190 protein-coding genes, 1 tRNA gene and 11 pseudogenes (2 of these 202 cut by a window edge) are annotated in these 230,686 nt (G+C 59.2%); 115 read left to right on the top strand and 87 right to left on the bottom strand.

What is annotated here, in order from left to right; all coding sequences use genetic code 11:
• The 4 genes from AB4O11_RS23045 to AB4O11_RS23030 all read right to left on the bottom strand — a co-directional run.
• On the bottom strand, positions 1 to 240 hold the beginning of the coding sequence (locus AB4O11_RS23045; protein WP_460128716.1) for a TonB-dependent siderophore receptor. Its footprint begins 2,160 nt before the window's first position; only the first 240 of its 2,400 coding nucleotides appear in the window; the start codon lies at positions 238 to 240; its stop codon lies beyond the left edge, outside the window.
• Between the two features lie 65 nt (positions 241 to 305).
• On the bottom strand, positions 306 to 1,256 hold the full coding sequence (locus AB4O11_RS23040; RefSeq protein WP_460128714.1) for a FecR domain-containing protein: 951 nt from the start codon (positions 1,254 to 1,256) through the stop codon (positions 306 to 308).
• The gene (locus tag AB4O11_RS23035; protein WP_116256183.1) at positions 1,253 to 1,762 is read right to left on the bottom strand and encodes a sigma-70 family RNA polymerase sigma factor; all 510 of its coding nucleotides are present in this window, start codon (positions 1,760 to 1,762) and stop codon (positions 1,253 to 1,255) included. Before AB4O11_RS23035 ends, AB4O11_RS23040 begins: the two co-directional genes overlap by 4 nt.
• 91 nt (positions 1,763 to 1,853) lie before the next feature.
• Positions 1,854 to 2,753 carry a helix-turn-helix domain-containing protein gene (locus AB4O11_RS23030; RefSeq protein ID WP_194935055.1) on the bottom strand — a complete coding sequence of 300 codons (900 nt, stop codon included), beginning with the start codon at positions 2,751 to 2,753 and terminating at the stop codon, positions 1,854 to 1,856.
• A 162-nt stretch (positions 2,754 to 2,915) separates the two neighbouring features.
• On the opposite strand from AB4O11_RS23030, the gene AB4O11_RS23025 reads away from it, so the two are divergent.
• The 5 genes from AB4O11_RS23025 (at position 2,916) to AB4O11_RS23005 (ending at position 9,227) form a co-directional block, all read left to right on the top strand.
• Positions 2,916 to 4,274 (top strand): glutamine synthetase family protein, encoded by a 1,359-nt coding sequence (locus AB4O11_RS23025; RefSeq protein WP_099759124.1) that lies wholly within the window; start codon positions 2,916 to 2,918, stop codon positions 4,272 to 4,274.
• A 156-nt stretch (positions 4,275 to 4,430) separates the two neighbouring features.
• Complete coding sequence (locus AB4O11_RS23020) at positions 4,431 to 5,519, top strand: polyamine ABC transporter substrate-binding protein (protein WP_460128711.1); 1,089 nt, start codon at positions 4,431 to 4,433, stop codon at positions 5,517 to 5,519.
• Positions 5,516 to 6,817, top strand: coding sequence for an NAD(P)/FAD-dependent oxidoreductase (locus tag AB4O11_RS23015; protein WP_460090865.1), 1,302 nt, complete (start codon positions 5,516 to 5,518; stop codon positions 6,815 to 6,817). The genes AB4O11_RS23020 and AB4O11_RS23015 overlap by 4 nt, the downstream gene beginning before the upstream one ends.
• Before the next feature lie 185 nt (positions 6,818 to 7,002).
• Positions 7,003 to 8,658: a PqiB family protein gene (locus AB4O11_RS23010; RefSeq protein ID WP_093432672.1), complete on the top strand. Its 1,656-nt coding sequence runs from the start codon at positions 7,003 to 7,005 to the stop codon at positions 8,656 to 8,658.
• A gap of 17 nt (positions 8,659 to 8,675) precedes the next feature.
• Positions 8,676 to 9,227 (top strand): PqiC family protein, encoded by a 552-nt coding sequence (locus AB4O11_RS23005; protein ID WP_175554290.1) that lies wholly within the window; start codon positions 8,676 to 8,678, stop codon positions 9,225 to 9,227.
• Here AB4O11_RS23005 and AB4O11_RS23000 read toward each other — a convergent pair.
• Positions 9,185 to 10,489 (bottom strand): sensor histidine kinase, encoded by a 1,305-nt coding sequence (locus AB4O11_RS23000; RefSeq protein ID WP_460090861.1) that lies wholly within the window; start codon positions 10,487 to 10,489, stop codon positions 9,185 to 9,187. The genes AB4O11_RS23005 and AB4O11_RS23000 overlap by 43 nt on opposite strands.
• Positions 10,490 to 10,882: 393 nt before the next feature.
• Here AB4O11_RS23000 and pmrG point away from each other — a divergent pair, with 393 nt between their 5' ends.
• From pmrG to AB4O11_RS22970, 6 genes are all read left to right on the top strand, one after another.
• On the top strand, positions 10,883 to 11,482 hold the full coding sequence (gene pmrG / locus AB4O11_RS22995) for a lipopolysaccharide core heptose(II)-phosphate phosphatase PmrG (RefSeq protein WP_427120128.1): 600 nt from the start codon (positions 10,883 to 10,885) through the stop codon (positions 11,480 to 11,482).
• A 63-nt stretch (positions 11,483 to 11,545) separates the two neighbouring features.
• Complete coding sequence (gene arnT / locus AB4O11_RS22990; protein WP_460128708.1) at positions 11,546 to 13,261, top strand: lipid IV(A) 4-amino-4-deoxy-L-arabinosyltransferase; 1,716 nt, start codon at positions 11,546 to 11,548, stop codon at positions 13,259 to 13,261.
• The gene (locus AB4O11_RS22985; RefSeq protein WP_460128706.1) at positions 13,258 to 14,775 is read left to right on the top strand and encodes an ArnT family glycosyltransferase; all 1,518 of its coding nucleotides are present in this window, start codon (positions 13,258 to 13,260) and stop codon (positions 14,773 to 14,775) included. The genes arnT (AB4O11_RS22990) and AB4O11_RS22985 overlap by 4 nt, the downstream gene beginning before the upstream one ends.
• A gap of 210 nt (positions 14,776 to 14,985) precedes the next feature.
• Positions 14,986 to 15,999, top strand: coding sequence for an iron ABC transporter substrate-binding protein (locus AB4O11_RS22980; protein WP_016983392.1), 1,014 nt, complete (start codon positions 14,986 to 14,988; stop codon positions 15,997 to 15,999).
• Positions 16,000 to 17,598, top strand: a complete 1,599-nt coding sequence (locus AB4O11_RS22975; protein WP_407047299.1) for an ABC transporter permease — start codon at positions 16,000 to 16,002, stop codon at positions 17,596 to 17,598.
• The gene (locus AB4O11_RS22970; protein ID WP_460128704.1) at positions 17,595 to 18,653 is read left to right on the top strand and encodes an ABC transporter ATP-binding protein; all 1,059 of its coding nucleotides are present in this window, start codon (positions 17,595 to 17,597) and stop codon (positions 18,651 to 18,653) included. The genes AB4O11_RS22975 and AB4O11_RS22970 overlap by 4 nt, the downstream gene beginning before the upstream one ends.
• Here AB4O11_RS22970 and AB4O11_RS22965 read toward each other — a convergent pair whose 3' ends face one another.
• Complete coding sequence (locus AB4O11_RS22965; protein WP_049802099.1) at positions 18,654 to 19,544, bottom strand: site-specific integrase; 891 nt, start codon at positions 19,542 to 19,544, stop codon at positions 18,654 to 18,656.
• A gap of 433 nt (positions 19,545 to 19,977) precedes the next feature.
• On the opposite strand from AB4O11_RS22965, the gene arnB reads away from it, so the two are divergent.
• The 14 genes from arnB (at position 19,978) to AB4O11_RS22895 (ending at position 35,595) form a co-directional block, all read left to right on the top strand.
• Positions 19,978 to 21,126, top strand: a complete 1,149-nt coding sequence (gene arnB / locus AB4O11_RS22960) for a UDP-4-amino-4-deoxy-L-arabinose aminotransferase (RefSeq protein WP_093432694.1) — start codon at positions 19,978 to 19,980, stop codon at positions 21,124 to 21,126.
• Positions 21,123 to 22,148 (top strand): undecaprenyl-phosphate 4-deoxy-4-formamido-L-arabinose transferase, encoded by a 1,026-nt coding sequence (arnC, locus tag AB4O11_RS22955; RefSeq protein ID WP_460128702.1) that lies wholly within the window; start codon positions 21,123 to 21,125, stop codon positions 22,146 to 22,148. Before arnB ends, arnC begins: the two co-directional genes overlap by 4 nt.
• Positions 22,145 to 24,136: a bifunctional UDP-4-amino-4-deoxy-L-arabinose formyltransferase/UDP-glucuronic acid oxidase ArnA gene (gene arnA, locus AB4O11_RS22950; protein ID WP_460128700.1), complete on the top strand. Its 1,992-nt coding sequence runs from the start codon at positions 22,145 to 22,147 to the stop codon at positions 24,134 to 24,136. Before arnC ends, arnA begins: the two co-directional genes overlap by 4 nt.
• Positions 24,136 to 25,020: a 4-deoxy-4-formamido-L-arabinose-phosphoundecaprenol deformylase gene (gene arnD / locus AB4O11_RS22945; RefSeq protein WP_460128697.1), complete on the top strand. Its 885-nt coding sequence runs from the start codon at positions 24,136 to 24,138 to the stop codon at positions 25,018 to 25,020. The genes arnA and arnD overlap by 1 nt, the downstream gene beginning before the upstream one ends.
• Positions 25,017 to 26,669: a lipid IV(A) 4-amino-4-deoxy-L-arabinosyltransferase gene (gene arnT / locus AB4O11_RS22940; protein WP_460128696.1), complete on the top strand. Its 1,653-nt coding sequence runs from the start codon at positions 25,017 to 25,019 to the stop codon at positions 26,667 to 26,669. Before arnD ends, arnT (AB4O11_RS22940) begins: the two co-directional genes overlap by 4 nt.
• Positions 26,666 to 27,010 carry a 4-amino-4-deoxy-L-arabinose-phosphoundecaprenol flippase subunit ArnE gene (gene arnE, locus AB4O11_RS22935; protein ID WP_016986766.1) on the top strand — a complete coding sequence of 115 codons (345 nt, stop codon included), beginning with the start codon at positions 26,666 to 26,668 and terminating at the stop codon, positions 27,008 to 27,010. The genes arnT (AB4O11_RS22940) and arnE overlap by 4 nt, the downstream gene beginning before the upstream one ends.
• Positions 27,007 to 27,411, top strand: coding sequence for a 4-amino-4-deoxy-L-arabinose-phosphoundecaprenol flippase subunit ArnF (gene arnF, locus AB4O11_RS22930; protein ID WP_460128693.1), 405 nt, complete (start codon positions 27,007 to 27,009; stop codon positions 27,409 to 27,411). The genes arnE and arnF overlap by 4 nt, the downstream gene beginning before the upstream one ends.
• Positions 27,408 to 28,787 (top strand): UDP-glucose dehydrogenase family protein, encoded by a 1,380-nt coding sequence (locus AB4O11_RS22925; protein ID WP_460128691.1) that lies wholly within the window; start codon positions 27,408 to 27,410, stop codon positions 28,785 to 28,787. The genes arnF and AB4O11_RS22925 overlap by 4 nt, the downstream gene beginning before the upstream one ends.
• Positions 28,760 to 30,379, top strand: a complete 1,620-nt coding sequence (locus AB4O11_RS22920) for an ArnT family glycosyltransferase (RefSeq protein ID WP_460128688.1) — start codon at positions 28,760 to 28,762, stop codon at positions 30,377 to 30,379. The genes AB4O11_RS22925 and AB4O11_RS22920 overlap by 28 nt, the downstream gene beginning before the upstream one ends.
• A gap of 36 nt (positions 30,380 to 30,415) precedes the next feature.
• Positions 30,416 to 30,934 (top strand): GNAT family N-acetyltransferase, encoded by a 519-nt coding sequence (locus AB4O11_RS22915; protein WP_460128685.1) that lies wholly within the window; start codon positions 30,416 to 30,418, stop codon positions 30,932 to 30,934.
• Between the two features lie 197 nt (positions 30,935 to 31,131).
• Positions 31,132 to 32,310 (top strand): MFS transporter, encoded by a 1,179-nt coding sequence (locus tag AB4O11_RS22910; RefSeq protein WP_460128683.1) that lies wholly within the window; start codon positions 31,132 to 31,134, stop codon positions 32,308 to 32,310.
• A 156-nt stretch (positions 32,311 to 32,466) separates the two neighbouring features.
• Positions 32,467 to 33,153 carry an HPP family protein gene (locus tag AB4O11_RS22905; protein ID WP_460128681.1) on the top strand — a complete coding sequence of 229 codons (687 nt, stop codon included), beginning with the start codon at positions 32,467 to 32,469 and terminating at the stop codon, positions 33,151 to 33,153.
• Positions 33,154 to 33,333: 180 nt separating this feature from the next.
• Positions 33,334 to 34,440, top strand: a complete 1,107-nt coding sequence (locus tag AB4O11_RS22900) for an enoyl-CoA hydratase/isomerase family protein (RefSeq protein ID WP_460128679.1) — start codon at positions 33,334 to 33,336, stop codon at positions 34,438 to 34,440.
• A 3-nt stretch (positions 34,441 to 34,443) separates the two neighbouring features.
• Entirely contained in the window at positions 34,444 to 35,595 is a 1,152-nt protein-coding gene (locus tag AB4O11_RS22895; protein ID WP_460128677.1) for an acyl-CoA dehydrogenase family protein, read from the top strand.
• Between the two features lie 320 nt (positions 35,596 to 35,915).
• Here the strand turns inward: AB4O11_RS22895 and AB4O11_RS22890 are convergent, their stop codons facing one another.
• The 6 genes and pseudogenes from AB4O11_RS22890 to AB4O11_RS22865 all read right to left on the bottom strand — a co-directional run bounded on the left by AB4O11_RS22890 (position 35,916) and on the right by AB4O11_RS22865 (position 42,910).
• Positions 35,916 to 36,689 (bottom strand): enoyl-CoA hydratase, encoded by a 774-nt coding sequence (locus tag AB4O11_RS22890; protein ID WP_460090846.1) that lies wholly within the window; start codon positions 36,687 to 36,689, stop codon positions 35,916 to 35,918.
• A gap of 16 nt (positions 36,690 to 36,705) precedes the next feature.
• Positions 36,706 to 37,834, bottom strand: a pseudogene (locus AB4O11_RS22885) (acyl-CoA dehydrogenase).
• Between the two features lie 143 nt (positions 37,835 to 37,977).
• Positions 37,978 to 39,171 (bottom strand): acetyl-CoA C-acyltransferase, encoded by a 1,194-nt coding sequence (locus AB4O11_RS22880; RefSeq protein WP_460128675.1) that lies wholly within the window; start codon positions 39,169 to 39,171, stop codon positions 37,978 to 37,980.
• A 12-nt stretch (positions 39,172 to 39,183) separates the two neighbouring features.
• The gene (locus AB4O11_RS22875) at positions 39,184 to 39,945 is read right to left on the bottom strand and encodes an SDR family NAD(P)-dependent oxidoreductase (protein ID WP_460090842.1); all 762 of its coding nucleotides are present in this window, start codon (positions 39,943 to 39,945) and stop codon (positions 39,184 to 39,186) included.
• 16 nt (positions 39,946 to 39,961) lie between these two features.
• A pseudogene (locus AB4O11_RS22870) lies at positions 39,962 to 41,627 on the bottom strand (AMP-binding protein).
• A gap of 266 nt (positions 41,628 to 41,893) precedes the next feature.
• Positions 41,894 to 42,910, bottom strand: a complete 1,017-nt coding sequence (locus tag AB4O11_RS22865) for an AraC family transcriptional regulator (RefSeq protein WP_460128673.1) — start codon at positions 42,908 to 42,910, stop codon at positions 41,894 to 41,896.
• A 291-nt stretch (positions 42,911 to 43,201) separates the two neighbouring features.
• On the opposite strand from AB4O11_RS22865, the gene efeU reads away from it, so the two are divergent.
• The 4 genes and pseudogenes from efeU to efeO (AB4O11_RS22845) all read left to right on the top strand — a co-directional run bounded on the left by efeU (position 43,202) and on the right by efeO (AB4O11_RS22845) (position 47,426).
• On the top strand, positions 43,202 to 44,047 hold the full coding sequence (efeU, locus tag AB4O11_RS22860; protein WP_460128671.1) for an iron uptake transporter permease EfeU: 846 nt from the start codon (positions 43,202 to 43,204) through the stop codon (positions 44,045 to 44,047).
• A gap of 8 nt (positions 44,048 to 44,055) precedes the next feature.
• Positions 44,056 to 45,256: pseudogene (gene efeO, locus AB4O11_RS22855) on the top strand (iron uptake system protein EfeO).
• A gap of 18 nt (positions 45,257 to 45,274) precedes the next feature.
• Positions 45,275 to 46,573, top strand: a complete 1,299-nt coding sequence (efeB, locus tag AB4O11_RS22850; protein WP_093432742.1) for an iron uptake transporter deferrochelatase/peroxidase subunit — start codon at positions 45,275 to 45,277, stop codon at positions 46,571 to 46,573.
• A gap of 28 nt (positions 46,574 to 46,601) precedes the next feature.
• Complete coding sequence (efeO, locus tag AB4O11_RS22845; protein ID WP_460128669.1) at positions 46,602 to 47,426, top strand: iron uptake system protein EfeO; 825 nt, start codon at positions 46,602 to 46,604, stop codon at positions 47,424 to 47,426.
• A gap of 123 nt (positions 47,427 to 47,549) precedes the next feature.
• Here the strand turns inward: efeO (AB4O11_RS22845) and pssA are convergent, their stop codons facing one another.
• Positions 47,550 to 48,893 (bottom strand): CDP-diacylglycerol--serine O-phosphatidyltransferase, encoded by a 1,344-nt coding sequence (pssA, locus tag AB4O11_RS22840; RefSeq protein WP_093432748.1) that lies wholly within the window; start codon positions 48,891 to 48,893, stop codon positions 47,550 to 47,552.
• Between the two features lie 216 nt (positions 48,894 to 49,109).
• Here pssA and AB4O11_RS22835 point away from each other — a divergent pair, with 216 nt between their 5' ends.
• Positions 49,110 to 49,673 carry a TetR/AcrR family transcriptional regulator gene (locus AB4O11_RS22835; RefSeq protein ID WP_320336818.1) on the top strand — a complete coding sequence of 188 codons (564 nt, stop codon included), beginning with the start codon at positions 49,110 to 49,112 and terminating at the stop codon, positions 49,671 to 49,673.
• A 54-nt stretch (positions 49,674 to 49,727) separates the two neighbouring features.
• A complete protein-coding gene (locus AB4O11_RS22830; protein ID WP_038361256.1) occupies positions 49,728 to 50,207 on the top strand; it encodes a nuclear transport factor 2 family protein in 480 nt (159 codons plus the stop codon).
• Positions 50,208 to 50,327: 120 nt separating this feature from the next.
• Here AB4O11_RS22830 and sfnG read toward each other — a convergent pair whose 3' ends face one another.
• The gene (gene sfnG / locus AB4O11_RS22825) at positions 50,328 to 51,410 is read right to left on the bottom strand and encodes a dimethylsulfone monooxygenase SfnG (RefSeq protein WP_460128667.1); all 1,083 of its coding nucleotides are present in this window, start codon (positions 51,408 to 51,410) and stop codon (positions 50,328 to 50,330) included.
• A 356-nt stretch (positions 51,411 to 51,766) separates the two neighbouring features.
• Here sfnG and AB4O11_RS22820 point away from each other — a divergent pair, with 356 nt between their 5' ends.
• Entirely contained in the window at positions 51,767 to 52,546 is a 780-nt protein-coding gene (locus AB4O11_RS22820; protein WP_093432755.1) for a TSUP family transporter, read from the top strand.
• On the opposite strand, the gene nudC is transcribed toward AB4O11_RS22820, so the two are convergent.
• The 4 genes from nudC to AB4O11_RS22800 form a co-directional block, all read right to left on the bottom strand.
• Positions 52,514 to 53,344 carry an NAD(+) diphosphatase gene (gene nudC / locus AB4O11_RS22815; protein WP_093432758.1) on the bottom strand — a complete coding sequence of 277 codons (831 nt, stop codon included), beginning with the start codon at positions 53,342 to 53,344 and terminating at the stop codon, positions 52,514 to 52,516. The two genes, AB4O11_RS22820 and nudC, sit on opposite strands and share 33 nt — an antisense overlap.
• A gap of 6 nt (positions 53,345 to 53,350) precedes the next feature.
• The gene (locus tag AB4O11_RS22810) at positions 53,351 to 54,163 is read right to left on the bottom strand and encodes a crotonase/enoyl-CoA hydratase family protein (protein WP_460128663.1); all 813 of its coding nucleotides are present in this window, start codon (positions 54,161 to 54,163) and stop codon (positions 53,351 to 53,353) included.
• A gap of 205 nt (positions 54,164 to 54,368) precedes the next feature.
• On the bottom strand, positions 54,369 to 55,292 hold the full coding sequence (locus tag AB4O11_RS22805) for a magnesium transporter CorA family protein (RefSeq protein WP_460128660.1): 924 nt from the start codon (positions 55,290 to 55,292) through the stop codon (positions 54,369 to 54,371).
• Positions 55,293 to 55,299: 7 nt separating this feature from the next.
• Positions 55,300 to 56,874, bottom strand: a complete 1,575-nt coding sequence (locus AB4O11_RS22800; RefSeq protein WP_460128658.1) for a RimK family protein — start codon at positions 56,872 to 56,874, stop codon at positions 55,300 to 55,302.
• A gap of 92 nt (positions 56,875 to 56,966) precedes the next feature.
• Here AB4O11_RS22800 and AB4O11_RS22795 point away from each other — a divergent pair, with 92 nt between their 5' ends.
• Positions 56,967 to 58,067 carry a peptidase C39 family protein gene (locus AB4O11_RS22795; protein WP_320336820.1) on the top strand — a complete coding sequence of 367 codons (1,101 nt, stop codon included), beginning with the start codon at positions 56,967 to 56,969 and terminating at the stop codon, positions 58,065 to 58,067.
• 115 nt (positions 58,068 to 58,182) lie between these two features.
• On the opposite strand, the gene AB4O11_RS22790 is transcribed toward AB4O11_RS22795, so the two are convergent.
• A complete protein-coding gene (locus AB4O11_RS22790; protein ID WP_460128656.1) occupies positions 58,183 to 59,337 on the bottom strand; it encodes a PQQ-dependent sugar dehydrogenase in 1,155 nt (384 codons plus the stop codon).
• Positions 59,338 to 59,389: 52 nt separating this feature from the next.
• The gene (locus AB4O11_RS22785) at positions 59,390 to 59,710 is read right to left on the bottom strand and encodes a hypothetical protein (RefSeq protein ID WP_116256211.1); all 321 of its coding nucleotides are present in this window, start codon (positions 59,708 to 59,710) and stop codon (positions 59,390 to 59,392) included.
• 189 nt (positions 59,711 to 59,899) lie between these two features.
• Here AB4O11_RS22785 and ku point away from each other — a divergent pair, with 189 nt between their 5' ends.
• Complete coding sequence (ku, locus tag AB4O11_RS22780; RefSeq protein ID WP_257355046.1) at positions 59,900 to 60,766, top strand: non-homologous end joining protein Ku; 867 nt, start codon at positions 59,900 to 59,902, stop codon at positions 60,764 to 60,766.
• 163 nt (positions 60,767 to 60,929) lie between these two features.
• Here the strand turns inward: ku and lpxO are convergent, their stop codons facing one another.
• Complete coding sequence (gene lpxO, locus AB4O11_RS22775; protein WP_099759425.1) at positions 60,930 to 61,829, bottom strand: lipid A hydroxylase LpxO; 900 nt, start codon at positions 61,827 to 61,829, stop codon at positions 60,930 to 60,932.
• A gap of 378 nt (positions 61,830 to 62,207) precedes the next feature.
• Between lpxO and AB4O11_RS22770 the strand changes: the two genes are divergently transcribed.
• Both AB4O11_RS22770 and AB4O11_RS22765 read left to right on the top strand, forming a co-directional pair.
• On the top strand, positions 62,208 to 63,794 hold the full coding sequence (locus tag AB4O11_RS22770) for an ABC-F family ATPase (protein ID WP_460128652.1): 1,587 nt from the start codon (positions 62,208 to 62,210) through the stop codon (positions 63,792 to 63,794).
• A 261-nt stretch (positions 63,795 to 64,055) separates the two neighbouring features.
• The gene (locus tag AB4O11_RS22765) at positions 64,056 to 65,243 is read left to right on the top strand and encodes an MFS transporter (RefSeq protein ID WP_460128650.1); all 1,188 of its coding nucleotides are present in this window, start codon (positions 64,056 to 64,058) and stop codon (positions 65,241 to 65,243) included.
• A 149-nt stretch (positions 65,244 to 65,392) separates the two neighbouring features.
• Here the strand turns inward: AB4O11_RS22765 and AB4O11_RS22760 are convergent, their stop codons facing one another.
• A complete protein-coding gene (locus AB4O11_RS22760) occupies positions 65,393 to 66,430 on the bottom strand; it encodes an alpha/beta hydrolase family protein (protein ID WP_095048871.1) in 1,038 nt (345 codons plus the stop codon).
• A 236-nt stretch (positions 66,431 to 66,666) separates the two neighbouring features.
• Positions 66,667 to 67,278, bottom strand: coding sequence for an FMN-dependent NADH-azoreductase (locus tag AB4O11_RS22755; protein ID WP_093432787.1), 612 nt, complete (start codon positions 67,276 to 67,278; stop codon positions 66,667 to 66,669).
• A 128-nt stretch (positions 67,279 to 67,406) separates the two neighbouring features.
• Between AB4O11_RS22755 and AB4O11_RS22750 the strand changes: the two genes are divergently transcribed.
• Both AB4O11_RS22750 and AB4O11_RS22745 read left to right on the top strand, forming a co-directional pair.
• Positions 67,407 to 68,315, top strand: a complete 909-nt coding sequence (locus AB4O11_RS22750) for a LysR substrate-binding domain-containing protein (RefSeq protein ID WP_093432790.1) — start codon at positions 67,407 to 67,409, stop codon at positions 68,313 to 68,315.
• A complete protein-coding gene (locus AB4O11_RS22745; protein ID WP_460090825.1) occupies positions 68,312 to 68,671 on the top strand; it encodes an MmcQ/YjbR family DNA-binding protein in 360 nt (119 codons plus the stop codon). The genes AB4O11_RS22750 and AB4O11_RS22745 overlap by 4 nt, the downstream gene beginning before the upstream one ends.
• 117 nt (positions 68,672 to 68,788) lie before the next feature.
• On the opposite strand, the gene AB4O11_RS22740 is transcribed toward AB4O11_RS22745, so the two are convergent.
• Together AB4O11_RS22740 and AB4O11_RS22735 are read right to left on the bottom strand one after the other, a co-directional pair.
• The gene (locus AB4O11_RS22740; RefSeq protein WP_099759086.1) at positions 68,789 to 69,220 is read right to left on the bottom strand and encodes a DUF1294 domain-containing protein; all 432 of its coding nucleotides are present in this window, start codon (positions 69,218 to 69,220) and stop codon (positions 68,789 to 68,791) included.
• Positions 69,217 to 70,047 carry an undecaprenyl-diphosphate phosphatase gene (locus tag AB4O11_RS22735; protein ID WP_257355032.1) on the bottom strand — a complete coding sequence of 277 codons (831 nt, stop codon included), beginning with the start codon at positions 70,045 to 70,047 and terminating at the stop codon, positions 69,217 to 69,219. Before AB4O11_RS22735 ends, AB4O11_RS22740 begins: the two co-directional genes overlap by 4 nt.
• A 305-nt stretch (positions 70,048 to 70,352) precedes the next feature.
• On the opposite strand from AB4O11_RS22735, the gene AB4O11_RS22730 reads away from it, so the two are divergent.
• The 10 genes from AB4O11_RS22730 (at position 70,353) to AB4O11_RS22685 (ending at position 78,592) form a co-directional block, all read left to right on the top strand.
• Positions 70,353 to 71,987: a methyl-accepting chemotaxis protein gene (locus tag AB4O11_RS22730; protein ID WP_460128647.1), complete on the top strand. Its 1,635-nt coding sequence runs from the start codon at positions 70,353 to 70,355 to the stop codon at positions 71,985 to 71,987.
• 167 nt (positions 71,988 to 72,154) lie between these two features.
• Positions 72,155 to 72,718: a nicotinamide riboside transporter PnuC gene (gene pnuC / locus AB4O11_RS22725; RefSeq protein ID WP_460128644.1), complete on the top strand. Its 564-nt coding sequence runs from the start codon at positions 72,155 to 72,157 to the stop codon at positions 72,716 to 72,718.
• Positions 72,715 to 73,239, top strand: a complete 525-nt coding sequence (locus tag AB4O11_RS22720; protein ID WP_093432804.1) for an AAA family ATPase — start codon at positions 72,715 to 72,717, stop codon at positions 73,237 to 73,239. Before pnuC ends, AB4O11_RS22720 begins: the two co-directional genes overlap by 4 nt.
• A 145-nt stretch (positions 73,240 to 73,384) precedes the next feature.
• Positions 73,385 to 73,621: a hypothetical protein gene (locus AB4O11_RS22715; RefSeq protein WP_460128642.1), complete on the top strand. Its 237-nt coding sequence runs from the start codon at positions 73,385 to 73,387 to the stop codon at positions 73,619 to 73,621.
• Positions 73,597 to 74,046, top strand: coding sequence for a hypothetical protein (locus AB4O11_RS22710; protein ID WP_093432807.1), 450 nt, complete (start codon positions 73,597 to 73,599; stop codon positions 74,044 to 74,046). Before AB4O11_RS22715 ends, AB4O11_RS22710 begins: the two co-directional genes overlap by 25 nt.
• 1 nt (position 74,047) lies before the next feature.
• Entirely contained in the window at positions 74,048 to 74,623 is a 576-nt protein-coding gene (locus AB4O11_RS22705; protein ID WP_427120105.1) for an adhesin, read from the top strand.
• Positions 74,624 to 74,696: 73 nt separating this feature from the next.
• Entirely contained in the window at positions 74,697 to 75,704 is a 1,008-nt protein-coding gene (locus tag AB4O11_RS22700; RefSeq protein WP_093432813.1) for a heme utilization protein, read from the top strand.
• Between the two features lie 63 nt (positions 75,705 to 75,767).
• Positions 75,768 to 76,448, top strand: coding sequence for a C39 family peptidase (locus AB4O11_RS22695; RefSeq protein WP_093432815.1), 681 nt, complete (start codon positions 75,768 to 75,770; stop codon positions 76,446 to 76,448).
• 44 nt (positions 76,449 to 76,492) lie between these two features.
• Positions 76,493 to 77,239, top strand: coding sequence for a hypothetical protein (locus AB4O11_RS22690; RefSeq protein WP_460128638.1), 747 nt, complete (start codon positions 76,493 to 76,495; stop codon positions 77,237 to 77,239).
• Positions 77,240 to 77,284: 45 nt separating this feature from the next.
• Positions 77,285 to 78,592, top strand: a complete 1,308-nt coding sequence (locus tag AB4O11_RS22685; protein WP_093432820.1) for a transporter — start codon at positions 77,285 to 77,287, stop codon at positions 78,590 to 78,592.
• A 99-nt stretch (positions 78,593 to 78,691) separates the two neighbouring features.
• Here AB4O11_RS22685 and AB4O11_RS22680 read toward each other — a convergent pair whose 3' ends face one another.
• Positions 78,692 to 80,017 carry a sigma-54 dependent transcriptional regulator gene (locus AB4O11_RS22680; RefSeq protein WP_186623310.1) on the bottom strand — a complete coding sequence of 442 codons (1,326 nt, stop codon included), beginning with the start codon at positions 80,015 to 80,017 and terminating at the stop codon, positions 78,692 to 78,694.
• A 355-nt stretch (positions 80,018 to 80,372) separates the two neighbouring features.
• On the opposite strand from AB4O11_RS22680, the gene AB4O11_RS22675 reads away from it, so the two are divergent.
• The 3 genes from AB4O11_RS22675 (at position 80,373) to nhaB (ending at position 83,797) form a co-directional block, all read left to right on the top strand.
• Positions 80,373 to 80,639 carry a hypothetical protein gene (locus tag AB4O11_RS22675; RefSeq protein WP_095048857.1) on the top strand — a complete coding sequence of 89 codons (267 nt, stop codon included), beginning with the start codon at positions 80,373 to 80,375 and terminating at the stop codon, positions 80,637 to 80,639.
• 280 nt (positions 80,640 to 80,919) lie between these two features.
• A complete protein-coding gene (locus AB4O11_RS22670) occupies positions 80,920 to 82,221 on the top strand; it encodes an NHL repeat-containing protein (protein ID WP_460128637.1) in 1,302 nt (433 codons plus the stop codon).
• Positions 82,222 to 82,294: 73 nt separating this feature from the next.
• Positions 82,295 to 83,797 (top strand): sodium/proton antiporter NhaB, encoded by a 1,503-nt coding sequence (nhaB, locus tag AB4O11_RS22665; protein ID WP_093432826.1) that lies wholly within the window; start codon positions 82,295 to 82,297, stop codon positions 83,795 to 83,797.
• A gap of 124 nt (positions 83,798 to 83,921) precedes the next feature.
• On the opposite strand, the gene AB4O11_RS22660 is transcribed toward nhaB, so the two are convergent.
• Genes AB4O11_RS22660 through gnd form a run of 3 tightly spaced genes read right to left on the bottom strand, consistent with a single transcriptional unit; the run spans position 83,922 to position 87,240 of the window.
• Entirely contained in the window at positions 83,922 to 84,743 is an 822-nt protein-coding gene (locus tag AB4O11_RS22660) for an HAD family hydrolase (protein WP_320336828.1), read from the bottom strand.
• The gene (zwf, locus tag AB4O11_RS22655; protein ID WP_093432830.1) at positions 84,740 to 86,263 is read right to left on the bottom strand and encodes a glucose-6-phosphate dehydrogenase; all 1,524 of its coding nucleotides are present in this window, start codon (positions 86,261 to 86,263) and stop codon (positions 84,740 to 84,742) included. The genes AB4O11_RS22660 and zwf overlap by 4 nt, the downstream gene beginning before the upstream one ends.
• Positions 86,260 to 87,240, bottom strand: coding sequence for a phosphogluconate dehydrogenase (NAD(+)-dependent, decarboxylating) (gene gnd, locus AB4O11_RS22650; RefSeq protein ID WP_093432832.1), 981 nt, complete (start codon positions 87,238 to 87,240; stop codon positions 86,260 to 86,262). Before gnd ends, zwf begins: the two co-directional genes overlap by 4 nt.
• 273 nt (positions 87,241 to 87,513) lie before the next feature.
• Here gnd and AB4O11_RS22645 point away from each other — a divergent pair, with 273 nt between their 5' ends.
• The 3 genes from AB4O11_RS22645 to AB4O11_RS22635 all read left to right on the top strand — a co-directional run bounded on the left by AB4O11_RS22645 (position 87,514) and on the right by AB4O11_RS22635 (position 90,137).
• Positions 87,514 to 87,696: a DUF6026 family protein gene (locus AB4O11_RS22645; protein WP_007914840.1), complete on the top strand. Its 183-nt coding sequence runs from the start codon at positions 87,514 to 87,516 to the stop codon at positions 87,694 to 87,696.
• A gap of 209 nt (positions 87,697 to 87,905) precedes the next feature.
• A complete protein-coding gene (locus tag AB4O11_RS22640) occupies positions 87,906 to 89,654 on the top strand; it encodes a phosphoethanolamine transferase CptA (RefSeq protein ID WP_093432834.1) in 1,749 nt (582 codons plus the stop codon).
• 273 nt (positions 89,655 to 89,927) lie between these two features.
• Positions 89,928 to 90,137 (top strand): hypothetical protein, encoded by a 210-nt coding sequence (locus AB4O11_RS22635; RefSeq protein ID WP_093432836.1) that lies wholly within the window; start codon positions 89,928 to 89,930, stop codon positions 90,135 to 90,137.
• 325 nt (positions 90,138 to 90,462) lie between these two features.
• Here AB4O11_RS22635 and AB4O11_RS22630 read toward each other — a convergent pair whose 3' ends face one another.
• The 7 genes from AB4O11_RS22630 to AB4O11_RS22600 all read right to left on the bottom strand — a co-directional run bounded on the left by AB4O11_RS22630 (position 90,463) and on the right by AB4O11_RS22600 (position 96,187).
• Positions 90,463 to 90,960: a GNAT family N-acetyltransferase gene (locus tag AB4O11_RS22630; protein WP_414925957.1), complete on the bottom strand. Its 498-nt coding sequence runs from the start codon at positions 90,958 to 90,960 to the stop codon at positions 90,463 to 90,465.
• A gap of 121 nt (positions 90,961 to 91,081) precedes the next feature.
• Positions 91,082 to 91,663, bottom strand: coding sequence for a DinB family protein (locus AB4O11_RS22625; protein WP_460128635.1), 582 nt, complete (start codon positions 91,661 to 91,663; stop codon positions 91,082 to 91,084).
• Positions 91,664 to 91,681: 18 nt separating this feature from the next.
• The gene (zapE, locus tag AB4O11_RS22620; protein ID WP_460128633.1) at positions 91,682 to 92,797 is read right to left on the bottom strand and encodes a cell division protein ZapE; all 1,116 of its coding nucleotides are present in this window, start codon (positions 92,795 to 92,797) and stop codon (positions 91,682 to 91,684) included.
• A 22-nt stretch (positions 92,798 to 92,819) separates the two neighbouring features.
• Positions 92,820 to 93,161, bottom strand: a complete 342-nt coding sequence (locus AB4O11_RS22615; RefSeq protein ID WP_460128631.1) for a nuclear transport factor 2 family protein — start codon at positions 93,159 to 93,161, stop codon at positions 92,820 to 92,822.
• A 52-nt stretch (positions 93,162 to 93,213) separates the two neighbouring features.
• Positions 93,214 to 93,930 (bottom strand): helix-turn-helix transcriptional regulator, encoded by a 717-nt coding sequence (locus tag AB4O11_RS22610; protein ID WP_460128629.1) that lies wholly within the window; start codon positions 93,928 to 93,930, stop codon positions 93,214 to 93,216.
• 189 nt (positions 93,931 to 94,119) lie between these two features.
• The gene (gene speB, locus AB4O11_RS22605) at positions 94,120 to 95,079 is read right to left on the bottom strand and encodes an agmatinase (protein ID WP_460128627.1); all 960 of its coding nucleotides are present in this window, start codon (positions 95,077 to 95,079) and stop codon (positions 94,120 to 94,122) included.
• A 16-nt stretch (positions 95,080 to 95,095) separates the two neighbouring features.
• Positions 95,096 to 96,187, bottom strand: a complete 1,092-nt coding sequence (locus AB4O11_RS22600) for a polyamine ABC transporter substrate-binding protein (RefSeq protein WP_099759070.1) — start codon at positions 96,185 to 96,187, stop codon at positions 95,096 to 95,098.
• Between the two features lie 99 nt (positions 96,188 to 96,286).
• Here AB4O11_RS22600 and AB4O11_RS22595 point away from each other — a divergent pair, with 99 nt between their 5' ends.
• The 4 genes from AB4O11_RS22595 (at position 96,287) to AB4O11_RS22580 (ending at position 100,013) form a co-directional block, all read left to right on the top strand.
• Positions 96,287 to 97,186, top strand: a complete 900-nt coding sequence (locus tag AB4O11_RS22595; protein ID WP_116256224.1) for a LysR family transcriptional regulator — start codon at positions 96,287 to 96,289, stop codon at positions 97,184 to 97,186.
• A 215-nt stretch (positions 97,187 to 97,401) separates the two neighbouring features.
• On the top strand, positions 97,402 to 98,868 hold the full coding sequence (locus AB4O11_RS22590) for a nucleobase:cation symporter-2 family protein (protein WP_034156004.1): 1,467 nt from the start codon (positions 97,402 to 97,404) through the stop codon (positions 98,866 to 98,868).
• A 67-nt stretch (positions 98,869 to 98,935) separates the two neighbouring features.
• Positions 98,936 to 99,409 carry an LEA/WHy family protein gene (locus AB4O11_RS22585; RefSeq protein ID WP_093432857.1) on the top strand — a complete coding sequence of 158 codons (474 nt, stop codon included), beginning with the start codon at positions 98,936 to 98,938 and terminating at the stop codon, positions 99,407 to 99,409.
• A gap of 52 nt (positions 99,410 to 99,461) precedes the next feature.
• Positions 99,462 to 100,013 (top strand): GNAT family N-acetyltransferase, encoded by a 552-nt coding sequence (locus AB4O11_RS22580; RefSeq protein ID WP_460128623.1) that lies wholly within the window; start codon positions 99,462 to 99,464, stop codon positions 100,011 to 100,013.
• A gap of 126 nt (positions 100,014 to 100,139) precedes the next feature.
• Here the strand turns inward: AB4O11_RS22580 and AB4O11_RS22575 are convergent, their stop codons facing one another.
• Positions 100,140 to 101,063: a carbon-nitrogen hydrolase family protein gene (locus AB4O11_RS22575; protein WP_460090816.1), complete on the bottom strand. Its 924-nt coding sequence runs from the start codon at positions 101,061 to 101,063 to the stop codon at positions 100,140 to 100,142.
• A gap of 84 nt (positions 101,064 to 101,147) precedes the next feature.
• Between AB4O11_RS22575 and AB4O11_RS22570 the strand changes: the two genes are divergently transcribed.
• The gene (locus AB4O11_RS22570) at positions 101,148 to 102,056 is read left to right on the top strand and encodes a LysR family transcriptional regulator (protein ID WP_093432866.1); all 909 of its coding nucleotides are present in this window, start codon (positions 101,148 to 101,150) and stop codon (positions 102,054 to 102,056) included.
• Between the two features lie 4 nt (positions 102,057 to 102,060).
• Here AB4O11_RS22570 and AB4O11_RS22565 read toward each other — a convergent pair whose 3' ends face one another.
• A complete protein-coding gene (locus AB4O11_RS22565) occupies positions 102,061 to 102,315 on the bottom strand; it encodes a hypothetical protein (protein ID WP_007917411.1) in 255 nt (84 codons plus the stop codon).
• A gap of 154 nt (positions 102,316 to 102,469) precedes the next feature.
• Here AB4O11_RS22565 and AB4O11_RS22560 point away from each other — a divergent pair, with 154 nt between their 5' ends.
• Positions 102,470 to 102,787, top strand: coding sequence for an ElaB/YgaM/YqjD family protein (locus tag AB4O11_RS22560; RefSeq protein ID WP_007917413.1), 318 nt, complete (start codon positions 102,470 to 102,472; stop codon positions 102,785 to 102,787).
• A 199-nt stretch (positions 102,788 to 102,986) separates the two neighbouring features.
• On the opposite strand, the gene AB4O11_RS22555 is transcribed toward AB4O11_RS22560, so the two are convergent.
• Entirely contained in the window at positions 102,987 to 104,027 is a 1,041-nt protein-coding gene (locus tag AB4O11_RS22555; protein ID WP_186625567.1) for an Ldh family oxidoreductase, read from the bottom strand.
• A gap of 228 nt (positions 104,028 to 104,255) precedes the next feature.
• Here AB4O11_RS22555 and AB4O11_RS22550 point away from each other — a divergent pair, with 228 nt between their 5' ends.
• Positions 104,256 to 109,121 carry a dermonecrotic toxin domain-containing protein gene (locus tag AB4O11_RS22550; RefSeq protein ID WP_460128621.1) on the top strand — a complete coding sequence of 1,622 codons (4,866 nt, stop codon included), beginning with the start codon at positions 104,256 to 104,258 and terminating at the stop codon, positions 109,119 to 109,121.
• A 73-nt stretch (positions 109,122 to 109,194) separates the two neighbouring features.
• Here the strand turns inward: AB4O11_RS22550 and AB4O11_RS22545 are convergent, their stop codons facing one another.
• The gene (locus AB4O11_RS22545; protein ID WP_093432877.1) at positions 109,195 to 109,464 is read right to left on the bottom strand and encodes a PepSY domain-containing protein; all 270 of its coding nucleotides are present in this window, start codon (positions 109,462 to 109,464) and stop codon (positions 109,195 to 109,197) included.
• A gap of 152 nt (positions 109,465 to 109,616) precedes the next feature.
• On the opposite strand from AB4O11_RS22545, the pseudogene AB4O11_RS22540 reads away from it, so the two are divergent.
• Positions 109,617 to 110,615, top strand: a pseudogene (locus AB4O11_RS22540) (FecR family protein); the annotation flags it as partial.
• 58 nt (positions 110,616 to 110,673) lie between these two features.
• On the opposite strand, the gene pvdQ reads toward AB4O11_RS22540, so the two are convergent.
• Entirely contained in the window at positions 110,674 to 113,019 is a 2,346-nt protein-coding gene (gene pvdQ / locus AB4O11_RS22535; RefSeq protein WP_460128619.1) for a bifunctional acylase PvdQ, read from the bottom strand.
• 1,297 nt (positions 113,020 to 114,316) lie between these two features.
• Here pvdQ and AB4O11_RS22530 point away from each other — a divergent pair.
• Positions 114,317 to 114,694, top strand: coding sequence for a fe2+ zn2+ uptake regulation protein (locus AB4O11_RS22530; RefSeq protein WP_093432884.1), 378 nt, complete (start codon positions 114,317 to 114,319; stop codon positions 114,692 to 114,694).
• Between the two features lie 18 nt (positions 114,695 to 114,712).
• Here AB4O11_RS22530 and AB4O11_RS22525 read toward each other — a convergent pair whose 3' ends face one another.
• Complete coding sequence (locus tag AB4O11_RS22525; RefSeq protein ID WP_038363103.1) at positions 114,713 to 114,901, bottom strand: hypothetical protein; 189 nt, start codon at positions 114,899 to 114,901, stop codon at positions 114,713 to 114,715.
• Between the two features lie 158 nt (positions 114,902 to 115,059).
• On the opposite strand from AB4O11_RS22525, the gene AB4O11_RS22520 reads away from it, so the two are divergent.
• The 6 genes from AB4O11_RS22520 (at position 115,060) to AB4O11_RS22495 (ending at position 122,508) form a co-directional block, all read left to right on the top strand.
• Positions 115,060 to 115,200 (top strand): hypothetical protein, encoded by a 141-nt coding sequence (locus AB4O11_RS22520; RefSeq protein ID WP_007918111.1) that lies wholly within the window; start codon positions 115,060 to 115,062, stop codon positions 115,198 to 115,200.
• Positions 115,201 to 115,474: 274 nt separating this feature from the next.
• Positions 115,475 to 116,722: an MFS transporter gene (locus AB4O11_RS22515; protein ID WP_460099500.1), complete on the top strand. Its 1,248-nt coding sequence runs from the start codon at positions 115,475 to 115,477 to the stop codon at positions 116,720 to 116,722.
• 11 nt (positions 116,723 to 116,733) lie between these two features.
• Positions 116,734 to 117,864 (top strand): LuxE/PaaK family acyltransferase, encoded by a 1,131-nt coding sequence (locus AB4O11_RS22510; RefSeq protein ID WP_460128617.1) that lies wholly within the window; start codon positions 116,734 to 116,736, stop codon positions 117,862 to 117,864.
• Position 117,865: 1 nt separating this feature from the next.
• The gene (locus tag AB4O11_RS22505) at positions 117,866 to 120,262 is read left to right on the top strand and encodes an acyl-CoA reductase (RefSeq protein WP_460128615.1); all 2,397 of its coding nucleotides are present in this window, start codon (positions 117,866 to 117,868) and stop codon (positions 120,260 to 120,262) included.
• 42 nt (positions 120,263 to 120,304) lie between these two features.
• Positions 120,305 to 121,606: a phenylacetate--CoA ligase family protein gene (locus tag AB4O11_RS22500; protein WP_460128613.1), complete on the top strand. Its 1,302-nt coding sequence runs from the start codon at positions 120,305 to 120,307 to the stop codon at positions 121,604 to 121,606.
• Positions 121,594 to 122,508, top strand: a complete 915-nt coding sequence (locus AB4O11_RS22495) for a GNAT family N-acetyltransferase (RefSeq protein WP_460128611.1) — start codon at positions 121,594 to 121,596, stop codon at positions 122,506 to 122,508. The genes AB4O11_RS22500 and AB4O11_RS22495 overlap by 13 nt, the downstream gene beginning before the upstream one ends.
• Positions 122,509 to 122,578: 70 nt before the next feature.
• On the opposite strand, the gene AB4O11_RS22490 is transcribed toward AB4O11_RS22495, so the two are convergent.
• Positions 122,579 to 123,106, bottom strand: coding sequence for a hypothetical protein (locus AB4O11_RS22490; protein ID WP_093432901.1), 528 nt, complete (start codon positions 123,104 to 123,106; stop codon positions 122,579 to 122,581).
• A gap of 381 nt (positions 123,107 to 123,487) precedes the next feature.
• Here AB4O11_RS22490 and AB4O11_RS22485 point away from each other — a divergent pair.
• The 19 genes and pseudogenes from AB4O11_RS22485 to AB4O11_RS22395 all read left to right on the top strand — a co-directional run.
• Positions 123,488 to 124,570, top strand: a pseudogene (locus AB4O11_RS22485) (cache domain-containing protein); the annotation flags it as partial.
• A 381-nt stretch (positions 124,571 to 124,951) separates the two neighbouring features.
• Positions 124,952 to 125,479 (top strand): annotated as a pseudogene (locus AB4O11_RS22480) (methyl-accepting chemotaxis protein); the annotation flags it as partial.
• Positions 125,480 to 125,717: 238 nt separating this feature from the next.
• On the top strand, positions 125,718 to 126,164 hold the full coding sequence (locus AB4O11_RS22475; RefSeq protein ID WP_460128609.1) for a DUF411 domain-containing protein: 447 nt from the start codon (positions 125,718 to 125,720) through the stop codon (positions 126,162 to 126,164).
• Complete coding sequence (locus AB4O11_RS22470; RefSeq protein ID WP_177413082.1) at positions 126,164 to 126,598, top strand: YqaA family protein; 435 nt, start codon at positions 126,164 to 126,166, stop codon at positions 126,596 to 126,598. Before AB4O11_RS22475 ends, AB4O11_RS22470 begins: the two co-directional genes overlap by 1 nt.
• A gap of 87 nt (positions 126,599 to 126,685) precedes the next feature.
• Positions 126,686 to 127,735, top strand: coding sequence for an alpha/beta fold hydrolase (locus AB4O11_RS22465; protein ID WP_093432913.1), 1,050 nt, complete (start codon positions 126,686 to 126,688; stop codon positions 127,733 to 127,735).
• A 13-nt stretch (positions 127,736 to 127,748) separates the two neighbouring features.
• Complete coding sequence (locus AB4O11_RS22460; protein ID WP_460128607.1) at positions 127,749 to 128,702, top strand: D-2-hydroxyacid dehydrogenase family protein; 954 nt, start codon at positions 127,749 to 127,751, stop codon at positions 128,700 to 128,702.
• 620 nt (positions 128,703 to 129,322) lie between these two features.
• On the top strand, positions 129,323 to 130,909 hold the full coding sequence (gene glgA / locus AB4O11_RS22455; RefSeq protein WP_460128605.1) for a glycogen synthase GlgA: 1,587 nt from the start codon (positions 129,323 to 129,325) through the stop codon (positions 130,907 to 130,909).
• An 18-nt stretch (positions 130,910 to 130,927) separates the two neighbouring features.
• On the top strand, positions 130,928 to 132,730 hold the full coding sequence (treZ, locus tag AB4O11_RS22450; RefSeq protein WP_460128602.1) for a malto-oligosyltrehalose trehalohydrolase: 1,803 nt from the start codon (positions 130,928 to 130,930) through the stop codon (positions 132,728 to 132,730).
• Positions 132,727 to 134,805 carry a 4-alpha-glucanotransferase gene (gene malQ, locus AB4O11_RS22445; protein ID WP_194934965.1) on the top strand — a complete coding sequence of 693 codons (2,079 nt, stop codon included), beginning with the start codon at positions 132,727 to 132,729 and terminating at the stop codon, positions 134,803 to 134,805. The genes treZ and malQ overlap by 4 nt, the downstream gene beginning before the upstream one ends.
• On the top strand, positions 134,802 to 137,570 hold the full coding sequence (locus tag AB4O11_RS22440; RefSeq protein ID WP_460128600.1) for a malto-oligosyltrehalose synthase: 2,769 nt from the start codon (positions 134,802 to 134,804) through the stop codon (positions 137,568 to 137,570). Before malQ ends, AB4O11_RS22440 begins: the two co-directional genes overlap by 4 nt.
• Before the next feature lie 27 nt (positions 137,571 to 137,597).
• Complete coding sequence (locus AB4O11_RS22435) at positions 137,598 to 137,912, top strand: DUF2934 domain-containing protein (RefSeq protein WP_093432930.1); 315 nt, start codon at positions 137,598 to 137,600, stop codon at positions 137,910 to 137,912.
• A gap of 227 nt (positions 137,913 to 138,139) precedes the next feature.
• Entirely contained in the window at positions 138,140 to 140,299 is a 2,160-nt protein-coding gene (gene glgX, locus AB4O11_RS22430; RefSeq protein WP_186624737.1) for a glycogen debranching protein GlgX, read from the top strand.
• 1 nt (position 140,300) lies between these two features.
• On the top strand, positions 140,301 to 141,299 hold the full coding sequence (locus tag AB4O11_RS22425; RefSeq protein ID WP_093432936.1) for an acyl-CoA dehydrogenase family protein: 999 nt from the start codon (positions 140,301 to 140,303) through the stop codon (positions 141,297 to 141,299).
• Entirely contained in the window at positions 141,296 to 142,054 is a 759-nt protein-coding gene (locus AB4O11_RS22420; protein ID WP_460128598.1) for a PIG-L deacetylase family protein, read from the top strand. The genes AB4O11_RS22425 and AB4O11_RS22420 overlap by 4 nt, the downstream gene beginning before the upstream one ends.
• Positions 142,051 to 142,650, top strand: a complete 600-nt coding sequence (locus tag AB4O11_RS22415; RefSeq protein ID WP_099759048.1) for an SAM-dependent methyltransferase — start codon at positions 142,051 to 142,053, stop codon at positions 142,648 to 142,650. The genes AB4O11_RS22420 and AB4O11_RS22415 overlap by 4 nt, the downstream gene beginning before the upstream one ends.
• Positions 142,647 to 143,333 carry a glycosyltransferase family 2 protein gene (locus AB4O11_RS22410; protein ID WP_093432945.1) on the top strand — a complete coding sequence of 229 codons (687 nt, stop codon included), beginning with the start codon at positions 142,647 to 142,649 and terminating at the stop codon, positions 143,331 to 143,333. Before AB4O11_RS22415 ends, AB4O11_RS22410 begins: the two co-directional genes overlap by 4 nt.
• Before the next feature lie 156 nt (positions 143,334 to 143,489).
• Positions 143,490 to 144,248, top strand: coding sequence for a PIG-L deacetylase family protein (locus tag AB4O11_RS22405; protein ID WP_257354945.1), 759 nt, complete (start codon positions 143,490 to 143,492; stop codon positions 144,246 to 144,248).
• Between the two features lie 199 nt (positions 144,249 to 144,447).
• Positions 144,448 to 145,230: an endonuclease/exonuclease/phosphatase family protein gene (locus AB4O11_RS22400; RefSeq protein WP_460128596.1), complete on the top strand. Its 783-nt coding sequence runs from the start codon at positions 144,448 to 144,450 to the stop codon at positions 145,228 to 145,230.
• Positions 145,231 to 145,617: 387 nt separating this feature from the next.
• Entirely contained in the window at positions 145,618 to 146,685 is a 1,068-nt protein-coding gene (locus tag AB4O11_RS22395) for an autotransporter domain-containing protein (RefSeq protein WP_460128594.1), read from the top strand.
• Between the two features lie 129 nt (positions 146,686 to 146,814).
• Here AB4O11_RS22395 and glgB read toward each other — a convergent pair whose 3' ends face one another.
• The 3 genes from glgB to AB4O11_RS22380 form a co-directional block, all read right to left on the bottom strand.
• Positions 146,815 to 149,046 carry a 1,4-alpha-glucan branching protein GlgB gene (gene glgB, locus AB4O11_RS22390; protein ID WP_095050725.1) on the bottom strand — a complete coding sequence of 744 codons (2,232 nt, stop codon included), beginning with the start codon at positions 149,044 to 149,046 and terminating at the stop codon, positions 146,815 to 146,817.
• 2 nt (positions 149,047 to 149,048) lie between these two features.
• Complete coding sequence (treS, locus tag AB4O11_RS22385; protein ID WP_460128592.1) at positions 149,049 to 152,390, bottom strand: maltose alpha-D-glucosyltransferase; 3,342 nt, start codon at positions 152,388 to 152,390, stop codon at positions 149,049 to 149,051.
• Positions 152,391 to 152,550: 160 nt separating this feature from the next.
• The gene (locus tag AB4O11_RS22380; RefSeq protein WP_460128590.1) at positions 152,551 to 154,548 is read right to left on the bottom strand and encodes an alpha-1,4-glucan--maltose-1-phosphate maltosyltransferase; all 1,998 of its coding nucleotides are present in this window, start codon (positions 154,546 to 154,548) and stop codon (positions 152,551 to 152,553) included.
• Between the two features lie 217 nt (positions 154,549 to 154,765).
• On the opposite strand from AB4O11_RS22380, the gene AB4O11_RS22375 reads away from it, so the two are divergent.
• Positions 154,766 to 154,924, top strand: coding sequence for a hypothetical protein (locus AB4O11_RS22375; protein WP_008087190.1), 159 nt, complete (start codon positions 154,766 to 154,768; stop codon positions 154,922 to 154,924).
• 125 nt (positions 154,925 to 155,049) lie between these two features.
• Here AB4O11_RS22375 and AB4O11_RS22370 read toward each other — a convergent pair whose 3' ends face one another.
• Positions 155,050 to 155,562 carry an MgtC/SapB family protein gene (locus tag AB4O11_RS22370; RefSeq protein ID WP_093432961.1) on the bottom strand — a complete coding sequence of 171 codons (513 nt, stop codon included), beginning with the start codon at positions 155,560 to 155,562 and terminating at the stop codon, positions 155,050 to 155,052.
• Between the two features lie 124 nt (positions 155,563 to 155,686).
• On the opposite strand from AB4O11_RS22370, the gene AB4O11_RS22365 reads away from it, so the two are divergent.
• The 3 genes and pseudogenes from AB4O11_RS22365 (at position 155,687) to mapR (ending at position 159,357) form a co-directional block, all read left to right on the top strand.
• Positions 155,687 to 155,935, top strand: coding sequence for a DUF3203 family protein (locus tag AB4O11_RS22365; protein WP_460128588.1), 249 nt, complete (start codon positions 155,687 to 155,689; stop codon positions 155,933 to 155,935).
• 195 nt (positions 155,936 to 156,130) lie between these two features.
• Positions 156,131 to 157,561, top strand: coding sequence for a cytochrome c oxidase accessory protein CcoG (gene ccoG, locus AB4O11_RS22360; RefSeq protein WP_460128586.1), 1,431 nt, complete (start codon positions 156,131 to 156,133; stop codon positions 157,559 to 157,561).
• Between the two features lie 385 nt (positions 157,562 to 157,946).
• Positions 157,947 to 159,357: pseudogene (mapR, locus tag AB4O11_RS22355) on the top strand (GntR family transcriptional regulator MpaR).
• 134 nt (positions 159,358 to 159,491) lie between these two features.
• Here the strand turns inward: mapR and AB4O11_RS22350 are convergent.
• The 7 genes from AB4O11_RS22350 to tpx all read right to left on the bottom strand — a co-directional run bounded on the left by AB4O11_RS22350 (position 159,492) and on the right by tpx (position 172,620).
• Entirely contained in the window at positions 159,492 to 160,238 is a 747-nt protein-coding gene (locus AB4O11_RS22350; RefSeq protein ID WP_093432969.1) for an SDR family oxidoreductase, read from the bottom strand.
• A 195-nt stretch (positions 160,239 to 160,433) separates the two neighbouring features.
• A complete protein-coding gene (locus AB4O11_RS22345) occupies positions 160,434 to 162,515 on the bottom strand; it encodes a putative bifunctional diguanylate cyclase/phosphodiesterase (protein ID WP_460090786.1) in 2,082 nt (693 codons plus the stop codon).
• A gap of 301 nt (positions 162,516 to 162,816) precedes the next feature.
• Entirely contained in the window at positions 162,817 to 164,289 is a 1,473-nt protein-coding gene (locus AB4O11_RS22340) for an efflux transporter outer membrane subunit (RefSeq protein ID WP_460090785.1), read from the bottom strand.
• A complete protein-coding gene (locus AB4O11_RS22335) occupies positions 164,286 to 167,393 on the bottom strand; it encodes an efflux RND transporter permease subunit (protein WP_460128584.1) in 3,108 nt (1,035 codons plus the stop codon). The genes AB4O11_RS22340 and AB4O11_RS22335 overlap by 4 nt, the downstream gene beginning before the upstream one ends.
• 145 nt (positions 167,394 to 167,538) lie before the next feature.
• On the bottom strand, positions 167,539 to 170,640 hold the full coding sequence (locus tag AB4O11_RS22330; RefSeq protein WP_116254695.1) for an MdtB/MuxB family multidrug efflux RND transporter permease subunit: 3,102 nt from the start codon (positions 170,638 to 170,640) through the stop codon (positions 167,539 to 167,541).
• Positions 170,637 to 171,944, bottom strand: a complete 1,308-nt coding sequence (locus tag AB4O11_RS22325) for an MdtA/MuxA family multidrug efflux RND transporter periplasmic adaptor subunit (protein WP_460128581.1) — start codon at positions 171,942 to 171,944, stop codon at positions 170,637 to 170,639. The genes AB4O11_RS22330 and AB4O11_RS22325 overlap by 4 nt, the downstream gene beginning before the upstream one ends.
• A 175-nt stretch (positions 171,945 to 172,119) precedes the next feature.
• Positions 172,120 to 172,620 carry a thiol peroxidase gene (gene tpx / locus AB4O11_RS22320; RefSeq protein WP_320336862.1) on the bottom strand — a complete coding sequence of 167 codons (501 nt, stop codon included), beginning with the start codon at positions 172,618 to 172,620 and terminating at the stop codon, positions 172,120 to 172,122.
• A gap of 342 nt (positions 172,621 to 172,962) precedes the next feature.
• Here tpx and AB4O11_RS22315 point away from each other — a divergent pair, with 342 nt between their 5' ends.
• Complete coding sequence (locus tag AB4O11_RS22315) at positions 172,963 to 173,388, top strand: YciI family protein (RefSeq protein WP_414925931.1); 426 nt, start codon at positions 172,963 to 172,965, stop codon at positions 173,386 to 173,388.
• Between the two features lie 102 nt (positions 173,389 to 173,490).
• On the opposite strand, the gene AB4O11_RS22310 is transcribed toward AB4O11_RS22315, so the two are convergent.
• The 3 genes from AB4O11_RS22310 to AB4O11_RS22300 all read right to left on the bottom strand — a co-directional run bounded on the left by AB4O11_RS22310 (position 173,491) and on the right by AB4O11_RS22300 (position 175,386).
• Positions 173,491 to 173,850 (bottom strand): hypothetical protein, encoded by a 360-nt coding sequence (locus tag AB4O11_RS22310; RefSeq protein ID WP_249384289.1) that lies wholly within the window; start codon positions 173,848 to 173,850, stop codon positions 173,491 to 173,493.
• Between the two features lie 91 nt (positions 173,851 to 173,941).
• Positions 173,942 to 174,640, bottom strand: a complete 699-nt coding sequence (locus AB4O11_RS22305; protein WP_141129284.1) for a hypothetical protein — start codon at positions 174,638 to 174,640, stop codon at positions 173,942 to 173,944.
• Complete coding sequence (locus AB4O11_RS22300) at positions 174,640 to 175,386, bottom strand: PAAR domain-containing protein (protein WP_460128578.1); 747 nt, start codon at positions 175,384 to 175,386, stop codon at positions 174,640 to 174,642. The genes AB4O11_RS22305 and AB4O11_RS22300 overlap by 1 nt, the downstream gene beginning before the upstream one ends.
• Here AB4O11_RS22300 and AB4O11_RS22295 point away from each other — a divergent pair.
• Positions 175,334 to 175,753 carry a YciI family protein gene (locus AB4O11_RS22295; RefSeq protein WP_320336866.1) on the top strand — a complete coding sequence of 140 codons (420 nt, stop codon included), beginning with the start codon at positions 175,334 to 175,336 and terminating at the stop codon, positions 175,751 to 175,753. The genes AB4O11_RS22300 and AB4O11_RS22295 overlap by 53 nt on opposite strands.
• Before the next feature lie 451 nt (positions 175,754 to 176,204).
• Here AB4O11_RS22295 and AB4O11_RS22290 read toward each other — a convergent pair whose 3' ends face one another.
• Entirely contained in the window at positions 176,205 to 176,573 is a 369-nt protein-coding gene (locus tag AB4O11_RS22290) for a DUF6124 family protein (protein WP_460128576.1), read from the bottom strand.
• Between the two features lie 642 nt (positions 176,574 to 177,215).
• On the opposite strand from AB4O11_RS22290, the gene AB4O11_RS22285 reads away from it, so the two are divergent.
• Positions 177,216 to 178,844 (top strand): J domain-containing protein, encoded by a 1,629-nt coding sequence (locus AB4O11_RS22285; protein WP_460128574.1) that lies wholly within the window; start codon positions 177,216 to 177,218, stop codon positions 178,842 to 178,844.
• Positions 178,841 to 179,836, top strand: coding sequence for a DUF3829 domain-containing protein (locus tag AB4O11_RS22280; RefSeq protein WP_460090780.1), 996 nt, complete (start codon positions 178,841 to 178,843; stop codon positions 179,834 to 179,836). The genes AB4O11_RS22285 and AB4O11_RS22280 overlap by 4 nt, the downstream gene beginning before the upstream one ends.
• A gap of 49 nt (positions 179,837 to 179,885) precedes the next feature.
• On the opposite strand, the gene AB4O11_RS22275 is transcribed toward AB4O11_RS22280, so the two are convergent.
• The 4 genes from AB4O11_RS22275 to AB4O11_RS22260 form a co-directional block, all read right to left on the bottom strand.
• Positions 179,886 to 180,560, bottom strand: a complete 675-nt coding sequence (locus tag AB4O11_RS22275) for a DUF3313 domain-containing protein (RefSeq protein WP_093433003.1) — start codon at positions 180,558 to 180,560, stop codon at positions 179,886 to 179,888.
• Between the two features lie 599 nt (positions 180,561 to 181,159).
• Positions 181,160 to 182,134 (bottom strand): hypothetical protein, encoded by a 975-nt coding sequence (locus AB4O11_RS22270; RefSeq protein ID WP_460128572.1) that lies wholly within the window; start codon positions 182,132 to 182,134, stop codon positions 181,160 to 181,162.
• A 220-nt stretch (positions 182,135 to 182,354) separates the two neighbouring features.
• Positions 182,355 to 182,834: a DUF934 domain-containing protein gene (locus AB4O11_RS22265; protein WP_460128570.1), complete on the bottom strand. Its 480-nt coding sequence runs from the start codon at positions 182,832 to 182,834 to the stop codon at positions 182,355 to 182,357.
• Entirely contained in the window at positions 182,831 to 184,504 is a 1,674-nt protein-coding gene (locus AB4O11_RS22260; protein ID WP_460128568.1) for a nitrite/sulfite reductase, read from the bottom strand. The genes AB4O11_RS22265 and AB4O11_RS22260 overlap by 4 nt, the downstream gene beginning before the upstream one ends.
• A gap of 339 nt (positions 184,505 to 184,843) precedes the next feature.
• Between AB4O11_RS22260 and ccoN the strand changes: the two genes are divergently transcribed.
• The 3 genes from ccoN (at position 184,844) to AB4O11_RS22245 (ending at position 187,684) form a co-directional block, all read left to right on the top strand.
• Complete coding sequence (ccoN, locus tag AB4O11_RS22255; protein WP_460128566.1) at positions 184,844 to 186,271, top strand: cytochrome-c oxidase, cbb3-type subunit I; 1,428 nt, start codon at positions 184,844 to 184,846, stop codon at positions 186,269 to 186,271.
• Positions 186,272 to 186,289: 18 nt separating this feature from the next.
• On the top strand, positions 186,290 to 186,508 hold the full coding sequence (locus AB4O11_RS22250; RefSeq protein ID WP_460128564.1) for a cbb3-type cytochrome c oxidase subunit 3: 219 nt from the start codon (positions 186,290 to 186,292) through the stop codon (positions 186,506 to 186,508).
• 198 nt (positions 186,509 to 186,706) lie between these two features.
• On the top strand, positions 186,707 to 187,684 hold the full coding sequence (locus AB4O11_RS22245; protein ID WP_460128562.1) for a halovibrin HvnC: 978 nt from the start codon (positions 186,707 to 186,709) through the stop codon (positions 187,682 to 187,684).
• 108 nt (positions 187,685 to 187,792) lie between these two features.
• Here AB4O11_RS22245 and AB4O11_RS22240 read toward each other — a convergent pair whose 3' ends face one another.
• Positions 187,793 to 188,284, bottom strand: a complete 492-nt coding sequence (locus AB4O11_RS22240; protein WP_116254703.1) for a hypothetical protein — start codon at positions 188,282 to 188,284, stop codon at positions 187,793 to 187,795.
• Between the two features lie 210 nt (positions 188,285 to 188,494).
• Between AB4O11_RS22240 and AB4O11_RS22235 the strand changes: the two genes are divergently transcribed.
• From AB4O11_RS22235 to AB4O11_RS22210, 6 genes are all read left to right on the top strand, one after another.
• Positions 188,495 to 189,526 (top strand): hypothetical protein, encoded by a 1,032-nt coding sequence (locus AB4O11_RS22235; RefSeq protein ID WP_460128560.1) that lies wholly within the window; start codon positions 188,495 to 188,497, stop codon positions 189,524 to 189,526.
• A gap of 164 nt (positions 189,527 to 189,690) precedes the next feature.
• Complete coding sequence (locus tag AB4O11_RS22230) at positions 189,691 to 189,885, top strand: hypothetical protein (RefSeq protein ID WP_460128558.1); 195 nt, start codon at positions 189,691 to 189,693, stop codon at positions 189,883 to 189,885.
• Between the two features lie 73 nt (positions 189,886 to 189,958).
• Positions 189,959 to 190,906 carry a halovibrin HvnC gene (locus tag AB4O11_RS22225; RefSeq protein ID WP_460128556.1) on the top strand — a complete coding sequence of 316 codons (948 nt, stop codon included), beginning with the start codon at positions 189,959 to 189,961 and terminating at the stop codon, positions 190,904 to 190,906.
• Positions 190,907 to 190,944: 38 nt separating this feature from the next.
• Entirely contained in the window at positions 190,945 to 191,877 is a 933-nt protein-coding gene (locus tag AB4O11_RS22220; RefSeq protein ID WP_093433026.1) for a halovibrin HvnC, read from the top strand.
• The gene (locus AB4O11_RS22215) at positions 191,877 to 192,326 is read left to right on the top strand and encodes a DUF2599 domain-containing protein (protein ID WP_093433029.1); all 450 of its coding nucleotides are present in this window, start codon (positions 191,877 to 191,879) and stop codon (positions 192,324 to 192,326) included. Before AB4O11_RS22220 ends, AB4O11_RS22215 begins: the two co-directional genes overlap by 1 nt.
• Positions 192,327 to 192,444: 118 nt before the next feature.
• Positions 192,445 to 193,137 carry an aspartate/glutamate racemase family protein gene (locus AB4O11_RS22210; RefSeq protein WP_460128554.1) on the top strand — a complete coding sequence of 231 codons (693 nt, stop codon included), beginning with the start codon at positions 192,445 to 192,447 and terminating at the stop codon, positions 193,135 to 193,137.
• Between the two features lies 1 nt (position 193,138).
• Here the strand turns inward: AB4O11_RS22210 and AB4O11_RS22205 are convergent, their stop codons facing one another.
• The gene (locus AB4O11_RS22205) at positions 193,139 to 193,657 is read right to left on the bottom strand and encodes a GNAT family N-acetyltransferase (RefSeq protein ID WP_320336877.1); all 519 of its coding nucleotides are present in this window, start codon (positions 193,655 to 193,657) and stop codon (positions 193,139 to 193,141) included.
• 316 nt (positions 193,658 to 193,973) lie between these two features.
• Here AB4O11_RS22205 and AB4O11_RS22200 point away from each other — a divergent pair, with 316 nt between their 5' ends.
• Positions 193,974 to 196,853, top strand: coding sequence for a hypothetical protein (locus AB4O11_RS22200; protein WP_460128552.1), 2,880 nt, complete (start codon positions 193,974 to 193,976; stop codon positions 196,851 to 196,853).
• A 406-nt stretch (positions 196,854 to 197,259) separates the two neighbouring features.
• Here the strand turns inward: AB4O11_RS22200 and AB4O11_RS22195 are convergent, their stop codons facing one another.
• The 14 genes and pseudogenes from AB4O11_RS22195 to AB4O11_RS22130 form a co-directional block, all read right to left on the bottom strand.
• Positions 197,260 to 198,240 carry a LysR family transcriptional regulator gene (locus AB4O11_RS22195; protein ID WP_460128550.1) on the bottom strand — a complete coding sequence of 327 codons (981 nt, stop codon included), beginning with the start codon at positions 198,238 to 198,240 and terminating at the stop codon, positions 197,260 to 197,262.
• 157 nt (positions 198,241 to 198,397) lie between these two features.
• Complete coding sequence (locus AB4O11_RS22190; RefSeq protein WP_257354887.1) at positions 198,398 to 199,345, bottom strand: peptidylprolyl isomerase; 948 nt, start codon at positions 199,343 to 199,345, stop codon at positions 198,398 to 198,400.
• Complete coding sequence (locus AB4O11_RS22185) at positions 199,342 to 199,809, bottom strand: YbjN domain-containing protein (RefSeq protein ID WP_460128547.1); 468 nt, start codon at positions 199,807 to 199,809, stop codon at positions 199,342 to 199,344. Before AB4O11_RS22185 ends, AB4O11_RS22190 begins: the two co-directional genes overlap by 4 nt.
• A gap of 17 nt (positions 199,810 to 199,826) precedes the next feature.
• Complete coding sequence (locus tag AB4O11_RS22180) at positions 199,827 to 200,456, bottom strand: DNA repair protein (protein WP_320336880.1); 630 nt, start codon at positions 200,454 to 200,456, stop codon at positions 199,827 to 199,829.
• A 17-nt stretch (positions 200,457 to 200,473) separates the two neighbouring features.
• Positions 200,474 to 202,171: a putative porin gene (locus tag AB4O11_RS22175; protein WP_099759024.1), complete on the bottom strand. Its 1,698-nt coding sequence runs from the start codon at positions 202,169 to 202,171 to the stop codon at positions 200,474 to 200,476.
• Positions 202,172 to 202,210: 39 nt separating this feature from the next.
• Complete coding sequence (locus AB4O11_RS22170) at positions 202,211 to 202,915, bottom strand: energy transducer TonB family protein (RefSeq protein ID WP_093433049.1); 705 nt, start codon at positions 202,913 to 202,915, stop codon at positions 202,211 to 202,213.
• 3 nt (positions 202,916 to 202,918) lie between these two features.
• Complete coding sequence (locus AB4O11_RS22165; protein WP_003201710.1) at positions 202,919 to 203,344, bottom strand: ExbD/TolR family protein; 426 nt, start codon at positions 203,342 to 203,344, stop codon at positions 202,919 to 202,921.
• An 11-nt stretch (positions 203,345 to 203,355) separates the two neighbouring features.
• Complete coding sequence (locus tag AB4O11_RS22160; RefSeq protein WP_460090768.1) at positions 203,356 to 205,152, bottom strand: DUF2341 domain-containing protein; 1,797 nt, start codon at positions 205,150 to 205,152, stop codon at positions 203,356 to 203,358.
• 14 nt (positions 205,153 to 205,166) lie between these two features.
• Positions 205,167 to 206,766 (bottom strand): annotated as a pseudogene (locus tag AB4O11_RS22155) (ShlB/FhaC/HecB family hemolysin secretion/activation protein).
• Between the two features lie 56 nt (positions 206,767 to 206,822).
• Positions 206,823 to 207,434: a transposase gene (locus AB4O11_RS22150; RefSeq protein WP_093433056.1), complete on the bottom strand. Its 612-nt coding sequence runs from the start codon at positions 207,432 to 207,434 to the stop codon at positions 206,823 to 206,825.
• 389 nt (positions 207,435 to 207,823) lie between these two features.
• Positions 207,824 to 208,255, bottom strand: coding sequence for a hypothetical protein (locus AB4O11_RS22145; RefSeq protein WP_320336883.1), 432 nt, complete (start codon positions 208,253 to 208,255; stop codon positions 207,824 to 207,826).
• A 159-nt stretch (positions 208,256 to 208,414) separates the two neighbouring features.
• On the bottom strand, positions 208,415 to 209,623 hold the full coding sequence (locus AB4O11_RS22140) for a DSD1 family PLP-dependent enzyme (protein ID WP_286079831.1): 1,209 nt from the start codon (positions 209,621 to 209,623) through the stop codon (positions 208,415 to 208,417).
• An 84-nt stretch (positions 209,624 to 209,707) separates the two neighbouring features.
• Positions 209,708 to 211,093: pseudogene (locus AB4O11_RS22135) on the bottom strand (D-arabinono-1,4-lactone oxidase); the annotation flags it as partial.
• A 10-nt stretch (positions 211,094 to 211,103) separates the two neighbouring features.
• Positions 211,104 to 211,460, bottom strand: coding sequence for a c-type cytochrome (locus tag AB4O11_RS22130; protein WP_460128543.1), 357 nt, complete (start codon positions 211,458 to 211,460; stop codon positions 211,104 to 211,106).
• 241 nt (positions 211,461 to 211,701) lie between these two features.
• Between AB4O11_RS22130 and AB4O11_RS22125 the strand changes: the two genes are divergently transcribed.
• The 4 genes and pseudogenes from AB4O11_RS22125 (at position 211,702) to AB4O11_RS22110 (ending at position 215,874) form a co-directional block, all read left to right on the top strand.
• Entirely contained in the window at positions 211,702 to 213,327 is a 1,626-nt protein-coding gene (locus tag AB4O11_RS22125; protein ID WP_460128541.1) for an NADP-dependent glyceraldehyde-3-phosphate dehydrogenase, read from the top strand.
• Positions 213,328 to 213,457: 130 nt separating this feature from the next.
• Entirely contained in the window at positions 213,458 to 213,808 is a 351-nt protein-coding gene (locus AB4O11_RS22120) for a DUF3302 domain-containing protein (protein ID WP_095050691.1), read from the top strand.
• A 5-nt stretch (positions 213,809 to 213,813) separates the two neighbouring features.
• Positions 213,814 to 214,761: pseudogene (locus tag AB4O11_RS22115) on the top strand (HlyD family secretion protein); the annotation flags it as partial.
• Positions 214,762 to 214,833: 72 nt separating this feature from the next.
• Positions 214,834 to 215,874 carry an FUSC family protein gene (locus AB4O11_RS22110; protein ID WP_460090765.1) on the top strand — a complete coding sequence of 347 codons (1,041 nt, stop codon included), beginning with the start codon at positions 214,834 to 214,836 and terminating at the stop codon, positions 215,872 to 215,874.
• 3 nt (positions 215,875 to 215,877) lie between these two features.
• On the opposite strand, the gene AB4O11_RS22105 is transcribed toward AB4O11_RS22110, so the two are convergent.
• Positions 215,878 to 216,771, bottom strand: a complete 894-nt coding sequence (locus AB4O11_RS22105) for a DMT family transporter (RefSeq protein WP_460128539.1) — start codon at positions 216,769 to 216,771, stop codon at positions 215,878 to 215,880.
• Between the two features lie 136 nt (positions 216,772 to 216,907).
• On the opposite strand from AB4O11_RS22105, the gene AB4O11_RS22100 reads away from it, so the two are divergent.
• Both AB4O11_RS22100 and AB4O11_RS22095 read left to right on the top strand, forming a co-directional pair.
• Positions 216,908 to 217,345: an Lrp/AsnC family transcriptional regulator gene (locus tag AB4O11_RS22100; protein WP_093433074.1), complete on the top strand. Its 438-nt coding sequence runs from the start codon at positions 216,908 to 216,910 to the stop codon at positions 217,343 to 217,345.
• A gap of 57 nt (positions 217,346 to 217,402) precedes the next feature.
• Positions 217,403 to 217,720, top strand: coding sequence for a YceK/YidQ family lipoprotein (locus AB4O11_RS22095; RefSeq protein ID WP_093433076.1), 318 nt, complete (start codon positions 217,403 to 217,405; stop codon positions 217,718 to 217,720).
• Positions 217,721 to 217,763: 43 nt separating this feature from the next.
• Here the strand turns inward: AB4O11_RS22095 and AB4O11_RS22090 are convergent, their stop codons facing one another.
• A complete protein-coding gene (locus tag AB4O11_RS22090) occupies positions 217,764 to 219,119 on the bottom strand; it encodes a hypothetical protein (protein WP_093433079.1) in 1,356 nt (451 codons plus the stop codon).
• A 403-nt stretch (positions 219,120 to 219,522) separates the two neighbouring features.
• Positions 219,523 to 220,194: a Bax inhibitor-1/YccA family protein gene (locus AB4O11_RS22085; RefSeq protein ID WP_008081508.1), complete on the bottom strand. Its 672-nt coding sequence runs from the start codon at positions 220,192 to 220,194 to the stop codon at positions 219,523 to 219,525.
• A 122-nt stretch (positions 220,195 to 220,316) separates the two neighbouring features.
• Between AB4O11_RS22085 and AB4O11_RS22080 the strand changes: the two genes are divergently transcribed.
• Together AB4O11_RS22080 and AB4O11_RS22075 are read left to right on the top strand one after the other, a co-directional pair.
• Positions 220,317 to 220,404, top strand: a tRNA-Ser gene (locus AB4O11_RS22080).
• 494 nt (positions 220,405 to 220,898) lie between these two features.
• Positions 220,899 to 221,948, top strand: coding sequence for an SDR family oxidoreductase (locus AB4O11_RS22075; RefSeq protein ID WP_460128536.1), 1,050 nt, complete (start codon positions 220,899 to 220,901; stop codon positions 221,946 to 221,948).
• A gap of 108 nt (positions 221,949 to 222,056) precedes the next feature.
• Here AB4O11_RS22075 and AB4O11_RS22070 read toward each other — a convergent pair whose 3' ends face one another.
• From AB4O11_RS22070 to AB4O11_RS22060, 3 genes are all read right to left on the bottom strand, one after another.
• The gene (locus AB4O11_RS22070) at positions 222,057 to 222,671 is read right to left on the bottom strand and encodes a glutathione S-transferase family protein (RefSeq protein ID WP_460128534.1); all 615 of its coding nucleotides are present in this window, start codon (positions 222,669 to 222,671) and stop codon (positions 222,057 to 222,059) included.
• Positions 222,672 to 222,708: 37 nt separating this feature from the next.
• The gene (locus AB4O11_RS22065; RefSeq protein ID WP_150734407.1) at positions 222,709 to 223,371 is read right to left on the bottom strand and encodes an EF-hand domain-containing protein; all 663 of its coding nucleotides are present in this window, start codon (positions 223,369 to 223,371) and stop codon (positions 222,709 to 222,711) included.
• Positions 223,372 to 223,577: 206 nt separating this feature from the next.
• Positions 223,578 to 224,537 carry a LysR family transcriptional regulator gene (locus tag AB4O11_RS22060; RefSeq protein ID WP_460128532.1) on the bottom strand — a complete coding sequence of 320 codons (960 nt, stop codon included), beginning with the start codon at positions 224,535 to 224,537 and terminating at the stop codon, positions 223,578 to 223,580.
• Positions 224,538 to 224,599: 62 nt separating this feature from the next.
• Here AB4O11_RS22060 and AB4O11_RS22055 point away from each other — a divergent pair, with 62 nt between their 5' ends.
• Complete coding sequence (locus AB4O11_RS22055; protein WP_150734409.1) at positions 224,600 to 225,496, top strand: NAD-dependent epimerase/dehydratase family protein; 897 nt, start codon at positions 224,600 to 224,602, stop codon at positions 225,494 to 225,496.
• 48 nt (positions 225,497 to 225,544) lie between these two features.
• Here AB4O11_RS22055 and AB4O11_RS22050 read toward each other — a convergent pair whose 3' ends face one another.
• From AB4O11_RS22050 to mexE, 3 genes and pseudogenes are all read right to left on the bottom strand, one after another.
• Complete coding sequence (locus AB4O11_RS22050) at positions 225,545 to 226,945, bottom strand: efflux transporter outer membrane subunit (protein ID WP_212621877.1); 1,401 nt, start codon at positions 226,943 to 226,945, stop codon at positions 225,545 to 225,547.
• A pseudogene (locus AB4O11_RS22045) lies at positions 226,945 to 230,138 on the bottom strand (efflux RND transporter permease subunit). Before AB4O11_RS22045 ends, AB4O11_RS22050 begins: the two are co-directional and overlap by 1 nt.
• A gap of 12 nt (positions 230,139 to 230,150) precedes the next feature.
• Positions 230,151 to 230,686, bottom strand: the 3' portion of a protein-coding gene (gene mexE / locus AB4O11_RS22040; protein WP_150734412.1) for a multidrug efflux RND transporter periplasmic adaptor subunit MexE. It continues 724 nt past the right edge of the window; only the last 536 of its 1,260 coding nucleotides appear in the window; its start codon lies beyond the right edge, outside the window — the gene reads right to left on this strand; the stop codon is at positions 230,151 to 230,153.

The following is a 230,686-nucleotide window of genomic DNA, read 5'->3' as shown; positions in this document are numbered from 1 at the left end:
TTCGCCGGACAAACCGTTGCTGTTGCGGCCACTCACCAGTGCCGGATCGACCGACAGATTGACCCCGGCCAAACCGGCAAATCTTGTCAACGCTGCACTCAGGCTGCCAGCCGGCACCTGATAGCTGCGCCGGGCGTCTTCGGCACAACTGGTCTGGATCAACACGGGGCTGGCACTCAGGCTCAGCAAAAGGCTCAACTGCAACAACGGACGCAAACGACTTGGAAATACTGCGGGCATTGGAAGACGCTCTCGATTTGTTCACTTGCCTGGAATGACCAGCGAGGCGAAAAAAGGGACAGGCTTCAGACGAAATTTTTTCGCGGCGTCAGCGTTACCCAGAAACGCGTGCGCGAATGCACCTCCAACGGCAGGCTCGCCGCCAGCAGCGCCAGCACTTTATCGGTGTCGTCGAGACGGAAACTGCCGGTGACACGTAGACGTTCAAGTCCCGGCTCCCAGCGCAGAAGCCCCGAGCGATAACGGCTCAACTCGCGAAGAAAATCCCCCAACGGCTGGTTTTGCGCCATCAACACACCGTCACGCCAGCCCGGCATTTTGGCGTCGAACAGCGCGACCGGCCCGGCGCCGGAAGCGTGCAGATTGACCTGTTGCCCGGCGCTCAACCAAAGTGCCGGCCCGCGCAACGGCTGCAATTGCACCGAGCCGCTGACCACCGACACGTTGCAGTCACGCTCGTTGAGGCGCACGCAGATTTCGCTGCGGCTGACAACGATCCGACCGTACGGCGCGTTGACCGTCAACGCCGTGCTACCCGGAACGTTGAGCGCCATTTCGCCGCGCACCAACGTCAATTGACGGCTGGCCAGATCGACGTTCACCGCACTGGCGGTGTTCAGTTGCAAGGTGCTGCCGTCGGCCAGCCGTGTTCGCTTGTGCTCTCCGGTGGAAGTCTGCAAATCCGCGCGCCAGACGTCGAGCGGCAACTGGCGACTGATCAGCCACGCCGCAGGCACCAAAGCCGCCAGCCCCAGCGCCCTTTTCAATGCTGCCCGCCGCGCCAGATCCGGGCGATCGAGTGTGGCCATGGCCAATTCTGCTGGCAGACTGGAAAAGCGCTGACGCAACGATTGAAGCTTCTGCCAGGCGTTTTCATGGCGGCTATCGCTGTCGCGCCAGTGCTTCAGTCGCACGTGATCGGCTTCACTGGCCTCGCCGGATTCGAGCAATGCCAACCACTGTGCGGCGGCACGGGCGACTTCACGCGCTTCGTTGCCGGGCGCGACACGCATCATAGATCCAACATCAAACAATGCTCGTAAGCCTGCGCCATATAACGTTTTATTGTGCGTTCTGAGACCTGCAAGCGCTCGGCGATTTCGCGGTAACCGAGGCCTTCAAGCTGACTCCACAAAAACGCCCGGCGCACAGCCCGGGGCAAACCATCGAGCAGTTCATCCAGCGCTTGCAGGGTTTCCAGCAGCAGCCAACGTTGTTCGGGCGACGGCACGCACTCCTCCGGCAACTGCGCCAAGGCTTCGAGGTAGGCTTTTTCCAGACTGCGGCGGGTGTAGAAATTGCTCAGCAGGCGTTTGCCCACGGTCAGCAAATACGCGCGCGGTTCACGCACGTCGGCAATCGGCTGAGCGCTGCACAGCACGCGCAAGAACGTGTCCTGGCTCAGGTCCGCCGCATCCCAGGCATTGCCCATGCGCCGGCGCAGCCAGGTTTCCAGCCAGCCTCGGTGATCGCGATACAGTTCGTGCAGGTGCTGCGGCGATGGCGTCGCTGCTTCAGTCATCTCAAGAGTCCTGCGCGAAGTCAGTTTCAAATGAGAGTGATTCTATTTAACTTCAGCGCCGAGACAAAGCCTTTTTTAACCGCGACAGCTTTCATGAGCGCTTCAAGGTCTCGCTCGGCAACTCCTTGAACAATGCCCGGTAACTGCTGGAAAACCTTCCCAAATGCCAGAACGACCAGTGCATCGCCACCTCGGCCACGGTGGTCTCCGTTGGCCGGCGCTTGAGCAATTCACGGTGTGCGCTGTTCAACCGGCGCAGGCGCAGCCAGTGACTCGGGGTCATCCCGGTGTAGGCCTTGAATGCCTGCTGCAATTGGCGCAACGGCACGCCTGCCACGTGTGACAGCTCAAGCAGATTGACGGTGTCTTCCGGCGAATCCGCCGCCCATTCCCCCACCCGTTTCATGATCATCCGCTCTTCGCTACGCCGCTGTAATCCGCCGCGATCGAGGCTGGTGTGAGCGTTGTCGAGGATGAACAGGCAGTCTTCAAGTAGCTGCTGCGTCAATGACTCTTTATCAAGCAGATCAACAGCTTGCGACAACTTCGTGAGAGTTGAGCTTAACCAGCGACTGAACAAGGCGTTCTGCCCGCAATTGAGTTGCGTCATGAACAACCCTTCGAGTTTCGCCACATTCAGACCGTGCTGACGGACAAACTCCGGACCGAACACCACGGCGATTTCCTGGTAGTTCTCCGGGGTGATCCAGATGTTGCGGCTCTCTTCATTGAGCAGATACAGCGCGTTGTCACTGCGATCGAAACAGAACGCCAAAGCACCCGATGGCGCGCTGAAGTTCTGCTCGACGCGGGTGTTCATCTGCTCTTCGTAGACCTCGACACCCTGCAGATCCAGATAGCGGATCTGCCCGGCGAAATGGCCCGGCGACATTTGTTGGTAATGCTGGACCCAGCCCGGTGTGGCGCGGACTTGCTCGGCCACATCGGCGGTGTTGAACGCTTGAACCTGGAGCGAATTGCACGTTGTCATGGGGTGACCTTGCGCACTCTTTTGGTGCGCTTTGGTGCTGCTTAAAGTGGATAGATGGAACTGCAAGGCTCGCCCAAGATAGTCGTCAACGCGCCACAGGGGAAGGGGCGGAAGATGAAACCCGCCCTCCCCGGCGTCTATAAAACCAATAACGAGGTCTTTATGAATGCCCCTTTCGATCAGCTGTTCACATGGCTGAAAGATCACAAGATTACCGAAGTTGAATGTGTGGTCAGCGACCTGACCGGCATTGCCCGCGGCAAGATCGCACCGACCAACAAGTTCCTGCATGAGCGAGGCATGCGCCTGCCGGAAAGTGTGCTGCTGCAAACGGTAACCGGGGATTTTGTCGACGACGACATCTACTACGATCTGCTCGATCCTGCCGATATCGACATGGTCTGCAAGCCAGTGGCTGACGCGGTCTACGTGATTCCATGGGCGATCGAGCCGACCGCCATCGTCATCCACGACACCTTCGACAAGTTCGGCAACCCGATCGAACTGTCGCCGCGCAACGTGTTGAAGAAAGTCTTGCAGCTGTACACCGACAAAGGCTGGAAGCCGATTGTGGCGCCGGAAATGGAGTTCTACCTGACCCAACGCTGCGAAGACCCGGACTTGCCGCTGAAGGCACCGCTCGGCCGCTCGGGCCGTGCTGAAAGCGGTCGTCAGTCGTTCTCCATCGACGCCGCCAACGAATTCGATCCCTTATTCGAAGACGTCTACGACTGGTGCGAACTGCAAGGCCTGGACCTCGACACGCTGATCCACGAAGACGGCCCGGCGCAGATGGAAATCAACTTCCGTCATGGCGACGCACTGGATCTGGCCGACCAGATCACCGTGTTCAAGCGCACCATGCGTGAGGCAGCGCTCAAGCACAACGTTGCGGCGACGTTCATGGCCAAGCCGATCGGCGACGAGCCTGGCAGCGCCATGCACATTCACCAGAGCGTGGTGGACATTGCCACGGGCAAACCGATCTTTGCTAACGCTGACGGGCAGATGAGCGAACTGTTTCTGCACTACATCGGCGGTTTGCAGAAATACATCCCGAAAGTGCTGCCGATGTTCGCGCCGAACGTCAACTCGTTCCGCCGCTTCCTGCCGGACACCTCGGCGCCGGTCAACGTCGAATGGGGCGAAGAAAACCGCACCGTCGGCCTGCGTGTGCCAACGTCTAGCCCGGAAGCCATGCGCGTGGAAAACCGTCTGCCGGGCGCCGATGCCAACCCGTACCTGGCGATTGCCGCGAGTTTGCTCTGCGGTTACATCGGCATGGTTGAAGGCATCGAACCGAGCGCTGCGGTCCATGGCCGTGCTTACGAGCGCCGCAACCTGCGCCTGCCGATCACCATCGAGGAAGCGCTGACGCAAATGGAAGAGTGCGAGACCGTTGCGCAGTACCTGGGCGACAAGTTTGTCCGTGGCTACGTCGCGGTGAAACGTGCCGAGCATGAAAACTTCAAGCGCGTGATCAGTTCGTGGGAGCGTGAGTTCCTGATGCTGAGCGTCTGAGCAAAGCCAAAAGATCCCCTGTGTCGATCGTTCCCACGCTCTGCGTGGGAATGCAGCCCGGACGCTCCGCGTCCCATCCAAAGCCGAACGCGGAGCGTCCGTTGAGGCATTCCCACGCAGAGCGTGGGAACGATCATTCGAAAAAGAGGTGTCGAAATGCGTCTGTTGAAATCCGTACTCCCGGTTGCCCTGAGCGTGCTGTTTAGCGCTGTAGCTCACGCCCAGCCGACGGTCAGCATCTACAACTGGACCGACTACATCGGCGAAACCACCCTCGCCGACTTCCAGAGCAAATCCGGGATCAAGGTGATCTACGACGTTTTCGACTCCAACGAAACCCTCGAAGGCAAACTGCTCGCCGGTCGCACCGGCTATGACGTAGTAGTGCCGTCCAACCATTTCCTCGCGCGTCAGGTGAAGGCTGGCGCGTTCCTCAAACTCGACCGTTCGCAACTGCCGAACTGGAAAAACCTCGACCCGAAACTGCTCGAGCTGTTGGAGAAAAACGACCCGGGCAACCAGCATTCGGTGCCGTACCTGTGGGGCACCAATGGCATCGGCTACAACGTCGACAAGGTCAAGCAAGTGCTGGGCATCGACCACATCGATTCCTGGGCCGTGCTGTTCGAACCCGAGAACCTGAAAAAACTCACCCAGTGCGGCGTGTCGATGATGGACTCCGCCGACGAAGTCTTCCCGGCGATGCTCAATTACATGGGCCTGGACCCGCGCAGCGAAAACCCGGAAGACTATAAAAAGGCTGAAGCGAAACTGCTCAGCATCCGTCCGTACATCACCTATTTCCATTCCTCGAAATACGTGTCGGATCTGGCCAACGGTGACATCTGCGTGGCCTTCGGTTACTCCGGCGACGTGTTCCAGGCCGCCAACCGCGCCAAGGAAGCCAAGAACGGCGTGAACATCGCTTACGCCATTCCGAAGGAAGGCGCCAACCTCTGGTTTGATCTGTTGGCCATCCCCGCCGATGCGAGCAACACCAAAGAAGCCCACGCCTTCATCAATTACCTGCTCGATCCGCAAGTGATCGCCAAAGTCAGCGCTTCGGTGGGTTACGCCAACCCGAACCCGGCCGCCAAGCAGTTCATGGATCCGGAACTGGTCAACAACCCAGAGGTTTACCCACCTCAAGCCGTGCTCGATAAACTCTACATTTCTACCACCCCGCCCCAGGCAATCATGCGTCTGATGACCCGCTCCTGGAGCAAAGTGAAGTCGAACAAATGAATCAGTACACCCAAGAACACGCTCGCTCCTACTACGCTGCTTCGGCGCGGGCGACCACACCTTATCCGGTATTGGACGCTGACCTGACAGCCGATGTCTGCGTGATCGGCGGCGGGTTCACCGGGGTCAACACCGCCATAGAACTGGCTCAGCGCGGATTGTCGGTGGTGTTGATCGAAGCCCGGCGCATCGGCTGGGGCGCCAGCGGGCGCAACGGCGGTCAGTTGATTCGCGGGATCGGTCATGAAGTTGAAGGCTTCGCCAAATATGTCGGCCAGGAAGGCGTGCGTTATTTGCAGCGCGCCGGCATCGATTCGGTGGAACTGGTGCGTCAGCGCATCGGCGACAACGGCATCGAATGTGATCTGCGCTGGGGCTTCTGCGATCTGGCCAATACCCCGGCGCAGTTCGCGGCCTTCAAGGATGAGCTGGTCGACCTCGCCGAACTCGGTTATGCCCACGAAACCCGTCTGATCGGCCCGGAGCAGATCCGCCAGCAAGTGGTGAATTCCGACATCTATGCCGGCGGACTGGTCGACATGGGTTCCGGGCACCTGCACCCGCTGGATCTGGTGCAGGGCGAAGCGCGACTGGCGGCGTCACTCGGCGTGCGAATTTTCGAGCAGAGTGAAGTGCTGGAAATCATCCACGGCCCGACCGTGCAGGTGCGTTGCGCCAAGGGCTCAGTGCGTGCCGGCAGTCTGGTGCTCGGCTGCAACGCGCATCTGGACGACCTCGAACAACAACTCAGTGGCAAAGTCCTGCCCGCCGGCAGTTACATCATCGCCACTGAGCCATTGTCCGAAGAACGCGCCGCGCAACTGATCCCGCACAATCTGGCGGTGTGCGACCAGAAAGTCGGCCTCGATTACTACCGGCTCTCGGCGGACCGGCGCCTGCTGTTCGGCGGTGCCTGCCACTATTCCGGGCGCGATCCGGCGGACATCGCCGCTTACATGCGCCCGAAGATGCTCAAGGTCTTCCCGCAACTGGCCGACGTGCGCATCGATTACCAGTGGGGTGGGAAGATTGGCATCACCGCCAACCGCTTTCCGCAGGTCGGCCGGCTCAAGCAGCACCCGAACGTGTTCTATGCGCAGGGTTATTCCGGCCATGGCCTGAACGTCACGCACTGGTGCGCGAAACTGCTCGGCGAGGCAATTCATGCCGGTCACAGCCAAGGCATGGACGTGTTCAGCGGCGTGCCGCACATGACCTTCCCCGGAGGCCCGGCCTTGCGTTCGCCACTGCTGGCACTGGGGATGTTCTGGTATCGCCTGCGGGAAATGCTCGGCTGACAGCACAAACCGCGCTGACACGCTCTAATCGTTCCCGGCTTTGATCGTTCCCACGCTCTGCGTGGGAACGATCAGGTCGCGGCAGGTGAGCTATTCACATTTGCTCTATCGCCAAGCACTTCTATATTGATGAGGTGCTTTGGCGTTCCTGACGCTCAGTGCCCAATCAATCGAGGAGGACATGGATGAAGTCGTCAGCCACCGACGAGCCGCGAGCACCAGGCCAAGCCCCAGTCAAAACCCGCCGTTTCAGCATTTCACTCGTCTGGATCGTGCCGATTGTGGCGGTGCTCGTGGGCATCTCGCTGGTGGTGCACAACGTGATGCAGGAAGGGCCGACGATCATCGTCAACTTCAAGACCGGCAGCGGCCTGACGGCCAACAAGACCGAGGTCAAATACCGCAACGTGGTCATCGGTCAGGTGACAGACGTCGAGTTGAGTAACGACCAGAAAAGTGTCGACGCCACCATCAAACTGTCCAAACAGGCGGAAACCTTCACGCGCGAAGACTCACAGTTCTGGGTGGTTCGCCCGCGCATTGGCGCCGGTGGCGTTTCGGGTATCGACACCCTGCTTTCCGGTGACTACATCGGTGCCGACATCGGTCAGGCCGACAACCGCGCCAAACACTTCAAAGGCTTGGAAAATCCGCCGCCGATCACCTACGGCGAACCGGGCAAGCGCTTCATGCTGCATGCACCGGACCTCGGTTCGCTGGACATCGGTTCTCCGGTTTATTACCGCAAGATTCCGGTCGGTCAGGTCGTCACCTACGCCCTCAATCCCGAAGGCAAAGGGGTGGACATCGAGGTGTTCATTCACGCGCCGAACGACGCGTTCGTCACTGAAAATACCCGCTTCTGGAATGCCAGCGGCATCGACATCAATGTCGGTGCCAACGGCTTTGCCGTGAAGACCGAATCGCTGTCGACGATGCTGGTGGGCGGTATTGCGTTCCGCGCTCCGGATTACAGTCCCAACGATGTGGCCGCCGCTGACGACAAGGATTTCGAACTGTTCGCCGACCAGCAGAGTGCCCTCGCCCCGCCGAACGGCAAGGCGCAATACATGGTGCTGCGATTCGACCAGTCGCTGCGCGGACTCAAGGTCGATGCGCCGGTCGAGTTCCTCGGTATGGAAATCGGCCGGGTCGTGGGCATCAACCTGGATTTCGATGCAAAAAAACGCACCTTCCCGCTTAATGTCGGCATCGTCATTTACCCGCAGCGTCTCGGTCAGGCCTACAAAAAGATGCTCACCGAATTCAAGCACGACCCTAACGACGAAGCCGCTGGCATCCGCCTGCTGGGCACTTTCGTCGATAATGGCCTGCGTGCCCAGGCCCGCAGTGGCAACCTGCTGACCGGCCAGTTGTACGTGGCACTGGACTTCTTTCCGAAAGCGGAGAAAGTCGCGTTCGATCCAAGCGCTCGTCCGGTCGTTCTACCGACCGTTCCGGGCAGCCTCGAACAGTTGCAGGAAAAACTCGAAGCGATGGTCGACAAGCTCAACAAACTGCCGGTTGAACGGATTGCCGGTAACCTCGACAGCAATCTGGTCGAGCTGCGCAAAGGCCTGAGCCAGTTCAACGCCAAGACCCTGCCGGGCGTGCAGAGCACCCTTGCCGACGTCAGCAAGACCTTGCAGTCCGCCAGTTCGACCCTGGCCGAAGATTCGCCACAACGCGAGAAACTCACGGAAACCCTCGACGAACTCGGGCGGATGTCGCGCTCGCTGCGTGAGCTGTCGGATTACCTGGGCCGACATCCGGAATCGCTGATTCGCGGTCGTCCCGATAACGCCGCGCCGCTGGATCTGAAAGGGCCACCACGCAATTGAGCACAGGAGCTACCACAATGGCTTTACCGCTGAAGATCACCGTGCTCGCTGCCGTGTTGCTGTTGGGCGCCTGCCGCAGCGACCCGATCAGCTTTCACACCCTGACCCCGGTGCAACTGAGTAACAAGGGCGGCGGCACGCAGATTCCGATCGAAGCCCTCAGCGTTCCGCCACAGGTCGACCGCGCGCAAATCGTTATCCGCCAAGGCAACAGCGGCCTGGCGATTCTGGAAACCGATTGGTGGGGCGCGACACTTGCCGATGAGCTGCGCGGTGCGCTGAGCGATCAATTGAGCAATACCGGCGGCCAGGGCGCTACCTCGGTACGCATCGAAGTGCAGCGCTTCGATTCGATCCCGGGGCAGTACGCCTTGATCGACGCCAAATGGCGTCTGCGTCCATCAGGGGCGACCGACAGTGGACTGCTGACCTGCCGCTCGACCTTGCAAACACCTTCAGGCCCGAGCATCGATGAGCTGGTGACGGCCCAGCAGAACAACGTCAAACGCCTGGCTGCGGCGATCAGTCAGGCTGCCGGCAATCCGCGCGGCTGCCCGCCCGCGTCCTGAATCAGCGTCACAGTAAAGCGACAGCCATTCGGCTCACGGGTGGTGAGTTTCACCTGCCATTGTTGCTGGCTGCAGATCCGCTGCACCAGTGAAAGCCCCAAGCCGAGCCCTTCGCCGCGCTGTTCGTCACCGCGCACGAAAGGCTGGAACATCGCATGGCGCTGTTCTTCCGGGATACCGATGCCGCTGTCTTCGACCACGAAGCTGTTTTCCTGCAAGGTCAGTCGCACAAAACCGTGGTCGGTGTAATGCCAGGCGTTGCGCAACAGGTTGCCCATCACTGATTGCAGAAAGGTCAGGTTGAAGCGTCCGGCGCCGGCGTGCTGCGGATCGTAGACAAACTCCAGGCCTTTTTCGCGGATCAAGCGGCCCCACACCTCTGTCTGCGCATCGGCAATCTCCTTCAGTGTGCAGGTGGACTGCACGCGGACTTCTTCGGGTTTGCGCGCCAGCATCAGAAAGGTTTCGACCAATTGGCGCATCTCGTGGCTGGCCCGGGCAATCCGGCTGACTTGCGCCGTCGAGCGGGCATCAAGCGACGGATTCGCCAGCAGCAACTCACAGGACGTGCTCAGCACCATCAACGGCGTGCGCAGTTCATGGCTGACATCGCTGGTGAACAGTTTCTCCCGGCTCAAGGTGGCGCGCAGACGTCCCAACGTCTGATCGAACGACAGCGCCAGCTCGCCGACCTCATCAGCGGCGTAATCGGGATGCAACGGCGGCGCCACCTCGATGAGCTGATCGCGGTGGCGCACCTGGCGGGCCAGACGAATCACCGGCGCCATGACCCGTCGCGCCAGCAAGCGGCCCAGAATAATCGCCAGAATCACGCTGAGGATGAACCCGACAATTACCACAATAAACAGCAGATGCTCACGTTGTTCGAGGCTTTCCTGATCGCGCAGCAGGACGTATTTGCGCCCGCCGACGGCTTCGACCATGGCGTAGAAAGCGTCACCGTGAAAAGTGATTTCCTGAAAGCCCAAGGGCAGCGCCGCCAGTTGCCGGGTCAGTGCCAACGGCCCCTGGCCACCCTCGAAAAAAAACAATTCGCCCTTTTCCGGGGCGTGGCTCCAGTGACTGATGTCATCCATTGCCAATAAACGGCGTAGACCTCCGCTTAGCGTGGTGGTGGTCAACTTGCGCTCGACCACGTGCACGCTGGCGACGATCCCCAACGCAAACACACCGGCCACAAGAGCACTCATCAGGGCGAACACGATCACGATCCGTTTTGTCAGGCTTTGCTTGAGATCCATGCGTTCGAACGACTCCTGAGTGTTTATCCGGCTAGCCCGGCGCTATGCCGTTGCGTGACAGCCTGAGCTTCACCGCAACGATGGAGACTTGTTAAGGCCCCTCGATAAACAAAAACAACAATTGAGTTTGTTTATCAAATAGGCGCTTTAGTTTGTCCGAAGTAACTTCTGGCAATTTTTTCACATGTTCTTCACCGCGCCCCGACGACCTTGAACGTAGTGTTCAGCCAGCATTCAAGTAAACAGTCGTAAAGTTGCTCGCTGCCCAAGCCTTGCGTTGCACTGAATGAACTATCTGGCGTTTAAAGAGGCAACATTGTGGCGCAATTATTTCAGTTGAAACATTTATTTCGGTACCGGCGTACGCCGCGCTTTCGGCTATGGGTTGCACTCGTGTGCGTCATCGCACTGGCCATTCTGGTCAGTGGTTTTGTCTGGTGGCCGCGCTCACCGACCGACCTCGATCATGCCGGGCACAGCACCACCGCTCAATGGATAAAAGCCTGGCGGGCCGGTGAAGTCGTTGCGCTGGTGCGACACACCGAACGCTGCGATCGTTCGAGCAATACTTGCCTGGGCCCGGCGGATGGCATCACCGAAGTGGGCAGTCGCGCGGCGCAAGCGGTCGGTCAAGGCTTCGTCAGACTGGGCATGCAGCAGGCCGTGGTGTTGAGCAGCCCGCTGACCCGCACGGCGCAAACCGCGCATTACATGTTCGGCCACGACGCCAGCGCCGAAGACTGGCTGGCCACCTGCGGCCCGACACTTCGCGATGACATCGTCGCGCGCAAAGTGGCGCAGCAGAATCTTGTACTGGTCACGCACAGCGGCTGTATCAGTGATTTTGAAAAACAGACCGGTTTTCCTCACGCGATTGCCGCCGAGTATGGCAGTACCTTACTTGTACGAATTGATGACCGGAAACAACTTACAGTGCTGGGCATTATCAATACACCGTTCTGGCAGATATTAGACGTTACACATAAACAATGAAAAAACCGCCACGGCTTCTAGTGTTTTAAGCCAGATACTATTTATTCGCCCCAAGGCTCAGTCATGACGTCCGATACCCCTCCGTTGCGCCACGCTGCCCGTCATTTGATGCAACCTCCCTCGCTGATCGAACACTGGGCGATCCCTGGGTTGGTCCTGGCGTTTGTGCTGTTTTATCTGTTGCCGCTGATGAGCCACGGTTTGTGGATTCCCGACGAAACCCGTTACGGCCAGATCAGCCAGGAAATGCTGCTGAGCGGCAACTGGGTCGCGCCGCATTTCATGGGCATTCGCTATTTCGAGAAACCGATTGCCGGATACTGGATGATCGCCATCGGCCAGGCGATTTTCGGCGACAACCTGTTCGGTGTGCGCATCGCTTCGGCGGTGAGTACGGGCGTCAGCGTCTGGATCGCCTATCTGTTGGCACGCAGGCTCTGGAACAACCCGCGGATCAGCGCGGCATGTGCCTTGCTGTACATGAGTTTTGGCCTGATCGCCGGTCAGGCAGGCTACGCCAACCTCGATCCGCAGTTCACCTTGTGGGTCAACCTCAGTCTGGTAGCGGTGTGGTTTGCCATCGACAGCACCACCCCCAAGGCCCGTCTCGGCAGTTGGGCATTGCTCGGCGCCGCTTGTGGCATGGGCCTGATGACCAAAGGCTTTCTGGCCCTGCTGCTGCCGGTGCTGATCGCCCTGCCCTACATGATCTGGCAACGCCGTTTCAGCGAACTGCTGCGCTACGGCCCGGTGGCGATACTGGTGGCCGCATTGGTCAGCGTGCCGTGGGCACTGGCGGTACACGTGCGCGAGCCGGACTTCTGGCGGTTTTTCTTCTGGCATGAACACATCCGCCGTTTCGCCGCTGGCGATGATGCCCAGCATGCACGGCCGTGGTGGTTCTATCTGCCGTTGCTGTTTGCTTCGACGTTGCCATGGGCGCTGTTGTTGCCGTCGACGCTGATTCGTACCTGGCGTGAAAAACGCGAGGCAAAAACCGCGTTTCTGGCGCTGTGGTTTGTGCTGCCGCTGATCTTTTTCAGTCTGAGCAGCGGCAAGCTGCCGACCTACATCATGCCGTGCCTGTTTCCTCTGGCCCTGCTGATGGGCTACACCGTGGTGAACTGGCTGGAGCAGCGCAACACGCAGGTTCTGCGCCTGAACGGCGTGATCAATACCGTAATGGGCAGCGTTGCCCTGATTGCGCTGATCTACCTGCAAGCGAGCAAGGAACTCTACGAAAACACCGAGATGTTCAGCCTGTCGCTGGTGTATATCGTGCTGATCGGCTGGATCATCGCCAATGCCCTGCAAGTCATGCGGCCGCTGACGATGTGGGCCATGCCGGCGCTCGGCATCGGTCTGCTGATCGCCTTGCTGCCCGCCGCAATGCCGGCGCAAATCGTCGACAGCAAGATGCCCGACCAGTTTATTGCCGAGCATCAACAGGCCTTGAGCGAAGCGTCCTCGCTGTTGAGTAATGACCTTGGCGCCGCGTCGGCCTTGGCCTGGCGTCTGAAGCGGCCGCAAGTGGATCTGTTCAATACCGTCGGTGAACTGAAATACGGCCTCGACGATCCGGCCATGGCTGCCCGCAAGGTCGGTCTGGATGATGTCGGCCAATGGATGACCGAAGCGCGCAAAAAAGGCTCGGTGGCGGTGGTGATGCGCGTCAACAGCACCCAGGAAGCGCAGGAAATCGAGCTGTTGCCGGCTGACGGCAAGCATTACCAGCGCGGCAATCTGCAGATCTACATTTTCGCCAAGCGCCAGCCATGACCGCAACGGCCAAAGAACGCAGGGCGTTATGGATTCTTCTCGCAGCGACTGCGCTGATGTTGCTGCTTGGGCTGGGCAGCCGCGAACTCTGGGGCGCGGAAACCCGCTGGGCCAATATCGCGTTGCAGATGCTGCAAAGTGGTGATTACTTCGACCCGTATCTCAAGGGCGATCCGTACTACGACAAACCATTGCTGTCGTACTGGCTGATCACCGCGACGTCCTGGCTGACCGGAGGCCTGGGGCCGTGGTCATTGCGCTTGTCGTCGGTTATTTCGGCGTGGATCAGCGTATGGCTGGTGTACCTCTTGGGCGAGCAATTGTTTCGCAAAGGCACCGGGCTGATTGCCGGATGGATGTTGGCGACCACATTCTATTTCGTCTTCTGGGCGCGGGTCGCGACGGCCGACATCCTCACAGTCTGCGGTGTTCTCGCGGCGGTGTGGTGGTATTGGCGTGGGCCGGATGACACCCGGCTCTGGCGCTATGGGGTGTTTTTTTGCCTGTTGGCGCTGACATCACTGTTCAAGGGCCTGATCGGTTTCATCCTGCCGGGGCTGCTGCTGTTGCCGCATCTGCTGCAAGACGGACGCTGGAAACGCCATCTCAACCGGCGCCTGTGCGCCGCGCTGCTGATCGCCGGGGCGTTCTATGGATTGCCGTTCCTGCTCTCGAATGTCTACGGATCCCCCGACTATCGGCAAAGCGGTCTGGAACTGGTGTTGCGCGAAAACGTCGTGCGGTTTTTCCAGCCGTTCGACAACATCGGCCCGATCTACACCTATTTGTTGTACTTGCCGGTCTACACCCTGCCGTGGGCGCCGTGCTGGATCATCGCCCTGTGGGTGGCGCTGCGAAACTGGCGAAACATTGAGCCGGACACCCGCTGGCTGATTCAGGGTCTCGGCCTGTTGCTGCTGTTTTTCACCGCCAGCGGCAGCCGACGCAGCTATTACGTGTTGCCTCTGGTGCCGTTCGCGCAACTGCTCGGTGCGTGGTGGATTACCCGCCGGATGGCCGCGCGCAACCTTCAAGGGCGTGGCTTGCACGTCGGCTTTGCGATCGCCACGGCGGTCATGGTCGGCGTGCTCGGTGTGTTGTATCCGTGGACCAACAGCGGAGGCGGCGTGATCCGCTTCGGTGAAACGGTACGCGAACAGGCCAGCCAGCAGGCACCGTTGAGTCAGTGGCGTATGGTCATGATCGAGGTCGACAACAAAGTCCCGATGTACCTGCAAACCGGCGGTGCGCCCTTCTACTACGTGCCGGAAACTGCGGACTTTCCGCGTACCGGCAACAGTGCGGCGTTATTAGCCTGGCTGGAGCGCAGCAGCGGTCAGCACTGGGACGCGCAACACACCATCATTGTTGCCCAATACCGCAGTGGTGATCCGCTGCCACTCGACTACCTGAGCGCCGATCACCGGGCCATCAGCACCACGCCAACCCGCGGCGAACAGGTGTTCCATGGCCGCACCGACCAGAGCGTCGCCTACATCCCCAATCCCTCCTGAATAGCTGACGCGGAATGACGCACGGCAACCGTGCGTCACCGAGTCGCTGCTAATCTGAATGGCAATGACATGTATTAACGGTTTGTTTGACGTTTTTTTCTCATTTGCCTCTCTACATTGCCTGCGGCTGAATATCTGCAAATCATTCGCATTGCAGTCTGCCCGCGAATGCCTGCCCATAACGTCTAAAAAATCAGGAGCGTTACCGTTATGAATCCAAAGGTCCCGTCCTTTCTGAAACGCGCATTGCTGGTCAGCGCCCTGCTCAGTGCCGGTCAGGCGTTTGCCGCTGACAGCGTTGGCCTGCTGGTCTACAACGCCCAGCATGAAAGCCTGACCAAAGCCTGGGTGGCCGGTTTTACTGAAGAGACCGGGATTCCGGTGACGATTCGCAATGGCGATGACACCGAAATGGGCAACCAGATCGTGCAGGAAGGCGCGGCCTCGCCGGCAGACGTGTTCCTCACCGAAAACTCACCGGCGATGGTATTGGTCGACAACGCCAAACTGCTCGCCCCGATTGCACCTGCCACGCAGCAACAAGTGGACGCGGCGTACCGCCCGGCTCATGGCCAATGGATCGGCATCGCCGCGCGTTCGACGGTGTTCGTCTACAACCCGGCGAAACTCGCGGAAAAAGACCTGCCGAAATCCCTGCTCGACCTGGCTAAACCGGAGTGGAAAGGCCGCTGGGCTGCTTCACCCGCTGGTGCGGACTTCCAGGCCATCGTCGCGGCCGTGCTGGAACAGAAAGGCGAAACGGCTACCCTCGACTGGCTCAAAGGCATGAAAACCAACGCCAGCGTGTACCGCGGCAACAGCGCCGTGCTCAAAGCGGTGAACGCCGGGCAGATCGACAGCGGCGTGATCTACCACTATTACAGCTTCGTCGATCAGTCCAAGACCGGCGAAAACAGCCAGAACACCAAGCTCTACTACTTCAAGCACCAGGATCCGGGCGCGTTTGTCAGCACGTCCGGCGCGGGCGTACTGGCCTCCAGCAAACATCAGGAAGAGGCGCAGAAGTTCGTCAAATACATCACCGGCAAAGAAGGCCAGGAGATTCTCCACAGCGGCACCTCGTTTGAGTACGCGGTCGGCAAAGACGCGCCGTCCAACCCGAAACTGACGCCGTTGAAGGATCTCGACGCGCCTACAGTCGACGCGTCGAAACTCGACAGCAAGAAAGCCGTCGAGCTGATGACCCAGGCGGGAATCCTGTAAGTGCTCCCCGAAACCCTACCCGCGCAGGTTGCAGTGACCGCCTCCGCGAGCCTTAGACTTAAACCCCGCGCCCTCACCGGTCGCGGGGGCTCGTGGGTGGTTGCGCTGGCGATCGGTGTTTCATTACTGTCGCTGCTGCCGATCGCGTTTGTCCTCGGCGTGTCGTGGGCCACCGGTTGGGCAACCATCGAAGCCTTGGTGTTTCGTCCACGGGTGGCGGAACTGCTGATCAACACCGTGTTGCTGGTGTTGATCACCTTGCCGCTGTGCATTCTGCTCGGCACCGCACTGGCATGGCTGACCGAACGCACCGATCTGCCCGGTCGACGCCTATGGTCATTGCTGGCCGTGGCGCCACTGGCGATACCGGCCTTCGTGCATAGCTATGCGTGGGTCAGCCTGATTCCATCGATTCACGGTTTATCGGCCGGCGTGCTGGTGTCGGTGATCGCCTATTTTCCGTTTCTCTACTTGCCGATTGCCGCAACCTTGCGCCGACTTGATCCGGCGATCGAAGACGTCGCCGAATCCCTCGGTCTCAAGCCTTGGGCGGTGTTTTTCCGGGTGGTGTTGCCGCAGTTGCGCCTGGCGATCTGTGGCGGTGCGTTGCTGGTCGGGCTGCATTTGCTGGCCGAATATGGCCTGTACGCGATGATTCGTTTCGACACGTTCACCACGGCGATTTTCGATCAGTTCAAATCGACCTTCAACGGCCCGGCAGCGAACATGCTGGCGGGCGTTCTGGCGTTGTGCTGCCTGGCGATGCTCACCGCCGAATCCGCCGCCCGGGGCAAGGCGCGCTATGCGCGCGTGGGTTCCGGCAGTGCCCGCGAACAACGCACGGTTCGGCTCGGTCGTGGCAGCGTGATCCTCGGGCTCGGTCTGCAAGTGCTGACCTGCCTGCTCGCCCTCGGCGTGCCGCTGCTGACATTGAGTCGCTGGTTGATCGCCGGTGGCTGGGACGTGTGGGGCGGCGACGAACTGTTGCCTGCGCTGCTGCAAACCCTGTCGTTTGGCGTCGCCGGTGCGCTGTTGACCAGTCTGGCGGCGATTCCGATTGCCTGGCTGTCGATCCGCGCGCCGGGCAAATTGCAGCGTCTGCTCGAAGGCTGCAACTACATCACCAGTTCCCTGCCGGGGATTGTCGTGGCGCTGGCACTGGTCACCGTGACCATCCATTTCGCCCGGCCGATCTACCAGACCACCATCACCGTGCTGCTCGCCTATCTGCTGATGTTCCTGCCACGCGCACTGGTCAGCCTGCGTGCCGGTTTTGCCCAGGCGCCAGTAGAACTGGAGAACATTGCGCAAAGCCTCGGCCGATCACCCCTGCGCGCCTTGTGGCTGATCACCTTGCGCCTCGCGGCACCGGGCGCTGCCGCCGGCGCCGCGCTGGTGTTTCTGGCGATTACCAATGAACTGACCGCGACCTTGCTGCTCGCCCCCAACGGCACCCGTACGCTGGCCACCGGCTTCTGGGCGATGACCAGCGAAATCGATTACGCCGCCGCCGCGCCTTACGCACTGTTGATGGTGCTGCTTTCGCTGCCGCTGACGGCCCTCCTCTATCACCAATCCAGGCGCACCGCTGGCCGATGAACGCACTCGAACTGATCTCCCTGAACAAGTCCTTTGGCGCCCAGAAAGCGCTGGATGACATCTGCCTGTCAGTGCCGACCGGCAGCCGCACGGTGATTGTCGGCCCGTCCGGCTCCGGCAAAACCACGCTGTTGCGGATAATTGCCGGGTTTGAATTCCCCGACGCCGGCAGCCTGACCCTCAACGGTCAGGTGCTGGTCGACAGCACCCATGCGGTGCCCGCCTACCAACGGCAGATCGGCTATGTTCCGCAGGACGGCGCGTTGTTTCCGCACATGACCGTCGCCGCCAATATCGGGTTCGGCCTGGCACTGACCGGCGCGGCCAGACACGAGCGGATCAAGGAGCTGATGGACAGCGTCGCGCTGGACGCCAACATGGCCGAGCGTTGGCCCCATGAACTGTCTGGCGGCCAGCAGCAACGAGTGTCCCTCGCCCGGGCCCTCGCGCAGCAGCCACGGCTGATGCTGCTGGATGAACCGTTCTCCGCCCTCGACACCGGCCTGCGCAGCGCCATGCGCAAAATGGTCGCGCGCTTGCTTGAGGACGCCGGCGTCACCACGATTCTGGTGACCCACGATCAGGGCGAAGCGCTGTCCTTTGCCGATCAGTTGGCAGTGATGCGCGGCGGGCGGCTGGTGCAGTCCGGGCATCCGATGGACCTTTACCGCTTTCCCCGCGACGAGCAAACCGCACATTTTCTCGGCGAAGCCGTGGTGATGCCGGCACGGATCGAATCCGGTCTGGCCCACTGCGATCTCGGTCAAGTGCCGGTGAACAGCAACGGTTTTATTGGCGACGCGCAGATCATGCTCAGGCCCGAGCAGTTGCAGTTGTCCGGCGCCGTAATCGGCACACAAGGCTGCCCCGCCGTGGTCACTGAGCGCGATTTTGCCGGCAACACCTGCACCCTCACCGTCGAACTGCGTTCGCCGATCACTCAGGATCCCGGGCGGTCGCTGCTGGTGCGCAGCTCCGGCATGCACGCGCCGCCTGCTGGCAGCGACGTGCAGTTATCGGTGCTCGGTGCGGCGCATCTGTTCGCCGCGTCCTGATTACAGATCGAAGCGATCCACCGCACGCCGCCGCTCGTTGTCATCACGCACATCGTAGTTGGCGGTGGTCTGGATGTTGCTGTGGTGCGCGAGTTTCTGCGCGATCGACAGATCATGTTCCTCGATGACCCGCGTGATAAACGAGCGACGGAAGTCGTGCGGCATGATCTTCACCCCGACCTGCGTGCCGCGCTGACGGGCGATGTAGTAGATCGCGTGTTTGGTGATGCGCTCGCGGGTGATGTGGCTGCCGCGACGGATGCGGTTGAACAGAAAGGCATCGTCGCGCTCGCCTTCCTTCAGTTGCGAGCGCCGCAGTTCCAGCCACGCATCAAGTTTGGCGAATGCCCAGGCCGGCGCGTACTTGATCAGTTGTTTGTTGCCTTTGCCGGTGACGGTCAGGCTGCGCTCAGTGAAGTCGACCTGATTCAAGTCCAGGTCCACCGACTCCGATTTGCGCATGCCGGTGCCGTACAACAACGCAATCACCGCTGCGTCGCGCAGCCCTTGCGGACGCGGATCGGCGGCGCAGACTTCCATCAATTCGTGGATCAAGGTGCGCTTCAAGTTGCGCCCCTGGGACAAGCGCGTGCCGGCAATGGCTTTGACCGAACGCATTTTCAACAAATGATCCTGAGAGATCAGGCTCATGCGCCAGGCTTCATTCATCACACCGCGCACGGCATTCACATAAAGCGAAGAAGTGTTGGGCGCATAGTTGTCTTCGCGCAAAGCGGCGACCAGCGCAACAACATCTTCAGGTTGTAATGCGTGCCAGGGAATATCCTCGACATTCATGTCTTCAAAGCCGAGGCGGTCGGCCGCATCCTGCAAAACATAGCGCATGGTCAGCTGGCTGGAGGGGGCCAGGCGCGCCAGATACAGGGTCATCGGATTGGTTTGGCGGGTTTGCAGCGGTACAACGGACAAGTCAGTCAAACGTAAAGGCCTTGAGTAAAAACAATTCAACACACCAACTAATAACTGCAACATTCCCAGTGTAAGGGGAACACTTCTGTAGGACTTTTCTACTAAAAATGACGATAAGCGGCAGAAGTCTGAACAGTGGCTGTATGGGGTTCAGATAAACGATTCGCCGACCGGTTTTTCATGTTCCTTTCACAAAAACGGGCATAACCTTAATTCCAACAGATCCCGTGTCGGCGCCGTTCAAACTGCCGCGCGAAGCCACAAAAGTCAACCGAACCCCGACGGTAAGTCTTTTCAGCAACTTATTGATGCAAAGGTAATTTTTGCGTCTACGCTGAGATTGGATCCTACCCGGTGAATTGGTTTTCTTCTGATTGTTTGTGATGAGGTGTTCATGAGTCAGGCGTTTCTCCCCTTCTCTCGCCCGAGTATCGGCGATGAAGAAATTGCAGCCGTTGAACAAGTATTGCGTTCCGGCTGGATCACCACCGGACCGAAAAATCAGGCACTCGAAGAACAATTCGCGCAATACGTTGGCTGTCGCCACGCGGTGGCACTTTCGTCCGCCACCGGCGGCATGCACGTTACCTTGCTGGCGCTGGGCATTGGCCCGGGTGACGAAGTCATCACCCCGTCGCAGACCTGGGTCTCGACCGCCAACATGATTTCCCTGCTCGGCGCCACGCCGGTGTTCGTCGACGTTGATCGCGACACCTTGATGACCGATGCCGCGCGCATCGAAGCCGCCATCACCCCACGCACCAAAGCAATCATTCCGGTGCATTACGCCGGCGCCGCATTTGATCTTGATCCGCTGTATGCGCTGGCCGACAAGCACGGCATCGCGGTCATCGAAGACGCCGCCCACGCTGCCGGCACCCGTTACAAGGGCCGCCACGTCGGCTCGCAAGGCACGGCGATTTTCTCCTTCCACGCGATCAAGAACATGACCTGTGCCGAAGGCGCGATGTTCGTCACCGACAACGAAGCCCTGGCCAGCCGTGTGCGCATGCTCAAGTTCCATGGTTTGGGTGTCGACGCCTACGATCGCCTGACCGGTGGCCGCAAGCCGCAGGCGCAAGTGATGGAGCCGGGTTTCAAATACAACCTCGCCGACATCAATGCGGCGATTGCCCTGGTGCAACTGGAGCGTCTCGACGCGATCAACGCGCGCCGCACTGAACTGGCCGCCGCCTACCGGCAAAAACTCGAAGGCCTGCCGGTGCAACCACTGGCTTTGCCCGCCTACGCACAAACCCACGCCTGGCACCTGTTCATCCTGCGCATCGACAGCGAGCGCTGCGGCATGGACCGCGAAGCCTTCATGAAAGGCTTGCAGGACCAGGGCATCGGTACCGGTATCCATTTCATCGCCACTCACCTGCACACCTGGTATCGCCAGCGTGACCCCGATCTGTATCTGCCCAACACCGAATGGAACTCGGCGCGGCTGTGCTCGATTCCGTTGTTCCCCGACATGAGCGATCAAGACCTTGATCGCGTGGTCGGTGCCATCGCCACTCTTATGGACAAACGCCCGTGAAACCTTATCCGATCCGCTGTGTGTCGATCGTTATCCCGGTCTACAACGAACAGGACAGCCTGCCGGAACTGCTGCGCCGTACTGAAGCCGCCTGCCAGATGCTGCGTCACGACTTTGAAATCGTCCTCGTCGACGACGGCAGCCGTGACGAGTCCGCCAACCTTCTGGAAGAAGCCGCGACCTGTGAAGACAGCCCGTTCGTGGCGGTCATCCTCAACCGTAACTACGGCCAGCACGCAGCAATCATGGCCGGTTTCGAACAATGCAAAGGCGATGTCGTGATCACCCTCGACGCCGACCTGCAGAACCCGCCGGAAGAAATCCCGCGGCTGGTCGCCGAAGCGGAAAAGGGTTACGACGTGGTCGGCACCGTGCGCGGCAACCGCCGAGATTCGGCCCTGCGCCGCTATCCGTCGAAGCTGATCAACCTCGCCGTGCAACGCTCCACCGGCGTCGCCATGAGCGACTACGGCTGCATGCTGCGCGCTTACCGCCGGACGATCATCGACGCAATGCTCGCCTGCCGTGAACGCAGCACCTTCATCCCGATTCTGGCCAACAGCTTCGCCCGCCACACCACCGAAATCGTCGTGGCCCACGCCGAACGTGAGCACGGCGATTCGAAGTACAGCCCGATGCGTCTGATCAACCTGATGTTCGACCTGGTCACCTGCATGACCACCACGCCGTTGCGCCTGCTGAGCATCGTCGGTTTCACCATGGCCGGGCTTGGATTGCTGTTTGCTTTTGCGTTGATCGTCATGCGTCTGGCCTTCGGTTCCGGCTGGGCCGGTGACGGCATGTTCGTGCTGTTCGCCGTGCTCTTCGTGTTCACCGGTGGCCAGTTCATCGGCATGGGCCTGCTCGGCGAATACCTGGGACGCATGTACAGCGACGTGCGCGCCCGCCCGCGTTTCTTCATTGAAAAAGTCTTGCGCAGCCACGCCGCCGAGCCGGCGCCTGCAGTCACCGTTGATGGTCTCTCCACTACTACTTCTACTACCGGTCAGGTTCTCTCATGAGTGCAAAAACTGTTGTCTTCGCTTATCACGATATTGGTTGCGCCGGCATTCAAGCCTTGCTCGACAGCGGCTACGACATCGCGGCGGTGTTCACTCACGCCGATGACCCGAAAGAGAACGCGTTCTACGGATCGGTTGCGCAACTGTGCGCCAACAAAGGCATCCCGGTGCACGCGCCGGAAGACGTCAACCACCCGTTGTGGATCGAGCGGATTGCCAAGCTCGCCCCTGAGTACATTTTCTCGTTCTACTACCGCAACCTGCTGAGCGAGTCGTTGCTGGCCGTGGCCAAAAAAGGTGCGTTCAACCTGCACGGTTCGCTGCTGCCAAGCTACCGTGGCCGCGCCCCAGCCAACTGGGTACTGGTCAACGGCGAAAGCGAAACCGGCGTCACTTTGCACCGCATGGTCAAGCGTGCCGATGCCGGCGCCATCGTTGCTCAGCAACGTGTCGCCATCGAACGCAGCGACACCGCGTTGAGCCTGCACGGCAAATTGCGCGCTGCGGCCAGCGATCTGTTGCGTGACACCCTGCCAGCCATGCTGCAAGGCAAGATCAGCGAAACCCCGCAGGACGAATCGAAAGCCAGCGTATTCGGGCGTCGCACCGCCGCCGACGGCAAACTGCTCTGGGCGAAACCGGCCGAGCAACTGTTCAACCTGGTGCGTGCGGTGACCCAACCGTATCCGGGCGCGTTCTGCGCGGTCGGCGAACACAAACTCATCGTCTGGAGCGCCGAAGTCGTCAAAGGCAACGACGGTCAGGCGCCGGGCCGGGTGATCAGTGTCGACCCGCTGCGCATTGCCTGTGGCGAAGACTCGCTGGTGATCCTCTCCGGCCAGCGCAACGACAACGGCCTGTTCCTCAGTGGCCCACAACTGGCCAACGAACTCGGCCTGGTCGACGGCTCGCTGTTGCGCGGTGCCGAATCCGGCCGTGCGCCACGTCGCACTCGCGTGCTGATCCTTGGCGTCAACGGTTTTATCGGCAATCACTTGTCCGAGCGCCTGCTGCGCGATGACCGCTATGAAGTCTATGGTCTGGACATCGGTTCCGACGCCATCGACCGTCTGCGCAGCCATCCGCACTTCCACTACGTCGAAGGCGACATCAGCATTCACTCCGAGTGGATCGAGTACCACATCAAGAAGTGCGACGTGGTCCTGCCGCTGGTGGCCATCGCCACGCCGATCGAATACACCCGCAACCCGCTGCGTGTGTTCGAACTCGACTTCGAAGAAAACCTGAAACTGGTGCGCTACTGCGTCAAGTACAACAAGCGCGTGATCTTCCCGTCGACCTCGGAAGTCTATGGCATGTGCCAGGACAAACACTTCGATGAAGACACTTCCAACCTGGTGGTCGGCCCGATCAACAAGCAGCGCTGGATTTACTCCGTGTCCAAGCAACTGCTGGACCGGGTGATCTGGGCCTACGGCGCCAAGGGCTTGAATTTCACCCTGTTCCGCCCGTTCAACTGGATGGGCCCGCGCCTTGACCGTCTGGATTCGGCCCGCATCGGCAGCTCCCGCGCCATCACCCAGTTGATCCTCAACCTGGTCGAAGGCACGCCGATTCGCCTGTTCGACGGTGGCGAGCAGAAGCGCTGCTTCACCGACATCGCCGATGGCGTTGAGGCGCTGGCACGGATCATCGATAACGACAACGACGTCTGCAACGGCCAGATCATCAACATCGGCAACCCGGACAACGAAGCCAGCATCCGTCAGTTAGGCGAAGAGCTACTGCGTCAGTTCGAAGCGCACCCGCTGCGTGACAACTTCCCGCCGTTCGCCGGTTTCCGCGACGTGGAAAGCAAGGCGTTCTACGGTGCCGGTTACCAGGATGTTGAGCACCGTAAACCCAGCATTGCCAACGCCAAGCGTCTGCTCGACTGGACGCCGACCGTGGAAATGCGCGAGACCATCGGCAATACGCTCGATTTCTTCTTGCGCGAGGCCATGCTCGAAATCGCGGACAAGAAGTAATGCAGGCAGGACTTCGTATCGACGTCGACACCTACCGCGGCACCCGTGAAGGTGTGCCGCGGCTGCTGGAAATGCTCGACGAGGCGCAGATCAAGGCAACGTTCTTCTTCAGTGTCGGCCCGGACAACATGGGCCGGCATCTGTGGCGCCTGATCCGCCCGCAGTTTCTCTGGAAAATGCTCCGCTCCAATGCTGCCGGCCTGTACGGCTGGGACATTCTGCTCGCCGGCACCGCGTGGCCGGGCAAGCCGATCGGCCGCGATCTCGGGCACCTGATGCGTCAGGCCCGCGACGCCGGTCATGAAGTGGGCCTGCATGCGTGGGATCACCACGGCTGGCAGGCCAATGCCGGGCGCTGGAGCCATGCGCAACTGATCGAGCAGATCCGTCAGGGCGTCGACACTTTGAGCGACATTCTCGGCGAGAAAGTCGAGTGCTCGGCCGCCGCCGGTTGGCGTGCGGACGAACGCGTGATCGAGGCCAAGCAAGCCTTCGGCTTTCGCTACAACAGCGATTGCCGTGGGCAACATCTGTTTCGCCCTTTGCTGGCCGACGGTACGCCGGGCACCCCGCAGATTCCGGTGGACCTGCCGACCTTCGACGAAGTCGTCGGCCCCATCGTCGCGGCGCGGGATTTCAACGGTTTCATCCTTGATCACTTTCGCCCGCAACAACTCAACGTCTACACCATTCACGCCGAAGTAGAAGGGATTCTGATGGCTGAGGATTTTCGTCAATTGTTGGCCGATGCGCGCCAACGCAACATCGACTTCAAACCACTGGGCGACTTGCTGCCCGAGTTCTTCAACACCTTGCCCGTGGGTCGCGTGCAACGCGGCGCCCTCGACGGCCGTGAAGGCTGGCTGGGAGTGCAAGGCGCATGATTAAACGCTGGACGCTGCCACTGCTGTTGCTGGGTATTTGCTTGCTGGCCTATCTGCTGCCGCTAGGCACGCACGGTTTGTGGATTCCTGATGAGACCCGTTACGCACAGATCAGCCAGGACATGCTGCTCAGTGGCAACTGGGTGTCGCCGCACTTCATGAGCCTGCGTTATTTCGAGAAGCCGATTGCCGGTTACTGGATGATCGCGCTGGGTCAGGAGTTGTTCGGGCAGAACCTGTTCGGCGTGCGCTTTGCGTCGGCGCTCAGCACCGGGTTGAGCGTGCTGCTGTGCTATCTGCTCGCCCGGCGCTTGTGGAACGAGCCGCGCAAAAGCTTCGTCTGCGCCCTGCTCTATATGAGTTTCACTATCGTCGCCGGTCAGGCCGGTTACGCCAACCTCGATCCGCAATTCACCTTCTGGGTCAATCTGAGTCTGGTGGCGCTGTGGTTTGCCCTCGACAGTCAAACCGGCGGCAAGCGCATGGCAGCCTGGGCGGTAATGGGGCTGGCCTGTGGCATGGGTTTCATGACCAAAGGCTTTCTCGCCTGGCTGCTGCCGGTGCTGATCGCCCTGCCGTGGATGCTCTGGCAAAAACGCTGGCGTGAACTGCTGATGTTCGGCCCGGTGGCGATTGCCGTGGCGATCCTCGTCAGCCTGCCGTGGGTGCTCGCGGTGCATGCGCAGGAGCCGGACTACTGGCGGTTCTTCTTCTGGCACGAGCATATCCGCCGCTTTGCCGGTGACGATGCGCAACACGATGCGCCCTGGTGGTTCTACCTGCCACTGCTGGTGGCGTTCAGTCTGCCGTGGGTGGGGCTGCTGCCGACCGCGTTCAAACAAGCCTGGCAAAGCCGTGCTCAGCCGAAAGTGGTCTTTGTGCTGCTCTGGCTGGCGATGCCGCTGGGGTTTTTCAGCCTGGCCAACGGCAAACTGCCGACCTACATCCTGCCGTGCCTGCTGCCGATAGCGTTGTTGCTGGGCAATGCGCTCGCCGACCGTTTGCGCCTGGAGCAAGGACGTGCGCTGAGCATCAATGGCCTGCTCAATCTGGCGCTGGGCATCGTGTTGCTGATCGCGCTGGTTTATCTGCAACTGACCAAACCGGTTTACGACCACGAACTGCACAGCATGGTGCTGGTGTTTATCGCGCTGATCGGCTGGATCATCGCCAACCTGCTGCAAGCCTTTCTGCCGCTGCAATGCTGGGCAGCACCGGCACTCGGCAGCCTGTTGCTGATTGCGGTGTTGCCGGCGGCGCTGCCGAAATCGGTGGTCGCCAACAAGATGCCGGATCAGTTCATCAAGCATCACGTCACGGAACTGGCGCAGACCACCCATTTGCTGAGCAACGATCTGGGGGCTGCTTCGGCGCTGGCCTGGCGCCTGAAAACGCCGCAAGTGGCGTTGTACAACACGATAGGCGAACTGAAATATGGCCTTGCCTATCCTGACGGCGTTCAACAGCGGGTTGACACCAAAGACGTGCAACGGTGGATGCGCGAGGCGCGCCGCAGCGGTTCGGTCGGCGTGGTGATGCGCGTCAAGGGGCAGGACGAACTGGACGAAATCGACAAGTTGCCCAAGGACGGCCTCCGTTACGAACAGGGCAACCTGGTGATCATGATCCTGCCCAAGGAGGCGTCATGAGCCTGTTGCTGCTGTTGGCCGCGTGCCTGCTGACCTGCCTCGGCCAGGTGGCGCAGAAGTACGCCGTGGAGAGCTGGCGCGGCGTCGAGTCGGGCTGGGCCGAAAAGCTGCGTACGCCGTGGTTGTGGTTGGCCCTGCTCGCCCTCGGCTCAGGTCTGTTGGTCTGGTTGCTGGTGTTGCAGCGTCTGGAAGTCGGCATCGCCTACCCGATGCTCAGCCTCAACTTCGTGCTGATCACCCTGATTGCGCGCTTCGTCTTCCGTGAACCCATCGACCGCCAGCATTGGTTTGGCGTGGCATTGGTGATCGGCGGCGTGGTTTTGCTGGGGCAACAGTCATGAATCAACGTCGCGGCATCACCTTCGCGCTGGGCAGCGTGTTCCTCGTCAGCGCTGCGCAACTGGGCATGCGCTGGAGCATGACCCGCCTGCCCGTGCCGGAACAATGGCTGCACATCGACAGCTTCGATTGGCGGGCGCTGGCCGTGGTCATTGCGGCGGTTTTTGCCTACGCCCTGTCGATGCTTTGCTGGCTCGCCGCCCTGCGCGATCTGCCGCTGGGCCGGGCTTACTCGCTGCTGAGCATCAGCTATGCGCTGGTGTATCTGCTGGCGGCCAGTCTGCCGCTGTTCAACGAATCCTTCAGTTTCACTAAATCACTGGGCGTGGCGCTGGTCATGCTCGGGGTCATCACCATCAACACTCGTCCGGCTCGTGCGCCCGAATTCAGGAGTGCTCCATGAAAATCACAGTATTTGGCAGCGGTTACGTCGGTCTGGTGCAAGCGGCTGTGTTGGCCGAGGTCGGCCATGATGTCGTGTGCATGGACGTCGACCAGAAGAAGGTCGACCTGTTGCGCCAGGGTCATGTCAGCATTTTTGAGCCTGGGCTGGCCAGCCTCGTTCGTGAGGGTCTGGATTCGAAACGCCTGCAATTCACCACTGATGAGCAACTTGCCGTGCAGCACGGTCGAGTCGCGTTTATCGCCGTCGGTACGCCGTCGCGTGAGGATGGCTCGGCAGACCTGCGCTACGTGCTATCGGTCGGCGATGCGATTGCCCGCCATCGTGAGCAGCCGTTGATCATCGTCGAGAAATCCACGGTGCCCGTGGGCACTGGCGACACCCTGCGCGCGCACATCGAAAAAGCGCTGGTCAAGGTCGGCCGCCTGCTGCAGTTCGATATCGTCTCCAACCCGGAATTCCTCAAGGAAGGCTCGGCCGTTGCTGACTGCCGCCGCCCGGACCGCATCGTCATCGGCTGCGAAGGCGATGAAGTGCGCGACGTAATGCGCGATCTGTACTCGCCATTCAACCGCAACCACGACCGCATCATGTTCATGGACCTGCGCAGCGCCGAGCTGACCAAGTACGCCGCCAACTGCATGCTGGCGACCAAGATCAGTTTCATCAACCAGATCGCCGAACTCGCCGAACACCTGGGCGCCGACATCGAATCAGTACGCCAGGGCATCGGCGCCGACACGCGCATCGGTTACCACTTCATCTATCCGGGCTGCGGTTATGGCGGCTCGTGCTTCCCCAAAGACATGCGCGCGTTGATCCACAGCGCCGAAGAAGCGCACTGCTCCAGCGATTTGCTGCAAGCGGTCGAGGCGATCAACCAGCGGCAGAAACACAAGTTGTTCGAGCGCATCAACGCGTTCTACAAGGGTGACCTGCGCGGCAAGACTTTCGCCCTGTGGGGCCTGGCGTTCAAACCCAACACCGATGACATGCGCGATGCGCCAAGCCGTGTCCTGCTCGAAGAACTGTGGGCCGCCGGTGCCAGCGTGCGCGCCTTCGACCCGGAAGCCATGCAGGAAACCCAGAACCTTTATCCGGACGAGTCGAAGCTGATGCTAATGGGCACGCCAGAATCGGTACTGCCCGGCGCCGACGCATTGATCATCTGCACCGAATGGCAGCAGTTCAAGGCGCCGGATTTCGATCTGATCAAACAGCGCCTCAACAGTCCGGTGATCTTCGACGGCCGTAACCTCTACGACGCCGAGCGTCTGGCACGTAACGGTTTCCATTACTTCCCGATGGGCCGTGGCGAATCGCGTAAGTTGCCGATCCCGCTGCAACAATGGCCACACGCGTCCGACGTCGCTTGATCAGCTTATCGCCTGAGATTCGCCGGCAGTCCCTGATCGCAGGGCTGCTGGCGTTTTTAGTGTTCATCGCCGGGGTCTACGGGCAGGCCCCGATCGGTTTCGATTCGCGGTTCGTCTTGTTCGCGCAAGAGATGCTGCGGCATGGGCCGACGGTGTTTCCGACCACCTATGGTCAGCCGTATGCGGACTATTCAGCGGTTTCGACGCTGTTCATCTGGCTGCTGTCGCTGCCGTTCGGCACTGTGAACGCGTTTACGGCGTGGGCGCCAAGTGCCGTCGCCGGTGCGCTGATCGTGACGCTGATGTATCGACTGCTGGCGCCGTACTCGCGGCGTTGGGCGTTGATCAGTATTGCGTTGCTGATGCTCACCAGCGGTTTCGTCACTGAAGTGCGCGCGGTGTCGCAGGACTTGATGCTCGCGGCGGTGGCCTTCGCGGTGTTCTATCTGGGTTATGCCCATGAGCATTTTGCCGGCAGGCATCACTGGCCGTTGATCTTCGCGTTGCTGCTGCTCGGCTTCGGCATTCGCGGGCCGATTGGGCTGGTGGTGCCGACCGGCATGCTGTGCAGCTATTACCTGCTCAACCGTGAGTGGTCGCGACTGCTGGTGTTCGGCGTACTGGCTTCGCTGCTGCTCGCAGCCTGTGTCGGCCTGCTGTTGTGGCTGGCGAAACTCAGCGGTGGCCCGGTCTTCTTGCAGGACGTGATCCGCATGCAGTTCATGGGGCGCATGGACGGCAGCGAAGGCGTCAGCGGTTCGCTGTATTACTTCACCAGTTCGTTCGGCAACTACGCGCTGGCCTATCCGCTGGCATTGCTGGTACTGGTGGCGGCCTGGCTGAGCAAGCCGCAGCAACGTGGCCCGGCGCTGCGTCTGGTGCAGTACTGCGCGGCGGCGGGACTGATTGTGATGGTCGGCCTGTCGATTCCTCAAGCGAAGAAAGCGCGGTATCTGCTGCCGATGCTGCCGATGGCGGCGATCATTGCGGCGTATCCGTTTCAGGTTGCGCATGGGCGAGTGTTCCGCTATTTGCGCGGCTTGATCATGTGCTTGTGGCTGGTCACGCCGGGCTTGCTTCTGGTGGTTTTGCTGGTCGCTCAACGGCGCTTTCCCGAGCAATTGAGTGACGTGTCTTGGGTGTTGATCGCGCTGGGCCTGCTGCAACTCTTGGCGTTGTCGCGATTGTTGCTCCCACGTTGGCGTGTCGAGGTATTGGCGTTGTCCGCGGTGTTGGCGTTGTGGACGGTGTACGCGGCAGTGTTCGAGCCGGTGGAGCGGCGTTTGTACGACACCCAGGCATTCAGTCACGCGGTGTTTGCCCAGGTTCAACAAAACCCGGCGCCGCTGGTGCTGCACGGCATGGGCAAGGATGCGAAAGCGATCAAGTTCATGGTCAATATCGAGCAGGATCTGCAACCGCAGTTCAGCGACTCGATCCAGCAACTGGAGGCGCTCAAAGGTCCGGCGTGGCTGATGATGGATCGCAGTGATCTGCCATCTCTCAAGGGCACGCCGCTGGAAAGCGCGCAGCCGGTGTTGAACGGGCGTTTTGATAAAAACGACTATGTATTGCTGTGGCTGAAACCGTAACCTGTCGACCTCTTGATCGGCAGGATTCGCCTCAACATGACCTTCGACGTACGCCGCGCCAGCCCTGCTGACGCGGTTGCCCTCCCCGCGATCGAGCGTTCGGCCGCGCAATTGTTTCGTCTTGAACCGCCGTTGGCGTGGCTGGCTAATGCCGAGGTGCCCGATGCTGGCCAACATCTGCAGGCCATCGAACAGGCGTACGTGTGGGTTGCTGAAAATAGCGATGGGCAACTGACTGGATTTGTTCGTGCTGTAGACATTGATCAGCACATGCACATTGAGGAGCTATCCGTCAGTCAGGCTTTTCAAGGACAAGGCATGGGTCGCGCACTGGTTGCGGCAGTCATTGAACAAGCGCGCGTGATGCAGTTGAACTCAGTGACGCTGACCACCTTCCGCGATCTGCCGTGGAATGCACCGTTTTATCAACGGATGGGATTTGTCGAGTTGACGCCTGCACACACCGACCGCCATTTGCGCGATGCGCTGCAAGCCGAAGTTCTATTCGGCTTTCCCGCAAAGCGCCGCTGCGCGATGCGCCTGCCCCTGATTTGAAAGCAATGAAGGTCCTTGTGGGAGCGAGCCTGCTCGCGAAGGCGGAGTGTCAGTCAACATTGATGTATCTGACCCGACGCATTTGCGAGCAGGCTCGCTCCCACAGGGATGGTGTTATGGCAGCTTGACCTGTGGTGACTGGCCGGTAAGGATGGCGTACGCCCGCCAGGCATTTGAAATAAGGACATTGACCCTTCGTGGCTACCTACTCGCGCCTCATCCGCCGGTTGATGATCAGTTCGCTGACCGTCGTCATCAGCCGCGCGCTGATCAGCCCGCTACTGACGCTGTTCCTCAGCAACAAGCTCGACCTCAACCCGCAAGACGTCGGCCTGCTGCTGGGGATCGCGGTGTTCAGCGCCACGTTGTTGTCGCTCTATGGCGGCTACATCATCGATCGGCTGGACAAGCGCCAGTTGCTGATCCTGACCATGCTTTCCAGCGGTATCGGTCTGATCCTGCTGTCCTTCGCGCAGAATCTGTACCTGGTCACCCTGGTGCTGATCATCAGCGAAACCGCGTCGGCGCTGTTCCTGATCTGCTCCAAAGCCATCCTCAGTGAAAACCTGCCAGTGGGCCAGCGAGTCAAGGCGTTTTCCCTGAACTACACGCTGACCAACATCGGTTACGCCGTCGGCCCGATGATCGGCGTGGTGATTGCCGGCGTTCAGCCGTCAGCGCCGTTTATCGTCGCGGGCGCGATTGCCATCGGGAGCATCTTTCTCCTGCTCGGTGCCACGCGTGAAGTGAATCCGGTCTCGGCAATCGCTGCGCCACCCAGCTTTCTGAAAACCCTGATCATCCTGAAGAACGACCGCACGATGATCCTGTTTACCTTGGGCTGCCTGCTCAGCACGCTGGTGCACGGGCGTTTCACCCTGTACCTGTCGCAATACCTGCTGGTCACCCGCACCCAGCAACAGACGCTGGATACCATGGCCGCCCTCCTTGCCTGCAACGCGATCACAGTGATTGTGTTGCAGTACCAGATCGGCCGATTACTCACCCGCGAGCATCTGCGCCACTGGATTGCCGGCGGCACCGCGTTGTTCATCGTCGGGCTGATCGGCTTCAGTCTGGCTGACAGCCTGGTCGGCTGGTGCGTGGCGATGTTCATCTTCACCTTGGGCGAGATGATCATTTACCCGGCCGACTTTCTGTTTGTCGACACCCTCGCCCCGGAAGAATTGCGCGGTAGCTATTACGGCGCGCAGAACCTGGCCGCGCTTGGCGGTGCGTTCAGTCCGGTCATGTGCGGGTTTCTGCTGATGCACACATCGGCACCGAGCATGTTCTATGCCTTGAGCGCACTGGCGGCTGTGGGCGGCTATTTGTGTTTCGTCAGTGGCCGTCGCGCCGCTTCAATTCAAAATTAATGCACTAAATCTGCATTAATATGAATTTGTCAGCATCGAGTTTGCCCGGCACACTGTGCGCGTTCCTCCCCCAATGTTGGAACACTTCGAGGGCTTTCCGGATATGCCGGACAAGTCCTTTTTTTGCCTCGAATTTGCTGCAAGGATCGGATTCACATGCTCGCTCGCTGGTTGCCCGCCGCCATCAACACCCGTCCCACCGAATGGAGCCGCGCCGCCATCGGCATGGCGTTGGGCACGTTGTTCAGTGTGTGGTTGTGCGCGCAGGTGTTCAGCCACGAGGTCGCCTATCACCTGATCGGCCCGCTGGGCGCATCGGCGGTGTTGCTGTTCGCCGTGTCCTCCGGCGCCCTCGCCCAGCCGTGGTCGATTGTCGGTGGCTATTTATGTGCTGGCGTGGTCGCGTTGCTGGTGGCGCATGTGCTTGGCCGAACCCTTGGCAGCGCCTGTCTGGCGGCGGGTGTGGCGCTGATCCTGATGTGCTGGCTGCGTTGCCTGCATCCGCCCGCTGGCGCGTTGGCCCTGACGCTGGTGCTGGCGGATCCGGCGACCATCGCCATGGACTGGAAAGCCATGGAACCGGTGATGCTCGGCGCGGTGTGCATGCTGCTCAGCGCGCTTGCCTACAACAACCTGACACGGATCCGTTACCCGAAACGCCCGGCAGAACCGGCGCCGGTGCATGGGCCGGTCGACAGTCAGGCGATCACCGCCGAAGACCTGAAACTTGCCTTGGCCGAGATGGAAGCGTTTATCGACGTCACCCCCGAAGACCTCGAACAACTGATCCACGCCAGCGAACTGCACGCCAAACGGCGCAGCATTACCGAAACATTCCGCTGACCCCGGGTAGGCGCTGCCGCAGGCTGCTCCTACACACGAACGCGGCGATTCGGGTGATGTAAAAACGCAAACTCCCCCTGCGAATATCCCGGTTGTACAGGGCAAATTTGCACTGTTACGATCGGTTAACGCTCGCGCGCGAGCTTCTCGAATAAAGACAATAAAAGCAGGGAGTTACTGATGACAGCTCAGGCTTCATCCCAGCGGACCCCGTCCATGGATGCCACGCAAAACGAAGTGCTGGCCGAGGTTCGCAATCATATCGGTCACCTGACCCTCAACCGCCCCGCCGGTCTCAATGCCATTACCCTCGACATGGTGCGCTTGCTGCAACGGCAGCTCGACGCCTGGGCGACTGACGCCGATGTTCACGCCGTGGTCCTGCGCGGTGCCGGTGAAAAAGCCTTCTGTGCCGGTGGCGACATTCGGTCCCTGTACGACAGTTTCAAAAGCGGCGACACGCTGCACGAAGATTTCTTCGTCGAGGAATACGCCCTCGACCTGACGATTCATCACTACCGCAAACCGGTATTGGCGCTGATGGACGGTTTCGTTCTCGGCGGCGGCATGGGCCTGGTGCAAGGCGCCGATCTGCGTGTGGTCACCGAGAAGAGCCGTCTGGCCATGCCAGAAGTGGCCATCGGTTATTTCCCCGATGTCGGTGGCAGTTATTTCCTGCCGCGCATTCCCGGTGAGCTGGGCATCTATCTGGGGGTCAGCGGCGTGCAGATCCGTGCCGCCGACGCGCTGTATTGCGGCTTGGCCGACTGGTATCTGGACAGCAGCAAAGTGGCGCTGCTCGACGAAAGACTCGATCAGATGGAATGGCAGGACACACCGCTCAAGGCCCTGCAAAACCTGCTGGCCAAACACGCAGTGCAAACCTTGCCCGATGCGCCACTTGAGGCTTTGCGCCCGGCCATCGACCATTTCTTCGCCCTGCCGGACGTACCGAGCATGGTCGAGCAGTTACGCGCAGTGACGGTTGCCAACAGCCACGAATGGGCGACCACAACGGCTGACCTGCTGGAAACCCGCTCGCCGTTGGCCATGGCGGTGACCCTGGAGATGCTGCGTCGCGGCCGCCACTTGAGCCTGGAACAGTGCTTCGCGCTGGAGCTGCATCTGGATCGCCAGTGGTTCGCCCGCGGCGACCTGATCGAAGGCGTCCGCGCCCTGCTGATCGATAAAGACAAGACACCTCGCTGGAACCCGCCGACCCTCGCTGCGCTGGACGCAGAGCATGTCGCGAGTTTCTTCCACGGGTTTGCTGAGAGCGGGAGCTGAGCCATGCACGATCTCGAACTGACTGAAGAACAAGTGATGATCCGCGACATGGCCCGTGACTTTGCCCGTGGCGAAATCGCGCCCCATGCGCAGGCGTGGGAAAAGGCTGGCTGGATCGATGACGCGCTCGTCGCGAAGATGGGTGAACTCGGTTTGCTCGGCATGGTGGTACTCGAGGAATGGGGTGGCACCTACGTCGATTACGTCGCCTATGCCTTGGCCGTGGAAGAGATCTCTGCCGGTGACGGCGCAACCGGCGCCTTCATGAGTATCCATAACTCGGTGGGCTGCGGTCCGGTGCTCAATTACGGCAGCGAAGCACAGAAGCAAACGTGGCTGGCGGATCTGGCCAGCGGGCAAACCATCGGCTGCTTCTGCCTGACCGAACCGCAGGCCGGTTCCGAGGCGCACAACCTGCGTACCCGCGCCGAACTACGCGACGGCCAGTGGGTGATCAACGGCGCCAAGCAATTTGTCAGTAACGGCAAACGGGCGAAACTGGCGATCGTCTTTGCCGTGACCGATCCAGATCTGGGCAAGAAAGGTATTTCGGCGTTTCTGGTGCCGACCGATACAGCGGGGTTTATCGTTGATCGCACCGAGCACAAAATGGGCATTCGCGCCTCCGACACCTGCGCAGTGACGTTGAACAACTGCAGCATTCCCGAGGCCAATCTGCTCGGTGAACGCGGTAAAGGTCTGGCGATCGCCCTGTCCAACCTTGAAGGAGGACGCATCGGCATCGCTGCGCAAGCATTGGGCATCGCCCGTGCCGCGTTTGAAGCGGCGCTGGTGTATTCGCGCGATCGCATCCAGTTCGGCAAACCGATCAACGAGCACCAGAGCATCGCCAATCTGTTGGCCGACATGCACATGCAAATCAACGCGGCACGCCTGATGATCCTGCATGCGGCGCGACTGCGCACGGCGGGCAAACCGTGTTTGTCTGAGGCGTCACAGGCCAAACTGTTTGCGTCGGAAATGGCCGAGAAGGTCTGTTCGTCAGCGATTCAGATTCATGGCGGGTATGGGTATCTGGAGGATTATCCGGTCGAGAAGTATTACCGCGATGCGCGGATTACCCAGATCTATGAAGGGTCGAGCGAGATTCAGCGGATGGTGATTGCGCGGGAGCTGAAGAACTATCAGTTGTAACGGTGTTGGCCCCTTTCCCTCACCCCAGCCCTCCCGAAACGTCGGACCGCCCAGAGGGAGAGGGAGCCGACCGAGCTGTCTGGCGCTATGCATCGACCTGAAAGACCGAGTCGATTATCGATTCAATAAAGCACTTCCAGGTCGGCGTAAATCTGAAATATCCCCCAATCAGTCCCCTCTCCCTCCGGGAGAGGGTTAGGGTGAGGGGCGCGAGCAGGCTCGCTCCCACAGAGATCTCCAGCGAACACAGATTTTGTGAACGCCGATAACCTCATGTGGGAGCGAGCCTGCTCGCGAAGGCGTCAGCTCAGGCACCGCATTTATTTGCCTTTGAACTCAGCCTCACGCTTGGCAATAAACGCCGCCATCCCTTCCTTCTGATCCTGCGTCGCGAACGCGGCATGGAACACCCGGCGCTCAAAGCGCACGCCCTCAGTCAGATTGACCTCAAAGGCTCGGTTGACGCTTTCCTTGACCATCATCGCAATCGGCAACGACTTGCTGGCAATCACCGCAGCAACCTTCAACGCTTCATCCAACAACTCATCGCTCGGCACAATCCGCGCAACGATGCCGCAACGCTCGGCCTCCACCGCATCGATCATGCGCCCGCTCAGGCACATTTCCATGGCTTTCGCCTTGCCGACGGCGCGGGTCAGACGCTGGGTGCCGCCCATGCCCGGCAGTACGCCGAGGTTGATTTCCGGCTGACCGAATCTGGCGTTGTCACCGGCCAGAATGAAGTCGCACATCAACGCCAGTTCACAACCACCGCCAAGGGCAAAGCCGTTGACGGCGGCAATGATCGGCTTACGCCGGTTGGCCACGCGATCGCTGTCGCTGAACAGATCGTCCATGTAAATCTGCGGGTAAGTCAGCTCGGCCATTTCCTTGATGTCGGCACCGGCGGCAAAGGCCTTTTTCGAACCGGTGAGAACGATGCAGCCAATGTTCGAATCGGCTTCCAGTGCATCAAGGGCCTGGTTCACTTCGCTGACCAGTTGCGCATTCAGGGCATTCAACGCCTGCGGACGGTTGAGGGTGATGAGGCCAACGCGGCCATGGGTTTCCAGCAGAATGGTTTCGTACGTCATGAATCAAAATTCCTTCTTAAAGATTGCGCGAAATGACCATGCGCTGAATATCGCTGGTGCCTTCGTAGATCTGGCAGACACGCACGTCGCGGTAGATGCGCTCCAGCGGGAAGTCGTTGAGGTAACCGTAACCGCCAAGTGTTTGCAACGCCATTGAGCAGACCTTTTCGGCCATCTCCGAGGCGAACAGTTTGGCCATCGACGCCTCGACCAGTGCCGGTTGCCCACTGTCACGCAGGGCCGCCGCGTAATGCACCATTTGCCGGGCGACGGCAATCTGCGTGGCCATGTCAGCGAGGCGGAAAGCTACGGCCTGATGCTCGATGATCGGCTTGCCGAAGGTGTCGCGTTCACGGGCGTAATCACGCGCCGCTTCAAACGCCGCGCGGGCCATGCCCACCGCTTGCGAAGCGATGCCGACGCGACCGCCTTCAAGGTTGGCCAGAGCAATCTTGTAGCCCTCGCCCTCTTCACCCAGTGCGGTTGGCCACCGGCACTTTGACGTCTTCAAAGAGGATCTGGCAGGTATCGGAGGCGTGTTGGCCGAGCTTGTCTTCGACGCGAGCGACTTTATAGCCCGGTGAATCGGTCGGCACGATAAACGCGCTGATACCGCGTTTGCCGGCACTCTGATCGGTCACCGCAAACATAATCACGATCCCGGCGTTTTGCCCGGAGGTGATGAACTGCTTGCAACCGTTCAGCACGTAGTGATCGCCTTCCAGGCGTGCACGGGTTTTCAGGCTGCTGGCGTCGGAACCGGCCTGTGGTTCGGTCAATGCAAAGGCACCGAGCATGGCGCCGCTGGCCAACGGTTTGAGGAAGCGTTCACGCTGATCGTCATTGCCGAACTTGAGGATCGGCACGCAGCCGACCGAGTTGTGCACGCTCATGATCGTCGAACAGGCGCCGTCGCCGGCGGCGATTTCTTCCAGAGCCATGGCGTAAGCCAGGTAACCGGTGTCGCAACCGCCCCACTGCTCCGGCACGAGCATGCCGAAGAAGCCCAGTTCGGCCATTTCAGCGATGGCTTCCTTGGGGAAACGGTGCTCGCGATCCCACTCGGCGGCGAACGGCTTCAAGCGTTCCTCGGCAAATTGCCGGGCCATATCACGAATCTGGGTTTGGTCTTCGTTGGGAATCATGGTGAATCCTTAAATCCTGGTTACCACACAGAACCCCTGTGGGAGCGAGCTTGCTCGCGAATGCGGTGTGTCATTCAACTCCAATGCTGGCTGACAGGACGCCTTCGCGAGCAAGCTCGCTCCCACATGGGCTATTTTAGCGATCAATACACGCATTCCACAGCCATGGCCGTGGCTTCGCCGCCGCCGATGCAGATCGCTGCGATGCCGCGTTTCTGCTTTCTCTGGCGTAGCGCCGAGAGCAACGTCACCAGAATCCGCGCACCCGAAGCACCGATCGGATGACCCAGCGCACAGGCGCCACCATGCACATTCAACTTGTCATGGGGGATTTCCAGGTGCGTCATCGCCGCCATGCCAACCACGGCAAACGCTTCGTTGACCTCGAACAGATCGACATCACCCAGCGACCAACCGGTTTTCTTGATCAGCTTCTTGATCGCGCCAATCGGCGCCACCGGGAACAGCCCCGGGGTATCGGCGAACGCAGCGTGGCCATGGATCACCGCCAGCGGTTTCAGCCCGAGTTTCTGTGCCTGCGACTGACGCATCAGCACCAGAGCCGCCGCGCCGTCAGAGATCGAACTGGAGTTCGCCGCCGTCACCGTGCCGCCTTCGCGGAACGCCGGTTTCAGGGAGGCAATCTTGTCCAGTTTGGCTTTCGGTGGCTGCTCGTCGTGGCTGATCAGCACCTGCTCTTTGCCGACGGTCACGGTCAGCGGAACGATTTCATCCTTGAAGCTGCCATCCTTGATCGCCTGCTGCGCGCGGGTGGTCGAGGCGATGGCAAACGCGTCCTGCGCTTCACGGCTGAAGTGGTTGGTCTCGGCGCAGTCTTCGGCGAAGGTGCCCATCAAGCGGCCCTTGTCGTAGGCGTCTTCGAGACCGTCGAGGAACATCGAGTCGAGCACGCGGCCATGACCCATGCGATAACCGGCGCGGGCACGATCCAGCAGATACGGCGAGTTGGACATGCTTTCCATGCCACCGGCGATCACCACATCAGCACTGCCAGCCACCAGCATGTCGTGAGCGAGAATGGTGGTTTCCATGCCCGAGCCGCACATCTTGTTGACCGTGGTGCAGCGGGTCGATTTATCCAGCCCGGCGCCCAATGCAGCCTGACGCGCAGGCGCCTGGCCGAGGCCCGCAGGCAGCACGCAACCGAATAGCACTTCATCGACCGCGTCGCTGGCAACACCGGCACGTTCAACCGCAGCCTTGATCGCAGCAGCACCGAGTTGCGGCGCGGTGAGGCTTTTCAGTTCGCCCTGAAAGCCGCCCATTGGCGTGCGCACGGCGCTGACGATGACAATCGGATCGTTGGAAATAGTCATGACAAATCCTCCTTACTTGGCGGCCATGCGCAAGGCACCGTCGAGACGGATCACCTCGCCGTTGAGCATGCTGTTTTCGATGATGTGCCGAACCAGCGCGGCGTACTCGGCAGGCTTGCCCAGACGCGGCGGGAACGGTACGCCGGCGGCCAGCGAATCGCGGACTTCCGGCGTCATGCCGGCCATCATCGGCGTTTCGAAAATGCCCGGGGCGATGGTCATCACGCGGATGCCAAAGCGTGCCAGCTCACGGGCGGCCGGCAGGGTCAGGCTGGCGATCGCGCCTTTCGAAGCGGAATACGCCGCTTGGCCGATCTGGCCGTCGAACGCTGCGACCGAGGCGGTGTTGATGATCACGCCGCGTTCGCCGTCGGCATTGGCCTCGGCTTCGGCGATGGCCGCAGCGGCCAGGCGCAACATATTGAAGCTGCCGATCAGGTTGACGTTGATCACTTGGGCGAAACTGCTCAGTGCATGCGGACCGTTCTTGCCGAGGATCTTCTCGCCACGGACGATACCGGCGCAGTTGACCAGACCGTTGAGGCTGCCAAAGGCTTTGACGGTAGCCTGCACGGCAGCTTCAGCGGCGGCTTCGTTGCTGATATCGGCAACGACGCTTTGCGCGCCCAAACGCTGCGCCTGTGCGGCGACAGCTTCGGCATTCATGTCCACCAGCATCACTTTGGCGCCGGTACTGATCAGCAATTCAGCGGTGGCGGCACCCAGGCCGGACGCGCCGCCGGTGACGATAAAAACCTTGTTTTCGATCTGCATGACTGGACTTCCTGATTCAAGCTGAAACGTTATGCGCCGCAGCCTCTTGAGCCTTGGCGATTTCCTGGTTGCGCAAGATAAAGCGCTGCAATTTGCCACTTGGGGTCTTGGGCAATTCGCTGACAAATTCGATTTCACGCGGGTATGAGTGTGCGGCCAGACGTTTGCGTACGTGTTGGCGCAATTCTTCGGCCAGCTCCGGCGCGGCGCGGTATTGCGCACTCAGCACGACGAAGGCTTTGACCAGTTCGGTGCGCTCCGGGTCCGGCTTGCCGACGACGGCCGCTTCGACCACCGCCGGGTGCTCAATCAGCGCACTTTCGACATCGAACGGGCCTACGCGGTAGCCCGATGTGGTGATTACGTCATCGCTGCGGCCGACAAAACTGATGCTGCCGTCCGGGTTCCATTCCACGGTGTCGCCGCTGAGGTAGTAATCGCCGACGAAAGCCTTGGTCGGCGCGCCTTCGTAACCGCCGAACCAGCACATCGGCGATTGCGGTCGGTCGATGGCGAGAATGCCCGGCTGGCCGACACCAAGTTCGTTGTACTGATCGTCGAGCACCACGATGCGATGACCCGGTGAGGCGAAACCGGCGGCACCAACGTGCACCGCGTGATCAAGGCCGTGGTGGTTGCACAGGACCATGCCCAGTTCGGTCTGGCCGTAATGGTCGTGGATGACCACGCCGAGGTTGTCGGCGAACCAGCGGATGACTTCCGGGTTCAGCGGCTCACCGGCGCTGCTGACGATGCGCAACTTGCCCTTGATCGACTTGGCGAATTCGTCGCCACCGGCGATCAGCAAGCGATAAGCGGTGGGCGAACCGGTGAGGTTGGTGATGCCGTACTTGTTGATCACCCGGCAAGTGCTTTCGAGGGTGAACGGCCCATCGTAGAAAGTGATCGGATGGCCCATCGACAATGGCCCGGTGACGCCGAAATAGATGCCGTAGGCCCAACCCGGATCGGCGACGTTCCAGAAGGCGTCTTCGGGACGCAGGTCTACCGCATCGCGGGTGTAACTCTGGAACGCGACGATGGCTTTGAGCGGTACCGACAGCGCTTTCGAAGGGCCGGTGGTGCCGGAGGTGAACATCAGCAGGAACGGGTCTTCGCCGGTCAACAGGACCGGTTCGCAGACATTGGAATAATTGGCCAACTCGGCCCAGAAGCTGAAGTCGCCACGGACGATGCCCTCGGCCTTTGGCGCCGCCAACGGTCACGAGGGTCGGGCAGTCAGCGACTTCGGCGAGTTTCGGCCGGTTGACCGCATCGGTGACCACGACTTTGGCGCCGGAGCTGTTCAGGCGATGTTCGAGGGCTTTGGGGCCGAAGGCGGTAAACAGCGGTTGATACACCGCGCCGATGCGCCAGGTGGCGAGCACGGTGATGAGTAATTCGATGTTGCGCGGCAGCAGGCCGGCGACCTTGTCGCCCTTCTGCACGCCTTGGGCGAGGAGGAAGTTGGCGAAACGCGAGGCTTTGTCCTGCAGGTCGCTGAAGGTGTACGTCGCACTGGCGCCGTCGCGGCCTTCCCAGAACAGCGCAATGCGCCCGGGCAAGGCATGACGGTCGCAACATTCGACGCAGGCGTTGAGTGCCGCAAGCGTACCGCTGAGCGCGGCATCCACGGTGTGCTGATAGTTGAACTGTGCGGTGGCAGACAAGTAATCGCGCATTGCCAGAATCCCTCTGTTTTTTATTAGGCTGGGAACCGTAAACAACAGGGGGATAGTCGCGCTGTGCGGGGGCTGGGGCAATGGTCAAAGCCATCAATGTGGCTGACTGGTTTGGCCAAGACCGCTACCACACTGATCGTTCCCACGCTCTGCGTGGGAATGCAGCCTCGGACGCTCTGCGTCCGCTCCAGAGCTGGAACGCGGCGCGTCCCTTGAGGCATTCCCACGCGGAGCGTGGGAACGATCAAGCGGCGGAATGTGTTGGGTCAGACAACCTCATTCAGGATCAGTTGGCGATAGTGGCCCGGATTCGACCCCGACCATTTGCGAAACGCCTTGTAGAACGAACTCGCATCGGCAAATCCCAAGCGGCTGGCAATCTCGACAAAACTGATCGAAGGCTCCGCCAGCCAGATAATCGCCAGTTCTTTGCGCACGCTGTCCTTGAGCCCTTGGTAGGTCTGCCCTTCTTCCGCCAAGCGCCGGCGCAACGTCGAAGCCGACATGCACAACTGTTGGGCCAGGGTCTCGGTTTCCGGCCACTGCTCGGCCGGCAACTCCCGCAGATCGTGCTTGATCCGACTGGCAAGGCTTTCCGGGTCGCGATACTTGACCAGAATGTTGGCCGGGGCGTGGGCGAGAAAGCGTTTCAGTTCTTCGGCGGTGCGCTTGATCGGTAGATCGAGGCAATCGGCAGAGAAGATCATCCGCGTGCGTGGACGCTCGAAACGCAGGTTTTCCGAGAACATCACTCGATAGTCATCGGTGAACGCCGGCGCCGCACAGCGCAGTTCGATCGCCAGAATCGGAATCCGCCGCCCCGCCAGCCAGCAGGCCACACCGTGGACGATCATCCAGTAGGTGAAATAGGTGAAAGCGCGGCGTGGCTCGTGGTCATCCTCCAGCAGGACGATCTCCGCCAGACTTTGCTGATGCACCAATTGCGCTGGCATGCGCTCCAGCATCAGCGACAGAAAGCTCAGCCCCGTGTTCAAACCCGCTGCCAGCGTCGGTTGCGCCATCGCGCTGCGACAGAGGAATTCGAGGCTGCCAGACTTGAGCTTGCGCGGGTCCATGCCAAAAAACTCGTCATCCCCGCGTCGGGCCAACAAGCGCCAGAGTCTGGCGTACTGCGACGCCGGTACCCGGCCGTGCTCGTTTTGCAGCAACGCCGGAGCAATCCCGACCTTGTTCAACACCTCTTCGGTGGCTGCGCCCGGGGCACAACTTTGCAGCAGCGCTTCACGCACCAGTTGCACGGCGATGGTGTCTTTTTCCGACATGGAGCGCGGTAAACCTTGTTGTTTTTGAGTGGTGGGCATCTTACCGCAGGACACGAATTCAACACGAATCCCCTGTAGGAGTGAGCCCGCTCGCGATAGCGTCGTGTCAGTCAACATTGATTTTTCTGAGCCGCCGCGTTCGCGAGCAGGCTCGCTCCCACAGGGTTTTGTGCCGGGGCAAAAAACAGGTTGTTCAGCTTGTGTTCAGGTTTATGCCAATCATTGTCATGTGAGAATGCTTGTCATTATGTTACAACTTGTAACCTCTTCGAATGACTTACTGGACACCGAATGCTCGTTCCCTTCCTGATCATGCTGCGCGAAGGCATTGAAGCCGCGCTGATCGTTGGCATTATCGCCAGCTACCTGCAACAGACTGGCCGTGGTCAATGGCTGCCTGCCGTGTGGATCGGCGTATTTCTCGCCGCTGCCCTCGCCCTGCTGGTCGGCGGTGGTCTGGAGCTGGTCAGCGCTGAATTCCCGCAAAAGCAGCAGGAGCTGTTCGAAGGCGTGGTCGGGCTGGTGGCCGTAGGCATTCTCAGCTCCATGGTGTTCTGGATGCGCAAGGTCGCGCGCTCGATCAAGCATTCGCTGCAAGCCTCGCTGGATCACGCGCTGACTTCCTCTAAACATCAGGTGATCGCACTGATCGCCATGGTCTTTTTCGCGATCGCTCGCGAAGGCCTGGAAACGGTGTTCTTCCTGCTCGCCGTGTTCCAGCAGAGCGAAGGCCCCGGCGCGCCGATCGGTGCCCTGCTCGGGCTGATTCTGGCGATCATCGTCGGTTTCCTGATCTACAGCGGCAGCATGCGCCTCAATCTTTCGGCGTTCTTCAAGTGGACTGGCCTGTTCATTCTGGTGGTGGCCGCCGGGATTCTCGCCAACTCGGTGCAGGCGTTGCATGAAGCCGGGTGGTGGAATCACCTGCAAACCGTGCTGTTCGACTTCAGCGCGACGCTGCCGATGGATGGCCCGTTGGGGTCGGTGCTGGCCGGCATGTTCGGTTATCAGGATGCGCCGACCGTCAGCACCCTCGGTGCGTATCTGCTTTATCTGCTGGTGGCGCTGATGATGTTCTTTTACCCGGCTCCCGCGCCGACGCCCTCCGCACAATCGTCTTCCGTTTCCAGCCAATAAGGGCATTCATGTCAAAGCCTAATACTCCTCAGGCCTCCCCTCCTCGCGCCTTGCGTTGGGCGGTGGCCGGCTCGGTGGTGGTGATGATCGCCGCCGGTGGTCTGTTTTATTACGCCTCGAAAATGGCTGCGGCCAAGCGTCAGCACAACCACGATGAAGTGGTGGTGAACATTCATCCCGGCAGTTGTGAACCCAACGCGCTGACGGTGCCGGCCGGTCGCGCCAGTTTCCGCATCGTCAACCGCTCCGACCGCGCGGTGGAATGGGAAATCCTCGACGGCGTGCTCGTTGTCGAGGAGCGGGAAAACATTGCGCCGGGCCTCAGCCAAGTGATCAACGCCAACCTGCAACCGGGCGATTACGCGATCACCTGCGGCCTGCTGAGCAACCCGCGCGGCACCCTGCACGTGACGCCAACTGCCGCCTCTGAGGCTGCGGCCAAAGCCAAGCCGTCGATGGTCGCCTTCGTCGGGCCGCTGTCGGAATTTCGCGTGTACCTGGCCAGCCAGAGCAACGCATTGATCAAAGCTGTGACCGCGCTCGATCAAGCGATTGAAAGCGGCGACTTGAGTCAGGCTCAAGCGTTGTACCTACCGGCCCGCGCGGTTTATCAGCATCTGGCCCCTGCCGCGCAACGCCTGGCGGAACTGGACAACAGCATCAACGCCCGCGCCGATTATTTCGAAAAACGCGAACAGGATCCGGCCTTTGTCGGTTTCCACCGCATCGAATACGCACTGTTCCAGCAACGCAAACTCGACCAACTGACGCCCGTTGCCCAGCGCCTGCTCAGCGATGTCACCACGCTCAAACAGCAATTGCTCGCGCAGAGCCTGTCACCGGAGCAACTGGTCAGCATCATCGTGCGCAACCTCAACACCTTGGCCGACGTCCGTGCTGCCAGCGGTGAAGAAGAACGCTACAGCCACAGCGACCTCAACGGTTTCGCTGCCAACGTGCAAACCGCGCACAAAGTCGTCGATCTGCTGCGGCCAATGCTGACCAAGTCGGCGGCCGAGCTGTTGCCGAACATCGACCAGGCACTGGCGGACTTCGACAGCGAACTCGATACCTACAAGATCAAGGACGGCTACGCCAGTTACGACGCCATCAGCGGCGAACAACGCAAGCAGATTGCCGACAAGGCCCAGTGCTCTGGCCGACGCTCTGGATGGCATCGATCCCGCCCTCGGCCTCTCCGGCCTGTAAGCAGAAGACCCTTTGACGATGAAAGATAGCGAACCACTCAACCTGCAACGTCGCCGTGTCCTGATGGGCATGGGCGCCGCCGGTGTCGCCCTCGCCGGCTCGGCCCTGAGCTGTCCGGCCATGGCCGCCGCGCCGGCACAAGTCACCGAAGCACCGAGCAGTGACAAGACCGAAGACCGTCACGATTTCCACGGCATCCACCAGACCGGCATCGTCACCCCGCGCCCGGCGTCGGGCATGCTCGTATCGTTCGACGTGTTGGCCAGTGATCGTGAAGATCTGGAGCGGCTGTTCCGCACCCTCAACGAGCGCATCGCGTTCCTGATGAAGGGCGGCCCGGTGGCGCAGATCGATCCGAAACTGCCGCCGCCGGACTCCGGCATCCTTGGCCCGAATGTAACCCCGGACAACCTGACCATCACCGTTTCGGTCGGCGAGTCGCTGTTCGACGAGCGCTTCGGTCTGGCCGACGCCAAGCCCAAACGCCTGATGCGCATGGTCGGGTTTCCCAACGATGCGCTGGACGCCGATTGCTGCCATGGCGATCTGAGTTTGCAGTTCTGCTCGAACACCGCCGACACCAACATTCACGCCCTGCGCGACATCGTCAAAAACCTTCCCGACCTGCTGCTGGTGCGCTGGAAGCAGGAAGGCAGCGTACCGCCGCAAGCCCCGGCAAAAGCCGGTGTGCCGGCGCAATCGGCGCGTAACTTCCTGGGGTTCCGCGATGGCTCGGCCAACCCCGATTCCAACGACGCTAAAGCCATGGATCGCCTGGTCTGGGTGCAACCGGGCAGTGACGAACCGGCCTGGGCCGCTCACGGCAGCTATCAAGCGGTGCGGATCATCCGCAACTTTGTCGAACGCTGGGACCGTACGCCATTGCAGGAACAGGAAAGCATCATCGGCCGGGTCAAAACCACTGGCGCGCCGATGGGTGCACAGCATGAGACTGAAGTCCCGGACTACAGCAAAGACCCGGCCGGCAAGCTGACCAAGCTCGACGCGCACATTCGCCTGGCCAACCCGCGCACCGCCGCGAGCCAGGCCAACCTGATCCTGCGCCGGCCGTTCAACTATTCCAACGGCGTGAACAAGAACGGTCAACTCGACATGGGCCTGCTGTTCATTTGCTACCAGGCCGACCTGGAAAAAGGCTTTATCACCGTGCAGACCCGCCTCAACGGCGAGCCGCTGGAGGAATACCTCAAACCGGTCGGCGGCGGCTATTTCTTCACCCTGCCGGGTGTCACGGGCGACAAGGACTTTATCGGTCGCTCGCTGCTCAACGCCACACAACCGAAAACAGCCGCATAAAACAATCTCGACACTGGAGCCGCCCCCGATGAAAAAGACCCCACTCGCGTTACTGCTGACCCTTGGTTTGCTCAACACCCCGCTGTCGGCATTCGCTGCCACCGCACCGCTGGATCTGGTGGGGCCGGTTTCGGACTACAAGATTTACGTCACCGAGCAATTGGATGAGCTGGGCAGCCACACCCAACAATTCACCGATGCGGTGAAGAAAGGCGACCTGGCTACTGCGCAAAAGCTTTACGCACCGACCCGCGTTTACTACGAGTCGATCGAGCCGATTGCCGAGCTGTTCAGTGACCTCGATGCCTCCATCGACTCCCGTGTCGACGACCACGAGAAAGGCGTAAAGGCTGACGACTTCACCGGCTTCCACCGCATCGAGTACTCGCTGTTCTCGGAAAAAAGCACCCAGGGCCTTAACGAGTTGGCGGACAAGCTCAACAGCGACGTAAAAGATCTGCAGACCCGCGTCGCAGGCCTGACTTTCCCGCCGGAAAAAGTCGTCGGCGGTGCCGCCGCGCTGCTGGAAGAAGTCGCCGCGACCAAGATCTCCGGCGAAGAAGATCGCTACAGCCACACCGACCTGTATGACTTCCAGGGCAACATCGACGGGGCGAAGAAAATCGTTGATCTGTTCCGTCCGCAGATCGAGCAGCAGGACAAGGCTTTTGTCGCGAAGGTCGACAAGAACTTTGCCACCGTCGACAAGATTCTGGCCAAGTACAAGACCCAGGACGGTGGTTTCGAGACGTATGACAAGGTGAAGGATAACGACCGTAAAGCGCTGGTCGGGCCGGTGAATACACTGGCGGAAGATCTGTCCACGTTGCGTGGCAAGTTGGGGCTGAACTAAGTTTTTTTGCGCCTGTTAGGGCCCTATCGCGAGCAGGCTCACTCCTACAAGGGGAACGCATTCCAAATGTAGGCGTGAGCCTGCTCGCGATAGCGGTTGTATGACCGCTACAAATTTAAAGCCTTACAAAATCCGGTAGAGCAACCGCTCAATCCGCACCCGACTCACGCGCTTGAGAAACTTGGCCACCCCGGCCGGGTATTCGGGCAGCGTCTCCAGGCTCTGAAAGCTGTCGATCCGTGTGGTATGGCGGAAAATCTCTTCCAGTTCCTTCGCCCGCGGCTCCAGCCATTCCCCTTTCGGATCATCGATCAACAAGGCGTTTTCCAGATCCAGGCGAAATGCTCGTGGATTGAGGTTGTTGCCGGTCAGCAACGTATAACGCTGATCAATCCACATGCCCTTGAGGTGATAGGTGTTGTCGCCGTCACGCCACAGGTGCAGGTTCAACTGCCCGCTGTCGATGTTGCGCTGATGGCGCTTGGCAAAGCGGCGCAGGCTGATTTCGTACAGATACGGCAATGCCGCGATCACCTTGAACGGCTCGCTCGGCGGGATATAAAAGTCGTTGGCGGTCTTGTCGCCGACCACGATATCGATCTTCACGCCACGGGCCAGCGCTCGGTTGATCTCACGAATCACACCCAGCGGCAGGTTGAAGTACGGCGTGCAGATGGTCAGCTGTTTTTGCGCGCTGGCGATGAGTTCGAGAATCGCCCGGTTCAACGGGTTGTTCTTGCCGACGCCGAGCAGCGGGCTGACCGACAGGCCGTCTCTGGCGGTGCTGCCATTGGCGGTGTCGTACGTCGCGTATTTGAGACGGCTGCGCAGATCGCCGATGTCGTTGCGCAGGCTGCGTGTGGTCGGCAGGTTCGGCAGATCGAGGCGATGCACGGCTTTCGATTCGATCAGGCCATGTTTGACCAGGTGATGCATCGAGTCGGCCAGCTCAGCGCTGTGCAGCACGTGATAACGGTCGAAACGGTACTTGTCGAACTTGTGCAGATAAACGTTATTCAGGCTCGCACCGCTGTAGACCACGCAGTCGTCGATCACAAAGCCCTTCAAATGCAGCACACCGAACAACTCGCGGGTCTGCACCGGCACGCCGTACACCGGCACTTCGCTCTGGTGCGTGCGGGTCATTTCCTGATACCACGCCGAATTGCCCGGCTGCTTGCCGGCACCGATCAGCCCGCGCTGGGCGCGCAGCCAATCGACGACCACGGCGATTTCCAGCTCGGGGCGCTTGAGCTTGGCGGCGTGCAAGGCATCGAGGATTTCCTGACCGGCTTCGTCTTGCTGCAGATACAGCGCAACGATGTAGATGCGCTGGGTCGCCGTGGCGATTTTCTCCAGCAGGCAACGACGAAACTCGGCGGCGCCGGACAGAATGGTCACGGCCTCGGCGGTCAGCGGAAAGCTGCGCAATTTGGGCAGCAAGGAACGTTTGAAAAGCAACGGCATAGGGCTCGCAATGGGTCGAATCCGAAGAACCCGAGAGCTTACACCATCGCATCCTTCGGGTCTTGTTAGTGTCTGTAATGGCCTCTTCGCGAGCAGGCTCGCTCCCACCTTTGAAACGCATTCCCCTGTGGGAGCGCGCCTGCTCGCGAAGACGATTTCACAGTCGACAAAAATACCCGCTTGACCAAGGAGAACAATCGTTCTACTGTTCACTGCATGAACGAAATCACTAGCAATGACACACGCGACATCATTCTGGATGTCACCGAAAAGTTGATCTACAAAAGTGGCATCGCTGCCACCAGCATGGATCTTCTGGTGAAAACCGCCGGCGTCTCCAGAAAAAGCATCTACCGTTACTTTGCCGACAAGGACGCGCTGACCGTCGCCGCCCTGCAACGTCGCGACGTGCGCTGGATGCACTGGTACAGAAGCGCTGTCAATCAGGCCGAAACCCCGGCCGATCGCCTGCTCAACCTGTTTACCGTGCTCAAGAGCTGGTTTGCCTCCGAAGGCTTTCGCGGCTGCGCGTTCATCAACACCAGCGGCGAAACCGGTGACCCGCAAGACCCGGTGCGGCTGGTGGCGAAAGAACACAAACAGAAGCTGCTCGACTACGTGTGCGAGCTGTGTACCGAACATGGCGCCGAGGATCCGCAACTGCTGGCCAAACAGCTGCTGATCCTGATTGACGGTGCCATTACCGTAGCGCTTGTGATGGGTGATCACAGTGCCGCCGATAATGCGCAATGCATGGCGCGAAAGTTATTGGACCTGTAACGCCTTAATAAGCCGGACTTGTTGTTCAATTATTAATTAGATCGGGAGACTGATATGTCTACTGCAGCCCAGGTACGTCCGCCATTGCCGCCCTTCAACCGTGAATCGGCCATCGAGAAAGTTCGCCTGGCCGAGGATGGCTGGAACTCCCGCGACCCGGAACGGGTATCGCTGGCTTACACCCTCGACACCAAATGGCGCAACCGCGCCGAATTCGCCAACAATCGCGAAGAAGCCAAGGCCTTCCTGACCCGTAAATGGGCGAAGGAACTGGATTACCGTTTGATCAAGGAACTGTGGGCCTACTCCGACACCCGCATCGCCGTGCGTTACGCCTATGAATGGCACGATGATTCGGGCAACTGGTTCCGCTCCTACGGCAACGAAAACTGGGAGTTCGACGAGCAAGGCCTGATGTTCCAGCGTTACGCGTGCATCAACGACATGCCGATCAAGGAAAGCGAACGCAAGTTCCACTGGCCGCTGGGCCGCCGCCCGGATGATCATCCGAGCCTGTCTGACCTCGGTCTGTAGATTCACAAAGATCCAATGTGGGAGCGAGCTTGCTCGCGAATGCGGTTTATCAGTAATCACAGTATTTACTGAAAGGACGCCTTCGCGAGCAAGCTCGCTCCCACAGGTTTTGCATAGGGTTCAGGCAACAGCGGCAGTCTTTTCTGCCTCCAGTTCGCGCACCAGCGGCAACACCCGTCGCCCGAAATATTCGACCTCTTCCTGAAAGTGCAGAAACCCCGCCAGCACCAGATCCACACCCACCGCTTTCAGCGCGACAATCCGCTCGGCAATCTGCAACGGCGTACCAATCAGATTGGTCTTGAAGCCATCGTTGTACTGCACCAGATCCTCAAACGTCGATTTCGCCCAGTTGCCCTCACCCTCCGGCGATGCACGGCCTGCCTGTTTCGCCGCATCGCCAAAAGCGTTTACCGCTTCCGGATCGGCCTGATCGATGATCTGCGCAAGTACCGCCCGCGCCTCTTCTTCGGTTTCACGGGCGATGACAAAGGCATTCACACCGATCTTCACCGAATGATTGTTCGCCGCTGCCTTGGCACGAATATCGTCGACCTGCGCCTTGATCCCCTCAACGCTGTTGCCGTTGGTGAAATACCAGTCCGAAAACCGTGCGGCCATGTCCCGCGCGGCACGGGAACTGCCGCCCTGGAAAATTTCCGGACGACCCAATGGTTTCGGTTTCAGGCTGTAATTATCGAAGCGGTAGAAATCGCCGCGAAAGGTGAAGTTGTCCTGACTCCACACGCCTCGCAGTGAGCGAATGAACTCCTCGGAACGACGATAACGCTCGTCGTGCTCCAGCCAATGCTCGCCGATGGCCTGGAATTCACCCTTGAACCAGCCACTGACGATGTTCACCGCGATGCGGCCGTTGGTGAGTTGGTCGATCGTCGCCAGTTGCTTGGCTGCCAACGCCGGTTGCCACGGGCCGGGCAGGATCGCGGCGATCACTTTGAGTTTGCTGGTGGCCGCGAGCAATGCGTGGCTGAACGCCACGGATTCATGCTGGAACTCCGCACCATACCCGGCGGTGAAACGGATCTGCGTCAACGCGTATTCGAACCCGGCGGCCTCGGCGAGCTGCGCCAGTTTGCGGTTGTAGTCGATGCCCCAATCGGTGCGCTGTTCGATCTTGCTGACCACCAGCCCACCGCTGACGTTCGGCACCCAGTAGGCAAATTTTACGGCTTGCTGACTCATTGGCGTGTCCTCGGGACATTTGCGGAGATGGGAGTGGTAGAGCAGCAAGCGTGCCAGGGCTGGAATGCCCGGTTTTGTTGGGCTTCCCGGTTATTCAGATGTTTTTTATAGGGGATTTTGTTGGCTGGGTGTTGAGTGTGCAACAGTAGGTTATGCAGTGGCTGGGAAGCCGCCTTCGCGAGCAAGCTCGCTCCCACAGTGGTTTGTAGTGAATATTGATTTTGTGGACATCGCAAAAACTGTGGGAGCGAGCTTGCTCGCGAAGGCGTCAGACGGGTCGCCGCAACAGTTGGATACAGGTAACATGACCGCCCTCCCCGCAGCCAAATCTGCGCCCTGCCGAATAAGCCGATTCCATGCCTTTCGAACTCAGCGTTGACCTCACCACCCTCGCCATTCTGGCCTTTGTCGCTTTCATTGCCGGTTTCATCGATGCCATCGCCGGCGGTGGCGGCCTGCTGACCACGCCCGCCCTGCTGACCGCTGGCCTGCCGCCGCATCTGGTGCTCGGCACCAACAAACTCAGCTCAACGTTCGGCTCGGCCACTGCCAGTTTCACCTTCTACAAACGCAAGCTGTTCCACCCGCGTCAGTGGACCCACGCCATCGTCGGCACACTGGTCGGCGCCCTGGCCGGCGCCATCGTCGCGCATTACCTGCCGGCGGAATGGCTGAACAAGATGCTCCCGGTGATCGTGTTTGCCTGCGGCCTGTATCTGTTGTTCGGCGGCACGCCAAAAGCGCCACTGGACAGCGACGCGCCGATCAAAAAGAAATGGCAATCGAGCCAAGGCTTCAGCCTCGGTTTCTATGACGGCGTGGCCGGCCCCGGCACGGGCGCGTTCTGGACAGTGAGCAGCCTGCTGCTCTACCCGATCGATCTGGTCAAGGCCAGCGGCGTGGCGCGCAGCATGAACTTCGTCAGCAACATTGCGGCGCTGTCGGTGTTCGTGTTTTCCGGGCAGGTGGACTGGATCATCGGCCTGAGCATGGGCCTGTCGGTGATGGTCGGCGCGTTCTTTGGCGCGCGCACCGCGATCAGCGGCGGCGCCAAATTCATTCGCCCGGTGTTCATCACCGTGGTGCTGGGTTTGACCGTACGTTTAGCCTGGCAGCACTGGTTCAGCGTGGCCTAAGCGCCGCGCCACGTAGACGTCGATCAGGTAACGGGCAATCGACTTCGACGCCGGCAACGGCGGCAGGTCGTGCACGTTGAACCACTGGGCGTCTTCGATCTCGTCTTCCTGACAGACAATCTCGCCACCGGCGTACTCGGCATGGAAGCCGAGCATCATCGAGTGCGGGAACGGCCAGCACTGACTGCCCATGTACTGAATGTTCTGCACCTCGATCTGCACTTCTTCGCGCACTTCACGAATCAGGCAATCCTCGGCCGACTCGCCGGGTTCAGCGAATCCGGCCAGCGTGCTGTAGACCCCGGTGACGAATCGCGGTGAGCGCGCCAACAGAATCTCGTCGCCACGGGTGATCAGTACGATCATGCTCGGTGAAATCCGCGGGTAACTGCGCAGATCGCACGGCTGGCAATACATCGCCCGCTCACGCGGTACCTGCGTCATCGCCTGGCCGCAATTACCGCAGAAACGATGCTCGCGCGCCCACGTACCAATCTGTGCGGCGTAACCGAGGACTTTGTAGATCGTGTGCTCGCCATCGAGCATGAACGCCCGCAGCCCTTTCCAGTTACAACCCGGCACCTCACTGGCACTGCGCAACTCCAACAAGTACACCGGCTCACCGTCGAGATGGCCAATGCCGTGCTCGGCGAGGACCGACAAGTCCTGACGCTTGAGCCATTCCCGGGGGAACAGTGCGCCGTTGTCATCGAACAGAAAGCCTTCCGGGCTGCGCGCCACGGCCCAGCCGCCGGGTTGATCGGTGTCCAGTACTGCAGTGGTCCAGCGAGATGTCATGGTTTCTCAATCCAGAAATTCGGGTTTCTGTTTGCTCATATGGGCGGCCATGGCCACGCGCAAGTCGGTGGATTGCAACATGGCGGCGTTCCAGGTGGCAACGTATTCGAGACCGTCGTCGATACGATGGTCGCGCATGTAGCTGATCATTTCCTTGGTGCCGGTAACCGCGATCGGCGACTTCGCAGCGATCTCGCGAGCGATGTCCAGCACGCCTTCGAGCAGCGCGTCCTTGTCACTGTAGACGCGGTTGACCAGGCCAATGCTGCGCGCCTCGTCAGTGCCGAACGTGCGACCGGTGTAAGCCAGTTCACGCAGCATGCCGTCACCGATGATCCGTGGCAACCGTTGCAAAGTGCCAACATCGGCGGCCATACCGATATCGATTTCCTTGATCGAGAATTGGGCGTCTTCAGCGGCGTAACGCATGTCGCAGGCCGCGATCAGGTCAATCGCGCCACCGAGGCAATACCCCTGAATAGCGGCAAGCACCGGTTTGCGGCAGTTGTCGACGGCGTTGAATGAGGCTTGCAGGGTGAGGATCTTGCGGCGCAGCAGGCGCGCGTTGCGGCCAACGTCCTTGCCCAGTTCATTGGCGACGCCGGCGAGCATCATCAGATCAATGCCGGAGGAAAAGTGTTTACCGTTGCCACTGAGGACCACCACGCGCACTTCGTCGGTGTCGTCGATCCACTGGAAGATCTCGACGATCTCGCTCCAGAACGCCGCGTTCATCGCGTTGATCTTTTCCGGGCGATTGATCTGCACATGGGCGATGTTGTCGGCCAGTTCGACACTGAAGGCGGAGTATTGAGTCATGGCAGTGATCCTTTACCGGGCAGAAAACGAGGCCCGAACTATAACAAGGCATCACAGTGGCGGTTCGGCCAAATGCGGGACTGTCCTGAGTTTTACTTTGCCTGCGCCGGCTTCTTCGCGAGCAGGCTCGCTCCCACCCTGTTGAAATGCATTCCCACTGTGGGAGCGAGCCTGCTCGCGAAGACGTCCGATCAGTCACTACAAATCATCTGGCCAAACGCCGCAACCCAAACAACATCCCCCCTGCCCCCAGCAACATCACCGCCAGAAACAGCGGATAGGAAATCCACCACGGCGTCCCCGCCGTCATCATGCTGAATTCCGACATGCCGCCAATACTCGCAATCAGGTTCAACGGCAGAAACACCACGTTGATCAATGTCAGTTTGCGCAGCAGGTTGTTCATGCTGTTGTTCATCAGGTTGCCACGCGCATCGATCAGCCCGGAAAACACCGTCGAGTAGATTTCCGCCTGCTTGTAGCACTGGTTGTTCTCGATGATCAGGTCGTCGATCAGACCAAGCGCTTCACTGGCGAAATGCTGCTTCTCGGCATGGTTGCGCAGGCGCGTGAGGACCGCGCCGTTGCTGTGCAACGCGTTGATGTAATAGATCAGGCTTTCGCTGAGGTTGAACATCTGCACCAGATGCTGGTTCTGCATCGAGGCGTTGAATTTCTGCTGCAGTTCGCGGGCGACCAGTTTGATCACCTTCAAGTGCCCGAGGTAGTGATGGATGTTGTTGAACAGCAAGTCGAGCAACACATCCAGCGGCGTGTTCAACGGCTGGCGGGTACCGAGGCCGTGCAGCGGCGTGTCGTCGGTAGCGATCACCAGCAGTTGCCCGGGCGCGAACAGTAGCCCGCAGGACGACACTTCAAACGCCAGACTGCCACCGCCGGAATAGTTTTCCGGGCGTTTCCATATCAGAAACAAATGGTCGGGATGGAACTCGATGCGCGACACCTCGTCCGGGTCCAGCGCTGACGCCAGTGCATGCTCATCGACCTTGAAATGACTGTGCAGCAAGTCGCGTTCGGCAGCATCGGGGTTGCTGAACAGCATCACCTCGGCATCCAGTCGTTCGACCCGCTGCAGGGCGCCGTGGCTCAGTGCGAAGCTGTTGATCATCGGCGCCTCACCACGCCTGACCGCGACGCTTCAGCTCCAGGCGGCGCACGAACTCCTCCAGCACCAGTGCGTACAGATCGTCGTGCAAATAGGCGTCTTCGATGCCGGCGTCGAGGTTGGGGTTGTCGTTGACTTCGATCACCACCACCTTGTCACCGGCCTGTTTCAGATCGACGCCGTAGAGGCCGTCGCCGATGAGGTTTGCGGTTTTCACCGCCAGCTCCACCACCGCCCGCGGCGCCTCGTGGATCGCCATGGTCCGGCATTCGCCGTTGACGTCCTGACCCTTGGCTTTGTGATTGTAGATTTGCCAGTGGCCCTTGGACATAAAGTACTGGCAGGCGAAGATCGGTTTGCGATTGAGCACGCCAATGCGCCAGTCGTATTCGGTGTAGAAAAACTCCTGCGCCAGCAGCAACACCGAGTGTTCGAACAGTTCGGCGGTCGCCTCAAGCAACGCCTGCTGGCTTTCGACCTTGATCACACCACGGGAAAAACAGCCGTCGGGGATCTTCAATACCAGCGGAAAGCCAAGGCGCTCGCCCACACGCTCGAAGTCTTCGGGTCGCTCTTTGTAGAGGATTTCGGTGGCGGGCATGCCCAGTTGATGGCTATTGAGCAAATCAGTCAGGTAGACCTTGTTGGTGCAACGCAGAATCGACGTCGGGTCATCCATCACCACCAATCCTTCACTTTCGGCCTTCTTGGCGAAGCGATAAGTGTGGTTGTCAACGCTGGTGGTCTCGCGGATCAGCAAGCCGTCGTACTCGGCCAGACGTGCGTAATCCTTGCGCTCAATCAACTCGACGTCGATGCCCATGCCTTTGCCGACCCGGACGAAATTCGCCAGTGCCTTGGCGTTGGACGGCGGCAACGCCTCCTGCGGATCGTGCAATATCGCCAGGTCATAGCGTGCCACTTGCGGCGAGCGCGGCACCCGCCAGACTTTACGGCTGAACCCGTCCAGCGCGTTGGCGAACTGATCTTCCTGATCATCACGCAACTTGTGCAGAGCGCCGGACTTTATGCCTTCGATGTGCCAACCATTAGTTTGACGGAACTCAACTAACAATATCGGGCAGGGAAACACTTCAAACAATTGCCGCGCCAGATCCTGTAATGGTTCGATATGTGTCCGACCGAAATACAGGGTCAGGGTAAATCCTTCGGTATCACTGTAGAGATGATGACTGAGGGCTTTCTCGAGCGTTTTATCGAGGTCATCCAGCGCCAGGCCATACAGTGATTTTTTCGTCAGTTCGCTGATGGTGCGCACGGAGGGAATCACCTTGTGCCCCCGCGCTTCGGCCAGCAGTGAACAGTAGTAGCCATGACCGAGATACTTGTAGCTGCGGCACAGATTGATCACCTGCACACGCTTGCCCGGCTCGCTGTCACAGCTGTGCTCGAGGTATTCCTGCGCCGTCAGGATGTCTTCACTGGGGAAGTATGAAGCCCAGTCTTCCTTGCGCTCGACAATAATCAACACTTGGCTGGATGCCTTAATCGCCGAACTTAAATAAGTTGCCGCCGGCAAACTTTGCTCGGATACTTCGCGCCAATGACCCTGTACCGCTGACATAGAGATTGATCCGTTGGAGAACAAGACCTTTTCTATTAAGCACGAAGTTTTTTGAAAGTCTCGTTTCGTTACGCAACTTTTACGGTGGTCATATGAAGGCTGTTTTTCGTTTGGCGGTAGTTGAAGACTTGCCGGCGCTGCTGGCACTGGAAATGCAATGTTTCACCACAGACCGGCTCACCAGTCGCAGCTTTCAGTGGATGATCACCCGTGCTCACGGGCAGTTGCTGGTGGCGGAGTGCGACGGTCAATTGTTGGGTTATGCGTTGGTGTTGTTTCATCGCGGCACTTCGCTCGCCCGGCTGTATTCCATTGCACTGGCCGTTGAAGCGCGAGGAACCGGTCTGAGCAAGCAACTGCTGCAACGCATCGAAGCGATGGCGCTGGAGCACGATTGTGCCTATCTGCGCCTGGAGGTGCGCATCGACAACCCTGCGGCCATTGCCCTGTATGAACGCAATGGCTACCGGCGCTTTGCGCTGATCCATGATTACTACGAAGACCACGCCGACGCGCTGCGCCTGGAGAAACGCATTCTCCAGCACCGCGATTCGCGCAGCATCAAGGTGCCTTACTACCCGCAAACCACCGATTTCACCTGTGGCCCGGCGTGCCTGTTGATGGCCATGGGCGCATTGCAGTCGGAGCGTTTATTGGAGCGGCGCGAAGAATTGCAGATCTGGCGGGAAGCGACCACGGTGTTCATGACCTCCGGCCACGGCGGGTGCAGTCCGCAGGGATTGGCGTTGGCGGCGTGGCGTCGGGGCTTTCGCGTGCGTATGGCGTTGAGCATGAGCGGGCCGTTATTCCTCGATGGAGTGCGGGATGCGCATAAAAAAGACGTCATGCGCCTGGTACACGAAGAGTTCACGGCGCAATTGCAGGAGACCGATGTCGAGTGTGTGATCGGTGCGTCGCTGGATCTGCCGCGTTTGCTGGATGCCGGCGGGCAGCCGATGGTGTTGATCAGCAGCTATCGACTGACCCGCTCGAAGTCGCCGCATTGGGTGATCGTCACCGATTGCGACGAGGATTTCGTTTACCTGCATGACCCGGATGTCGATCACAGCCAGCATCGCCAACCCATGGACTGCCAGCATGTACCGGTGAGTCATGGCGAGTTCGAGAAGATGTGCCGGTTTGGCCGGGGTAAATTGCGTGCGGCGGTGGTGTTGTATTCCCGCGAAACGTAAGCCTCCACATGTAGGAGCTGCCGAAGGCTGCGATCTGTTGATCTTGATCTTAAAAAACAAGATCAAAAGATCGCAGCCTCGTTGCACTCGACAGCTCCTACAGGGGGGATCTTCTTTAAAGTTCGGGCTTCAGGCCAACTTTGTATAGCGAGCCGTTCTCTTCATCCGTCAGCACATACAAATAACCATCCGGCCCTTGCCGCACATCACGAATCCGCTGCTTGAGTTCGCCGAGCAAACGCTCCTCATGCACGACCTTGTCGCCATCGAACTGCAAGCGGATCAGTTCTTGACTCACCAGTGCCCCGATAAACGCATTGTGTTGCCACGGTTTAAAGCGATCGGCATCGTAAAACGTCATGCCGGTAACCCCCGGCGATTTCTCCCACACATGATGCGGCGCGACGGTGCCTTCGGCCGTTTTGCCCTGGGCTTCCGGAATCGGCTGCATCGAGTAATTAATGCCGTGGGTCGCCAGTGGCCAGCCATAGTTCTTGCCGCGTTCGATGATGTTCACTTCGTCGCCACCGCGCGGACCGTGCTCGTTCTCCCATACCGTGCCAGTCCATGGATTGAGCGCTGCGCCCTGCGGATTGCGCACGCCGTAGGCCCAGATTTCCGGGCGAACGCCGGACTGGCCGACAAAGGGGTTGTCGTCCGGCACCTTGCCGTCGGGGTAGATGCGCACGACCTTGCCTTGCAGCTTGTCGAGATCCTGCGCAGTCGGCCGGTCGTTGTTCTCGCCCAAGGTAATGAACAGATAACCGTCGCGATCAAACACCAGCCGCGAGCCAAAGTGATTGCCGACCGAAAGCTTCGGCTCCTGGCGAAAGATCACTTTGAAGTCCTTCAACGTCTTCAGGTCATCCGCAAGCCGCCCGCGCCCTACGGCGGTGCCAGCCTTGTCGCCGGCTCCGCCGCCTTCGGCATAGGACAGATAGACCAGACGATCCTGTTTGAAGTCCGGCGACAGCGCGACATCCAGTAACCCGCCCTGCCCCTTGGCCCAGACCTGCGGTACACCGGAGATCGGCGCCGACAGCGTGCCGTCTGCCGCCACCACGCGCAGATTGCCGGGACGCTCAGTGACCAGCATGCCTTGGCGATCCGGCAGAAACGCCAGCGCCCATGGATGCTCAAGGTCTGCGGTGATGGTCGTGACTTCGAGGGTGCCCTGTTCGCTTTGCAGCTCTTTGGGCGCGGCGGCAAAGGCCGGAGCACTGATCAGCGCACCAGCACACAGTGTGGCTAGAAGGGTTTTACGCAACATGCACGATTCCTTTTGTTCGTTTCAAGGGCCGACAGAACTTCAGTCCTGCCGCTCAACGATTGCTGTCTCCGCCGCGCGAAGGTGGGTTGGGAATGAACGTGGGGGGTGTGCTCGGCACCGAACGGATCGGCTGGCCGTTGCCAATGCCCCGGTTCTCGACCGTAGGCTGACGCGGCGTTGGTACGGTGTTCGGCCCCCGAATGGGGGGAGCACTGGGCTGAGTGCCCTGCATGCTGTTCGGATTGGCCCGGCGGATCGGGCTGTTGTAGGGGTTATTGCTGTTACCGGTGGGGCTTTGCGCCAACAGCATGTCGGCATGAACCAGCCCGCCACTGAGGGCAAGGACGACGATGCCAAGCAGAATTCGGTTCATGACGCTGCCTCTCGATGGGCGTGGGATAGAGCCTTCGAGTCCACGCTACGCCGAGGGTTCGGATTTGTTAACCCGTCAGGCTTAAACAACATGTAACACGGCTTGACCAAGTGGCTGGCAACCCGCGCATCCCGGGGAAACTTTCAGTCGTGGCCGCTGGTCATCCGATCATCACTCGGAGAACTCACCATGGCTCGGGCAATCTGGAAAGGCGCAATCAGTTTCGGACTGGTGCACATCCCTGTCGCATTGGTCTCGGCGACTTCGTCGCAGGGCGTGGATTTCGATTGGCTCGACAGCCGCAGCATGGATCCCGTTGGCTATAAACGGGTAAACAAGGTCACCGGCAAAGAAGTTACCAAGGAACACATTGTCAAAGGTGTGGCCTACGAAAAAGGCCGATATGTGGTGCTCAGCGAAGAAGAGATCCGCTCGGCACACCCTGTTTCAACGCAGACCATCGACATATTCTCGTTTGTCGACGCCGATCAGATTCCCCTGCAAAACATCGACACGCCCTACTATCTGGCGCCGGACAAACGCGGTGGCAAGGTCTACGCGTTACTGCGTGAAACCCTGAGCAAAACCAACAAGGTCGCCCTCGCCCGCGTTGTTCTGCATACGCGCCAATACCTCGCGGCGTTAATGCCGCTGGAATCGGCGCTGGTGTTGGTGAAGTTGCGCTGGCCGCAGGAGGTACGTGGTCTCGATGAGCTCGAACTGGGCAGCGAAGTGACCAAGCCGCAGTTGGCCAAGGGTGAGCTGGACATGGCCAAACGGCTGGTGCAGGACATGAGCGCCGACTGGAAGCCCGAAGACTACAAGGATGAATTTGAAGACAAGATCATGGCCCTGGTCGAGAAAAAGGCCCATGAAGGCAAGATCGAGGATGTTGAGTCGGTGGGTGGCGAAGAAGAGCGTAAAACCGCTGATGTGATCGACTTGACCGAGCTGCTCAAACGCAGTCTGGGCGGGAAAGCGGTGGCGAAGCCGAAAGCGAAAGCCGCAAGCAAGTCTGCGCCAGCCAAGAGGACAAAGAAGGTTTCCGGTGAATGACAATCCGGGGATCGTCAGGCAACTGACAGGTTGTATTTGAGAGAGTCTTCGCGAGCAAGCTCGCTCCCACAAGGTTCTGAGTCGAGCGTGAAATTCGCATTCACCCAGTGCCACTGTGGGAGCGAGCCTGCTCGCGAAGGCGCAAGTTAATTCACTACATTGATCAGATCAGAATGAATACCGCGAGCAAACCACCGAAGATCGCCCACTTTTCCATGTAGTAACGCTTGCGATTGCGCTTTTTCAGCTCTTTGCCACGCAGACGAATCTTGTAGATTCGGGTAAACAAGCGGTTGATCCCGCCCGTGCGGTCGCTGGCATCGTTCGGTGCGCCCGCCGCCGACATCACCGTGCGGCTGAACCAGGCGTTGAACGCGGCGGCCCAGCGGTATTTCATCGGCCGTTCAATATCGCAGAACAGGATGATGCGGTTCTTGTCGGTGGTGTTTTCGGCGTAATGAATAAACGTCTCGTCGAACATCACCGCTTCACCATCGCGCCAATGGTAGTTCTCACCGTCGACGTTGATGTAGCAGCCGGCATCGTTCGGCGTGTCCAGGCCCAGGTGATAGCGATAGGAACCAGCATACGGATCGCGGTGACGGACCAGTTTCGAACCCGGGGGCAACTCGGCAAACATCGCGGCCTTGATCGAACCTATGCTCTGCACCAATTCGGTGGTGCGCGGGCACAGCTTCATGGCCGACGGATGGCTCTCGCCGTACCACTTCAGATAAAACCGCTTCCAGCCGCTTTTGAAGAACGAGTTGAAACCGACATCGTCGTACTGGTTGGAGCGCTTGATCTCGCCGGCACGCAGCAGGTTCTGCCCCTCCTCACGGATTTCTTCCCAGTGCGCCTGCAACGGGCTCAAGTCAGGAAACTCGCTCGGGTCCAGGTACGGCTTGTTCGGTTTTTTCGAAAACAGATAAAGGAAGCAGTTGATCGGCGCAAGAAACGTCGAATGGTCGCTCAGTTGTCGACCGAGTTTGTGTCGCACACGCCCACGCAGATGAACGTATGCAATGGAAATGACATAAATAGCAGCAATGATGAGTTTCACGGAAATCGTCACACGTCAGAAGTGAACAAACTGCGCGCCTGGCGGCCTGAGGCCCAGCGTCTCATGCAGTGGTCTGAATACACATGGCTCGTCCTTGGCCCGCGCCGTAACCGGACGCTCGGTGAAAGGTGGCATTTTAGCCACAGTTTGTCGCCAAAGGTGAGCGTTCATCTGTGAAAAACTGTCCCGCGCAGGTGCCAATCGGCGATCGTGGCGTGATCGCCCTATCGTTTAAAGAGCCAGACCAGTACAATCGCCGCCAAACTTTACGCGCCCCCCTTGGTTGATGACGGGACTTCCCCGCTTCAGCGCACTTTGACTCGGGCCAAGCGCTCCAGCCGCACCCTCGCTACTCAGAATGCTTCGCAGGAAAAACTCTTGATCTCTACAGCTAACATCACGATGCAGTTCGGCGCCAAGCCGCTCTTCGAAAACGTTTCGGTCAAATTCGGCGCGGGCAACCGCTACGGTCTGATCGGCGCCAACGGTTGCGGCAAGTCGACCTTCATGAAAATCCTCGGCGGCGACCTCGACCCGTCCGGCGGTCAGGTCATGCTCGAGCCGAACGTACGTCTGGGTAAATTGCGCCAGGACCAGTTCGCGTACGAAGAATTCACCGTGATCGACACCGTGATCATGGGCCACGAAGAGCTGTGGAAGGTCAAGGCCGAGCGCGACCGCATCTACTCGCTGCCGGAAATGAGCGAAGAAGACGGCATGGCCGTGGCCGAGCTGGAAACCGAATTCGCCGAGATGGACGGCTACACTGCCGAATCCCGTGCCGGCGAACTGTTGCTGGGCCTGGGTATCGGCATCGAGCAACACTTCGGCCCGATGAGCGAAGTTTCGCCAGGCTGGAAACTGCGCGTGTTGCTGGCGCAGGCACTGTTCTCCGATCCGGAAGTGCTGTTGCTCGACGAACCGACCAACCACTTGGACATCAACACCATTCGCTGGCTGGAGAACGTGCTGACCCAGCGTAACAGCCTGATGATCATCATCTCCCACGACCGTCACTTCCTGAACAGCGTGTGCACGCACATGGCTGACCTGGATTACGGCGAGCTGCGTCTGTTCCCGGGCAACTACGACGAGTACATGACCGTGGCGACCCAGTCCCGCGAGCAACTGCTGTCGGACAACGCCAAGAAGAAAGCGCAGATTTCCGAGCTGCAATCGTTCGTCAGCCGCTTCTCGGCCAACGCCTCGAAAGCCAAGCAGGCCACGTCCCGCGCCAAGGCGATCGACAAGATCCAGCTGGCCGAGGTCAAGCCTTCGAGCCGCGTGAGCCCGTTCATCCGCTTCGATCAGAACAAGAAGCTGCACCGCCAGGCGGTCATCGTCGAAAAAATGGCCAAAGGCTTCGACGGCAAACCACTGTTCAAAGACTTCAGCTTCCAGATTGAAGCCGGCGAGCGCGTGGCGATCATCGGCCCGAACGGTATCGGCAAAACCACCCTGCTGCGCACCCTGGTCAACGAACTGACCCCGGACGCCGGCAGCATCAAGTGGACCGACGCTGCCGAACTGGGCTACTACGCCCAGGATCACGCGCACGACTTCGAAGACGACGTCACCCTGTTCGACTGGATGGGTCAGTGGACTCAGGGCGAACAGATGATTCGCGGCACTTTGGGGCGCATGCTGTTCTCCAACGACGAAATCCTCAAGTCGGTCAAAGTGATTTCCGGTGGTGAGCAAGGTCGCATGCTGTTCGGCAAGCTGATCCTGCAAAAGCCGAACGTGCTGATCATGGACGAACCGACCAACCACTTGGACATGGAATCGATCGAGGCGCTGAACCTGGCGCTGGAAAACTACCCGGGCACGCTGATCTTCGTCAGCCACGACCGTGAGTTCGTATCGTCCCTGGCCACACGCATCATCGAGCTGAGCCCGGATGGCGTGACTGACTTCAGCGGCACTTACGATGACTACCTGCGTAGTCAGGGTGTGGTGTTCTAAACAACTGCTGAAAACTGAAAAGCCCTGTCCATGTGACGGGGCTTTTTGCATTTCAGGGTGAGGAATTTGCTGGTGCGGCGACCTTCGCGAGCAAGCTCGCTCCCACATTTGAAATACATTCCCCTGTGGGAGCGAGCTTGCTCGCGAAGACGCCAGTAGCTGCGACATCAATCTTTTGGGAAAGTAGTTAGCCTGCTTTCTTTTATCTGACACCCAAGCCATGATGCGGGCTCTCCCACCGCCGCCCGCGAACGAGTCCTCATGTCTGCGCAGCAACTGCCACCGCAAAGCTCCATGGCGATCACCCTGCAGATCGTTTCTATCGTGTTCTACACCTTTATTGCGTTCCTCTGCATCGGCCTGCCGATCGCGGTGTTGCCCGGTTATGTGCATGAGCAGCTGGGTTTCAGCGCGGTCATCGCCGGGCTGGTGATTGGCTCGCAATACCTGGCCACCCTGCTCAGCCGGCCAATGGCCGGGCGCATGTCGGACACGGTCGGCACCAAACGGGCGATCATTTATGGCTTGTGGGGGATTGTCCTCAGTGGCTTGCTGACGCTGCTCTCTACCCTGTTGCAGACTTGGCCGCTGACAAGCCTGATCATTCTGATCATCGGCCGCTTGCTGCTTGGCATCGCACAGGGCTTGATCGGCGTCGGCACCATCAGTTGGTGCATGGGCCAGGTCGGCGTCGAACACACGGCAAAATCCATCGGCTGGAACGGCATTGCCTCCTATGGGGCGATTGCCATTGGTGCGCCCTTAGGCGTGGTGATGGTTGTTGATTACGGTTTCACCAGCCTCGGCATCGCGCTAGCCGTGCTGGCGGCCGGTGCGCTGGTGCTGATTCGCAATAAGCCTTCGGTGCCGGTGATCCGTGGCGAACGCCTGCCGTTCTGGGCGGTGTTCGGGCGGATCGCCCCGTATGGCGCCAGTCTGACCTTGGCCTCGATCGGTTACGGCACCCTGACCACTTTCATCACCCTCTATTACCTCAACCGAGGCTGGACCGGCGCGGCGTACTGCCTGACGGTGTTTGGCGTGTGCTTCATCCTGTCGCGGCTGATGTTTATCTCGGCGATCAGTCGGTTTGGCGGGTTCAGGTCCGCTATCGCCTGCATGACCATCGAAACCTTGGGCTTGGTGATGTTGTGGCTGGCGCCGTCGACCGCATTCGCCTTGATCGGTGCCGGACTGGCAGGGTTTGGTTTGTCGCTGGTGTACCCGGCGCTGGGTGTCGAGGCGATCAAGCAGGTGCCCAGTTCCAGCCGAGGATCCGGGTTGGGCGCTTATGCAGTGTTCTTCGATCTGGCGCTGGCGATTGCCGGGCCGTTGATGGGCGCGGTGGCGTTGAACCTGGGGTATTCGTGGATTTTCTTCAGCGCGGCGTTGTTGTCGGTGATCGGGCTGGGGCTGACCTTGCTGCTGCAGCGCCGGGCGATTTCCTGAATCATCGACGCAAAACCAATGTGGGAGCGAGCTTGCTCGCGAAGGCGGTGAGTCAGTCAGCACATGTATTGACTGACACTACGCCTTCGTCGGAACGCCGCCCGGAGCAAGCTCGCTCCCACAGTTGCTGCGGTGCTGCGGGGATCGGATTATTGATCCGCGGTTTGCATGCCGGCCCGGGTCGGTTTACCCAAGGTGTGCGAGAAGAACCGTCCAGCCTCAGAGATCAGGTTGCGGTGAATGTCTTCGCGATCCACACCATCGGCATCGGTGCACAACGCCGGCATGGCGCGAATCTGTTCTTCGTTGCACGGCGCCATAAACACGAAGTGCCCAGCCCCGGCGAGTAATTTGAAATCCGGTGCCGTCGGCAGTTTGCGCGCCAGCGCGGCCGCATTCTTGTCGAAGGCCACCAGTTTGTCACCATCACCGCTGTAGAGCAGCACCGGCACATGCACGTCAGCCAAGGTGTGACGACCGAACTTCAGGCTCAGCGGCGCCATCAGCAGCAGCGCATGAACGCGCGGATCGGCCACCGGTTGCAGATCATCCCGATCAACGATCAACTCACCCTGGGTGTTACAAGCATCACGATCGTCCGGGCGCTCTTGGCAATACCGACGCAGGCGATCGAGATCCGGTTGCGCCCCGGACAGGATCAACGCGGTCTCGCCGCCCGCCGAATAACCGATCACCCCGACCTGATCCGCATTGACGTAAGGCGCGAGCATGCGATCGCCCAAGGTTGCGGTGATGGCTTCGGAAATCTGGATCGGTCGCCCGTAGAGATTGCTCAGGGTGCCGAGTCGGCTGTGGTCTTTGGAATTGTCGCCGGGGTGAATCACCGCCACCACGACAAAGCCTTTGCGCGCCAGCGAAGTCGCCAGGTCGTGCAGTGCGAGCGGCGTGCCGGTGTTGCCATGGGAGAGCATCAGCATCGGGAAACGGCCGATGGCGACTTTGGTGTCTTCGCCGGCCTCGACCGAATAGCCCTCGAGCAGGCTCAGGTGCTCACGATCGCTGGAGGGATAAAAGGCGATGGCGCGCATCGGTTGCAGGTCCAGCGGATCGAGGAAGGTCATCTCGTGATAACCGACGCTCCAGACCGGGTGTCGCCCAGGCGCGGCATGCACTGTGTTAAGGCTGCCGAGCAGGCAAATCAGTAACGTTGCACAAAGACGCATCATGGGATGCCCCACCCTGTTGTTACTCAATCGAAAGTTCCGTTGCGTTGCGGGCCTGAAACCCCGGGGATTCGGTGTTCCGGTACGACAATGCACTCAGACGCTGATTGTGTGACTGCATAACCCGGGCCAGATTATGTAACAGCCAGAAACAAAAAACTCCGTATTCGCCCCTTGCGGAACCAGAATACAGAGTTTTTTGGGTATTACCTGAACATCAGCTGTTCTTTACGCAAGCCTTACGCGGCGGCGAACAGTTGCTCGCTGATCTTCGCTTGTGCAGCGGTCATCGCGTTGTTGCGCACTTCTTCGCCATACGCCAGGCCTTCAGCGCGGACGATTTCGATGTCGGTGATGCCGAGGAAGCCCAGTACCAGCTTCAGATATTCTTCGTGAGCGATGCCGCTGGCCTGACCGGCATGAATACCGCCGGAAGTGGATACGATCACCACTTTCTTGCCGCCGCACAGGCCTTCAGGGCCGGCTTCGGTGTAACGGAAGGTTTGACCGGCGACGGCAACGCGGTCGATCCACGCCTTGAGTTGGGTCGGCACGGTGAAGTTGTACATCGGAGCCGCGATCACCACGGCGTCCGCAGCTATGAATTCGGCCAGGGTCGAAGCGCTCAGTTCGGCTTCGTGCTGTTGAGCAGCGTTACGCAGCTCAGCGGTGGTGCCAGCGGCGACCAAGGTGGTCGACGAGAAGTGGCTGATGGCATCGGCGGCCAGGTCGCGGTAGGTCACCACGGCGCTTGGCTCAGCGACTTGCCAGGCTTTGACGACTTCGCTGCTCAACTGACGGGAAGCCGAATTGTCGCCCAGAATGCTCGAATCGATATGCAGCAGTTTCATGTGGAATCTCCTGGAAGGAATCGCCGGTGGCGACGGAATGGAGACAATCCTACGCAAGAAACCAATGGATGATTAGCCGCCTGAAATGCGATAGTTTGTCCCACTGATAGAACAGTCGGATATCCCTGATGCAAGACCTCAACGATCTCTACTATTTCGCCAAAGTCGTCGAAGCCGGCGGTTTTGCTGCGGCCGGGCGCTTGCTCGGGATTCCCAAATCACGGCTGTCGCGGCGCATTGCCGAACTTGAAGAACGCCTTGGCGCGCGTTTACTGCAACGCACCACCCGGCAACTCAATCTCACTGCAGTTGGCGAACGTTACTTGCGCCACTGTCAGGCGATGCTCCTCGAAGCAGAAATGGCCGATGAAGCGGTGGCGAGCATGTCCAGCGAGCCGCGCGGGCGACTGCGCGTGTCCTGCCCTACAGGTCTGGCCCGGGAAATGTTGCCGTGGGTGATCAGCGATTTCCTTGGCAAATTCCCCCAGGTGCAACTGGAAGTCGTACTGCTCAATCGCCGTGTTGATCTGGTCGGTGAGGGCTTTGATGTCGCGTTGCGCGTGCGTGAGCACGGTGACGAGGATCCGCTGCTGGTGACCCGACGCCTGCGTCAGGCGCAGATGGTCGTGGTGGCCAGCCCGGCGTTTTTACAGGGCAAGACGATCAACCATCCGCAAGACCTGAAGCATCTGCCCGTACTGGGTGCGCTGGAGGCCGATCGTATGGTGCATGTGCGCCTGCTCGATCAGCAGGGCCACAGTTTCGAACTGAACATGGAGGCTCGCCTGGGCATCGATGATTTTGTCGTACGCAAGGCCTGCGTCCTCGCCGGTCAGGGGTTTACCCTGTTGCCGATGATGTATTGCGAGGCGGAGCTGGAAAACGGCACGCTGGTGCAGATGTTGCCGGAGTGGTCACTGCCCGGCGGCTGGCTGCAAGCAGTGTATCCGCATCGGCGCGGGGTGATGCCAGCGGTGCGCGCGTGGATCGATCATCTGGTCGAGTCGTTCAATGCCTGTGGGGAGCGGTTGTTATGAACAAGGGAAAGATGAACGAAGCCGACGTTGCGGCGTTCTGCCTGGCATTGCCGGGCGCTCGGGAAGATTACAAATGGGGCGGCGTGCGAGTGTTTTCGATTGCCGGCAACAAGATGTTTGCCTTGCAGGGGCTGCGTGGGGATTCGCTGGCGTTCAAGGTTGATAAAGATCTGTTTCTCGGTCATTGCGACCGCCCGGGGATTCACCCGGCGCCCTATCTGGCCCGGGCGCAGTGGATCATCATGCATCCGCCCTACCCGTTGGGCGCCGAGGAATTGCGCGGGTTGTTGCAACGTTCGCATCAGCTGGTGGTGAGCAAGTTGCCGAAAAAGACCCAAATCGGTTTGTTGCTGTAAACCCGATCCCTGTAGGAGTGAGCCTGCTCGCGATAGCGGAGTGTCAGTTGGAATTTCTTTGGCTGACACTCCGCTATCGCGAGCAGGCTCACTCCTACATAGGGAGTTGCGGTGTATTCAGAACAGCGTCAGCAGATTCGAGCCAAGAAACAGCTGGTCGATCCAGAACACCTGGTGCAGCAACACAATCACCCAGAACAGAATCTGAAACGACACCTTGCGCGTCTTGTGCCGGAACACCTGCTGGGCGATCAATGCACCCGGCCAGCCGCCCGCCAGTTCCACAGCATGAAGGATGTTCTCCGGTGTGCGCCAGGCGTCGGCGCGCGCCTTGCGCTTGTCTGCCCAGTACATGAAGAACGCCAACACGCTCACAACACCGTAAGCCGTCAGCGGCACCAACGAAATCCCGCGCAACCACATCGACACCGAGCCGAACAGCGGCAACGCGCAGACGATCAACAGAACCAGCAGTTTCAGCTTCAGATGCTGGATGTTGTTGCCGCCCGAAGGTCGCCCTTCGGGCCGGCGTGCGCGGGAATCACTCATGGCTTGGCCGCCGCCCAATCGATCCAGCCAAACTGCCACGTCGCCAGAATGACCAGACCAAAAACGATCCGATACCAGGCAAATGCCGCATAGCTATGGCTGGCAATGAACTTGAGCAAGCCGCGCACGGCGATCATGGCGAAGATGAACGCGGTGACAAAGCCGATGGCAAACACCGGGAAGTCCGCCGGGACAAACAGATGGCGGTACTTGTAGCCCGAGTAGACCGCCGCACCGACCATGGTCGGCATCGCGAGGAAGAAGGAAAACTCGGTGGCAGTCTTGCGCGACAGACCGAAGAGCAACCCGCCAATGATCGTCGAGCCGGAACGCGAAGTGCCGGGAATCATCGCCAGACACTGAGCGAAACCAACCTTCAAAGCATCTTTCCAAGTGATCTCGTCGACTGTTTCGGCGTGCACTGCATGCTGACGCTTTTCCGCCCACAACATGATGATGCCGCCCACCACCAACGCGGTCGCAACGGTAATCGGATTGAACAGGTATTCGTGGATCAGGTCGGCAAAGATCACGCCCAGCACCACAGCGGGCAGAAACGCGATCAGCAGGTTAGCGGTGAAACGACGGGCACTGGGCTGCGTCGGCAAACCGATGACCACATCGAGAATCTTGCGGCGAAACTCCCAGACCACCGCGAGGATCGCGCCGAGCTGGATGATGATATTGAACGCCATGGCCCGTTCGCCGCCGAAATTCAGCAAGTCGGCAACAATGATCTGGTGTCCGGTACTGGAAATGGGCAAAAACTCCGTCAGCCCTTCTACAACTCCTAGTATCAGTGCCTGCAAGGCCGTCCAAAGATCCATCAATCCCCCAAAGAGCGATGCGCGCCGGCATGCTCCGATAATATTTTTCTAGCGTTCACTGCGATCAGCGTAGCTGTTTATGGCTGTACCGATTCCGCACGCACAGGATCCACACGAAACGGTCAAAATTCCGTGAAATATCAATTTGGATTCAGGTTTTCACGCGCGGGGCCGAAATCCTAACAGACAAGCCTTATTAGCGCTGCCGCGTTATACGACTTGGGTCGCGTATGCCCGCTCACGAAATCGTGGTTGGATGCTGGCGGTCGTTTATTACAAGAAAAAGAATCCGGAGTGACAGCGTTATGAACAGCTTGCGCAGTGTGTCGATCAGCCGACGCTTGTGGCTCATCTTGATTGTGGCGGTGGTCATGTTGCTGACCTTGGGCGTGTTGATGCTCAAGCAGATCCACGACGATCTCTACCACGCCAAGGCCCAGAAAACCCAGCACGTAGTACAGACCGCCAGCGGCCTGCTGACCTACTACCACGACCTCGAAACCGCCGGCACCCTGAGCAAAGAGGCGGCGCAGAAACAGGCGCTGACGGCGATTCGTGGGCTGCGCTACGACCAGAGCGATTATTTCTGGATCAACGACCTCACGCCCGTGATGGTCATGCACCCGACCAACCCGAAACTCGAAGGCCAGAACCTCTCGGCGATCCGCGATCCGGACGGTTTTGCGGTGTTCAACGAAATGGTCGCCATCGCCAGGTCCAAAGGCGCCGGCATGGTCGACTACCGTTGGCCGAAACCCGGCGCCAGTGAGCCGGTGGCCAAGACCTCCTACGTCAAACTGTTCGAGCCGTGGGGCTGGGTGCTCGGCTCCGGAGTTTACGTCGACGACGTGCAGGCGGAATTCCAGGGCCAAGTGATCAAGGCTACGGTCATCGGCCTGGCGATTGCCGTGATCATGGCGCTGCTGGTGATCCTCATCGCGCGCAGCATCGTCCGTCCGCTGCAGGAAACCGTGAACGCCATGGCCAACATTGCCAGCGGTGAAAGCGACCTGACCCGCAGCCTCGATACCCATGGCAAAGATGAAGTCACTGAACTGGCGCATCACTTCAACGCCTTCACCGCCAAACTGCGGCGGGTGATCGGCGAATTGCAGGTGTCGGCCAGTGCACTGGGTCAGTCGTCCAGCGAACTGGGCAACGACGCCACGCAGGCCCAGCAGCGCAGCCAGCAGCAATCGCAGCAGATGGAACTGGTGGCCACCGCGATCAACGAGGTGACCTATGGCGTGCAGGACGTGGCGAAGAACGCCGAGCACGCCGCCGCCGAAATGCGCGATGCCGAAGCGCAGGCGCAACAGGGCCAGATCAACATCGATGGCAGCTTGCAGCAGATCGACAAACTGTCCGGCACTATCGATCAAGCGGTGGAGGTGATCCGCACCCTCGCCGCCGAAAGTACGCAGATCGGCAGCGTGCTGGAAGTGATTCGCTCGATTGCCGAACAGACCAACCTGCTCGCGCTTAATGCCGCGATTGAAGCGGCGCGGGCCGGTGAGCAAGGTCGCGGATTTGCCGTGGTGGCGGATGAAGTACGCTTGTTGGCGCAACGTACGCAGAAGTCGACGGCGGAAATCCAGTCGATGATCGAGCGTCTGCAGAACCATTCCGAAGCCGCTGTGAAAGTGATCGGCGACAGCAGCAAGGCGTCGCAACTGACCATCGAACAAGCCGGGTTGGCCGGTGCGAGTCTGAATGCGATTGGCCAGGCACTGCGTAATCTCAATGGCCTGAACGCTTCGATTGCCAGCGCCACGTTGCAGCAGGCGCATGTGGTCGAGGACATTAATCAGAACGTCACTCAGGCGGCCGGCCTCTCGCACAGCACGGCGATCGCTGCCGAACAATCGAGTGCGGCCAGCCTGAAACTTGGCCAGTTGAGCGAACAACTCAACGCCCTCCTGCGCCAGTTCCGCGTCTGACCCAAAACCTGTGGGAGCGAGCTTGCTCGCGAAAGCGTCAGGTCAGTCAAAGAAGATTTCGACTGCACAGGCCCCTTCGCGAGCAAGCTCGCTCCCACAGGGTTCTTCAGTGTCTGGGCGAATGCAGTACAATCCGCCCCCTCCTCAATTTCCCCCAAGGAACCCCCATGTCCGGGCTTGAACTGTTTGCCGCCGCCCTCGGGGTGCTCGCCGTGTGGCTGACGGTCAAACAGAATCCGTGGTGCTGGCCGATCGGTCTGGTCATGGTGCTGCTCTATAGCTGGATCTTCTTTGAAGTGAAGCTGTATTCGGACATGTTGCTGCAAGTGATCTACGCCGCGCTGCAAGTCTATGGCTGGTGGCAATGGACCCGCGCCGGGACGATGCATGACGGTCGTGAGGTCACGCGCCTCGATCAACGCTCGGTCCTGATCGGCTTGGGCGTTGGCGCGGTCGGCAGCCTGTTGCTCGGTGCGGCCATGGCTCACTGGACCGACGCCGCGCAACCGTGGCTCGATGCCGCGCTGACCGGTTTCAGCCTGGTCGCGCAACTGTGGATGGCGCAGAAACGCCTGCAATGCTGGGCGCTGTGGTTTGTGCTGGATGTGATCTTTGTCGGCTTGTTCATCTATAAGGGGCTGTACCTGACCGCTGCGCTGTACGGGCTGTTCACTCTGCTGGCGATCCAGGGCTTTCGCGAATGGCGTGCTGACCCGGCGTTGCGCACATGAAGGTTGTGGTCCTGACCGGCCCCGAATCCACCGGCAAAAGCTGGCTGGCGGCGGGCCTGCAACAACGCTTTGGCGGCTTGCGGGTGGATGAATACGTGCGTCGGTTTATCGAACTCAATCCCCGCGACACTTGTCTGGCTGATATCCCGGAAATCGCCCGGGGCCAATTGCACTGGGAAGATGAAGCGCGGGCGCAACAGCCGTCATTGCTGATCCTCGACACGCACTTGCTGAGCAATATGCTCTGGAGTCAGACGCTGTTCGGCGATTGCCCGGCCTGGCTGGAATCCGAATTGTTGGCGCGGCATTACGACCTGCACCTTTTACTCTCGCCAGAGCAGATCGACTGGACCGATGACGGTCAGCGCTGCCAGCCGGATCTGGACGAGCGTCTGGCGTTTTACCAGGCCACGCAGAACTGGCTGGAAAACCACCATCAACGCTTTCAGGTCATCGAGGGCGATTGGGCCGAGCGCCAGTCGCAGGCGTTTGCCGCCGTCGAGCAACTGCTGGCTGAATGACCCGGTCAAAGGGTCCCTTTCCCACGCGATTTCCCCTGTTTTGGGGACAAAGTGTCCAATCCTGAAACACTCGCCCGCGTGCAAAGTGCCCGTTTCAGCACGGTTCACAGCTTTGTCATGCCGGTTGTTACGCGGGTGAAACACCTTGGCGCAAACCCTTGTGCCAGAGCTTTATTCAGCCAATAGACAGGTCAACGCCACCCTGCGTGTATCAGCCATGAAACAGGCGGTGTATCAGGCCGGCGCATCTATTCCCCAAGCAATTGAAATTGAAAGATATTTCAAAAGCGGCACAGCTTTCGCTCTCTACTTCACAACGCTGACTAGGGCCAGCCCACTGAAGAAGGAATTGCAGCCGTGGGGAATATCAAAAAAGGTTTGACCTGCCTTCTGCTGATCGGATCAGCAGCCAGTACGTTCATCAGCTTCAACGTGCAGGCAGAAGGCAATGGCGTGATTGTCCTCAACCGCGATGTTCAGCCTATTCCTATCGGTCGCAGCGGCGGTAAAGACCCCTATCCAACCACAGTCAATGCTAACCCTTCAGCCCGCATCAATCAGGCGATGAGCAGCACTGAGCTCAATGACGGTGAGTTTGCCAGCGTAGCCAGTGGCTCCTCGATCCGCGGCAACATCAGCACACCGACGGCGAATCTGCCTGGCATGAACACCCTGACCAATACCAACGGCCTGCCCGGTATGAGCAGCGGCCACGGCGGCGGCGCCGGCGGTTCCATCTCCAACACCGTCAACCGCGCAATGGGCGCAGGCCTGGCTCCGCTGACCCGCATGGCTGGAGGTCAATAAGATGAATCGCACCCTGCTCCTGCTCGCCCTCTTCGGTTGCGCCAACGCCATGGCCGCCGACCCCAGCTCAGTGAACAACGCGAACATTCAGGACACCGGCATCCAGTACCGCGGCAACTACAACGTCAACCAGGCCGCCGGCGACCAGATGCAACAGACCAACACCAAGGCCATTGCCATCGGCACCTCGGCCAGCGCCACCACAATCGTCCGCCAGCACATCGACACACCCGGTAACCCGTCGACGAATGCCAGCGCGACCATTGGCGGCAACTCATTCAGTAATGGCAACGGGATCCTCGGTGTGAACCAGGGCGCCGGTGCCAACAACCAGATGGCCAACGTCACGCGCGTCAGCATCAGTGCTGGCCCGCAGAGCGTTGACGACAGTGCCCTTTCGCAACAGAACGTGGCGCTTCTACCGAGCTCAGGAGCAACTGGTACCTCACCCGGCAGTCGCCAGGTCACGACAAGTGATCAGGCCTTCACCGGCAGCCGCGGGGTAATCCAGGTGAACCAGAGTGCCGGGGTGGGGAACCGTATGGCTAACACCCTGAGCATCCGGGTCGCTGACTGACCCAAACAACAAAAGCAGTGCAATTAGAAAGTACCAACACTTAACCAACTAATAAGCACGATGGAGAAACACCATGAAACCTACAATGGCTCTCAAACCACTGGTTTTCGCACTTGCAGCAGTGATGGCAATCGCAGCACAGGCAGGCGGTCGTGATGACGATCATGGTAACGGGCACGGCAATGGTCATGGCAACCATGAACCAAAAGGCCCTACCCTGGAACAACTTCTGCAAATCGGCGCCGGCGCTGGTGCTGCCGTACTCGACACGCAGAACAGCGATGGCAACCTGGTGGGCAACCAAGGCACCAAAAATGATGCCTCCGTTCGCGACTCCGCCAATGGCACCAACGGCAACGTCGGCATGAACAACACCGCCGGGGATGGCAACCAACAAGACAACGCCGCTGCACTGGCAACTGCCGACGAAAGCTTCATCTTCGGCAGTGCCGTGTCCGTTTCCAGCGCGACTCAGGTCAACAACAACAACGCGGTTGCCAACTACTCGACAACCAACAACGCCAACCTCAACAACGTGGGTAACGGCGGTTCCGGCAACATCGGTGTGAACAACAGTGCCGGCAACTTCAACCAACAGAAAAACAACCTGGCCATTGCTGTATCCGGTGGTCGTGTAGCTAACGCCGCTGCCGCTGCCAACCAAAGCTCCACTGGGTTGACTGTGTCCAACAACGGCACTCAAACCTACAAAACCGATACTCTGAGAGGCACCTTCACCGCTGCCGGCGCATTCGTGGCAGCTGGCAAAGCGACCATCGAAGGCGACAAAGGCCATGGTGGTGGCGGTTATGGCGACAACGACCGTGGTCATGGCGGCAACGGCGGCAGCAAAGATCAGAAAGCGACCTTTGAAGCTGTCGGCATCTTCGGTCTCGCCGGTGTAACCACGCAACAAGTGCTGACCCCTGATGGCTGGAAAAACCCTGTGACCAACAACGCAAGCATCTCCAACGTTGGCAACAACTTCTCCGGCAACGCTGGTTACAACAACGCCGCTGGTGTTGGTAACCAACAAAGCAACTCGCTGTCCATCGCTGCAGGTTGCAAAGCCTGCCTGTAATCGCGATCGAAACGAAAGCCCCGGAAACGGGGCTTTTCCTCAGTCCGCAAAGGCGTATCGATCATGCGTAAGACTGCCCTTTTCGCTCTGCTTTGCCTGTCCGGCCTGACCCAGGCTGCCCAGATGCCAGTCGCTGCCCTCCCAGGCGGCGTACTCGTCTACAAGAACGTGCAAAGCATTCGTGAGCGCAAGTTTTCCGACATTGTCGAACAGAAAACCGATTTCAGCTGCGGCGCTGCTGCACTGGCTACGGTGTTACGCCAGGCCTATTGGCTCGACGTCGATGAGGAGCACATCATCAAAGGCATGCTGGTCAACGCTGACCAGGACCTTGTTCGTACTCAAGGGTTTTCCATGCTGGACATGAAGCGCTACATAGAAAGCATCGGCATGCGCGCCAGGGGTTACAAGATTCCGCCGGAAAAACTCGATGCTGTAACCATCCCGGTGGTGGTACTGATGGAAATTCGCGGCTACAAGCATTTCGTGGTTCTGCAGCGTTCGGACAAGGATTGGGTTTACATCGGAGACCCGGTTTTAGGCCACAAGCGCTACAAACATGATGACTTTGTCAAAGGTTGGAACGGCATTGTCTTCGCCATCGTCGGCCCCGGTTATGACAAAACCAATGCATTGCGCAGCCCGCCGACACCGCTGACGGCGAAGAACAAGCTGGATAACTTCAACCCTGTCAGAGATGCTGAATTGATGGACTTCGGGTTCATACAGAGCGACTTCTTTTAATCGCCGATTATAAAGAATGGGGCTGGATGTCCCGGGAGCAGCAAATGAAAACCTCATACTGGCTGGCCGCCGCCTGCCTGGCAGCGAGTGCGTCAGGCTATGCCAATGCAGGATTCAAACCTATAGAAATACAAGACAAGGAGTTGTCCGAACTACGTGGTCGTTATGTCATGCCGGGGCGGATTATCAGCTTCGGCATTGTCATGAGCAGTACCTGGCGCAACGCCAGTGGCGATTTGATCGGGGCTTCGACCTCGATGCAACTTCAGGCAGCAACGGTAAAACCTGAATTCTATGTTCAAACCATCAAGGAACACGGCAACGGCAGCACCCTTTCTACGGGTACCGGCACAATCAACGGTGGCGCCGGCCTCGACAGCAGCCAGGGCGTAACACAGAGCGTACGCGCTGCGGGTGACAGCAATACCGCCTATAACAACGTTGCCATCAACGTTAAAGAAGCCAGTCAGGCGCCAGCACTGGTGCCCACCCAAGGGCAGGCGCTGATGGCCGGGCAAACCATCGGCGGCAGCAATGCCGCAGGCAGCGTGGCGGTTTCGGCCAACGGTGGCGGCGTACAAATGGCCATTCAGGCCTCCGGCAATCAAGGTACGGCCCTGCAACAGGTCGCTCAAGGCGGCTTGCTGCAGAACACCCGTTTGCTCGGCAGTGCCAACGTGGTCAATAACATGACTCAACTCAACGTCGTCCTGAACAATAACGGCATGAGTGCCGGCGCACTGGATTGCAACCTGACTCAGCTCAGGGCACTACGAAATATTGGATATTGAACTACGCTGAGTCTCGATCATTGGGCTTAAAGGGACGGCTTATTCATGTATCGATCAGTATCACTGCGTGCCGCTGTTTGCTTGAGCACCCTTCTACCTGCAGCGATGCTGCAAGCGGCACCGGACGCCGACGTAGAAGTCCTGAAACAAGAGCTTCTGGAGCTGAAACAACGTTACGAAGTACAACAAAAGGCCCTGGCGGTACTCGAACAACGGGTTCGCCAGGTCGAAGATCAACCGGCGGCGCCACCACCCAAAAGGTTGGCCAAGTCGCCGTCGGATATGAAAGGCAATCCAAAAGTGGCCACCGGTACCGGGGCCGCAGCAGCGTCGGGGGGCGCAGCCGGAGGCAGTGGGGCTTCTTACGGGCAATCGCTGGCAGATGATTCGCAACCGGCACAGAGTGTGTCCAACCTGTATGACGAGGCCAGTGGCTTCTTCGGCGGTGGCAAATTCAGCTTCGAAACCGGTATCACCTATTCGCGCTATGACACCCGTCAGTTGATCCTCAACGGCTTTCTGGCCCTCGACTCGATCTTTCTCGGCAACATCAACCTCGACCGGATCAAGGCCGACACCTGGACCCTTGACCTCACGGGCCGCTACAACTTCGACAATCGCTGGCAGTTCGACCTGAACGTGCCGGTGGTCTACCGCGATTCGACTTATCAATCCGGCGGCGGCAACGGCGGAGCGTCCAACGTCACGACCGAGCAGGACGTGACACGCGATCCAACCATTGGCGACGTCAACTTCGGCATCGCCTACAAGTTCCTCGATGAGTCAGCCAACACGCCGGATGCGGTCGTCACCTTGCGCGTCAAGGCGCCAACCGGCAAGGATCCGTTCGGGATCAAGCTGCGCCAGACCGACGCCAACTCCAACCTGTTCGTGCCTGACACCCTGCCCACCGGCAACGGCGTCTGGTCGGTCACTCCGGGGATCTCGCTGGTCAAGACGTTCGACCCGGCGGTGCTGTTCGGCAGCTTGTCCTACACCCACAACCTGGAGGAGTCGTTTGACGACATCAGCTCGACGGTCAACCAGAAAAACCCGGGCAAGGTCAAGATCGGCGACAGCTTCCAGATCGGCGCCGGTATTGCGTTTGCGCTGAACGAGAAGATGAGTATGTCGTTCTCGATGTCTGACCTGGTGCAGCGTAAAAGCAAGCTGAAGCAGGATGGCGGCGATTGGCAATCGGTGGTATCCAGTGACGCCAACGCCGGTTATTTCAACGTCGGCATGACCATTGCGGCCACCGACAACCTGACCATTGTTCCGAACTTGTCGATCGGTTTGACCGACGATGCACCGGACTTTTCCTTCAGCCTGAAATTCCCTTACTACTTCTAGGAAAAAGCAAAAGATCGCAGCCTGCGGCAGCTCCTACAGGGATTACACAAATCCAATGTAGGAGCTGCCGCAGGCTGCGATCTTTTGATCTTCAGGTATCTAGCGAATCTGGTGTTTATGCAGCAGGCGGTAGAACGTCGGCCGTGACACCCCGAGCACTTTGGCCGCCACACTGAGATTATCGCTGTGCCGGTTCAACACATCACACAACGCCTGGCGTTCGGCGCGGGTCTTGTAATCTTCCAGCGTGCCCATCGGTGTGGCGATCGAGTGCTGACTGATCAAGCCCAGATCCCGTGCCTCGATCTGCCGCCCTTCAGCCAACACCAAACCTCGTCGCACACGGTTGGCCAGTTCACGGACGTTACCCGGCCAGTCATGTTTGCCCATGGCAATCAGCGCGTCTTCGCTGAAACTGCGCGGACGGCGACCGGTTTCATGGCTGTAGAAGTGGGAAAAGTGGTTGGCCAGCATCGAGAGATCACCATGGCGTTCACGCAACGGCGCGGTGACCACTTGCAGCACGTTGAGCCGGTAATACAGGTCTTCGCGAAAACGTTTCTTCTCGATGGCCGCCTCAAGGTCGACGTGAGTCGCCGCCAGCACACGCACATCCACCGGGATCGGCTGGCTGCCGCCGACGCGTTCGATGTGTTTTTCCTGCAAAAAGCGCAGCAGATTGGCCTGCAGTTCCAGTGGCAGATCACCGATCTCATCGAGAAACAGCGTACCGCCATTGGCTGCCTCAATGCGCCCGACCTTGCGCTGATGCGCACCGGTAAACGCGCCTTTCTCGTGGCCGAACAGCTCGGACTGAATCAAATGTTCGGGAATCGCCCCGCAATTGATCGCCACAAATGGTTTGCTGTGACGTTGGGATTGCCGATGCAGCGTGCGCGCGACCAGTTCTTTGCCGGTACCGCTTTCACCGCGGATCAGCACCGGCGATTCGGTCGGTGCCAGTTTGCTGAGTAACTTGCGCAATTCGCGGATCGGCCTGCTGTCACCGAGCAGTTCATGTTCGGGCTGATCGACATGAATCGTGCCCTGCCCACGCAAGCGCGCCATGCCGAATGCCCGGCCAAGGGTGACCTGCACCCGCGACACGTCGAACGGCAAGGTGTGGAAATCGAAAAACCATTCACAGACGAAGTCACCGACGTTCTGTAAACGCAGGACTTCCTGATTGAGCACGGCGATCCATTCAGTGCCGCTGCGACTGATCAGCTCCTTGACCGCCTCGGGGCGTTCGAGATGAAACGGCTGTAATCGCAACAAGCCGACATCACAACTGCGGTCGGCGGCATTTTCCAGGGTGCAACTGTCAACATCCCAACCTACGGCGCGTAATCCGGGCAATAAGCGGTGGCAGTCGTCGCACGGATCGACCACCAATAAACGTCGTAACGCTGGCGCTTCGCTCATGACTGTTCCTTGGCGCCAAATTATTAGAAATGATTGTAAAAACAGTCATTTGGCAGACCCGACTGTAACATTAGCAAGATTTTGACAGCGCCTTGTATCGATTGCTTATAGGTGTACAAGCAAACGCGTTATAAGAAACCAGGTTGTTAGTTAGCTATCGACTAAATTGCTGTTTCAACCTTTCAGTGAGCTTTCAAAAACCTGGCAACAATGCAACACCCTGAAAGAAAGTTGAAATTTCTTTGTTTCATGTGTGACCTGCCTACCGGTTCGGTGCATCAGTACAAGTACCAGCCGAACGGTAAGCCCAACCGACGGCACATCATTTGATTGGGCACGACAGAGAGAAAACCCCATGACCGCCCCGCTCCGTATCAACGAAGCTCTTTTGATTGCCAACCACGCGTTCAAACCGTTCCAGTGCGTAGCCTGGGCGCCACAAGACGGCAATGGCGAGCTCAGCCTGACCGTGATCGACCGGACCAACTCGCACATCGGTCGCAAACAGATCCCGAGCAGCGCCTACTCCGATCCAGCGCAACTCGAGCAACTGTTGGAGCAGGCTCGCGCTGAACTCAGCGAAGAAGGTTACAGCTTGCAATCCTGGTCGATGCCACACTAACAGCCGGGCGATGCGGATGACGCTCAGGTCATCCGCCCTACTCGGTTAGTTCCAATCTTTTTAACGCTCCGTACTTTTGCACAACTATTTGCAACTTGTTCAGGCGTAACTGCTTGGCCGGCTTGCTATTGGTTCAAAAAGACACTGTTCTGGCACAGTGCGACCGTCCATCTGTTAGTTCTTACAGTTGTACTTCTCCCGGTTCAGGGATTGAATGTTTCGCTCATGCAGTTACCCGCCCGGTTCCCGGTACCAGGTCAACTCGCAAGGAGATGCGTGCATGTCCACTCTGAACACTTTCGCGCTGCCGGTGGCATCAACTTCTTTATTGAGCCGAGCCGGTCAACTCGACAGAACATTTGCCGCTAACGGCGTTGCTCAAGTGTATTTCGCTGGCAGTGTGTCCAGCCTGACCGAGGACATCGCCCTCGATGTGCAGGGACGGGTGCTGGTCGCAGCAAAGGTCGGCCTCGCCACCGGTAGCCGATTCGGCCTGGCACGGATGCTTGCCGATGGCTCGGCCGATCTGACCTTTGGCGATCAAGGCAGCGTGATCGAAACCTTTGCCCCGGGCTTTGAAGCCACGGCCGGTAAAGTCCGGGTACTCCCCGACGGACGCATCCTGCTCGCCGGCCTGCATTATGAAAACGCTCATCGCACCTTGCCGGCTCTGGCCATGTTTGACGCACAGGGCAAGCCGGATCTGCGCTTCGGTGACAACGGTCGCCAGGTGGTGCGCCTGCCCGGCGACTTGTCCATGGGCAGCCGTGATGCCTGGCTACCGCCGGGCGTCCCGGGTGCTGAAGCCTGCGACTTTGTAGTCCAGGACGACGGCCATATTCTGCTGATCGCCAATCACCATTTCGAACTCGCCGACCATGCCGGCATGCTGATTCGCCTCAAGCCCGACGGCAGCCTCGATGAAACCTTCAACGGCCGCGGCTTCGTGATGATTCGCCACTTGCTGCTCAACACCTGGCTCAGCAGCCTGCTGTTGCAAAAGGATGGGCGAATCGTAGTGGCCGGCTCCATCGACTTTCCGCAGGAAGGTTTGTTGGCGCGCTACCTGCCCGACGGTCGCCTCGACGAACGTTTTGCCGTGGACGGCTTCATGGCGTTCAAGGCTCACGGGCAAAGCGCCCAGGTCAGTCAGGTCCTGGAATCGGCCGATGCACTGCATTGTTTCGGCAGCAGTCGCGACCCGATTCGGTGCATGGCGTACAGCCTGCACACCAACGGTCGACCGAACCTGCACCATCACGGCGTGCAACCACAGTTGCTGGAAATCGGCCCGAGCGGCTGCCAATGGAGCGCCGCCCAGCGCATGGCGGACGGCCGCATCATCGCGGTCGGTGCAACCATTGGCGGATTCGAAGCGGATTTTATTGTTGCCCGTTACCAGAGGGACGGCGGCCTGGATCACAGCTTCGGTGACGGCAAAGGCTGGCTGCGCACGCGTCTGGGGCGCAGTCTCGACACCGCCAACTCGCTGGCCGTGCAAGCGGACAATGCCATCCTCGTCGGCGGTTATTCATTGGATGGCAACTACCGAGCCATGGTGGCGCGTTACCTGAACCATTGAAAAACACGCACTGTACTTGATCTTCCGCAACGCATCCGGCAACTTGCGCGCTTCTAAAGACAAGGAGCAGCCGATGTCCGGTTCAATGGCCCAGGCGTTCGCGCAAAATTTTCTCGGGCACTCGCCACGTTGGTACAAGGCGACCATCGTCGGTTTCCTCATCCTCAACGCCGTCGTGCTGTTCAGCGTCGGCCCGGTCGCGGCCGGCTGGTTGCTGGTGATCGAATTCATCTTCACCCTGGCGATGGCGCTCAAGTGCTATCCGCTGATGCCCGGCGGTTTGTTGTTGATCGAAGCACTGCTGCTGAAGATGACCACCCCCCAAGCGCTTTACGATGAACTGGTGCACAACTTCCCGGTGATCCTGCTGCTGATGTTCATGGTGGCCGGTATCTACTTCATGAAAGATCTGTTGCTGTTTCTGTTCTCGCGCCTGCTGTTGGGCGTGCGTTCAAAAGCGATACTGGCCTTGCTGTTCTGCTTTCTTTCCGCGTTTCTGTCGGCGTTTCTCGATGCCTTGACGGTGACCGCAGTGATCATCAGTGCGGCGGTCGGTTTCTATTCCGTTTATCACCGTGTCGCGTCGGGCAACGATCCGCGCCAGGACAGTGAGTTTGCTGACGACCGGAACCTGCCGAAACTTCACCATGACGATCTGGAACAATTCCGTGCGTTCCTGCGTAGTCTGTTGATGCACGGCGCGGTCGGTACGGCGCTGGGCGGTGTCTGCACACTGGTGGGCGAACCACAAAACCTGCTGATCGGCCACGAAATGGGTTGGCACTTCGCCGAGTTCTTCCTGAAAGTCGCGCCGGTGTCGATACCGGTGCTGGCAGCGGGTCTGGTCACCTGCGTGTTGCTGGAGAAGCTGCGCTGGTTCGGCTACGGCACACTGCTGCCGGACAATGTTCGCGCCGTGCTGGCCAACTACGCCGCCGAAGACAATGCCGAGCGCACAGCGCGCCAACGCGCAGCCCTGCTGGTGCAAGGCGCGGCCGCACTGATCCTGATCGGCTGCCTGGCCTTTCACATCGCCGAAGTCGGTTTGATCGGCTTGATGGTGATTGTGTTGATCACCGCGTTTACCGGCATCACCGACGAACATCGTCTGGGCAGCGCATTCAAGGACGCCATGCCGTTCACGGCGTTGCTGGTGGTGTTTTTTGCGGTGGTCGCGGTGATTCACGATCAACAGCTGTTTGCGCCGTTGATCGAGTGGGTGCTGGCCCTGCCGGTCGAGCAACAACCGGGCATGCTGTTCATTGCCAACGGCCTGCTGTCGGCGATCAGTGACAACGTGTTTGTCGCCACGATCTACATCACCGAAGTGAAACAGGCGTTCCTCGCCGGCCACATGAGCCGCGAGCATTTCGAGACGCTGGCGATCGCGATCAACACCGGCACCAACCTGCCAAGCGTGGCGACACCGAATGGCCAAGCCGCATTCCTGTTCCTGTTGACCTCGGCGATTGCACCGCTGGTGCGCCTGTCGTACGGGCGGATGGTGTGGATGGCGTTGCCGTACACCTTTGTGATGGGACTGCTGGGTTGGTATGCCGTGAGCTATTGGCTCTGATCAACACCGCGTAAAAACTGTAGGAGTGAGCCTGCTCGCGATAGCGGTGTGTCAGCCCAGGAAATGGTGACTGATACATTGCTATCGCGAGCAGGCTCACTCCTACATTTGGTTTTGCGTGCTTTCAGCGAGGGAGGATGTATTTCTCGATCGCTTGCGCCACGCCGTCTTCAGTGTTCGGCGCGGTGACCACGTCGGCTTGGCGCTTTACCGCGTCCTCCGCCTGGGCCATGGCTATCGAAAAGCCTGCACAATGGAACATCGCCGGGTCGTTGCCGCCATCGCCGATGGCCGCTGTCTGCTCCAACGGAATACCGAGATGTTCGGCCAGCGTCGCCAGCGCGGTGCCTTTGTTGGCTTCCAGCGCCGTGACGTCGAGATACACCGGTTGCGAACGCGACACTTGCGCCATGCCATTGACCTTGGGCAACAGGCGCGCCTCCAGTTCGATCAACAGCTCAGTGTTGTTACTGGTCGCGACGATCTTGTCGATGCGCTCAAGATACGGCTCGAAACTCTCCACCACCACCGGCGGATAACCGAGGCCATGCTGCTCGCGCGGTACCATCGGCCCGTGCGGATCCTTGAGCAGCCAGTCGCCGCCGCTGAACACCCAGATCTCGACTTCCGGCTGATCAGCAAACGTGGCCAGCGCAATCAGCGCGGTGCTGGCCGGCAAGTAATGCGCGACCAGCAAACTGCCATCCGGGTTAACGATGGTGCCACCGTTGAACGCCGCCGTCGGCAGATCAACACCCAAGGCTTCGATCTGCTGCAACATGGCTTTCGGCGGTCGACCGGTGGCGAGGCTGAACAACACGCCCGCCTCACGCAGCGAACGCACTGCTTCGATGGTGCGCTGGCTCAACGTGTGGTCGGGCAGCAGCAGCGTGCCGTCCATGTCACTGAGCAGAAAACGGATAGGTTGTTGCGGAAAGTCACTCATCCGAGGCCATGCCAGACGCGACCATCGCGAGTCAGCAGGTCTTCAGCAGCCTGCGGGCCGTCCTCACCAGCGGCATAAGTCTGCACGCTCGCGTCCTGCTGCCAGGCGTCGAGGAACGGCTGCACGGCACGCCAGCCGTTTTCAATGTTGTCGGCGCGCTGGAATAACGTCTGATCGCCGGTCAGGCAGTCATAGATCAGGGTTTCGTACCCGGTCGACGGCTGCATCTCGAAAAAGTCTTTGTAGGCAAAACCCAGCTCGATGTTGGCCATGTTCAACGCCGGCCCCGGCCGTTTGGCCAGCAGGTCGAACCACATGCCTTCGTTGGGCTGGATCTGGATGCGCAGGTAAGTCGGCTGCAATTCGTCGACTTCGGTATCACGGAACTGCGCGTACGGCGCCGGTTTGAAGCAGATGACGATCTCGGTGTCGCGCACGCTCATGCGCTTGCCGGTGCGCAGGTAGAACGGCACGCCGACCCAGCGCCAGTTGTCGATCATCACCTTCAGCGCCACGTAGGTTTCGGTGTTGCTGTCAGGCGAGACGTTGGGCTCCTGGCGATAACCGCTCAGCGGCTTGCCGTCGACCTCACCGGCGCTGTACTGACCGCGCACCGAGTTGGCCCGCGCCTCTTCAGTGGTCCACGGACGAATTGCCCCCACAACCTTGGCCTTCTCGCCGCGCACCGCATCGGCGCCAAACGCGGCCGGCGGTTCCATGGCGACCATGGCCAGCAACTGGAACAGGTGATTGGGCACCATGTCACGCAGGGCGCCGGTGTGTTCGTAAAAACTGCCACGGGTTTCGACGCCGACGGTTTCAGCGGCGGTGATCTGTACGTGGTCGATGTAGTGATTGTTCCAGAAGGCTTCGAACAGGCTATTGGAGAACCGGCTGACCAGAATGTTCTGCACGGTTTCCTTGCCCAGGTAGTGGTCGATCCGATAGATCTGCTTCTCGGACATCACCTTGAGCAAACAGGCGTTCAACGCTTCGGCGGTTTGCAGATCGGAGCCGAACGGCTTCTCGATCACCACCCTTCTGAACGCTTCGGGAGTTTCCTCCAGTAATTTGGCAGCGCCCAGTCGGCGCACCACTTCACTGAAGAAACGCGGCGCGGTGGCCAGGTAGAACACCGCATTGCCAGTGCCGCTGTCGGCGATTTTCGCCGCCAGCGCGGAATAAGTGCTGTCGTCCAGGAAGTCGCCCTGGACGTAGCTGATACCTTTGGCGAGCTTGGCCCACAAGGCCGGATCAAGCATCTGATCGCCCTTGCCGACCTTCGCCGCCACTTCGGTGCGGATGAAATCTTCGAGCTTCTGCGCGAAGGCTTCATCGGTAATGGCGTTGTGGTCAACGCCGACGATCCGCAGATTGTCGTCAAGCAAGCCGTCGCGACTGAGGTTGTACAGCGCCGGCATCAGCAAGCGCTTGACCAGGTCGCCGTGGGCACCGAACAAAAACAGCGTGGTCGGTGGTGCGGGTTCTGCCTTGGATTTTCTGCGGATCGTATGGGTCATTTCTTCGGTGTCTCCACGTGGCCGCCGAAGCCGAAGCGCTGGGCCGAAAGAATCTTGTCGCCAAAGGTGCCCTGACCGCGCGAGCGGTAGCGCGAGAACAGCGAGTTCGACAGCACCGGTACCGGCACCGCTTGTTCCATGGCCGCTTCGATGGTCCATTGACCTTCGCCGCTGTCCGCTACGGAGCCGGAGAAACCGTCGAGTTTCGGATCGCTGGCCAGTGCATCGGCGGTCAGGTCGAGCAACCACGACGACACCACGCTGCCACGGCGCCACACTTCGGCGATGTCGGCCACGTTGAGGTCGAAACGCTGATCTTCCGGCAGGCGCTCACTGGACTTGGTCTTGAGGATGTCGAAGCCCTCGGCGAACGCGGCCATCATGCCGTACTCGATACCGTTGTGAATCATCTTCACGAAGTGCCCGGCACCGGCGGGACCGGCGTGGATGTAGCCGTGTTCGGCGCGGTGGTCGTCGGACTGGCGATCCTTGGTGCGCGGGATATCACCCATGCCCGGCGCCAGAGCAGCGAACAGCGGGTCGAGGCGCTGCACGGTTTCGGCGTCACCGCCGATCATCATGCAATAGCCACGCTCCAGGCCCCAGACGCCGCCGGAGGTACCGACGTCGATGTAGTGCAGGCCTTTCTCGGCCAGAGTTTTGGCCCGGCGAATATCATCCTTATAGTTGGTGTTGCCGCCGTCGATGATGGTATCGCCGGCTTCGAGCAAAGTGCTCAGGGTGTTGATGGTGTCTTCGGTCGGCGCGCCGGCCGGCAACATGACCCAGACCGCACGCGGTTTGGCCAGGCCGGCAACCATTGCCGGCAAGTCGGCGACGCCGGTGGAGCCCTCGGCGACCAGGTTTTCGATGAAAGCGGTATTGCGGTCGTAAACAACGGTGGTGTGACCGTTGAGCATCAGACGTCGCGCAATATTGCCGCCCATGCGGCCCAGTCCAATAATCCCGAGTTGCATGTGCTGATGCTCCTTACTACAAATAAATGTGTGTCATTGGTTATAGCCCAACGCGACTGATGGAGGTTAGTCCAGAGCGTTGCGATGAAGTTTCCGGGCATTGTGCCCGATCCAGACTGATAACGACCCGAATCCTGCCGAAGACACACCGACCATGAAAAATAAAAAAGTTCCATTCACAGGCAAAAGAAATCAAAATCGGCGCCGATAGTAAGTCAGTACCCCAAAGCGGGGACGACCTACAGTTGATGCACGCCATTTGCGAGGTGAGCAATGGGCACAGTACACACAGCAATGCCGCCACAAACCCTGTACGTGACAATCCGTCGCGATGAATTGCGCCAGTTGAAAGACGAACGCGACCAGTTGAAACAGGAGCTGGCGCAGCTGCGCCTGTTGACCCAAGGTGTGCAGCCGCAACCTTTGCCGGTCGTTCAGCGTCACCCCCACGCCTGATCCCCGCCTGTTTCGGGAACGGCCGCCGCTGTTCCCGACATGATCCATCGCTGCCCTCCTCTCTATAGAGCAAAGCGGCAACTCACAAACTTTTCACATTCTCTTCGTAATACTCCGCCCCATTCTGGCCGTACCTGCGTGTACGGCCTCCGTTCGTCGGCTTCATGGATGTTCCGGCGGTGGTTGTAACGAGTGAGCTGGAGCGCCGAATGGCATTGTTCAAACGCAGCAAAACGACTGCGACAGGTTTCGACTGGGCCGGTTTTATCTGGCTGTTTGTATTCTTCTGGTACTTCTCGGGTATCACCCAACTGCTGATCCAGCTGACCGGCACCTCCGGCTTCAGCGGATTCCGTCAGGCGTTCTTCATGAGCGCGCTGTGGCTGGCGCCCATGCTGCTCTTCCCCAAACGCACCAAACTGCTCGCTGCCGTGATCGGCGTGGTGTTGTGGGCCTGCTCGATGGCCAGTCTTGGCTATTTCTTCATTTATCAGCAGGAATTCTCGCAAAGCGTCATCTTCATCATGTTCGAGTCGAACATCTCTGAAGCCGGCGAGTACATGACCCAGTACTTTGCCTGGTGGATGGTGGTGGCGTTCCTTGCCCATACCGCGTTCGCGTATTTCCTGTGGACCCGCCTGCGCCCGGTGTACATGCCCCGTGGCCGTGCGCTGGTCGCGGCGACGGCGATCGTGATCGCGGTGGTCGGCTATCCACTGGTCAAGCAAACCCTGCGCATGGGCACCTTCGCCCAAGGCTTCGAGAAATTCGAAACCCGTATCGAACCGGCGGTGCCATGGCAGATGGCCGTGGCCTACCACCGTTATCTGGATACCCTTGCCGACATGCAGGGCATGTTGCATAACGTGAGCAAGATCCCGCCGCTGAAAAACCTCAAGGATGCCTCGGCCGACCAGCCGAAGACCCTGGTGCTGGTGATCGGTGAATCGACCAACCGTCAACGCATGAGCCTTTATGGCTATCAGCGCAACACCACGCCGGAACTGGACAAGCTCAAGGATCAACTGGCGATCTTCGATAACGTCGTCACCCCGCGTCCGTATACCATCGAAGCGTTGCAGCAAGTGCTGACCTTCGCTGACGAAGAGCATCCGGATCTGTACCTGTCGACGCCGTCGCTGGTCAGCATGATGAAACAGGCCGGCTACAAGACCTTCTGGATCACCAACCAGCAGACCATGACCAAGCGCAACACCATGCTCACCACGTTCTCCGAACAGGCCGACGAGCAGGTGTACCTGAACAACAACCGCAATCAGAACGCCGCGCAGTACGATGGTGATGTGATCGAGCCGTTCAACAAGGCGTTGGCTGACGCCGCGCCACGCAAGCTGATCGTTGTGCATTTGCTCGGCACGCACATGAGCTATCAGTACCGCTATCCGCCGACGTTCGACAAGTTCCAGGACCGCACCGGCGTACCAACCGGCGTGCGTGACGACCAGGTCCCGACCTACAACAGCTACGATAATGCCGTGCTGTACAACGACTTCGTGGTGTCGAGCCTGATCAAGGATTACGCCAAATCCGATCCGAACGGCTTCCTGCTGTACCTCTCGGACCACGGTGAAGACGTGTTCGACTCAGTGGGCCACAAGACTCTGGGCCGCAACGAAAACAAACCGACCGCGCCGATGTACACCATCCCGTTCATGGCCTGGGCGTCGCCGAAGTGGAAGGCCAATCACGACTGGAACTTCGCCGCCGACCTCGATCGTCCGTACAGCAGCTCGCATCTGATCCACACCTGGGCTGACCTGGCCGGTTTGAGCTTCGATGAACTCGATCACAGCAAGAGCCTGGTCAGCGACAGCTTCAAGGCTCGCCCTCTGCTGATCGGCGATCCGTACCAGACCGAGCAGCGTGCGCTGATCGACTTCAGTTTGATGAAGCCGAAGAAACCCGACGCCGCGCCGGCGGATGTCGCGCAGAAGTAACACCAGAAGGGGCCGAAACCGGCCCCTTTTTCATGTCCGCAGAAAACTCATCCAGCCGGCCTCGAATTTCGCTTGTTACCTCTGCCCCAGCCAATGCGTCGCCACGGTCAGCTCTGACAGGTGCCCCCCGTTCCCGACTATCAAATGTTCTGCAACATGCTGCAAAAACTCCACTGAACGGGCGTTAACCCCGCGTTAATTCAGGCCTCCCAGACTCTCTTCCGAGATCTGCTTCATGGACGAACGGCTCCCACTTGTTCAGTAGGAGGCACCATGAAAATCACTACCGCAATCCTTGCCGGGCTATTTGCCCTGGGTTCTGCCAGCGTTTTTGCCGAGGGCGGCGCTGAGCGTATGCGTTATTACTACGACAACTTCCCGGTTCACCAAGCCCAGAGCGAGCAGAAGAGCGACGCCAACGCGAAGGAAATTCGCGTTCCCGCCGATCAGACGGCGCAAGTGACCGAGTCGTATCGCGACTGAGATTGACCGAGCAACCGATGGACCTTCCGTGGCTCCGCTCTGGCCTGGAAGAAGACAGTTTGGCGCCCTGATTGGGGCGCCTTTTTTTGGGGTTCATTCAGTCGATTAGTCAGGATTGGATGTCCGGCTTTTGATTTGTGGTGAATTCGCCCCTCACCCCAGCCCTCTCCCGAGGGAGAGGGAGCAGTTTTGTGGGCTGTTCAAAACCTGAGTTCGGCTCGATGTTTCAGGTCGGCGTACGTTGCCCAAACACCTCGGTCAGTCCCCTCTCCCTTTGGGCGGTCCGACGTTTCGGGAGGGTTAGGGTGAGGGGCTTTTCAGGCTTTCAGGCCTGCAGATTCTTGATCCAGAACAGCATGCGCCCGTGATCCGGGTCGAACATGCCCGGCGCAAAGCCGAACTTGCTGTAGGCATTCTGCGCCACGGCGTTGCCTTCCAGCACTTCGAGGGTGATTTTGCAGCAACCGCGCTGGCGAGAAATCTCCTCGACTTTCTGCAACATTTTCTGGCTCAGGCCGAGCCCGCGAAATTGGCTCACCACCGCGACGTCGTGAATGTTGACCAGCGGCTTGCAGGCAAACGTGGAAAACCCTTCAAAGCAGTTCACCAGCCCCGCCGGTTCACCACCGACAAAGGCCAGCACACTGAACGCATGCGGGCGCCGGGCCAGTTCTTCGGGCAGCCGACGCAGCAGCTCAGGGTCGAGCGAATGACCGCCGCCCATTGGGTCTTCTGCATAGTGGTTGAGCACGATACCGATGGCCTCGGCGTGCGTTGGATTGCTGTAGCTGGCCTGAAGTACAAGAATTTCTGCGGAATCCATTTCCATCCCCGAACACAAAAGCCCCGGCGCGCAAAGTGCGTACTGAAAGGCTGCCTGACATTAGCGCGGGGGTGATCGGGCGGGCAACCGACAAATGCAAAAGACTTTTGCTGTTTACCCGTCAGTGCCCCCAGATCAACTCTTCGGTCCAGCCCAGTTCGGCAAAGTCCTCGGCGCGTAGACTGCTCTCGCCGACGCAGAAAAACTCATCCAGTTGCGGCGGTTTCACCACGGTATCACTGAGCATCGCATGCACCTGCCCCCGGTGATGAAGCTGATGCTCGAACAGGTGCGAAAGCATGCGCAAGCGGTTGTCGTGCTGCGGCGTATCACGGGCGATAGTGACGATCCGGGGCAGATCGGCATCGCGCAATTGTTCGCAATAGGCGATCAGCCGCCGATCAACATGAGCCTGCTCTTCGCGCAAATGCGTGGCGTCGGTAAACGGCTCGTCCACATTGAAAAACACATAACAGTCAGGATGCGGCTCGGCCCCGCGTAGCTCGCGCTCCAGTGCATCGACGTAGAACCAGTCGCAGGTGAGGATGTGATTGAGGGTCAGACGAATGCTCGGAAAAAAACTCACCCGAGGCGCCGCCAGATCCGTCGCACTCAACTGCGTCCAGGCCTTGGCCAGACGATGATTGGCCCAGGCATTCTGGTATGCCATGGTCAGCAAATGATGGGATAACGCTTGGCTCATGTCGGCGCCCTCTTCCATTCAAGCTTCGGCAAAACGCTGCAGCTGCATCTCCTGCAAGCGACTGAGGGTGCGGCGGAACGGAAATTCCAGATAACCCTCGGTGTACAGCGCATCCATGGGTACTTGCGCTTCGATGTACAGCGGCACCTTACGGTCGTAGCACTCGTCGACCAGCGCAATGAAACGCCGCACGCCGTCGTCGTGAACCGACAATTGCGGTAACTCACGGTCGCCCGCAACTACCCGCTGCGCGGCGTCTTCAGTGCCGCGCGCGATCCGCCCTTCGCGTTTCTGCGCACTGAGATTGGGTACTTCGCTCAACAGAATAGCCGTGTAGCGGTCGCACAGCGCGATGAAATCCATGGCGGCGAACGGCTGCTCGCAGAGATCGGCGTAGCGGCACCACAACACCGTTTCACTGGCCTGCACCACGTTCAACTGGCGATGACCGACCGCCACCGGTTCGGCGCTGGCTGCTTGGCCGGCGGTCAATGCCTGAAAGACTTCCTCTAGCGCACTCACCGCAGACGTGGCGACAAAGTAGCGTTGCAGACCTGCCCCCGGATGCAAGCGATGATCCTCGGCGCCATTCACCGCAACCACCTGCATATGCGCCTTGATCGCGGCAATCGCCGGCACAAACCGGTCGCGATTGAAGCCATCGGCGTAAAGATCATCCGGCGGCAGATTGGACGTACAGACGATCACCACGCCTTCGTCGAACATCACCTGAAACAACCGACCAAGAATGATCGCGTCACCGATGTCGTTGACGAACAACTCATCGAAACACAGCACCCGCACCTCGACCGCCAGCTCCCTGGCCAGCGCACGCAACGGATCGGCAATCCCGGTCAACTGGAATGAACGCTGATGGACCCAGCCCATGAAGTGATGAAAGTGTTGGCGTCGCGCCGGCACCCGCAGGCTCTGATAGAACTGATCCATCAGCCAGGTCTTGCCGCGCCCGACCGGCCCCCACAAATAAACGCCGCTGACCGAAGCGGCCCCGGCGTGCAGCGTTTCATGGCATTTTTGCAACGCCCAGACCGCGTGTTCCTGGGCTTCATCCTGGATGAAGCCCATGTGTTGCACGGCGTGTTGCCAGGCGCTGAGAGGAGAGTCGAAAGTCATGCGCGGCAGTATGCCACGATGGTTACAGGGAAATATCCAGTCGGGCGATTTTCCCCTGCTCGTTCAAGCGAAACGTGTAGCGCAGCTGCGCCGGGCTGCCGGGGAAGGTTCCGGAAATCAGCCCGTTTACCAGCACTTTGCCGGTGCGCTGCTGCACGTCCAGCACTTCGACCCGTGGCTGATAGCGCTGCCCGGTGTCGTGCATCCATTGCGCGATGGCTTGCGGGCCGACCTGATGTTGGCCCTCGTCGAACACGTTGGCATCCTCGGCAAAAAAACTGCCGACCCTGGAAGTATCGCGTGCGTTGGCCGCATCGATATACGCAGCAATCGCCGGGGCCAGTGCAGAGACGGGATGAGACATGGTTGCAGCTCCTTTTTGTTTGGTTCTGCGCCCATCCTAAAACAGCGTTGCGTCAGTTTTTGTCAGGAGTGAAACGTCCGCTTTCATCCAGTTGCATCTGCTCGCGCCATGTGCGCAACAGATCGCTGCGCCGTCCCGGATAACCCTCGCCCTGGCGGCTGGCCGCGCTGATGCGGTCGGTACGAAACGTACGATAGGCGCTGCGCAATTCGCACCACGCAACGATGATTCGCACCTCATTGAGGAAGCCCAGCGCCAAGGGCCAGATCAACCGCTGGCTGGCCACCTGTTGCGCGTCGGCGTAATCGATGTGCAGTTTGGCCTGGTCGCGGATGGCATGGCGAAACACGTTCAACGGCACGGTGTTTTGCGGAAAACCATAACCCGGCGGGCCCGCCATCACGGTAGGATTGCGCAGCGCTTCCTGGGCCTGCGGATCGAGCACGGCGGCAATTTTCGCCAGCGCATCCGCTGCGGCTTTGCCGAGGACTTCGTCACCGCGCTGATCGACGTAACGCAAACCGAGGACGATGGCTTCGGTTTCGTCGGCATTGAGCATCAGCGGCGGCAGAAACAAGCCGCTGCGCAACACATAACCGATCCCCGCTTCGCCATGGATCGGCGCGCCGAGGGCGGTCAGTTCCGCGATATCGCGATAAAGCGTGCGCTCGGACACTTCCAGCTCGGCAGCCAGGGTCGCCGCCGTCACCGGGCGCTTCTTGCCGCGCAGCACTTGCAGCAAAGTCAAAAGACGAGTGGTACGCGACACGTTGGGCAGGCTCTGGAGGGCAAAGATGTTCGAGCTTAGCATAGGCTGGTGTCAGAAACTGGCAGGAGCCTTGGCTGAAAATGTGGCAACGAGCCTGCTCGCGAAAGCGGCGGGTCAGTCAACAAAGATGTTGGTTGAGCTGACGCCTTCGCGAGCAGGCTCGCTCCCACAGGGGTTATCGTGTGCGGGTTAAATATCAACCTTGTGGCGGGCGGCGTAGAGGCAGAGCATTTCCATCGCCAGTGTGGCAGCGGCCAGTGAGGTGACGTCGGCGTGATCGTAAGCCGGGGCGACTTCCACTACGTCCATCCCGACCAGATTGATGCCGCGTAAACCGCCAAGAATCTCCAGCGCTTGCGCGGTGCTCAAGCCGCCGCACACCGGCGTGCCGGTGCCCGGTGCAAACGCCGGATCGAGGCAATCAATATCGAACGTCAGGTACACCGGGTTATCGCCAACCCGCGCGCGGATCGCTTCGACAATGGCGTCGCAACCACGCCGATGCACCTGCCGCGCATCGAGTACCTGAAACCCCATGTGATCGTCATTGGTCGTGCGCAAGCCGATCTGCACCGAGCTTGCCGGATCCACCAGCCCTTCCCGAGCGGCGTGCCAGAACATGGTGCCATGATCGACCCGCTTGCCCTCTTCGTCCGGCCAAGTGTCGCTGTGCGCATCGAAGTGAATCAGCGACAACGTCCCATGTTTGCGCGCGTGGGCCTTGAGCAGCGGGTAGCTGATGAAGTGGTCACCGCCAAACGTCAGCATCGCGCTGCCAGCGGTCAGAATGTGCTCGGCGTGAGCTTCGATGCTTTGCGGAATGCTGTGTGGCGCGCCGAAATCGAAATCGCAGTCGCCATAATCGATGACCGCCAGATGATCGAACGGGTCAACCGTCCACGGCCAGTGGCGTTCCCAGGCAATCCCGGTGGAAGCGGCGCGAATTCCGCGTGGTCCGAAGCGGGCGCCGGGACGGTTGCTGGTGGCGGTGTCGAACGGCACGCCGCTGACCGCGACATCGACACCGCGCAAGTCACGGCTGTAGCGCCGACGCATGAAACTGGTAATGCCGGCGTAAGTACTTTCGGCGGCGGTGCCGTAGAGGCTGTCGCGGGTCATGGCCTGATCATTTTGCATGGGCACATCCATCGTGGGGCTCCTGTTGTTATTGATGACTACGGAAAGTGGTCCACAAGCGCGTGCGCTGGCGCATGTCCTTGAGGCTCATGCTGCGATCGGCATACAGCCGCGCGCGAACTTCGCTCGGCGGATAGATGTCGGGATCGTTACGCACGGCCTCATCCACCAACGGCGTGGCGGCCTGGTTGGCGGTGGCAAAAAACAGTGTGTTGGTCAGTTCGGCCACGGAATCGGGGCGCAGCATGAACTCGATGAACGCCCGCGCGGCTTCGGGGTGCGGCGCGTCTTTGGGGATGGCCAGATTGTCCTGCCACACCAGCGTGCCTTCCTTGGGAATGCGGTAGGCCACTTCGTACGGTTTATTGGCCTTGTGCGCCTGATCAGCGGCCATGCTCGCGTCGCCGTTGTAGGTCAGCGCGAGACACACGTTACCGCTGGCCAGGTCATTGATCTGCCGGCCGCTGGCGACATAGAGCACCGACGGCTGGAGTTTCTGCAACAACGCCTCGGCGGCGGCCAGGTCGTTTTTGTCGGTGCTGTAGGGATCCTTGCCCAAGTAATGCAGGGCCAGACCGATAACTTCCTGCGGCGAATCGAGGATCGCGATACCGCAGTCCTTGAGCTTGCTGGCGTTCTCCGGTTTGAACAGCAGATCGAGGCTGTTCAGCGGCACATCAGGCAGCCGCTGCTTCACGGCCTCGACGTTCATGCCCAGACCCAGCGTGCCCCAGGTGTACGGCACGCCATAGCGATTGCCGGGGTCGACAGCGGCCATTTTCTCCAGCAAATCCGGATCAAGATTGGCGTAGCCCTTGAGGCCCTCATGAGGGATTTCCTTCAACGCGCCGGCCGCGAGTCCCCGCGCCAGAACGCTGGACGACGGCACCACCACGTCGTAACCACTGCCGCCGGTGAGCAACTTGGTTTCCAGCACCTCGGAAGTATCGAAGGTGTCGTAACGCACATGAATGCCAGTCTCCTGCTCAAACCGTTGCAGGGTTTGCGGTGGCACGTAATCGGCCCAGCTGTAGAGATTGAGTGTCTTGTCCTCGGCCTGAGCCTGAACAGCCACCGACAATAAAAGCGCGGGGAAACACAGCTTGAACACGGGAGCCATGACGAACACCTGACCAGAGGAAGTGGTTGCAGGATGCGCCGTCGGATACATTAGAAAAATTGTCTAATAATTATCCTGACTTTATCCAGGAGTAATGTGATGTTGGGTCAACTCCACGACGTGGACTTGCAACTGTTGCGCCTGTTTGTGCGGGTGGTCGAGTGCGGTGGTTTCAGTGCAGCCCAGGGTGATCTGGGCCTGAGCCAGTCGAGCATCAGCCAGCAAATGGCTAAACTCGAAACTCGCCTCGGCTATCGTCTGTGCAGCCGTGGCAAGGGCGGTTTCAGTGTCACGCCCAAGGGCGAGCAGTTACTGATCGCGGTGCGCACGCTGTTTGAATCGATTGAAACGTTCCGCCATCAATCCAACGGCGTCGCCGGGCGCTTGATCGGTGAAGTGCGCCTGGGGATTTCCGAGTCGGTGGATCAATCGGTGCTGCAGCGGGTGGCGGCGGCGATCCGGCGTTTTCGCGAGCGTGATGAGTCGGTGCGCATCGAACTGATCAGCGCCATGCCTGGCGAGATGGAGCGGCTGCTGTTGCAACAGCGGTTGGACTTGGCGATCGGCTATTTTTCGCAGGTGCAAAGTGCCTTCGACTATCGCCAGTTGTTCAGCGAAACCCAGCATTTGTACTGCGCTGCCGGCCATCCCTTGTTCACTGATGACGCACCCAGCGATGCCGCGTTGCAGGCCTGCGACCGGGTCGATCACCCCTATCGGTTTTTTCGCAGTGACGAGCCGTTTCAGGGCAAGGTCTGCTCGGCGCGCTCGGAGCAGGTTGAAGGCACGCTGACCTTCATTTTGTCGGGTAAACACGTGGGGTATCTGCCGGATCACTATGCGCGGAGCTGGCAAGCGAAGGGCCTACTGAAGCCGATCCGTGAGGGCGAGTTGAGTTTCGAAGTCGACTTTCATCTGGCCCGGCATCGGGCGCAGGTGCCGGGGGATGCGCAAAAAGCTTTTGAAGAGGATTTACTGGGCGCATTCAATCTCGTGTAGGAGCTGCCGCAGGCTCGGGCCGCGATCGGACGATCTTTTGATCTTAAAAGATCGCAGCCTCGTTTCACTCGACAGCTCCTACACGGGCGTTTGCCGTAGCGACCCATAAAACCTGACCTTTCAGGCAGTTATTGCTCGTTGCCCTTACCGCCCTCTTCCGGCATTCTGCGCCTCCATTTTCTGACCCGGCCCCGCCTCGCGGCGCGCAAAACACCATGACCGCCTCTGAAAAAGCCCCGCGCAACAACGACCTGATTTACGGCCTCAACGATCGTCCGCACCTGACCGCCACAGTGTTTGCCGCGCTGCAACACGTGCTGGCCAGCTTCGTCGGCATCATCACCCCGACCCTGATCATGGGCGGCGCCCTCGGTCTGCAAAGTGAAATTCCCTACCTGATCAGCATGGCGCTGTTCGTTTCCGGGCTTGGCACCTTTGTGCAAGCCAAGCGTTTCGGCCCGGTCGGTTCGGGGTTGTTGTGTCTGCAAGGCACCAGTTTTTCCTTTATCAGCGTGATTCTCAGCGCCGGGTTCATGGTCAAGGCGCGCGGTGGCGGCACCGATGAAATCCTCTCGACGATCTTCGGCGTGTGCTTTTTTGCCGCGTTCATTGAGGTGGTGCTGAGCCAGTTCATCGGCAAACTGCGCATGCTGATTACCCCGGTGGTCACCGGCACCATCATCACGCTGATGGGGCTGTCGTTGATCAAAGTGGCGATGACCGACATTGCCGGCGGTTTCGGCGCGCCGGATCTGGGCGCAGCCAGCCATGTGTTTCTGGCGGCGCTGGTGATAGGCACCATCGTTGTGTTGAACCGCGTTGATGTGCCGTTTCTGCGCTTGGGCGCGATCGTTATCGGCCTGACCCTTGGCTACGTAGTCGCATGGCTGATGGGTACCGTGGATTTCGCCTCGATGCCAGAGGTGCCGCTGGTCAGCGTGCCAGTGCCGTTCAAGTACGGTTTCAACTTCGACTGGGTGGCGTTCGTGCCAGTGGCGGTGATTTTCCTCGTGTCGCCGCTGGAGGCCGCGGGTGACCTGACCGCCAACTCGATGATTTCCCGGCAACCGGTCAAAGGCCCGCTGTACATCCGGCGGATCAAGTCCGGCCTGCTCGCCGACGGCCTCAACTCGGCCATGGCCGCCGTGTTCAACAGCATGCCAATGGTGACCTTCGCGCAGAACAACGGCGTGATTCAGCTCACCGGCGTGGCCAGCCGTTACGTGGCCTTCTTCATTGCCGGTCTGCTGGTGCTGCTGGGGCTGTTCCCGATGATCGGCGCGGTGTTGCAACTGATGCCGAAACCGGTACTCGGCGGCGCCGAACTGGTGATGTTCGGCACTGTGGCGGTGGCCGGGATCAAGATCCTCGCCGAAGCCGGTCTGCATCGGCGCAACATGCTGATCGTGGCCATTTCGCTGGGCATGGGCCTGGGTATCGCGGCGGTGCCGGAAGTGTTGCGCGAACTGCCGCAAGCGCTGCGCAACATCTTCGAATCACCGATCACTGTCGGCGCGTTGTGCGCTATCGTGCTGAACATCTTCCTGCCGGAAGAATTCATTGAGCTGGAAGAAGACGATTTCGACCCGGAAGCTTCTATTCTTCAGGTCATGGAAAATCCGGATATGCCGGCCAAAGGTGAACCTGCCCCAGCGGCGGCTGTCGCACAGTTGAACCGCTAACGTCTGGCCTTCAATAGAAAGGGCTGAGCCGGCGACGGTTCAGCCCTTTTTTGTTGAGAGACCGTTTATGCGCCGTTTTCAAGCCGTCATTCTGTCACTGCTTCTGCTGTCCCTCAGCGCCTGTGCGCTATTCCCCAACCGTGATCCGGTGAACATCAACGTAGTCGGCCTCGAACCGTTGCCGAGCCAGGATCTGGAAGTGCGCTTCGCCATCAAGATTCGCGTACAGAACCCCAATGAGACGGCCATCGACTACAACGGCATCGCGCTGGATCTGGAGGTCAACGGTCATTCACTGGCCTCGGGTGTCAGCGATCAGAGCGGTTCGATCCCACGCTTCTCCGAAACCATTGTCAGCGTTCCGGTCAGCATCTCGGCGTTCTCGGTACTGCGCCAGACCTTGGGCCTGAGCCAGACGCAAACCCTCGACAATCTGCCCTATGTGCTGCGCGGCAAGCTTGCCGGCGGTCTGTTTGGCACCATGCGCTTTGTCGACAGCGGCAAGCTCAGCCTGCCCAAGGCCACTGCCGCGACCTGGTAAAAATGCGTTAGCCTGCTTTTTTCCCAAAGACATTCAGGGAGGCTGCAGGTTTATGGAAGACACACCGACGCTGTACACCGAACGACTGATCCTGCACCCGTTGCAACTGGCCGATGCCGACGCCGTGCAGCAACTGTTTCCCCACTGGGATGTGGTGCGTTATCTGAACGCGGCGGTGCCATGGCCGTATCCCGAAGACGGCGCCCTCACCTATTTGCGCGATGTTGCCTTGTCGGCCGTGGCGGCGGGCAAGGAATGGCACTGGTCGATTCGCCGCAAGTCCGCGCCCGAACAGTTGATCGGCAACATCAGCCTGATGGATCAAACTGACAACCACCGTGGATTCTGGCTGACACCGGCGTGGCAAGGTCAGGGCTTTATGACTGAAGCGAGCGCAGCGGTGACCGATTACTGGTTCAACGTACTTCAACGCCCGCTGATGCGCGTGCCGAAAGCGGCGCCGAATACCGGCTCGCGCAGACTCTCGGAGCGCGCCGGGATGCGCTTGATCCGGACCGATGAAGATGATTTCGTCGGTGGGCGTTTTCCACGAGAAATCTGGGAAATTTCCCGGGAAGAATGGCTGCAACAACACAAAACTTAAGCTTGTAACTAACTCCTGTGGGAGCGAGCTTGCTCGCGAAAGCGGAATATCCGTCAACCAAAATGTTGAATGTGATGACGCATTCGCGAGCAAGCTCGCTCCCACAGGTTCTCAATAAGACTGGGGTTATGTGTTGAATCGCACGCCCGGTTTGGCGCGCTCATCCACACTCAACTCAAACACATCCGGCCGCGCGTAGTGCCCGACCACATCGTAGTCATACCGCGCCCGCACCAGTTCATCGGTGTCAATTTGCGCCGTTAGCAACCCCGCCTCGCCCCGCAACGGCCCGGCCAGCACGTCGCCCATCGGCCCGACAATCACGCTCCCCCCGGCAATCAACGGGCGATCCGCCGGCCAGTTGGCAATCTCCATGCCCAGTTCATTCGGTGACGCCTGCACCTGACAGGCGCTGACCACAAAGCAACGGCCTTCATGAGCGATGTGGCGCATGCTGACCTGCCACATCTCGCGTTCGTCGACGGTCGGCGCGCACCAGACTTCGATGCCTTTGGCGTACATCGCCGTGCGTAGGAGAGGCATCATGTTTTCCCAGCACACCACCGCGCCGAGCTTGCCAACCTGACTGTCGAACACGGGCAAGGTCGAGCCGTCGCCCTTGCCCCAGATCAGCCGTTCGGTGCCGGTGGGCATCAGTTTGCGGTGTTTGCCGACAAGCCCGGCCTGCGGATCGAAATACAGCGCCGTGCAATACAACGTGCTGCCAGCCCGTTCAATCACGCCGATCACCAGGTTGGCCCCGGTGCGCGCCGACAGACCGGCCAGCGCTTGCGTTTCGGCACCCGGCACATCGATCGCATTGGCAAAATATCGGGCATAGGCTTCGCGCCCCTCGGGCAGGCGATAACCCAATTGCGTGCCGAAGCCCTCGCCTTTCGGATAACCACCCAACAGCGCTTCCGGCATCACCACCAGTGTCGCGCCAGCCTCGATGATCGCGCCCTCCCAACTCAGAATCTGCTCCAGGGTCGCGCTTTTGCCTTCGGGCAAAGCGCCGATTTGCAGCGCAGCAACAATTGATTTGGCCATCGCGATAACTCCATCAGGTTCAGTGGTTGCCGATTCTGCGGCGCCACGCGATCATGAATAAAGCCCCATTCACTGCTGAATGATATGAGCCAAATGAATATCGCCACGGTCGACCTCAACCTGCTGAAAGTCTTGGAAGCCCTGCATGAAGAGTCCAGCGCCAGCCGCGCAGCATTGCGACTGGGGGTGACACAATCGGCGGTCAGTGCGGCGCTGCGCCGCTTGCGCGAGGTCTACGGCGATCAATTGTTCGTGCGTACCGGGCGCGGCCTGGCGCCAACGCTCAAGGCCAATCAATTGAAACCGGTGGTCAGCGAAGCGCTGAACAAGTGCCGGCAAAGCCTGGCGATGGTCGACCCGGCGGCTAACCAGTACGACGGCCGCTCGGTCACCGTAGGACTGTCGGATGATTTCGAAATTGCCTACGGTCGCCGCCTGATCGAGGAAATTGCCCGCAGCGCTCCGAAGTTGCGCCTGATCTTTCGTCAGACCCATAGCCAGATCGTCGCCCGCGCGCTGATGGAGCGCAGCATCGATCTGGCGATTACCGCCGGAGGCTTTGCCGAGCGCTTGCTCAGCCGTCAGGTGTTGGGCGAAGGCGGTTATGCATGTCTGGTCGATCCGGCGAGCCTTGCGCCCGGTCAGCAGCAGATCGATCTTGAGGAGTTTGTCGAACGCGAGCACATCCTGGTGTCGTCCGGCGGCTTTATCGGGATCACCGATGAGGGCTTGGCGACGCTGGGCCTGACTCGACGGGTGTGCGCGTCGACCACGCATTTCGCCGCGCTGCCGTATTTGCTCAAGGGCAGTCGGGCGGTGGCGACGATTCCGACGCATGCCGCCGAAAGTATTGCTGAGCTTAGCGGCCTGGCGCTGCTGCCCTGCCCGCTGAAACTGCCGCGTTATCCGATCGAACTGGGCTGGCGTACCACCACGCAGATCGATCCGGTGGTAGTCAAAGTCCGCGAAGCGATTGCCGCGACGTTCACCTGAAGCGTTACTTGTTCGCGGCCATCAAGCGATTGACTTCACTGCGCACCATGTTGGCGAACTCCGGCGGCGACATGCCGTCCAGTTCTGCGCGGACCCACTCGGCCCATTTGCCTTTGCGCTTGCCGCGCTCGCCGAACAAACGCGCGGCTTCGCCTTTGGCTTTGCCCAGATTGTTTTGCCAGAGTTCGAACAGACGGGATTTCTCGTCTTCCAGCGCAGCGCGCTCTGCGAGTGATTTGTCGGCCAGATTGAAACTCATGGGGAATTATCCTGCTGCGTAAAATGGCGACATCTTACACGCTCGACGGAAATCTCCCGCGCAGGTTTTTATTTCTGACCTAAATTCAGTGCAACTTTTCAGCAAGCACCACACTCCATTGATCACTGTCCATTCAACTGCAAGGAGTCACCCAATGGCCCGCAAATCCGCCGTGCAAGCCGCCGAAGATCAAATCAAGGATCAGGCCTTCAGCGAACTTCAGGCTCTGATCCAAGAGTCCGACAAACTGCTCAAGAGCAGCGCCTCACTGGTCGGCGAGGAAGCGGAAACGCTGCGCGGACAAATCGCCTTGAAACTGCAACAGGCGCTGGATTCGGTGTCGAGCGTACGTGATCGCACCAAACCGGCGGTTGATGCCACCGAAAGCTACATCGGCGGTCATCCGTGGCAGACCGTGGCGATCTCCGCCGGTTTCGGTCTGGTGGTTGGCTTGCTGCTCGGCCGTCGCTGAGTCAAGGCACACAAAAAAGGCGAACCCACTGGGTTCGCCTTTTTTATGCCTGCGTGTTTTTACCGGCTTTGCACCAGTTCCGGGCTTTCAGAACCTGAGCTCAACTCGATCTTTCACGTCAGCGCACCTCCCCCATTCACCGCGGTCAGTCCCCTCTCCCTCGGGGAGAGCGCTAGGGTGAGGGGCTTTTGATCTTTGATCACGCCCCCGCCAGCTCACGCAACTGCGCCAGCGTCTGCGCATCCAGCACGATGCCCTCAGCCAGCGACTTGCTGCGCTGCCAATGCCTGCGATCGCCCGGCAACCGCTTGAGGCCGACACTGTGCATCTGCCGCACCAGCTCACCACTGCGCTCTGCAAAACTCTGCCCGGCGGCTTTGCTCGGGTCGATGACGATCAACAATTGCCCGGTCCACGGCGTCTTCGCCCCGGGATGATTGGCCCAATCGAACTCGAAAGAAAAATTCCCTCCGGTTAATGCGGCCGCCAGCAGCTCAACCATCATCGACAGCGCCGAACCTTTATGCCCACCAAACGGCAGCAACGCCCCGCCCTCGAGAATCGCCTTGGGATCCTGAGTCGGCTGACCGAGGCTGTCCACGCCCATTCCGGCGGGCAACCGCTCGCCTTTGCGCGCAGCGATCTGCACGTCGCCATGGGCGATTGCGCTGGTGGCCAGGTCGAAGACAATTGGCGCGGCGCCGGCCCGTGGCGCGGCGAACGCAATCGGATTGGTGCCGAACAGCGGCCGGTCGGCGCCGTGCGGCACCACGCAGGTCATGCTGTTGACCACGCTCAGTGCTACCAGCCCCTCGTCGGCAAATGGCTCGACGTCCGGCCACAGCGCGGCGAAGTGATGCGAGTTGCGAATCGCCAACACGGCAATCCCGGCGCTACGCGCCTTCTCCACCAGCAACGACCGGGCGGCGGCCAGTGCCGGTTGGGCGAAACCGTTGCCGGCATCGACACGCACAAAACCGGAAGCGACATCTTCGACTTGCGGCACCGCGTGGCCGTTGACCCAGCCGCTGTTCAGGGTCGAGACATACCCGGGTATGCGGAACACGCCATGGCTGTGGGCACCATCGCGCTCGGCGCCGGCGCAGTTGGCGGCCAGCACTCGGGCGACTTCGGCGGAAGTGCCGTGGCGCAGAAAAATCGTTTCAAGCAGTTGCGTCAGCGCTTCAAGAGACAACGAGGACGAGACAGCAGAGGACACATGATCGTGTGGCGCAGACATCTGAAGCTCCAGAATGATTATTGGAGGGAACAACAGCGTACGGACGACTTGCCCGCCGATTAACCATGCCACAGCTGTCGGCTGTCAACCCTTGTATTGGCGATGACGGGCATTGGCTCATGGCACATTTCAACTCGACGTGTGCGGTAACTATGTACCGCCTGCACAGCGACCTGCGTACCTACTCTTGAACTCCCCGCCCACGGCGCCCCGTTCAGAGTTCCAATGATGTCCAGCCTCCTGCTATTCCCCGAGATACTCAAATCCCCGGGCCGGCATGCCAGCCTGGGTCCGACCCACGGCCTCAACAGCAAAGATTTCAGCTGGCTCGCGCATGTGCAACTGGCGACCCACGCCCTGCGCAGCGAACAAACCCCACCCATGCTGGCCGAACGCATTCTGCTAAACGCCGACAAGCAACTCGCCATCCCCCTGCCCGGCAGTTTTATTCTCGGCACCGGGCCGGATGACCATGGCGTGTTTTTGTACACACCTTACGACGGTCTGAAAAAATACAGCGATTACCAGACGCTGATGGACGCGCTGCAAACACGCCTCGATAACGCTGAAGAAACCGATGATCTGTTGGCCTTTCTCAGTGTCTTGCTGCGCAAGGAACTGGTAGAGAAACGCGGCATCACCCTCACCCGCGAAACCATCGAAGGTGATGTGTTTGACGATCAAAAAACGGCGATCAGCCAGTCTCAGGACACCTGCGCCCGCGATGTGCTGGATGAGCTGAAACGTCTGCCGTCGTTCGCCAGCTTGCTGGAGAACATTCTCGACGAACTGCTCGAGCCGCATTTTGCCGATTTGCCGCAGTCGCGCACCCGCGTCGGTTTTTACCTCGACAGCGCCCCGTTGCACGCGGAGATGAGGCAATGGGTCAGTTCGCTGTCATTGAGTGAAGCGCTGCTGCTGCACTTTCGCCGTCAGGGCTGGCCGCGCGGCCAGACAGCGGAATTTTCCCACCCGGCCCGCGCAAGCCAGGCGGCTGACCAGACCGCCTGGGCCGATGCGATCAAGTCCGCATCGGGACGACTGACCATGCTGCTGTTTCGACAGCTGGAGGCCTACTGGAATGCCGCTGCATTCGATGGCTCGCCCAGGCGCACGTACTTCAGCCAGGCGTTAAAGGATCAAATGCGTGCAGATCTGATGCTCAAGCGCGAAGCGGAAATCCTGTCTGCCACTGAATTCGACGCCCTGCACAGCGTGATCCGCGAACCGAATGTGGCGTCCCGGCGGCCCAACTTCGAAACCGTGTGCTTGCGCGAGGACACCGCCTACATCGAACTGGCCGGGTCGCTGATGATCAACCATGACAAGGCTTATCTCTACACCCCTACCCAAGGCTTGCAAGTCCTCATCAACTACGCCGATCTCAAACAGACGCTGACCGCCAAACTCAATGCCGCCGGCCATGAAGACGAGCTGTACGGACTGATGAACCTGGAGGAGCGCAATCGCTATCTGGGATTTGCCCACGCGCAAGTGTCCGGGGAAAACATCGGCGGCGACATCATCAGCACGCTGTTTGAAGCGATCCTCACCAAACAACGGCAAAACATTGAATTCGTCTTGCAGCTCTTCCGCCAGAGTGAACGCACAACCGACATCCATGCGCTTTTCGACAAAGCGCTGGATATCCGTTCGATGATTCATGAGCGTCTGCTCAAGCTCGACGTCAACGAGCGCTGGAGTACCCGACCGTTGTTTTCCAGTGCACCGCTGTCGTCACGGGTGCAGACCGACAAGGCCAGGCAACTGGCGATACAGCTTGAACGCGCCGAGGAGAATCTTGGCAGTCACTTCAAGGATCAGCCGACCACCAGCAACGCCGAACAACGCGTGTTTCTCGAAGGTATTCGATGGAAACTGGCACAGGCCTTTGAGGATGGCGTGCGCGCTGAGGCACACATAAGGAATCTCAGCGGTTCCTGGCTGACGGCCGAACGAAAGATTGTCGACGCCGTGTTCGATGCAAAACACGCCAAACGCAGGGATCGTCAGTCGCTCAATGGCTTCCGGCCGGATGCCTGGTCGCTCAGCGTTACCTGCGCAGGCAAAGCCGATGCACTGTCGCTTGCGCATTGCGTACTGTTGACCGAGCGCGGAGGCATGGACGTCGAGCATTCCGGGCGTGCGATCCTGTGGACGCCGGCCATGGGTCTGGAATCGTTCGACGACATCGCCATCGCGCAGAAGCAACTGCAACAGCGCCTGGACGACAATAACCAGTCTCAGACACTGCTGGAAAATCTGTCAACGGCGCACTATCAACTGGATCAACAATACACACTGGGCCCGTTCCAGTTGATTGAAGGCAACGTGTTGAACGATCGCATGCAATCGGCCATTGAACACTTCCTGGCCCATTGTGAGGCGTTACGCGTTTGCATCACGGACAAGGATGTACTCGCCAGTTTCCTTACTCGAATAACAAACACCGCCATCGATACCAACTTGCGCCGGGCCATCGACCTGGCCCAGGCTTTCGTCCGCCAGCAGGATTTCCCTGACTGGTTACGCATGGCGCCGGTAACGGAACAACGCACACAACTGGCACTGCTGGATGAAGTGCGGCGCAGCGTTATCGATGGCAAGGATTTTCTCCACGACGTCCCCGCGTTAGCCAGCCATGTGGAGCAGACGCTGAAAACACTGCTCGACGCCCGATTCCCTGGCACCGATCTCAAACCAAAGCAGATCCAGATCACCCCGAATCTCACGCTGGCAGGCCCGCCCTGCAACCTGCTCGATTTTGCCTTGCATCACTACAACATCGTGCAGGACACCGGGTTCAAGGTCGCCTCGACCATCGCCAGCGCTTTGCCAGCAACGCTCAATCAGTCTGCGGTTCAGCAACTGCTGCAATCCCTCGACATCACCACCGCCTACACCCGGAAAGTCACCGAGGCGCTCTCATCCGACACTGAGCCTGCACGCACCAGCAAAGCACGTTTCCTTCGTCAGTTGCCCTGGCAGTTGATGCAGCACGCGCACGCCTTGAAGTTGCAACAACAGTTGTCGCAAAGCGGTTTCGACTACGTTTGCCAGGTTCTGGACATGCCCGACGGGGTAGCGCGCGCCACCGTAGAGGGCGCTCACGCCAGTGCTTGCCCGCTGTCATTGATCAAGACCCCCGGTAGCGATTTCGTCGACGCCCTCGGACTTTATGTCATTGGCCCCGGGGCGGGACATACAGGGCCACGCGTGCTCTACGCACCCTACTCGCGGTTCGTATTTCGTGAATTCGAGGACGAAGCGCAATTGATCGAGGCCTTGAATACACCGGGGCATTTTCAGGACCTGATCATCCGGCGCCTGCCTTCCGGGCAACAAGCCGTCTTCAAGAATCTGCTGAACACGACGATTGGCAAGACCAGTGAAATCAAACTTCACCGCACGCCCATCACCGGCAATCTGCTGGAGCATTTGCACAAGGACACGCTCAGCCTTCTACCGCAACTGCTCGCGTGCCAGCCGCAGATCAACGCACAAGCCGATTGGGAAACCGCGAAGTCTCTGTTCAGTCACGGTGTGCGCCTGGTTCCCCATCTCTTGTCGGGGAAAATCGCCTCGTTGTTTTTTCTCTGGAAAAGCTACAACGACTTCAAGGAGTCCGCCGAAGACCTTCAGGATCATCATTGGGCCAACGCTCTGAAAGGCTTTATCGCCGGGGCGTTATCCCTGTTTAGTCTGGGTCGGCTGTCCTGGGAAACAGAGGCAGAGGCGCAAACAGCTGAATTTGCCTCCGAGACGCAGGCCACTGGAGCAAAGGTTGCCGAAACCGGCGCGAACACCACGGAAAAAACCGCCGCTCGCTGGTCAAAAGTCCCACCGGTTAGCACCTCGCGCGCGAACTTGCAGTCTTATGAAACGACCACCGCACTCGACAGCCTCACACTTGATAGCAATAAACTGGTTTACGGGGATTCATCCAGCACGCACAAATATGCAGCGATTGCCGGCAAGGTATATCCGGTGGTCCAGGCCGAAAAAGCCTGGTACTTGCGCAGAAAAGACGGGAGCCGTGGGCCGGCGCTTGAACAGAAAAACTCACGACTGGTGCTTGCCCGCGCCAGTCAGGCCGTGCATCGCTGTCGATCGAGGAGGCCCCTGGCTCTGCAAACCAAAGTGGAGCAGCACTGTTCAATTCTGATGCTGATCCAGGCGCGAGGGATGGCAGAGATCAACCGCCGATACCCCGCCAGAGCCTTCGTGATTCAGCAAGCGGTTACCCGGGCAAGAAACTACGCGTTGTATTGCCTGTATAACTTCGTCGAACATCGCGACAACCTCGGGGGCACTCGTGTGGAAACGGTCCTCAGAGATTTTTTCGACGTGCGACAGATCACGCCGATGCTGCTGAAGAAAATCGAGAAGGTGATCCTGCCGATTTGCCGCGAACTGACGGACCCAAAGGATGACTTGCTCTACACAGAGCGCTTTTTCGCTGGCCTCAATGCGCGCTACGACGATGACACGGTTGCCTTTGTCTTCAAGGAAGACCGGCGAAAAGTCGTGCACTTCACCGAGCATTTTTTCAATCCGAAACTGGATGTCTACACCGCCTTTTTGCCACCCAGGTTCAATGTTGATTCCCATGCTCGCGCGATCACGCTGCTGCACGAACTTTCGCACCTGATCAACGATAGCGAAGATTTCGTCTCCGTAGAGGCGATGAGTCCCTACCCCGACCTTATCGATACCACCACCGCGGACGGGCAACAGCTCAAAACGGGTCTGGAACGTTATCGTAAATCCTTGTCACGCTCCGCTGCGCCCGAACAGTTATTCGCGACCAGGAATGAGCAAGGGCTGTGGGTAGATCTGGATAAGTTGCCGGAGCAGGCCGATGTCTACAAAAAAGTCCTCAGTCTGACCAAAACCAGAAACCTTGGAGAGGCACGTAAAGCCTTTCGCAATCCGCTCGCTGATGAAGCGCGCATCGAAGTGCTGATGGCCAACGCCGACTCGATCGCCTTACTCATCAGCGAAATGGGCAGACAACTGGATCCGCGAACGGCGCCGATACCGTTGCCGGCGCCAACTTCAAGCCAGGCGGATTCCGTGCAAGCGTCACCGTGACCACGGGAGAAAAAAATGCGCCGGTCTGAGGCCGGCGCATTTTTCAGGAACACACTGAGTATTTACCGCGTGATCAATCCTTCTGGTCGCGCAAGATATTGCCCGATGCGCCGTCGATGCGGAACTCGTAAACCACGCCGTCAGCCTTGCGTCCTTCACCTTTCCAGTAGCCGTCGTTGTCGGCTTCGATCTCATAGACTTCGACGTAACCGGCCTTGGTCTTGACGATCTCGATGGCTTTTTCGATGGTGACCCAGCCAGCGCCGGGGCGATCGGCCAACGCTGCGCCAGCACTGAGCAAACCGGCCGTGGCGATCAACGCTGCGAATGTCTTCTTGATCATTTGTTTTCTCCATTTGTGGATAGTGGTCTTGGTCGTCCTGCTTTTTGGGTGTCTGAGGGAAAAATAAGTTCCACTTTGATGGGTAAATGCCATGACGGTTGTTCTCGGTCACTTCCCGACAAGGTTAGAATGGGCGAAATCAGGACGAGTCAATGACCCAAGACACTCTCTCGGAAGCCGAATACGATGCGATCACCGATGCCGCCGCGCATTGGTGCATGCGGGTGCACGCCGATGACTGCACGGACGAAGAACGTCGCGCATTCAAGCAATGGCACGACGCTCATCCCCTGCATGCATTCGAGTACGAGGCCATGCTGGAAGTCTGGGAGGTGGCCGAACATTTGCCACGCCCACAATCCGTTCCGGTCATGCCGGCCCGTCAGGCACCGCGCTCGTGGCGTCAACTCGCCGTAGCGGCCGGCGTCTGTGCGCTCGCCCTGCCGCTGGCGGCTTACACCGGCTGGAATCTGGGCTGGCTGCCCAACAGCTATCAGCATTTCGCCGCTACCGATACTGTCCGCCAGGTCACGCTGAGTGACGGCAGCCAACTCGAACTGAACCTGAACACTGAGCTGACCTTCAGCAATTACAAGGACGAACGCCGCGTCACCCTGAAAAAAGGTGAAGCGTTCTTTACGGTCAGCCACGACATGGCCCACCCGTTTGTCGTCCGCGCAGGCGAAGGCAAGATTCGCGTCACCGGGACGCGTTTCAATGTCTGGATGTATCAGGACCAAGTGCGTGTGAACCTGATCGAAGGTTCGGTGCTGGTCACCAGCAATCGCTCGTTGCCGGGCGATGGTTTGCGCCTCGGCCCGTCGATGCAGGCGCGCTACAAACAGGGCGATTACATGCCCCAGATCAGCCAGACTTACCCTGGTGACACCTCGCTGGCCTGGCGCAATGGCAAACTGGTGCTGGATAACCTCGCGTTGAGCGAAGCGCTGCCACTGATCAACCGCTATCTGAGCAATCCATTGGAGCTGGCGGACAACAGCACCGGTACGATTCGCGTGGGTGGCATCTACAACATCAAAGAGCTGAACAATCTCGCCAACAGCCTGCCCAAGGCGCTGCCGGTCTACCTCACCCGTAACAAGGAAGGTAACCCGGTGATCAACTCGATACCGCAACAACCGCCAAAAGCTGAAGGCCGCACCCCTTGCAGGATGCGGGCCTCTGGCTCAACGCAATTGACGCTCGGGATTACTGAGCGGCGACCTTCCCCGCTTTGTCCAGAGTCTGGCGCACAGTCTGCACCTGATACTGCGGGTCAGCCTGAATCTGCTGTTCGGTAAACGGCAGGACACTCCACTGTTTCTTCGAGAACGCCTCGGTCTGATCCCGCGAATACTTCGACGCTGGATCGCTCGACAGCGAGAACGCCAGCAGCCCTTGGGCGTGCGGGCCCTTTTCGTCGAAGGTCACGACTTGCAGGTAGCTGGTGCCGCTGACCACTTCGAGTTTGCCGTCTTCACGCGGCACGCTCTGGATAGCGTTGTAGATGCCCAACGTGCCCGGCCCACCGTGAATTGGCGTCTGTTGCCCGCCGCTGCTGACGACCTGGATATCCCCCCAGCGGGTCTGCGGCTTGAGGCCCATTTTTGTGCTCGACTCGACCGATGCCAACATGGCCTCACGCAGTGCCTTGGCCACGGTTGGCTGCTCGATCGCCAGACCGCGCGGCGTGTGTTGCGCATCTTTGGGATCGAACGCGACACGCCAGACATCCGGCGAAGCCTGCAAGGCCTGCATGATGTTGTGGAAATGCATCAGGCCCATACCCGAATCAAGGTTGGCGCGGCCATCCCATGCCTTGAGACTGGTGCAAACCGGCTTCAGCGCTGGCGCATCGACACCGAGGTCAGAAGCACAGAACTTCAACAGATCCGGCACCACCTGAGTCGCCAGGTACACCTGATCGTCCATCACCATTTGCTGCAGATCCTTCACTGCCAGCGGGCCTTTTTTACTCAGCGTGCTCAAGCGATCCAAAGCAAACCGGGAGCGCAAGCCCAGTGGTTGGCCATCCTGACTGATCAGCGGCGAGAAACCGGTCAGCGGTTGCGCCGGGTTGACCAGCCACGCCGAGTCGTTGGAGTGCTGAACGAAGTCCTTGCGCAGCAGTTGCGGCAATTGGCTGGAAGCATAAATACCCTGCTGCGCCGCTTGCGGATCAATGTCCCATGCGCACGCGCTGTTGGAGCCATTCAGCACGATCATCTGCGTGCCGATACGCGGATCACTGCACTTGGCCAGTTTCTCGGCATTGACGTTCGGCACCACTGACAGGTTCATGTACAGCGTCTGGCCTTTGTCATCCACGGCCAGGGTGTTGACCCACGGAATGCCCTGAATCTTGTGTACCGAATTCTGCAGTTCCTGAAGCGTGGACGCCTGATTCATCGCGTACCACTGGTTCAGCACGCGATCATTGTCGATATTGGCATCGCGCAGGCTGTAGGCGAACTGATTATCCCAGTCGAGCTTGCCCGGCCACTGCACGATCGGGCCAAACTGCGAGCTGTAGACATCACGCGAAACCGGCACCACCTGGCCGTCGGCCTGTTTGACCTGCACGGTCACGGTCTGCTTGTTCAGCGGCAAGGATTGGCCATCGAGCATATAGCGTGTGGAATCCTTTGGATCGAGTTGCAGACGATACAAGGTGAAGTGTTTCGACGAATCGACCGTGTGCGTCCACGCCAGATGCTGATTGAAGCCGATATTGATCATCGGCAAGCCTGGCAAGGCAGCGCCCATGACGTCGAGCTTGCCGGGGATGGTCAGATGCATTTGATAGAAGCGCATACCACCGACCCACGGGAAATGCGGGTTGGCGAGCAGCATCCCACGCCCGTTGAACGAGCGCTCGCTACCCACCGCGACAGCGTTACTGCCACGGTCCAGAGCGAAGCGTTGCTGACGCGCATCGGCCAACTGATAGGCCTGCACATCGTGTTCGATCACCGCGCTCGCCTGCGGCGGCGTAGCCCCGGCCAGCGCCTCGGCGAACTGCCCGACGCCACCCTCGACCAGCAGACGGCGGGTCAGCTTCACCAGATCTTGCGGTGCAATTTCACGCACCCACTCGCCCTGACACTGTGGCGACAAGCCTTGCTGACGGCGCTCGCCCAGATAGCGGTTATAGCCCGCGGCATAGCCTTCGACCAGATCACGCACCTGCGCAGGTTGCGCCTGCCAGAACGCCTTGACCGCTTCCGGCGTGTTGAGCCAGGTAAAGAACACATCGCTGACACGGTTTTCACGCTGCTCGACGGTGAACTGGTCCGGGCCGAAGTAGCGTGAACGTTGACCATTGACCGTCACGATCTCATTGGCCAGCAGACAGAGGTTGTCCTGCGCATAGGCATACCCGATGCCGAAACCAAGCCCGCGCTCGTCCTGCGCACGAATATGCGGCACACCAAAAGCGGTACGGCGAATATCGGCACTGACATCCGTGGTCGGACTGAACGCATAGGCCAAACAACTCAGCCCGAAAGCCACGCCGGCCAAGGTCAGTCCCGTTAACTGTCTGGAAATTATCACGCTCGCTCCTGATCGACATGCCAAAGAGCGAACCCGGCGCTGGCACGGATCCGCTCTGGAAACACCCACGCGTCCACGCGCAATGAGCCTGTCCAAGAAACGAAGTCAGAGGAAAAAATTTAGGCTCTCCACGCAATCCCCGAAGCAGAATCAAAAGCCCCTCACCCTAGCCCTCTCCCGGAGGGAGAAGGAACTGACCGAGGTGACTGCCAGAATTACGCCGACGTGAAATACCGAGCCGAACGCAAATTCAGAAGCAGATCAAAAGCCCCCACCCTGGCCCTCTCCCAGAGGGAGAGGGAACTGACCGAGGTGACTGCCAGAGCTACGCCGACGTGAAATACCAAGCCGAACGCAAATCCAGAAGCAGATCAAAAGCCCCTCAACCTCGGCCCTCTCCCGGGGGGGGGGGGGGGGGGGAGAAGGAACTGACCGAGGTGACTGCCAGAGCTACGCCGACGTGAAATACCGAGCTGAACTGAAATTCAGACGCAGATCAAAAGCCCCTCACTCGGCCCTCTCCCGGAGGGAGAGGGAACTGACCGAGGTGATTGCAAGAGCTACGCCGACGTGTAATGCGGAGCCGAACGCAAATTCAGAAGCAGATCAAAAGCCCCTCACTCGGCCCTCTCCCGGAGGGAGAGGGAACTGACCGAGGTGATTGCCAGAGCTACGCCGACGTGTAATACCGAGCCGAACGCAAATCCAGAAGCAGATCAAAAACCCCTCACTGGCCCTCTCCCGGAAGGAGAGGGAACTGATCGAGGTGACCAAACCCACCCCCCCCGCCCCTCACCACTCCACAGGATGAGCGTTAGCTCGGCTGCAGCTCTTGATCTTGCCGTGCTGGCCCCTTCGGCAGGCTGAGTGGAGGGATTGATCCGGGGGTGGGAGCGCAGCGACCGTTTGGCGAAGCCAAACACAGCGAGAGGAGGTGCAGCGAAGCAAACCGTAGGCGCTGCGCCCGGATCGATCCCGGAGCGAAGGAACCCCGAGCCCCAGCGAGCGGGCCGAACGCCGGGGCCCAGCCTTTTGCTTACTTTTCGGCGTCTGGAAAAGTGAGTCGCTGTAAGAGCGAAACCGCCAGCCGCAACCCCCAAAAAAACGGATATACACCCAAAACCCAAAGAACCTGGTCGGCCCAAAGGCCGCCAAGGCCAACCCCCAATCACAAGGAAAAGACAAATCCCCGACAAAATTTCTACATTTTTTCTTTCATGATTTGTCGTGCTGATACGTCTTGTTCTAGAGAGCGCAAAAAAACCACCCCGATCAGACTCTGAAAAGGAGTAATCGCATGTACAACTCGCAACTACCAACGGACGGTAGCCAGGCACCCAAAGGAGTTTCCATGAGCCCTCACGCGAGCGATTTCGGGCAACGCGTCGAGCGTCACGGTAACGAACGCATCCGCTTGCTGCTGAAAAGTTTCGGGCTGCGCACCAGCCTGATTCGTCTGAAAGTCATCGACGCCCTGCTGGTCGCCGCACAAAGCGAACGGCGCCTGGGCGTTCGCGGTGTCCACAGCCAATTGCTGGATCTGGATATTCCGCTGTCCTTCCTCAGTGTGCGTGAGGTGCTCAAGCGCCTGTGCGCCGAAGGTGTGATCACCTTCAATGACGACAAGAGCTACAGCCTGCATCCACAGGCTGCAGCTGTCCTCAACCACGATTGAAGCGTGCAGCCATCGCCGTCAAGGCTTGACCTTACGGCGCATCACACCGTTGATCACCACCACGATCACCGCCACACCGATGGCGACGAACTGAAACGTCTTCTCCGAAATCATGCCGGCATTTTGCAGCCAGGACAGGCCGAGCATGATGGCCAGGACCGACACGGCGATCAGAATCGAATAAATCAAGCGTTGCTTGTGGGTCATTGCGGCTTCCTGAAACTTTGAAATGTATCCGGTTTGTATCCGTTTGCATGCCATGCACTTACCGTTCTACGGGGATGCGCCGCTGCAATCGGGGTCTCATGTTACAGCCGATGAAGAGTTTTGGCTTCATGACGGCGTAACCATGAGGAATTTTCAAAATGCTGCGTCGAATCACCTGGCTGATTCCCGTTCTTGCCCTGCTGACCCTGAGTGGCTGCATCATCTTCCCCCACGGCGGCTGGCATGACGATCACCACCGTTACTACCAGGGTGGCCCTGGTTATTACCAACATCGCTAGAACAGGATTGTTCGCCCTGCCCGCTTGCCAATGAACAGACCGTGGCAGGAAATCAACAAGTCCGATCAACTTCAAACAAAGCCCGCCCCGTTGCGGGCTTTTCTGTTTTTGCCAAATGCTTCCACAAATCGCTCTAACTCGTGCGCTGCGCAAAACCCGATCACTAAATAAGTTGCAAGCATTTGAAATCTAATGTCGCAGCAAAACAATAGGCCGGGCGCACCTCTGCAACTAGTCTCTGGCAACTTCCTTTCACTCACTAACAGGAACGTTTATGCAGAGAACTCTTATACAGATCCAGCCGCAAAAAGCGCTCGGATTTTGTTTGGTGATCAGCGCGTTTGAACTTCTGACGTATATGGCCAGCGACTTGATCATGCCTGCGATGTTAAGCGTTACCACCGAACTTGATGCCGATGTGCGGCATGTACCGAACGCTTTCAATCTTTATCTGCTTGGCGGTGTCTGCCTGCAATGGCTGATTGGCCCGCTGTCCGATCAATGGGGTCGAAGGCGGGTATTGTTGATCGGCTGCGCGTTATTTGCGGTCGCCTGCGCGGGGGCCTACAGCACCGAAAGCATTGAAGCCTTCAATCTATTGCGACTGCTGCAGGGCATGGGCCTGGGTTTTGTTGTGGCGGTCAGTTATCCGGCCCTCCAGGAAGTGTTCTGTGAAGCGGATGCGGTGCGTTTGATGGCGCTGCTCGGCAATATCGCCCTGCTTTCCCCCTTGATGGGGCCGCTGCTGGGCATTCTGCTGTTGCAATGGCTGTCGTGGCGCGAAGTGTTTCTGGGCTTGGGCCTTGCCGCGTCTATGGTCTGGCTGGGGCTATTCGCATGGATGCCGGAAACGGTTGGCGTCGCCCGTCGAGACGGACAGATGCAACCTGCCGTGCGCTTTTCCTGGGAGCAAACCTGCCGACGTTACCGCGCCCTGTTGGGTAATTGCCGATTCCTCGCCGCCAGCCTGGCGCTGGGGCTGATGAGCCTGCCGCTGATCGCCTGGATCGGCCTGGCGCCGTTGCTGCTGATCGAGTTGCTCGGGCTGACGCCGCTTGAATATGGCGTCTGGCAAATCCCGATTTTCTCTGCGGTGATTGTCGGCAATCTGATCCTTGACCGGTTGCTGATCACGCACGCCTTGCCGCAACTGATCCGCTTGGCGCTCTGGCCGTTTTGCCTGGGGCTTCTGGCCCTGATCGTCTGCGCACTGGCTGGCGCCGGACTCGGGCCGGTGGTCGCCAGTCTGGCGTTGTACGCAGTCGGATTGGGCATGAGCAATGCCGCGCTGTATCGATTGGCGCTGTTTGCCAGTGATGACAGTAAAGGTCTGGTATCGGCATTGGTCGGGATGATTTCGATTGCCGTGATGGGCCTCGGCGGCTTGCTGATTGCTGCCATCGGCGGTGGCGCAAGGCTCGAGCTTTTCGCGCTTTGCGCCGCTTTCAGCGGTTTGATGTGTCTCCCTCTGTTGCAGGGTTTGTTGCAACGCACCCCTCCCGACTCCGCCTCTGCTCAGTAAAGGAATATTGAATGCATCACTTCCCCGCCAGCGATGCGCTTTGCGCGTTGCCACACCCCTATTGCCCGGATTCCGTGCCGGTGGGCCTGTTCGATCAGGCCATGACCGAGATCAGTCGGTTTCATTGCCGGCATACCCCCGGCTACGCCCATTGGCTGAACGCCAACGGCCTCGACGAACAGGACCTGGACAGTCTTGATGACTGGGCCCGTCTGCCGCCGATTCTGGCGAACTTCTTCAAACAGCAATTGCTGCTCAGTCCGACCGGAGCGCGCGCCCTGGAACTGACATCGTCCGGCACCAGCGGCCAGAAAAGCCGTATGCGCTATGACCCGCGCAGCCTCGCGGGCGCTCAGTTCATGGTCGAGCGGATCTTCAGTCATTACGGCTGGTACTCACCAGATACGCCTTGCAATTACCTGCTGCTGAGCTACGAACCGCAAGGTGCGATCACCTTGGGAACGTCGTATACCGATCAGTTCCTGTGCCGCTTTGCTCCCGTCAACCGCGTCGCCTACGCGTTACGCAGTAACGGCGACGGCCATCAATTCGATGTGTTCGGCGTCATCACGGCCCTGCAATCGTTCGCCGAAGAAGGCCTGCCCGTGCGCATTTTCGGTTTCCCGGCCTTCCTTTGGCAGACCCTGCAACACATGCAGGCCACCGGCGTGCCTGAGCTGAAACTGCCGGCAGGTTCGCTGGCATTTTTTGGCGGTGGCTGGAAAACCCGGGCCAGCGAGGAAATTCCCAAACAGCAATTGTATGGACGCATCGCCCGGCAACTGGGCATCGAAACCGCACGGTGCCGCGACGGTTACGGTGCAGTCGAGCACGCGGTGCCGTACATCGAATGTGACCGGCATCATTTTCATGTGCCGGTTTACGCCAAGGCGTACGTGCGCAATCCGCAGGATTTTTCCATCCAGCCCTACGGCCAGCAAGGCTTGCTGGGATTCGTCTCGCCCTACATTTCGTCCAGCCCGGCGCATGCGGTGGTGATGAGCGATCTGGCGACGCTGCACCCGGGCTCAAGTTGCGGCTGCGGCCTCGCCAGCGACTGGTTCGAACTGCATGGCCGTGCGGGCACCACCGCCGGCAGGAGCTGCGCGATGGCCGCCTCCGAATTATTGGGGAGGCACTGACATGTACCTGCTCAACGGAGAGCTTTTCGCCGAAATCGACCTCGACAACGCACTGGCGCAACTGCATCAGACCTTGCCGCACCACCTCAGCACACCGCTGGATAGCGCCGTTGTTCTGACCGCCGCGGGCAACTTTGCGCAGCATCTGCACAGCGCCGAACTGCCGCTGGATGACGAACAACGCCTGGCGCTGATTGACTTCTGTCAGCCTCACGCCCTGCAAACCAAACTTGAACGCGAACTGGGTGATCAGGCCGATTCACTTCGGCGCGTTGATTATCAGCAATCGCGCTTTGAACGCTGGAGTCCCTTGGGCCTGGTGGTTCACGTCACCCCGGCCAACGCGCCGCTGCTGGCCTGCTGCGCCATGCTCGAAAGCCTGTTGGCCGGCAACCTTAACTGGCTACGCCCCAGCCGCAGCGACCAAGGCCTGACCGCACGCCTGCTGCACGCATTGGTGCAATGCGACCCCAGCGGTCAACTCTGCCATTACGTCGCGGTGTTACCCGTAGCGACGGAGCAGATCGGCCGCTTGTGCAAAATGGCCAATGGCTTATCGGCGTGGGGAGGCGAAACCGCGCTACAAGCCATCCGCCAACAGTTGCCACCCGGATGCCGCTGGATCGACTGGGGGCACCGCATCAGTTTCGCCTACCTGACGCCAGACGCGGCCTCGCCGCCAGCGCTGGACGCGATTGTCGATGAAGTCTGCCGACTGGACCAACAGGCTTGCTCCAGCCCGCAATGGTTGCTGGTCGACAGCGATGATCCCGCCGTTGTGCAAGGCATCGGCAGCGCACTGGCCGAGGCATTCGAGCGTCGCGTCGGGCAATGGCCGGCGCTGACTCCGACGGTTCAGGAAGCCAGCGAGATCACCAGCCACACCCTGATGGCGCGTCTGGGCCAGAGCTTTTCCGGTAACACCGGGCAGGTCTGGCGCGCGCCGGGCTGGCGGGTGATCTGGAGCCATGATCAGTCGCTGGCGCCTTCGCCGCTGTTTCGCACGTTGCTGCTCAAACCACTGCCACGGGCGCGACTGACGCAAACACTGCTGCCTTGGCGCAACGTGTTACAGAGTTGCGCGCTGGTCTGCGGTGAAGCGCAGATCAATGAGCTCGCACGCACATTGATTGCAGCGGGCGTCAGCCGAATTACGCCGATCAACGCGATCCACGACGGCTACGACGGCGAGCCCCACGACGGCGTTTACGCACTGCAACGCCTGAGCCGCCGCGTGTCGGTCAGCCTCGCGCCAACGCAGTTGCCCACCCACATGAACCTCGACCAGCCACCTTGCGCACTGACACTGACAGGTCTGCCGATCACCGACAAAGCAGCGTTTATCGCGCGACCGACGACAGCGGCGGCGCAGCTGTTTTTCCGCTCCGGCGGCAGCAGCGGCACACCGGCGCTGTCGGGCTTCAGTTACCGCGATTTTCAACGGCAAATGCGCGCGACGGCCGATGGGTTGTTCGCGGCGGGCCTTGATCCGCGCCGCGACAAGGTGATGAACCTGTTCTTCAGTGGCGGCTTGTACGGCGGCTTCTTCAGTTTTGCCAAAGTCCTGGAATTGCTCGGTGCGACGCACCTGCCCATGGGCGCGCCGGCCGACGATGATTACCGCGATATTGCGCAAGTGATCATCGAGCAGCGCGTGACCGTGCTGATCGGCATGCCCAGCACCCTGCATCGACTGTTCCTCAACGAGGGGCCGCGCCTGAGTCGTTATGGGGTGATTGAAAAGGTTTTCCTCGGCGGAGAGCACATCAGCGATCAGTGCCGCGAATTACTGCATCGCTGCGGCGTCGCCAGTATCCGCTCAGCGGTGTACGGCAGTGTCGATGCGGGGCCATTCGGGCATGCCTGCGCCGCCACTGGCGACGGTGTGTTCCATTTGATGGACGCTATCCAGCAGCTGGAAATCGTCGCACTGGAGCAGGACAAGCCGGTCGTTGGCGATGAAGTCGGCCGTTTGCTGTTCACCTCCAAAGCACGTGAAGGCCAACAGGTGCAGCGCTATGAAGTCGGCGACACCGGCCGCTGGCTGGCCGGCGACTGCCCGTGCGGGCTGAGTTCGCCACGTTTCGAATTGCTGCAACGACACGGCCGACTGCTGCGCATCGGCAGCGACTTCATTTGTCTGAACGAACTCGCCCGGCACCTGCAGGCGCCGTTTCAGTTACACCTCGATCACGCACCCGATGGCCTTGAGCGCCTGCTGATTCACAGCCCTGGCGAACCCGCAGACATTCTCTGCCGACTCGAGGGCTACGCGACGCTGGCGACACTCGTGCGCACCGGGCTTCTCACCGTGCAGGCGCAAACCTGCGAGCCGCAACATTTCGACAGAAACAAACACAGCGGAAAGATTCCGCCCGTAATCGACTCGCGCCGTTAACAGCGATCGTCAGCCATGGCCAAAACAATTAACGAGAACACCATGAATACAACAACAGAACTTGGCAAGTTGTTCGCTTTTGCCCGCGAACATTCGGCGTATTACGCCAGACACTTGCAAAACGTCGCGCCGCAGACAAATACCCTGGATGAACTTCCGGTAATCGATCCTCAACAATACTGGGCAAGTAGCGAGCATCTGAAACAATGGCCGGTACTGACCTCAACGGTCGAACGCGCCCTGGTATTCAAGACCGGTGGAACAACCAGCGCCGGTAAACTTTCAGTATTTACCCGCGAAGAATGGCAGACACTTGTGCGGGACTTCGGCAGCCATCTCGCCGGTCAACTCAATCCCGGCGACCGGGTGGCGAACCTGTTTTTCGTCGGCGACCTGTATGCCAGTTTCATTTTTATCCACGACGCCCTGGCGCACGAACCGGCGGGTGTTACCGAATACCCGTTTACCGGCGACGTCGACCCTGCGGTGCTGGCCGACTCGATCCGCCAACACCGGATCAATGTGCTGGCCGGCGTGCCCGCGCAATTGCTGGCGTTCGCCGCCGTGCTGGAGCGTCAGGCGCTAACCCTGGGTGAAGTCGAGACAATCCTTTACGGCGGCGAAAGCCTGTTCACCGGACAATTGCAGGTGTTGCACCGGGTGTTTCCCAACGCGCGGATTGCCTCGATCGGTTACGCCAGTGTCGATGCCGGTTTCATCGGCGCCGCAAGCCGCGATTGCGCACTCGGCGAGCACCGGATGCTGGCCAGCCACAGCGTGCTGGAAATCGTCGATGAACACACCGGTGAAGTGATCGAAGAATGCGACCGAACCGGACGACTGTTGATCACCAACCTCACCCGCCGACTGATGCCGCTGATCCGCTACCCCGTGGGTGATCTCGCTTGCTGGCGAGAGCCGGCTACCGCGTCGATGCGCAAGTTCGCCTTGATGGGCCGCAGCGCCAGCAGTCAGCGGGTGCGCGTGAGCAGCCTGACTCTGTTGATCGAAGACATTGCCGCAATCGTCGCACGCATCACCGCCAGCGACGACTGGCAACTGGTCATCAGCCAATCGGCCAACATCGATATCGTGTGCCTGAAATGGCTCCCCAACGCGCTGAAGGCCGAGACCGCTGACGCCAACACGACCTTGCAGCGCGCACTGATCGAGCAATACCCGCTGATCAAGCAACTCTGCGCCGAGCGCTTGATCGAGTTGCAGATTACCCATTGCACACCCGATGAACTCGCTCGCCATCCGCGTTCCGGCAAGCGCCAACGCGTCGTCGATCTGCGTGTCTACGCCACGCCCGGACCGGAGCAACGTCCATGGACAACTTGACGCTGCGCAGTTATCGCCGTTCCGACGCCAGGGCCATCAGCCATCTGTTTCGGGAAATCTATGGTGACCACTACGTGCAGCCGCACGTGTATTTGCCGTTGATGATCAATCAGAACCATGGCGAGGGTCGCTGGCATTCGCTGGTGGCGGAATCCGGGAAAAAAATCCTCGGCCACGCCACGTTGTGCAGAAACGCGGGATCGTCTACGGCGGAACTGGCGTTGAGCGTGGTCCATCCGTCAACACGCGGGCAGAACATCGCGACGCAGTTGGGCATGCGGCTGTTGATCCATGCCCAGGCACTCGGTTGCCACGGCGTGACCATCAAACAGGTGACGCAGCATCTCTACACCCAACGCATGGCTGACCGACTCGGTTTTTGCAGCACCGGGTTGTTGCTCGACTACGTCCCCTCACCGTTTGGCGAGCCACTGCCGGAGTCCATCGTCATCGGCTACACCCCTGTCGAAGGCTATCGCCGCCCGCTCCCGGCATTGTCCTGGCCGCAAAGCTGTCACGATTTCATGGCGCATTTGTGCGGCGTATACGGAACACAAGACAAAGAAGCGCGTTGGGTGGGAGAGCCGATGCAGGTTGAACAATGCTCAGGGCGTTATGACGTGGTGCTGAAAAAACTCGACGCCGGCTTGCTTCAACAGCTACGACGACTGCCCGAACACTGGTTGATCTCGATCAGGCTAAGACTGGCAACAGGCTTCGCCAATGCCGTGGATAGCCTGTCGGCAATGGGCTTCGTCTTCACCGGGATTGCTCCGAATGAACGGGGCGCTGGATGGTTGGCGTTGTTTCATCGGGGCTATCGCGCGCGATCGCTGGAGCTGCGCTGCCCACACCTGCAACGACTGCATGATCAGGCTCAACAACGCGTCGCAGCACACTGAAGCGAGGCGTTGCCGGGTTCTTGCACATCAACCAGCCCGTTCAAGCGTTGAGCGGGCTAAACGGTCAGCCTCATGCTTTGGCTTTGACACCTTCATCGACCGGTTTCGCGGCGTTGCCTTCACCGTAGGTCTTGAGGTTCTGCAGGACATAGATCGCTTTCTTGAACTCGGGAATCAGACTCTGGCCGTAAGCGTTGCCATTGAGGCCATTGTTCTGAATGGCGTCGAGCTGGGTCGCGAAATACTCCAGGGCGTTGAATTTGGCATCGATATCTTTGGTCACGCCAAAACGGTCGAACTTGTCACCGGCGTTCTTCAAGGTAAACGACGTGATCTCGGAGATCAGGCCACGGCTGCGCAGCATCTCGCTCAGATTTCCCAATTGTTTTACTGAAACATTCGCAGGATCAAAGCCCTTGATGGCCTTGCGCAGGCCCTGCTTGTCCATTTCAGCGGTATTCAGCGCGGTGGGATTGGTACCGACCTTGGTCAGCATCTGCTGCACTTTGATGCTCTGGGCCACTTGTTTTTTCGCGCCGGTGTTACGAACCATAACGCCTGCTTTGCTCTCCCAGCCGCCGACAATACCGATCGTCATGAGAAGACTCCCTGTGAAATGAACAAAAAAATATCCGTGTTGAACGGCAATAATGGCCGCGAGTATCGGCGGGCGAATTGATGGCACCAACCTATTTCTGCACTTTTTTACAATTCTTGTACATTCTCGATACAAAAGCCCAACGGCCCGCGTTCACTGACCCGAAGTTGTCATGACAAGGCAACGAAAATCACTTTTTTGCTTATCGACGCGCGCTGATCAGCACCTGTGTATCGATCTCGATACCGGCCGGTCATCGGTATTGCTGCTTTTTAGGACGCGAGTACCTAAAGCTTCCGGGCACCACGACGATACGCTGGAGATACCCGCACTGTTTTACCCCTGCCCCTAATAAGAAACGCTGCTCAAGGACCGGACTCCATGCCCGCATTCCGCACTATTCAGGCTCGCTACACGCTGTTTCTGGTTCTGTTCATCCTGCTGTTGTCGGTGTTGACCGTGGTTGGCATCAGCCAACTGGTCGCCCCGAAACTGCGCCATACCGAAGAACAGGTGGTACTCAACCGCATCGCCGAAGTCGCCGAGCAGATTCAGGGCGAGTTGAACAAAGTGCAGGCGCAACAGCGCAGCATCACCCAGACCATCCCGCTGCTCGACAGCGCCGCCATCGACGCGGTGCTGCCAGGTCTGGTCGATCAGTACGGCGAGCTGAAAGTATTCGGCGGCGGGATCTGGCCTCTGCCGGGGCAACGTGAAGCCGGGCGCAACAAATACAGTACGTTCTGGCACCGCGACGCCTCGGGCAAACTCGCCGTCAACACCTTCTGGAACAGCGACGCGGCGCCCAACTACTACGACCAGAGCTGGTACAAGGGCGGCATGGCCACTCCGCGCGGTCAATGCGCCTGGGCGGCGGCCTATAAAGATGACGCCAGCGCCGAGCCGCGCACCAACTGCGCCATGGCCATCCAGAAAAACGGCAATGCCTGGGGCGTGTCGACCATTGACGTCACCCTTGGCTTCTTTAACGACCTGGTGGCGCGCAAGGAAAAAGACCTTAACGCTGAGATGCTGATTGTTGAAGCCGACGGCAAGGTCATCAGTAACAGCTCGCGCATCAGTGGCCCGATCGTGCTGAAGAACATCAGCGAACTGGCCGGCACGTCGACCTTCGCCAGCCAGGTCAAAGCCGGGTTGCAGAACCGCGATCAGGCGCAGCGCATCGAATTCGATAACAACGGTGAAGCCAGCACTTTCTTCATGCGTCCTATCGAAGGCACGCCGTGGTTCCTCGCCACGGCGCTGCCGACGAAAATGCTCACCGCCCAGCGTGATGACGTCCTCAGCACCTTGAGCCTGTTGCAGATTCCGCTGGTGATCCTGCTGGTGCTGTTGCAGGTCTACGCGATTCGTCAGTTGGTGCAACGCATGAAAGCCTTGAAAGCCAACATCGATTTGCTGTCCAGCGGCGATGCCGACCTGACCCGGCGCATCACCATTCGCGCCGAAGATGAACTCGGCGCCATCGGTCACTCGGTGAACACCTTTATTGCCTACTTGCAAAACATGATCGGCGAAGTCACCCAGGCCACCGGCGCCATGGCCTCCAGCCTGGATAACCTGCAACGCACCTCGGCGCAGACCAGCCAGATTCTGTTGCGTCATGCTTCGGAAACCGATCAGACCGTTACCGCCATCACCGAAATGAGTTCGACGGCAGAAAGCGTTGCGCAGAACGCCGCCGAAACCGCCGCGTTTACCCAGCGCGCCAATGAAAATGCCGACCGTTCGCGGGTGGTGGTGGGCGAAGCGACCAACAGCGTGGTCGCGTTGATCGATGAAGTGGCCAGCGCTACACACAAAGTTGAAAACATGCAGCAGGACGCCCAGCGCATCACCGAAATTCTCGGGGTGATCGGCGCGATTGCCGGGCAGACCAACCTGTTGGCGCTCAACGCGGCCATCGAAGCAGCACGCGCCGGTGAACAGGGCCGTGGTTTTGCCGTGGTTGCCGATGAAGTGCGTGCCCTCGCCGCGCGCACCCAGGCCAGCACCTCGGAAATCAACGAGATGTTGACGCGTCTGACTCAGGGCGTGAGCTCGTCGGTCAGCGCCATGGAAAACACCCAGGCCAGTTGCCAGTCCGCCGCCGACGCGACCGCACGGGTCAACTCCGGTCTGGACGAAATGGCCGGCTCGGTCAGCCACATCAACAGCCTCAGCACCCAGATCGCCACCGCCGCCGAGCAGCAAAGCGCCGTGACCGAAGAGATCAACCGCAGCATGGTGCAGATCCGCCACATGGTCGATGAGCTGGTGCAGAGTGGCAAAGCCAGCGAACTCAACACTCACCAGTTGCTCGAAGCCAACAGCCGGGTGAGCGCGATCATGGGCCGTTTCAAAGTGCGCTGATCCCTGCGTACCACAAGGGTTTTCTGCTCAACAGATAACCCTTGTGGGAGCGAGCCTGCTCGCGAAAGCGATCTTTCAGTCCCCGCTTCAGTGTTTGAACTACCGCATTCGCGAGCAGGCTCGCTCCCACAGGTTGGTGCTGCGTTTTGCAACAACTGGAAACATTGCGTTGATGCCCGGCGGCAAAAACCGGTCAAAATGCGTGCTTTCCGATTGTCACCCGAGCCGAGAATCCGTTATGCGAACCCACCTGCGTCTGCTCGCCCTGAGCGCCCTGTTCATCTCCGCAATGGCCCAGGCTGCCGACCTGATTCCGATCGAAGTCCATCGCGATGCCAATTGCGGCTGCTGCAAAAAATGGATCAGCCACCTTGAAGCCAATGGCTTCAAAGTCGAAGATCACGTCGAAAGCGACATGAGCAGCTTAAAGCAGCAACATGGCGTACCGCCGCGTCTGGCCTCGTGCCACACCGCGATCATCAACGGCAAATTCGTCGAAGGCCATGTGCCCGCGGAACAGGTTCTGGCCCTGAGCAAGCGTGACGATCTGCTCGGCGTCGCCGCACCGGGCATGCCAATGGGCTCGCCGGGCATGGAAATGGACGGCATGAGTGATGCTTATCAGGTTATCGGCCTGAAGAAAGACGGGGCTGACGTGGTCGTGGCGGATTACCCGGCCCATTGATCATCACGGCGTACGGCGGCCTGTTTCTCGCCGCTTTCGGCGCGGCGACCTTGTTGCCGCTGCAATCCGAGGCGTTACTGGTCGGCCTGATCGTCAGCGAGCGTTATTGGCTGTGGGGGCTGCTGGCGGTGGCGACGCTGGGCAACGTACTCGGCTCGCTGGTCAACTGGTGGCTGGGGCGCGGGATCGAGCGCTTTCAGGATCGGCGCTGGTTTCCGGTCAGCGCCGCGCACATGGCGAGGGCGCGCAAACACTATGAGCGCTACGGTCACTGGTCGTTGCTGCTGAGCTGGTTGCCGATCATTGGCGACCCCCTGACGCTGATTGCCGGCGTGATGCGCGAACCGCTAGGGCGCTTTCTGTTGATCGTCACCCTGGCCAAAGGTGCACGTTACGGCGTGCTGGCCCTGCTGACGCTGGGGTGGCTGGGTTGAACGTTCAGGCGCGGGCATTGCCTGTGTTTAACGTCGGCGTGATCCGCTCGTTCCAGCATCGGCCGATTTCAAACGGAGTTTGACCTTATGTCTGTCATGTTTTCCCGTTGGCTGCCTGGCCTGTTTCTTTGCGCCGCCTTGCCCCTGTCGGCGCAGGCTGCGACGTCAAGCGAAGCGACGCCGGAAGGCCCGGCCTATGGCCCGGAACTGCAAGGCTTCGATTATCCCTACACCCTTAAACACTTTGCCTTTCAGTCCCAGGGCAAATCCCTGCAGATGGGTTACATGGACGTCGCCGCTCACGGCAAGGCCAACGGCCGCACTGTGGTGCTGATGCACGGCAAGAATTTTTGCGCAGCCACCTGGGACAGTTCGATCAAGGCCTTGAGCGAATCCGGTTACCGGGTGATCGCACCGGACCAGATCGGCTTCTGCACCTCCAGTAAACCCGACAACTATCAATACAGCTTTCAGCAACTGGCGACCAACACTCAGCAGTTGCTCAAAGCGCTGGGCATTCAAAAAGCCACGCTGCTCGGTCATTCCACCGGCGGCATGCTCGCCACGCGTTATGCCTTGCTGTTCCCCGAGCAGGTCGAGCAACTGGCGCTGGTAAACCCGATCGGCCTGGAAGACTGGAAAGCCCTCGGCGTGCCGTATCGCACCGTGGATCAGTGGTATCAGCGTGAGCTGAAAGTCAGCGCCCAAGGCATCCGTGATTATGAACGCACCACTTACTACGACGGCCGCTGGAAACCGGAATTCGACCGTTGGGTGGACATGCTCGCCGGGCTGAGCAAAGGCCCGGGCAAGACTCAGGTCGCATGGAACTCAGCGCTGATCTACGACATGATTTTCACCCAGCCGGTGTATTACGAGTTCAAAGACCTGAAGATGCCGACCCTGCTGCTGATCGGCACCTCCGACACCACGGCCATCGGCAAGGACCTCGCGCCGCCTGAGGTGAAAGCGAAAATCGGCCATTACGACGTGCTCGGCAAACAAGTGGCCAAGCTGATCCCGCAGTCGACGCTGGTGGAGTTTCCCGGCATGGGCCACGCGCCACAAATGGAAGAGCCGGCACAGTTCCACAAGGCCTTGCTCGGCTGGCTGAATACAACCAATCCCGTTCGTTGATGAGGTAAGGCTGATGGCGGTGCAGATTGCAGTGATCGATGACTGGCAGGACGTGGCCCGCGACGTGGTCGACTGGTCGGTGCTCGATGGCCTCGGTGAAGTGACGTTCGAACACGATTACCCGGCGGACAATGCCACACTGGCCGAGCGACTGGGCCGCTACCAGGTGATCTGCGTGATGCGCGAGCGCACGCGCTTCGATGAGGATTTGCTCAAGCGTTTGCCTCATCTGAAGTTGCTGGTCACCGGCGGCATGCGCAACGCAGCGCTGGATATGCAAGCGGCCGCCAGGCTGGGGATCAAGGTTTGCGGCACCGACAGTTACAAGCATGCCGCGCCGGAATTGACCTGGGCGCTGATCATGGCGGCCACGCGCAATCTGGTGAACGAAGCCAATGCCCTGCGCGACGGTCACTGGCAGCAAGGGCTGGGCGGTGACCTGCACGGCAAGACCCTCGGCATTCTCGGTCTGGGCAGCATCGGCCAACGCGTGGCGCAGTTTGGTCAGGTGTTCGGCATGCGGGTGATTGCCTGGAGCGAAAACCTCACCGCCGAACGCGCTGAACAGGCTGGCGTGATGTACGTGAGCAAGCAGGAACTGTTCGAGCAGGCGGACGCGTTGTCGGTGCATCTGGTGCTCAGCGAGCGCAGTCGCGGGCTGGTCGATGCACAGGCACTGGGCTGGATGAAGCCGACGGCCCTGCTGGTCAACACCGCCCGCGGGCCGATTGTCGATGAGGCAGCGCTGATCAAGGCGTTGCAGAAACAGCAGATCGCCGGGGCGGCGCTGGACGTGTTCGAACAGGAACCGCTGCCCGCGATGCACCCGTTTCGAACGCTGGACAATGTCTTGGCGACGCCGCATGTCGGGTATGTCAGCCGGCAGAACTATGAGCAGTTCTTTTCGCAGATGATCGAGGATATTCAGGCTTGGGCGGCTGGGGAGCCGGTTCGCCTGTTGAACTGAGAATTCCCATCATTACGCTGGTGTAGCGACCACCGCCTTCGCGAGCAAGCTCGCTCCCACATTGGATCTGTGCCAGGAACACATTTTCTGTCCACTGAAGATCTCCTATGGGAGCGAGCCTGCTCGCGAATGGGCACTCACTGTCACCCCATCAACAAACTGCCCGCACCACAACAGTGCAACCGCACTTCCCGCTAGCACAGAATCGTGACCGATCAGTCACCGTTTTCGCCCTCCCTCGCAGAAAAACCTGCACTTCGTCGGTGCGTTTCCCCCTCAAAAGCACGGTCGGCGTGGCTTGCCAACCGATTGTCGAACAATTTACCCATTTGCTCCGCCCCGCTCTAGGATCTGGCCTAGACTGACTTTCGCGGGGTAAAACCGACCGGTCACATCGCGGAAAAAAAGTCGAAACTTTTGCGCGCGGCGGCTGGTCATCTGAAAGACAGGGCCATAGCGACTGGTGCAATCCTTGCAACGGCCCGTTCACCCATTCTGCTTGCGCGTGTTGGGTAGCGTTTGCTCACCGATGCGTGGCGCGTTTGCGCCCGGCCACAGGACTTGGCCATGGACATCGCTTGTTCAAGACAAGAATCAGATCAACGAGACGGGAGATTCATATGATCAGTGCGGCATTGGAAATTCAGGGAGAGCGTGCTCAGCAGGCGGTTGGTGAATCGAGCACCATCAGTGTTCCTGGCAGCCGACAGATCAACATCCCCGGCACAAAAACGCTGACTCCGGTAGCGAGCCAGAACCCCAATAAGAAAAAAGTCTTGTTCGTCACCTCGGAAATCGCCGATCTGGTCAAGACCGGTGGTCTGGGTGACGTCTCCGCTGCCCTGCCCCGGGCCATGGCTCATCTGCACGACGTGCGCGTGTTGATCCCCGGTTACCCGCAGGTGATGCACAGCGAAAACCCGATCCACATCATCGGCGAACTGGGCGGCCACGCAGCGCTGCCGCCGTGCAAGATCGGGCGCATGGACATGCCGGACGGTCTGGTCATCTACGTGCTGATCTGCCCCGAACTCTATGAGCGCGAAGGTTCGCCCTACGGCGCCAATAACGGCCGCGACTGGCCGGATAACCACATTCGCTTCGCCCGCCTCGGTCTGGCCGCCGCCGACATCGCCGCCAACCTCGCGCAAATTCACTGGTGCCCGGATCTGGTGCACGCCCATGACTGGCCGGCCGGTCTCGCGCCTGCCTATATGCACTGGCGCGGGCAGCGTACGCCCACCCTGTTCACCATTCACAACCTCGCCTATCAAGGCGTGACCAGCCTCGGTTCCTGCCCGGAGCTGGGGATTCCAGCCCATGCCCTGCAACAGGAAGGCATGGAGTTCTACGGCAAGATGTCGTTCCTCAAGGCCGGCATGGCATATTCGAGCCATATCACCACGGTCAGCGCCACTTACGCGCAGGAAATCACCACCCCGGATTTCGGCTGTGGCCTCGACGGTTTTCTCGCCGCCAAGACTCAGCAAGGCTTGCTCAGTGGTATCCCCAACGGCATCGATGAGAGCTGGGACGCTGCGACCGATCCGCACCTGTTTGCACCGTTTGCCATTGGCGACTGGGAAGGCAAGGCGATCAACGCCGCGCACGTGCGTGAGCTGTTCGGCCTCAACGATTCCACCGGACCGTTGTTCGCTGTGGTATCGCGACTGGTCTACCAGAAAGGTCTGGACCTGACGATAGCGGTATCCGAATACATCGTGCAGAACGGTGGCCAGATCGCAATCATCGGTCGCGGCGAGCCGGAAGAAGAACAAGCCATGCGCGAACTGGCGCTGCGCTTTCCAGGGCAGATCGGTGTGCGCATCGGCTTCAACGAAACCGACGCCCGACGCATGTTTGCCGGCAGCGATTTCCTGCTGATGCCTTCGCGTTATGAGCCTTGCGGTTTGAGTCAGATGTACGCCCAGCGTTTCGGCTCGCTGCCGGTGGCGCGCAATACCGGCGGTCTGGCCGACACCATTGAAAACGGCGTCACCGGTTTCCTCTTCGATGAGTCCAGCGCTGAAAGCTATCAAGAGGCCCTGAGCCGCGCATTCAAGGTATTCGCCTTCCCCGAACTGCTCAACGCCATGCGTTGCCGGGCAATGGCTGCGCCGTTCAACTGGTGCAAAGCGGTTGAACCGTACGCCGAACTCTACGAACAACTGGTCGCCAAGGCGCTGGGTAAAGCTCACCACAAATAACCAGGGAGGTTCACCACGATGCCGTTACGGTCTACTGAAACCTGGCCCCACGGCGCGATCATGCTGGACGCCGAACACACGCAATTTGCGCTATGGGCGCCGGATGCGTTTTACGTGAGTGTCGAACTTGAAAATGGCCAGTCGCTGCCGATGCTGCCTCAGGCAGACGGCTGGTTTGTGATCAAGGCCCGCTGTCCGGCGGGCACCCGCTACCGCTACAACATCGACGGCGAACTGGAGGTGCCCGACCCGGCCTCCCGAGCCCAGGATGGCGACCTCGACCGCCACAGCGTGGTGGTCGATCCTCTGGCTTATCAATGGCGACACACGGCCTGGCACGGTCGGCCATGGAGCGAAGCGGTGATCTACGAGTTGCACGTCGGTGCGCTCGGTGGTTTCGCGGAAGTCGAACAACATCTGGCGCGCCTTGCAGGCCTGGGCATCACCGCCATCGAACTGATGCCGCTGGCGCAGTTCCCTGGCGAACGCAATTGGGGCTACGACGGTGTTTTGCCCTACGCCCCGCAAGCCTCCTACGGCACGCCGGAACAACTCAAACACCTGATCGACAGCGCCCACAGCCACGGTCTGGCGGTAATTCTCGACGTGGTCTACAACCACTTCGGCCCGGACGGCAATTACCTGCACCGTTACGCCAAAGGCTTCTTTCGCGAAGACAAGCACACGCCGTGGGGCGCGGCGATCGATTTTCGTCGCAGCGAAGTGCGCGAGTTCTTCATCGAAAACGCGCTGATGTGGCTGCTCGAATACCGTTTCGACGGCCTGCGCCTCGACGCCGTGCATGCCATTGAGGATCCGGATTTTCTCAGCGAAATGGCCCGACGCATCCGCGCGCAGATCGACCCCAGTCGGCATGTCTGGCTGACCGTGGAAAACGAACTCAACCAGTCGAGCCTGCTGGAATACGACTACGACGCGCAGTGGAACGACGACGGCCATAACGCCCTGCACGTCCTGCTCACTGGCGAAACCGATGCGTATTACGCCGACTACGCCGCACAACCCACCGAACAATTGGTGCGCTGCCTCAGTCAGGGTTTTGTTTTCCAGGGCCACATCACCCGCCATGGCGAACCACGCGGCGAACCCAGCGAACACCTGCCCTCCACGGCGTTCGTGCTGTTCCTGCAAAACCACGATCAGATCGGCAACCGTGCGTTCGGCGAGCGCCTGCATCACCTGGCCGATCCGCGTGCCGTGCAGGCAGCGACCGTGTTGTTACTGCTGTCGCCGATGATTCCGCTGATGTTCATGGGCGATGAGTTCGCCGCCGAGCAGCCGTTCCTGTTTTTCACCAGTCACCACGGTGAACTGGCCAAGTTGGTGCGTGAGGGCCGCCGCAATGAATTCGCCGCGTTCAGTGCCTTCACCGATCCGCACAAACGCGAGCAGATTCCCGACCCGAACGCCGAAAAAACCTTCCACGCCTCACAGCCGAGGTTGATCGGCAATGGCAGCGCGAAACAGCAGGAAACCCTCGCGCTGTACCAGAAGCTGCTGCAATTTCGCCATCAATACATCATCCCGCATCTGTCCGGCACGCAAGCGCTCGGCGCCCATATGCTCGGTTATGGCGCGGTCAGTGCGCGCTGGCGTCTGGGCAATGGCAGCGAGCTGCGAATTGACCTGAACCTCAGCGACACGCCAGTGGTCAACCCTCCACAGACCGAGGCCGTGTGGTTGTTTCAACAGCCATCCAGCGTCGATCTATCGGAATCGGGCGAACTGCCCGCGTATTGCGCGCTTGTCAGCCTCACGGCCGCAACCCCTTTGCAACCTCTGGATGGAGAGCGCCTATGAGCGATGCGCAACTGGAAATACTTGCAAGCCGCGCCGGCCTTGCCGTCGACTGGATCGACGCCAACGGCCGCCCGCAAAAAGTCGCCCCGGCGGTGCTGCGCAATGTTCTGATCGGACTCGGCCACCCCGCCAGCACCGCGCAGGAAATCGACGCCAGCCTGCTGGAACTGCAAGCTGCCCAACAAGACCGCCACTTGCCGCCGCTACTCACTAGCGATGTCGGCGTCGGCCTCGATCTGGGTCGGTATTTCGCCCCGCAAACCCCGTGCGAAATCCACCTTGAAGACGGCTCGCGGCTGAACCTGAAACTCGATTCTGAAGCAGTACTGCCGGGACTGATTCCGGTCGGCTATCAACAGGTGCACATCGGCGATCAATATTTCACCTTGGCCGTGGCCCCGGAGCGCTGCTTCAGTGTCGGCGATGCGGTGGATAATCCGATTCCTCGCGTTTGGGGTCTGAGTGCGCAACTGTATTCGCTGCGCCGCCCCGGCGATGGCGGTTTCGGTGACACCCAAGCGTTGGAGGATCTGGTCCGCGTGGCGGGTGAACGCGGCGCCGATGCGCTGGCAATCAGCCCATTGCACGCGATGTTCAGCGCCGATACCGGGCGCTACAGCCCTTATTCGCCGTCCAGTCGTCTGTTCCTCAATCCCCTGTACGCCGCCCCCGGCGCGATTCTTGGTGAGCGCGCTTTGCGCGATGCGATCGACGCGACCGGCCTGGCCGAGCAGTTTGCGCAACTGGAAGACCTGACCCTGATCGACTGGCCAAGCGCCGCCGACGCCAAGCAAAAACTACTGCAAGCCTTGTATGAAGGTTTCGTCGCCGGTGACCACCCGCTGCACCCGGACTTCGCCAGTTTCCGCCATGCCGGTGGTGAAGCACTGGAAAACCATTGCCGCTTCGAAGCCATTCAGGAAATGCGCGCCGCCCGTGGTGAAAACCTCGACTGGCGACAATGGCCGGAACACTGGCACGACCCACGCGGCGCAGCGCTCGAAGCGTTTGCCGAAGAATATGCCGAACGCATCGGCTACTTCGCTTTTTGCCAATGGCTGATCCACCGTTGCCTGGAGCGCGCGCAAACCGCTGCACGCAGCGCCGGCATGGGCATTGGCCTGATCGCCGATCTGGCGGTGGGTGCCGACGGCGCCGGTAGCCAGGCCTGGAGTTTCCAGGATGAGTTGCTCGCCTCCCTGACCGTGGGTGCGCCGCCGGATATTCTCAATCGCTCGGGCCAGGGCTGGGGCATTTCCGCATTCTCGCCGGAAGGCCTGATTCGCAATGGTTTCCGTGCCTTCATCGACATGCTGCGTGCCAACTTCGCCCACGCCGGTGGTTTGCGCATCGACCATGTCATGGGCCTGCAACGCTTGTGGGTGATCCCCAACGGCGCGGCGCCGGCCGATGGCGCGTACCTGTATTACCCGGTCGATGACTTGCTGCGATTGCTGACCCTCGAATCCCATCGTCACCAGGCCATCGTCCTCGGTGAAGACCTCGGCACGGTGCCCGATGGCCTGCGTGAAAAGCTCATCGCCCGCTCCATGCTCGGCATGCGCGTGCTGCTGTTCGAGCAGGACAACACCTTTTTCAAACCGATTCTCGACTGGCCGGACAACGCCTTGGCGACCACCAGCACCCACGACCTGCCAACGCTCAACGGCTGGTGGCATGGTCGTGATATCGACTGGAACGCGCGCTTGGGCTTTGTCGATGCCAACGGTGAAATCGAATGGCGGCATCACCGCCAGCGTGAGCGCGAAGGCCTGCGCAACGCGTTGAGCCAGGACCCGCAAAACTTTCGCGAGGAATCCCACGAGGCCGATCAAGTGGTCGATGCCGCCGTACGCTTCCTTGGCCACACCCGCGCGCCGTTGGTGCTGTTGCCGCTGGAAGATGCGCTGGGCATCAATGAACAGGCGAATCTGCCCGGCACCATCGACACCCATCCGAACTGGTCACGGCGCTTGCCCGGCACCAGTGAGGCGCTGCTCGATGGCGCGGATGCGGCGCGACGTCTGGAATTACTCGCCTGCGCAAGGCTTCAGGCTGCCGAGCGTGACCAATGAACCAAGCGCTCATCCAGCCCCTGCGCGCGACCTTGCGCCTGCAATTTCATAAAGGTTTCACCCTCGAACACGCGGTGCCATTGGTGCCGTACTTCGCCCGCCTCGGCATCAGCCATATTTATGCCTCGCCACTGCTCGCAGCGCGGGCCGGTTCGATGCACGGCTACGACGTGGTCGACCCGACCCAGGTCAACCCGGAACTTGGCGGCGAGCCGGCATTACGGCGCTTGGTCAGCACATTGCGCGAACACAACATGGGCCTGATCCTCGACATCGTCTCCAACCACATGGCGGTCGGTGGCAGCGACAACCCGTGGTGGCTTGATCTGCTGGAATGGGGGCGGCTGAGTCCTTATGGCGAGTTCTTCGACATTCAATGGCATTCGCCGGATCCACTGATGGAAGGCCAGTTGCTGCTGCCGTTCCTCGGCAGCGATTACGGCGTGGCCCTGCAGGAAGGCACGCTGAAACTGCACTTCAATGCGCAGACCGGCAGTTTCCATGTCGAGCACTATGACCATCACTTCCCGGTGTGCCCGAATGATTACCCTGAGCTGCTGAAATCCTCGGATGCGCTGAAGCCGTTGGCCGATCGCTTCGGCGCCCTCAGCTATCAGACCGATGCTCATTCACTGGCGATTCCGCTCAAAGAAGAATTGCGCCAACTGGCGAGTGATCCGTCAATTGCCGAGGCCATCGAAAACAACCTGAAGCATTACGATTCGACCAGCGAAGAAGGCTTCCACAAACTGCATGAGTTGCTCGAACGTCAAAGCTATCGCCTGGCGAGTTGGCGCACGGCGGCTGACGACATCAACTGGCGGCGCTTTTTCGACATCAACGAACTCGGCGGGCTGCGTGTCGAGCGCCCGGCAGTGTTCGAAGCCACCCACGGCAAGATCTTCCAGTTGATTGCCGAAGGGCTGGTCGATGGTTTGCGCATCGACCACATCGACGGCCTCGCCGACCCGCGCGGCTACTGCCGCAAACTGCGCCGCCGGGTTGATCTGCTGGCGCCGGGCAGACATTTGCCGATCTACGTCGAGAAGATCCTCGGCGCCGGCGAAACCCTGCACCGCGACTGGGCGGTGGATGGCACCACCGGTTATGAATTCATGAATCAGCTGTCGCTGCTGCAACACGACCCGGATGGCGAACACATGCTCGGCGACCTCTGGCAACGGCGTAGCGAACGCCCGGCCGCGTTCATCGAGGAAGCGCAACTGGCGCGTCAGCAGATCCTCAACGGCTCGCTCGCCAGCGATTGCGAAAGCGTCGCCCAGGCCCTGCTGCAAGTCGCCCGCGATGACCTGATGACCCGCGATCTGACCCTCGGGGCGATCCGCCGAGTGTTGCAAGCGTTGATCGTGCACTTCCCGGTGTATCGCACGTACATCAGCGCCATGGGCCGCTCCGCGCAGGATGAAAAGTTCTTCCAGCAGGCCATGGACGGTGCGCGACAGAGCCTCGGCGAAGGCGACTGGCCGGTGCTCGACTGCGTTGCCGCCTGGCTTGGCGGTACGCCGTGGCGGCGTAAACCGCGCGGGCGTTCGCGCAAGATTCTCAAGCATGCCTGCGTACGCTTTCAGCAACTGACCTCCCCGGCAGCGGCCAAAGCCGTGGAAGACACCGCGCTGTATCGCTCCGCCGTGCTGCTGTCGCGCAATGACGTCGGCTACAACACCGAACAGTTCAGCGCTCCGCTCAGCGACTTTCATGCGGTCAATCAACAACGGCTGAGTGAATTCCCCGACAACTTGCTGGCCACCGCGACCCACGATCACAAACGTGGTGAAGACACCCGCGCACGTCTGGCCGTACTCAGTGAGCGCAGCCATTGGTACGCCGAGCAGATCGAGCTGTGGCGCGCCCTCGCCCGCCCGGTGCGGGTGGATGATCAGATGCCATCGAGCGGCGATGAGCTGATTCTCTATCAAGCGTTGCTGGGCAGTTGGCCGCTGCAACTGCGTGACGACGACCAGGCGGGTTTCGCCGATTACGCCAAGCGCATCTGGCAATGGCAGCAGAAAGCCCTGCGTGAAGCCAAGCTGCAAAGCAGTTGGAGCGCACCGAGCGAAAGCTATGAAAACGCCGCGCAAGCGTTCACCGAAAAACTTCTCACCGGTGAGGAAGGTGAGTTGCTGCGCGCTGCGCTGAGCAAGACCGTCAACAGCATCGCCGCCGCCGGCGCGCTTAATGGCTTGGCGCAAACCTTGCTGCGCATGACCGTGCCGGGTGTACCGGATTTGTATCAGGGCAATGAGTTCTGGGACTTCAGCCTGGTCGATCCGGACAACCGCCGGCCGGTGGATTACGCCGCTCGCGAACACGCTTTGCAGGAGCCATTGCCACCTGTGGAGTTGCTGGCGAACTGGCGTGACGGGCGTATCAAGCAAGCCTTGATTGCCCAAGTGCTGGACCTGCGCGTGGAGTATGCCGAGCTGTTCCGCCGGGGCAGCTACCAGGCCCTGGAAGTGCTCGGCAGCCAGGCGCACAACGTGCTCGCGTTTGCCCGTGAGCACGCGGGCAAGCAGGCCATCGTGATCGTGCCGGTCCGTTGCGCGACCCTGCTGGAAAACGGTGCTGTACCTCAGGTCGATGCGCTGCGCTGGGGCGATACGCGAGTGGTTTTACCGTTCGCCGCCTCTGCGACAAACCTGAAGGGACTTTTTTCAAGCAGCGCAGTCACAAAAAACAGGGAGCTGAATATCAGCGACGCGCTGGGGGATGTCCCGGTCAATCTCTTTATCCAACACTTAACGTAAGCATGAGTTCAGTTCAGGAGCATTGCGATGAGTACCGACGATAAACGCATCCGCGAATTCGCCTATCAAATCTGGGAATCGGAAGGTAAGCCCGAGGGGCATGAAGAACGCCACTGGGAAATGGCGCGCAAGCTCGCCGAAGCGGAAGCGCTGGCACCGAAGAAACCGCCGAAAGCTGCCGGCAGTAAACCGGCTGGCAAGACAGCCGAGGCCAAGGCCCCGGCCGCCAAGCCGAAACCACCGGCCAAAGCCAAGCCGGCCAGCGCCGCTAAAGTGGTTCCCCCAGGCGAAAAGCCTGCCGAGAAAAAGCCTCGGGCGCCGAAGAAGCCTTCGGCGATCTGACGCTCTAACCGGATTATTGAACTGAATGAACGTGTGGCGGGTTCGCTCGCCACCGAGGGCTTACTCGCCCTGAAGAAATACACAAATCCCTTGTGGGAGCGAGCTTGCTCGCGAATGCGGTCTGCCATTCAACATTGAAGTCGACTGACATTGCGCTTTCGCGAGCAAGCTCGCTCCCACAGGGGATTGGTGTTAACCGAACCATCCCGATTTTTGCAGGAGCAATCATGACCCGTCCAAAGAATACCGAGCCCACCGCGCACGCCGAGCCGTCGAGAATCCGTGAAGGCCTGCCCTTCCCGCTCGGTGCGACCTGGGATGGTCTGGGGGTGAACTTTGCTCTGTTTTCCGCCAACGCCACCAAGGTCGAACTGTGCATCTTCGACGATGCCGGCGAAGTCGAACTCGAACGCATCGAACTGCCGGAATACACCGATGAGATCTACCACGGCTACCTGCCCGATGCGCACCCGGGGCTGATCTACGGCTACCGTGTCTACGGTCCGTATGACCCGGCCAACGGTCACCGCTTCAACCACAACAAATTACTCATCGACCCGTACGCCAAACAATTGGTCGGCCAACTGAAATGGTCGGAAGCGTTGTTCGGCTACACCATCGGCCACCCCGACGCCGACCTCAGTTTCGATGAACGCGACAGCGCGCCGTTTGTGCCCAAGTGCAAAGTCATCGACCCGGCGCACACCTGGGGCAATGACCATCGCGTCAGCGTGCCGTGGGACAAGACCATCATTTATGAAACCCACGTGCGCGGCATCAGCATGCGTCACCCGTCGGTACCGGAGAACGTACGCGGCACCTTTGCCGGGCTGATGGTCGACGACGTGCTCGAACACATTCGCAAGCTCGGCGTGTCCACCGTCGAATTGCTGCCGATTCATGCCTTCGTCAATGACCAGCATCTGCTGCACAAAGGCATGACCAATTACTGGGGTTACAACAGCATCGCGTTCTTCGCCCCGGACCCGCGCTACCTGGCCAGCGGCAAGATCGCCGAATTCAAGGAGATGGTCGCGCACCTGCACGAAGCCAACCTCGAAGTGATCCTCGACGTGGTCTATAACCACACCGCCGAGGGCAACGAACAAGGCCCGACCCTGTCGATGCGCGGCATCGACAACGCCTCGTATTACCGCTTGATGCCCGACGACAAGCGCTACTACATCAACGATTCCGGCACCGGCAACACCCTCGACCTGAGCCACCCGTGCGTGCTGCAAATGGTCACCGACTCGCTGCGTTACTGGGCCAGCGAGATGCACGTCGACGGTTTCCGCTTCGACCTGGCGACGATTCTCGGCCGCTACCACGATGGTTTCGACGAGCGTCACAGCTTCCTTGTCGCCTGTCGCCAGGACCCGGTGCTGCGTCAGGTGAAGATGATCGCAGAACCGTGGGACTGCGGCCCCGGCGGCTATCAAGTGGGCAACTTCCCGCCGGGTTGGGTCGAGTGGAATGACAAATTCCGCGACACCGTGCGCGCGTTCTGGAAAGGCGACGACGGCCAGGTTGCCGACTTTGCCAGCCGCATGACCGCTTCCGGCGAGATGTTCAACCAGCGCGGGCGGCGTCCGTACTCCTCGGTGAACTTTATCACCGCCCACGACGGTTTCACCCTCAACGATCTGGTCTCGTACAACGACAAGCACAACGAAGCCAACGACGAAAACAACCAGGACGGCAGCAACAACAACCTGTCGTGGAACCATGGCGTCGAAGGCCCGACCGACGATCCTGAAATCAATGCCCTGCGCCATCGGCAGATGCGCAATTTCTTCGCCACCCTGCTGCTCGCCCAAGGCACGCCGATGATCGTCGCCGGTGATGAGTTCGCCCGCACTCAGGACGGCAACAACAACGCCTATTGCCAGGACAGCGAGATCGGTTGGGTCAACTGGGACCTGAGCGAGGACGGCAAGGCATTGCTGAAATTCGTCAAGCGCCTGATCAAGCTGCGCCTGGCCTATCCGATCCTGCGTCGCGGCCGTTTCCTGGTTGGCGAATACAACGAGGACATCGGCGTCAAGGACATCACCTGGCTGGCGCCGGATGCCACCGAGATGACCACCGAGCATTGGCACGATGCGCACAACCGCTGCCTGGGCATGTTGCTCGACGGCCGCGCGCAGGAAACCGGGATTCGCCGCAAAGGTGCGGATGCGACCTTGCTGCTGGTGGTCAACGCCCATCATGACATCGTCAATTTCACCTTGCCGGAGGTACCGGAAGGCAGTTTCTGGACCTGCATGATCGACACCAATCAGCCGTCGATCCGTGGTCAGGAACGCTTCGATTTCGGCCACGAATACTCGGTCACCGGGCGCTCGCTGCTGCTGTTCGAACTGCAACGTGACGAAGAAGACTGATATGGATCTGCACCGTTATCTGAGCCGACGACCAACGGATTATCCGCACACCGCAGCCCTCGGCGGGTGCCTGCGGGCGCTGGTCGAGGCCGGGCTGGATCGTCTGCCGTTACCGGGCAGTGGCCGCACGCTGGAGCGCTTTCAGCAGTTGGCGGAAGTCGGCGGGCATGACCTGGGTCTGTGCAAACTGTTCGAAGGTCACACCGACGCGCTGGCGATCATTGAACAACTCGGCGGCTCACCTACGCCGGGCAGCACTTGGGGCATGTGGGCAGCGGAGCCACCGCAAGCACGAGTCAAAGCCAGCCCGGCCGGGCACATGGTCGCGCTGCATGGACGCAAGGCATGGTGCTCCGGCGCCGCCGTGCTCAGCCACGCCTTGCTCACCGCCTGGGATGGCGACGATCAGCAGCAACTGGTCGCCGTCGCCCTCGACCAACCGGGCGTCACCGTCACCGAGCAAGGCTGGCAAGCGGTGGGCATGGCGGCTACTGGCAGCGTCGAGGTGCTGTTCGACGGTGCCGAAGCGCAGGCCATTGGCAATCCCGGCGACTATCTGCAACGCCCGGGTTTCTGGCAGGGCGGGATCGGTATTGCCGCGTGCTGGTACGGCGCCGCACGGCAAATTGCCGAAGTATTGCGCACCCAGTGTGGGCAACGTCCGGAACCGCACGCGTTGGCGCATCTCGGCGCGGTCGACAGCGCTTTGCAGGCCGCTGCCGATGTACTGCGTTTCAGCGCCTTGCACATCGATGCGCATCCCGAGGACAACGCCGAATTGCTCGCCCGGCGTGCCCGCGCGGTGGTCGAGCAGTCGGCTGAACAGGTCATGCGTGAAGTCGGCCGCGCCCTCGGTGCCGGGCCGTTTTGCAAAGATCGCCACTTTGCCCGGCTCAGCGCTGATCTGCCGGTGTTTCTGCGCCAGAGCCATGCCGAACGGGATCTGGCCGCGCTCGGGCAATTGGTGGCCGGGCAATCCGTGGAGGCATGGGCCTTATGAAAACCAATCCGATTGTCGGTCAGGGCACAAGCCTGCACCAATGGCAGGCTTCGCGGCATCTGGCGGAACTGGATAGCATCGACATCCTCAGTCTAGTGCCACCGGGCGCGCGGGCGGTGATTGTCGCGCCGCACCCGGACGACGAAGTGCTCGGTTGCGGCGGTTTGCTGCAATTGCTTGCCGAGGCCGGTCGGCCTTTGCAACTGATGTCGGTCACCGACGGCAGCGCCAGTCATCCCGGTTCCAGTCGCTGGCCGGTGGAACGTCTGAGCGTGGTGCGCCCACAGGAATCCGCCGAAGCGCTGCGCCGACTCGGTCTGCCGATGCATCGCGTGAAGTGGCTGCGCGGTGGCTTCACTGACACTCAGGTCGCGGCGCAGGAAGCGCAGTTGGTCGAGTTCATCGAGCGTCATCTGCGCCCCGACGACGTGCTCTTTACCACGTGGAGCGAGGACGGACATTGCGACCACGAGGCCGTCGGCCGCGCCAGTGCCGAGGCTGCCCGTCGCGTCGGTGCGACTTGCCATGAACTGCCGGTGTGGACCTGGCACTGGGCAACTCCGGAAGACGCCTTCGTACCGTGGCAACGCGCACGCAAGATTCTTCTGACGCCGGCGCAAGTCGCGCGCAAACGCCTCGCGGTGCACGCTTTCGCCAGTCAACTGGAAGGCGATCCTGACGCCGGACTCGGTCCGGTACTGGCGCCCTATGTGCTCGATCGCCTGCTGCAACCTTTCGAAGTGGTGTTTCTATGAGTGTCGAAGATCGCTATTTCGACGGATTGTTTGCCGGCAACGATGACCCATGGGCGTTCCGTGAGCGCTGGTATGAGCAGCGCAAACGCGCGATCACCCTCGCCGCCCTGCCGCGTCCGCACTACCGGGCAATCTTCGAACCGGGTTGCGCCAACGGCGAGTTGAGCGCCGAACTGGCCGCGCGTTGCGATCGATTGTTGTGCTGTGACACGGCCAGTGCGGCAGTGACTCTGGCGCGCACGCGGTTGAGCGTGTTCGACCACGCCGAAGTGCGGCAAAAGCGTCTTCCGGGCGACTGGCCGGAGGAAAAATTCGACCTGATCGTATTTAGCGAGATCGGCTACTACCTGGATAGTCAGGATCTGACAGAAGTGATCCGTCGGGCCAGTGATTGCCTGACTGCCGACGGCCAGTTCCTCGCCTGTCACTGGCGTCCGCCCATTGAAGGCTGCCCGCTGAATGCGCGGCAGGTTCACGACCTGATTCACGAAAAACTGCATCTGCCCCGTCTGGTCTTGCATCAGGAAGCGGACTTCATCCTTGAGGTGTGGAGCCGCGAACCGCGCTCGGTGGCGGCACTGGAGGGCTTGCGATGATCGGCATTCTGATCCCGGCGCACAATGAGGAAGACCTGCTCGACGACTGCCTGAGCGCCGCAGTGCGCGCCAGCCGCCACGGTTTGCTGGCCGGTGAAAAGGTTGAGGTGTTGGTGGTGCTCGACAGTTGCACCGACCGCTCGGCGCAGATCGTCAGTCGCTATCCGGTGCTGAGCCTGCACATCGACGCACGCAATGTTGGCCAGGCCCGGGCGGCCGGCGCGCAGCTATTGCTGGAGCGCGGCGCGCGCTGGATCTCTTGCTCGGACGCCGACAGCCGCGTGGCCGACGACTGGCTGGTGGCGCAACTGGGGTTGGGCGCGGACGCGGTATGCGGTACCGTCACGGTCGAACGCTGGCACGAGTCGTTCGATGAGGCGGCGCAAATCCGCTATCACCGGGATTACCGTGCCTGCGATGGTCACCGGCATATCCACGGTGCCAATCTGGGCATCAGCGCCGACGCCTATCGTTGGGCTGGAGGCTTTAAACCGCTGGCCTGCGACGAAGATGTGCAGTTGGTGCGGGAACTGGAACGGGACGGTGCCAACATCGCCTGGAGTCATCGCCCGCAAGTGCTGACCAGCGCGCGCTTCGACAGCCGTGCGCGCGGTGGCTTTGGTGACTATCTGCGACACCTGGCACAGATGGAGCAAAAAAAAGCGGATCAGATTGATCTGTGACGCGACGAACTTCGCTTCATGAGCAATACTCTGCTGCGCGGCAATCCAGGGTTCGGAGCGTCGCTGGGCAATCAACCAGCCTTCACGGGTCGGCGGCGTCTGGCAATCACCGCCAAACGCACGACTGAGGGCGAAACAACACAAGGACGTCACACCATGAAACCGTTAACCCTCAGCGACAGCAGTTCGTCGGCGCAAATCTGGAACAGCGCCCCGCAACTGGACAACATCCCGGTCATCAATACTTTAAGTCTGGTACCCGCCGGCGCCCGCGCCGTGGTCATCGCGCCGCATCCGGGCGATGAAGTGGTCACCTGTGGCGGTCTGCTGCAATTACTCTCCAGCCTCGGTCATCCGTTGCAATTGCTCTCGATCACCGATGGCAGCGCCAGCCACCCGGGTTCGCGGCAATGGTCGGAAAAACGCCTGAGCGTGTTCCGCCCGCAGGAAAGCGTCGAGGCCCTGCGCCGTCTCGGCTTGCCAATGCACAGTCTGAAATGGGTGCGCGGCGGTTTCACTGACAACGCTCTGTGCGAACAGCAAGCGCAAGTGACCGAATTCATCAGCCGCTACCTGCGCCCAGGCGATGTGGTGTTCAGCACCTGGCGCGGCGATGGCAACGACGACCATGAAGCGGTGGGTCGGGCCAGCGCACAGGCAGCGGAACAAACCGGGGCGACCTTCCACGACGTACCGGTCTGGGCCTGGCACTGGCCCGAGCGCGACCAGCAACTGATCCCTTGGGAACGCGCGCGCAAACTGCGCCTCGACACCTGGACCGTAGCGCGCAAGAGCCACGCCACCCATGCTTACGCCAGTCAGCTCAAGGGTGAGCCGGCGATTGGTATTGCGCCGATGCTGCCGCCGGTGATTCTCGAAAGAATGCGTTTGCCTTACGAAATCGTCTTCGTCTGATATCTGATTCCCTGTGGGAGCGAGCTTGCTCGCGAAGAGGCCGTCACATTCAATACTCGTATCGACTGGACCGACGCCTTCGCGAGCAAGCTCGCTCGCTCCCACAGGGTTTGATGTGCAATCGAAATTATCCAGAAGGAACTGCCGCCCCTCGCCATCAGTCGCATGAATAAGCGGCCCGCAATCCAGAGGAGTGAACGTGTCCAGCGATCCCAAGCGTCATGTTGTCGACGCGCCCGTCATTCATCGCCTCAGGGTGCTGACGGTCAACACCCACAAGGGTTTTACCGCGCTCAATCGGCGATTCATCCTGCCGGAACTGCGCGAAGCGGTGCGCAGCACCTCGGCCGATCTGGTGTTTCTGCAAGAAGTGGTGGGTGAACACGAACGGCATTCGAACCGTTACAACGAATGGCCGCAAACCTCGCAGTACGAATTTCTCGCCGACAGCATGTGGAGCGATTTCGCCTACGGGCGCAACGCCGTTTACCCTGACGGCCATCACGGTAATGCGCTGCTGTCGAAATACCCGATCCGTGAATACCGCAATCTCGATGTGTCGATCACCGGCCCCGAACGCCGAGGCCTTTTGCACTGTGTGCTCGATGTGCCGGGTCACACCGAGGTCCACGCAATCTGCGTGCACCTGAGTCTGCTCGAAAGCCATCGGCAATTGCAGCTGCAACTGCTCTGTCAGTTGCTTGAATCGCTGCCCGAGGATGCCCCGGTGATCATCGCCGGCGACTTCAACGACTGGCAGTTACAGGGCAACGCCGCCCTCGCCCGTCGCGATTACTTGCACGAAGCCTTCGAGCGCCATCACGGGCGCCCAGCCAAGACGTATCCGGCGCGGTTTCCATTGCTGCGACTGGACCGGATCTACCTGCGCAATGCCAGTAGTCATGACCCGCAGATCCTCGGCAACAAGCCGTGGACGCATCTGTCCGATCACCTGCCATTGGCGGTTGAAGTGCATCTGTAACCGCATTAATGACAGCAATACCCTATGCGCCAGATTGACATCCCTTATGCCCTTTCAGTGCCGGCAGACCTTCTGTCGGTAACTGAAGCGCTCTGAACCGGGTTTTTGGCTGGGTTGTTCCATACAAACAACCACTTAGTTATGTGCAGAAAAACAAACGCTTGCAAAGCCTGTTTTGCCACTACCGCTCATCGTTCAATTTCTTGACGGGCACGCTCGACTCTTCTTATCTCTACCTTACTACCCCCGGAATAACTACCGGGACGAGCCTAGGACACTCGCGAAATCGAGCGGCCACGGTTCGCCCCGCTCCATTCGGTCGCCCCTCGTTCGGGGTAGGAGAGACGCCACATCGAGATGCCGCATGCGCCTGCAAGGTAGACCTCCATGAGAACTTCAATCACCCCACACGAGATCAAAATCACTTTCTGCACAGTGTCGAGTTCTATCTTGCTGTGCTCATCCATGGAGGCGCAGGCCGGTCCTGCGGCGGATGAAACGACCCTGTGGTACCGCGCGGATGTGCCCGTGATGACGTTGCCCGTCACCGTCATTACCCCCGGCCCGCAACGCTTCAGCCCACGGCCCGATCTGCGGGGCACGCGCTTGATTACCGAAGACCTCGCACCGTCGGCCTGGGACGAGTTGTACGGTCGAAACGCCCGCCAGGCGCAAACCGATGTGCTGTCGTCAGGCTTCGCAATGCCCGGCAGCGGCGACTTCAAAGGGCCAGCCGTGTTGACCGTACAAGGTGGCGGGCATACCCAGACCATCGGCTTGATCGGCGGCGTCAATCAGATTCAAGCCAATGGCAACGGGGTGCTCACAAGTCGCGCCTTGGCCGATCCGAACACTGACACCCTCAATCTGCAAGGCCAGAGCCTCGGGGCCTACTACAGCCTCACTGGTGCGCAAGGCTGGCACGTTGATCTGTCGGCCAGCGGTGGCCGGGTCAGCGGTTTCAGTCGCAATGAACAAGGTGCACGCCAGGCTACCGAAGGCAGTGCACTGACCTTGTCGGTAGAAGGCGGTTATCCAATTGGCTTGAGCGACAACTGGGTGGTCGAACCGCAGGCGCAATTGATCAATCAACGCATCACCCTCGACACGCCCTACGCCGGCTCGGGCAATGCGTCCTCCACCGATCTGACGGCCTGGAGCGGCCGCGTCGGTGCCCGTTTGAAAGGCAGTTACGATTTGAATGGTCTGCCGGTCGAACCTTATGTGCGCACCAACCTGTGGCACACCGTTTATACCGGCAGCACGGTGACGCTGGATCAGGTCGACAAGATCAGCAGCAGCCGCAAGTCATCGACCGTTGAGTTGGGCCTGGGGCTGGTGGCGCGGGTGACGCCTGTGGTGAGTCTGTATGTCAGTGCCGATTACAGCAGTGATGTCGATGACAATGATTTGAACGGGATCATTGGCAGCCTTGGGGTGCGGATGCGTTGGTGATCTTCAGGCTACCGAAGGCCCCTGTGGGAGCGAGCTTGCTCGCGAAAGCGGTGTAACGTTCAACATCATTGTTGATTGACATATCGCCTTCGCGAGCAAGCTCGCTCCCACAGGTTTTGCGGTACCGGATCAACCCTCCGGCTTAAGGATCAACACCGCCAACGGCGGCAGATTCAGCTCCAGCGACAACGACTGGCCATGGCTCGGCACCTCCTCGGTAAACGCCCCGCCGCCATTGCCGTAATTGGAACCGGCATAGGTGTCGGCATCGCTGTTGAGCAATTCAGTCCAGCGCCCGGCAAACGGCACACCCACGCGATAGGCCTGACGCGGCACCGGCGTGAAGTTGGCCACCACCAGCACCGGTTTACCCTCCTTGCTCCAGCGCAACCAGGCATAAACGCTGTTGATCGCATCGTCGCCGATCAACCACTGGAAACCCTGCGGCGCGTCGTCCTGATCGTGCAGCGCCGGCTCTTCGCGATACAGCCGATTGAGATCGCCGACCAGTTTCTGCACGCCCTTGTGCTCGGAGTACTGCAGCAGATACCAATCCAGTTGCTGATCGTGATTCCACTCGCGCCACTGGCCAAACTCGCAACCCATGAACAACAGTTTCTTGCCCGGATGGGTCCACATGAAACTCAGATACGCGCGCAGGTTGGCGAATTTTTGCCAGCGATCGCCGGGCATCTTGTCGATCAGCGAATGCTTGCCGTGCACCACTTCATCGTGGGAGATCGGCAGGATGAAACGCTCGGACCAAGCGTAGACCAGACCAAAACTCAACTCGTTGTGATGGTGCGCGCGGTACACCGGATCCTGCTGAATGTAATGCAACGAATCGTGCATCCAGCCCATGTTCCATTTGTAGGCAAAACCGAGGCCGCCCTGCTGCGTACTTTGGCTGACACCGGGCCACGCCGTGGATTCTTCGGCGATGACCAGCGCACCCGGTGCTTCCAGTTCGACCACATCGTTCAAATGCCGCAAGAAGTCGATGGCCTCCAGATTTTCCCGACCGCCATGCCGGTTTGGCACCCATTCGCCTGCCTTGCGCGAATAGTCGCGATAGAGCATCGAAGCCACCGCATCGACGCGCAAACCATCGACATGGAAATGTTTCAACCAATGCAACCCGGAAGCCAGCATGTAGCCGTGCACTTCGGTGCGGCCGAGGTTGTAGATCAGCGTGTCCCAATCCTGATGAAACCCTTCCAGCGGGTTGCCGTATTCGTACAGCGCGGTGCCGTCGAACTGGGCGAGACCGTGAGTATCGGTAGGGAAATGCGCCGGTACCCAGTCGAGAATCACGCCGATCTCGGCGCGGTGGCAGGCGTCGACGAATTCAGCGAACTGCGCCGGCGAGCCGTACCGCGCACTCGGGGCGAATTGCGAAAGCAGTTGATAACCCCAGGAGCCACCAAACGGGTGCTCCATGATCGGCATCAGTTCGATGTGGGTGAAACCCAGTTCCTTGACGTAGGGAATCAAGCGTTCGGCGAGTTCCGGCCAGGTGTACTGGCGGGCGACTTCGCCGAGATCATCCAGTTCGCACTGCCACGAACCGGCGTGCAATTCGTAGATCGACAGCGGCGCCGAATGTTTCTGCCGGTCGCGTCGGCTGCTCATCCACTCCTGATCCTGCCAGTCGATCTGCAGCGGTTCAGCGACTTTCGAAGCGGTGTCCGGCGGCAGGCTGGTGGCCAGCGCCATCGGGTCAGCCTTGAGCGGCAGAATGCCGTGGGCGCCAAGAATTTCGTATTTGTACAACTCGCCCGCTTGCAGGCGCGGGATGAACAGTTCCCAGACCCCGGACGGGTGCCGCAAACGCATCGGATGGCGGCGGCCGTCCCAGACGTTGAAATCGCCAACCACCGACACGCGCCGGGCATTCGGCGCCCACACCGCAAAGCGTACGCCGTCGACGCCATCCACTGTTTTCAATTGCGCGCCGAGACAGGCGCTGAGGTCACGGTGATTGCCTTCGGCGAACAGATACAAGTCCATTTCACCGAGTAACTGGCCAAAGCTATAAGGATCCTCGGCAACCTGTTCGCCGCCGGCCCAGCGCGTACGCAACTGATACGGCCGCGCCTGATCGAAATGGCCGACAAACAGCCCCGGCGTTTCGGTCTGCTCCAGCGGACCGCGTTCTTCACCGCTGTCCTTGTCCAGCACCACGACACTCAGCGCCCCGGGCAGATATGCACGAATGAACTGCCCGCCAGCGCCATCGCCGTGCGGGCCGAGAATGGAAAAAGGGTCGTGATGTTCAGCGCGGACCAAGGCATCAATATCTTTCGCCGAGGGCAGCAATGTTTCTTTAACCGCACCCTGTTCCTTGTTCGAGAAACTCATGACTACTCTCCACCAAGATCGGAAAAGGGTTTAAGCCCCGTCAATAACCCATACAAACCGTGCAACGGCACGGGCAGCCACGTGGGGCGATTTTCGGCTTCATAGGCCACTTCATAGGCCGCCTTCTCCAGGCCGAACAACGCCAGCGCGGCGTCGGCACCTTCAGGATCTTGCCAGGCATGATCAAGACTAGCTGCCGCGCGGCGATATGCCTGAACAAATGCCTCGCGGGCCTCACGCAGATAGCGCTCGGCGACCAGGCGCCGCGCCGTTTCAGACTCGGCGCTGTGGTCAACGTTGTGCACGTTGATGGTCATTGCAGCCGCATAATCGAAGGAGCGCAGCACGCCGCTGACATCCTTGTACGGACTGTGTTTGCCACGACGCTCGCCCAATGGCCGCGCCGGTTCACCCTCGAAGTCGATCAGGTAGGCATCGCCCTTGATCACCAGCACCTGGCCCAAATGCAGATCGCCGTGGACGCGAATGCGCAAACCGCCGACGGCCTTTTTCGCCAGATCCTGCACGTGCGTGAGGATGGTTTTCTTCTCGTCGATCAGGCGTTTGACCAGTTTCTGATCCGCCGCATTGAGTTCGCCCTGATGCTGCTTGAGCAGTTTCAGCGCGTGTTCGACCTGCGCCACAACATCCTTGCCGGTGGCCTGCATGTCCTTGGCCGTCGACACCTGCGGGGCGAAGTCGGCATTGTCGGTGGGCGCGGCGAGCACCTTGTGCATCTCACCCAGACGCTGACCGAGCATGCCGGCAAAATCCTTCAGTTCACCGAGGGCGTTGTAATGCTGTTCCTGTTCGGACATGGCATCGGCCAGCTCATCGCGCAGCGCCCGCTCGAGGTTGTTCTGCGTCCATTCCCAGGCGTCGCCCTGATTGCTCAGATAGCCTTGGGCGATCATCAGCAGATTGTCTTCACCCTTGGCATCGCGGCGAATCACCGAGCCGAGCAGCGGAGAGATATTGGCAAATCCGGCCTCGGTCAGGTAAGCGCTCATCTCCAGTTCCGGGTGTACGCCAGAAGCGACTTTGCGTATCAGCTTAAGCACCAGACTATTGCCGATCACCACCGAACTGTTCGATTGCTCGGCAGACAGATAACGCACTTCCGACTCGGTATCGAGGCCGAGCGTTTCCAGATGCGGCGTCGGTGCGAAGCGGATTTCGCCTTCGCTCGACTCCAGCACGGTGTTGTTCTGCATGCCTTGCAGCACCGCACGAATAAACGTTTCAAGGCTGAACGCGTCAGTAATCAAGCCGACCTGTCGCACTCGGCGTACACGGGACAAGGCCAATTGCTGCGGCAACGCCGGGCCGACCTGATCTTCGGAAATAAAGCCGAACGGCAACTGATAACGACTGGTCTGCCCGCCACTGGTGACTTCTATTTCGCTGAGCAGCACCGGATGCTGCGCATCGCCGAAACGCACACCGTACGCCAGATGCACCTTGTCGATGGCCGCGTCCTTGCCGGCGAACCAGCGGCGATTCTGCAGCCAGCTCGGCAGAATGTTTTGCTCCAGCGATGTGCGCGACGGCGCTTCGAGCAATTCTTCCATGCGTTTTTTCAATACCAGCGTGGTGAAGTCCGGCAGGCTTTGCGCCGGCTCCACGTGCCAGCTCGGCATCTGGTTTTCCGCCGCCAGTGCAAACCAGTAGAAACCGTAAGGCGCCAGGGTCAGGAGGAAATTCAACTGGCCAATCGGCGGGAAGGCATTACCGCCGAGCATCTCCACCGGCACCATGCCGACGTAGGCCGACAGGTCCAGCTCCACCGCTTGCGCACTGCGCGAGACGTTGGCCACGCAGAGAATGATTTCGTGTTTGCCATCGGCATCGGTGAATTCGCGCGTGTAAGCCAACACGCGACGGTTGTTCGGCGAGAGCATTTTCAACGTGCCACGGCCGAACGCCTTGGACTGTTTGCGCACAGCGAGCAAGCGTCGGGTCCAGTTGAGCAGCGAATGCGGATCGCCGGACTGGGTTTCGACGTTGACCGACAGATAGCCGTATTGCGGGTCCATGATCGGCGGTAGCACCAGGCTGGCCGGATCGGCACGGGAGAAGCCGCCGTTGCGGTCGATCGACCACTGCATCGGCGTACGCACACCATCGCGGTCGCCAAGGTAGATGTTGTCGCCCATGCCGATCTCGTCGCCGTAATACAGGGTCGGCGTGCCCGGCATCGACAGCAGCAGGCTGTTGAGCAATTCGATGCGGCGGCGATCGCGTTCCATCAACGGCGCCAGACGACGGCGGATGCCGAGGTTGATCCGCGCCCGACGGTCAGCCGCGTAGTAATTCCACAGATAGTCACGCTCTTTGTCGGTGACCATCTCCAGCGTCAGCTCATCGTGGTTGCGCAGGAAAATCGCCCATTGGCAGTTGGCGGGAATTTCCGGGGTCTGGCGCAGAATGTCGGTGATCGGGAAACGATCTTCCTGAGCCAGCGCCATGTACATGCGCGGCATCAACGGGAAGTGAAACGCCATGTGGCATTCATCACCGTTAAGGCCTGCCGCATCGGTATCACCGAAGTACAGCTGGGTGTCTTCGGGCCATTGGTTGGCCTCGGCGAGCAGCATGCGATCGGGGTAATTGGCGTCGATCTCGGCGCGGATCTGCTTGAGGACGTCGTGGGTTTCCGGCAGGTTTTCGTTATTGGTGCCGTCACGCTCGATCAGGTACGGAATCGCGTCGAGGCGCAGGCCGTCGATGCCCATGTCCAGCCAGTAGCGCATCACCGAGAGCACGGCTTTCATCACTTGCGGATTGTCGAAATTCAGATCCGGTTGGTGCGAATAGAAACGGTGCCAGAAGTACTGGCCGGCGACCGGGTCCCAGGTCCAGTTGGACTTTTCCGTATCGAGGAAAATGATTCGCGTGCCGTCGTATTTCTGATCGTCATCCGACCACACGTAAAAGTCCCGCGCCGCCGAGCCGGGCTTGGCCTTGCGCGCACGCTGGAACCACGGGTGCTGGTCGGAGGTGTGGTTGATGACCAGTTCGGTAATCACCCGCAAACCGCGTTTGTGCGCCTCGGCGATAAAGCGCTTGGCGTCGGCCATGGTCCCGTAATCGCTGTGCACGCCACGGTATTCGGCGATGTCGTAGCCATCGTCGCGACGTGGCGAGGGATAGAACGGCAACAGCCAGATGGTGTTGACGCCGAGGTCGGCGATGTAATCGAGTTTGGCGATCAGGCCGGGAAAGTCGCCGATCCCGTCGTTGTTGGAGTCGAAAAACGATTTGACGTGAACTTGATAGATCACCGCGTCCTTGTACCAGAGCGGGTCTTTGATAAAGGTGGCTGCCTTGGGTTTCTTCGCCATGTGAAACTCCTGCTGAATGCTTTAAAAGCCCCCACGATGATCGTTCCCCCGCTCCGCGTGGGAATGCCGCCATGGACGCTCTGCGTCAGTTTCTGGGACGCGGAGCGTCCGGGATGCGTTCCCACGCAGACGGTTCGACGCCTCGACGTGGGAACGATCATTACGTAGCGGTAATTCGCCAGATGCCGAATGGCTGGTACGCCGGGTCAATGCGCATGAACTGGTACTTGCCATGCCAGTCCCAGCGATGCCCGTTCATCAAATCCTCACCGTGGGTTGTCGCGTCATCGGGCAGGCCCATTTCCCACAGCGGCAGTTCGAAATTCGCCTCCTGCACGTTATGCGGATCAAGGCTGACCGCGACCAGAATGAAGTTGCTGCCGTCGACACTGCGCTTGCCGAAATACAGAATGTTGTCGTTCCAGGCGTTGTAGACCTTCAGGCCCAGATGCGTGTGCAGCGCCGGGTTCTGCCGGCGGATGCGGTTGAGCTGGGCGATCTCGGCAATGATGTTGCCCGGCGCGGTGAAGTCGCGGATGCGGATCTCGTACTTCTCCGAGTCGAGGTATTCCTCTTTGCCCGGCACCGGCGCCGACTCGCACAGCTCGAACCCCGAATACATGCCCCATAAGCCTGAACCCATGGTCGCCAGCGCCGCACGAATCAGAAATCCTGGACGCCCGGATTCGTGCAGGAATGCCGGGTTGATGTCCGGCGTATTAACGAAGAAATTCGGCCGGTAGCATTCGCGCCACGGCGATTCATTCAGCTCAGTGAAATACGTCGCCAGCTCAGCCTTGCTGTTGCGCCAGGTGAAATAGGTGTAGCTCTGCGTGTAACCGACCTTGCCCAGCCGCGCCATCATTGCCGGCGTGGTGAAGGCTTCGGCGAGGAAGATCACTTCCGGATATAGCGCCCGAACATCGGCGATCAGCCATTGCCAGAACGGCAGTGGTTTGGTGTGCGGATTGTCGACGCGAAAGATCTTCACGCCCTCTTCGACCCAGCCAATGACGATGTCGCGCAATTCGACCCACAGGCTCGGAATCGCGTCCGGCGCATAGAAGTCGACGTTGACGATGTCCTGGTATTTCTTCGGCGGGTTTTCCGCGTATTTGATCGTGCCGTCCGGGCGCCAGTTGAACCAGCCCGGATGCTGCTTGAGCCACGGGTGATCCTGGGAACACTGAATGGCGAAATCGAGGGCGATTTCCAGGCCGTGATCGGCAGCAGCGGCGACCAATCGGCGGAAGTCCTCGCGAGTGCCGAGTTGCGAGTGGATCGCCTCGTGACCACCCTCCTCACTACCGATGGCATAAGGGCTGCCGGGATCATCGGGACCGGCGGTCAGGGAATTGTTGCGCCCCTTGCGATGGGCGCGACCAATCGGGTGGATCGGCGTGAAATAGAGCACGTCAAAGCCCATGTCCTGAATCATCGGCAAACGCGCATGCACGTCATTAAAGGTGCCGTGACGGTGGGGATCGTCGGTGATCGAGCGCGGAAACAGTTCGTACCAACTGGCAAATTCGGCCAGTTCGCGTTCGACATCTACCGGATATTCCGGACTGACGCTCAGGTAGGCGCGGTGATCGGCCTCAGCCATCAACTGCGCACTGCGCGAGTGCAGGAACAGCGCGACCTGCTCGGTTTCGAGCAGCCCGGACAATTCGTGGTGCAACGCGGCGAGCTGTTCACTGAGCTGACCTTCGCTGCGCTCGGCGGCCTGTTGCACCATGCTCCGGCCTTCCTGCAACTCCAGCGAAACCGGTACGGCGGCGCTGTGTTTTTTCTCCAGTTCGTACTGGAAACTGGCGAAGTGATCGATCCACGCCTCGATGCAATAGAGGAAGCGCCCTTGATGCTCTGGGCGGAACTGGCCTTGCCAGCCATTGTTGCCCTGATCGGCCATGACCTCGCTTTGCCAGGTCTCCTCGCCTTCCTCGCGCCAGCGGATGCGCACCGCGAGTTTGTCGTGACCGTCGGCAAACACCTTGCTGGTGACCACCACCTCACGGCCGGCAATCGACTTCACGGCGAACTGCCCGCCATCGAGGGTCGGCATGGTGTTTTCGATGGCAATGCGCGGCAGCAGCAACGCCTGCGACAGCGGCATGTGCGGGTTGTAGCTCAGTTCAGAAGGTCTTTCAGCAGTCATTGAGCATCTCTCCTTAACGCCCCAAGGACGCTCTTGTGCCGGATCAGTGTTCACAACGAAGCACCTGCCCCGAAATGAACTCACTTAGGTTCCGAGCGACCGGCGCCGGGAAAAGTTCAGATGAAATTGCCGTGTCAGAAAAGCGGATCGAATTGCGTGCAGGGTGGTCAATCCACTTAAGCACTTCTCACGCCATGTGCCACACGGAGGTCATCAGATGAATATCCCGATCCCGGCCGAAACGCCCGATCCGAACATCGACAAACCCACGCTGCCCGAGACCGAGCCGCAACCGATTCCCGAGCAAGAGCCACCCGGCACCACACCACCCCCCAAAGAAGAACCACCAACGACGATGCCTCCTGTGATCCTCTAACTGATCGTTCCCACGCTCTGCGTGGGAATGCAGCCCGGGACGCTCCGCGTCCCAAAGCGGACGCGGAGCGTCCATTGAGGCATTCCCACGCAGAGCGTGGGAACGATCATCCGGCGCAGGAATGATCAGTGGTCATCAGTCTTTTCCTCGTCCTTTTCGAACAGCTTCACGATGCGCGGCATCACGCTGAAAATCCCCAGCGCCAGAAAAGTACTGAGTAGCGCCGTTGCTTCCCTGCCCAATCCCGCCGCGACCCCAATGGCTGCCGTCATCCACAGCCCGGCAGCCGTGGTCAGGCCTTTGACATGGCCTTCATCACCTTCCTTGTTTTTCAGGATAGTCCCGGCACCGAGAAAGCCGATCCCGGCAATCACCCCTTGGACTACGCGGCTCATCGCATCGGATTCCGCCCCTGATGTCTGCGGCACCAGTACAAACAGCGCAGCCCCCAGCGCCACCAACATATGCGTGCGCACCCCGGCAGCCTTGCCCTTGTGTTCGCGCTCGAATCCGAGAATGCCGCCCAGAATGGCGGCCATCAGCAGGCGCACGGTGATGCGCGTCAATTGCGACGCATCCGCGACGTCGGCGAATTCCGCCTGCAGGGTTTGCCACACTTCATGCCACCACGCGTCCATCGTGCAGTCCTTGTTATTGGCTGGATAGACGATGGACAGCGGCGACCATTAATCAGTTGCGCAGAACCATCGGTGAAGCGTGCGCCCTAACCTTTCAGACTTCCCTGAAAAAAGGACCGCCCTCATGCCCGTTCGAGTCGATGAATCCAACCCCGAACAGAAAGTGTGTTTTTTCACCGTCGAGACTGGCGAAGAAATCCGCATTTGCGACACCTTGGAAGTGCGTACGGACAGCGACAAGGCCATGTCGTTTGTGGAAATAGATGGCCGGCGCGTTTACATCACCGAGGCAGAAGCCGACGAATTGACCGTCGCAGGCGCCAAGGATGGTCGCAAGCACTTGAAGGCTGACGAGAGTGGTTCGGTGATTTGACTGACCTTGATCAACACCCCGCGCAAACGCCTGATATAGGCCTTTGCGCCTTTGTCTGCGGGCTGCTTCAAGTTGTCGCAGGCGTTGCGCAGAATCGCATCTGATCCGCTTTTTATTGAAATAGCTGAGTCTGTTATGCAAACAGATCGACGCTCATAGTGCTCTGGCCTGATGGAGGCTGATGAGCGAATAACCATGAGCGAACAAATCCCCGTCCGAACCGTAGAAGCATCTCCAACTATCAAAAGTGTGCCCGCACGTCCAATGAAGGCGACGGCCAAATCCAGCGATAACCAGATCCACACCCGCAGCTTCACCGGCCTGTTCCGCACCATGCGCATGAGTGGCGCGGGATTTCTGTTCGTGTTGTTTTTCGGCACCGTGTGGCTGAACTGGGGCGGACGTCAGGCGGTGCTCTGGGATCTTTCCGAAAGCAAATTCCACATCTTTGGCGCGACGTTCTGGCCGCAGGATTTCATTCTGCTGTCGGCGCTGCTGATCATCGCTGCGTTCGGTCTGTTCGCCATCACCGTGTTCGCCGGCCGGGTCTGGTGCGGTTACACCTGCCCGCAAAGTTCGTGGACGTGGATCTTCATGTGGTGCGAGAAGATCACCGAAGGCGAACGCAACCAACGCATCAAACTGCAAGCCGCGCCGTGGAGCCTGAACAAACTGGCGCGACGCGCGGCCAAGCACACCCTGTGGCTGGCGATCAGTGTGCTGACCGGCCTGACCTTCGTCGGTTACTTCACGCCGATCCGGCCACTGGCTGAAGAACTGCTGACCCTGCAAATCGGCGGCGTCAGCCTGTTCTGGGTGCTGTTTTTCACCGCCGCCACCTACATCAACGCCGGTTGGCTGCGTGAGGCGGTGTGCATGCACATGTGCCCGTATGCGCGGTTCCAGAGCGTGATGTTCGACAAGGACACCCTGGCGATTTCCTACGACGTGGCCCGTGGCGAAAACCGTGGCCCGCGCAAACGCGACGTGAAACCGCTTGAGGCTGGCCTGGGTGATTGCATCGACTGCCAGTTATGCGTGCAGGTTTGTCCGACCGGCATCGACATTCGCGATGGTCTGCAGATGGAGTGCATCGGCTGCGCTGCGTGCATCGACGCCTGTGACTCGATCATGGACAAGATGAACTACCCGCGCGGCCTGATCCGCTACAGTTCCGAGCGCGAACTGCAGGGTGGCAAAACCCACCTGCTGCGCCCACGCCTGATCGGTTACACCGTGGTGCTGGTGGCGATGATCGGCGCATTGGCGTTGGCGTTGATCGAGCGGCCGATGGTCTCGCTGGACGTGACCAAGGATCGCGGGTTGTTCCGCGAGAATGGTCAGGGTCAGATTGAAAACATCTATAGCCTCAAAGTCATCAACAAGACCCAACAGCGCCAGGACTACAACCTGAGCCTGGTGGATGGCGACGGCTTCCAGTTGCAGGGCAAGACTGAACTGAGCCTGGCGCCGGGTGAGATTGTCGATGTGCCGGTGTCGGTGGCGATGACCACGGAACGCCCGGCCAGCAGTTCGCAGACCTTGAGTTTCAAGATTGTCGACAGCGATGAGCCTGAGGTTTACAGCGTGGCGAAGAGCAGGTTTGTTGCGCCGATGAATCGCTGAGCCGTTAGAATCTTTTTCCCTCACCCCAGCCCTCTCCCGGAGGGAGAAGGGAGCCGACCGAGGTGTCTGTCGCTATACATCGACCTGACAGACCGAGTCGATTGTGGATTCAGCAAAACACTATCAAGCCGAATCGATTACGGATTTAGCAAAGCACTTTCAAGCTGAGTCGATTGTGGATTCAGCAAAGCACATCAAGCTGAGTCGATTGTGGATTCAGCAAAGCACATCAAGCTGAGTCGATTGTGGATTCAGCAAAGCACTTTCAGGTCGGTGTAGTTCGCAAGCATCCCCCAATCAGTCCCCTCTCCCTCTGGGAGAGGGCTAGGGTGAGGGGCAGTTCTCCCTGACACACCTCATCATCAACCAGCACCAAGGCTCCTCGATGAAACGCTACGAAAAATTCGCCGACGACATCGCTGAACTGATCCGCTCCGGCGTCCTTGGCCCCGGCCAGCGCGTGCCCTCGGTGCGTTACGCCAGCCAGACCTACGGGGTCAGCCCGTCCACGGTATTCCGAGGCCTATTACCTGCTCGAACGCCGTGGCCTGATCCGCGCCCGGCCGCGCTCCGGCTATTTCGTCAATACCCACGCGCCGAGCCCGTTCTCGGAGCCGGTGATCAGCAGCCACGTCAACGATTCCACCGAAGTCGACGTCAGCGAACTGGTGTTCTCGGTCCTCGATTCGATCAAGGACCCGAGTACCGTACCGTTCGGTTCGGCGTTCCCCAGCCCGACCCTGTTCCCGTTGCAGCGCCTGTCGCGATCGCTGGCCAGCGCGGCCCGCGAAATGGATCCGCGCATGGTCGTCACCGACATGTCGCCGGGCAATCCGCAACTGCGCCGGCAGATAGCCCTGCGCTACATGGTCGGCGGCCTGATGCTGCCGATGGAAGAGCTGCTGATCACCAACGGCGCGCTCGAAGCGCTGAACCTGTGCCTGCAAGCCGTCACCGAACCGGGCGATCTGGTGGCCATCGAAGCCCCGGCGTTCTACGCCAGCCTGCAAGTGCTCGAACGGCTGAAACTCAAAGCCGTGGAAATTCCCGTGCACCCGCGCGATGGCATTGACCTCGGCGTACTTGCGCAAACCCTCGAACGCCATCCGGTCAAAGCCTGCTGGTGCATGACCAGTTTCCAGAACCCGATGGGCGCAACCATGCCCGAGGCGAAGAAACAGGAACTGGTCGAACTGCTGCGCCGCCATCAGGTGCCGCTGATCGAAGACGACGTTTACGCCGAACTCTATTACGGCCAACAAGCACCGAAACCGGCCAAGGCGTTCGACACGGAAGGTCTGGTGATGCACTGCGGTTCATTCGCCAAAAGCCTCGCCCCCGGCTACCGCATCGGCTGGGTCGCCGCCGGACGTTACGCGCAGAAAATCGAACGACTGAAACTGATGACCTCTCTGTGTGCTTCGATGCCAGCGCAAGCGGCGATTGCTGACTACCTGCAACACGGCGGTTATGACCGGCACCTGCGCAAACTGCGTTACGCACTGGAAGAACAGCAGAGCGCGATGCTCGCGGCGATTGCCCGCTACTTCCCGGCGCAGACGCGGGTCAGCCAACCGGCGGGCGGCTACTTCTTGTGGCTGGAACTGCCACCGCAAATGGATTCGCTGAAGTTGTTTCAGATGGCACTGGCGCAAGGCATCAGCATTGCGCCGGGGCCGATCTTTTCGCCGACGCAGCGCTTCAGGAATTGTATTCGGTTGAACTATGGCAGCCCTTGGACCGAGGATTCGGAAAAGGCCATGGAGACATTGGGGCGGATTGTGCGGTCGTTCTGACAGATTGATGGTGTTTGCCTTGGCCTCTTCGCGAGCAAGCTCGCTCCCACATGGGTTCTGTGTCATTCACACATCCAATGTGGGAGCGAGCTTGCTCGCGAAGGGGGCGGTGCTATCGAAGCAAATCCAAGCGATCAGCGCCCACCACCCAAATCAACAAACGTCCCGGTCGCATAAGAAGCCTTATCCGACAACAACCAGACAATCGCCTCCGCCACTTCATCCGGGCGCCCGCCACGGGCCATAGGAATCGCCGACTCAAGCTTGCTGACCCGATCCGGATCGCCGCTCAGTGCGTGGAAATCGGTATAGATGTAACCCGGGCGCACCGCGTTGACGCGAATCCCCTCGCCCGCCACTTCCTTGGATAAACCGATAGTGAAGGTGTCGAGCGCGCCTTTGGACGCGGCGTAATCAACGTATTCGTTGGGCGAACCGAGACGCGCGGCCACCGACGACACGTTGACGATGCTGCCACCCTGCCCGCCGTGCTTGGGCGACATGCGCAGGATCGCGTGTTTGGCGCAGAGAATCGGCGCCAGTACGTTGGTTTTCATGATTTTCAGGATGCGGAATTCGGACATTTCGTCGACCCGCGATTTGTGTCCGACAGTGCCGGCGTTGTTCACCAGCGCGGTAACCCGGCCCAACTCGGTGTCGACCCGATGGAACAATGCGATCACTTCGTCTTCGATGCTGACGTCGGCACGCACGGCGATGGCCTGGGCGCCTAATCCGCGAACTTGCTCCAGCACGCTTTGCGCGGCTTGTTCATCCGACTGATAGTTGATGCAGATCCGATAACCTTGCTCGGCAGCCAACAACGCCGTAGCGGCGCCAATCCCGCGCCCGCCACCGGTGATCACAATGACTTTATCCATGCTGGCCTTTCCCCCAAATGCACACGTAACAGTCGGGGGGAAGAATAACCGCCATTGGCGGGTTTTGCATGAGGTCTGTTGTGTCGGGCCGGACGCCTTCGCGAGCAGGTCGAATCGTCGCACCGTCGCTCCCACAGGGGTATGCATTCCAAATGTGGGAGCGAGCTTGCTCGCGAAGAACGATAACGCGGTCGATCAGACCACCGCTGACTGCTCACCCCGCGCAATATCCTGCATGAATTTGTCCGCCGGCATCGGATGCCCGAGCAGATAACCCTGCAACGAATCACAGCCCAGTTCAGTCAGAAACGCCTGCTGCACACCGGTCTCGACACCTTCAGCGACAATGCGCAAACCCAGTGCCTGCCCCAACGCGACAATCGCCGAGACAATCGCCGCATCGTCGCTGTCATGCTCCAGATCGCGCACAAAACCGCGATCAATCTTCAGCTCGTTGGCCGGCAATCGCTTGAGGTACATCAGGCTGGAATAACCGGTGCCGAAGTCATCGATCGACAGGTCGACGCCCATGTCCGACAGTTCCTGCAACACCATCATGCTCGCATCGGCATCGCTCATGGCCGTGGTTTCGGTGATTTCCAGAGTCAGGCTGTTGGCCGGCAAGTGGTGCGTGGCCAGCGCCTTGGCCACGCTGCGCACCAGTCCCGTGTGGCAGAACTGCAACGCCGACAGGTTCACCGCGATACGCCAATCGGTGTAACCGAGCACATACCATTCGCGCATCTGGCGACAGGCTTCGTTGAGCACCCAGTCGCCGATCGGGATGATCAGCCCGGATTTCTCGGCCAGGTCAATGAACTTGTCCGGCATCAGCATGCCGTGGATCGGGTGCTCCCAGCGCAACAGCGCTTCAGCCCCGACCGGACGGCCGTTGGCGGCGTCGAACTTGGGTTGGTAATGCAAACTGAACTGGCTGTGTTCCAGCGCCGCGCGCAGGTCCTGCAACAACTGCAACTGCTTGCGCGCGTTGTTGTTCATTGACGCATCGAAAAAGCTGTAACCGTTTTTGCCGCCGCCCTTGGCGTGGTACATCGCCGCGTCGGCGTTCATCAGCAGCTCCTGCGCGGTCTGGCCATTGCCCGGGTACAGGGCGATGCCGACGCTAGCGGAGATCTGCAAGTCATGCTCGGCAACGCGGAATGATTGTGCGATCAGACCGACCTGACGCGCCGCCAGTCCCAGCGCATCATTGGGTTCGCTGAGGCGCACCAGTAACACGAATTCATCGCCACCGATCCGCGCCAGCGTGTCGAGGCTGCGCAAGTCTTCACGCAGGCGCACGCCGACTTCGCGCAACAACTGATCCCCCATGTGATGGCCGAACGCATCATTAACCGGTTTGAAGCCGTCCAGATCGATGAACATCAAGGCAAAGCAGCCGCCCTGCTCGTTGACCTTTTTCATCGCCTGATTGATCCGGTCGTCGAGCAACATGCGATTCGGCAGGCCGGTCAGGGTGTCGTGCAGGGCCAACTGCGTAAGTTCACGGTTGGCGACGGTCAACGAATGCGCCAGATCGGCAGTGCGCGCTTCAAGTCGTGCGTCGAGGATCGAGGTGAGCAAGGCAATCGACAGCACCGCCAGCGTGGTGATCAGCACCAGGCTGTCGAGGCCGCTGCCCTTCAAACCGTTGACGGTGGCACCGCAGAAACTGCCGTCTGGAAATTGCGCAGCGGCCATGCCGGTGTAATGCATGCCGACAATGGCGATACCCATGATGACCGCTGCGCCGCCGCGAATCAGGCGCACATACGGCGAGTGCTTACGCAGGCGAAAGGCAATCCACAGCGCCGCTGCCGATGCGCCGACCGCAATCAGCAACGAAGCGCCGAACAGCGTCGGGTCGTAGTCGATCCCCGGCGTCATGCGCATCGCTCCCATGCCGGTGTAATGCATGGCACTGATCCCGGCGCCCATGATCAGCGCACCGAAGGCCAGTTGCAGAATCGGCAGTTTTGGCTGGCTGACCAGCCACAAGGCGAACCCGCAGGACAACACGGCAATCAACAGTGAAAGCGCGGTCAGGGTGATGTCGTAGCCAAGGTCGATCGGCAGTTTGAAGGCGAGCATGCCAATGAAATGCATCGACCAGACGCCGATACCCATGGCAAACGCACCGCCGGCGTTCCAGAAATGCACCGCACGGCCCTTGGCCGTGGCAATGCGACCGGTGAGGTCGAGCGCAGTGTAGGAAGCGAGAATCGCCACGCACAACGAAATAAAAACCAGGGTGGAGGAATAACTACCGATGAGCATGGGATTTCTCGTGGCCACCCAACGCGGACTGCGTCCATTCTCGGTCGGGCAAATGCGGCGATTGTACTGATTACGCAGAAGAACGCACTGACAAAGTAATCAATTGGCCATCAAGCCGATGAAACGTTTGTTTGATCGGCCGACGAGGCTCTGGTCCGGCGCTCACGGCTTTACCCGATCGTTCCCACGCTCTGCGTGGGAATGCCTCAGCGGACGCTCTGCGTTCGGCTCTGGATGGGACGCGGAGCGTCCCGGGCTGCATTCCCACGCGGAGCGTGGGAACGATCAGTGAAGCCAACCTTCAGCGGGTGTTATCGCTGACATCCAGTTGTCCGTCCCAACCGCCGCCCAGCGCTGCGATGAGTTGCACGCTGGCAATCAAGCGGCTTTGCAGAATGTTCAGCACGCTGCGCTCGTTGCTCAGTGCCGTGGCTTGCACCACCACCACATCGATGTAGGCAATCAACCCGGCCTTGTACTGATTTTCCGTCAGGCGCAGGGAGTCGCGGGCCGCATCGAGCGCTTCCTGGCGCACCGCCGCTTCGTCTTCGTACACCTTCAACTGCACCAGATAGTTTTCCACTTCGCGGAAACCGTCGAGCACAGTCTGGCGGTACTTGGCCACGGTCTGGTCGTAGACCGCTTCAGTGCGGTCGACTTCTGCCGAACGAATGCCGCCATCGAAAATCGGCAACGACAGTTTCGGCCCGACCGACCAGAAACGGTTCGGCAGGCTGACCAGGTTCTGCGAGGTACTGCTGCTGTAACCGCCGCTCAGGCTCAGGCTCAGGTCCGGGTAATACGCCGCTTTGGCCACGCCGATATTGGCGTTGGCGGCAATCACCGAACGCTCCGCCGAAGCGATGTCCGGACGCCGCTCAAGCAACTGCGAGGGCAGGCTCAACGGCACCTGGGGCAGCTTTGGAATGGTCTGCACTTCGGCAATGTTGAAATCCGCCGGCGCCTGCCCGGTCAGCACGGCAATCGCATTTTCGAACTGCGCGCGCTGCCAGATCAGGTCGACCAGATCAGCCTGGGTGCTTTTCAGTTGCGTCTGCGCCTGCGCCACTGCATCGCGCCCGGAAACGCCGGCGCGGTACTGGTTCTGGGTCATTTTCAGCGAGCGTTCGTAAGCAGCAACCGTGGCTTCGAGCAGGCGTTTTTGCTGATCGATCACCCGCAGTTGCAGGTAGTTCTGCACCAGCTCCGACTGCTGGCTCAGACGCATGGCCGCCAGATCGGCAAAACTGGCCTGGGCACTGGCCTCATCGGCTTCCAGACCACGGCGCAATTTGCCCCAGACATCGGCTTCCCAACTGACGCCCAGCTCGGCGTTATAGGTGTCGCGAATGCCACTGGAGGAACTGCTCAGACTCGAACTGCTGCTACCGGTGCCCTGGCTGGAGCGGGTCTTGCCCAAGCTCAAGTCAACGCTGGGATAGAACGCTCCGCGAGCACTGCGCACCAAGGCCTGGGCCTGACGGTACTGGGCTTCCGACTGCGCGACGGTCTGGTTGGAATTGTTGAGTTTTTCGATCAGCCCGTTGAGCTGCTGATCGCCGTACAACTCCCACCAGGCGCCACGGGCCAGCGAATCGCTCGGGTTGGCCTGGGTCCAGCCAGCGGCTTCCTTGTACTGGGTGATTTCAGCGGTTTGCGGACGCTGGTAGTCCGGGCCGACGGCGCAGGCACTGAGCATCGCCACGCACAGCGACAGGCTCAGCAGACGCGAGCCGCGAACAGTGGCCAGATTGATAAGCGAACGGTCAGTCATAGCGGAGTTTCCAGAGCGGCGTCAGTACGCACGCCACGCCATTTGTTGAAACGATGGCGCAGCTTGTCGAGATAGAGGTAAACCACAGGCGTGGTGTAAAGCGTCAGCACCTGACTGAAGATCAGCCCGCCGATGATGGTCAGGCCCAGCGGCTGGCGCATTTCCGCGCCCTCGGCCCGGCCGAGCAGCAATGGCAAGGCACCGAGAATCGCCGCCAGCGTAGTCATCAGAATCGGCCGTAGCCGTTGCAGACAGGCGCTGCGGATCGATTCCAGCGGCGACAGGCCCTGATGCCGTTCCAGTTGCAGCGCAAGGTCGATCATCAGAATGGCGTTTTTCTTCACCACGCCAATCAGCAGGAACAGCCCGAGCAGCGAGATCAGGCTGAACTCGCCGCCCAGCGCATAGATCGACAGCAACGCACCGACACCGGCCGACGGCAGGGTCGACAGAATCGTCAGCGGATGGATGTAGCTTTCATACAGCACGCCCAGCACCAGATACACCGCCAGCAACGCGCCGAGAATCATGAACGGCTGGCTCTTCTGCGTCGCGGCGAAGGCGTCGGCAGTGCCGGCCATTTTCGCGATGACATCTTCCGGCAGGCCGAGCTTGGCAATCGCCCGCTCAATCGCGGCACTGCCCTGCTCCACCGTCACGCCTTCGGCCATGTCGAAGGAAATGTCTTCGGAGGCGAACTGGCCTTCGTGGCTGACGCGGTCGTCTTCCAGGCTGTTTTCGTAATGAGCGAACGTCGACAGCGGCACCCGCGCACCGTCAGCGGTGATCACCTGCACTTGCTTGAGCGTCACCGGATCCTGGGCGTATTTCGGATTGACCTCCATCACCACCTGATACTGGTTGAGGCTGTCGTAGATCGTCGAGATCTGCCGCTGGCTGTAGGCGTTGTTCAGCACCGCCGTGACCATGTTCATGTCGACACCGAGGCGTTTGGCCTGGTCGCGGTCGACAATCAGCGTCACTTGTTGCGCCCCGGCGCCTTCTCGGGCATCAATGGCGGTCAGTTCGGGCAGGGCTCGCAATGCCGCGACCACTTTCGGAAACCATTTACGCAACTCGCCGAGGTCGGCGCTTTGCAGGATGTAGCTGTATTGCGAACTGGTCTGCTCGCGACCGCCGCCAAATTGCAGATCCTGGTCGGCCATCAGCATCAACTGCGCGCCGGGCACTTTGGGCATTTCCTTACGCAGACGCTCGATGACTTTCTGTGCCGACAGTTGCCGCTCCTTGATCGGTTTCAGACGCACAATCATGAACGCGTTGTTGGTGCCGTTGCTGCCGCCGATGAACCCGGCGACGCTTTCCACTGCTTCGTCCTTGAGCACCGCGCGGCGGAAGATTTCCATTTTCGGCTGCATCACGCTGAACGACAGGCCGTCGTCGCCGCGCACAAAACCGATCAACTGCCCGGTGTCCTGCTGCGGCATAAAGGTTTTCGGCACCACCACGTACAGCGCGACGTTGACGCCGACGGTGATCAGCAGGCTGAGCAAGGTCAGGCGCCGGTGACGCAACACCCAATCGAGGCTGGTGGCGTACTTGCCGACCATCCAGTCGTTGGTGCGACGGCTCCAGCGTTGCAGGCGGTTTTCCTGCCCCGGCGTGTGCGGCTTGAGCCAACGGGCGCAAAGCATCGGCGTCAACGTCAGCGAAACCACCAGCGAGACGACGATGGCCGCCGCCGGGGTGATGGAAAACTCGCGGAACAGGCTTTCGACAATCCCGCCCATAAACAGGATCGAGAGGAACACCGCCACCAGCGAGACGTTCATCGACAGCAAGGTGAAACCGACTTCCTTGGCCCCGAGGTACGCGGCCTGCATCGGTTTGACGCCTTCGTCGATGTGCCGGGAGATGTTCTCCAGCACCACGATGGCGTCGTCCACCACCAATCCTGTAGCGAGGATCAGCGCCATCAGCGAGAGGTTGTTCAGCGAGAAACCGTAGAGGTACATCACCGCAAAGGTGCCGACCAGCGACACCGGCACGGCCAGTGTCGGAATCAGCGAGGCGCGGAAGTTACCGAGGAACAGGAACACCACCAGAATCACCAGCGCCACCGCAATCAGCAAGGTCATCTCGGCTTCATGCAGCGTCGCCTTGATCACCGGCGAGCGGTCCATGGCCAGATTCAGCTTTACGCTGGCAGGCAACACCGCTTGCAAGGCCGGCAGTTGCGCCTTGATCTCGTTGACCGTCTCGATGATGTTGGCGCCAGCCTGGCGGTTGATCACCAGCAGCACCGCCGCGTCATCGTTGAAGAAGCCGCTGTTGTAGCGGTCTTCGACGCCGTCACTGACCTTGGCCACGTCCTTGAGGCGCAGCGCGGCGCCGTCGGCGTAGTGGATGATCAGTGACTCGTAATCCTTGGCTTTCTCCAACTGGTCATTGGCCTGGATCTGCCACAAACGCTGGCCGTCCTCGACCGAACCCTTCGGCCGGCGCACGTTGGCATCGGCGATGGTCTTGCGCACATCGTCGAGCGCCACCCCGTACTGGTTCAGCGCCTGTGGTTCGAGCTCGATGCGCACCGCCGGCAGCGAACTGCCGCCGATCTGCACTTCACCGACACCCTGCACTTGCGACAGGCTCTGCGAAAGAATCGTCGAGGCCAGATCGTAAAGCTGGCCTTTTTCCAGCACATCGGAGGTCAGCGACAGCACCATGATTGGCGCCTGCGACGGGTTGACCTTCTTGTAGGTCGGCATACTGCGCATGCCGCTCGGCAGCAGATTGCGCGAAGCGTTGATCGCCGCCTGCACTTCCCGCGCGGCACCGTTGATGTCGCGGTCGAGATCAAATTGCAGAATGACCCGGGTCGAACCCTGACTGGAGCGGCTGCTCATGGTGTTGACGCCGGCGATTGCGCCGAAGGAGCGCTCCAGCGGTGTGGCCACGGTGGACGCCATGACCTCCGGGCTCGCGCCGGGCAGACTGGCCTGCACGACGATCACCGGGAAATCCATTTGCGGCAGCGGCGAAACCGGCAGCAGGCCGAAGCTGACACCGCCGAGCAGCATGATCGCCAGGCTCAGCAGCATTGTGGCGACCGGGCGCTTGATGAAAGGACCGGAGAGGTTCATTGACCACCGTTCCCTGCATCACCACACAATCCTGTGGGAGCGAGCTTGCTCGCGAATGCATTTTGACATTCAACGTAGACGTCGACTGATTGGCCGCTTTCGCGAGCAAGCTCGCTCCCACAAGGAATTCGTCGTGCATGCAGGATCATACCGACACCTCTTCAGTGTCAGCATTGGTCTTGCCAAAGCGCCGACCGAGGCGGTCGAAATACAGGTAGATCACCGGCGTGGTGAACAGCGTCAGCACCTGGCTGACCAGCAAACCACCGACCATCACCAGACCCAGCGGCTGACGCAATTCAGCACCTGAGCCCGTGGCGAGCATCAACGGCACCGCACCAAACAGCGCCGCCAGCGTGGTCATCAGAATCGGCCGGAAGCGCAGCAGCGCGGCCTGATAGATCGCCTGTTCCGGCGCCATGCCTTGCGTGCGCTCAGCATCGAGGGCGAAGTCGATCATCATGATCGCGTTCTTCTTGACGATACCGATCAGCAGGATGATGCCGATGATCGCGATCATGCCCAGATCATTGCCGCTGAGCAGCAACGCCAGCAAGGCACCGACGGCCGCCGACGGCAAGGTCGAGAGAATGGTGATCGGGTGAATGTAGCTCTCGTACAGCACGCCGAGCACGATGTACATGGTCACCACCGCCGCCAGAATCAGCAGCAAGGTGCTCGATAGCGAAGCCTGGAACGCTTCGGCCGCGCCCTGGAACTGGGTCTGCACGCCGACGGGCATGCCGATGTCTTTCTGCACCTGTTCGATGATGTCGACCGCATGCCCCAGCGCCACACCGGGCGCGAGGTTGAACGACATCATTACCGCCGGGAACTGGCCGATATGGGTGATCGCCAGTTGCGCCTGACGCTCCTCGATATGAGCCAGACTCGACAGGCGTACCTGCGCGTCATCGGTGGTCTTGACGTGAATCTGGTCCAGCGCCTGCGGGCCGATCTTCTCTCCGGCCTGGGCTTGCAGCACCACGCGGTACTGGCTGGCCTGGGTGTAAATGGTCGAGATCTGCCGCTGGCCAAAAGCGTCATAGAGCGCATCGGTGATGTTCGCCACCGAAACGCCAAGGCGTGAGGCGGCATCGCGGTCGATCACCAGATAGACCTGTAAACCCTTGTCCTGCAAATCACTGGCAACGTCGGTCAATTCCGGCCGTTGGGCCAGCGCTTCGACCAGTCGCCCGCTCCACTGGCTGAGCAGTTCGGAATCCGGCGAGGACATGCTGAACTGATACTGGGTCCGGCTGACACGGTCTTCGATGGTCAGGTCCTGCACCGGCTGCATGAACAGGCGGATGCCGACCAGTTTGTCCAGTTGCGGTTGCAGGCGCGCAATCACTTCAGTGGCGCTTAGATCGCGATCGCCATGGGGCTTGAGGTTGATCAGCAAGCGGCCGCTGTTGAGCGTGGCGTTATCGCCGTCGACACCGATGTAGGACGACAGGCTCTGCACCGCCGGATCTTGCAGAATGATTTTCGCCAGTTGCTGCTGACGCTCGCCCATCGCGGCGAAGGAGATCGACTGCGGCGCTTCGGAAATGCCCTGAATCACCCCGGTGTCCTGCACCGGGAAGAAGCCTTTCGGCACGACCATGTAAAGAAATACGGTCAACCCCAGCGTAGCGATGGCCACCAGCAAGGTCAGCGGCTGGTGTTTGAGCACCCAGCGCAGCATCCGCCCGTACTCGGCAATCATCCAGTCAATCACCGCGCCACTGGCCCGGTAGAAACGGCCCTGCTCATGTTCTTCCGGCTCACGCTTGAGCAGACGCGCGCACATCATCGGCGTCAGGGTCAGCGAGACCACCAGCGAAATCAGGATCGCCACGGCCAGGGTGATGGCGAACTCGCGGAACAGTCGCCCGACCACGTCGGCCATGAACAACAGCGGGATCAATACTGCGATCAGCGACAGGGTCAGGGAAATCAGGGTGAAGCCGATCTGCTTGGCGCCCTTTAGCGCCGCTTGCATCGGGCTGTCGCCCTCTTCGATGAAGCGCGCGATGTTCTCGAGCATGACGATGGCGTCGTCGACCACGAAACCGGTGGCAATGGTCAGCGCCATCAAGGTCAGGTTGTTGACCGAGAAGCCGGCCAGGTACATCACGCCGAAGGTGCCGATCAGCGACAGAGGCACCGCCACCGACGGAATGATCGTGGCACTGGCGCGCCGCAGGAACAGAAACGTCACCATCACCACCAGGGCGATGGCGATCAGCAATTCGTGTTGCACGTCAGTGACCGAGGCGCGGATGGTCTGCGTGCGATCCGTCAGCACCGTCACTTCGAGGCCGGCCGGCAGGTTGTCGGTGATGCTCGGCAGCAGCGCCTTGATGCGGTCGACCACTTCAATGACGTTGGCACCCGGCTGACGCTGGATGTTCAGCAAAACCGCCTGATTCTGGTTGGCCCACGCAGCGAGGCGTTCGTTTTCGGCGCCATCGACAATTTCCGCCACGTCCTTGAGCCGCAACGGCGCGCCGTTCTTGTAGGCGAGGATCAGGTTGGCGTAATCCTTGGGCGAGGTCAGTTGGTCGTTGGCGTCGAGCATCGACACCCGCGTCGGGCCGTCAAAGTTGCCCTTCGGCTGGTTGACGTTGGAAGCACTGATCAAGGTGCGCACGTCCGCCAGGTTCAAGCTGTTGGCCGCCAACGCTTCCGGGTTGACCTTGATGCGCACGGCCTGACGCTGACCGCCGGCAATGCTGACCATGCCGACGCCGCTGATCTGGGCAATTTTCTGCGCCATGCGCGTATCGACCAAATCATTGAGTTTGGGCAGCAACATGGTTTTCGAGGTGATGGCCAGGGTCAGCACCGGGGTGTCCGCCGGGTTGACCTTGTTGTACACCGGCGGCGCCGGCAAATCGGTGGGCAGCAGATTGGTCGCGGCGTTGATCGCGGCCTGCACCTGCTGCTCGGCGACGTCCATGTTGATGTCGAGGCTGAAGCGCAGGGTCAGCACCGAAGCACCACCGGAACTGGTCGAGGCCATTTGCGTGAGGCCCGGCATCTGCCCGAACTGGCGCTCGAGTGGCGCAGTTACGGCACTGGTCATCACATCCGGGCTGGCGCCGGGATATAAGGTCATGACGCGGATGGTCGGGTAGTCGACCTGTGGCAGCGCAGAAACTGGCAGCAAGCGATAAGCGATCAGGCCGGCCAGGACAATGGCCAGCATGCTCAGGGTGGTGGCTACCGGTCGGAGGATGAACAGCCGCGAAATGTTCATGCGCCCTTCTTGGCCTTGTCGGTGACAGCAGCGTCAGTTGGGGTGGCAGCAGATTTGCCTTGCAGGTGTTCGGTCGGCGTGGTCGGCACTTGATTGCTGTCGTTGACCACTTCCACTTCGCTGCCTTCCTTGAGGCGGTCGGTGCCTTCCAGCACCACGCGGTCGCCGGCGGCCAGGCCTTCGGCGATCACAGTGTTTTCGCCATCACTGGCGCCGATCTTCAATTGGCGAATGGTGACTTTCTTGTCGCCATCCAGTGCATAGACGAAGGTGCCGTTGGTGCCGAACTGGATGGCCGCCGACGGTGCCAGCACCACGCCTTTCAGCGTGTCAGCAAGCAAGTGAACGTTGACGAACTGGTTGGGGAACAGCGCCTGATCACGGTTATCGTAGCGGGCCTTGAACTTCAAGGTGCCGGTGGCAACGTCGATCTGGTTGTCGAGGCTTTGCAGAACGCCGGTGGCTTGCAGTTTGCTGTCGCCGCGGTCCCACGCCTCCGCCGGCAGCTTGGCGCCGCTGCGATAGCGGGCGAGCACGGTTTCCGGGCTGTTTTCCGGCAAGGTGAAAGCCACACTGATCGGTTGCGTCTGGGTGATCACCGCGAGGGACGTGGTGTCGTTGGCGGTGACGAGGTTGCCGACGTCGACCTGGCGCAGACCGACACGGCCGGCAATCGGCGCGCGGATCTTGGTGAATTCGAGATTGAGTTTGGCGTCGTTGACCGCGGCCTGATTGGTCTTGACCGTGCCCAGATACTGACCGACCAGCGCTTCGGCGGTGTCCAGCGTCTGTTTGGCGATACTGTCCTCTTTGTACAAACCGCGATAACGCTCGACATCGACCTGAGCGTTTTTCAGTTGCGCCTGATTCTGCAGCAGAGTGCCTTCGGCTTGTAGCAAGGCGTTCTGGTACGGGCGTGGGTCGATCTCGGCCAACAGGTCACCGGCCTTGACCATCTGCCCTTCTTCGAAATTGATCTTGACCAGCTCGCCGCCCACCCGGCTGCGCACATTGATGGTGTTGAGCGCGGTCACCGTGCCCAGCGCCTTGTAATACAGCGGGAAGTCGCCGGTAACCGCCGGCGCCACGCGTACCGGAATCGGCCCGGTGCCGCCACCGAAGCCCGGCCGCATCATCCCCGAACGCCCGGTGTGCCCGGACGCCGCTTTGTCGGCGCCCTCTTTGTGGGCTGAACCGGCGGGCCAGAATTTCCAGCACAGGACGGCGATCACCAACAAGACCAGCAGGCTGATCAGCCAGCGACGGGAGTTACGAGGGGACGATTGCATGGAGTCATTAACCATTGGGCGCGTGGGCTTCTTTTACGGGAGGCTGAACGATAAGCACTGGTGGGGAAATAGCAAAGCAGCTTTACCGGCAATTTACCTTCAACTTACGTTTCAAGGTGTGAGGCAAAACACTGATACACAAATGAAAACGGCCTGGACAGGGCCAGGCCGTTAACAATTGTAAAAGCGCTTACTTGAGAACGGACAGCGCCGCTTCGTAGTTAGGCTCTTCAGCGATTTCCTTGACCAGTTCGCTGTGCAGGACGTTGTCGTTTTCGTCCAGCACCACAACGGCGCGAGCGGTCAGGCCTTTCAGCGGGCCGTCAGCGATGGCCACGCCGTAGTTCTCGATGAACTCGGTGCCGCGCAGGGTCGACAGGTTTTGTACGTTTTCCAGACCTTCGGCGCCGCAGAAACGCGCTTGGGCGAACGGCAGGTCAGCCGAGATGCACAGCACCACGGTGTTGGCGATGTCGTTGGCCTGAGCGTTGAACTTGCGCACGGAAGTGGCGCAGGTCGGGGTGTCGACGCTTGGGAAGATGTTCAGCACTTTGCGCTTGCCGGCGAAGTCTTTCAGGGTGACGTCGGACAGATTGCCGGCAACCAGAGAAAAGGCTGGCGCCTTGGAACCGGCTTGTGGCAACTGGCCGTTGACTTGAACCGGATTGCCTTTAAGGGTGACTTGAGCCATGACTTGAGTCCTTCTGATGTTTTGATTGGAAAGCATGCAAGAGGCCGAAGTTAACCACGAAATGGTCCGACGACCTATGCCCTGTTTGGAAATTGTTGGGTGCCTGCGCGAAAAATTGTATACAAAACCACAACCATCCCCCTGTAGGAGTGAGCCTGCTCGCGATAGCGGTCTGTCCGTCAACATCTGCGTGTATGACACACCGCCATCGCGAGCAGGCTCACTCCTACAATTAGATCTGCGGTGTGAAAAATTCTCCGCACTTTTACCAGAGACCCTGTCGATTCAAGCGTGGCCCGTTCGACTAAACAACGAATCCCCACAATCCACGGAGTAACCGCCATGCGCTTCATGATCCTTGTCAAAGCCAGCGCCGATTCGGAAGCCGGCATCATGCCCAGCGAAGAACTGATCACCGCGATGGGCAACTTCAACGAAGAACTGGTCAAGGCCGGCATCCTGATCGATTGCGATGGCCTGCACCCGAGCAGCAAAGGCGCCCGCGTACGTTTCTCCGGGGACAAACGCACGGTGATCGACGGGCCGTTCATCGAGACCAAAGAACTGGTAGCGGGTTACTGGATCTGGGAAGTGAAATCCAAAGAAGAAGCCATCGAATGGGTCAAGCGCTGCCCTAACCCAATGTCAGGCGATTCTGATATTGAAATCCGCCAGATATTTTCTGCAGAAGACTTCGGCGCTGAGTTCACCCCGGAGGCGCGGGAACAGGAAGAGCGTGTCCGCGAACAGGCCAAGAAAAACGGCTAACCGGATATCCCGTGTAGGAGCTGCCGAAGGCTGCGATCTTTTGATCTTGAAAAGCAAAGTCAAAAGATCACAGCCTCGTTTCACTCGACACCTGCAGAATCGTCAGTCGGGCATCGATCGAATGATGTCGGCCAGATCATCCTTGGTTATTTCATTCGCCTTGATAGCTGCGGCGACATCTGCTTTGGAAAGCGGAAAACGTTTGAAAATTTCTTTCAAGGTTTCCTCATTAACATTGGCCAGCCAGAGCGGATCGATAAATGAGCCGCCATACTCAGGCTTCATGGGTACTTCTTCGTGCGCAATTGCACCTTTATGGTTGAGATACACAACATAACGGTCGTGCCCTTCAGGAAAGCTTTTATCGTGATAAAGCGTGGTACCCAAAGGCAGGACATAGTAGTTCTCGTCGCCATTTGGACCTTCAATCAACAACGGTTCTTTAGTTTTGATCATTTTCATATTGTGCCCCTTCGCAATATCGCCAAAAATCAGAAAAGCCAAAAAAATCGCATTGACGGATAGAACTGCCACCAGCCATAGGCCAATTCGCCTATTTGTAAACATTTTTCTTATCATAGGGGGCCTCGGTATTCGCTTCGAGCATGGCTTGTAAATCCGCCGGCATGAAAATCCCGTCCTTCGGACTACTTTGTGTACGCGCAGCCTGTCTCTCGATGAAAGAGAGACCTCGCATCTCATTAAATTTCGCAGGGTTCTGCACAATTGACTTCCCCGAAACCTTCGCTCCAGCAATGGTCACGGTTGTGCAGTTATTCGTAGTCGGATGATAGTTGGATGGCAACACATACCGTGCTGATGACGCAGTCTTTTTTCGCTGCTCTTTTTGCTGGGCGACGATACCGTCGAAATGAGCGATCACAGCCTCAGCTTTTGCATTTTCCAGAAAATAAACAAAACCTGTTGTTGTACGCCCCAAACTGTTTTCACCAGAGATATACGCTTTGAAGGACGTCCAGACATTCAGCACGCCTTCCCCCTCGCTATCGAACGTGCCCCAGGTTTTTCCATAGCGACCAAAGTCATAAGTAATGTCTTTGCTACCGACCACTACATGTAAAGCCGCGTGCCCGAAAGGATGCTCTTCTTTATCGCGAGTGTAGGGACCACCCACCAGCACTTCCATATACGCACCGGACACGACCACCTGATTGGTTTTTGTGGTTTTCCCTGATGTGCCCGTATTTTTTGCTGCCTGGGTTGTGCTGGTAACTTTAGTAGACTGAACCATTAAAGATGTTCCGTATCTTCAAGTTTCGGAAACTTTATGCTGCAATTCCCCCTAGGAATATTTGCAACATGCACAAAGCCATTTTCGTCGAGAACGCCATTTATCAAAGTTCCATCGGGAAGCGTCAATTCATACGCCTCGTTGGGGACAGGTTCATCTCTTTCGTTAAGCAACTGAAACTCGACAAAAGTCGTTTCTTTCAGAAACTGCGAGAAGAAGCTGGCGGGAGCACTACCAGAATCACCGACGAAGGTGTCAGGTGATCCAGCAGTAATCGTCGCTCCACATGCCGTTTGGGAACCAACATGAGCAACGTCTTTTCCCAACCCAAAAACATGGGGAGCGCCCGTTGTTATGGGATTACTGCCGTGAACTGGGCAGGAATAGATATCTCCTACCAAAGCTACGGGAGTTGAGTTAACAAAAATAGGACTTGATCCAGTGGTGATATTTCCACCGTGACTCCCTGGATCTCCGAGCCTTGCGACTGGCTTTCCTGCCATCGTTTCTCTCCATTGAATATCGCGACCTGCGGATATTACCCGATCTTGTTGTGGAAAACAGGGTATCCATGGAGCCTCCGGACTGGATAAAAAATGCGACCGGGTTGAGTCTTTTTTGGTTGGTCGTTGACCATTCCAACGCGCGGCAAAGGGATGCATCAAGGGACGCTCTGCGTTCCAGCTTGCAAATTTGACGCAGAGCGACAAGGGCTGCATTCCCACGCAGAGCGTGGGAACGATCATTCAAGAACTGATCACTGCCATGGGCAACTTCAACGAAGAACTGGTCAAGGCCGGCATCCTGATCGATTGCGATGGCCTGCACCCGAGCAGCAAAGGCGCTCGCGTGCATTTCTCCGGGGACAAACGCACGGTCATCGACGGGCCGTTCATCGAGACCAAAGAACTGGTGGCGGGTTACTGGATCTGGGAAGTGAAATCAAAAGAAGAAGCCATCGAATGGGTCAAGCGCTGCCCTAACCCAATGTCAGGCGATTCTGATATTGAAATCCGCCAGATATTTTCGGCAGAAGACTTCGGCGCTGAGTTCACTCCTGAAGCGCGGGAACAGGAAGAACGTGTCCGCGAACAGGCCAAGAAAAACGGCTAACCGGGTATCCCGTGTAGGAGTTGCCGAAGGCTGCGATCTTTTGATCTTGAAAAGCAAAGTCAAAAGATCACAGCCTCGTTTCACTCGACACCTGCAGAATCGGTCAGTCGGGCATAGAGCGGATCTTGATCGTTCCCACGCTCTGCGTGGGAATGCCTCAAGGGACGCTCTGCGTTCCAGCTTGCGAATTTGACGCAGAGCGTCAAGGGCTGCATTCCTTTGCTGCGCGTGGGAACGATCATTCAACAGAGATCAGTTATTGAGCTCGACGTGATCCTGGGCTTGATTCACCGCGAGTTCACCCAGCATGACTATCTGTCTTAATTGATCGTTCCCACGCTCTGCGTGGGAATGCCTCAAGGGACGCTCTGCGTTCCAGCTTGCGAATTTGGCGCAGAGCGTCAAGGGCTGCATTCCAGTAAAGAGCGTGGGAACGATCAATCAAGAGCGATCAGCTCTTGAGTTCGACGTGATCCAATGCCTGATTCACCGCGAGTTCCCCCAACATGACAACCTGTGCGATACCCAGTGCGGTCTTGCGCTGCGAGGTTTCCAGCGAGGCGGCGAAGTTCATCAGCATTTCACTGGCCGAGCCGAGGGTTTCGCTGGCGTTGGCGAGCAGGGATTCAGTGTTGTACCCGGGATTGGCGAGGTACATGGGTTCCGGCTCGTTGGCGCTGGACGTGATATGGGCGCTGGGGTTGAGGTAGTAGTCGAGGGCGCGATCGGCGGCTTCGTGGAGTTTTTTACTGTCGACTGAGGCGTAGGGGGATGTGGTGTCGGCGTCTGATTCTGGGGGATTGGGTGTTGGCTTTTTCATGGTGGAACTCCACTGGAAAGTTGGAGCTGCCCCATTCGGTTTCCGGACGAAGAGGTGGCAGCTGTACGCAGGTTGGAAACCCGGGCAGCGGCGACCCGGTCGACCCGAAGGTCTCCCGCGCACAGCCGCCATAACGGAGTGCACACATTCGAAGTGCGCAAGGATACGTTATGAAAGGCGTGTACGCGCCACTAATACCCGTCGGGGTTTCCAGTCCCGGTCGCTGATTTGGCAGCGACGAACACAGGCTAGAGACCCGACGTCCGACGGACAACCTGAAAACCTTGTGGGAACGTTCCGCAAATTCCAAACAACGTTTAAACATCCCGAATTGAAATACGCATATGTAGTAGCGGCCGAAGGCTAGAGCCGCGATCGGACGAACCTTTGATTTTGCATTTAAAAAACACGATCAAAAGATCGCAACCTCGTGTCACTCGCCAGCTCCTGTCGCCAGTGCGCCGTCCGCTTGCAGGGTCAGTTGGCGGGTGATGCCCGGCAACGGCGGCAACCCGTACTGCCGCTGGTTTGTCGGCCAATAAGCAACAGCTGAGGACTTTTCGACGCGAAACAGGTAGGGTGCGCAAAATCAAAGTGCCATCACTGGACCGCGTCGCAGGTTTTCATGGAGTTGTACACGCAATGAGTTGCTGGACCGTCCTTGGCCTTACGGCCGACGCCGATACGCGCAGTATCAAACGCCAATACGCTGCCCTGCTCAAACAGACCCGTCCGGACGAAGACGCCGAGGGCTTCCAGCGCCTGCGTGACGCCTATGAGCAAGCCCTGAATTACAAGGAATGGGCGCAGGCCAGCGAGGACCACGGGGCTGATGAAGACGCCTGGGACTTGACCGGTCTGACCGTAGTCGAAGTCGACGCCTTGCAGCAGGCGACGCGCTCGCTGGCCGACACCAGCCTTGCACAATTGCAACAGCGCCATGCTCTCGCCGTTGAGCAGGGTTGCGCGCATATCCTCGAAGAGACCCTGCTGCAGCATTGCATCGAGCACCCGGATACATCGGCGCCGATGGTCGATTGGGCGGTGCAGACGTATCACTGGTTCAGTGCCTGGCAGCGGCTGGAACTGGACGAGGAATCCATCGAACATTTGCTCGATCACCAGCGGGAACGCATGACTCGACCGCTGCGTGATGCCCTCGAACGTGAGGACAGTGCGGCCTTTTTGCAGGCCTACGCACAGTGCGCGCAATACCTCTGGCTCGACGCTGAAGTGCACCGGCAGTGGTTCAACCTGTTCCTCAGTCGATTGCTGCTCGACAGCGAATACTGGTCTTCCGCTATTTTCGAGCAGGTCTGTGCGGGCCAGGGCTGGCATTCCGGTCCGGCCAACCGTTGCCCGAAAGATGAATGGAAACGTCTGGTCGCGCGCCATGAAGCTCCGATTTTTATCGCGCAACAGCGTCAACTCGCCGAAGAGCCGCCCGCCACCGCCGAACACCGCGCCGCCCGCCTGTTGCTCGGCAGCGGCCCGTTCAACCAGCGTCGCGCATTGGCCAGACGCCTGCGTGAGAAAGATTGGGAGCATTGCCGACATTTGAGTTCGGCGTTGTATGCCAATCATCCGAAGGTCTGCGCGGAATTGCCCGGGGGCACCGCGTTTTTCTGGCGCGACTGGGAACTGAAACGCGGTGAATGGCCGACCTACGTTGGCGTGGTGCTGGCCTGTCTGATCGGTGCGTTTACTCATTTCATCCCGCTGGGGCTGCGCGTCACCGGGCTGATCAATATCGTCATGACCTCAACAATCGTGTTTGGCGTGATCGCTGCGGGCATCAACTGGCTGACGCACGAACTGGCGCACACCCATTGGCTGCTGGATGACCGCCTCAGCGCGCGGTTGTGGCCGGGTTTTGCCAAGGACGCTGCGCCGTTCGGCGTACTGCGCGATCTGATTCCCTGCGCGTTGATGGTGGCCGGACTCTGCTGGTTTTTCGGCCCCATCGCTGGCGTCGTCTATGCGGCCACGCTGGCCAGCGTGGGTTTGATTCGTCGCCGTCAGGTCAAGCCACACACGTCCTGGGAAAAGACCAACCTGCCGGTGAAAATCGGCCTGACGCTACTCGGCGTTGTCGCGCTGGTGCTGGTGCTGGGTGTGTTCAAAGTGGCCGCCAGCCAAGGCACGGTCAACCGCAATCAGGGCCTGCAACCCTGGGCGGAGCGTTTGTGTAGCCGGTTGCCGGCGAGTTCTTTCGATTGCGGCGCTCCGGCCACCCGCGAGCAGTGGTATCCCGCGGAGGCACGGCCATGACGTCGAGATTCATGTTTGTCAGCGGCGTCGTGGTCGTTCTGGTGGTGATGGGGCTGTCGAGCGCGACCCGGCCATTCCTGAAGCTCGACCTGTGGCTTGATCAGCGCGACTCAGTGGTGACCGCACAGGCCAACGCGTTGAGTCCGGTCATTGCCTGCGTCAACCGTGTCGATGTGCACTGGCGCAACGCCTACGACAAAAACCAACATCAGCGGCCAACCGCTGATGCGTTCGGAAAGTATATTTCCGAGCCTCAGGATTTCGATAACAGTGATGCGTTCACTGTGCGTGACATCCAGGAGGATACCTGCCTGCGGGATATCAACGAAAAGCTCGAGCTGCTGGCCTACCAGCCAGCGCTGTCGCAGAAAGTCCGTGACTACGCGCAAGCACTGAAGTGGGCATCGGTGATTTCGCCACCGACTCGACTCGATAAAAGTGCGAGCTTCTTTGTCGTCCCGTTCAACCAGACACCGCGAGTTCTGGCGCAAATTCAGACCGCCAGCAATGCCTATCTCAGCGCATCGACTGCCTTGAGAGAAGAACTGCTGCCACTGGACATCGCGCAGCGATCCGAACAGCTCAAACTTCTTGAGGCACGCGTAGGCAAGGAGATCCACTGGTCGCTGCTGGCGTATATGATTCAGGCCCGAGAGACATTGGAGCGGCTGGAGGACGGGATGAAGCACCGCACCCTGACCCCTCAAGCTGTGGCCGAAACCACCGCTGATCTGCAACAGGCGTGGAATCGCGGTGGGCCTTTCATCGGCCCGCGTGAGCCTGGTTTCCGTAACAAAGACGATGATGCGCGCGAGCTGTGGCGGCACATCCGTGAGCCTGCGCAGCACTATCTCGAAGCACTGAACACCCTGCACAGGGATTGGCAGGACCGCGCCGAACCGCAACGTTTGAGCGACGACTATTACGCCGTCACCCGTGGCTACGACGCCTTGCTCAGCCACTACAACCGCCAGGCACGCGCCAATTTCTGAGGGTGTGCACAGGCCGGACGGTCCTCGCGGACAATCCGGCCTCGTGCGCTTACTTGGCTTTCTTGAGCTTCAGATACGACTGACGCAGGTCCGAGGCCCAGCCATCGATGACGGGTTTGACGTCATTGGTGCTCATTGCCTGCGAATCATTTTCCAGTGGTTTGCCGGTGCCTTTGCGCACCACTTGCGCGACGACCTTGTTATTCGCGCCATCGAGGAATACCGCTTCGGTGGCCAACGTAGTTTCCTGATCGCGAATACCGCTGGCGGTGCTGACCGCAGCGGCGACCAGCGCAATCGGAATTACCTCGTAAGCATGCAGGCCTTCGGTGGAGCTGCTCACGGCGGTGATCGCCGCACGCACCACAATCACGCCCGGGCCAGGACCGGTGGCCAACGGCAAGTCTTTGCCGATCTCACGTTTGAGCGCCTGATCGTAGTAGGAAGTGATGCCATTGAGGGTTTGCTGGGAGATCTTCGCGGTGGGTTGCGGTTTCGGGTAGAGCTGAGTCGGCTCGATGTACACACTGGTGAATTTCCTGACGTCGACCTTTGGATCGATCCAGCGCATCACCTCGGCACCGGACGGGGATTTGGCCTCCTTGAGCTGGCTGTAGTCTTTGAGGAATCCTGAGTACTCTTTCGGGTCGACGGTTTTGCTGGAACAACCCACCATTGCGACGGTGGCAATGCACAGAGTGCCCATCATCACTGCTAGCTTCATGCTGTAACTCCTGTCAGAAGGCCGAAAAACTTTGCCCGGGGGAATTACAGGTATAGCTAAAACTTCAGTAATTGCGATTGCACAGCACAATATTCACGCAAGGCTGCGCGGCGGATCACAAGCGTCATTTGAAAGACGTCGAGCATCCGGCAATGCTGCATCGAGCGCTTGGCCATTGGTGAGCTTCAAGAATCCGCTGCATTGGAACAAGCTGAGCCAGAACGCCCGCAAGTGTTGTTGCAGGGGTGGAAGAAGATGAACATGGGGGATCCGGCGCTTAAGTGACCGGCTGGATATTGTCTTCCCTCACCCTAGCCCTCTCCCAGAGGGAGAGGGGACCGATTGGGGGATATTCAAGAGTTCCGCCGACTTGAGCGATTGCCTTTGAATCCATAATCGACTCGGTCTTTCACGTCGGTGTCGCTCGCCAGACACCTCGGTCAGTCCCCTCTCTCAGAGGTAGATAGAGGCGACTGATTGGCTTGGAATCCATAATCAACTCGGTCTGTCACGTCGGTGTCGCTCGCCAGACAACTCGGTCAGTCCCCTCTCCCTCCGGGAGAGGGTTAGGGTGAGGGGCTTTTCAGGGGTTCACCTCGTTACCAGGACGAAGTCTCACCACTGCGCAACGCCATCTCCCGCCGGCTGTTGATGTGCATCGCCTTGATCAACGATACCGTGCCCACCAGCAAAATCGCCGCGCCCAACAGGAAGTCGATGTTGTACAGCTGAAAATCCTGCACCGGCCCGATCAGCAGCACCCGCACGATCGCGGCGCCCAACAGCGTGGCAAGGAAGTCGATCCCCGGCTCATTGCGGTAAAACACCAGCAGTAACGGCAAACACAACACCAGCAGGAGCAACAACACCACAACCTTGAACGAGCCTTTGCGCTCAACGCTGAAAGCACATTCGTGCGGCCCGTAAGCCTTGTAATCGTCGTCGCGGATCATCGAGGTTTTCTCGTTGATGTAGTCGACGCGGTTGTACTTCTGGATCGGCGTGAAGGTGTTGGACATCTCCATTAACGTGGTGATGTTCTTGAAGCGCAGGTCGATGCGCTCGCTGCCCTTGAGGTAATAGAGCACCGGTTTATAGCCGTAGCGGTAGGTGTCGAAAGGGAATTCGGTAACCTGACCCTGGACACCAATCGGGCGCGGTTCAAGTTCGGCGTAGGCGCTTTTGTTGGTGGCCGACAGGTTGCGGCTCAGCGGCTGCACCTTGACCTGCTCAAGGAAGATCGGCGTGACGCCGAATGACCACTGCAACGGTTCCAGTCGCAAACGCAGTTCATTGCGAGCGAGGTCGTAGCGGTTGAAGGTGCGTTCGGAAACCACCAGGGAACCACTGAGCATGAACTCGCCGCGCAGGTTATTGGTGACGCGCAAGGTTAGCTGGTCCTTGCCCAGCAATGCCGCTTCTGTAGTCGGTGGCGTGCCGCACCACGCGGTGCTTTCGCCGACGCCGCCGAGCTGGCCGTCGCGGTTTTCCTTGAATACATAAAAGTAACTGGCCCACAGCGTCACCATTAACAGCAACGCTGTGAGGCCGAGGATTTTTTTGCCCGGACTCACTGATCAGACTCCCTTCTTCGGTTCCATCGTCCAGCCGAAAACCCGCTGGCGACGGCGACTCTACCAAAAGGCCACCATCGACCCAAGGGAAAATGCCCGATTCAGGAGGTTTCTAGGGGTTTCCCCGGTGGTAAAAGCCAAATCAAAAGATCGCAGCCTGCGGCAGCTCCTACAGTTGAACTCATGTAGGAGCTGCCGCAGGCTGCGATCTTTTCAAGCGTCAACGCCGCCGAAAAAGCGGGCGCGGCTCGATCACCGAACGCCCATACAACACGCTCATCCCGGCCAATCCTTTCAGCGCATCCTCAGCCGATTTGTCCTCACGCACCGCGAAACTGTCGAACCCGCACTGGCGCATATGGCTGAGCTGATCACGCAGCACATCGCCAATCGCGCGCAACTCCCCTGCCCAGCCGAACCGACTGCGCAGCAGATACGCCTGACTGTAAGCACGCCCGTCGCGAAAGCTCGGAAAATCCAGCGCTATCAGCGGCAACGAACCCAGCCACGGCACCAGACTTTCAACCTCATCGTCGGGGCCGAGCCACACCGCATGAGTCGACGGTGATTCCAGCCAATGCATCAGCGGCAATATCAGCAAACCCTCCGGCCTTAGCGTCGATGGTTCGCGCATCAACGTCCACGGATCGTCTGTCACTATCCGCGCCACGCCCTGCTCCAGCCGCAACAGATTGTTCATACCGCCGCCTCCAGCGTCTTCGGATAGACCCGTTCCTTGAACGGCTCCATGCCAATCCGCGCGACGGTGTCGACGAACAATTCCTCGTGCTCGCGATAGCGCACAAACGTGCCGATGATCCGCTCGATCACCTGTGGCACCTCGGCGGCGCTGAACGACGGGCCGATGACTTTGCCCAGCGCGCTGTTTTTGCCCTGGGCGCCGCCGAGGGTGATCTGATACCACTCGCTGCCGTTCTTATCGACGCCGAGGATGCCGATATTGCCGATGTGGTGGTGGCCGCAGGCGTTCATGCACCCAGAAATATTCAGGCTGATATCACCCAGATCATGCAGGTAATCGAGGTTGTCGAAACGTGCCTGAATCGCCTGGGCAATCGGGATCGATTTGGCGTTGGCCAGTGCACAGAAATCGCCACCGGGGCAGGCAATGATGTCGGTCAGCAGGCCGACGTTGGCGCTGCCCAGATCGTGTTTACACGCCAGTTGCCACAGCGCATAGAGGTCGGTTTTCGCCACGTCAGGGAGGACGATGTTCTGCTCATGGGCAATACGAATTTCGCCAAACCCGAAACGCTGCGACCAGTCCGCCACCGCCAGCATCTGCACACCGGTGACATCCCCCGGCGGCGAAGCCATGCCCGGTTTGGTCGACAGCACCACGCTGGTGTAACCCGGCACCTTGTGCGGCTGCACGTTGCGCGCGACCCAACGGGCAAACGCCGGGCTTTCGGCCAGGCGCGTGCCGAAGTCCAGATCGGTGTCGGCCAGGGTCTGATAAACCGGCGGCACGAAGGCACTGGCGACCCGTTGATATTCGGCCTCGGTCAGTTGCGCCGGGCCGTCCTTGAGGTGTTGCCATTCCTCCTCGACTTCCTTGGCAAACGCTTCGATGCCCAGTGCCTTGACCAGAATCTTGATCCGCGCCTTGTATTTGTTGTCGCGCCGGCCGTGGCGGTTGTACACCCGCAGCACGGCTTCGACGTAAGACAGCAAATGCTGCCACGGCAAGCCTTCGCGAATCTGCAAACCGAGGATCGGCGTGCGCCCCAGACCACCGCCGACGATCACTCGCAGAAGCATCTGCCCATCGCGGCCGGGGTAAAGGTAGAGGCCGATGTCGTGCATCATGATTGCCGCGCGATCCTGCTTCGCCGAACAAATGGCGATCTTGAATTTGCGCGGCAGAAACAGGAATTCCGGGTTGATCGTCGACCACTGCCGCAGGATCTCGGCCAGCGGGCGCGGGTCGATCAGTTCGTCCGCCGCGACCCCGGCGAACGCCTCGGTGGTGATGTTGCGCACGCAGTTGCCGGAGGTCTGGATCGCATGCATGTTGACCTGCGCCAGACGCTCGAGGATATCCGGCACCTCGGCGAGTTCGATCCAGTTGAACTGCATGTTCTGTCGCGTAGTGAAGTGGCCGTAACCACGGTCGTAATCACTGGCGATGCTCGCCAGTGTGCGCATCTGTTCGGCGCTCAAGGTGCCGTAGGGAATCGCCACGCGCAGCATGTAGGCGTGCTTCTGCATGTACAGGCCGTTTTGCAGGCGCAGCGGCAGGAACTCCTCTTCGCTCAATTCCCCGGCCATGAAGCGCTCGACCTGATCGCGGAATTGCGCAACACGCTCGAACACCAGCGCCCGGTCGTAATCATCGTATTGATACATGCCTGCCACCTCATCAGTTATTCCTGTGGGAGCGAGCCTGCTCGCGAATGCGGTGTGTCAGCCAACAATGCAGTTGCCTGACACACCGCATTCGCGAGCAGGCTCGCTCCCACAGTTTTCTTCAGAGCACTATGACGAAGCGGCGCAGCACGTTACAGATTCACCTGAACTCATAAAAACCATATCAGGGCGCGGCAGAACGCCGCAGTCAGCCCTTTAATCTGATCCGCACAAATCAAAGATTCCTGAGCCTGTTTTGTTTCTGGCGGGGTTTCTACAGTGCAGCTCATGCCAGACCGGGTGGCCTGGCAAGACTTTGCAACCGTGGATGAACTGACCATGAGCACAGCAACAATCGGACAGGCTTACAACTACAAGGTCGTCCGCCAATTCGTTATCGCGACGGTTTTCTGGGGTGTGGTGGGCATGGCGATGGGGGTTTTTATCGCCTCGCAACTGGTGTGGCCAGAGATGAACCTGGACCTGCCGTGGACCACCTTCGGCCGCTTGCGCCCGCTGCACACCAGCCTGGTGATTTTCGGTTTCGCCGGCAGCGCGCAATTTGCCGCCAGTTACTACGCGGTGCAGCGCACCTGCCAGGTGCGGCTGTATTCAGACAAACTCACCGCGTTCACTTTCTGGGGTTGGCAATCGGTGATCGTGATCATGCTGGTCACCCTGCCGCTGGGCTACACCACCACCAAGGAATACGCCGAAATCGAATTCTCCGGCGCAGTGTGGATGGCCGTGGTCTGGGTCGCTTACGCCATCGTGTTTTTCACCACTGTGGTGCAGCGCAAGACCAAGCACATCTACGTCGGCAACTGGTTTTTTGGTGCGTTCATCCTGGTGATCGCCATGTTGCACGTAGTCAATCACCTGTCGATTCCGGTGGACTGGTTCAAGTCGTATCCGGTGTATTCCGGCGCCACCGATGCGATGGTGCAGTGGTGGTACGGGCACAACGCAGTGGGTTTCTTCCTGACCACCGGGTTCCTCGGCATGATGTATTACTTCGTGCCGAAACAGGTCAATCGGCCGGTATATTCGTATCGCTTGTCGATTGTGCATTTCTGGGCGCTGATTACCTTGTACATCTGGGCCGGCCCGCACCATTTGCACTACACCGCGCTGCCGGACTGGGCGCAGTCACTGGGCATGGCCATGTCGCTGATCCTGCTGGCGCCGAGCTGGGGCGGGATGATCAACGGCATGATGACCTTGTCCGGTGCCTGGCATAAGTTGCGCACCGACCCGATCCTGCGATTCCTCGTGCTGTCGCTGGCGTTCTACGGCATGTCGACCTTCGAAGGGCCGATGATGGCGATCAAAACCGTCAACGCCCTCTCCCACTACACCGACTGGACCATCGGACACGTCCACGCCGGCGCGTTGGGCTGGGTGGCGATGATCACCTTCGGCGCGACCTATCACATGGTGCCGAAAGTGTTTGGCCGCGAGCAGATGTACAGCACGCCGCTGATCAATCTGCACTTCTGGCTGGCGACCATCGGCACGGTGCTCTACATCGCTTCGATGTGGGTCAACGGCATCACCCAGGGCCTGATGTGGCGGGCGATCAACGAGGACGGCACGCTGACCTATTCGTTCGTCGAAGCGCTACAGGCCAGTCATCCGGGGTTTATCGTGCGCTTTGCCGGCGGGGTGTTCTTCCTCACCGGGATGTTGTTGATGGCTTACAACGTGTGGCGCACGGTGCGGGTGGCCGACATTTCACTGGCGCGCAGTGAAGCGCAGATCGCCTGAGGCAGGGAGTCGCGCGTGATGGAGATTTTCTTTGATGTGTTGGGCGTGATGTTTCTTTGGCTGGCGGTGGAGTACTGCTTGCGGCGGGAGACGGCGGACAGTCTGGATGAAGCGAGCATGGTGCCGTTTGCCGATGACCCCGAGGTGGCGCGGCGGGTTGAACGGGCTACCGGGAAAACCGTGAAAGCGGTGGCGCCGGAAGACGCCAAACCAGGCTGGATCAATCTTGAAATGTGAGAGGAATCAGTAGCGGAGGGGCCTCCCCCTCCGCTGCCTGCACATTTTGCTCTGACAGTCCGCCTCCGACAAACGGTAGATTTTTCGTATTTTCCCTGTCAGATCTGACAGTAGGCAGGTGGCAGGTTTGTCTTTATGTTGCTAACGAGACGGCACTCATAGCGCATCGTTTTCCAACGTGCTGCCAAACACTGCCACATGACCATCGGTATTGACCAGTCAGAACCAGGGAGCACCAAGATGAGAAACGCCCTCCTTTCATTGCTCCTTGTAACACTATTAGGCTGCTCACCCATCGCCACCCAGTCACCGGTCGAGCAAGGTGTCAGCAATAGTCCAAACGTAGCAATGACAGGTCCGCAAGTGGTCGAGCTATTGAACCAGCTCTACAACTCCAAATTCGTGAACTGCCATGAGTCAGCCAATCAACCGGCTTTTCTCTGTTCCGGGATCATTCTTCGAGTCACGGACAAGCAGCCTGGCGAAACGCATCACGTATGGAACCCAAGCCCAACCTCAATCAAGAACGGCGGAGTATCGTTTTCCTTCCTCAGGGCAGACTCGAAATTCGGCCGTCTGGCCTGGGGCAAAGGCAATGGATTAATGTTGTACCCCATCTTCGGTGCGCCGCAAGACAAGGTCGATCTGGACGTTTTGTGCTCCTTTCCCATCGATGGCTGGACCTGGAACCGCACCACCCCCTGTGGTCCACACGCCTCTTTTCCCGCGACAAGCCAGCGTTGCCGAAGTGCGGGTGTGACCACCGCCGAGCAATGGAAAAGCGTTTGGGATAACTCGCCCAACAGTCATCACATTCGACAATGTGGCTTCGACGTTTCCGAGGCAACCGGAAGGCCGGCTGCAGCGGCTTTTTACCAATCGGTACGAGCCCGCACAATGTTGAGCCAAGTGTCTGCACATTTCTCCGAACAGAATGAAATCGTGATCAAGACCTGGCCACAGAACCTGCAAAACACCTTGCCTCTGATGGCCTTCTTTTATATCGCCGGGGGGGACAATGCCGGGTTATCTCAAGCCCGAGACAATCAGAAGGATTTCTATGATTCCACTACTTCCAGAATCTGGGTGCCGGTGATCCGTCTGTATCCCCCATCCACATCAGCCCACGATGCAACATTCCAGTACGTTGACACGGATCAGTTGATCAAACCCTGATTCAGCCCGTGCTGCTCACCGTGCCTGCACTGCAAACGCAGCCAGTAGCGTCACCGCCAGATTGGCCTCGTCACGTGTGCAGGACTGGACCAAGCGAGGGCGATGGTGCTAGCCGCGTTCACGCGGTATCAGACTCTGCAATTGCAGCGCCAGAAAATTTGCATCAAATACAAACGTGTCGGGATCCTTCAACCCATTGGTCTTGCGCCACTGCCACTCACCGTCTGCCAATCCCACCAGGGAAATACTGCCGTAACGTGCCGCCGTAAGGCCCATCACCGCCAGGGAAATCTGCCCCGCGCTGCCCATCACATCCGGCACGAACTCTACCGGTTTGCCGGCAATCACGATGCTCAGCTTTTCCGTCTTGAAGGTCGAGGTTTCCACCGGCGTGCTCGGCCCGAACGCGACATACGTCTCACGGCTGACTTCCAGCAGATTGGGCATTTGTACCGGCGCAAGCCATTGCTCAATGTTGCCGAACAACTCGATGATCCGGGCGGCCCACGCCGCCGACTGGGTCTCGAACAGTTGGGCCTTGTGCGCTTCGCTCTCGGCATAGCGGCGAAGCATATCGCCCAGTTGTTGTACGTCGTCCATTGTTGCACTCCTCGGCTCAAAGCCTGCGAACTCCGATAGTGGCAGATCAACGTGCTGGCGTACGGTTAACCACCGATTCAAGCTCCGCATACGCTTAATCCAGACGAACGGTAGGATTTGCCCCCTCCACCTGTCAGATCTGACAGTAGGCAGCCAGCGACAGAGGGTTTTAGATAAACCCTCGAGTTGCTTGAGTTCCGGAGAAGCCGCATGACCGTCGATAACGGTAAAACACAACCCCAAGACATCGCCCCTGTGATAATTCCAGGCTGGGTTACAGCCATACAACATCCGGAAAAGCCACATGGCGGAGTTCCCCTGTCGTTGCACAACAGTGGCTTTCTCCAACTGCTAATCGATCCATGGCTCAACCATAGCGCCTATGACGACGCAGGCATATTGCTCGGAACCTCGGATGTCGCGGTGATCAACAAGGTTACCCAGCCGGGCGAGGAGAATCAGCGGTTCAACATGTATCTACCTGCCGCACTATTGAAAAACGACATCAACCTGGTACGCCTGCAAGTGACCCGAGTCGGTCAGGATCCCGAAACTTCGGAGGCGCTGAAAGTGCTCTATTACACCCCGCGCCCCGGTGACCAGATTTCGGGGGGTGGAGACAATCCCAATCTGATCATGAGCCTTCCGGCCGATGTCATCACCGACGGCATCGATGCCGGCCGCGCAGAAAAGGGCGTGGATGTGACTCTGCGTTACATCCATATGCGCGAGCGGGACATCATTACGCTTTATTGCGATAGCCTGGAAAAAGAGCATGTCGTCAGCGCGGCGCAAGCAGCGGCAGGCAGCGTGGTATTGAAACTGGTCGCCATCGACTTCTGGCAGGACAACCCCAAATTCGCCATGCGTTTCAGAGTCACCGATCAACTCGGCAACTCTTCCGGCCCCCAAGCCATCTGGTCAAAAACCACGTTGATCGATGTTCACTTACGCCGACAACCGGAGCTCGATCTGATCAGGCCCAAGGTACTGGAAGCGAAAGAGTCCGGCGGCACGCTACTGAACTTCATCAAGGATTTTTATGAAGCCAAGTTCGCCACGGCAGAAGTCAACTACACAGGCTCCGACACAGGGCAAACGGTAAAAGTCCAATGGCTCGGACGCAACTTCACCTACACCACTGAGGTGCAGACTGTAAAAACACCTGGGAAACGTTGCATTTCCAGATTCCGCGCCTGGAGGTCATCGACACTATGGGGGGCGGTGGTCGGGCAGAAGTAACCTACACGGTCAGATTGCCCGGCACTACCGATGACAAGCCCTCTCGCGATCTGAATCTGGCATTCACCGAGCAGAAGCACCTTCTAGGGCAACCCACGATCAATACGGACAGAACCAATTTAAGGGTTTACTACCCGACACTTGAAGCTCCCTACAGAGTGCGTATGGCGTTGCATGGTGTGACCACCCGCTATAGCGACGAGGTGGACATCGTCAACGAGTCTTACACCAACTTCCCGATTCCAGCGGCGTGGATCACAGAGAACCGCGGCAAAGACGTGATGTTCAACTACACGCTCAAACGTACCGGGACCAGTGAGCCACTGATCTTTTCATGGTGCCTCAGGGTGAGGCTCTAGCGAGTTACGAGGCAGGGCAACCGCAATCAAACCGACATTTCTCATTACCCTGAACGGTGAAGAGCAAATCATCATGCGCCAAATAATCGGTTTCATATTAATCGCTGTGTTGTTCGGTTGTTCCCAAGACACCCGGCAACTGCCGGCGCCCACCATTACCAATATAGTCCAGAGCATTGATGGGCCTGCCATTGCCGCACGCCTTTCAACCCTGTACGACCGCAAGTACGCGAACTGCAACAACTCAAACTCTCAACCTGCGTTTCTCTGTTCAGGCGTCATAATCAGAGTCACCGTCAAGGATCCTGACAACAAATATAAAGTCTGGGAACCGAGCCCGACTTCGGTAAAACAGGGCATGGTGACATTTTCCTATCTGCGAGCAGACTCCAACATCGCACGCTTCGCTTATGGTTATAACAACGGCTACATACTCTTTCCGATATTCGAAGCGCCCACAGACAAGCTTGATCAACAAATACTGTGCTCTTACCCGTACGACGCTTGGAGTCACACTCGTGGCAATACCCCTTGTGCAGCACACGCGAGCTATCCAGCGCAAAGCCAGCTATGCCAAAACGCGGGCGTGACCACCGCAGAACAATGGTACGAAGTCTGGAAAGTGCCCGGCGGCAGCCCCAATCAACGGCAATGCGGCTTTGACGTCAGGGATGAACGCAATGCATTGGCCGGCCCGGCGTTCTATCAATCCATACGCGCCAGAGGGCTGCCCAATCCGCGCAACGAGAATCACAACGAAATCCAGATCAAGACCTGGTGCGACCCCACCAGCGCCAACCCTGCCACTTCATGTAAACAGTCCTTCCCTGCCAACAGGTTTCCGATCATGGCGTTCTTCTACTTAAACGGCAGCGCGGGCCTGGCGGACGCCCAGTACAACCAGCGTGATTTCTATAACTCGACCAATCCGAAAGTCATCGTACCGATCATTCGTCTGACGCTTGCCAGTAGTGGCACGACTTTTACTTACATACAGGCCGATCAGGTGATCCTCCAGTAAGCCCATTCCAACTCTAGTTGAAGGAAAAGGAAATCATCATGTACAAAATAGTCGCATTCTTGCTGATCGGTTTGTTGACGGCATGCTCACAGCCTGCATCGCAATCACTTGATGTAATCGACGCGAGCGCAGTGCAGAGCCAGAGAATGGATGGCCCGGCTACCGCCACTTATCTCACGACGCTCTACGCCCGCAAGTTCCCCAATTGCAACAAAGTGGATTCGCAACCTGCCTTTCTATGTTCAGGGGTGATGATCAGGGTTACGGAAAAAGACCCGAACAATACTTATAAAGTCTGGGATCCGAGTCCGACCTCGGTAAAAAATGGCGGAGTCAACTTCTCCTATCTGCGTGCTGATAGCAACTTCAGCAAAATGGCCTGGGGCAACGCCAATGGCTACATGCTGTATCCGATATTGGAAAGGCTTGCCGGCACTGACCAGTTAGCAGTGCTATGTGCGTATCCCATGGACTCTTATGGATGGTATCGCAGTGCAACCGCCGTTTGCGTTGCTCACCCTTCTTACCCGAAGAGTGGCCACTGCCAGGATGCAAACATAACCACCGGCGAGCAATTCAAAGCGGCTTGGGATGGCGCTCCTGGCGATCAAAACCGGCGTCAATGCGACTTTGATGTCAGAGACGAACGCAACATGCTCGCCGGCCCGGCGTTTTATCAATCGCTGCGCGCCAAGAGCTTGTTAGGGCAAACAGGCTTCGCCCAATGGAACGACATACTTATCAAAACCTGGCCTGCCGGCAAGCAAAACACCTTCCCCATCCTGGCGTTCTTCTACCTCGGTTCGAGCACCGATCCCAAGCAGCTCGCCGATGCGAAATACAACCAACGGGATTTTTATAACTCGACCAGTGCGAAGGTGATCGTTCCCATCATTCGCGTGGAGTTGGCCGCCAGCGCGACCGGTACAGCGACGTTCACCTACTCCGCAGCAGACCAGGAAATCAGATAATGAGCACTGTTCGCACAATCTCTACAACGTTCGCAATGGCTGCCATCGGCCTGACGGCACTGTTGAGCTGGCCGGCTCATGCGCAGCCAAAATCGGACGACCCGGATAGCTTCATTCTGACGGTCGAGCGCTGCGTAAAATACATTCAGAGCGCGCATTGGGTGTATCGGGAATATGAATGGACTTTTTCCATCACACCCACACCTTGTGCCAGGAAAACCCTCCCGGAAGCCACGCCTTTTATTTGGGATGAGTTGACACGTGATTATTCCAACAGCCGCTATTGGCAAAATACCCACGGCATGCGCCACCAACTGATTTGCCACTTGGCGATCGCGCGCGATAAACCCGAATGGAATCTCGAGCCGTGGCGTCCGGATGTCGGATATGCCAAGACACTCGCCGCCGGTTGCAATCACGTCATCCCGTTACCTGAGCCTGCACCATGACACTTGCGTAAAACTTCATCGTTACAGTTATTTTGCTGCTGGCATCCATCCTTTAACCCAAGGAAACTCGGTGCAGGCCTGTCTTCACTCGCGTCAGGCCATTGCCCGAGGAACTTCAATGCGCACCATCGGCCTGATCGGCGGCATGAGCTGGGAATCCAGCGCCGAATACTATCGACTGATCAATCAGCAAGTCCGCGATCGTCTCGGCCCGTTGCGCTCGGCGCAAATGCTGATGTACAGCGTCGACTTCGGCCCTGTCGAACAGGCCCAGCACGCCGGGCGCTGGGACGATGCGGCGGCGATTCTGGTCGATGCTGCGCGCAGGCTTGAAGCGGGCGGCGCGGAATGCGTGGTGCTGTGTACCAACACCATGCACAAGGTCGCCGAACAGATTCAGGCGGCGATCAGCATTCCGTTTCTGCACATTGCCGAACCGGCCGCACAGGCGGCTCTGAACATAGATGCACGCACGGTCGGATTGCTCGGCACCGCATTCACCATGGAACAGGATTTCCTCAAGCGACGCCTGGTCGCCAAGGGTTTGACCGTGTTAGTGCCGGACGAGGCCGAGCGTAATGAAGTCCATCGGATCATCTACGACGAACTCTGCGTCGGCGTGATCAGCGATCAGTCGCGACAAATCTATCAGCGGGTCATTGAATCCCTGACCGCACGCGGCGCGCAGGCGATCATCCTCGGCTGTACGGAAATTGGCATGTTGATCAAACCCGAACACAGCGCCCTGCCCCTGCTCGACACCACCGAACTGCATGCACAGTCGGCGGTGACGTTCGCCCTGGGCGACTGACTCAGGTTTTCGGACGACTGCGCAGACGGGCCATGCTCAGGGTGTCGACCCATTGCCCATCCCGCACGGCGTAGTCGCGGAACAGGCCTTCTTCCTCGAAACCGAACTTGCGGTAGAGGCCGATGGCCGCTTCGTTATCGGCATACACGGTGAGTTCGACGCGGTGCAGATTCATCCAGTTGTCGGCAACCTCCAGCGCCGCCGCCAACAGCGTCGAGCCCACGCCTTTGCCCTGCCACGCCACGGCGACGCCCATACCGAAACTGCCGGCATGCGCCCGGCGCATCCGTGAATGAGCCTCCAGCCCCAGATTGCCGATCACCACACCCTGATGCAGCGCAACCAGCTTCACCGCCCGTTCGTTGTCCGCCAGCAGGCGCTGGCGCCAGACCTCAACGGACTGAAACGGCATCTGCAGCACCTGACGCGCCACAGCTGGATCGTTGTACAGCGCAGTGATGCCCTCAATGTGCGATTCGTTGAAACGCTCGAGGTGGATGGCAGGGTTGTGGTCTGGCATGGCGGATCCTTCCTGGATCGATGTGTGGCTGACCACTCTAAACCGATAAACCGCTGTCTGGCGAATATCAAAATGTGGCATCCAGCCTGATGGCGACAGCGGTTTGTCAGCGACATGTTCAATGACTGACACCGCACCTTCACGAGCAGGCTCGCCGGCGTAAAAGCCCTGAAGCGAGTCCGGCTATACAACCGTTCGTCAGAAACCCGCCCGCACCTGTCAGATCTGACAGTAGGCAAACGTCCTGCTCAGGTGTTTGATCAAACCATCCCGGCAGTCCCGCGTATCAGGCCGCCCGACAAAGGAAGGTGCTTTCATGACAAACGATAAAGTGAACAACGCAGTGCTAGCGCTCTATCCCGGTCAAATCGACGGTGCGACCACAAATGTAATCAGCGACCCGACGCCGCCGCCAGATGTGCCCGTGCAAGGTGTGCCGTTGAACCTGTTCCTCCCCGTGCTCAATCTCAACGGAGTGCTGGCGGGCGCAGTGAAACTGCGCATCGATCCACCGCCGGTCGACAGCAGCGACGACATCAATGCCATCTCCTTCTGGCTCAACGGAAAAGAAATCCAGAGCACAACGGTCACCCCCGAAAATCGCGACAAACAGTTTTTATTTGATGTATTCCAGACCGACTTGCTGGACAACGTCGTCAACAAGATCCTCTATAAAACGCACCGCCCCAGCGGCAACACCGGGACTTCCACAGAGCTATGGGTGCTGTACAGCGACACCCTGCCCGGTGGCAACGATGTGCCGGAAGACGATGGCGATGAACACCCTGACCTTGAACTCAACTTTCCACCCGAACTTGGCGATCCACCACGAATTGGCAAGGATGAAGTCGAGAAAGGCGTCACCCTTACTGTCGACTATCCATACACGAAGGCCTACGACCGGATCACCCTGGAGATCCGCCGCGAGCGGTTCTCTTTCACCGTCAAACCGGCGGATGTTGGCAAACCTGTTCCTCTGTTCATTGATTCAGACAAGTTTCAACTGGTCGGCAGTCTGGATGCCTGCCCGTTCTCCTACACCGTGGTCGATCAACTACTCAATGCTACTCACAAGCGACGCTGGTCGAAGATCAGTCGAGCGGACATCAACCTTACCCAGTTGATTCTGGACAAGGCGATCCTGCGTGAAGTCATTGATGACGACATGGATGTGCCCGAGATCGTAGATCTGGACAAGATCCTCGGGGATTCACTATTGGTAGTGGTACCCCCCAAAGCAGGTATCCATAAAAAGGGCGATGAAGTTGTGGCGATGTATCGGGCCACCCAGCCCGATGCGCAATGGGAGCTGAATGGAATATTCGAAGAAAACTTCGGCGTGTTGCTGCCCTGCGTTATGAAACTGGAAAAAAGCAAAGTCGTTTCGGGCAGCAAGATTCAAGTAACGTACCAGCTCAAACGCAACGGCGAAGTCATTGGCGATTCAAGAGTGGCCAAGGCTGATGTGATTGGCGGCACAGTCGGTGATGACAAACCGGTGATCTCACTGATCACCGGATCGCCGAGTGGAGAGGAAATTCCTGATGGCAGCGACACTGTGGAAACCGCTGTCACGCTAACCGGCGTCGCGAAAAAAGGGGAAAAAGTCGAGGTGTTCAGCGGGCAGGTGTCCCACGGCAAACCCGATGTCGATGGCGTCACCGGTCTCTGGACGCTGCTCATTCCGGGGCTGGACGAGACAACATACGTTTTCGTGGCGAAGGAGTTGTATGGAGCGGGACAGAGTTCCGATGCCTATACGATTAATGTAGTGAGCATGCAGCCGCCGGTGCTGTTGGCACCGGCCGTCAATCCGATCGATGTGCTGGCTTACGAGCAAGGCGTCACCTTGCGCGTCGCGTTTGCGCAAGCATTGCCGGGGCAACAAGCGCAACTCAAAGATCGTGATCCGCTGCCTGGGAGTGAGCCGTTTCCAGTGGTGACGCTTGATCCGAATAGCCAGGCTGACTTTCCGCTTGATTCAGCGTTTCTGGTGGCGCGCAGGGGAACCAGTAGAAGGTTTTATTGGACATTGATCAGTGGCGGCAAGCCGGTGGGGGATTCGACGGATTTGACGTTGGTTATTAATTCCATTGCCGAGAATGATCCTCGGTTGCCGACGCCGAATATTGCCGGGGAGACTGGTGAGGTACTGGAAACGAATGAACTTGAATCCAACGCTAGGATTCTTTCGGCGAAATGGCCTTTGCAGAAGCCGGGGCAACCGCTCTGGATCACGTGTGAAGGTAGTGACAAGAACGGAAATCCGGTTACAGAGGTGGTTCGCAGTGGCGAGCCGAATGATTCGGCAACTGGATTATCGGTGACAGCGCCCGTCGACTGGTTGAAAGCGCTAAAGGATGGTACGGATTTGCGGGTTAAATGCGCTTTCAGTCTCGATGGTGGTACTGATGGGAACGCAGCGGTGCCTCTTCTGTTACGTACTTATAAAATCAGTGCATTCGTGGAAGTTCGACCTGCGATTACCGGAGTAAAAGATTCGATCCGGGAAAACATTGCAGAGGGCGGAACGACAGCCGATTTCGCTGTGACGTTAAGCGGAACTGCAAGTGCCGGTCAGAATATTCAACTCTACGATGGAGCGTCCACGATAGGGCCTGTCATCAAGGCTCAGACAAACGGAGATTGGAGTCAGACAATCGATGGCTTGACCCTCAGAACGTACAGTTTTACTGCTGTTGCGAAATATGGCAGTGGATTGGTGTCGACCCCGCCGAGGACTTTAAAGGTTGTGGATTACGTGGAGGAGAACTTTGATGATCTGCCAGATCATACGATAAAGTACCAGGAACAATTTGAGACGCCTGCAATAACCATTGAGAACATTGGCAACCCAATTGGCATTAGTGCGCCTATTCAATCATTTCCTGGAAAAATAGAGGGAAAAGTGCTGGGGGGCTCAACCTATACTCTAGGACAATTTAAGATAAGACTGAAACCAACGTATAGAAGAATTAGTTTTTGGATCGCACAATCACCGGCCACACAACCCGCAACGATCTACCTATATATGAATCAAACATTAATTACGACCAAGCAACTACCTCAAAACCCCACTCAAACGGTTCAATTATGCGATATCCCAGCAAGCGCAAGCTTTAACTCAATAACATTTGTCTTTACTGGAGGAACCGGCACAAACTATCAAATTGATTACATACGACTCTACAAATAACGCCACCCTCACGGAAACATAACACGACTAGCAATCAGACGGGTTTTAGGCTGATGCTGAAACATTTGCGTTGTGCCCGATAAGTCAGGTTTTCAGCGGCTGATCGGGCGCTATCGCTAGCAGGCTCACTCCAACAGTTGGATTGAGTGCATTCAGTGGGCGTAAAGCTCCCACAGTTTTCCAGGGTGTTGACCCGATCCAGATTCACTATAGATCCCTGTGGGAGTGAGCTTGCTCACGAAGGCGTCAGTTCAGTCTCCATCGTCGGTGAATGTGCCGGCGTCTTCGTGAGCAAGCTCACTCCCACTCTGGATTGTGGTCGGACACAACGCCCCGTTCGGCCTCTAACCCTGTGGGAGCTATCAGACCGCTTTCGCGAGCAGGCTCACTCCTACAAGGGAATGCATCACGGCTGGAACCATTCCTGACGTTCATTGAAGGTGTGGTGGATGAGGTCCGTGAGGGTCTGCACTTCGGCCACATTCTGCGACTCAGCGTTAACGGCCAGCCATGCCTGTAACCGCATCGGTTCATCGAACAGCCCCGGCAGTGCGATCAGGCCTCGATCAAACCGGCTCATATACGCCGGCAACAACCCAATGCAAGCGCTGCAACGAATCATCTCCAGCATCAACTCATAAGACTGCATCTGCACCACCCCGGCCAACCTCTGCTCAACCAGGTCATTCCACGGCCGGAAGCTGCTGATCTGTCGGTCATGTTGCCATTGCACCAGCATGAAGTCGGCGAGGTCGTCGGGGGTGTCCGGCCGTGCAGTGACGCGGGAGTAGCGTTTGGCGATGTGTGGCAGGTAATCGAGGCGTGCCAGCGCTTGCGGTTCGCTGGTGGCGAAGGTCGGGCCGGGGTGCGGGGTTTCGCCGTGGGCGAGCCAGAGGACGATGTCGGCGCTGACCGCACGCAGGGACAGTTCGCTGTCCAGCGCGATGATTTCCAGGCGCACGCTGGCGTTGCGCCGCAGCAGTGCGATGAGATCGCGGCCGAGGATGTCGTGGAGGATCGATTCGGCGACGGCGAGGCGGATCAATGGTTGCTCGATCACCGGCAGTTTGCGTTCGTTGGCCAGCGCTATGAGTTTGGCCTGTAGCTGTTGGCCTTCGCGGGTGAGGCTCAAGGCGCTGCCCTGAAAGCTGAACAGGGTGTGTTGCAGTTCTTGCTCAAGCTGGGCCAGTTGTTTGCGCAACAAGGTCGCGCGCACGTTGAGGCTGCGCGCGGCTTGCATGAAGCAACCGCAGCGGGCGCTGACGAGGAAGTATTGCGCGACTTCGCTGTCGATGGCGGCGGCGTGTGCGAGCCACGGTTCGCTGTGGTCGTGCGGCCAGTGGTAATCGTTGGTGCCCGGTCGTCCTGCGGGTTCGGTGAATGACATCGATGACTCCCTGTCGATCTTTGTATTTGTCTTAACGCAGCTCCCTGTAGGAGTGAGCCTGCTCGCGATAGCGGTGTGTCAGTCGACATTTCTTAACCTGACACACCGCTATCGCGAGCAGGCTCACTCCTACAGGGGGTTTGTGGTGAAGGTGAAATCAGTGTTTTTCCTCGAGGACTTTGTTGAGTTCAGCGCCGTCGATGCTCAGGGTTGCGGTGTTGAGCATGCCGTCCAGATACGCCTGGGCAATCTGCTCCTGCCGCTGCGCACGCAAGGCCTGGGTCAGTTGATCGCGCAGTTCATCAAGAGTTGCGGCGCGCGCCGGTTGTTGTTCGGTGAGTTTGATCACGTGGAACCCAGCGGCGCTTTGGACGGGATCAGAGACTGCGCCAACCTTGAGCCGCGCCACGGCGCCACGCACCTCCGGTACCAGTTGCTGCAACGGTTGCAGGCCACTATCACCGCCGCGTTCAGCGGTGACGCGATCCTGCGAATACTGCGTCGCCAGTGCAGCAAATTCCGCCGGTGTCGCCTGCGCTTTCTTGCTCAGCTCGGTGGCCTGCTTGCGCACAGCCTCAAGACCTTGCGGATCATTCACCCCAAGGAAAATCTGGCTGACCCGATACAACGCCGGCGTCTGCCAATTCGCCTTGCCGGCGTCATAGGCCTGCTGCAATTCAGCCGCACTCGGATAATCCGCCGGCACCTGGCTGACCGAACGCAAGTAATCACGGAACACGATCTGCTCAGTCGCTGCCCGGGTCTGCCGCGCAACCTCGGGACGCTGCGCCCAGCCCTGCGCATCGGCCTGCTCGAGCACCGCTTTCTCGGCCAGACGCGTGCGAATCCAGCGCTCCAGCGCCTCACGATTGCCGCGCAATTGTTCGCGGGTTTCCGGCGGAACTGTAGCCAGCAACGCCTGAAGTTCCGCAGGGGTTACCTGCTGATTACCCAACCGCGCCACCGCCGGCCCCGTTGCAACCGCCGCTACGGACGACGATTGCTGGGCGGCGACCGGGTCACTGCCCGGCCGCACCACCAGCGCCACGGCTACCACCAACAACGCCACCGCTGCGGCGCTGATCACCATGGCAGGCTTTTTCACAGCGCGACTTCCTCTTGCTCGGCGACGGCGACTTTGGCGGTCTGCGCGCTGCCGTTCTGGGTGAAGTCACGCAGATAAACGATGAACTCCTGCAACAGGCGATCCCACAATTCCAGGTTGCCACGCAGGTGATCGTTGCTCACGCCCGCCACCACCACATCCATTTCCATCACCAGAAACTCGCCCTGCAACGACAAACGCGCAAAACGACGGCTCGCGTTCCACTGCTCGGCCACACCCTGTGGCAACTCACCCTGCACCCGCAGCGCACAGCTGAAAGTGAAATCGACGTAACTGCCCTGCTCCACCGCCGGATTACCAAAACGCACGGCGTAACCAATGCCCTGGCTAGCGCTGAGCAACTGGACGATGCCGTTCTGCTCGGTTTCGTTGACGCGATAACCTGCAGCTTGCAGGACTTCGGTCAGGGATTTTGGCGATACGTGGCTGATCAATTGAGTCATTGTTTCTTCCTTGTTTGTCAGTGCGTGAGCGCGGCTTGCGGCGCGTCGAATTGAGTCTTGTAAAGGTCGTCGCCAAACCCCTGAGCCAGTTCATCGAACTTGACCCGGGCGCTGCCCGCGAAGGGCTGGCGGATCTTCATCACCTCGGCCACGTCGATGTTTTCGTAGGCAGTGAGGATCTGCTTGGCGACGCCGTACATCTGCTGATTCTTGACTGAACATTGCTGCACTTGTGTGTCACGTTCAGTCAATTGCGCTTGAAGCTTAGACCGTTCTGCCTCTTTAGCTCGGGCCATGACCAGCAACTCGTCATAGGCCTTTTTGAACTTGCCGGTCTGCTCGGCGCTGGCCGCTACCTGTGCCTGCGCCTGGCTGTGCAGGCTCTGCTGCTGCCCGGCCAGTTGCTCAGCGACGCCTTTGGCCTTGGCCAGTTCAGCGCTCAATTGCTTGATTTGCGCCTGCGCAGCCTTGGCTTCGTTTTGCGCCGCCAGTTGCGCGGCGCTGGCCTGGGCCTGCTGACTTTGCAGGGCCTGCAACTGTTGCGTGGTGCTGCGCAATTGCGTGCGCAGGCGCTCTTCCATGCCTTCGGCATTCACCCCGGTGGCAATCAACAGCCCGAGCCCGAGCAACACAAATCGCGTTTTCATAACCCTCTCCCGGCGCCTTAGAAGCGCGTGTTGATCTCAAGCTGCAAGACGTCGATGTCGAACGGCGCGCCGTACACCGCTTCGGTACTCATCCAGCGACCGGTCGCGTAAACGTTCTTCGCCAGACCATAGTTGCCGCCGATGAAATAACCCTTGGCGTTGGTGCCGCCGAGGTGGAACGACGAGTCGTTGAAGCCGTCCGGCAAGGCATCCGGCTGGATGTACTTGTAGCCAGCGAACATGTTCCAGTCGCCCTGCTTTTTCAGGTCCAGCGCGCTGCCGAGAGTGAACTGCACCATCCACGCATTGGCGCCGCTTTCAATGTCGCCGTTGCTGTCGAGGTTGTTGACGATCTGCCCGGCCGAACGCTTGCGCATGTCGCCTTCGTCGTAGGCGAGGTTGTGGATGTAGTTGCCCTGGCTGCGCAGTTTGAAATCTTCTGGCAGGTCGGCATCCCAGACCATGTTCAGATCGAGCAGGTTGAATTCCGAAGCGAGGCCAACAAACTGCGGCTGCGGCGTGGTGGTCGGGTTGAGCGGGTTCGGCGTGATGTCGCGCAGCAGGAACACGCTGTTGCCCTTCTGCATGAACGCTGCGCGGCTGCCATCGCTGTCGCAACCTGGCGCGCCGGCCCACGGTTCGCAAGGGCTGGAACGCTGGCCTTGAATGTCGTCGAAGCGGTAGTAAGCCAGCGCGCCTTTCAAACGGTTGTTGCTGTTGATTGCCCACTTGGCGCCGATCTGCGCGCCGTACAGCCACTTGTTGTCGCTCTCTTCCTTGTCGAAGCCGTTGCTGCTGGCGGTGTCGTTGGTGTAATCCACCGGGAACGCACCGACGGTGCCGAACACGCCCCAATCGCGGTTGAGTTTGTGGTCGAAAATCGCTGCCACACCGTCGAAGTTCAAATCGTTGGAATAGAGCATGTCGGTGGACATGAACGGGTTGGCGAAACGCCCGCCGGTCAGGGTCAACTCATCGGTCGGCTTCCAGTTCAGGTAACCCTGATCGAGCCAGATGTCCTTTTTGGCGAAACCGCCGCCGAGGCTTTGTGTGGTCGATACCGGGTTGTTGTCCGAGCCGGTGCCGATGCGAATGCCGGCAGTCCATTGCGGCGAGATCTCGGCTTTCATGCCCAGCCGTGCGCGGATGCGGAACTGGTTGGTGCGGTCTTCGCGGGTGTTGAGCAGTGGCGGCAGATTGGTGCTGCTGTTCGGGTTAACGTCGTACGGGCCATTGTTGTTGAGCTTGGCGAAGTCGACGATCTCGTTGCTGTTGCTGTCAGAGTAGTAGCGCGATTCATCACGCAGGCGAATGTCGCCGTCGAAACTGATGCGCGCCGCCCATTCCGGGAAGCTGTTGGGCGCGGCCCAGTTTTCCTGTTTGGCGGTGGCCATGACTTCGGCTTTGACCTGGTCGCGGATCTGGTCGCGCACCGCTGCCGGCACGTATTGCACACGCACGTCACCCGGCGCAGCGACCGGCCCGGCCGCGACTGCGGTGGATGCGGCGGCCTGTTTGGCCTGGGCCGCTTCGTTCTGCGCCTGAGCGATCAGCGCGTCGGCCTTGTCCTGTTTCAGAATGCCCTGCTCGACCAGCAAGCGGATCAGATTGATCGTGGCGTTCTCCGAGGGCGCAGGCGCTGCCACGGCCTGACCGACCAGGGTCGCAATGACCATGCCGACCGCCAGGGACAATCGATTCACATTGGAAATCATCTGCACACAACTCCTTTTGGCAAAGCGTAAATAAGTGAATTAACCCGGACGCCGCCCTTGCAGGGACAGGCGCACAGGCAACGTGATGGAGGCCGGTGGCCGTTCGCTCAGCGCCGGCGCACCGCGTAACGCGGCCAGCACTTGCGTATCAATTTCGGGGTTACCGCTGGACTTGATCAGCTCGACCCGGGTGATTTCGCCGACGCCGCTCAGCCACACGTCGGCCTGCAGCGAGAACGCGAGGTTGCGCAGCTCAGGGTTCTCACGCAGCAAACGCTGGAAGGTGAACGCCAGAAACTGGCTGTACGTCCCCGTGCCCAGACGCCCGCCGCCGGTCCCGGCCATGCCGCCGCCCTTGCCCGCGCCGATATTGAAAGCGTCATTGCCGGACTGCGCATCGCCGTCCATTTGCATCGGGTTGGCCAGATCGTCCGCCGGCGATGGCGGTGCCTCTTCCTCGGGCTTGACCTCTTCTGGCTCGGGCGTTGGCTCGGGCTCGACGACTTTTTCTTCGACCGGGGTTTCCGGCTCCGGCGGTTTTTCTGGCGGCGGAGGTGGCGGCGGTGGCAACGGAATGATCGTCGGCACCTTCGGCGCTTCGCGGCGGATGCCGCTCATGTCATTGGCCCACTGCCACAGGAACCACGCGGCGAGCGCGCCGATCAGCAAGCCGGCGCCCCACTTCGCATAACGCAGCGCTGGTTTTTTCACCGGCAGCGGCTCGATCGGGAGTTGTGCGGTCATGACTCAGCCCTGACTCGGTTTGCCGGTGACGAGACCGACCTGGGACAGTTCGAGCCGGCGCAACAGATCCAGCACTTCGATGACTTTCTGGTATTGCACGGTCGCATCGCCGCGCACGATCACCGGGAAATCCGGGCTCTGCGCCTTCTCGATGCGCAGGCGTTCTTCCAGTTCAGCCAATGTCACCGGATAGGCGTCGAGGAACACCTGGCCGCCGTCGTTAACCGAGATCGCCTTGGTCTTGGCCTCGGACAGCGACACGGAGGCGCTGGCCTTGGGCAGGTTGATCTGGATCCCGGAAACCTGCGCGGTGGCGGTGAGGATGAACATCACCAGCACCACCATCAGCACGTCGACCAGCGGGGTGATGTTGATGCTGTCCACCGCGGCATCGTCATCATCGTCGTGGGAGGCATTTACAGAAGCCATGTCAGTGCTCCTCAGGCCGGTACGGAGTGGTTGGCGTGATGGCCGCGATGCGACGCTTCACTGAACTGGCTCTCGCCGTGCATCTCCGCCAGACGGGTGATGAACTCGTCGACGAACACGCGCATGTCGGCGCTGACTTCCTTGTTGCGGGTGATCAGGCGGTTGTAGCCAAACAACGCCGGGATCGCGACGAACAGGCCCATTGCCGTGGCGAGCAAAGCAGCAGCCATACCGGGAGCGATGGCGTTGATGTTGACGTCGCCGGCCATCGCGGTGCCGAGGAACACCACCATGATCCCCAACACCGTGCCGAGCAGGCCGATGTATGGGCCGCCGGCGATGGCGTTGGACAGGGTCGAGAGTTTCGAACTCAGTTGCTGGTTTTCCCGGGTACGTACGCCGTCCATGGAGCAGCGGATCGCTTCGATGGTGGCCGCTGACACCGACGAGGTATCGGCGCCCTGCTCGCGACGGGTGCGGATCTCTTTCACCGCTACCAGATACAGGCGCCACAGCGACGAATGCTGCAAACGCTGGGCGAGTTGCGCGTCGTCGGCGAACATCTCCAGACGCGTGCCGACCTTGGCGAACTGCACGCGGAAGTCTTCGTTGGCGGCAGTGACACGGCTGAGGCTGCGGTTCTTGCGCAGCATGATGATCCACGACTGGAACATCATCAGCACCAGCACGGCGATGATCACCCAGGCATCGATTGGCACGGCGTTGAGCAGGAAGCCGAGGCTGCCGAAACCGAAACCGGACTGTTCTTCGTCGACACCGTAAGCGACCAGTTTCGACTCGGCGCCTTGCGAGGTGGCATCGGCCAGCAGCAGTGCTGCCGGACGTGACACTTTCGACAGGCGCAATTCATCGATAGCGCCCACGAACGGCTGAAAAGGACCTTCGTGCACGTCAGCGCCGATGGCCATGACCGAGTTGAAGGCCGGCATCGCCTGGGCGAGCGTGGCGGCTTCGCGGCCATTGATGAACAGGGTCACTTTGGAACCTTCAGCAGTCAGCGCAACGTGCTGCCATTGGCCCGGATTCAGCGCTTGTGTGGCGACGGCGCGTTGGCCATCGATCTCCACAAACGGCACGCCTTGGTTCGCACCGATCAGCAAGCTGTTGGCGCCTTCGCGACGGGCGAGAATCAGTTGCTCGCCATTGGCCTGATCCAGACGCAGCCAGGCACTGAAGGTGAACGCACTGCCAGCGTTGTGCTGCAGCGATGGACTGGCCGGCAGCAACAGCGGCTGACCGCTGAACTGCAAGGCGCGCCCGACTACGCCGTCAATCGCCGCGCCGGTCGCGCTTTGTGCGGTATTACCGTAGGCGGTGGTGTCTTTGGCCGGGGTGCCAGTGGCGCCGTCAAAGTGATAGAGCGCGGTGTAATTAGGGTCGAAGGTCAGTTGGCCGTTGCCGGTGGCCGGCGCCTTCTGATTGCCGTAATACATCCAGATGTCCTGGCGCTGAGCGCCCTCGACATTCGGCACATCGACCCAGATCAGCGCCATGCCCATCAGCGCATCAAAACTTTCGATCTGGTGGTTGAGCACGGTCTTGTCATCGGCGGCGACAAAGCGCAGGTCCGCGCCGTCCTCTTTCACCCCATCGAAGGTGAAGTTGCCGGTGTGCAGGCGCACCAGCAGCGCAGTGCGGCCAAGAGCCTGATTGATCGCCGCGCCTTGTGGCGTGGTGTCGACGGCGATCTGTTTACGGTAGTGCCAGTCGTCCTGCCACCAGGCCTGAGCCGTGGCCGGGAGCACGAAGCCCAGGCAGATCAACAACGAAAGGAAGAGGCGCTGCATGAACGTGCTCCTTGTCAGAAAGTGGCTTGAAGGTTGAAGTGCAGGCGCGATTCCTGCTTCGAGGTGTTCGGCCCTTCGAGTAGCGGGTAGCCCCAGTCGAGGCTGCCGGACAGCCATTTGCTCAGGCTGGCGCGGGTGCCGAGGCCGACGCTGGCCAGGGCGTAATTGGCGTCCTGGTCCGGCAGTTCGTCGCGCAGATACAGTTGCGCGCCTTCGGCGAAGGCATAGAAACGCCAGTCCTGCATCCATGTGCCGGCGTACTTGGCCAGCGACGGCGTGCGCACTTCCTGGCTGAGCAGCAAGCCGTCATCGCCGGTGCGTTCGGCAGCCAGATAGCCACGCACCGAGGTCGCGCCGCCGGCGGAGAATTGTTCGTTGGAAACCAGTGGCCCCGAGGCCAACTGGAAAGCGGCTTTGCTTGCGCTCTGCCAGTCGCTGTCGAAGGTCCAGGTGTAATTCGTGTCGCCCTTGAGCACAGCGAAACTCGGCTTGGCGCGGTAGCGCTTGTAGTCGAAATCTTCGTCGGAACTGCCGTAGCCGAAAATGCTGCGGGTCGCGGCAACCAGACTCAGACCCAGGCCGAGCTGGCTTTTTTCGCTGTAGCGATAGCCGTTGTAGGCGAAGGTGAACGGTGCGTATTGCAGCGGGACTTTGTCGCTCTCACCGGACAGGGTCAGGCGTTCGTCGAAGTCCTTGAAGTCGATGCCGGCCGACAGCGAGTTCGACCAGTTGCCGCTCGATGGCAACGTGTAAATCGCCGAGACGCCATAGGAATGGCCCTTGCCCAACACGTTGCTGCCGCCGATGGTGGCGACGTTGCTATCGGACTGGTAACCGGAGAACTGCACGCTCCAGCGATCCGTCAGCGGCGCGGTATACGAACCCGACCAGACCTTGGCGTTGTCAGTGTCCTGCGGCGCGGTGAAGTAAGTCAGGTTGATGCTGTGGCCGAGTTGCCAGAGATTGTTGTAGCCGAGGCTGGTGACGGTGCGCAGCTTTTCGGTGTCGGCGCTGTAGTCGTTGTTGAGGCCGACGCTGGCGGTCCACGGGTTCTGGTCTTCGACCTGCAGATCGACGTCCATGGTGCCCGGGCGCTGACCTTCGCGCACCAGCGGCATGACTTGCCGGCCCGGGGTTTTGTTGAGTTGCGCCAGTTCGCCCTCGGACCTTGGCGAAATCCGGCACCTCGCCTTCTTTCAGCGCCGGGACGTCGTCGCGAATGTCCAACGGCGAATAGTGTTTGGCGCCGACCACTCGCACCCGGCCGACCTTGGTTTCGCTGACTTGCAGGTAGACGATACCGTCGGCGACGGCTTGCTCGGGCAGCTCGACGAACACCGATTGATAGCCGCGTTGCTGATAGGCCTTCTGCAAGGCGTCCCGAGCACCTTCGATATCCGTGAGGGCTTTTTGCGGGCCGAGAAACGGGTACACCGCCTCTTCAATCGCGCGTGCATCGAGCACGGTGTTGCCGCGCACGAAGTATTCGTTGACGTCGACCAGACGCTGCGCCGCCGCGTTGTTGGCGGCCTCCTCGGCCAATGCCGGCTGCGCGCCCGCCGTCACCAGCAGCCAGCCCCACAGCGCCAGCCGTGACTTGAAAATCGGTTCCACACTACCCCCTGAATTCGCGATGACCTGTTGGCGTTTCGAACGCCGCGTGTATGGCGTCAATTGCTGGCTGTCGAGGCGCAGGCGTGTTTGCCCAGCCACGTGTGCAAAAGCGCGAAGTTCAACGAGAACTCGGGCATTTGCAGCAAGGCGCCGCAGAACACTTCGCCGATGATTTTTTGAATGAGCAGCACCGCGCGCGGCTCGTTGAGCAACGTGGCGATGTCGCGACTGAGGGCGTTGAAGCTCCAGACTTTCTGGTTCAGGCCCAGGCCAACGAACCAGCGGAACAGCAGGTTGTAATTGAGCTGTTCATACAGTTGCTGTTCGCTGGGCACCGAATACAGCAGCTGCAGAAGCAGGATGTGCATCACCGTTTGCGCGGGTATCAACATGCCCGGCTCGGCATTGAGGTCGTGCAGGAGTTCGCGGTGGGCGTCGAACAAGTCGTCGATCTGCGGGCGCAGCAACACCAGCGAATGGCCCGGCGGAATGTAGCTGGAGACCTCTTTCAAGGCGCCCTGCCAGTCATCCTGCGAGACGATCCAGACCCACGGCGCGCCGTAGCGATACACCGAAACCGGCTTCTTGCGCGCGGCTTCGACGATCTTCGACAGGCGTTGATCGAGTTCCTGCATGCCCACTTTCGAGTAGCGTTCCATAGTCCCCATTGCCTCACTCCCGGCGTCCCGCCTCGGCTTGTGAAAAGCGCCCCATTGGGCCCCTCAAGCGCGTTACATAGGCATGACCGGACTGGCGATGTGCTACCGAACTTTTGTCATAAAAGCTTCATTACAGGATTGATAGGGATTTAACAGACAACACAAAACCCTGTGGGAGCGAGCTTGCTCGCGAAAGCGGTGTGCCAGTCAATTAGAAGGTGACTGACAGGACGCCTTCGCGAGCAAGCTCGCTCCCACAGGTTTACCGTTTTATTTGTATTTGGCTTTAAGTCGACCCGGGATGGACTCGAGTCAGGGGCCAGCACATATCGAATAGGTGACTTAACGAAATATCGCGCAGGCGCCACACGGTAATTCAGTCCCCCATTCAAGTATGGCTAGTCGTTCTTCAAATGAAAGAATCCTTTTACTTTCAGCCTCTCCGGTCCTGGTGGAACCGGAGAGCCTTTCAACTTCATATCCATACTGAACAACCCAGTGGCTGTCTTGGGTGACTCTGTATACGAGACAGCAAATGAACCAGACTCAACACCATATTCGTAATGGTACGAATCGCTGTAGTCGATATACTTCACATCCAACAGATCCTTCGCGTCATATATTAGAAACGACTCTCTTTTGGGAAACGTTAATAGCAATTGTTTTTTTGGCTCCATATTTCCGCCCACACCCTGACGTCCAAATACGCTGAAACCGTAGGTTGTGTCGTCAAGGGTAACAATATCTGCCCGCATGCTTCCGCGCTGGTCGGTTTCCACTTCAAACAGGCCAATTGCATTGGCTACGACCACTTCAGTGTCCGTCTTCATTTTTGTCATCCTGATAGGCTATTTGTCTATTGAAAGAGCGGCACAGCCTGAACTTTCAATGCATGCTGCATAGACTGTGTCACCTACCATAAGTACATCCATCGCGGAAAAGATGTCTACTGTCAGACTTGACAGTAGACAAACTCAAAAAAATTGGGATCAGGCGTAAACTGGCCACACTTCAACGATCTTTCCACCCCGCACGGCTAACAAATCCCCAAACTGCAACAGCACTGCTTCAGTCTGCGTCGGACGCAGGAAGACTTGATCTTCCACAACCAATCCCACGGCATTCGAGCCATTGACCATTTCCTGATTCGAGCTGCGGCCGTACACCCCATTACTCTGCAAACCGGCTGGCGATTCGAACTCGGCCATCCAGTTACCGCCGTAGATGAAATAGGTCTGGCGCTGATTCTGATCCCACCACGACAACAGCTTCGACCTGTCATCCAGTGCCGGAATATTCACCGCGCCTGTGCTTTTCAAGACTGGCGTGGCGATGTAAGTCGCGGGCACATGCTCGGTCAGCGAAGGCAAATCGTAGTGCGTCGGTTTGAGCATCGCCGTGCCCACGGAAACCTCGGTACTCAGTTTCTCGTTTTCGTGAATGCGATAACTCGGACTGCCAGCAGTGTTCAGGCACAACCCGTCGAGCCACAACCCCGGGAACTGCTGTCGGGTGAAATCGACGCAGTGCTGATAAATCACCATGACCTTGGCGAACAATTCTTCCGGTGAACCGAGAATCCCCGGCACGCCCATGCCTACGAACGGGTCATAACCCATGAACCCGGCGAACTCCAGATGCTGGGGGTTAGCGCTGATCAGCGTGAGCATCTGCCCAAGGACATTCACATCACTGACCCCGCCACGATGCAGACCGACGTCCAGTTCGATGTTGATGCGCATCCGTGTGCCCAAACCCTGCGCCAGCGCAAGGTATTGCTGCAAACGCTCCGGCCCGTCGAGTAGCCATTGCAGTTGCTTTGCGGGATCGAACGGACCTTTGTGGGTTTGGTAGAACAGCTCTGCCGAACGCACCGGCAATGGCTTGCCGAGCAGGATGTCGGACTGTGGAAAAACCTGCGCATCGTGATTGAGAAACGGCTGATGAAACGACATCAGCCTCTGCGTTCCGGCACGCTGTGCGATGTAGCTCAAAAGTCCCGGTGCTGGCAGCGACTTCTCCACCAGCCGCAGGTGTTTGCCGCCGCGCTTGACCGATTGCATCACCACATCGATGTTGTGATCGAGGCGATCCAGATCGATCAGCAGCACCGGGCGCATAGGCCCCTTTTCCTTCAACTCCTTGTTCAGCGCCCGGAAGTATTCGCTGTACGGCGCGCCGCGATCGCCCGGCCGCAGCCACGCGCCAACGCCGACCAACAAAGCACCGACACCCAACGTGCCGAGCAGAAAATTGCGTCGATTGACCGCCATCAGCTCACCCCCCAGAATCGACGACAGATGCGCATTGAGAAACCGTCCACTCGGATCAAGCGCCTGACGCACGTCGACAAACTCGCGCCAGCGCGGATACAGCGGCTGCAGGTTCTTCGCGTTGAGCGTGTGCAATTTGCCCCAGTGCGGCCGTCCGTTGTACTTCCAGAAGATCGGCTCGACCACGGCGAAAAAGTTGTGATGATCCATCTGGTAATGCTGGTGTACCGAGATCGAACAGCTGTCGCGGCCCTCGAACATGCTCAGCGGAATGTCGTCGGCCTTGACGTATCGGTACTCAATGGGAAACCAGGTGCGCAGATCCTTGTCCTGAATCAGCTTGAGAATCTCACGCAGGCAAGCAGGGCCATGTTCGGCCGGCACTGAATACTCCATTTCGTTGAACCGCACCGTGCGCACATTGGCGTAGATGTCGAAGGAGTCGCCGACGCGGTCATCGAAACTGGCCAGATGGCGCAGGCTGTTGAGCAGCGTGCGGCGCAGGTCGGGAAAGTCGCTGGCGTATTTGTCGATCTTCTCGATCAGGGTGACGAACTCGTTGCCGCCCTCTTCTTCCGGGCTGATCGGCGGCGTCGCCGGGTCGTCGGTTTCGTTGAGCGCGATGGACAGGGCGTAGTCGGAATGCGTGACGACGAGCATTTCCCAGTGCTGGTTTTCACGAGTGTTGTTGTCGAGGTCTTCGAGCAGCTCTTCGGTCTTGGCGATCCACTGGCGTTCGCGCAGGCGGTATGCCGGGCGGTTTTGCAGACGGATTTTAGTAGCGACACCGAGCGCACCGAGGGAGACGCGGGCGGCGTTGAATACTTCGGGGTGGCGTTGGCTGTCGCAGTCGAGTACCTCGCCATTGGCCGTAACCAATTGCAGTCCGCAGACGTGGGCCGAGTAGGACTGGAAGTTTTTGCCAGTGCCATGGGTGGAGGTCGAAACGGCCCCGGCGAGGGTCTGGTAATCGATATCGGCCATGTTCTGCAGGGCCTGGCCGATGTCTTTCAGTGGCTGGCCCATGCGCGACATGGGGGTGCCGGCGGCGAATTCGGCTTGCAGGGTTTTCGCATCGTGATCGAGCAGTCCGCTGAAATAGCTCAGCGACAACAGCGTGCCGTCGGTGGGCACCAGCGCGCTGAACGAGTGCGCCGAGCCAACCGGGCGGATCTTGCCTTGTGCCTGCTGGATCACGGCCACCAGCTCATCGAGATTCTTCGGCGCCAAGCGCGCCGCTGGCAAACAACTCTGCCCGCCCGACCAGTTGCGCCACGGAATCAAGCGTGGCGCCCGCAGCAACTGGCCCAATGCCGGGTTCGTCGCCAGCGCACTGAACGCGCCAACGATACTTGCCCGTTGCAACAACTGACGCCGTGTCAGATCCATCGTCATGCCGGGCACCTTATTGTGGGAGCGCCTGGTCGGCCATGAAGCCGATCAATTGCAGGAATTGTTCTTCCGAACACTCGACGCACTGGCCCATCGGCGGCATGCCGTTATAGCCGTTGATGGCGTGATCGAGCAGCGTGTCGGTGCCTTGCTGGATGCGCGGTTCCCAGGCTTTGCGGTCGCCGGTGAGTGGTGCATTGGCGGCGGGATTGGCGTGGCAGAGTTGGCAGCTGTTGGCGTAGATCTGCGCCAGTGCCGGGTCTTTGGGTGTGGCGTTGCTATTGACGCTGGCCGGGGGTTTGGAGTCTTCGCCGCAACCAGGCAGCGCCATGGCCAACGCCAGCAGTAAGGTGAGTCGGATTGCCCGCATAACGGCCTCGCTTATTGTTGTGCTCACACCTTACGGCAGCGGCTGCAACGGGTTGAGGGCATTGCGGGACAGCGAGGGGGGCAAACGGGGCCAGCTCTCCCCCCGATGTGGATGTCCGCTCTGCTGTGCGCCTTTGCGTGACATTCGGGTGACATTTGCGGGTTTAAATTCCGGCGCATTCAGGCGTATAACCTGTGAAGGCTTTTTGATCTGCATACGGACATCAACACGGGGTAGCGACATGACCACAGCAAACATCCTTGGCAACCTGTTCCCTTCTGTCAGCGACATCCCGGAAAAATATCGCCTCGACGCTCAGGTCGAGCAACGCGAATACCTGGTCGACGGCCAGTTGCGCCGCTGGGACGGCCCGCTCGCCACGGTGCGCAGCCCGGTTTATCTCAAGGGCGCTAACGGCGACGAACAAGTCATCCTCGGCAGCACGCCACTGCTCGACGCCGACACCGCGCTCACTGCCCTCGACGCCGCTGTGCGTGCCTACGACCGGGGCCGGGGCCTGTGGCCGACCATGCGCGTGGCCGAACGCATCCAGCACGTCGAAGCCTTCCTCGGCCGCATGCGCCAACAGCGCGATGCCGTGGTCAAGTTGCTGATGTGGGAAATCGGCAAGAACCTCAAGGACTCGGAAAAAGAGTTCGACCGCACCTGCGACTACATCGTCGACACCATCAATGCGCTCAAGGAACTCGACCGCCGTTCCAGCCGTTTCGAGCTGGAACAGGACACCCTCGGGCAGATCCGCCGCGTACCGCTCGGCGTCGCCCTGTGCATGGGCCCTTACAACTATCCGCTGAACGAAACCTTCACCACGCTGATTCCGGCGCTGATCATGGGCAACACCGTGGTGTTCAAACCGGCCAAGCTCGGCGTGCTGCTGATCCGTCCGCTGCTGGAAGCGTTCCGCGACAGCTTTCCCACCGGCGTGATCAACGTGATTTACGGCAGTGGCCGCGAAACCGTCAGCGCGCTGATGGCCAGCGGCAAGATCGACATCTTCGCCTTCATCGGCACCAACAAAGCCGCCAGCGACCTGAAGAAACTCCACCCCAAACCTCACCGTTTGCGCGCCGCGCTGGGTCTGGATGCGAAGAACCCCGGCATCGTCTTGCCGGAAGTCGATCTCGACAACGCCGTCAGCGAAGCGGTCACCGGTTCACTGTCGTTCAACGGTCAGCGCTGCACCGCGCTGAAAATCCTCTTCGTGCACGAGGATGTGGTCGATAGCTTCATCGAAAAATTCAACGCCAAACTGGCCACGCTGAAACCGGGCATGCCATGGGACAGCGGCGTGTCGCTGACGCCGCTGCCGGAGTCGGGCAAGGTCGATTATCTGCACGGGCTAGTGGCGGATGCGCGCAGCAAGGGCGCCGAAGTGGTCAACCCCAATGGTGGCGAATCCCGCGAATCGTTCTTCTACCCGGCGGTGCTCTACCCGGTAAATCCGCAGATGCGCGTCTATCAGGAAGAGCAGTTCGGCCCGGTGGTGCCGATCGTGCCGTACCGTCACCTCGATACCGTGATCGATTACGTGCTGGAGTCGGATTTCGGTCAGCAGTTGAGCATCTTTGGCACCAACCCGGTGGCGGTCGGCCGTCTGGTTGACACCTTTGCCAACCAGGTCGGGCGGATCAACCTCAACGCGCAGTGCCAGCGCGGCCCGGACACTTACCCGTTCAATGGTCGCAAGAACTCGGCGGAAGGTACGCTCTCGGTACACGATGCATTACGGGTGTTCTCGATCCGTACGCTGGTGGCGACCAAGTTCCAGGACAGCAACAAGGACCTGATCAGCGAGATCATTCGCGGCCGTGATTCGAGCTTCCTGACCACCGATTACATCTTCTGATCAACTGTCACGCGGATCGTGAATAAGCAAAAAGGCGACGGCAACCGCTTCTGATCCAAAGTCGCCAAGCGCCCGGCAAATCAGTGGCTACACTGATGCCAGCACTGTGCTGGATGCCGGGAGCTTGACCATGCTGGATTACTTTGCGCTAGGGGTTTTGGTGTTTGCCGGGCTCGTACTGTTTTACGGGATCATCGTGTTGCACGACATCCCCTATGAGATTGCCGTTCATCGTAACCACCCGCATCAGGATGCGATCCATGCCACTGGCTGGGTCAGTCTGTTCACCCTGCATGCGCTCTGGCCCTTCCTGTGGATCTGGGCGATGGCCTATCGAGAAGATCGCGGCTGGGGCTTCGGTGACGGTAAATCCGTGCAAAACCATGTCGTTCGCCTGGAGCAACAGGTGGTCGAACTGCAAGGACGCCTCGAACGACTCGAAGCGCTGAATGCCACTGCTCCCAACAACCGGGAGGGCTGAACACCATGGATCTGCTCCTTATCCTGACTTACGCCGCGATTTGCGTCGCAGTGTTCAAGATCTTCCGTATCCCGCTGAACAAATGGACGGTGCCCACCGCTGTACTGGGCGGCATCCTGATGATCGGCGCCTTGATTTTCACCATGAACTACAACCATCCCTACTCTGAGGTGGCGCGCACTTACTTCGTTTCCGTGCCGGTCATCCCCATCGTCAGCGGCCAGGTGATCGACGTGCCGGTGAAGGTTAACGAGCCGCTGGAAAAAGGCGACGTGCTGTTTCGCATCGACCCCACGCCGTTTGCCAACCGGGTGAAATCCCTCAAGGCGCAATTGATCGCAGCCAAAGGCGATCGCTACCGCATCACCGAATTGATCCGGCGCAATTTCGGTACCCAGCGTGAACTGGACGCCGCCATCGCCCGCACCGACGACCTGCAAGCGCAGCTCGACAACGCCCAGTTCGAGCTGGACAACACCACCGTTCGCGCGCCAAGCAAAGGCTTCGTCACCCATGTTTCGCTACGGCCGGGAATGATGGCGAGCAAGTTGCCGCTGCGTCCATCGATGGTGTTCATTCCAGAAGAGGGCCAATACTTTGCCGCGTGGATGCGCCAGAACAGCCTGCTGCGCCTGACCGTCGGCGATGAAGCAGAAGTCGCGTTCGATGGCATTCCCGGCAAGGTGTTCGCTGGCCGGGTGAAAAACGTCATCGGGGTGATTGCCGAAGGTCAGGTACAACCTTCCGGCACCCTGATCGGCTATACCGGTTCACCGCCGGCCGGGCGTGTGCCAGTGATCATCGAAATCACCGATCCGGCCTTCGCCCAGTACAGCAAGCTGATGCCGGGCGGTGCTTACGGGCAGGCCGCGTTGTACAGTCAACACTTCCATCACATTGGCACGATGCGCAAAATCCTCCTGCGTATGGCAGCATGGATGAATTACATTTTCCTTTCCATTGACCTGAAGCCCAATCACGAGAGGCCCGCACTGAGTACTTACAGCACCCATCGACTTCCGCCCTTGCTGCGCCGTGTCCTGCGTCCGTTGCTTGATCCTTATCGACGTTACCGGCACGCGCGGCTGATCCATGCGGTGCGCGTTGCCCTCGGCTTGCTGGCGACGATCCTGCTGACCACCGGCATCAATCTGCCCCACGGCGAATGGGCCTCGGTGACCATGCTGGTGGTCATCGGCGGTTTACAGCACCACGGCAACATCGGCAAAAAAGCCGCCGAACGCGCCACCGGCACCTTGATCGGCGCCGGCGTCGGTTTACTGCTGGTGGCGCAGCAGGCGTGGCTCGGCATGCCGTGGCTGACGTATTTTGCGATGGCGGTGGTCTGTGGGTTCTTCTCTTATCACGCGATTGGCAAGGGGGGTTATACCGCCCTGCTCTCAGCGATCACCGTGTTCATTGTCGCCGGGCATGGCGACAACCCGATCACCGACGGCTTATGGCGCGGGGTCGATATCTTGATTGGTATTGCGCTGGCGCTGGCCTTCTCTTTCGCCCTGCCGCTCTACGCGGTGTATTCGTGGCGCTACAACCTTGCCGATGCCCTGCGCGATTGCGCCACGGTGTTTGGGCGAATCATCGGCGGCCAGCCGGTCAGCGCCGATGAGCATTTGAAGCTGATGGGGCGACTCGGCGCGGTGATGGTGCAATTGCGCTCGCTGATGCCGTCGGTGTCCAAGGAAGTGAAGATTTCCATGACCGAACTTGATGCCATCCAGCGCAACCTGCGCATGTGCATCAGCACGCTGGAGATCCTTGGCAACACGCGACCGGATGCCAACGACCCAGAAGTCATGGCGCATCTGCAATCAGCGCTGAAGGCCGAGCACCGGCAGATTCGCGTGCAACTGATCGGCATGGCCCGGGCGTTGAAAACCGGCGCTTCGCAACGCCTGGACAAGCCGCTCGAGTTGCCGGAAGCCAACCTCGATGCGCCGGTTTACAGCACGCTGGATGGCTATCGACTGTTGACCCGGCAACTGGCAGCGAACATCGGCGAGATGCGCCAGCGCCTAGCGAAAAGCGCACCGCACTGGAACATCTGAGGGTTACTGCGCAGCCAGCCGCCGGGACTTCAGGCCCCAGCCTTGTTGCATACCGGCGGCGGCCAGCAGAATCGCCGCCACGCCGAGCCATTGCAGGATTTCCAGACGATGGCCGAACGCGAACCAGTCGACGAAGATCGCCGCTATCGGGTAGATGAACGACAGTGCACCGGTCAATGCGGTCGGCAATTTCTGGATCGCGCCGTACAGCAGCACATACATCAGACCGGTGTGGACGATGCCCAATGTGACCAGGCTGGCCCAGGCACTCGGTGCTTGCGGCAATGCGCTGAAGTGCGCAAAAGGCGCCAGCAACAGAACCCCGGTGCAGACCTGAATCAGCGCGATCAGATGCGGTGGCGTGCCGGTCAGGCGCTTGATGATCAACGCGGCAATCGCATAGAGAAACGCCGCACCCAAGGCCAGCGCAATGCCCATCAGATAGTCATTGCCGCTTTCACTCTGGGTTCCATGGGCACTGACAATCGCCAACATGCCCATGAACGAAATCGCCAGCCAGAACAGCTTTTGCAGGGTGATTTTCTCGCCGAGAAACAGCGCCGCCAAACCGACCAGCATGAACGGCTGCACGTTGTACACCGCCGTGCCGATGGCAATCGAAGCCCTTGAATAGGAGGCAAACAACAACACCCAGTTACCGACAATCGCCATCCCGCTGAGCACTGCAAGCAGGAAGGTGGTTCGGGTCAGAATGCCCGGGCGCAGGAAGCCGAATACCGCGCAGATCAACAACAAGGTGCCGGCGCCGAACACGCAGCGCCAGAACACCACGTCCAGCACCGGTTGCCCGGAGACCAGCACAAACCAGCCGATAGTCCCGGAAATCAACATGGCGGCAGTCATTTCGAATGAGCCGCGCCGCAGGGTCTTGTCCATCATCAATCTCCTCAACAATTGAACAAAGTATGCCAAGGCGTCCCGGCGGCGCTCCAGAGCAAAAAGCAGGCTAAACTCGTAATCTGCCTTCTTTATCGTGGGTGGTTTTCATCATTCACCTAATACTGGAGTTTTTATGACTGATGACATTGATCAGATCCTCATCGGCGCATTGATGGAGGATTCGCGGCGTTCGCTCAAGGCGCTGGCGCAGATCAGCGGCTTGTCGTCGCCGAGTGTGGCCGAACGCTTGCGCCGACTGGAGGAACGCGGTGTGCTCAGGGGCTACACCGTGGAGATCGATCCGAAGTTTTTTGGCTATCAGTTGCAGGCAATCGTCCGGGTTCGGCCGCTGCCGGGACAACTGCAGGAAGTCGAGCGGCAGATTCTGGCGATTCCCGAGTTCACCGAGTGCGACAAGGTCACCGGCGAGGACTGCTTCATCGCTCGCCTGCATGTGCGCTCGATGGAACAGCTCGACACCCTGCTCGACCGCCTCAATACCTTGGCCGAAACCAACACCGCAATCGTCAAGAAAACCCCGGTCAAGCGTCGATTGCCGCCGATGGCCTAAGAGCTTTTTCCGCATGTTCGGCGTAAATTGAGGTTTTTCCGGCGAAGGATTGGCGGTATGAAAGTTCAGGCAATGATGCTGAGTGCATTAGTGTTGAGTGGTTGCGGGACAGTGCAAACGGTCATGCGCGACGATCAGGTCGCCGTGGACGATTTGAGATCGAACAAATCCTATTGCGGAGCGGTGCCGAGAATCTACAGCGGCGTAATGTATGACTTCTGCAGTCTGCATGCGCCGATAGACCAAGGTAACAAGTACAACGCCGCCCTGCCCGGCTGGGCGATTGATGCTGTGGCGTCCGGGGTGCTCGACACGTTGTTGTTGCCTTACACCATTTACAAACAGCAGACTGATGGCAGCATCCTGATCAACTGAAAAAAGCCTGCGCACGCCGAAACGTGCGCAGGCTTTGCGCTGCTTACTCCAGCAGTTGCTGCAGGCTCGGGTCACGAATGACTTTCTGCAATGGCTTCGGCGTGGCGTTGTTGGTGGAATTGAGCATTTTCAGTTTCATGTCCGACGCTTTGCTGCACGCGTTCTTGCCGTCGGCGTAGATGCCGCTCATGTCGCATTTCCACTCGAAGTAATTCACCAGACCGCCGGACAACTGCAGGCTGTAGTCAGTGCTTTGAGTGCCCGGCGTGAAAGCATGGCCGGCCGGAATGTTCTGGAACCACTTCATCCATTCAGGCGAACCCGGCTTCGGCGCATTGGCCTGGAACGTTGGATTCATGATCGCCACTTGCGGCGTTTCGGCGGTCGCATGGCAGCTCAGGCAGGAACTGTTGGGGTTGTCCACCGGACCATTGAGGCGACCATTCCAGCCCAGATGGGTGGGTGGCAACTCTTGGGTCTTGGCGTTGATCGCGGTCTGTTGCAACGCGGGGTTGATCTTGGTCTGCGTCGGTTGCGGGTTGGTGAAGTCGTTGCCGATTTCTTCCGGATCGTTGCCCCACATGATCCCTACCGGGACGAGGTTGTCCCAGCCAGGCTTGCCGGTTTTCGCGCCGTTGTACTGAAAGGTGCCGAAGATCCAGCCGGTGGCGCTCATGCGCTTATCGCGCACGGCGATGTCCATCTGGATCAAGGCGACATCCTTGATCTTGCGATTGGCCGAGGTGAACGTCTCGGTGACGTAGCCCTTCCATAACACCGGGTTCACCAGGAACGGCACGGTGCTGCGATCAATATCGGCGAACAGGGCTTTGCAGACTACGGTGCCGTCGGGGAAGCTGTTGGGTGCCGATGTGTATTTCGGATCAGGGTTGTTCGGGTCTTTCCAGACCTCTCCGATGGTATAGGCGCCGATGTCGTTATAGATGCCCACCGCGTAAGTCTGGCCGGTGGCAGTCTGCGTGGGGGCGAGTTGCTTGACCTGGATCTGCGCCTCTTTGGTCAGGCCGTGAATCCCTTCGCGTCCCAGCGGGCCGTAGTGCTGCCACGGCATGTGATACCACTGACGTTTTTTATTGTTCTGCACGTACCAATCAGCCTCGACGTTGCCTTCGAGGCAATAGGTTTTGACTTCCTCCATGTACGCACGCCAAGTCTCAAAATTGTTATCTGGCTTGGTCGGTAGATTCTTGAAAAAACCGGGGAGCGGTACTTTCGGCGCTGTGGCCGGGTAACTCTGGCTCAACTCGAACAGTGGACCAGAGTATTGGCTGGAAGGTGGTTGATAGCCGAAGTCAGGATAGACGCCGGCGAGGGTTGACGCGCTGAACAGCGCGGTGGTGACGGCCAGTACAGCCAGTTTTCCTTGGGGCTGGTTCATCGATGATCTCCTTGATTGGGACAACGCCTGCAGTGGCAGGGCCTCCATTATTTTTCTGGTATCAGGACCCCGGTCGTTCGCCGGGATACGGTCACGGTGCATGGCATTTGGCGTGGTTCACCTCCCGGTTTTCACTGGACGAACGAATACAGTCGCTCTCGACCGAAAGGCCTGGCGATCAACAGCAAGGGAAGTGAATGCGAGGGACGCAGGATTACACGAGGGGTGCTGGTTACCGACTCCTGTCGATCAGGCTACTGCTCTTCCTTGGTAATTAGGTGTAGGTGATTTCCAAAAAGACGCCACTATTTTCAGATCATTTTGTACGTAAAAGGCCACTACGCTTTTCGGCGAGCAACAAAAAACCCGCCGAAGCGGGTTTTTTTGTTGAAACGACTAATGATCAGTCGTCGCGGCTCATGATGCCGAAGATCTGCAACAAGCTGATGAACAGGTTGTAGATCGATACATACAGGCTGATGGTCGCCATGATGTAGTTGCGCTCGCCGCCGTGGATGATGGCGCTGGTCTGGAACAGGATGCACACCGACGAGAACAGCACGAAACCTGCGCTGATCGCCAGTTGCAGGCCGCTGATCTGGAAGAAGAAGCTCGCCAGCGTTGCACCCAGCAACACGAAGAAACCAGCGGTGATGAAACCGCCGAGGAAGCTCATGTCCTTGCGGGTGATCAGCACGTAGGCCGACAGACCACCAAACACCAGCGCAGTCATCGCAAACGCCGAGCTGACCACTTCAGCGCCGCCCTGCATGCCCAGGTAACGGTTGAGGATCGGGCCGAGCAGGAAACCCATGAAACCGGTCAGCGCAAAAGCGGACACCAGGCCCCAAGCGGAGTCACGGAGTTTGTTGGTGAGGAAGAACAGCCCGTAGAAGCCGATCAGCACCACGAAAATGTTCGGGTAGCCAACGCGCATCTGCTGGGCAACGAAAGCCATGACGCCGCTGAATGCGAGGGTCAGAGCCAGTAGGCCGTAAGTGTTGCGCAGGACGCGGCTAACCTCTAGCTGCTCAGCCTGCACGCTGTTATTAACTGCGTAATCCTGTTCGCGCATGGCGACACTCCTGTTGGTTTGAAACGTTCAGTCGCAAAGATCATAACAGACGCTCTGTAACAAGCCATGCAGAGAGTTTGACAGTGTGTTTCATTCAGGTATTATGGCGCCCGCAACGCAACGGAGGTGTGGCCGAGTGGTTTAAGGCAACGGTCTTGAAAACCGTCGACTGTAACAGGTCCATGAGTTCGAATCCCATCGCCTCCGCCATCTTATGTACGACAAAGCCCTGATTATTCAGGGCTTTGTCGTTTCTGGCATTCAGAAATTTTGCTCCTCTTTTTGTGGATCGTTTCCGCATCTTTTCAGCAATTTCCGCAACCCTTCTTTCCAGTCCGCCCTCATCCCGTCAATTTCAGTTGCCAGATTTAATGCGACAGACGAGTTTTTAATTGAGCAGTAGGCTGCTTTTGGCCAATAGCGGTTAGTCAATAATGTGCTCTGAAAGCCACGAAATGGCACGACTGATCAGCCGTGTCACTTCCTCAAAACCACTACTCATTTGAGTTTCGGATATCTGATGTTCACGGTTAGTGGATACCGAAGGAATGATGAATGACGCAGCATAGCTGCTCGTCGCGTGACGGCGTTCTTATCAGGTCAGGAATTTTCATGGTGCTTTCGTTCAGCTATGGCAACAACCTTTCAAGCGCTCAGATTGCAGCCCTCCGTGCGTGTATCTACACGACCAAGGAGGGCCGAGCATGAGCATTCGTCTTCATGCCTTGGTCGTTGGAGCCAGCGGCATCATCGGTAATGCGGTGGTCGAGACTTTGGTGGCAGATCCCCAATGGAGTGTCCGCGCCCTGCGTCGCAGTCTGAACCCGGATGTCGATTCCATCGAGTGCGACCTCACAGATGCAGCAGCTACCAAGGCCGCACTGGGGGATGTCAGCGATATCACCCACGTTTTTTTCGCGGCTTACCAGCCCAATGGCAATGCTCTCATTGAGGCACAGACCAATGCCGCCATGTTGCGCAACGTCCTCGACGGCCTGAAAGCCGCTGGAGCCAGCGTTCAGCGAGTCGTGCTGTACCAGGGCGCGAAAGTATACGGCGGCCACTTGGGCGGGCCGGTTCCTACGCCATTTTACGAAGATGCTTCTCGGCATCTGGCGGCGAATTTGTATTTCGCCCAGGAAGACGTCCTGCGTGAACGCCAGCTCGCCGGCGAGTTGGAATGGTCAATTCTGCGGCCGGATGCCGTATTGGGCGACATCGCTGGCAATCCTTTCAATATCGCCATGGTAATCGGTGCTTACGCGGCACTGTGCCGCGAAGCTGGCGTGCCACTCAAATTCCCCGGTTCGCCACACACTTATCGTGGCATTTACGCTCAATTAACAGATGCCCGCTGGCTTGGACGCGCAAGCCTATGGGCCGCAACTGCCGATAGTGCGCGCAATGAAGCCTTTAACTTAGTCGGTGAACCGTTCCGCTGGAATCACCTGTGGAAGAAGCTGGGTGAAGCCCTTGACCTGCCGATCGATGAGCCACAACCGATGTCGATGAGCACGCACATGGCTGATCAGGCAGATGTTTGGCAGCACCTCGCAGAGAAACACGACTTGCAACCCATACCATATGCACAGTTAGTGAACTGGGGGTTTGGAGACTTTGTATTCAACTTCCAACAGGACCTGCTTTCGGACATGGGCAAGATTCGCCGTGCTGGTTTCACGGAGCCTATGCACACCGAAGTCGCGTTGGTCGAAATGATCGCTAGCTTGCGAGCAAAACGCTTTTTGCCGTGATGTGTTTGGCATCCACACTGACGTTAAAAAATCTCCCACACAACTACGCCAAGACGTTGAGATCTTGGCGATTAACCTTACCTCGCCAGCAACACTTGCTCTCCCTGCTTATTGGAAAGCGTTCAAACCCCGCTGGACGGCGGGCCTTGCTTCGATGGCGTGAAACCAATCTGCCAGTCGAGGATGGCTTTTCCAGTCCAAACGGTCGCGAACAGATGAAGCGATCGTAAATGCAGAAATATCTGCCATAGAGAAACGATTTCCGGCCATAAATTCCTCCGTCAGAAAACCCTCTGCAAAAATGAGCTGCTCGATGACGCGCTCGCTCATTACTGCGGCGGCATCGTCCAATCCCGCCTGACGTAGGAAGAATGCGGCGTGGCTAGGAGCGATAACGTCAGTCACGAAAAAGAAGTAGCGATCAAAAACTCTGACAGTTTCTGGGCCGGGCCAAATTGGCGCGAGCTGACCCGGAACTTTGGCATCGGCGTATTGGATGATCGCGTTCGACTGATTGATGATCAGCACTGGCGTCTCCGAATGGTCGACCAGAGTAGGAACTTTACCGGCAGGATTGAGAGCCTTGTAGGGTACGTCGCGCTGTTCATGTGCCCACAGATCCACTTTTCTGGCAGCGTAGGCAATACCCGCTTCTTCCAACGCAATTGCAGCCCGAAAACTGTTTCCTGTGTTTGCGCCATACAGCTCTATCAAATTGTTCATAAGACACTCTTATGGAGTTCAGAGTCCAAGCAGTGAATCAATCGTTATGGCGTGACCAGAACGCGGTGGCGACGGCCAAACCCTGAGCCAGGAACTGGTTGGTAGCGGTGTCGTTTACACTGCCATCCGCATTGCGTGTGTAGGTGTCGATGAGCCTCTGAAACAGTTCGGTGTTCTGGCTGCCGCCCGACTTGATACCGGCGTAGTACTCATCAAGCGATAGGCTGCCATCACCAGACTTGTCGAAGGTCTTGAACATGATTTGGGCGTTGGCGTCGCTGACTCCAGCGCGATTTAGCTGCTTCACGAAACGGCTGCGATCGAGATCCTTGCCGCCGCCTGCTTGAACGAAAAGCTGTGGCGCCCAAGCCTCGCTAAGCGGCATGGAGCTTTTGTCTACTCCAACTTTGATGATGCCGAGACGCACGCCCTCATTCCCTTCCTCAACGGTAAGAGTGATGTTTTTCTCACCTCGGGCGTAAGCGGCAAGCCCCGGAAATTTCTCTGCATCAACCTGTGAGGCAGGATTCTTCGCCGCCTCGCTAAGAGTCACTACAGTGGATGGAGATGGTTCGTTGACGACGTCGGCTGGACGGTCAGTATTTGTAGTTACATCGGTTGTCTGGGGTGTCGGCCTGGAAGTAAACAAGGCTTGTTGAGAGTATGTACCGGCTGCATTGCTGACGCTTGATACTGACATGCTGGAAGGCCCCACCATTGAGCTTACGTTGGACTACCAACAACATTGATAGCGATCGCTATCATTAAAGAGAATCTAACAGCTCAATGAAAAAATCAGCAAAGTTTTTTTCTTTTTGGGGAGCGGAATATCGGATTCACGCGATTGAATAGAGCAGCATCCAGTAAGGCCTACAAGCTTTACAGCTCAACCCAGCTTGTTGCCACTCAAAGCGACAGCACCTCTGAAAGAAACTCCGTGAAAAGCCGTACTTTTTGCGAAGGTACCCGTCCGGCAGGGTAAACGGCGTTGACCTCAATTGAATCCAGCGACCAGTCCGGCAACACAGAAATCAGTTGCCCAGAGTCCAACTCAGCTTCACATATCCAAGCAGACGCAATGGTCAATCCTAGCCCCGAACATGCGCTGGCCAAGGCAGCCTCTGCCGAAGCGACACGGATACGCGGTGACATCTTCACCACCGTCGATACGCCATCACGGCTGAAATTCCAGCCCGGACTTGCTGACCCGCCAGGCCCTGCAATGCAGTGAAATTTCACCAGATCCGATGGATGCTGAGGAGTGCCCACGGCATCCAAAAACGATGGCGAGGCAACCAGCAACCTGTGCTCAATTGCTAGCCGCTTGAAACCAAATGACGAGTCTTCCAATTCACCAAAACGGATCGCCATATCAGCGCCTTCAGCTACTAAATCATGCATTCTGTCCAACGTCAGAAGCTCCAGTTTCAGCTCAGGATGAATTGCCAAAAATCTCGGCAACTGGGGGATGACGATCCTTCCCGCCAGGATGGAGGGCAGCGCCACTCGCAGTACACCTTTCAAGCTGTCCATCCCCATCGCGACGTGGTCGGCCTCCTCCAAATCAAACAGAATTTGCCGTGCTTTTTGCAAAAAAACCTGTCCGGCCTCCGTTGGTACAATTCGACGGGTACTACGCAGCAATAGCCGCGTATTTAATCTTGATTCGAGTTCAGAAATTATTCGAGAGATGGAGGGCTGAGATAATCCAAGCTCCCGGGCTGCTGCCGAAAAGCTCGCTGTCTCAGCCGCTCTCACGAACACCTTTAACTCTTGGAAACGATCACTCATTTTTATCTCGGATAGGTGATATTCATAATCAGCCGATAGTCTCCATTTTGCGAATACCGCACCATTCTTCAACACGCTCTGCGCCGCGCTGTGATGCACAGCGTGGTGAGCTAAAACGCCACCACAGAGGATTGAAGATGAAAGTATTTGTCACTGGAGCATCGGGTTACTTAGGCGGTTCCATCAGCCACCGCTTGGTCGAAAACGGACATGAGGTTATCGGCTTGGTAAGGACGGCTGCACAAGCTGAATGGCTGGAAGCACGGAACATTGCTGCGCAGATCGGAACGCTTGATGACGCCGATTTGCTTCAAGAGATCGCGCGCTCCGCCGACGCCACTATCAATGCCGCGAACTCAGATCATTACTTCTCCATTCGAGCATTGATCACTGCGTTGGCCGGTACTGGGAAAACGCTCATCCATACCAGCGGAGCCAGCATCGTCTGTGACGACGCGATGGGAGGTGAACCTAGTCAGGCCATTTACGGAGATGATCAGCCTTTCACACCCATGCTGCACCGCGTGCCCCGAATTGAAATCGATCGCATGGTCAGGACTGCGGGCGTCAACCAAGGTTTGCGCGCATTTGTAATCAGCCCGTCGACGGTTTACGGCAACGGCCTAGGCATGAAAGTCGTGAGTGACCAATTACCCAAAATCGTCGCGAAATCCAAAGAACTGGGTGCCGGGGTTTACATCGGCAGCGGCAAAACGATCTGGTCCAACGTCAACATCAACGACCTTGTGGATCTTTACCTTTCAGCCTTGGAACGCGCGCCATCCGGAGCATTTTTCTTTGCAGAGAATGGTGAAAGCACCTTCGAATCAATCGCGCGCGCAGTGAGCAAGTCCCTTGGCTTCGAAGGCAAAACCCTAAGTTGGGACATAAATGATGCGATGTCTGAACTAGGTGGTTTCGCTCGGATTGCGCTGGCGACAAACGCACGTGTACGCGCCATCAACGCGCGCAAGCTTTTGGATTGGCAACCTAGTGGTCCGTCGCTTGAGCAAGCAGTTGAACAAGGGCTCTGATTAACAAACCGTCTCAGCGATGCAAATCGCTGAGACTTAGGGGCCTGATCAACCTTTATCGCTATCCCAGCCTCCTCCCAGTGCTTTGTAGATCGCAACGATCGCACGGTATTGATCGGTTTCGCCGAGCGCCTGAGCATCCTCGGCGTTGAGGCGCTCACGCTGTGCGTCCAATAACACCAGATAATCCACGGTCCCTTCTTTGTATTGGATGGCTGCCAGATCAGCTGCTGCACGGCTCGACTCACTCTGCCGGATCAGCGATAGCAGCCGTTGTTGGCGTTTTCCGTAATCACTGAATGCGTTCTCCGACTCTTCCAGAGCCAGCAACACTTGTTGCTCGTAGGTGGCCAAGGCGCCTTCAGCGTCGGCGTCGGCGCCACGAATGCGTGCGCGAACGCTGCCCAAGTCAAATGCCGCCCAGGTAATGCTTGGTCCGAGCCCCCAGGCTCTGGCAGCACTGGAGCCAATCTGCGAACCTCGGCCGGCGGTGAAACCCAGAAAGCCGCTCAAGCTCACCCTCGGGAACAGGTCTGCGGTGGCCACGCCGATATCCGCAGTGGCGGATGCCAGTCTGCGTTCGGCAGCGAGCACGTCCGGACGTCGGCGCAGCAACTCGGCTGGATCACCTACTGGCAGCGCTTTCGCGATGGCCGGCAAGTCCGCAGGGGCCAACGATACGCTCAGTTTATCCGGGCGCTCACCCAACAGCGTGGCGATTCGGTTTTGCTGCCGCACCTGCTCCGCTTGTAGCTGCGGAACAGTTGCCTCGACAGCTGCCAGACGCGCATCGGCGCGCACTACATCGAGTTCATTACCGACTCCGGCATCGCGCAGACTAACTGTCACGGTGCGCGAGTCCTGTTGGTTCTTCAGGTTCGCCAAGGCGATTTTTTCTCGCAGTTGGGCGCCGCGCAGTTGTCCGTAGGCGTCCACCAATTCGGCAATCATCGTCACGCGCAGTTGGTATAGATCGGCCGCTGCTGCGCCCTCCTGCGCATTACTGGACTCCAGTTGACGCTGGATACGCCCAAACAGATCGACTTCCCAAGCCATGTCCAAACCAAGATCGTAACGTTCCTGATTGACTCGGCGTTCCGTTTGGCCCGGCACTTGAGCCCGCCCTTGCTCGCTACTAATACGGCTTGTGACCACCGGCAAATTGTCATTGCTGACGTCATCGCGTATCGCCCGTGCCGCTTTCCAGCGAGCGAACGCAACACGAAGATCGCGGTTGCCTTGCAGGGATTTGCTCACTAACTGATTGAGCGTGGGGTCATCGAACTGTTGCCACCATACCGTTTCAAATCGCGACTGATCGTACTGGCTGGTGTGCGCTGCCGCGATCGTCGCGGGAGCGGTATCGGGTGCCTTGTAGTCCGGACCTACCGTGCAGGCTGCGAGGGCTAGAACCAGAAGGCTGGGTAAAAAAAGCTTAAGAGTGTTCATCAGTGTGCCTCCGGATTCGAAGCGTGGGTTTGCTCAGCCTTGCCAACCTTGCGGGCGTTTTTGCGTTCGATGTAGCGGCGGATCAACACGAAGAACACGGGTGTCAGTAGCAAGCCGAAGAAGGTCACGCCGAGCATCCCGGAGAACACCGCAACGCCCATGGCACGGCGCATTTCCGATCCGGCACCGGTCGATGTCACGAGCGGAATCACACCCATGATGAACGCAAACGAAGTCATCAGAATCGGGCGCAGACGCATACGGCAGGCTTCAAGCACCGCGTCCAGTGGCGACAGCCCTTGATCCTGTTTGTCCTTGGCGAACTCGACGATCAGGATCGCGTTTTTGCACGCCAGGCCCACCAGTACGATCAGGCCAATCTGGGTGAAGATATTGTTGTCGCCCTTGGAGATGATTACCCCCGCAATCGCCGACAACAGGGTCATCGGTACAATCAGGATCACCGCTAACGGCAGGCTCCAGCTTTCGTACAGTGCCGCCAATACCAGGAACGCCAACAGTACGCAGAGCGGGAACACCAGCAACGCGGTGTCGCCGGACAAAATCTGCTGGAAGGTCAGGTCGGTCCATTCGTAGGTCATGCCGTTGGGCAGTTCCTCCTTGAGCAGTTTTTCTATCGCTGCCTGAGCCTGGCCGGAGCTGTAGCCCGGTGCCGCGCCGCCGTTGATTTCCGCTGTGATAAAGCCGTTGTAGTGCATCACCCGATCCGGGCCGGAGGTCGGCGTGACCTTGACGAAGGTCGCCAGCGGGATCATCTCGCCACGGTCGTTGCGCACCTTCAACTGGCCGATCTGTTCAGGCTCCTGGCGGAACTGCTGTTCAGCCTGGACGTTGACCTGATATGTGCGGCCAAATCGATTGAAGTCGTTGGCGTACAGCGAGCCGAGATAGACCTGCAAGGTGTCGAAAATATCGCTAATCGCCACGCCGTGAGTCTTGGCTTTCTCGCGATCGATGTTTGCTTCGACCTGCGGCACGTTGACCGTGTAGCTGGTGAACAGGTTGGCCAATTCCGGTACCGAACGGCTTTTGGTGATGATGTTCATGGTTTCCTTGTACAGCTCGTCGTAGCCCAAGTTGCCCCGGTCCTCGATCTGCAAACGGAAACCACCGATGGTACCCAGTGCCTTGTACCGGTGGTGGCGGGAACACCGCGATGTAGGCGTCCTGGATGCCGCCGAACTTGGCGTTCAGCGATGCGGAAATCCCCATCGCCGAAAGGCTCGGGTCGGTGCGTTCTTCGAAGTTGCTCAACCCGATGAACGCGATACCGGCGTTCGGGCTGTTAGTGAAGCCGTTGATCGACAGGCCCGGAAACGCCACGGCGCTGTCGAAGCCCGGTTCGTTCATGGCGATGGTGCTCATGCGACGGATTACATTCTCAGTGCGATCCAGGCTGGCGGCGTCTGGCAATTGGGCGAAGGTCACCAGGTACTTCTTGTCTTGCGTCGGCACGAACCCGGTTGGGGTGGTGCTGAAGCCCATGTAGGTCATCGCGATCAGGCCAGCGTAAATCAGCAACGCAACGCTACTGCCCCGAATGATCTTGGCTACCGCCACCACATAACCGTGGCTGGCCTTTTCGAAGAAGCGGTTGAAAGGTTTGAACAACCAGCCACCTAGCAAACGATCGAGCACTTTCGAGAAGCGATCCTTCGGCGCGCCGTGGGCCTTGAGCAATACCGCCGCCAGTGCCGGCGAAAGGGTCAGCGAGTTGAATGCCGAAATGACCGTCGAGATGGCAATGGTTAACGCGAATTGCTTATAGAACTGCCCGGTAAGGCCAGAGATGAACGCCGCCGGTACGAATACCGCACAGAGCACCAATGCCGTGGCGATGATTGGCCCCGTCACTTCGCCCATGGCTTTCTTGGTCGCTTCGATCGGCTCCAGCCCGCCCTCGATATTTCGCTCGACGTTCTCCACCACCACGATCGCATCGTCGACCACGATACCGATGGCCAATACCAGTCCGAACAGCGACAAGGCGTTAAGCGAGAATCCGAGCAGGTGCATCACGGCAAAGGTACCGATCAGCGAAACGAGGTACCGCGACCAGGGGAATGATCGAGGCGCGCCAGGTTTGCAGGAACAGGATTACCACCAGCACCACGAGAATAAGGGCTTCGAACAGGGTGTGGACCACCGCCTCAATGGAGCTACGAACGAAGATAGTCGGGTCGTAAACGATCTCGAAATCCATGCCTTCCGGAAAGTTTTTCTTCAGCTCGGCCATTTTCGCCCGCACCTGGTTAGAGATGTCGATGGCGTTGGAACCGGGGCGCTGGAAAATCGGCATCGCTACCGCTTCCTGGTTGTTCAGCAAGGCGCGCAAAGCGTACTGGTTTGAGCCGAGTTCAACTCGGGCGATGTCCTTCAGGCGCGTTATTTCGCCGTTGGCACCGCTGCGAATGATCACGTTTTCAAACTCTTCTTCAGTGACCAGCCGTCCCTGGGAGTTGATCGACATTTGGAAACTGGTGGCATTCGGCGCCGGTGGCGCACCGAGTTGCCCAGCAGCGACCTGACGGTTTTGCTCACGTACCGCGCTGACTACATCAGTTGCGGTCAGATTGCGCGAAGCGGTCTTGTTTGGGTCGAGCCAAATGCGCAGCGAGTAGTCGCCCATACCGAACAACTGCACGTCGCCGATACCGTTCAGGCGGGCCAATTCATCCTTTACATTGAGGATTGCGTAGTTCGACAGGTAGAGCATGTCGTAGCGCTTGTCCGGCGACACCAAATGCACCAGCAACGTCAGTTCAGGCGAGGCTTTGTCGACGGTAATACCGATGCGCGTCACTTCTTCCGGCAGCTTTGGCTCGGTGCGGGTCACGCGGTTTTGCACCTGAACTTGGGCGTTGTCGAGATCGGTGCCGAGGGCGAAGGTCACTGTCAGAGTCAGGCGACCGTCAGCGGTTGATTGCGAGGACATGTACAGCATGTTCTCTACGCCAGTAATGGCTTGCTCCAGTGGAGCAGCCACCGTTTCCCCAATAACTTTTGGGTTGGCACCCGGATAGTTGGCGTGGACCACCACGGTCGGAGGAACCACCTCGGGGTATTCGCTGATGGGCAATTGGAACAGCGAGATAGTGCCAGCAATTAAAATCAGCAGAGACAGTACGGCGGCGAAAATTGGCCGCGTAATGAAGAACTGGGAAAATTTCATGTCAGATCTCCATTAACCGCGAGGCGAAATCGCAGTTTCCGTCTTCACCAGTTCGGGTGATTTGACAGAGACGGGCGACTGGATGACGGGACGATTACTGGCTTCAATTGCCTGACGCTGGCTCGCCAGTGTGGCAACCGTTTCCGGGCTAGCCATTGGCGCATCCTGCGGATCAATCACCGCGCCAGGACGAACGCGTTGAAGGCCGTTGATGACAATGCGATCTTCTTTCTGCAAACCACTGCGAACGATGCGCAGCCCCTCAAGCTTTGGTCCCAGATCGACGCTGCGATAGACAGCTTTGTTGTCTTTATCGACGACCAGCACAAACTTCTTGCCGAGGTCAGTCCCCACCGCTTCGTCTTTAATCAGCAAGCCGGGGTAGGCAGCGCTGCCGACTAACTTCAAACGGGCATACAGTCCGGGGGTGTACTGACCGTCAGCGTTATCGAATACCGCGCGGCCGCGAATAGTGCCGGTTTTCGAGTTGACCTGGTTGTCGACAAAGTTCATCTGCCCAACGTGGCTGTTGCCCTCCTCGTTTGACA

It is taken from the genome of Pseudomonas sp. H1_D05, assembly GCF_054682705.1.
This window is presented reverse-complemented; position numbering and strand designations above follow the sequence as displayed.

Coding starts and splice junctions, on each gene's coding strand:
- AB4O11_RS23040 (WP_460128714.1), bottom strand. CDS start 1,256: ATGATGCGTGTCGCGCCCGGCAACGAAGCGCGTGAAGTCGCCCGTGCC.
- AB4O11_RS23035 (WP_116256183.1), bottom strand. CDS start 1,762: ATGACTGAAGCAGCGACGCCATCGCCGCAGCACCTGCACGAACTGTAT.
- AB4O11_RS23030 (WP_194935055.1), bottom strand. CDS start 2,753: ATGACAACGTGCAATTCGCTCCAGGTTCAAGCGTTCAACACCGCCGAT.
- AB4O11_RS23025 (WP_099759124.1), top strand. CDS start 2,916: ATGAATGCCCCTTTCGATCAGCTGTTCACATGGCTGAAAGATCACAAG.
- AB4O11_RS23020 (WP_460128711.1), top strand. CDS start 4,431: ATGCGTCTGTTGAAATCCGTACTCCCGGTTGCCCTGAGCGTGCTGTTT.
- AB4O11_RS23015 (WP_460090865.1), top strand. CDS start 5,516: ATGAATCAGTACACCCAAGAACACGCTCGCTCCTACTACGCTGCTTCG.
- AB4O11_RS23010 (WP_093432672.1), top strand. CDS start 7,003: ATGAAGTCGTCAGCCACCGACGAGCCGCGAGCACCAGGCCAAGCCCCA.
- AB4O11_RS23005 (WP_175554290.1), top strand. CDS start 8,676: ATGGCTTTACCGCTGAAGATCACCGTGCTCGCTGCCGTGTTGCTGTTG.
- AB4O11_RS23000 (WP_460090861.1), bottom strand. CDS start 10,489: ATGGATCTCAAGCAAAGCCTGACAAAACGGATCGTGATCGTGTTCGCC.
- arnT (WP_460128708.1), top strand. CDS start 11,546: ATGACGTCCGATACCCCTCCGTTGCGCCACGCTGCCCGTCATTTGATG.
- AB4O11_RS22985 (WP_460128706.1), top strand. CDS start 13,258: ATGACCGCAACGGCCAAAGAACGCAGGGCGTTATGGATTCTTCTCGCA.
- AB4O11_RS22980 (WP_016983392.1), top strand. CDS start 14,986: ATGAATCCAAAGGTCCCGTCCTTTCTGAAACGCGCATTGCTGGTCAGC.
- AB4O11_RS22970 (WP_460128704.1), top strand. CDS start 17,595: ATGAACGCACTCGAACTGATCTCCCTGAACAAGTCCTTTGGCGCCCAG.
- AB4O11_RS22965 (WP_049802099.1), bottom strand. CDS start 19,544: ATGACCCTGTATCTGGCGCGCCTGGCCCCCTCCAGCCAGCTGACCATG.
- arnB (WP_093432694.1), top strand. CDS start 19,978: ATGAGTCAGGCGTTTCTCCCCTTCTCTCGCCCGAGTATCGGCGATGAA.
- arnA (WP_460128700.1), top strand. CDS start 22,145: ATGAGTGCAAAAACTGTTGTCTTCGCTTATCACGATATTGGTTGCGCC.
- arnD (WP_460128697.1), top strand. CDS start 24,136: ATGCAGGCAGGACTTCGTATCGACGTCGACACCTACCGCGGCACCCGT.
- arnT (WP_460128696.1), top strand. CDS start 25,017: ATGATTAAACGCTGGACGCTGCCACTGCTGTTGCTGGGTATTTGCTTG.
- arnE (WP_016986766.1), top strand. CDS start 26,666: ATGAGCCTGTTGCTGCTGTTGGCCGCGTGCCTGCTGACCTGCCTCGGC.
- arnF (WP_460128693.1), top strand. CDS start 27,007: ATGAATCAACGTCGCGGCATCACCTTCGCGCTGGGCAGCGTGTTCCTC.
- AB4O11_RS22925 (WP_460128691.1), top strand. CDS start 27,408: ATGAAAATCACAGTATTTGGCAGCGGTTACGTCGGTCTGGTGCAAGCG.
- AB4O11_RS22920 (WP_460128688.1), top strand. CDS start 28,760: ATGGCCACACGCGTCCGACGTCGCTTGATCAGCTTATCGCCTGAGATT.
- AB4O11_RS22915 (WP_460128685.1), top strand. CDS start 30,416: ATGACCTTCGACGTACGCCGCGCCAGCCCTGCTGACGCGGTTGCCCTC.
- AB4O11_RS22905 (WP_460128681.1), top strand. CDS start 32,467: ATGCTCGCTCGCTGGTTGCCCGCCGCCATCAACACCCGTCCCACCGAA.
- AB4O11_RS22900 (WP_460128679.1), top strand. CDS start 33,334: ATGACAGCTCAGGCTTCATCCCAGCGGACCCCGTCCATGGATGCCACG.
- AB4O11_RS22895 (WP_460128677.1), top strand. CDS start 34,444: ATGCACGATCTCGAACTGACTGAAGAACAAGTGATGATCCGCGACATG.
- AB4O11_RS22890 (WP_460090846.1), bottom strand. CDS start 36,689: ATGACGTACGAAACCATTCTGCTGGAAACCCATGGCCGCGTTGGCCTC.
- AB4O11_RS22880 (WP_460128675.1), bottom strand. CDS start 39,171: ATGACTATTTCCAACGATCCGATTGTCATCGTCAGCGCCGTGCGCACG.
- AB4O11_RS22875 (WP_460090842.1), bottom strand. CDS start 39,945: ATGCAGATCGAAAACAAGGTTTTTATCGTCACCGGCGGCGCGTCCGGC.
- AB4O11_RS22865 (WP_460128673.1), bottom strand. CDS start 42,910: ATGTCGGAAAAAGACACCATCGCCGTGCAACTGGTGCGTGAAGCGCTG.
- efeU (WP_460128671.1), top strand. CDS start 43,202: ATGCTCGTTCCCTTCCTGATCATGCTGCGCGAAGGCATTGAAGCCGCG.
- efeB (WP_093432742.1), top strand. CDS start 45,275: ATGAAAGATAGCGAACCACTCAACCTGCAACGTCGCCGTGTCCTGATG.
- efeO (WP_460128669.1), top strand. CDS start 46,602: ATGAAAAAGACCCCACTCGCGTTACTGCTGACCCTTGGTTTGCTCAAC.
- pssA (WP_093432748.1), bottom strand. CDS start 48,893: ATGCCGTTGCTTTTCAAACGTTCCTTGCTGCCCAAATTGCGCAGCTTT.
- AB4O11_RS22835 (WP_320336818.1), top strand. CDS start 49,110: ATGAACGAAATCACTAGCAATGACACACGCGACATCATTCTGGATGTC.
- AB4O11_RS22830 (WP_038361256.1), top strand. CDS start 49,728: ATGTCTACTGCAGCCCAGGTACGTCCGCCATTGCCGCCCTTCAACCGT.
- sfnG (WP_460128667.1), bottom strand. CDS start 51,410: ATGAGTCAGCAAGCCGTAAAATTTGCCTACTGGGTGCCGAACGTCAGC.
- AB4O11_RS22820 (WP_093432755.1), top strand. CDS start 51,767: ATGCCTTTCGAACTCAGCGTTGACCTCACCACCCTCGCCATTCTGGCC.
- nudC (WP_093432758.1), bottom strand. CDS start 53,344: ATGACATCTCGCTGGACCACTGCAGTACTGGACACCGATCAACCCGGC.
- AB4O11_RS22810 (WP_460128663.1), bottom strand. CDS start 54,163: ATGACTCAATACTCCGCCTTCAGTGTCGAACTGGCCGACAACATCGCC.
- AB4O11_RS22805 (WP_460128660.1), bottom strand. CDS start 55,292: ATGATCAACAGCTTCGCACTGAGCCACGGCGCCCTGCAGCGGGTCGAA.
- AB4O11_RS22800 (WP_460128658.1), bottom strand. CDS start 56,874: ATGTCAGCGGTACAGGGTCATTGGCGCGAAGTATCCGAGCAAAGTTTG.
- AB4O11_RS22795 (WP_320336820.1), top strand. CDS start 56,967: ATGAAGGCTGTTTTTCGTTTGGCGGTAGTTGAAGACTTGCCGGCGCTG.
- AB4O11_RS22790 (WP_460128656.1), bottom strand. CDS start 59,337: ATGTTGCGTAAAACCCTTCTAGCCACACTGTGTGCTGGTGCGCTGATC.
- AB4O11_RS22785 (WP_116256211.1), bottom strand. CDS start 59,710: ATGAACCGAATTCTGCTTGGCATCGTCGTCCTTGCCCTCAGTGGCGGG.
- ku (WP_257355046.1), top strand. CDS start 59,900: ATGGCTCGGGCAATCTGGAAAGGCGCAATCAGTTTCGGACTGGTGCAC.
- AB4O11_RS22765 (WP_460128650.1), top strand. CDS start 64,056: ATGTCTGCGCAGCAACTGCCACCGCAAAGCTCCATGGCGATCACCCTG.
- AB4O11_RS22760 (WP_095048871.1), bottom strand. CDS start 66,430: ATGATGCGTCTTTGTGCAACGTTACTGATTTGCCTGCTCGGCAGCCTT.
- AB4O11_RS22755 (WP_093432787.1), bottom strand. CDS start 67,278: ATGAAACTGCTGCATATCGATTCGAGCATTCTGGGCGACAATTCGGCT.
- AB4O11_RS22750 (WP_093432790.1), top strand. CDS start 67,407: ATGCAAGACCTCAACGATCTCTACTATTTCGCCAAAGTCGTCGAAGCC.
- AB4O11_RS22745 (WP_460090825.1), top strand. CDS start 68,312: ATGAACAAGGGAAAGATGAACGAAGCCGACGTTGCGGCGTTCTGCCTG.
- AB4O11_RS22740 (WP_099759086.1), bottom strand. CDS start 69,220: ATGAGTGATTCCCGCGCACGCCGGCCCGAAGGGCGACCTTCGGGCGGC.
- AB4O11_RS22735 (WP_257355032.1), bottom strand. CDS start 70,047: ATGGATCTTTGGACGGCCTTGCAGGCACTGATACTAGGAGTTGTAGAA.
- AB4O11_RS22730 (WP_460128647.1), top strand. CDS start 70,353: ATGAACAGCTTGCGCAGTGTGTCGATCAGCCGACGCTTGTGGCTCATC.
- pnuC (WP_460128644.1), top strand. CDS start 72,155: ATGTCCGGGCTTGAACTGTTTGCCGCCGCCCTCGGGGTGCTCGCCGTG.
- AB4O11_RS22720 (WP_093432804.1), top strand. CDS start 72,715: ATGAAGGTTGTGGTCCTGACCGGCCCCGAATCCACCGGCAAAAGCTGG.
- AB4O11_RS22705 (WP_427120105.1), top strand. CDS start 74,048: ATGAATCGCACCCTGCTCCTGCTCGCCCTCTTCGGTTGCGCCAACGCC.
- AB4O11_RS22700 (WP_093432813.1), top strand. CDS start 74,697: ATGAAACCTACAATGGCTCTCAAACCACTGGTTTTCGCACTTGCAGCA.
- AB4O11_RS22695 (WP_093432815.1), top strand. CDS start 75,768: ATGCGTAAGACTGCCCTTTTCGCTCTGCTTTGCCTGTCCGGCCTGACC.
- AB4O11_RS22690 (WP_460128638.1), top strand. CDS start 76,493: ATGAAAACCTCATACTGGCTGGCCGCCGCCTGCCTGGCAGCGAGTGCG.
- AB4O11_RS22685 (WP_093432820.1), top strand. CDS start 77,285: ATGTATCGATCAGTATCACTGCGTGCCGCTGTTTGCTTGAGCACCCTT.
- AB4O11_RS22680 (WP_186623310.1), bottom strand. CDS start 80,017: ATGAGCGAAGCGCCAGCGTTACGACGTTTATTGGTGGTCGATCCGTGC.
- AB4O11_RS22675 (WP_095048857.1), top strand. CDS start 80,373: ATGACCGCCCCGCTCCGTATCAACGAAGCTCTTTTGATTGCCAACCAC.
- AB4O11_RS22670 (WP_460128637.1), top strand. CDS start 80,920: ATGTCCACTCTGAACACTTTCGCGCTGCCGGTGGCATCAACTTCTTTA.
- nhaB (WP_093432826.1), top strand. CDS start 82,295: ATGTCCGGTTCAATGGCCCAGGCGTTCGCGCAAAATTTTCTCGGGCAC.
- AB4O11_RS22660 (WP_320336828.1), bottom strand. CDS start 84,743: ATGAGTGACTTTCCGCAACAACCTATCCGTTTTCTGCTCAGTGACATG.
- zwf (WP_093432830.1), bottom strand. CDS start 86,263: ATGACCCATACGATCCGCAGAAAATCCAAGGCAGAACCCGCACCACCG.
- gnd (WP_093432832.1), bottom strand. CDS start 87,240: ATGCAACTCGGGATTATTGGACTGGGCCGCATGGGCGGCAATATTGCG.
- AB4O11_RS22645 (WP_007914840.1), top strand. CDS start 87,514: ATGGGCACAGTACACACAGCAATGCCGCCACAAACCCTGTACGTGACA.
- AB4O11_RS22640 (WP_093432834.1), top strand. CDS start 87,906: ATGGCATTGTTCAAACGCAGCAAAACGACTGCGACAGGTTTCGACTGG.
- AB4O11_RS22635 (WP_093432836.1), top strand. CDS start 89,928: ATGAAAATCACTACCGCAATCCTTGCCGGGCTATTTGCCCTGGGTTCT.
- AB4O11_RS22630 (WP_414925957.1), bottom strand. CDS start 90,960: ATGGATTCCGCAGAAATTCTTGTACTTCAGGCCAGCTACAGCAATCCA.
- AB4O11_RS22625 (WP_460128635.1), bottom strand. CDS start 91,663: ATGAGCCAAGCGTTATCCCATCATTTGCTGACCATGGCATACCAGAAT.
- zapE (WP_460128633.1), bottom strand. CDS start 92,797: ATGACTTTCGACTCTCCTCTCAGCGCCTGGCAACACGCCGTGCAACAC.
- AB4O11_RS22615 (WP_460128631.1), bottom strand. CDS start 93,161: ATGTCTCATCCCGTCTCTGCACTGGCCCCGGCGATTGCTGCGTATATC.
- speB (WP_460128627.1), bottom strand. CDS start 95,079: ATGGATGTGCCCATGCAAAATGATCAGGCCATGACCCGCGACAGCCTC.
- AB4O11_RS22600 (WP_099759070.1), bottom strand. CDS start 96,187: ATGGCTCCCGTGTTCAAGCTGTGTTTCCCCGCGCTTTTATTGTCGGTG.
- AB4O11_RS22595 (WP_116256224.1), top strand. CDS start 96,287: ATGTTGGGTCAACTCCACGACGTGGACTTGCAACTGTTGCGCCTGTTT.
- AB4O11_RS22590 (WP_034156004.1), top strand. CDS start 97,402: ATGACCGCCTCTGAAAAAGCCCCGCGCAACAACGACCTGATTTACGGC.
- AB4O11_RS22585 (WP_093432857.1), top strand. CDS start 98,936: ATGCGCCGTTTTCAAGCCGTCATTCTGTCACTGCTTCTGCTGTCCCTC.
- AB4O11_RS22580 (WP_460128623.1), top strand. CDS start 99,462: ATGGAAGACACACCGACGCTGTACACCGAACGACTGATCCTGCACCCG.
- AB4O11_RS22575 (WP_460090816.1), bottom strand. CDS start 101,063: ATGGCCAAATCAATTGTTGCTGCGCTGCAAATCGGCGCTTTGCCCGAA.
- AB4O11_RS22570 (WP_093432866.1), top strand. CDS start 101,148: ATGAGCCAAATGAATATCGCCACGGTCGACCTCAACCTGCTGAAAGTC.
- AB4O11_RS22565 (WP_007917411.1), bottom strand. CDS start 102,315: ATGAGTTTCAATCTGGCCGACAAATCACTCGCAGAGCGCGCTGCGCTG.
- AB4O11_RS22560 (WP_007917413.1), top strand. CDS start 102,470: ATGGCCCGCAAATCCGCCGTGCAAGCCGCCGAAGATCAAATCAAGGAT.
- AB4O11_RS22555 (WP_186625567.1), bottom strand. CDS start 104,027: ATGTCTGCGCCACACGATCATGTGTCCTCTGCTGTCTCGTCCTCGTTG.
- AB4O11_RS22550 (WP_460128621.1), top strand. CDS start 104,256: ATGTCCAGCCTCCTGCTATTCCCCGAGATACTCAAATCCCCGGGCCGG.
- AB4O11_RS22545 (WP_093432877.1), bottom strand. CDS start 109,464: ATGATCAAGAAGACATTCGCAGCGTTGATCGCCACGGCCGGTTTGCTC.
- AB4O11_RS22530 (WP_093432884.1), top strand. CDS start 114,317: ATGTACAACTCGCAACTACCAACGGACGGTAGCCAGGCACCCAAAGGA.
- AB4O11_RS22525 (WP_038363103.1), bottom strand. CDS start 114,901: ATGACCCACAAGCAACGCTTGATTTATTCGATTCTGATCGCCGTGTCG.
- AB4O11_RS22520 (WP_007918111.1), top strand. CDS start 115,060: ATGCTGCGTCGAATCACCTGGCTGATTCCCGTTCTTGCCCTGCTGACC.
- AB4O11_RS22515 (WP_460099500.1), top strand. CDS start 115,475: ATGCAGAGAACTCTTATACAGATCCAGCCGCAAAAAGCGCTCGGATTT.
- AB4O11_RS22510 (WP_460128617.1), top strand. CDS start 116,734: ATGCATCACTTCCCCGCCAGCGATGCGCTTTGCGCGTTGCCACACCCC.
- AB4O11_RS22505 (WP_460128615.1), top strand. CDS start 117,866: ATGTACCTGCTCAACGGAGAGCTTTTCGCCGAAATCGACCTCGACAAC.
- AB4O11_RS22500 (WP_460128613.1), top strand. CDS start 120,305: ATGAATACAACAACAGAACTTGGCAAGTTGTTCGCTTTTGCCCGCGAA.
- AB4O11_RS22495 (WP_460128611.1), top strand. CDS start 121,594: ATGGACAACTTGACGCTGCGCAGTTATCGCCGTTCCGACGCCAGGGCC.
- AB4O11_RS22490 (WP_093432901.1), bottom strand. CDS start 123,106: ATGACGATCGGTATTGTCGGCGGCTGGGAGAGCAAAGCAGGCGTTATG.
- AB4O11_RS22475 (WP_460128609.1), top strand. CDS start 125,718: ATGCGAACCCACCTGCGTCTGCTCGCCCTGAGCGCCCTGTTCATCTCC.
- AB4O11_RS22465 (WP_093432913.1), top strand. CDS start 126,686: ATGTCTGTCATGTTTTCCCGTTGGCTGCCTGGCCTGTTTCTTTGCGCC.
- AB4O11_RS22460 (WP_460128607.1), top strand. CDS start 127,749: ATGGCGGTGCAGATTGCAGTGATCGATGACTGGCAGGACGTGGCCCGC.
- glgA (WP_460128605.1), top strand. CDS start 129,323: ATGATCAGTGCGGCATTGGAAATTCAGGGAGAGCGTGCTCAGCAGGCG.
- treZ (WP_460128602.1), top strand. CDS start 130,928: ATGCCGTTACGGTCTACTGAAACCTGGCCCCACGGCGCGATCATGCTG.
- malQ (WP_194934965.1), top strand. CDS start 132,727: ATGAGCGATGCGCAACTGGAAATACTTGCAAGCCGCGCCGGCCTTGCC.
- AB4O11_RS22440 (WP_460128600.1), top strand. CDS start 134,802: ATGAACCAAGCGCTCATCCAGCCCCTGCGCGCGACCTTGCGCCTGCAA.
- AB4O11_RS22435 (WP_093432930.1), top strand. CDS start 137,598: ATGAGTACCGACGATAAACGCATCCGCGAATTCGCCTATCAAATCTGG.
- glgX (WP_186624737.1), top strand. CDS start 138,140: ATGACCCGTCCAAAGAATACCGAGCCCACCGCGCACGCCGAGCCGTCG.
- AB4O11_RS22425 (WP_093432936.1), top strand. CDS start 140,301: ATGGATCTGCACCGTTATCTGAGCCGACGACCAACGGATTATCCGCAC.
- AB4O11_RS22420 (WP_460128598.1), top strand. CDS start 141,296: ATGAAAACCAATCCGATTGTCGGTCAGGGCACAAGCCTGCACCAATGG.
- AB4O11_RS22415 (WP_099759048.1), top strand. CDS start 142,051: ATGAGTGTCGAAGATCGCTATTTCGACGGATTGTTTGCCGGCAACGAT.
- AB4O11_RS22410 (WP_093432945.1), top strand. CDS start 142,647: ATGATCGGCATTCTGATCCCGGCGCACAATGAGGAAGACCTGCTCGAC.
- AB4O11_RS22405 (WP_257354945.1), top strand. CDS start 143,490: ATGAAACCGTTAACCCTCAGCGACAGCAGTTCGTCGGCGCAAATCTGG.
- AB4O11_RS22395 (WP_460128594.1), top strand. CDS start 145,618: ATGAGAACTTCAATCACCCCACACGAGATCAAAATCACTTTCTGCACA.
- glgB (WP_095050725.1), bottom strand. CDS start 149,046: ATGAGTTTCTCGAACAAGGAACAGGGTGCGGTTAAAGAAACATTGCTG.
- treS (WP_460128592.1), bottom strand. CDS start 152,390: ATGGCGAAGAAACCCAAGGCAGCCACCTTTATCAAAGACCCGCTCTGG.
- AB4O11_RS22380 (WP_460128590.1), bottom strand. CDS start 154,548: ATGACTGCTGAAAGACCTTCTGAACTGAGCTACAACCCGCACATGCCG.
- AB4O11_RS22375 (WP_008087190.1), top strand. CDS start 154,766: ATGAATATCCCGATCCCGGCCGAAACGCCCGATCCGAACATCGACAAA.
- AB4O11_RS22370 (WP_093432961.1), bottom strand. CDS start 155,562: ATGGACGCGTGGTGGCATGAAGTGTGGCAAACCCTGCAGGCGGAATTC.
- AB4O11_RS22365 (WP_460128588.1), top strand. CDS start 155,687: ATGCCCGTTCGAGTCGATGAATCCAACCCCGAACAGAAAGTGTGTTTT.
- ccoG (WP_460128586.1), top strand. CDS start 156,131: ATGAGCGAACAAATCCCCGTCCGAACCGTAGAAGCATCTCCAACTATC.
- AB4O11_RS22350 (WP_093432969.1), bottom strand. CDS start 160,238: ATGGATAAAGTCATTGTGATCACCGGTGGCGGGCGCGGGATTGGCGCC.
- AB4O11_RS22345 (WP_460090786.1), bottom strand. CDS start 162,515: ATGCTCATCGGTAGTTATTCCTCCACCCTGGTTTTTATTTCGTTGTGC.
- AB4O11_RS22340 (WP_460090785.1), bottom strand. CDS start 164,289: ATGACTGACCGTTCGCTTATCAATCTGGCCACTGTTCGCGGCTCGCGT.
- AB4O11_RS22335 (WP_460128584.1), bottom strand. CDS start 167,393: ATGAACCTCTCCGGTCCTTTCATCAAGCGCCCGGTCGCCACAATGCTG.
- AB4O11_RS22330 (WP_116254695.1), bottom strand. CDS start 170,640: ATGAACATTTCGCGGCTGTTCATCCTCCGACCGGTAGCCACCACCCTG.
- AB4O11_RS22325 (WP_460128581.1), bottom strand. CDS start 171,944: ATGGTTAATGACTCCATGCAATCGTCCCCTCGTAACTCCCGTCGCTGG.
- tpx (WP_320336862.1), bottom strand. CDS start 172,620: ATGGCTCAAGTCACCCTTAAAGGCAATCCGGTTCAAGTCAACGGCCAG.
- AB4O11_RS22315 (WP_414925931.1), top strand. CDS start 172,963: ATGCGCTTCATGATCCTTGTCAAAGCCAGCGCCGATTCGGAAGCCGGC.
- AB4O11_RS22310 (WP_249384289.1), bottom strand. CDS start 173,850: ATGAAAATGATCAAAACTAAAGAACCGTTGTTGATTGAAGGTCCAAAT.
- AB4O11_RS22305 (WP_141129284.1), bottom strand. CDS start 174,640: ATGGTTCAGTCTACTAAAGTTACCAGCACAACCCAGGCAGCAAAAAAT.
- AB4O11_RS22300 (WP_460128578.1), bottom strand. CDS start 175,386: ATGATCGTTCCCACGCTCTGCGTGGGAATGCAGCCCTTGTCGCTCTGC.
- AB4O11_RS22290 (WP_460128576.1), bottom strand. CDS start 176,573: ATGAAAAAGCCAACACCCAATCCCCCAGAATCAGACGCCGACACCACA.
- AB4O11_RS22285 (WP_460128574.1), top strand. CDS start 177,216: ATGAGTTGCTGGACCGTCCTTGGCCTTACGGCCGACGCCGATACGCGC.
- AB4O11_RS22280 (WP_460090780.1), top strand. CDS start 178,841: ATGACGTCGAGATTCATGTTTGTCAGCGGCGTCGTGGTCGTTCTGGTG.
- AB4O11_RS22275 (WP_093433003.1), bottom strand. CDS start 180,560: ATGAAGCTAGCAGTGATGATGGGCACTCTGTGCATTGCCACCGTCGCA.
- AB4O11_RS22265 (WP_460128570.1), bottom strand. CDS start 182,834: ATGAACAATCTGTTGCGGCTGGAGCAGGGCGTGGCGCGGATAGTGACA.
- AB4O11_RS22260 (WP_460128568.1), bottom strand. CDS start 184,504: ATGTATCAATACGATGATTACGACCGGGCGCTGGTGTTCGAGCGTGTT.
- ccoN (WP_460128566.1), top strand. CDS start 184,844: ATGAGCACAGCAACAATCGGACAGGCTTACAACTACAAGGTCGTCCGC.
- AB4O11_RS22250 (WP_460128564.1), top strand. CDS start 186,290: ATGGAGATTTTCTTTGATGTGTTGGGCGTGATGTTTCTTTGGCTGGCG.
- AB4O11_RS22245 (WP_460128562.1), top strand. CDS start 186,707: ATGACCATCGGTATTGACCAGTCAGAACCAGGGAGCACCAAGATGAGA.
- AB4O11_RS22240 (WP_116254703.1), bottom strand. CDS start 188,284: ATGGACGACGTACAACAACTGGGCGATATGCTTCGCCGCTATGCCGAG.
- AB4O11_RS22235 (WP_460128560.1), top strand. CDS start 188,495: ATGACCGTCGATAACGGTAAAACACAACCCCAAGACATCGCCCCTGTG.
- AB4O11_RS22230 (WP_460128558.1), top strand. CDS start 189,691: ATGGCGTTGCATGGTGTGACCACCCGCTATAGCGACGAGGTGGACATC.
- AB4O11_RS22225 (WP_460128556.1), top strand. CDS start 189,959: ATGCGCCAAATAATCGGTTTCATATTAATCGCTGTGTTGTTCGGTTGT.
- AB4O11_RS22220 (WP_093433026.1), top strand. CDS start 190,945: ATGTACAAAATAGTCGCATTCTTGCTGATCGGTTTGTTGACGGCATGC.
- AB4O11_RS22215 (WP_093433029.1), top strand. CDS start 191,877: ATGAGCACTGTTCGCACAATCTCTACAACGTTCGCAATGGCTGCCATC.
- AB4O11_RS22210 (WP_460128554.1), top strand. CDS start 192,445: ATGCGCACCATCGGCCTGATCGGCGGCATGAGCTGGGAATCCAGCGCC.
- AB4O11_RS22205 (WP_320336877.1), bottom strand. CDS start 193,657: ATGCCAGACCACAACCCTGCCATCCACCTCGAGCGTTTCAACGAATCG.
- AB4O11_RS22200 (WP_460128552.1), top strand. CDS start 193,974: ATGACAAACGATAAAGTGAACAACGCAGTGCTAGCGCTCTATCCCGGT.
- AB4O11_RS22195 (WP_460128550.1), bottom strand. CDS start 198,240: ATGTCATTCACCGAACCCGCAGGACGACCGGGCACCAACGATTACCAC.
- AB4O11_RS22185 (WP_460128547.1), bottom strand. CDS start 199,809: ATGACTCAATTGATCAGCCACGTATCGCCAAAATCCCTGACCGAAGTC.
- AB4O11_RS22180 (WP_320336880.1), bottom strand. CDS start 200,456: ATGAAAACGCGATTTGTGTTGCTCGGGCTCGGGCTGTTGATTGCCACC.
- AB4O11_RS22175 (WP_099759024.1), bottom strand. CDS start 202,171: ATGATTTCCAATGTGAATCGATTGTCCCTGGCGGTCGGCATGGTCATT.
- AB4O11_RS22170 (WP_093433049.1), bottom strand. CDS start 202,915: ATGACCGCACAACTCCCGATCGAGCCGCTGCCGGTGAAAAAACCAGCG.
- AB4O11_RS22165 (WP_003201710.1), bottom strand. CDS start 203,344: ATGGCTTCTGTAAATGCCTCCCACGACGATGATGACGATGCCGCGGTG.
- AB4O11_RS22160 (WP_460090768.1), bottom strand. CDS start 205,152: ATGCAGCGCCTCTTCCTTTCGTTGTTGATCTGCCTGGGCTTCGTGCTC.
- AB4O11_RS22150 (WP_093433056.1), bottom strand. CDS start 207,434: ATGGGGACTATGGAACGCTACTCGAAAGTGGGCATGCAGGAACTCGAT.
- AB4O11_RS22145 (WP_320336883.1), bottom strand. CDS start 208,255: ATGAAGACGGACACTGAAGTGGTCGTAGCCAATGCAATTGGCCTGTTT.
- AB4O11_RS22130 (WP_460128543.1), bottom strand. CDS start 211,460: ATGCGGGCAATCCGACTCACCTTACTGCTGGCGTTGGCCATGGCGCTG.
- AB4O11_RS22125 (WP_460128541.1), top strand. CDS start 211,702: ATGACCACAGCAAACATCCTTGGCAACCTGTTCCCTTCTGTCAGCGAC.
- AB4O11_RS22120 (WP_095050691.1), top strand. CDS start 213,458: ATGCTGGATTACTTTGCGCTAGGGGTTTTGGTGTTTGCCGGGCTCGTA.
- AB4O11_RS22105 (WP_460128539.1), bottom strand. CDS start 216,771: ATGGACAAGACCCTGCGGCGCGGCTCATTCGAAATGACTGCCGCCATG.
- AB4O11_RS22100 (WP_093433074.1), top strand. CDS start 216,908: ATGACTGATGACATTGATCAGATCCTCATCGGCGCATTGATGGAGGAT.
- AB4O11_RS22095 (WP_093433076.1), top strand. CDS start 217,403: ATGAAAGTTCAGGCAATGATGCTGAGTGCATTAGTGTTGAGTGGTTGC.
- AB4O11_RS22090 (WP_093433079.1), bottom strand. CDS start 219,119: ATGAACCAGCCCCAAGGAAAACTGGCTGTACTGGCCGTCACCACCGCG.
- AB4O11_RS22085 (WP_008081508.1), bottom strand. CDS start 220,194: ATGCGCGAACAGGATTACGCAGTTAATAACAGCGTGCAGGCTGAGCAG.
- AB4O11_RS22075 (WP_460128536.1), top strand. CDS start 220,899: ATGAGCATTCGTCTTCATGCCTTGGTCGTTGGAGCCAGCGGCATCATC.
- AB4O11_RS22070 (WP_460128534.1), bottom strand. CDS start 222,671: ATGAACAATTTGATAGAGCTGTATGGCGCAAACACAGGAAACAGTTTT.
- AB4O11_RS22065 (WP_150734407.1), bottom strand. CDS start 223,371: ATGTCAGTATCAAGCGTCAGCAATGCAGCCGGTACATACTCTCAACAA.
- AB4O11_RS22055 (WP_150734409.1), top strand. CDS start 224,600: ATGAAAGTATTTGTCACTGGAGCATCGGGTTACTTAGGCGGTTCCATC.
- AB4O11_RS22050 (WP_212621877.1), bottom strand. CDS start 226,945: ATGAACACTCTTAAGCTTTTTTTACCCAGCCTTCTGGTTCTAGCCCTC.